The 168,658-nt window shown below is 60.2% G+C and carries 155 protein-coding genes, 2 tRNA genes, 4 pseudogenes and 2 riboswitches (1 of these 163 only partly in view); of the genes and pseudogenes, 106 read left to right on the forward strand and 55 right to left on the reverse strand.

What is annotated here, in order from left to right; all coding sequences use genetic code 11:
• Both BLO80_RS06540 and xthA read right to left on the reverse strand, forming a co-directional pair.
• Positions 1–749, reverse strand: the 5' portion of a protein-coding gene (locus BLO80_RS06540) for a substrate-binding domain-containing protein (RefSeq protein ID WP_092327399.1). Its footprint begins 586 nt before the window's first position; 749 of the gene's 1,335 nt are visible here — the first part of the coding sequence; it begins with the start codon at positions 747–749; its stop codon lies off the left edge, out of view.
• Positions 750–952: 203 nt separating this feature from the next.
• Entirely contained in the window at positions 953–1,765 is an 813-nt protein-coding gene (gene xthA, locus BLO80_RS06545; protein ID WP_092255344.1) for an exodeoxyribonuclease III, read from the reverse strand.
• A 176-nt stretch (positions 1,766–1,941) separates the two neighbouring features.
• Between xthA and BLO80_RS06555 the strand changes: the two genes are divergently transcribed.
• The 7 genes from BLO80_RS06555 (at position 1,942) to BLO80_RS06590 (ending at position 13,139) form a co-directional block, all read left to right on the forward strand.
• Positions 1,942–2,592: a GNAT family N-acetyltransferase gene (locus BLO80_RS06555; RefSeq protein WP_092199073.1), complete on the forward strand. Its 651-nt coding sequence runs from the start codon at positions 1,942–1,944 to the stop codon at positions 2,590–2,592.
• Positions 2,593–2,657: 65 nt separating this feature from the next.
• Positions 2,658–4,385 (forward strand): autotransporter assembly complex protein TamA, encoded by a 1,728-nt coding sequence (locus tag BLO80_RS06560; protein WP_218189361.1) that lies wholly within the window; start codon positions 2,658–2,660, stop codon positions 4,383–4,385.
• Positions 4,382–8,068 (forward strand): translocation/assembly module TamB domain-containing protein, encoded by a 3,687-nt coding sequence (locus BLO80_RS06565; protein WP_092327402.1) that lies wholly within the window; start codon positions 4,382–4,384, stop codon positions 8,066–8,068. The genes BLO80_RS06560 and BLO80_RS06565 overlap by 4 nt, the downstream gene beginning before the upstream one ends.
• Positions 8,069–8,291: 223 nt before the next feature.
• A complete protein-coding gene (locus BLO80_RS06570) occupies positions 8,292–8,765 on the forward strand; it encodes a MarR family winged helix-turn-helix transcriptional regulator (protein ID WP_092327404.1) in 474 nt (157 codons plus the stop codon).
• Positions 8,762–10,231 carry an efflux transporter outer membrane subunit gene (locus BLO80_RS06575; RefSeq protein ID WP_092327405.1) on the forward strand — a complete coding sequence of 490 codons (1,470 nt, stop codon included), beginning with the start codon at positions 8,762–8,764 and terminating at the stop codon, positions 10,229–10,231. The genes BLO80_RS06570 and BLO80_RS06575 overlap by 4 nt, the downstream gene beginning before the upstream one ends.
• A gap of 15 nt (positions 10,232–10,246) precedes the next feature.
• The gene (locus tag BLO80_RS06580) at positions 10,247–11,446 is read left to right on the forward strand and encodes an HlyD/EmrA/EmrK family protein (RefSeq protein ID WP_092327407.1); all 1,200 of its coding nucleotides are present in this window, start codon (positions 10,247–10,249) and stop codon (positions 11,444–11,446) included.
• Positions 11,447–11,609: 163 nt separating this feature from the next.
• Entirely contained in the window at positions 11,610–13,139 is a 1,530-nt protein-coding gene (locus BLO80_RS06590) for a DHA2 family efflux MFS transporter permease subunit (protein WP_092327410.1), read from the forward strand.
• 120 nt (positions 13,140–13,259) lie between these two features.
• Here BLO80_RS06590 and BLO80_RS06595 read toward each other — a convergent pair whose 3' ends face one another.
• Positions 13,260–14,030, reverse strand: a complete 771-nt coding sequence (locus BLO80_RS06595) for a UDP-2,3-diacylglucosamine diphosphatase (protein WP_092327412.1) — start codon at positions 14,028–14,030, stop codon at positions 13,260–13,262.
• Positions 14,027–14,530, reverse strand: coding sequence for a peptidylprolyl isomerase (locus BLO80_RS06600; protein WP_092199319.1), 504 nt, complete (start codon positions 14,528–14,530; stop codon positions 14,027–14,029). The genes BLO80_RS06595 and BLO80_RS06600 overlap by 4 nt, the downstream gene beginning before the upstream one ends.
• 249 nt (positions 14,531–14,779) lie before the next feature.
• Between BLO80_RS06600 and BLO80_RS06605 the strand changes: the two genes are divergently transcribed.
• The 3 genes from BLO80_RS06605 (at position 14,780) to BLO80_RS06615 (ending at position 18,688) form a co-directional block, all read left to right on the forward strand.
• A complete protein-coding gene (locus BLO80_RS06605; protein ID WP_092327413.1) occupies positions 14,780–16,480 on the forward strand; it encodes a glutamine--tRNA ligase/YqeY domain fusion protein in 1,701 nt (566 codons plus the stop codon).
• A gap of 20 nt (positions 16,481–16,500) precedes the next feature.
• Positions 16,501–17,883 carry a cysteine--tRNA ligase gene (cysS, locus tag BLO80_RS06610; protein WP_092327415.1) on the forward strand — a complete coding sequence of 461 codons (1,383 nt, stop codon included), beginning with the start codon at positions 16,501–16,503 and terminating at the stop codon, positions 17,881–17,883.
• A gap of 349 nt (positions 17,884–18,232) precedes the next feature.
• A complete protein-coding gene (locus BLO80_RS06615; protein WP_092327416.1) occupies positions 18,233–18,688 on the forward strand; it encodes a DUF2214 family protein in 456 nt (151 codons plus the stop codon).
• A 193-nt stretch (positions 18,689–18,881) separates the two neighbouring features.
• On the opposite strand, the gene csrA is transcribed toward BLO80_RS06615, so the two are convergent.
• Positions 18,882–19,076: a carbon storage regulator CsrA gene (csrA, locus tag BLO80_RS06620; protein WP_003179932.1), complete on the reverse strand. Its 195-nt coding sequence runs from the start codon at positions 19,074–19,076 to the stop codon at positions 18,882–18,884.
• A gap of 247 nt (positions 19,077–19,323) precedes the next feature.
• Between csrA and BLO80_RS06625 the strand changes: the two genes are divergently transcribed.
• Positions 19,324–19,689, forward strand: a complete 366-nt coding sequence (locus tag BLO80_RS06625) for a penicillin-binding protein activator LpoB (protein WP_092327418.1) — start codon at positions 19,324–19,326, stop codon at positions 19,687–19,689.
• Between the two features lie 156 nt (positions 19,690–19,845).
• On the opposite strand, the gene BLO80_RS06630 is transcribed toward BLO80_RS06625, so the two are convergent.
• Together BLO80_RS06630 and BLO80_RS06635 are read right to left on the reverse strand one after the other, a co-directional pair.
• Positions 19,846–20,535, reverse strand: coding sequence for an endonuclease (locus tag BLO80_RS06630; RefSeq protein ID WP_092199034.1), 690 nt, complete (start codon positions 20,533–20,535; stop codon positions 19,846–19,848).
• Positions 20,536–20,540: 5 nt separating this feature from the next.
• Positions 20,541–20,840: a DUF1654 domain-containing protein gene (locus tag BLO80_RS06635; protein ID WP_092327419.1), complete on the reverse strand. Its 300-nt coding sequence runs from the start codon at positions 20,838–20,840 to the stop codon at positions 20,541–20,543.
• A gap of 206 nt (positions 20,841–21,046) precedes the next feature.
• Between BLO80_RS06635 and BLO80_RS06640 the strand changes: the two genes are divergently transcribed.
• From BLO80_RS06640 to BLO80_RS06675, 8 genes are all read left to right on the forward strand, one after another.
• Positions 21,047–21,499 (forward strand): hypothetical protein, encoded by a 453-nt coding sequence (locus tag BLO80_RS06640; RefSeq protein ID WP_092327421.1) that lies wholly within the window; start codon positions 21,047–21,049, stop codon positions 21,497–21,499.
• Positions 21,500–21,645: 146 nt separating this feature from the next.
• Positions 21,646–22,605, forward strand: a complete 960-nt coding sequence (locus BLO80_RS06645; RefSeq protein WP_092327423.1) for a sugar ABC transporter substrate-binding protein — start codon at positions 21,646–21,648, stop codon at positions 22,603–22,605.
• A 55-nt stretch (positions 22,606–22,660) separates the two neighbouring features.
• Positions 22,661–24,214, forward strand: coding sequence for a sugar ABC transporter ATP-binding protein (locus tag BLO80_RS06650; RefSeq protein WP_072405219.1), 1,554 nt, complete (start codon positions 22,661–22,663; stop codon positions 24,212–24,214).
• The gene (locus BLO80_RS06655; RefSeq protein ID WP_060738184.1) at positions 24,211–25,188 is read left to right on the forward strand and encodes an ABC transporter permease; all 978 of its coding nucleotides are present in this window, start codon (positions 24,211–24,213) and stop codon (positions 25,186–25,188) included. Before BLO80_RS06650 ends, BLO80_RS06655 begins: the two co-directional genes overlap by 4 nt.
• 3 nt (positions 25,189–25,191) lie before the next feature.
• Positions 25,192–26,211 carry a LacI family DNA-binding transcriptional regulator gene (locus tag BLO80_RS06660; RefSeq protein WP_092175792.1) on the forward strand — a complete coding sequence of 340 codons (1,020 nt, stop codon included), beginning with the start codon at positions 25,192–25,194 and terminating at the stop codon, positions 26,209–26,211.
• A 23-nt stretch (positions 26,212–26,234) separates the two neighbouring features.
• Positions 26,235–27,149: a ribokinase gene (rbsK, locus tag BLO80_RS06665; protein WP_092327424.1), complete on the forward strand. Its 915-nt coding sequence runs from the start codon at positions 26,235–26,237 to the stop codon at positions 27,147–27,149.
• Positions 27,146–27,550 (forward strand): D-ribose pyranase, encoded by a 405-nt coding sequence (gene rbsD, locus BLO80_RS06670; protein ID WP_060738181.1) that lies wholly within the window; start codon positions 27,146–27,148, stop codon positions 27,548–27,550. The genes rbsK and rbsD overlap by 4 nt, the downstream gene beginning before the upstream one ends.
• A gap of 31 nt (positions 27,551–27,581) precedes the next feature.
• The gene (locus tag BLO80_RS06675; protein ID WP_092327426.1) at positions 27,582–28,610 is read left to right on the forward strand and encodes a nucleoside hydrolase; all 1,029 of its coding nucleotides are present in this window, start codon (positions 27,582–27,584) and stop codon (positions 28,608–28,610) included.
• Between the two features lie 49 nt (positions 28,611–28,659).
• Here BLO80_RS06675 and BLO80_RS06680 read toward each other — a convergent pair whose 3' ends face one another.
• Entirely contained in the window at positions 28,660–28,857 is a 198-nt protein-coding gene (locus tag BLO80_RS06680; protein ID WP_072405216.1) for a hypothetical protein, read from the reverse strand.
• A 129-nt stretch (positions 28,858–28,986) separates the two neighbouring features.
• On the opposite strand from BLO80_RS06680, the gene BLO80_RS06685 reads away from it, so the two are divergent.
• On the forward strand, positions 28,987–29,292 hold the full coding sequence (locus tag BLO80_RS06685) for a hypothetical protein (RefSeq protein ID WP_092327427.1): 306 nt from the start codon (positions 28,987–28,989) through the stop codon (positions 29,290–29,292).
• Between the two features lie 154 nt (positions 29,293–29,446).
• Positions 29,447–29,761: an I78 family peptidase inhibitor gene (locus tag BLO80_RS06690; RefSeq protein WP_092327429.1), complete on the forward strand. Its 315-nt coding sequence runs from the start codon at positions 29,447–29,449 to the stop codon at positions 29,759–29,761.
• A gap of 67 nt (positions 29,762–29,828) precedes the next feature.
• Here BLO80_RS06690 and BLO80_RS06695 read toward each other — a convergent pair whose 3' ends face one another.
• Positions 29,829–30,041, reverse strand: a complete 213-nt coding sequence (locus BLO80_RS06695) for a cold-shock protein (RefSeq protein ID WP_003179963.1) — start codon at positions 30,039–30,041, stop codon at positions 29,829–29,831.
• A gap of 288 nt (positions 30,042–30,329) precedes the next feature.
• Entirely contained in the window at positions 30,330–30,632 is a 303-nt protein-coding gene (locus BLO80_RS06700; protein WP_092327431.1) for a TrbG/VirB9 family P-type conjugative transfer protein, read from the reverse strand.
• Positions 30,633–31,005: 373 nt separating this feature from the next.
• Between BLO80_RS06700 and thrS the strand changes: the two genes are divergently transcribed.
• From thrS to BLO80_RS06750, 9 genes are all read left to right on the forward strand, one after another.
• A complete protein-coding gene (gene thrS / locus BLO80_RS06710; RefSeq protein WP_092199001.1) occupies positions 31,006–32,928 on the forward strand; it encodes a threonine--tRNA ligase in 1,923 nt (640 codons plus the stop codon).
• Positions 32,928–33,479 (forward strand): translation initiation factor IF-3, encoded by a 552-nt coding sequence (gene infC, locus BLO80_RS06715; protein ID WP_169432615.1) that lies wholly within the window; start codon positions 32,928–32,930, stop codon positions 33,477–33,479. The genes thrS and infC overlap by 1 nt, the downstream gene beginning before the upstream one ends.
• Before the next feature lie 60 nt (positions 33,480–33,539).
• Positions 33,540–33,734 (forward strand): 50S ribosomal protein L35, encoded by a 195-nt coding sequence (rpmI, locus tag BLO80_RS06720; RefSeq protein ID WP_002553160.1) that lies wholly within the window; start codon positions 33,540–33,542, stop codon positions 33,732–33,734.
• Between the two features lie 30 nt (positions 33,735–33,764).
• A complete protein-coding gene (gene rplT / locus BLO80_RS06725) occupies positions 33,765–34,121 on the forward strand; it encodes a 50S ribosomal protein L20 (protein ID WP_002553161.1) in 357 nt (118 codons plus the stop codon).
• A 109-nt stretch (positions 34,122–34,230) separates the two neighbouring features.
• Positions 34,231–35,247, forward strand: coding sequence for a phenylalanine--tRNA ligase subunit alpha (gene pheS, locus BLO80_RS06730; RefSeq protein ID WP_092327432.1), 1,017 nt, complete (start codon positions 34,231–34,233; stop codon positions 35,245–35,247).
• A gap of 35 nt (positions 35,248–35,282) precedes the next feature.
• Complete coding sequence (pheT, locus tag BLO80_RS06735; protein ID WP_092327434.1) at positions 35,283–37,661, forward strand: phenylalanine--tRNA ligase subunit beta; 2,379 nt, start codon at positions 35,283–35,285, stop codon at positions 37,659–37,661.
• A 3-nt stretch (positions 37,662–37,664) separates the two neighbouring features.
• The gene (gene ihfA, locus BLO80_RS06740) at positions 37,665–37,967 is read left to right on the forward strand and encodes an integration host factor subunit alpha (RefSeq protein ID WP_002553164.1); all 303 of its coding nucleotides are present in this window, start codon (positions 37,665–37,667) and stop codon (positions 37,965–37,967) included.
• Entirely contained in the window at positions 37,948–38,304 is a 357-nt protein-coding gene (locus BLO80_RS06745) for a MerR family transcriptional regulator (protein ID WP_003179985.1), read from the forward strand. The genes ihfA and BLO80_RS06745 overlap by 20 nt, the downstream gene beginning before the upstream one ends.
• A 90-nt stretch (positions 38,305–38,394) precedes the next feature.
• Positions 38,395–38,471, forward strand: a tRNA-Pro gene (locus BLO80_RS06750).
• Positions 38,472–38,550: 79 nt separating this feature from the next.
• Here BLO80_RS06750 and tcuB read toward each other — a convergent pair.
• The 4 genes from tcuB to BLO80_RS06770 form a co-directional block, all read right to left on the reverse strand.
• Positions 38,551–39,708, reverse strand: coding sequence for a tricarballylate utilization 4Fe-4S protein TcuB (tcuB, locus tag BLO80_RS06755; protein WP_092327435.1), 1,158 nt, complete (start codon positions 39,706–39,708; stop codon positions 38,551–38,553).
• The gene (tcuA, locus tag BLO80_RS06760) at positions 39,695–41,149 is read right to left on the reverse strand and encodes an FAD-dependent tricarballylate dehydrogenase TcuA (protein WP_092327437.1); all 1,455 of its coding nucleotides are present in this window, start codon (positions 41,147–41,149) and stop codon (positions 39,695–39,697) included. Before tcuA ends, tcuB begins: the two co-directional genes overlap by 14 nt.
• A 160-nt stretch (positions 41,150–41,309) precedes the next feature.
• On the reverse strand, positions 41,310–42,245 hold the full coding sequence (locus tag BLO80_RS06765) for a LysR family transcriptional regulator (RefSeq protein ID WP_092327438.1): 936 nt from the start codon (positions 42,243–42,245) through the stop codon (positions 41,310–41,312).
• A gap of 132 nt (positions 42,246–42,377) precedes the next feature.
• Complete coding sequence (locus tag BLO80_RS06770; RefSeq protein ID WP_092327440.1) at positions 42,378–43,229, reverse strand: LysR family transcriptional regulator; 852 nt, start codon at positions 43,227–43,229, stop codon at positions 42,378–42,380.
• A 348-nt stretch (positions 43,230–43,577) separates the two neighbouring features.
• On the opposite strand from BLO80_RS06770, the gene BLO80_RS06775 reads away from it, so the two are divergent.
• Together BLO80_RS06775 and BLO80_RS06780 are read left to right on the forward strand one after the other, a co-directional pair.
• Positions 43,578–45,053 carry an MFS transporter gene (locus BLO80_RS06775; protein WP_092327441.1) on the forward strand — a complete coding sequence of 492 codons (1,476 nt, stop codon included), beginning with the start codon at positions 43,578–43,580 and terminating at the stop codon, positions 45,051–45,053.
• A 67-nt stretch (positions 45,054–45,120) separates the two neighbouring features.
• On the forward strand, positions 45,121–45,879 hold the full coding sequence (locus BLO80_RS06780; RefSeq protein ID WP_092327443.1) for an SDR family NAD(P)-dependent oxidoreductase: 759 nt from the start codon (positions 45,121–45,123) through the stop codon (positions 45,877–45,879).
• A gap of 20 nt (positions 45,880–45,899) precedes the next feature.
• Here BLO80_RS06780 and BLO80_RS06785 read toward each other — a convergent pair whose 3' ends face one another.
• Positions 45,900–47,294, reverse strand: a complete 1,395-nt coding sequence (locus BLO80_RS06785; protein WP_092327444.1) for a heavy metal sensor histidine kinase — start codon at positions 47,292–47,294, stop codon at positions 45,900–45,902.
• Positions 47,267–47,962: a heavy metal response regulator transcription factor gene (locus tag BLO80_RS06790; RefSeq protein WP_072405205.1), complete on the reverse strand. Its 696-nt coding sequence runs from the start codon at positions 47,960–47,962 to the stop codon at positions 47,267–47,269. Before BLO80_RS06790 ends, BLO80_RS06785 begins: the two co-directional genes overlap by 28 nt.
• A gap of 218 nt (positions 47,963–48,180) precedes the next feature.
• Here BLO80_RS06790 and BLO80_RS06795 point away from each other — a divergent pair, with 218 nt between their 5' ends.
• The 3 genes from BLO80_RS06795 (at position 48,181) to BLO80_RS06805 (ending at position 50,251) form a co-directional block, all read left to right on the forward strand.
• Positions 48,181–48,792: a hypothetical protein gene (locus tag BLO80_RS06795; protein WP_092255404.1), complete on the forward strand. Its 612-nt coding sequence runs from the start codon at positions 48,181–48,183 to the stop codon at positions 48,790–48,792.
• Positions 48,793–48,864: 72 nt separating this feature from the next.
• Complete coding sequence (locus BLO80_RS06800; protein WP_092327446.1) at positions 48,865–49,488, forward strand: cytochrome b/b6 domain-containing protein; 624 nt, start codon at positions 48,865–48,867, stop codon at positions 49,486–49,488.
• Positions 49,481–50,251, forward strand: a complete 771-nt coding sequence (locus BLO80_RS06805) for a molybdopterin-dependent oxidoreductase (protein WP_092327447.1) — start codon at positions 49,481–49,483, stop codon at positions 50,249–50,251. Before BLO80_RS06800 ends, BLO80_RS06805 begins: the two co-directional genes overlap by 8 nt.
• A gap of 68 nt (positions 50,252–50,319) precedes the next feature.
• Here BLO80_RS06805 and BLO80_RS06810 read toward each other — a convergent pair whose 3' ends face one another.
• On the reverse strand, positions 50,320–50,682 hold the full coding sequence (locus BLO80_RS06810; protein WP_092327449.1) for a winged helix-turn-helix transcriptional regulator: 363 nt from the start codon (positions 50,680–50,682) through the stop codon (positions 50,320–50,322).
• A gap of 112 nt (positions 50,683–50,794) precedes the next feature.
• Between BLO80_RS06810 and BLO80_RS06815 the strand changes: the two genes are divergently transcribed.
• Together BLO80_RS06815 and BLO80_RS06820 are read left to right on the forward strand one after the other, a co-directional pair.
• Positions 50,795–51,529: an SDR family NAD(P)-dependent oxidoreductase gene (locus BLO80_RS06815; protein ID WP_092327450.1), complete on the forward strand. Its 735-nt coding sequence runs from the start codon at positions 50,795–50,797 to the stop codon at positions 51,527–51,529.
• A 73-nt stretch (positions 51,530–51,602) separates the two neighbouring features.
• Positions 51,603–52,202 carry an NADPH-dependent F420 reductase gene (locus BLO80_RS06820; protein WP_092327452.1) on the forward strand — a complete coding sequence of 200 codons (600 nt, stop codon included), beginning with the start codon at positions 51,603–51,605 and terminating at the stop codon, positions 52,200–52,202.
• A 49-nt stretch (positions 52,203–52,251) separates the two neighbouring features.
• Here the strand turns inward: BLO80_RS06820 and BLO80_RS06825 are convergent, their stop codons facing one another.
• The gene (locus tag BLO80_RS06825) at positions 52,252–52,704 is read right to left on the reverse strand and encodes a winged helix-turn-helix transcriptional regulator (protein WP_092327453.1); all 453 of its coding nucleotides are present in this window, start codon (positions 52,702–52,704) and stop codon (positions 52,252–52,254) included.
• Positions 52,705–52,864: 160 nt separating this feature from the next.
• Between BLO80_RS06825 and BLO80_RS30185 the strand changes: the two genes are divergently transcribed.
• From BLO80_RS30185 to BLO80_RS06840, 3 genes are all read left to right on the forward strand, one after another.
• Positions 52,865–53,110 (forward strand): Rossmann-fold NAD(P)-binding domain-containing protein, encoded by a 246-nt coding sequence (locus BLO80_RS30185; RefSeq protein ID WP_092327455.1) that lies wholly within the window; start codon positions 52,865–52,867, stop codon positions 53,108–53,110.
• A gap of 87 nt (positions 53,111–53,197) precedes the next feature.
• Positions 53,198–54,139 carry an SDR family oxidoreductase gene (locus BLO80_RS06835; RefSeq protein WP_092327456.1) on the forward strand — a complete coding sequence of 314 codons (942 nt, stop codon included), beginning with the start codon at positions 53,198–53,200 and terminating at the stop codon, positions 54,137–54,139.
• A gap of 107 nt (positions 54,140–54,246) precedes the next feature.
• Positions 54,247–54,867: an NADPH-dependent F420 reductase gene (locus BLO80_RS06840; RefSeq protein WP_092327458.1), complete on the forward strand. Its 621-nt coding sequence runs from the start codon at positions 54,247–54,249 to the stop codon at positions 54,865–54,867.
• 177 nt (positions 54,868–55,044) lie between these two features.
• Here the strand turns inward: BLO80_RS06840 and BLO80_RS06845 are convergent, their stop codons facing one another.
• Positions 55,045–55,737 carry a response regulator gene (locus BLO80_RS06845; RefSeq protein WP_092144399.1) on the reverse strand — a complete coding sequence of 231 codons (693 nt, stop codon included), beginning with the start codon at positions 55,735–55,737 and terminating at the stop codon, positions 55,045–55,047.
• Positions 55,712–59,104, reverse strand: a complete 3,393-nt coding sequence (locus tag BLO80_RS06850) for an ATP-binding protein (protein WP_092327459.1) — start codon at positions 59,102–59,104, stop codon at positions 55,712–55,714. The genes BLO80_RS06845 and BLO80_RS06850 overlap by 26 nt, the downstream gene beginning before the upstream one ends.
• Before the next feature lie 320 nt (positions 59,105–59,424).
• Here BLO80_RS06850 and urtA point away from each other — a divergent pair, with 320 nt between their 5' ends.
• The 9 genes from urtA (at position 59,425) to BLO80_RS06895 (ending at position 68,187) form a co-directional block, all read left to right on the forward strand.
• Complete coding sequence (gene urtA / locus BLO80_RS06855; RefSeq protein WP_092327461.1) at positions 59,425–60,669, forward strand: urea ABC transporter substrate-binding protein; 1,245 nt, start codon at positions 59,425–59,427, stop codon at positions 60,667–60,669.
• A 110-nt stretch (positions 60,670–60,779) separates the two neighbouring features.
• A complete protein-coding gene (urtB, locus tag BLO80_RS06860; RefSeq protein ID WP_063320401.1) occupies positions 60,780–61,697 on the forward strand; it encodes an urea ABC transporter permease subunit UrtB in 918 nt (305 codons plus the stop codon).
• A gap of 10 nt (positions 61,698–61,707) precedes the next feature.
• Positions 61,708–62,880, forward strand: a complete 1,173-nt coding sequence (gene urtC / locus BLO80_RS06865) for an urea ABC transporter permease subunit UrtC (protein ID WP_092327463.1) — start codon at positions 61,708–61,710, stop codon at positions 62,878–62,880.
• Positions 62,877–63,635, forward strand: coding sequence for an urea ABC transporter ATP-binding protein UrtD (gene urtD, locus BLO80_RS06870; RefSeq protein ID WP_003203582.1), 759 nt, complete (start codon positions 62,877–62,879; stop codon positions 63,633–63,635). Before urtC ends, urtD begins: the two co-directional genes overlap by 4 nt.
• Positions 63,636–63,645: 10 nt before the next feature.
• On the forward strand, positions 63,646–64,335 hold the full coding sequence (gene urtE, locus BLO80_RS06875) for an urea ABC transporter ATP-binding subunit UrtE (RefSeq protein WP_063320404.1): 690 nt from the start codon (positions 63,646–63,648) through the stop codon (positions 64,333–64,335).
• 133 nt (positions 64,336–64,468) lie between these two features.
• A complete protein-coding gene (gene fmdA / locus BLO80_RS06880; RefSeq protein WP_092327464.1) occupies positions 64,469–65,698 on the forward strand; it encodes a formamidase in 1,230 nt (409 codons plus the stop codon).
• 36 nt (positions 65,699–65,734) lie between these two features.
• Entirely contained in the window at positions 65,735–66,082 is a 348-nt protein-coding gene (locus BLO80_RS06885) for an FmdB family zinc ribbon protein (protein WP_092327466.1), read from the forward strand.
• Between the two features lie 14 nt (positions 66,083–66,096).
• Entirely contained in the window at positions 66,097–67,140 is a 1,044-nt protein-coding gene (locus BLO80_RS06890; RefSeq protein ID WP_092327467.1) for an aliphatic amidase, read from the forward strand.
• A 3-nt stretch (positions 67,141–67,143) separates the two neighbouring features.
• Positions 67,144–68,187, forward strand: a complete 1,044-nt coding sequence (locus BLO80_RS06895; protein WP_092327469.1) for an AAA family ATPase — start codon at positions 67,144–67,146, stop codon at positions 68,185–68,187.
• A gap of 107 nt (positions 68,188–68,294) precedes the next feature.
• Here the strand turns inward: BLO80_RS06895 and BLO80_RS06900 are convergent.
• Positions 68,295–68,827: pseudogene (locus BLO80_RS06900) on the reverse strand (lactate dehydrogenase); the annotation flags it as partial.
• On the opposite strand from BLO80_RS06900, the pseudogene BLO80_RS06905 reads away from it, so the two are divergent.
• Positions 68,813–69,268 (forward strand): annotated as a pseudogene (locus BLO80_RS06905) (zinc-binding dehydrogenase); the annotation flags it as partial. The pseudogenes BLO80_RS06900 and BLO80_RS06905 overlap by 15 nt on opposite strands.
• Here the strand turns inward: BLO80_RS06905 and BLO80_RS06910 are convergent.
• From BLO80_RS06910 to BLO80_RS06930, 5 genes are all read right to left on the reverse strand, one after another.
• The gene (locus tag BLO80_RS06910; protein ID WP_092327470.1) at positions 69,265–71,286 is read right to left on the reverse strand and encodes a DKNYY domain-containing protein; all 2,022 of its coding nucleotides are present in this window, start codon (positions 71,284–71,286) and stop codon (positions 69,265–69,267) included. The pseudogene BLO80_RS06905 and the gene BLO80_RS06910 overlap by 4 nt on opposite strands.
• A gap of 228 nt (positions 71,287–71,514) precedes the next feature.
• Positions 71,515–71,778: a hypothetical protein gene (locus BLO80_RS06915; RefSeq protein WP_092327472.1), complete on the reverse strand. Its 264-nt coding sequence runs from the start codon at positions 71,776–71,778 to the stop codon at positions 71,515–71,517.
• A 187-nt stretch (positions 71,779–71,965) separates the two neighbouring features.
• A complete protein-coding gene (locus BLO80_RS06920) occupies positions 71,966–73,102 on the reverse strand; it encodes an FAD-binding oxidoreductase (protein WP_092327580.1) in 1,137 nt (378 codons plus the stop codon).
• Between the two features lie 9 nt (positions 73,103–73,111).
• Positions 73,112–74,368, reverse strand: coding sequence for an aromatic ring-hydroxylating oxygenase subunit alpha (locus tag BLO80_RS06925; RefSeq protein WP_092327473.1), 1,257 nt, complete (start codon positions 74,366–74,368; stop codon positions 73,112–73,114).
• A 139-nt stretch (positions 74,369–74,507) separates the two neighbouring features.
• Complete coding sequence (locus BLO80_RS06930) at positions 74,508–75,446, reverse strand: LysR substrate-binding domain-containing protein (protein ID WP_092327475.1); 939 nt, start codon at positions 75,444–75,446, stop codon at positions 74,508–74,510.
• Between the two features lie 366 nt (positions 75,447–75,812).
• Between BLO80_RS06930 and BLO80_RS06935 the strand changes: the two genes are divergently transcribed.
• Both BLO80_RS06935 and BLO80_RS06940 read left to right on the forward strand, forming a co-directional pair.
• Entirely contained in the window at positions 75,813–76,517 is a 705-nt protein-coding gene (locus BLO80_RS06935) for a TetR/AcrR family transcriptional regulator (protein ID WP_092327476.1), read from the forward strand.
• Entirely contained in the window at positions 76,507–77,292 is a 786-nt protein-coding gene (locus tag BLO80_RS06940) for a pyrroline-5-carboxylate reductase family protein (RefSeq protein ID WP_092327478.1), read from the forward strand. The genes BLO80_RS06935 and BLO80_RS06940 overlap by 11 nt, the downstream gene beginning before the upstream one ends.
• 97 nt (positions 77,293–77,389) lie before the next feature.
• On the opposite strand, the gene BLO80_RS06945 is transcribed toward BLO80_RS06940, so the two are convergent.
• Complete coding sequence (locus BLO80_RS06945) at positions 77,390–77,911, reverse strand: DUF4142 domain-containing protein (protein WP_092327479.1); 522 nt, start codon at positions 77,909–77,911, stop codon at positions 77,390–77,392.
• 217 nt (positions 77,912–78,128) lie between these two features.
• On the opposite strand from BLO80_RS06945, the gene BLO80_RS06950 reads away from it, so the two are divergent.
• A complete protein-coding gene (locus tag BLO80_RS06950; protein ID WP_092327481.1) occupies positions 78,129–78,371 on the forward strand; it encodes an HP1242/YdcH family protein in 243 nt (80 codons plus the stop codon).
• A 150-nt stretch (positions 78,372–78,521) separates the two neighbouring features.
• On the opposite strand, the gene BLO80_RS06955 is transcribed toward BLO80_RS06950, so the two are convergent.
• The 4 genes from BLO80_RS06955 to BLO80_RS06970 form a co-directional block, all read right to left on the reverse strand.
• Positions 78,522–79,385, reverse strand: coding sequence for a LysR family transcriptional regulator (locus BLO80_RS06955; RefSeq protein ID WP_092327483.1), 864 nt, complete (start codon positions 79,383–79,385; stop codon positions 78,522–78,524).
• Positions 79,386–79,449: 64 nt separating this feature from the next.
• Positions 79,450–81,168 (reverse strand): hydrogenase maturation protein, encoded by a 1,719-nt coding sequence (locus tag BLO80_RS06960; RefSeq protein WP_092327485.1) that lies wholly within the window; start codon positions 81,166–81,168, stop codon positions 79,450–79,452.
• Between the two features lie 214 nt (positions 81,169–81,382).
• The gene (locus BLO80_RS06965; protein ID WP_092327486.1) at positions 81,383–81,697 is read right to left on the reverse strand and encodes an SCP2 sterol-binding domain-containing protein; all 315 of its coding nucleotides are present in this window, start codon (positions 81,695–81,697) and stop codon (positions 81,383–81,385) included.
• Positions 81,698–81,748: 51 nt separating this feature from the next.
• Positions 81,749–82,459, reverse strand: a complete 711-nt coding sequence (locus BLO80_RS06970) for a histidine phosphatase family protein (protein WP_092327488.1) — start codon at positions 82,457–82,459, stop codon at positions 81,749–81,751.
• A gap of 226 nt (positions 82,460–82,685) precedes the next feature.
• On the opposite strand from BLO80_RS06970, the gene sohB reads away from it, so the two are divergent.
• Positions 82,686–83,717, forward strand: a complete 1,032-nt coding sequence (gene sohB / locus BLO80_RS06975) for a protease SohB (protein ID WP_072405184.1) — start codon at positions 82,686–82,688, stop codon at positions 83,715–83,717.
• A 245-nt stretch (positions 83,718–83,962) separates the two neighbouring features.
• Here the strand turns inward: sohB and BLO80_RS06980 are convergent, their stop codons facing one another.
• The 4 genes from BLO80_RS06980 to metH form a co-directional block, all read right to left on the reverse strand.
• Positions 83,963–84,457: a DUF934 domain-containing protein gene (locus BLO80_RS06980; protein ID WP_092327489.1), complete on the reverse strand. Its 495-nt coding sequence runs from the start codon at positions 84,455–84,457 to the stop codon at positions 83,963–83,965.
• Entirely contained in the window at positions 84,441–86,099 is a 1,659-nt protein-coding gene (locus BLO80_RS06985; RefSeq protein WP_092170368.1) for a nitrite/sulfite reductase, read from the reverse strand. The genes BLO80_RS06980 and BLO80_RS06985 overlap by 17 nt, the downstream gene beginning before the upstream one ends.
• A 546-nt stretch (positions 86,100–86,645) precedes the next feature.
• On the reverse strand, positions 86,646–86,864 hold the full coding sequence (locus tag BLO80_RS06990) for a DUF2970 domain-containing protein (RefSeq protein WP_092255470.1): 219 nt from the start codon (positions 86,862–86,864) through the stop codon (positions 86,646–86,648).
• A gap of 140 nt (positions 86,865–87,004) precedes the next feature.
• On the reverse strand, positions 87,005–90,715 hold the full coding sequence (gene metH / locus BLO80_RS06995) for a methionine synthase (RefSeq protein WP_092327491.1): 3,711 nt from the start codon (positions 90,713–90,715) through the stop codon (positions 87,005–87,007).
• A gap of 155 nt (positions 90,716–90,870) precedes the next feature.
• Between metH and BLO80_RS07000 the strand changes: the two genes are divergently transcribed.
• A complete protein-coding gene (locus BLO80_RS07000) occupies positions 90,871–93,162 on the forward strand; it encodes a fatty acid cis/trans isomerase (RefSeq protein ID WP_092327492.1) in 2,292 nt (763 codons plus the stop codon).
• A 115-nt stretch (positions 93,163–93,277) separates the two neighbouring features.
• Complete coding sequence (gene nfuA, locus BLO80_RS07005; protein WP_003182850.1) at positions 93,278–93,862, forward strand: Fe-S biogenesis protein NfuA; 585 nt, start codon at positions 93,278–93,280, stop codon at positions 93,860–93,862.
• 191 nt (positions 93,863–94,053) lie between these two features.
• On the opposite strand, the gene cobM is transcribed toward nfuA, so the two are convergent.
• The 4 genes from cobM to BLO80_RS07025 form a co-directional block, all read right to left on the reverse strand.
• The gene (gene cobM, locus BLO80_RS07010) at positions 94,054–94,800 is read right to left on the reverse strand and encodes a precorrin-4 C(11)-methyltransferase (protein WP_092327494.1); all 747 of its coding nucleotides are present in this window, start codon (positions 94,798–94,800) and stop codon (positions 94,054–94,056) included.
• A gap of 77 nt (positions 94,801–94,877) precedes the next feature.
• Positions 94,878–95,282 carry a cobalamin biosynthesis protein gene (locus tag BLO80_RS07015; RefSeq protein ID WP_092327495.1) on the reverse strand — a complete coding sequence of 135 codons (405 nt, stop codon included), beginning with the start codon at positions 95,280–95,282 and terminating at the stop codon, positions 94,878–94,880.
• Positions 95,279–95,974 carry a CbtA family protein gene (locus BLO80_RS07020; protein WP_092327497.1) on the reverse strand — a complete coding sequence of 232 codons (696 nt, stop codon included), beginning with the start codon at positions 95,972–95,974 and terminating at the stop codon, positions 95,279–95,281. The genes BLO80_RS07015 and BLO80_RS07020 overlap by 4 nt, the downstream gene beginning before the upstream one ends.
• Before the next feature lie 11 nt (positions 95,975–95,985).
• Positions 95,986–96,171, reverse strand: coding sequence for a CbtB domain-containing protein (locus BLO80_RS07025; protein WP_092327498.1), 186 nt, complete (start codon positions 96,169–96,171; stop codon positions 95,986–95,988).
• A 100-nt stretch (positions 96,172–96,271) separates the two neighbouring features.
• Positions 96,272–96,495: riboswitch (cobalamin riboswitch) on the reverse strand.
• A 112-nt stretch (positions 96,496–96,607) separates the two neighbouring features.
• Positions 96,608–96,823, forward strand: a riboswitch (cobalamin riboswitch).
• A gap of 97 nt (positions 96,824–96,920) precedes the next feature.
• Between BLO80_RS07025 and cobW the strand changes: the two genes are divergently transcribed.
• The 9 genes from cobW to BLO80_RS07070 all read left to right on the forward strand — a co-directional run bounded on the left by cobW (position 96,921) and on the right by BLO80_RS07070 (position 107,688).
• Complete coding sequence (cobW, locus tag BLO80_RS07030; RefSeq protein WP_092327500.1) at positions 96,921–97,976, forward strand: cobalamin biosynthesis protein CobW; 1,056 nt, start codon at positions 96,921–96,923, stop codon at positions 97,974–97,976.
• Between the two features lie 3 nt (positions 97,977–97,979).
• Positions 97,980–101,753: a cobaltochelatase subunit CobN gene (gene cobN / locus BLO80_RS07035; RefSeq protein ID WP_092327501.1), complete on the forward strand. Its 3,774-nt coding sequence runs from the start codon at positions 97,980–97,982 to the stop codon at positions 101,751–101,753.
• A gap of 43 nt (positions 101,754–101,796) precedes the next feature.
• Positions 101,797–102,795, forward strand: a complete 999-nt coding sequence (locus BLO80_RS07040; protein ID WP_092327503.1) for a magnesium chelatase ATPase subunit I — start codon at positions 101,797–101,799, stop codon at positions 102,793–102,795.
• 101 nt (positions 102,796–102,896) lie between these two features.
• Entirely contained in the window at positions 102,897–103,454 is a 558-nt protein-coding gene (locus BLO80_RS07045) for a vWA domain-containing protein (RefSeq protein WP_092327582.1), read from the forward strand.
• Positions 103,455–103,938: 484 nt separating this feature from the next.
• On the forward strand, positions 103,939–104,652 hold the full coding sequence (locus BLO80_RS07050; protein WP_092327504.1) for a methyltransferase: 714 nt from the start codon (positions 103,939–103,941) through the stop codon (positions 104,650–104,652).
• A gap of 383 nt (positions 104,653–105,035) precedes the next feature.
• Positions 105,036–106,682, forward strand: a complete 1,647-nt coding sequence (locus BLO80_RS07055) for a phospholipase D-like domain-containing protein (RefSeq protein ID WP_092327506.1) — start codon at positions 105,036–105,038, stop codon at positions 106,680–106,682.
• 66 nt (positions 106,683–106,748) lie between these two features.
• Complete coding sequence (locus tag BLO80_RS07060) at positions 106,749–106,997, forward strand: type II toxin-antitoxin system Phd/YefM family antitoxin (protein ID WP_063321995.1); 249 nt, start codon at positions 106,749–106,751, stop codon at positions 106,995–106,997.
• Positions 106,987–107,268, forward strand: coding sequence for a type II toxin-antitoxin system RelE family toxin (locus BLO80_RS07065; protein WP_092145614.1), 282 nt, complete (start codon positions 106,987–106,989; stop codon positions 107,266–107,268). Before BLO80_RS07060 ends, BLO80_RS07065 begins: the two co-directional genes overlap by 11 nt.
• 78 nt (positions 107,269–107,346) lie before the next feature.
• A complete protein-coding gene (locus tag BLO80_RS07070; RefSeq protein ID WP_092327508.1) occupies positions 107,347–107,688 on the forward strand; it encodes a YdcA family protein in 342 nt (113 codons plus the stop codon).
• A 108-nt stretch (positions 107,689–107,796) separates the two neighbouring features.
• On the opposite strand, the gene BLO80_RS07075 is transcribed toward BLO80_RS07070, so the two are convergent.
• Complete coding sequence (locus tag BLO80_RS07075; RefSeq protein ID WP_092327509.1) at positions 107,797–108,243, reverse strand: thioredoxin family protein; 447 nt, start codon at positions 108,241–108,243, stop codon at positions 107,797–107,799.
• A gap of 343 nt (positions 108,244–108,586) precedes the next feature.
• Here BLO80_RS07075 and BLO80_RS07080 point away from each other — a divergent pair, with 343 nt between their 5' ends.
• The 8 genes from BLO80_RS07080 to BLO80_RS07115 all read left to right on the forward strand — a co-directional run bounded on the left by BLO80_RS07080 (position 108,587) and on the right by BLO80_RS07115 (position 115,314).
• Positions 108,587–109,435, forward strand: coding sequence for a transporter substrate-binding domain-containing protein (locus BLO80_RS07080; RefSeq protein WP_060738109.1), 849 nt, complete (start codon positions 108,587–108,589; stop codon positions 109,433–109,435).
• 54 nt (positions 109,436–109,489) lie between these two features.
• Positions 109,490–110,152 (forward strand): amino acid ABC transporter permease, encoded by a 663-nt coding sequence (locus BLO80_RS07085; RefSeq protein ID WP_092327511.1) that lies wholly within the window; start codon positions 109,490–109,492, stop codon positions 110,150–110,152.
• Positions 110,153–110,161: 9 nt separating this feature from the next.
• On the forward strand, positions 110,162–110,824 hold the full coding sequence (locus tag BLO80_RS07090) for an amino acid ABC transporter permease (protein WP_028236639.1): 663 nt from the start codon (positions 110,162–110,164) through the stop codon (positions 110,822–110,824).
• Positions 110,821–111,627 carry an amino acid ABC transporter ATP-binding protein gene (locus BLO80_RS07095; RefSeq protein ID WP_092327512.1) on the forward strand — a complete coding sequence of 269 codons (807 nt, stop codon included), beginning with the start codon at positions 110,821–110,823 and terminating at the stop codon, positions 111,625–111,627. The genes BLO80_RS07090 and BLO80_RS07095 overlap by 4 nt, the downstream gene beginning before the upstream one ends.
• Before the next feature lie 41 nt (positions 111,628–111,668).
• Positions 111,669–112,058, forward strand: coding sequence for a RidA family protein (locus BLO80_RS07100; protein ID WP_092327514.1), 390 nt, complete (start codon positions 111,669–111,671; stop codon positions 112,056–112,058).
• A 164-nt stretch (positions 112,059–112,222) separates the two neighbouring features.
• Positions 112,223–112,987, forward strand: coding sequence for an IclR family transcriptional regulator (locus tag BLO80_RS07105; RefSeq protein WP_092327516.1), 765 nt, complete (start codon positions 112,223–112,225; stop codon positions 112,985–112,987).
• A gap of 41 nt (positions 112,988–113,028) precedes the next feature.
• A complete protein-coding gene (locus BLO80_RS07110; protein ID WP_092327517.1) occupies positions 113,029–114,246 on the forward strand; it encodes an amino acid deaminase in 1,218 nt (405 codons plus the stop codon).
• A gap of 153 nt (positions 114,247–114,399) precedes the next feature.
• Complete coding sequence (locus BLO80_RS07115; RefSeq protein ID WP_092327519.1) at positions 114,400–115,314, forward strand: sugar kinase; 915 nt, start codon at positions 114,400–114,402, stop codon at positions 115,312–115,314.
• 124 nt (positions 115,315–115,438) lie between these two features.
• On the opposite strand, the gene BLO80_RS07125 is transcribed toward BLO80_RS07115, so the two are convergent.
• Together BLO80_RS07125 and BLO80_RS07130 are read right to left on the reverse strand one after the other, a co-directional pair.
• Positions 115,439–115,714: a peptidylprolyl isomerase gene (locus BLO80_RS07125; protein ID WP_003182808.1), complete on the reverse strand. Its 276-nt coding sequence runs from the start codon at positions 115,712–115,714 to the stop codon at positions 115,439–115,441.
• Between the two features lie 48 nt (positions 115,715–115,762).
• The gene (locus BLO80_RS07130; RefSeq protein WP_092327522.1) at positions 115,763–118,300 is read right to left on the reverse strand and encodes a hybrid sensor histidine kinase/response regulator; all 2,538 of its coding nucleotides are present in this window, start codon (positions 118,298–118,300) and stop codon (positions 115,763–115,765) included.
• 132 nt (positions 118,301–118,432) lie between these two features.
• Between BLO80_RS07130 and BLO80_RS07135 the strand changes: the two genes are divergently transcribed.
• The gene (locus BLO80_RS07135; protein ID WP_092327523.1) at positions 118,433–119,551 is read left to right on the forward strand and encodes a PilT/PilU family type 4a pilus ATPase; all 1,119 of its coding nucleotides are present in this window, start codon (positions 118,433–118,435) and stop codon (positions 119,549–119,551) included.
• A gap of 103 nt (positions 119,552–119,654) precedes the next feature.
• Here BLO80_RS07135 and BLO80_RS07140 read toward each other — a convergent pair whose 3' ends face one another.
• The 5 genes from BLO80_RS07140 to BLO80_RS07160 form a co-directional block, all read right to left on the reverse strand.
• Positions 119,655–121,610, reverse strand: a complete 1,956-nt coding sequence (locus BLO80_RS07140) for an acetoacetate--CoA ligase (RefSeq protein ID WP_092327525.1) — start codon at positions 121,608–121,610, stop codon at positions 119,655–119,657.
• Between the two features lie 194 nt (positions 121,611–121,804).
• The gene (locus BLO80_RS07145; RefSeq protein WP_060738100.1) at positions 121,805–122,581 is read right to left on the reverse strand and encodes a 3-hydroxybutyrate dehydrogenase; all 777 of its coding nucleotides are present in this window, start codon (positions 122,579–122,581) and stop codon (positions 121,805–121,807) included.
• Positions 122,582–122,588: 7 nt separating this feature from the next.
• Positions 122,589–123,980 (reverse strand): GntP family permease, encoded by a 1,392-nt coding sequence (locus BLO80_RS07150; protein WP_092254326.1) that lies wholly within the window; start codon positions 123,978–123,980, stop codon positions 122,589–122,591.
• Between the two features lie 300 nt (positions 123,981–124,280).
• Positions 124,281–125,696: a sigma-54 interaction domain-containing protein gene (locus BLO80_RS07155; RefSeq protein WP_092327526.1), complete on the reverse strand. Its 1,416-nt coding sequence runs from the start codon at positions 125,694–125,696 to the stop codon at positions 124,281–124,283.
• On the reverse strand, positions 125,696–126,355 hold the full coding sequence (locus tag BLO80_RS07160) for a TetR/AcrR family transcriptional regulator (protein WP_092327528.1): 660 nt from the start codon (positions 126,353–126,355) through the stop codon (positions 125,696–125,698). The genes BLO80_RS07155 and BLO80_RS07160 overlap by 1 nt, the downstream gene beginning before the upstream one ends.
• 108 nt (positions 126,356–126,463) lie before the next feature.
• Between BLO80_RS07160 and BLO80_RS07165 the strand changes: the two genes are divergently transcribed.
• From BLO80_RS07165 to BLO80_RS07175, 3 genes are read left to right on the forward strand one after another with little or no spacing between them, the layout of a single operon-like run.
• On the forward strand, positions 126,464–127,357 hold the full coding sequence (locus tag BLO80_RS07165) for an NAD(P)/FAD-dependent oxidoreductase (protein WP_092327529.1): 894 nt from the start codon (positions 126,464–126,466) through the stop codon (positions 127,355–127,357).
• Between the two features lie 56 nt (positions 127,358–127,413).
• Positions 127,414–127,794, forward strand: coding sequence for an antibiotic biosynthesis monooxygenase family protein (locus tag BLO80_RS07170; RefSeq protein WP_092170273.1), 381 nt, complete (start codon positions 127,414–127,416; stop codon positions 127,792–127,794).
• Between the two features lie 26 nt (positions 127,795–127,820).
• On the forward strand, positions 127,821–128,684 hold the full coding sequence (locus BLO80_RS07175; protein WP_092327531.1) for a class I SAM-dependent methyltransferase: 864 nt from the start codon (positions 127,821–127,823) through the stop codon (positions 128,682–128,684).
• Positions 128,685–128,689: 5 nt separating this feature from the next.
• On the opposite strand, the gene BLO80_RS07180 is transcribed toward BLO80_RS07175, so the two are convergent.
• From BLO80_RS07180 to BLO80_RS07205, 6 genes are all read right to left on the reverse strand, one after another.
• Positions 128,690–130,264, reverse strand: a complete 1,575-nt coding sequence (locus BLO80_RS07180; protein WP_092327584.1) for an ABC transporter ATP-binding protein — start codon at positions 130,262–130,264, stop codon at positions 128,690–128,692.
• A gap of 26 nt (positions 130,265–130,290) precedes the next feature.
• Entirely contained in the window at positions 130,291–131,313 is a 1,023-nt protein-coding gene (locus tag BLO80_RS07185) for an ABC transporter permease (protein WP_092327532.1), read from the reverse strand.
• Positions 131,313–132,371, reverse strand: a complete 1,059-nt coding sequence (locus tag BLO80_RS07190; protein ID WP_092327534.1) for a microcin C ABC transporter permease YejB — start codon at positions 132,369–132,371, stop codon at positions 131,313–131,315. Before BLO80_RS07190 ends, BLO80_RS07185 begins: the two co-directional genes overlap by 1 nt.
• Entirely contained in the window at positions 132,371–134,239 is a 1,869-nt protein-coding gene (locus tag BLO80_RS07195; protein ID WP_092327535.1) for an extracellular solute-binding protein, read from the reverse strand. The genes BLO80_RS07190 and BLO80_RS07195 overlap by 1 nt, the downstream gene beginning before the upstream one ends.
• Before the next feature lie 126 nt (positions 134,240–134,365).
• The gene (locus BLO80_RS07200) at positions 134,366–134,647 is read right to left on the reverse strand and encodes a peptidylprolyl isomerase (protein ID WP_072405155.1); all 282 of its coding nucleotides are present in this window, start codon (positions 134,645–134,647) and stop codon (positions 134,366–134,368) included.
• Between the two features lie 96 nt (positions 134,648–134,743).
• The gene (locus BLO80_RS07205) at positions 134,744–135,613 is read right to left on the reverse strand and encodes a lipase family alpha/beta hydrolase (protein WP_092327586.1); all 870 of its coding nucleotides are present in this window, start codon (positions 135,611–135,613) and stop codon (positions 134,744–134,746) included.
• A gap of 323 nt (positions 135,614–135,936) precedes the next feature.
• Between BLO80_RS07205 and BLO80_RS07210 the strand changes: the two genes are divergently transcribed.
• Entirely contained in the window at positions 135,937–136,998 is a 1,062-nt protein-coding gene (locus BLO80_RS07210; RefSeq protein WP_256574148.1) for a hypothetical protein, read from the forward strand.
• Between the two features lie 160 nt (positions 136,999–137,158).
• Here BLO80_RS07210 and BLO80_RS07215 read toward each other — a convergent pair whose 3' ends face one another.
• Complete coding sequence (locus BLO80_RS07215) at positions 137,159–138,229, reverse strand: 3-deoxy-7-phosphoheptulonate synthase (RefSeq protein ID WP_092327538.1); 1,071 nt, start codon at positions 138,227–138,229, stop codon at positions 137,159–137,161.
• A 330-nt stretch (positions 138,230–138,559) separates the two neighbouring features.
• A complete protein-coding gene (locus BLO80_RS30190) occupies positions 138,560–138,688 on the reverse strand; it encodes a hypothetical protein (RefSeq protein WP_256574149.1) in 129 nt (42 codons plus the stop codon).
• 155 nt (positions 138,689–138,843) lie between these two features.
• Between BLO80_RS30190 and BLO80_RS07220 the strand changes: the two genes are divergently transcribed.
• The 28 genes and pseudogenes from BLO80_RS07220 to BLO80_RS07355 form a co-directional block, all read left to right on the forward strand.
• The gene (locus tag BLO80_RS07220; RefSeq protein ID WP_092327540.1) at positions 138,844–139,605 is read left to right on the forward strand and encodes a carbon-nitrogen hydrolase family protein; all 762 of its coding nucleotides are present in this window, start codon (positions 138,844–138,846) and stop codon (positions 139,603–139,605) included.
• A 7-nt stretch (positions 139,606–139,612) separates the two neighbouring features.
• On the forward strand, positions 139,613–140,047 hold the full coding sequence (locus BLO80_RS07225; protein WP_092327542.1) for a GNAT family N-acetyltransferase: 435 nt from the start codon (positions 139,613–139,615) through the stop codon (positions 140,045–140,047).
• Between the two features lie 126 nt (positions 140,048–140,173).
• Complete coding sequence (uvrY, locus tag BLO80_RS07230) at positions 140,174–140,815, forward strand: response regulator transcription factor GacA (protein ID WP_003182764.1); 642 nt, start codon at positions 140,174–140,176, stop codon at positions 140,813–140,815.
• Between the two features lie 2 nt (positions 140,816–140,817).
• On the forward strand, positions 140,818–142,641 hold the full coding sequence (gene uvrC, locus BLO80_RS07235) for an excinuclease ABC subunit UvrC (RefSeq protein WP_092170234.1): 1,824 nt from the start codon (positions 140,818–140,820) through the stop codon (positions 142,639–142,641).
• Between the two features lie 32 nt (positions 142,642–142,673).
• Positions 142,674–143,234 (forward strand): CDP-diacylglycerol--glycerol-3-phosphate 3-phosphatidyltransferase, encoded by a 561-nt coding sequence (gene pgsA, locus BLO80_RS07240; protein ID WP_092198777.1) that lies wholly within the window; start codon positions 142,674–142,676, stop codon positions 143,232–143,234.
• A gap of 63 nt (positions 143,235–143,297) precedes the next feature.
• Positions 143,298–143,373: transfer RNA gene (locus BLO80_RS07245), tRNA-Gly, on the forward strand.
• A 221-nt stretch (positions 143,374–143,594) separates the two neighbouring features.
• A pseudogene (locus BLO80_RS07250) lies at positions 143,595–145,192 on the forward strand (tyrosine-type recombinase/integrase); the annotation flags it as partial.
• Positions 145,193–145,496: 304 nt separating this feature from the next.
• Entirely contained in the window at positions 145,497–146,114 is a 618-nt protein-coding gene (locus tag BLO80_RS07255; RefSeq protein WP_092327543.1) for a Rieske 2Fe-2S domain-containing protein, read from the forward strand.
• A gap of 100 nt (positions 146,115–146,214) precedes the next feature.
• Complete coding sequence (locus BLO80_RS07260; RefSeq protein WP_092327545.1) at positions 146,215–147,258, forward strand: PDR/VanB family oxidoreductase; 1,044 nt, start codon at positions 146,215–146,217, stop codon at positions 147,256–147,258.
• Positions 147,259–147,396: 138 nt separating this feature from the next.
• A pseudogene (locus tag BLO80_RS30565) lies at positions 147,397–147,675 on the forward strand (transporter); the annotation flags it as partial.
• Between the two features lie 345 nt (positions 147,676–148,020).
• A complete protein-coding gene (locus tag BLO80_RS07270; protein ID WP_092327548.1) occupies positions 148,021–149,511 on the forward strand; it encodes a 4-hydroxyphenylacetate 3-hydroxylase family protein in 1,491 nt (496 codons plus the stop codon).
• Between the two features lie 22 nt (positions 149,512–149,533).
• Positions 149,534–150,409 (forward strand): alpha/beta fold hydrolase, encoded by an 876-nt coding sequence (locus BLO80_RS07275; protein ID WP_092327549.1) that lies wholly within the window; start codon positions 149,534–149,536, stop codon positions 150,407–150,409.
• 67 nt (positions 150,410–150,476) lie between these two features.
• On the forward strand, positions 150,477–150,992 hold the full coding sequence (locus tag BLO80_RS07280) for a flavin reductase family protein (RefSeq protein ID WP_092327551.1): 516 nt from the start codon (positions 150,477–150,479) through the stop codon (positions 150,990–150,992).
• A 27-nt stretch (positions 150,993–151,019) separates the two neighbouring features.
• Positions 151,020–151,841, forward strand: coding sequence for a 2-keto-4-pentenoate hydratase (gene mhpD / locus BLO80_RS07285; RefSeq protein WP_092327552.1), 822 nt, complete (start codon positions 151,020–151,022; stop codon positions 151,839–151,841).
• Positions 151,842–152,078: 237 nt separating this feature from the next.
• Positions 152,079–153,353: an OprD family porin gene (locus BLO80_RS07290; RefSeq protein ID WP_092327554.1), complete on the forward strand. Its 1,275-nt coding sequence runs from the start codon at positions 152,079–152,081 to the stop codon at positions 153,351–153,353.
• 79 nt (positions 153,354–153,432) lie between these two features.
• Positions 153,433–154,767 (forward strand): MFS transporter, encoded by a 1,335-nt coding sequence (locus BLO80_RS07295; RefSeq protein ID WP_092327555.1) that lies wholly within the window; start codon positions 153,433–153,435, stop codon positions 154,765–154,767.
• Between the two features lie 89 nt (positions 154,768–154,856).
• Entirely contained in the window at positions 154,857–156,647 is a 1,791-nt protein-coding gene (locus BLO80_RS07300; protein ID WP_092327557.1) for an acetolactate synthase catalytic subunit, read from the forward strand.
• Positions 156,644–157,396, forward strand: coding sequence for an SDR family oxidoreductase (locus tag BLO80_RS07305; protein ID WP_092327558.1), 753 nt, complete (start codon positions 156,644–156,646; stop codon positions 157,394–157,396). The genes BLO80_RS07300 and BLO80_RS07305 overlap by 4 nt, the downstream gene beginning before the upstream one ends.
• Positions 157,397–157,575: 179 nt before the next feature.
• Complete coding sequence (locus BLO80_RS07310) at positions 157,576–159,171, forward strand: aldehyde dehydrogenase (NADP(+)) (RefSeq protein ID WP_092327560.1); 1,596 nt, start codon at positions 157,576–157,578, stop codon at positions 159,169–159,171.
• A 155-nt stretch (positions 159,172–159,326) separates the two neighbouring features.
• On the forward strand, positions 159,327–159,809 hold the full coding sequence (locus BLO80_RS07315) for a nuclear transport factor 2 family protein (RefSeq protein ID WP_218189362.1): 483 nt from the start codon (positions 159,327–159,329) through the stop codon (positions 159,807–159,809).
• Between the two features lie 52 nt (positions 159,810–159,861).
• Complete coding sequence (locus tag BLO80_RS07320; RefSeq protein WP_218189364.1) at positions 159,862–160,842, forward strand: NAD(P)H-quinone oxidoreductase; 981 nt, start codon at positions 159,862–159,864, stop codon at positions 160,840–160,842.
• Positions 160,843–161,093: 251 nt separating this feature from the next.
• The gene (locus BLO80_RS07325; RefSeq protein ID WP_092327563.1) at positions 161,094–161,918 is read left to right on the forward strand and encodes an IclR family transcriptional regulator domain-containing protein; all 825 of its coding nucleotides are present in this window, start codon (positions 161,094–161,096) and stop codon (positions 161,916–161,918) included.
• Positions 161,919–162,056: 138 nt separating this feature from the next.
• On the forward strand, positions 162,057–162,998 hold the full coding sequence (locus tag BLO80_RS07330; protein ID WP_092327565.1) for a 3-carboxyethylcatechol 2,3-dioxygenase: 942 nt from the start codon (positions 162,057–162,059) through the stop codon (positions 162,996–162,998).
• 120 nt (positions 162,999–163,118) lie between these two features.
• On the forward strand, positions 163,119–164,075 hold the full coding sequence (locus tag BLO80_RS07335; protein ID WP_092327567.1) for an acetaldehyde dehydrogenase (acetylating): 957 nt from the start codon (positions 163,119–163,121) through the stop codon (positions 164,073–164,075).
• The gene (gene dmpG, locus BLO80_RS07340) at positions 164,065–165,084 is read left to right on the forward strand and encodes a 4-hydroxy-2-oxovalerate aldolase (protein ID WP_092327568.1); all 1,020 of its coding nucleotides are present in this window, start codon (positions 164,065–164,067) and stop codon (positions 165,082–165,084) included. The genes BLO80_RS07335 and dmpG overlap by 11 nt, the downstream gene beginning before the upstream one ends.
• 243 nt (positions 165,085–165,327) lie before the next feature.
• Positions 165,328–166,299: a LysR family transcriptional regulator gene (locus tag BLO80_RS07345; protein WP_092327570.1), complete on the forward strand. Its 972-nt coding sequence runs from the start codon at positions 165,328–165,330 to the stop codon at positions 166,297–166,299.
• A 100-nt stretch (positions 166,300–166,399) separates the two neighbouring features.
• Positions 166,400–167,584: an aromatic ring-hydroxylating oxygenase subunit alpha gene (locus BLO80_RS07350; protein ID WP_092327571.1), complete on the forward strand. Its 1,185-nt coding sequence runs from the start codon at positions 166,400–166,402 to the stop codon at positions 167,582–167,584.
• A 208-nt stretch (positions 167,585–167,792) separates the two neighbouring features.
• The coding region (locus BLO80_RS07355; RefSeq protein ID WP_092340872.1) for an alcohol dehydrogenase catalytic domain-containing protein at positions 167,793–168,658 on the forward strand (866 nt) is incomplete at its 3' end.

The following is a 168,658-nucleotide window of genomic DNA, read 5'->3' on the forward strand; positions in this document are numbered from 1 at the left end:
CCGTCGACAATGGCCAGTGCCTTGGCCTGGCGCACGTAGGGCAAACCGATGAAACCGATGCCTTGCGGGTCCTGGCTGACCGCGTCGGACAACTGTTCGCTGGACTCGAAGCGCCGCGCGGCAGGATCCAGCCGTTTCCCCTGTCGGCTGAGGACCAGTTCCTTGAAAGTGTCGTAGGTGCCGGACTGTTCATCCCGGGCATACAAATGAATCGGCCCGCCCGTTCCGCCGACGGCCTCCCAGGTTTTTGCCTCGCCGCTGAATATCCGCGCCAGTTGCACGGTATCGAGTTGGCGCAGCGGGTTGGAGGAATGAAGGATGATCGCCAGGCCGTCAATGGCGATGACCTGCTCGGCGGCAGGACTTTTCAGGTCGCCCAGGGATGACAATTCTTTCAGTTCATTGTCCTTGATTGGCCGGGAAGAGGCCGCCAGGTCGGCGCTGGCCTGCTTGAGGGCGGCGAAACCGGTGCTGGAGCCGTGGGCCGCGATGTCGATTTCCACCCGCCGGCCATCGGCGGTCTGGCCAACGATACGCTGCTCGTTGTCGCGGCCGGTGATTTCGCTGCTGACCCTGAGCAGGCCCTGATCCTCCATTAAGCCTCTGACCAGGGCCGGCCCCAGCGCCGCGCCGATGGTATTGGAGCCCTGGAGGCGCAAGGCGGGGCCTTGTTCGGGAATGGGCAAATGGCCGGCCCATGCCACGAACGGCAGCCAGAGGCCCATGAAAACCACAACACACAGCCGCATGCCGGCACCTTCTGAACCCGAGGAAGTGCCGGAAGATTAAGTCAGTCAGGTGACTGAAAGGTGACAGGGGTGCGACGCAGCACCGAAACCCAATGTGGGAGCGAGCTTGCTCGCGATGGCGGCGGCACATTCAAGATCACATGTGACAGCTGGAATCGCTATCGCGAGCAAGCTCGCTCCCACAGAGGGGTGGTGTGACGCGATCAGCTCAACTGCAACCAGATCGGCGCATGGTCCGACGGTTTTTCCATGCCCCGCAGCTCATAGTCCACGCCAGCGTCCTTGACCCGCGGCAGCAGGCCGTGGGAGGTGAGGATCAGGTCGATGCGCAGGCCACGCTTGGGCTCGTCCTCGAAACCGCGGCTGCGGTAGTCGAACCAGCTGAAACGGTCGGTGACGTCCGGGTTCAGGTGGCGGAAGCTGTCCACCAGGCCCCAGTTCTTCAGGCGGGCCATCCATTCGCGCTCTTCCGGCAGGAAGCTGCATTTGCCGGTTTTCAGCCAGCGCTTCATGTTGTCCGGGCCGATGCCGATGTCGCAGTCTTCCGGGGAGATGTTCACGTCGCCCATCACCACCACCGGCTGGTCGTTGCTGAAGCGGCTTTCCAGCAGTTGCTGCAAATCGTTGTAGAAACGCTCCTTGGCCGGGAATTTGGTCGGATGGTCACGGCTTTCACCCTGGGGGAAGTAACCGTTCATGATGGTCACCGGTACGCCGTTGGCATCGGCGAAGGTGCCCCAGATGAAGCGACGCTGGGCGTCCTCGTCGTCACTTTCGAAGCCTTTGTACAGGCTCAGCGGCGCCTGGCGGGAGAGCAGGGCGACGCCGTAGTGGCCTTTTTGCCCGTGGTAATGCACGTGGTAACCCAGGGCCTGCACCTCGGCCAGGGGGAATTGTTCGTCGTGAACCTTGGTTTCCTGCAGCCCGATCACATCCGGCTGGTGCTTCTCGATCAGCGCCGCCAGCTGATGGGGGCGGGCGCGCAGCCCGTTGATGTTGAAGGAGACGATCTTCATGGTCGGCTGTCCTGGCAAAACTGCGATGCTAGCTGACATGTGGGAAGGGAGCCAGCGTGGCAGTAGGACAAATGCGCTGCTAATGTCCTTTGCATGTAGGAACGATCACGACCCCATCGGGTTCGTACTCATAAGAGCAGGGCCTCATCGAGCCTCGCCCCAGGAGATCCAACACCATGCCTGAAACCGCCACCGCCATCGCTGACGTCCATATGCTCGACAGTGGTTATTCCCGTGAAGCCCGTTCGTTGCTGTACCAGGCCTATCGCCATGAGCCTACCTTCAGCTACCTGTTCGAATCCGAGCGTCCCGGTTATGAACAGCGGGTACGGGCCACGGTGCGTGAGCTGGTCAAGCAGCATTTTCTCCAGGACCTGCCGGCCATCGGCCTGCTGGTCAACGACCGTCTGATTGGCATCGCCCTAATCGCCCCGCCGCAGCGACGCCTGGGCATCACCGAAAGCTGGGCCTGGCGCCTGCGCATGGTCTTGAGCACCGGTTTTCGCTGCACCCGGCGCTATCTGGAGTACCACGCGGCGGTGCTGGCCTGCCTGCCGTCGGATGCGGTCCATGTATTGCCGCTGCTGGGGGTGCACCCACAGTTCCAGGGCAAGCATTTCGGCGAGCAGTTGCTCGAGGCGGTCCATAACTGGTGTGCGGTGGACGAGCACTCCCAAGGGGTGGTGCTGGACACCGGCAACCCGCGCTACCTTGAGTTCTATAAACGCCAGGGATACGAGGAAATCGGTGAAGTCGCGGTAGGACCGATCCGCGAGCATGTGTTCTTCCATGCCAACCCGCAGATTCTGCAAAGCGCAAGGGCATAATCGGGCGAACTTTTAGGAAATGTCCGGCTCTATCAGGCACCTACGCTCGTGATAGCATCCGCGCCATGAACCTCCCAGGAAGAATGACCCGTGGCGCGCTCTTGCTGTCCTTCAGCTGCGCGGCACTGGCAAACAGTGAATTGGAAGTACGCGTCCAGCCGTCCAATGATGAACTCAAGGCCAACGTCGAAGGTTACATCGGTGGCGTGGGGGATCGTGACGAGGCGGCCTTGCTGCGTTTCAGTCGCGGCGCCGAGGAACAGGCGCGCAAGGCCGCCCAGGCGCTGGGCTACTACCAGCCGCAGATCGACAGCCAGGTCAAGGGCGGCAAGGATCCACGGCTGGTGCTGACCATCGACCCCGGCGAGCCGGTGCACCTGCGCAACGTCACCGTGCGCATCGATGGGCCGGCGGCTTCGCTCAAGGCTTTTCGCGTGCCCGACAATGCCGCGCTGAAGCCCGGCGCGGTGCTCAACCATGGTCGCTATGAAGACGCCAAGCGGGTGATCCAGAACCAGGCCTCGCGCTACGGTTATTTCAGCGGGCGTTTCACCCGGCAGAAACTCCTGGTGGACCCCCAGGCGGGCATCGCCGACATCGAGCTGGTCTACGACAGCGGCCCGCGCTATGCCTTGGGCCCGGTGAGCTTCGAGGGCGACACGCCGTTCGACGAAGACCTGCTGCAACGCATGGTGCCGTTCAAGGCCGGCACGGCGTACGACTCCGAGCTGATTGCCGAACTCAACCAGGCCTTGCAATCGAGCGGCTATTTCGAAGGCGTTCGGGTGGATGCGGCCCCCACCGCCGCCACCCACAATGTCATTCCGGTGGTGGTCAAGCTCGATACGCGCAAGCCGCGCACCATGGGCCTTGGCCTGGGCTTCTCCACTGATGTCGGTCCCCGGGCCAAAGCCAACTGGACGCGCCACTGGGTCAACCCCCAGGGCCACAGCTATGGCTGGGAAGCGGAAGTGTCGGCGCCCCGGCAAAACGTCGGCCTGTGGTACGACGTGCCGCTGGACCCGCCGCTGACCGACAAGATGCGCTACGCCGGCGGTTATCAATATGAAGAACTGGCCGGTACCGACAGCCTCAGCAAACTGCTCACCGTGGGCCCGGAATGGCACAGCAAGTTGCCCAGCGGCTGGCAGCGGGTGGTGTCGCTCAAGTGGCAGCGCGAGGAGTACCGCCTCGGCGACGATGCGGGCCTGAGCACGCTGTTGATGCCGGGCGTGAGCTATTCCTATCTGCGCAGCGACAACCGCATCGACCCGCACAACGGCTACCGTCTGCAGTTCGACACCAAGGTCGCCAAGGAGGGGCTGGGCTCGGACAATAACCTTGTGTACGGCACCGCCATGGTCAAGGGCCTGACCACGGTGTTCGACAAGCATCGCTTGCTGGCGCGGGCGCAAATCGGCGGCAGCGCCACCAATGGCTACAAATCCATTCCGCCGTCCCTGCGCTTTTTCGCCGGTGGCGACCAGAGCGTGCGGGGGTACGACTACCAGAGCCTGTCGCCGGAAAACTCCGAGGGCGACCGTATCGGGGGGCGCTACATGGTCGCCGGCAGCCTCGAGTATCAGTATTCCATCGCGGAAAAATGGCGAGTGGCGACGTTCATCGACCAGGGCAACGCCTTCAACAGCCTTGAGCTGCCGAGCCTGAAGACCGGCGTGGGCGTCGGTGTGCGCTGGGTGTCGCCGGTGGGGCCGATCCGCCTCGACCTGGCCCATGCGATGGACGATGAAGGCGGTATTCGATTGCACTTTTCCATGGGGCCTGAGCTGTGAAGCGTGGTGTGAAGATAACGCTGCTGGCGCTCGCCGGGGGAACGCTGGCGGTCGTGCTGGCCTTGAGCGCGGTACTGGGCACGGCATTTGGCAGCCGCTGGGCCCTCGGCCTGGTACCGGGGCTGGCCGTGGAGAATTTCCAGGGCCGGCTGGGCGGGCAGTGGAGCGCCGATCACCTGCTGTGGCAGCAGGGCGACAGGCGGGTGGCGATGGATCGAGTGATATTCGCCTGGTCGCCGTTGTGCCTGGCGCGCATGACCTTGTGCATCGAACAGCTCAAGGCCGACCAGGTGGCCTTGCAGTTGCCCGCCTCGGCCGATGAGCCGAGCAGCGGCCCGATCAGCTTGCCGGACCTGGACTTGCCGCTCGCGATCGAACTGGGCGATGTGCAAGTCGGCAGCCTGTCGTTCAACGGCAGCGAGCAACTCAAGGGCCTGCAGTTGGTTGCCCATTGGACCGCCGAGGGCCTGCAGATCGACTCGGTGCAATTGCAGCGCGACGAGCTAGGTCTGAAGCTGTCCGGCTTGCTCAAGCCCGCCGGCGACTGGCCGTTGAATGCCGAAGGCCGGTTGACCTTGCCTGCGCCGGGTGCCACGCCCTGGGCCCTGGACCTGAAAGTCGACGGCAACCTGCTCAAGACCCTCAACCTCAAGGCCGACAGTAGCGGCTACCTGCAAGGTCAGTTGACCGGTGAGCTGCAACCGCTGGCGGACAACCTGCCCGCCAAAGTGCGCATCACTGCCGACGGTTTCAAGGCCAGCGCCGATCTGCCGGACACGCTGTTGCTCAATCAGTTGGAATTGACCGGCGAAGGCGATCTGAAAAGTGGCTATCAATTGCTTGGCAAGGCGACGTTGCCCGCCGAAAAGGGGCCAGTGGCATTGCTGCTGCAAGGCACCGTGGACGCCAATGGCGCACGGATCGCCGGCCTGGACTTGGACGCCGGCAATCAGCAGAGCCTGAAACTCAGCGGGCAAGTGGACTGGCGCGACGGCTTGAGCGCCGAGGCGAAAGTCGCCTGGCTGGATTTCCCCTGGCATCGCCTGTATCCGCTGATCGACGAACCACAGGTAGCGTTGCGCAGCTTCAATGGCGAAGTCTCGTACACCGATGGCAACTACCTGGGCAATTTCCAGGCCGCGCTGGACGGCCCCGCCGGGGCTTTCAGCCTGGACAGCCCGTTCAGTGGTGACCTGACGCAAATCCATCTGCCGCAACTCAAGCTCGCCGCGGGGCAGGGCAAGGCCGAAGGACACCTGAGCCTGCAATTTGCCGATGGCATTGCCTGGGACACGGCGCTGCAACTGTCGGCCATCAACCCGGCGTACTGGCTCGGCGAGTTGCCCGGCACCCTGGCCGGGCCGTTGCGCAGCAAAGGCGCGATGAAGAACGATCGCCTCGAGCTCGACGCGGACCTGGATCTCAAGGGCAAGCTGCGCGGCCAACCGGCGCTGTTCCAGGCCAAGGCCAGTGGTGCCGGCGAGCAGTGGAACCTCAGCGCGCTGGACATCCGCCTGGGGGATAACCGCATCAACGGCACCGGCAGCCTGCAACAGAAGCTCACCGGCCAGATCGACATCAAGCTCGCCCGCCTGGCCCAGCTCTGGCCGCAATTGCGCGGCCAGGTCGTTGGCCGGGTCGATGTCGCCGGCACGCTCAAGGCGCCCCAAGGCAAGCTCAGTCTGCAAGGCACACAATTGGCGTTGCAGGACAATCGCCTGCAAAGCCTGAACCTGGACGCGACCCTCGACAGCGCCCAGCGCGGCAAGCTCGACCTCAAGGCCAGCGGCATCCGCGCCGGCGAAACTTCGTTGGGCGTGCTGACCGTCAGCGGACAGGGCGACATCAAGCGGCAAACACTCAACCTGGACTTGCAAGGGCCGCAGCTCGACACGACCCTGGCGCTCGACGGCGCCCTCGACCAGGGCAATTGGCGCGGACGCCTGGCCAGCGGCGAGGTGCAGGCCGGCGGTCAAGCCTGGCGCCTGCAAGCCCCGGCAAAACTGGAACGCCTGGCCGATGGCACGCTCAACGTCGGCGCTCACTGCTGGCGTTCAGGCGAGGCCAGCCTGTGCGGTGAAGACCAGCGGCTGATGCCGGAGCCGAAGCTGCGCTATCACCTCAAGCAATTCCCCATTGAAAGCCTGGCCCAGTGGATGCCCAAGGATTTTGCCTGGCAGGGCCGGCTCAATGCGGACCTGCAACTGGACCTGCCGGCGAGTGGCCCGAATGGCCGGGTCCTGGTGGACGCCAGTGGCGGTACGTTGCGCATCCGTGACAAGGCGGGGGACAAGGCGCAATGGCTGGACTTCCCCTACCAGACCTTGACGCTCAATAGCCGCCTGACTCCCAAGCGCATCGACACCGACCTGAATTTCGTCGGCACCAAGCTCGGCGAGCTGATGCTCCAGGCGCAGATCAATCCGCTGCCGGCCAGCAAGCCCTTGAGCGGCTCGTTCCGCCTGACCGGCCTGGACCTGTCCGTGGCCCGGCCGTTCGTGCCGATGGTGGAAACCCTCACCGGTCACTTGAACGGCAGCGGGACGTTGTCGGGTGGTTTGCTCGCGCCCCAGGTCAACGGCAACCTGGTGCTCAGCGACGGCGAAGTCTCCGGCCCGGAACTGCCGATCAGCCTCGAAGCCCTGCAGGTGCGGGCGATGATTGCCGGCGAAACGGTGCGGCTCGACGGCGCCTGGAAAAGCGGCAAGCGCGGGCAGGGCAGCCTGACCGGAAACATCGGCTGGGGCAAAGCCCTGACGCTGGACCTGACTCTCAAGGGCTCGCAACTGCCGGTCACCGTCGAACCGTACGCGGTGCTCGATGTCGCCCCGGACCTGAACATCACGATGCAGGGCGAGCGGCTTTCCATTGCCGGCAAGGTCCTGGTGCCCAAAGGCGAGATCACCGTCCGCGAACTGCCGCCGTCCACCGTCAAGGTGTCGGATGACACGGTGATCGTCGGCCACCAGACCGAGGAGGGCAAGGCACCGATAGCCATGGCGATGGACATCGACGTGATCGTCGGCCAGGACAAACTCGCGTTCTCGGGTTTCGGCCTGACGGCCAACGTCCAGGGGCAGGTGCACATCGGCGACAACCTGGACACCCGCGGTGAACTGTGGCTCAACGATGGTCGTTATCGGGCCTACGGGCAACGGCTGACGGTGCGCCGGGCCCGGCTGCTGTTCGCCGGGCCCATCGACCAGCCCTACCTGGACATCGAAGCGATTCGCCAGACCGACGACGTGATCGCCGGCATCCGCTTGAGCGGCAGCGCCGAGCAACCGACTACGCAAATCTTCTCGGAGCCGGCCATGAGCCAGGAGCAGGCGTTGTCTTACCTGGTACTGGGCCGCCCGCTGAGCACCACGGGCGAGGACAACAACATGCTCGCCCAGGCGGCGCTGGGCCTGGGGTTGATGGGCAGCTCGGGCGTGACCAGCAGCCTGGCCAATAGCCTGGGCATCGATGACTTCCAACTCGACACCCAAGGCAGCGGCAACACCACCAGCGTGGTCGCCAGCGGCAACCTCTCGGAAAAACTCAGCCTGCGCTACGGCGTCGGCGTGTTCGAACCGGCCAACACCATCGCCCTGCGCTACAAGCTCAGCAAGAAGGTTTACCTCGAAGCCGCCAGCGGCGTCGCCAGTTCGCTGGATATCTTCTACAAGCGCGATTTCTAACCCTTCCCCAAACCCTTGTGGGAGTGGGCTTGCTCGCGAATGCGGTGTGTCATTCAACAGATAAGTTGACTGATCTACCGCATTCGCGAGCAAGCTCGCTCCCACAGTTTTGTCTGCATTTTGTCTGTTTGTGAATAGCAAGCTAACTATTTGTTTGACATTTGCTGCCTAAGCAGTAATATCTCGACATACATTCACTGCCTAGGCAGCAAACGGTGCTCAGATGAAGCATTTCACTCCAGACGAATTTCACAATTGCCACCTCGGCATGCTGCTCGGCCGCGCCGCGCTGCTCAAGGACCGGATCATCGACACCCACATGGAGCCCGTCGGCATTACCGCCGCCCAGTTCAAGGTGTTGATCATCATGGCCCAGTACGGCATCGACACGCCGGTCGAGCTGTGTCGCTACCTGTCCCTGGACAGCGGCTCGATGACGCGAATGCTCGATCGCCTGGAGCAGAAAGGTTTTCTGATCCGCCAGCGCTCGGCAGAGGACCGGCGCCAGGTGCAATTGGTGTTGACCGAAGCCGGCCAGGCCCTCGCTGATCGCCTGCCGTTCATCGGTGCCGACGCCATGAACCAGTTGGCCGGCGCCATCAGCCGCGAGGAACTGCAAACCCTCGAAAACATCCTCAAGAAAATACTGCTCGCTGCCGGTGACTCCATCACCATGTTGCGATTGGGGGACAAATGAAACGTCAAACCTTGCGTACCCGCTTGAGTCTGGTGCTGTTGGCCATGAGCCTCGCCGGTTGTGCCAGCTACAGCGGCCTGAAGACCGAAGGCGTCAGCCTCGAGGCCAAGAGCCTCCAGGCTGGACAATCCCTGACCGGGGTCACGCTGTCGCCGGCCGCGTGGCCGAAAAACGACTGGTGGAAAAGCCTCGGTGATCCGCAGCTCGACGGCCTGATCCGTGAAGCCCTGCGCGACAGCCCGGACATGCAGGTCGCCAGCGCCCGGGTCCACCAGGCCAGTGCCGCGGCCTATGCCGCCAACGCGGCGCGCCTGCCGACCCTGGATGCCAGTGGCAGCGTCAGCCGTTCGCGTCTGGCCCGTGACCAGGATCCGCAAGGGCAGGGTGGGGCGTACAGCACCCTGCGTTCGCTGAGTGTGGACTTCAACTACAACTTCGACCTCTGGGGTGGCCAGCGTGCCGCCTGGGAAGCCGCCCTGGGCCAGGCCCGCGCCGCCGAGATCGATCGCCAGGCCGCGCAACTGACCCTGGCCGCCGATGTGGCCCGGGCCTACAGCGACCTGGGCCAGGCCCACATTATTCATGACCTGGCCGCCGAAGACCTCAAGCGCACCCGGCAGATGCTCGATCTGGGCAAGCGCCGCCTCAGCGCCGGGATCGACAGCGAATACCAGTTCCAGCAGACCGAAAGCCTGGAAGCCAGCGCCGATGCAACCTTGATCGACGCAGAAAAACGCCTGCAAAGCGCCAAGATCGCCCTGGCGGTGCTACTGGGCAAGGGCCCGGATCGCGGCAATGAAATCGCCCGACCCAACGTGCTGCAAGCCAGCGCGGTCGCCTTGCCGTCGAACCTGCCGGCCGAGTTGCTGGGCCGTCGTCCGGACCTGGTCGCGGCGCGCTGGCGGGTCGAGGCGGCCAGCAAGAACATCGAGGCTGGCAAGACCAACTTCTACCCCAACCTCAACTTGAGCGCGGCGGCAGGGGTGCAGTCATTGCTCGGCGATGCGATGTTCGGTTCGGCCAGTCGCTTCTTCAATGTGGCGCCAACCGTGTCCTTGCCGATCTTCGACGGTGGCCGCCTGCGGGCGGACCTGGATGCCCGGGACGCCGATTACGACCTGGCGGTGGCGCAGTACAACAAGAGCCTGGTCACGGCCCTTGGCGATGTCAGTGACACCATCAACCAGTTGCGCGACATCGCTCGCCAGATCGATGCCCAGCAACATGCCACCGATATCGCACGGAACTCTTACGACACCGTGGTCCAGCGCTACGGCTCGGGCATCGGTAATTACCTGGACGTGCTGAGCATCGAGCAGCAATTGCTCCAGGCCCAGCGCCAACTGGCGAACCTGAATGCCGAACAGATCGATTTGTCGATCCAACTGATGCAGGCCCTGGGCGGTGGTTTCGAAGCCCAGACCCTGGCGGCGGCCACGCCAACCCCTGCCACGCCGACCCACTGATTCGAGGTACTTGTCATGGCGACTGCCGAAACGACTCAATCCGAAAATACACAAGACAGCGTTAACCCACGCAAGCGCAAGGTCATGCTGTTGGCACTGGCGCTGATCGTCATCCTCGCGGGCCTGGGTGTGTGGGGTTGGCATGAACTGTATGGCCGCTGGAGCGAAAGCACCGACGATGCCTATGTGAACGGCAACGTGGTGGAGATCACACCGCTGGTGACCGGCACGGTGGTGAGCATCGGTGCCGATGACGGCGACCTGGTGCGTGAAGGCCAGGTGCTGGTGCAGTTCGACCCGAACGACGCCGAAGTCGGGCTGCAAAGTGCCCAGGCCAACCTGGCCCGGACCGTGCGCCAGGTGCGTGGCTTGTACAGCAACGTCGATGGCATGCGGGCGCAGGTCAATGCCCAAGAGGCCGAAGTGCAGAAGGCCCAGGAAAACTATAGCCGACGCAAGAACCTGGCCGCCGGCGGAGCGATTTCCCAGGAAGAGCTGTCCCACGCCCGGGATGACCTGACCTCGGCGCAGAATGCCCTGGCCAATGCCCGGCAACAGCTCAAGACCACCAGCGCCTTGGTGGACGATACCGTGGTGTCGTCCCATCCCGACGTGCAAGCTGCCGCCGCGCAATTGCGCCAGGCTTTCCTGACCAACGCCCGCAGCACCTTGATCGCGCCGGTCACCGGCTATGTGGCCAAGCGCACCGTGCAACTGGGCCAACGGGTGCAGCCGGGCACGGCGTTGATGGCGGTGATTCCGCTGGATCAGCTGTGGATCGACGCCAACTTCAAGGAAACCCAACTGCGCGACATGCGCATCGGCCAGCCGGTGGACATTGAGGCCGACCTGTACGGCAGCGATGTGAAGTTCAGCGGCACCATCGACAGCCTGGGTGCCGGGACCGGCAGTGCGTTTGCCTTGTTGCCGGCGCAGAACGCCACTGGTAACTGGATCAAGATCGTCCAGCGGGTGCCGGTGCGCATTCATGTCAATGCCGAAGAACTGGCCAAGCATCCGCTGCGAGTCGGCCTGTCGACCCAGGTCAGCGTCAACCTGCACGACCAGAGCGGCCCGGTGCTGGCCCAACAGCCGCCGCAGAAAGCCTCGTTCAGCACCCAGGTCTATGACCAGCAGTTGGCCGACGCCGACGCGATGATCACCCGGCTGATCCACGACAACAGTGCCGCGGCGAGCAAGACCGCGCAGCGCTAGCCAGTCATGGGATGAACCTGTGGGAGCGAGCTTGCTCGCGATGGCGTTGGACCCGCCAACATCGGTGGTGACTGATACACCGCTATCGCGAGCAAGCTCGCTCCCACAGGGGTTGGGCCTTGTCCTAAGGGATTTCGCTTCCTCCGCTTCATAGGATTTCGCAATGAGCAATAACGCGTCCTTCACGCCGCCCAGCCTGTTGCTCAGCACCATCGGGCTGTCGCTGGCGACGTTCATGCAAGTGCTCGACACCACCATCGCCAACGTCGCCTTGCCGACCATTTCCGGCAACCTGGGCGTCAGCTCGGAGCAGGGCACCTGGGTGATCACCTCGTTCGCGGTGAGCAACGCCATCGCCCTGCCGCTCACCGGCTGGCTCAGTCGTCGGTTCGGCGAGGTGAAGCTGTTTTTGTGGGCGACGATGCTGTTCGTGCTCGCTTCATTCTTGTGTGGCATTTCCACCTCGATGCCGGAGCTGATTGGCTTCCGGGTCATCCAGGGGCTGGTGGCCGGGCCGTTGTACCCGATGACCCAGACCTTGCTGATTGCCGTCTACCCGCCGGCCAGGCGGGGCATGGCCCTGGCGTTGCTGGCGATGGTCACGGTGGTGGCGCCGATTGCCGGACCAATCCTCGGCGGCTGGATCACCGACAGCTACAGCTGGCCGTGGATCTTCTTCATCAACGTGCCCATCGGCGTCTTCGCGGTGATGGTGGTGCGCCAGCAACTCAAGGCGCGGCCGGTGGTCACCAGCCATCAGCCGATGGATTATGTGGGGTTGATCACGCTGATCATCGGTGTCGGTGCGCTCCAGGTGATCCTCGACAAGGGCAACGACCTGGACTGGTTCGAGTCGAACTTCATCATCATGGGCGCTGTGATTTCGGTCATTGCCCTGGCGGTGTTCGTGATCTGGGAAATGACCGACCGCCATCCGGTGGTCAACCTCCGCCTGTTCGCCTATCGCAACTTCCGCATCGGCACCATTGTGCTGGTGGGTGGTTACGCCGGGTTCTTTGGCATCAACCTGATCCTGCCGCAGTGGTTGCAGACCCAGATGGGCTACACCGCGACCTGGGCCGGATTGGCGGTGGCACCCATCGGTATCCTGCCGGTGTTGATGTCGCCCTTCGTCGGCAAGTACGCACACAAGTTCGACCTGCGTTTGCTGGCGGGGCTGGCGTTCCTGGCCATCGGCCTGAGCTGCTTCATGCGCGCCGGGTTCACCAACGAGGTGGATTTCCAGCACATTGCCTTGGTGCAATTGTTCATGGGCATTGGCGTGGCGCTGTTCTTCATGCCGACCCTGAGCATCCTGATGTCGGACCTGCCGCCGCACCAGATTGCCGACGGCGCGGGGCTGGCGACGTTCCTGCGGACCCTGGGTGGCAGCTTTGCCGCATCGTTGACCACCTGGATCTGGATCCGCCGGGCCGACCAGCATCACGCCTACCTGAGCGAAAGCATCAGCACTTTCGAGCCGGCCACCCGCGAGGCGCTCAACCAGCTTGGCGGCGCGAGCGCACCGGCCTATGCCCGGCTCGAGCAGGTTCTCAACAGCCAGGCGTACATGCTCTCCACCGTGGATTACTTCACGCTGCTGGGTTGGGCATTCATGGGGTTGATCCTGCTGGTGTGGCTGGCCAAGCCACCGTTTGCGGCGAAGGCGGGGCCGGCTTCGGCGGGGCACTGATCCAGAAGTGAAATGCAATCCAATGTGGGAGCGGGCTTGCTCGCGAAGAGGGCATGACAGTCACTTTGATAGTGACTGACACACCGCTTTCGCGAGCAAGCCCGCTCCCACAGGGGGGAATCAGGTTGGGCTGCTGGAGATTGTGTCGGGCGCTGATAACAGCGGCGGCGGGGCGAACCCAAACGGCGCCAACGCAAACCCCTGTTCGTCCACCTGCAACGCCCAGCCTTGCTTGTCCCAATCCCCCAGCACGATGCGCCGGGCGGCGTGTTCGCCCAGTTGCAGCTTGTGGATGGCGGGGCGGTGAGTGTGGCCGTGGACCAGGGTCTTCACGCCGTATTGCTGCATGATCCGCGGGATCTCTTCGGGCGTGACGTCGACGATGTCATTGGCTTTCATGCGGGTCTGCGTGCGGCTTTCGCTGCGCAGTTTGCGCGCCAGTTTCTGGCGGCTGCCCAGCGGCAGGTGACGCAGGATGAACAGCGTGACCGGGTTGCGCAGCCAGCGCCGCAGCTTCATGTAGCCTTCGTCGCGGGTGCAGAGGCTGTCGCCATGCATCAGCAGCACCGGTTCGCCATTGAGCTGCACGACACTCGGGTCCTTGAGCAGGGTGCAGCCGGCCGCTTTGCAAAAGGCCTGCCCCAGCATGAAGTCGCGATTGCCGTGCATCAGGAAGATGGCCGTGCCGCTGTCGCTCAATTCGCGCAGGGCCTGGCAGATGGAGCGCTGGAACGGCGTCATGGCATCGTCGCCGATCCAGGCTTCGAAAAAGTCGCCCAGAATGTACAACGCTTGCGCCGAGCGGGCGCGTGTGGCGAGTAAATCCAGAAACGCCCGGGTGATGTCCGGGCGCTCCTCTTCCAGATGCAAGTCTGAAATCAGCAATATCACTCAATGATCTCGGCTTTCTCGATGATCACGTCGTCTGCCGGGACGTCCTGGTGGCCAGCCTTGGACGTGGTGGCGACGCCCTTGATCTTGTCGACCACGTCGGTGCCTTCGATCACTTCACCGAACACCGCGTAGCCCCAGCCCTGTACGGTCTTGCCGCTGTGGTTCAGGAAGCTGTTGTCGGCCACGTTGATGAAGAACTGCGCGGAGGCCGAATGTGGCTCCATGGTACGGGCCATGGCAACGCTGTACTTTTTGTTCGGCAGGCCGTTGTCGGCTTCGTTCTGGATGCTCGGGCGCTTGTCTTTCTTTTCCTTCATGCCCGGTTCGAAGCCGCCGCCCTGGATCATGAAGTTGCCGATGACGCGGTGGAATACGGTGTTTTCGTAGTGGCCGGCGTTGACGTATTCGATGAAGTTGGCCACGGTCAGCGGCGCTTTCTCGGCGTTCAGTTGCAGAACGATGTCACCGAAGTTGGTGGTCAGTTTGACTTTGCTCATGGTCGGTACTCTTTCAAGGAATTCGTGGGTTTCGGGGCACAAACGCCCGCAACCGGTCTGGCTGCAATCGGCCAGGTTGGGCAGTTTAGCGTGCCGGGCACGAATTTCGAGGCAGTTTTTCATCTGGCTGTCGATTAAATTCAATCGTTTGCCGGCCTGGCCTGTCAGGTACTTGACAGCATCGGCTATGATACGGGCTTTGATTTATCAGGCCGCACCCGGCCGCGCACTTGTCTGTTCAAGGATCCTATGAGCAAGCCCACTGTCGACCCTACCTCGAATTCCAAGACCGGCCCGGCCGTGCCGGTCAATTTCCTGCGCCCGATCATCCAGGCGGACCTGGACTCGGGTAAGCACACACAGATCGTCACTCGTTTCCCGCCGGAACCCAACGGCTACCTGCACATCGGCCATGCCAAGTCGATCTGCGTGAATTTCGGCCTGGCCCAGGAGTTCGGCGGCGTCACGCACCTGCGTTTCGACGATACCAACCCGGCCAAGGAAGACCAGGAATACATCGACGCGATCGAAAGCGACGTCAAGTGGCTGGGTTTCGAATGGTCCGGTGAGGTGCGCTACGCCTCGCAATATTTCGACCAGTTGCACGACTGGGCGGTAGAACTGATCAAGTCCGGCAATGCCTACGTGTGCGACCTGACCCCCGAGCAGGCCAAGGAGTACCGCGGCAGCCTGACCGAGCCGGGCAGGAACAGCCCGTTCCGTGAGCGCAGCGTGGAAGAGAACCTTGACCTGTTCGCGCGCATGCGCGTCGGTGAGTTCCCGGACGGCGCACGGGTGCTGCGCGCCAAGATCGACATGGCCTCGCCGAACATGAACCTGCGCGACCCGATCATGTACCGCATCCGTCACGCCCATCACCACCAGACCGGCGACAAATGGTGCATCTACCCCAACTATGACTTCACCCATGGTCAGTCGGACGCCATCGAGGGCATCACCCACTCGATCTGCACCCTGGAGTTCGAAAGCCATCGTCCGCTGTACGAGTGGTTCCTCGAGCACCTGCCCGTGCCGGCCACCCCGCGCCAGTACGAATTCAGCCGCTTGAACCTGAACTACACCATCACCAGCAAGCGCAAGCTCAAGCAACTGGTGGACGAGAAGCACGTTAACGGTTGGGACGACCCGCGCATGTCGACGCTGTCGGGCTTCCGCCGTCGTGGCTACACGCCGGCGTCGATCCGCAACTTCTGCGAGATGATCGGCACCAACCGTTCCGACGGTGTGGTCGATTTCGGCATGCTCGAGTTCAGCATCCGTCAGGATCTGGACGCGAATGCCCCGCGCGCCATGTGCGTGTTGCGTCCGTTGAAGGTCGTGATCACCAACTACCCGCAAGACCAGGTCGAAAACCTCGAACTGCTGCGTCATCCGCAAAAAGAAGAACTCGGTGTGCGCAAACTGCCGTTCGCCCGTGAAATCTACATCGACCGCGATGACTTCATGGAAGAGCCGCCAAAAGGCTACAAGCGCCTGGAGCCGAACGGCGAAGTGCGTTTGCGCGGCAGCTACGTGATCCGTGCCGACGAAGCGATCAAGGACGCCGACGGCAACATCGTCGAGCTGCGTTGCTCGTACGATCCGGACACCCTGGGCAAGAACCCTGAAGGCCGCAAGGTCAAGGGCGTGATCCACTGGGTGCCGGCCGCTGCCAGCGTCGAGTGCGAAGTGCGTCTGTACGATCGCCTGTTCCGCTCTCCGAACCCGGAGAAGGCCGAAGACAGCGCGAGTTTCCTGGACAACATCAACCCTGACTCACTGCAAGTGCTGACCGGTTGTCGTGCTGAACCCTCGCTGGGCAATGCACAGCCGGAAGACCGTTTCCAGTTCGAGCGCGAAGGCTACTTCGTCGCGGATATCAAGGACTCGAAACCAGGCCAGCCGGTATTCAACCGTACCGTGACCCTGCGTGATTCGTGGGGCCAGTGATCAAGTCTTAAGGAAATACCGTGCTTACGATCTACAACACGCTCACCAAGAGCAAAGAAGTCTTCAAGCCGCTGGATGGCAACAAGGTGCGCATGTATGTCTGCGGCATGACCGTGTACGACTACTGCCACCTCGGCCATGGCCGCAGCATGGTCGCCTTCGACCTGGTGACCCGCTGGCTGCGGTTCAGCGGTTACGACCTGACCTACGTGCGCAACATCACTGACATCGACGACAAGATCATCAACCGCGCCAACGAGAACGGCGAGTCGTTCGAAGCGTTGACCGAGCGCATGATCGCCGCGATGCATGAAGATGAAGCGCGTCTGAATATCAAGAAGCCGGACATGGAGCCGCGTGCCACCGACCACATTCCGGGCATGCATGCGATGATCCAGGCCTTGATCGACAAGGGCTATGCCTACGCGCCGGGCAATGGCGACGTGTACTACCGCGTCGCCAAGTTCATGGGCTACGGCAAGCTGTCGCGCAAGAAGATCGAAGACCTGCGCATCGGCGCACGCATCGAAGTCGACGAGTCGAAGCAGGACCCGCTGGACTTCGTGTTGTGGAAGGCGGCCAAGCCGGGTGAGCCGAGCTGGGAATCGCCATGGGGCGCCGGGCGTCCGGGCTGGCACATCGAATGCTCGGTGATGTCCACCTGCTGCCTGGGCGAGACCTTCGATATTCATGGCGGCGGCAGCGACCTGGAGTTCCCGCACCACGAAAACGAAATCGCCCAGAGCGAAGCGGCCACCGGCAAGACCTACGCGAACGCGTGGATGCATTGCGGCATGATCCGGATCAACGGCGAGAAGATGTCCAAGTCCTTGAATAACTTCTTCACCATCCGCGACGTGCTCGACAAGTACCACCCGGAAGTCGTGCGTTACCTGTTGGTGTCGAGCCACTATCGCAGCGCCATCAACTACTCGGAAGACAACCTCAAGGACGCCAAAGGTGCCCTGGAGCGTTTCTATCATGCCTTGAAGGGACTGCCCGCCGTGCCACCTGCCGGTGGCGAAGCGTTCGTGGCGCGTTTCACCGAAGTGATGAACGACGACTTCGGCACGCCGGAAGCCTGCGCGGTGTTGTTCGAGATGGTGCGTGAGATCAACCGCCTGCGTGAAAGCGATCTCAATGCCGCGGCCGGCTTGGCGGCCCGCCTGAAGGAGCTGGCCAGCGTGCTGGGTGTGTTGCAGCTCGAAGCCGATGACTTCCTGCAGGCCGGTGCCGAAGGCCGCGTGGACGCGGCCGAGGTGGAGACATTGATCCAGGCACGCCTGGCGGCGCGGGCCAACAAGGATTGGGCCGAATCCGACCGCATCCGCGACCAGCTCACCGCCATGGGCGTGGTGCTGGAAGACGGGAAGGGCGGGACGACCTGGCGATTGGCGGACTGAGTCCACCCCGGTCCATGTGGGAGCGGGCTTGCTCGCGAAAGCGGTGTCTCTGTCACTGAGATGTTGAATAAGCCGCCGTCTTCGCGGGCAAGCCCGCTCCCACAGGGCCGGTGGCGTTCATCCAATTGTGGGAGCGAGCTTGCTCGCGATAGCGGAGTGTCGGACAACATGTTTGTCGGCTGATACACCGCCATCGCGAGCAAGCTCGCTCCCACAGTTTTTTTGAACGGTCCACAGGCATCGCATTCATTGAAAATCCCACAGTTTTTTTGTGCTCAGCCTGGCAATCATTCCTTTATGAGCTAGTACTGTCTGGTCGATTCGACATTCCCACTGTCAGGAGTCTTCCATGTTGGCTCATTGGTCCCTTGCGGCAATTCATCTGCTGGCGTTCGCCCTCGGGTTCTGGGCGGTGCTGACCCGCGGCACGGCGCTACGGCGCCTGGCGGGCGGTGTGGACGCGGTCCGGGGTGTCTTGGTGGCTGACAACCTGTGGGGCCTGTCGGCGCTGGTTCTGTTGGTGACCGGGGGGATGCGCGCTTTCGGCGGGTACGAAAAAGGCACGGACTATTACCTGCATCAACCGCTTTTTCACTTGAAGATGACGTTGCTGCTATTGATTCTGCTGCTAGAGATCGTACCGATGATCGCCCTGATCAAATGGCGGATGGCACTGCGCAACGGGCTGGCGATCGATCCTTCGAAAGCTGGTCGACTTGCACGGATCAGCCACATCGAAGCCTTGTTGCTGATCCTGATGGTCGTCGCCGCCACAGGCATGGCGCGCGGCGTGGGCTTGGGCTGACCGGCCGCGAACGCCTGCTTCGTCATCATTAAAACGAAACGTCTGACAGCCTTGCCAAGCGCCATGCCATTAGTATCGATTCACGGATGGGGTGAAAGAAGGCGGGGAGGGGCAGGGGGCGGCGCAGTCGGCCAGAATCTTTAGCCAGCCACTGCGACGATGCAAACGGGCTGGCTGCGGACTGCTGCAATGTTCAGGGAGTTTGCGGTTTATCAGGGGCGGTAAGGCCGGCCTGAATACGCTGATAGATCTCTTCACGATGCACCGCAACGTTTTTCGGGGCGTTGATGCCGATCCGTACTTGTTGGCCGCTAACGCCCAGAATGGTGATCGTGATGTCGTCACCAATGTTTATGCTTTCACCGACTTTGCGGGTGAGTATCAGCATGGTGTTCTCCTTGATTGCTTTATAGGGCACCTGATTCAGACAGTGCAGATGTCGGTACTGCTTATAGATTAGTGCTAAGTGTCACAATGTGGGTGCCTCTTTCTGACGTGCAGACGCAGCATTAATTCCCAGGGTGCGACTATACAGAGACGCCGGGCAGGATTCTCGTGTTTTGAGCATTGTTTGCGGCGATCTTGACGGGCACGGATGCTAAAATCCATGCCTCATGTCTTCCAGGGGAAACGTTGTGCGTAAATTGGCTTGGGTTATCGCGGTATGTGTGCTGGCAGGATGCGGTGAAGGGCGTGACGTCCAAGCACCGAAGCCGAAACCCGCCGCCACCTCCGCACCGGCCGTCGCTGCCGCGCCGCAGTGGGCCGTCGAGGTTCGTGGCGAGACACCGCAGGCTGTCAGCGACCTGACCGGTTGGCTCATCGAGCACAGCTTCATGTCCAACGTGGTGCGGGAGAACGGCAAGGAGCGCGTCCTGGTCGGCCCTTTCAGCTCCGAGGCCGAAGCCCAAGCCAAGCAGGAACAGGTCACGGCCGCCCTGGTCCGGGCGAAGAAGCGCAACATCGAGACGTTGGTGGTGGATTACCCGACGGCTCAATAATCGGGCAGCCCAAAACGTCAGCCTAGCCACAAAACCTGTGGGAGCGAGCTTGTTCGCGATAGGGACATGTCAGTCAACATCAACGTTGGCTGATCCACCGCTATCGCGAGCAAGCTCGCTCCCACAGTTGGTTTTGTGCTGTTCACGAATGCGAGGTCAACCGCAGGCCTTCATGTCCACCGGTCCCACGAACTCGTTCCCACGTCCCATGACACACGCCACGCTCTGGTTGCGCTGACGTTCCCAGCTTTCGACCGGGTAGGTCTTGTCCCAGGCTTCGTACAGGCGCCGGTCCTGTTTCGACAGGCGCAAGCCATACTGCTTGCTCATGTAGAAATAGGTCCGGGCGATCATCCCCCGGATGGAGGGGCGGGGCATGACCTTCTTGGCCTTGAAATCCACTTGGGTCAGGCATGAGCCGTATTGGCCCTTTTGCTCCGGCAGCCAGCCGAAACTGAAATTGCTGCGATCGCCATTCACTTCCCCGATGCTCGGCACCAGGTTGTGCAGGTCGGCCTCGGCCCGTTGATAGACGGGATCATAGCGGGTGCAGTTCTTGCGACCGCCTTGTTGCCAGCATTGACGCTGATGGCCGATCTGCCAGGCCGGGACGATATGCTCCCACTCGATGCGGGCGGCACGGCTGGCATTCTTGCGCGGTACGTAACCGCAGGCAGCCAGGTTCACGCGATTGCCGGTGTATTTGCAGCCACAGTAGAACTCGGTGGATTGCGGGGCGTAGAGTTTCCAGGCGATTTTCTTGGCTTCGTTGAAGGTGCGCGGGGCACCGGCCTGTGCGCCCATGGTAATGAACACAAGCAAAAAAGCTAAACAGCGAACACTCATCAGGCTCAATCTTCCTTCGGCACAACCCAGAAAACCTGCACACCACCATCGTCGCGATAGGCGAGGGTCACGTTGTCGTTCTCGTCGATTTCTTCCAGGAGGCGTTCCCACTCATCCACCGGCTCGTCGGGCAGGCGGAAGATCAACGCGGCCTTGGCTTTTTGCGCGGTGGGGGCGTTGATGATTTTCGAGACCCGGAGGCCGAGTCGCGTATAGGAATCTAAGGGGGTAGTTGCAGCGGAGGGGGTGGCCACAGGATTATCCTTATTAGGCTGTACGGGTATACAGTATTTAACCGTAGGCATTTACGCAACTACTTAAAATTCAAGAAAATCGTCTGACAGCACTTTTTTCGTTTTGGTGTAGGAGAAAGGAATTTTTTATCGGCTTGCGTAAACAGGTTGTCACCCGCTCAAGGTGGCGAAGCTATTGACTGATTTCATCGGACGCTAAAGAAAGTGCTTCGGCGGGCGATGTCCTTCGTAGGAATCCCCCTCTATGGAGTTTTGACATGTCGTTTTCCATCGGCTTTCCCAATGCGGCAGCGGTGACCATTGGCGGAAAATCCGCCGGCACCCTGAAGGCTTTGAGCGAGGCAGAAGACCAGGCCGCCGATGAGGCCCTGGGTGCAACGCAAGACTCGGGCAAGGTCCGCACGGGCATGGGCGTTGGCGCTGAAGCAACCGACCAGGCGCAGGAGAGCGGCAGCAGCCAGAGCGTGGCCGTCCAGGTGCTGCTCAAGCGGATGCAAGAGCTTCAGCAGCAGCTCAGGGAGCAGCAACAACAACTGGCCGCCGCCCAGGCGCGCGACTATGCCACGGAGGAAGCCAGGACCTCGGCGGTCATGGCCATCCAGGGGCAGATCGCCGACACCAGTGGCGCTTTGCTGGAAGTCACTGGCCACTTGGTCACGGAGTTGTCCAAGGGCAGCGGTTCGGGTTCGGTGGTCAATACGACGGCCTGAGCTTCTACGTTGAGCTGCGACGTTGCGGATCAAACCGCAACGTTGACAAATCTGCGAGGCCTTACCATAGTTCACTTCACGCAAACGTTTGCGCGGCGTTCCGTGCATTGATTTGCTCACAATAATCATAAGATCGGAGTGAACCCATGAAGTTGCCATTCGCTGGACGCCTTCTCGCTGTTGCCATGCTCGCGGCCGCGTCCGCCACGCTGCCTCTCTCCTCGGCATTCGCCCAGACCGCAGAAAAACCCAAGGTTGCCCTGGTCATGAAATCCCTGGCCAACGAATTCTTCCTGACCATGGAAGACGGCGCCAAGGCTTATCAGAAGGAACACTCCGCCGATTTCGACCTGATCTCCAACGGGATCAAGGATGAAACCGACACCGCCAACCAGATCCGCATCGTCGAGCAGATGATCGTGTCCAAGGTCGATGCCCTGATCATCGCGCCAGCGGACTCCAAGGCCATGGTGCCGGTGATCAAGAAAGCCGTGGATGCCGGCATCACGGTCATCAACATCGATAACCAGCTCGATCCGGCCGTGGTCAAGAGCAAGAACATCAACGTGCCGTTCGTAGGCCCTGACAACCGCAAGGGCGCGCGGCTGGTGGGCGAATATCTGGCCAAGCAACTCAAGGCCGGTGACGAAGTCGGCATCATCGAAGGTGTCTCCACCACCACCAACGCCCAGGCACGCACCGCGGGTTTCAAGGATGCGATGGACGCGGCGCAGATCAAGGTCGTGTCCCTGCAATCCGGCGACTGGGAAATCAACAAGGGCAACCAGGTTGCCGCGTCGATGCTCAGCGAATACCCGAACATCAAGGCACTGCTGGCCGGTAACGACAGCATGGCGGTCGGTGCCGTATCGGCCGTGCGTGCGGCGGGCAAGGCGGGCAAAGTGCAGGTGGTCGGCTACGACAACATCAACGCCATCAAGCCAATGCTCAAGGACGGTCGTGTCCTGGCGACTGCCGACCAGTTCGCCGCCAAGCAGGCCGTGTTCGGCATCGAAACAGCGCTGAAGATGCTCAAGGGCGAAAAAGTCGACAGCGGTACCAACGGCGTTATCGAAACTCCGGTCGAGCTGGTGACCAAGCCGTAAACCTGGCGACACAACGGTGCTCGCCCGTCCGGGCGAGCGCATTGGAGAGTTTGTTATGTCCGTTCGCGACCCGAACGCTGTCCTGTGCGTCAGCGGTATCGGCAAGACCTATGCCCAGCCGGTACTGACCGATATCAACCTGACGTTGATGCGCGGTGAAGTGCTGGCGCTGACCGGTGAAAATGGCGCCGGCAAAAGCACCCTGTCCAAGATCATCGGCGGGCTGGTGACGCCGACGACCGGGCAGATGCAATTTCAGGGGCAGGATTATCGTCCTGGCAGCCGGACCCAGGCTGAAGAGCTGGGCGTACGCATGGTGATGCAGGAGCTCAACCTGCTGCCGACCCTGTCCGTGGCTGAAAACCTGTTCCTCGACAACCTGCCCAGCCACGGCGGCTGGATCAGTCGCAAGCAATTGCGCAAGGCGGCCATCGAGGCCATGGCCCAGGTGGGGCTCGATGCGATCGATCCCGACACGCTGGTCGGCGAGCTGGGGATCGGTCACCAACAGATGGTCGAGATCGCCCGCAACCTGATTGGCGATTGCCATGTGCTGATTCTCGATGAGCCGACCGCCATGCTGACGGCCCGCGAAGTCGAAATGCTCTTTGAGCAGATCACTCGTTTGCAGGCGCGTGGCGTGTCGATCATCTACATTTCCCATCGCCTCGAAGAACTGGCGCGGGTCGCCCAGCGCATTGCGGTACTGCGCGATGGCAACCTGGTCTGCGTCGAGCCGATGGCCAACTACGACAGCGAGCAACTGGTGACCCTGATGGTCGGCCGGGAGCTGGGCGAACATATCGACCTTGGCCCACGCCAGATCGGCGCGCCGGCGTTGACCGTTAAAGGCCTGACCCGTTCCGACAAGGTCCGCGACGTGTCCTTCGAAGTCCGCAGTGGCGAGATCTTCGGCATCTCCGGCCTGATCGGGGCAGGGCGCACCGAACTGTTGCGGTTGATCTTCGGTGCCGATCCGGCCGACAGCGGCACGGTGGCGCTGGGTTCGCCGGCCCGGGTGGTGAGCATTCGCTCGCCGTCCGATGCGGTGGCCCATGGCATCGCGTTGATCACCGAAGACCGCAAGGGCGAAGGCTTGCTGCTGACGCAGTCCATCGCCGCCAACATTGCCCTGGGTAACATGCCGGAGATCTCCAGCGCCGGCCTGGTCAATGGCAGCGCCGAACTGGCCCTGGCGCAGCGCCAGGTCGATGCCATGCGCATCCGCAGTTCCAGCCCGACCCAGTTGGTGTCCGAGCTGTCGGGCGGCAACCAGCAGAAGGTCGTGATCGGTCGTTGGCTCGAACGCGATTGCGCGGTCATGCTGTTCGACGAGCCGACCCGTGGCATCGACGTCGGCGCCAAATTCGACATTTATGCGCTGCTCGGCGAGTTGACTCGCCAGGGCAAGGCGCTGGTCGTGGTGTCCAGTGACCTGCGGGAACTGATGTTGATCTGCGATCGAATCGGCGTGCTGTCCGCCGGGCGCCTGATCGACACCTTCGAGCGCGATAGCTGGACCCAGGATGACTTGCTTGCCGCGGCATTCGCCGGCTACCAGAAACGTGATGCGTTGCTCAACGAAGCAGCGCCTAGGGATTTTTCATGAAAACCGCATCTGCCGTCGGCAAATCAAGTGGCAACTTCTATGGCCTCGGGACCTACCTGGGCCTGGCTGGCGCACTGCTGGCCATGGTCGCGCTGTTCTCAACCCTGAGCAGCCACTTCCTGTCCTATGACACGTTCAGCACCTTGGCCAACCAGATTCCCGACCTGATGGTGCTGGCGGTCGGCATGACGTTCATCCTGATCATCGGCGGCATCGACCTGTCGGTGGGCTCGGTGCTGGCACTGGCGGCCTCGACGGTCAGCGTGGCCGTGCTCGGCTGGGGCTGGAGCGTCTGGCCATCGGCCTTGCTCGGCATGGCCGTGGCGGCGCTGGCGGGTACGGTCACCGGTTCGATCACCGTTGCGTGGCGGATTCCATCGTTCATCGTCTCCCTCGGCGTGCTGGAAATGGCCCGGGGCCTGGCGTACCAGATGACCGGGTCCCGGACCGCCTACATCGGCGACTCGTTCGCCTGGCTGTCCAACCCCATCGCCTTCGGTATCTCGCCTTCGTTCATCATTGCCTTGCTGGTGATCTTCATTGCCCAGGCGGTGCTGACCCGCACGGTGTTCGGTCGCTACCTGATCGGCATCGGCACCAATGAAGAAGCCGTGCGCCTGGCCGGCATCAATCCAAAACCCTACAAGATCCTGGTGTTCAGCCTGATGGGCTTGCTGGCCGGCGTGGCGGCGTTGTTCCAGATTTCCCGCCTGGAGGCCGCGGACCCGAACGCCGGCTCAGGGCTGGAACTGCAGGTGATCGCGGCGGTGGTCATCGGCGGTACCAGCCTGATGGGTGGGCGCGGCTCGGTCATCAGTACCTTCTTCGGCGTGTTGATCATCTCCGTGCTGGCGGCGGGCCTGGCGCAGATCGGCGCTACCGAGCCGACCAAACGCATCATCACCGGCGCGGTGATCGTGGTGGCGGTGGTGCTCGATACCTATCGCAGTCAGCGCGCCAGTCGGCGGGGCTGAGCCATGGCGACGATCAAGGATGTAGCAGCGCTCGCGGGGATCTCCTACACCACCGTGTCCCACGTGGTGAACAAGACGCGGCCGGTCAGCGAGGAAGTGCGGCTCAAGGTCGAGGCGGCCATCGAGCGCCTGGACTATGTGCCCAGCGCCGTGGCCCGGTCGCTCAAGGCCAAGACCACGGCGACCATCGGCCTGTTGGTGCCCAACAGCCTCAACCCTTACTTTGCCGAGTTGGCCCGGGGCATCGAGGATTACTGTGAGCGCAACGGCTATTGCGTGATCCTGTGCAACTCCGACGACAACCCGGACAAGCAACGCAGCTACCTGCGGGTACTGCTGGAAAAACGCATCGATGGCCTGATCTTCGCGTCCGCCGGAGGCGATGTCGGCCTGGCCGAGGGCCTGGCCAGCGTGCGTACGCCCATGGTCATCGTTGACCGTGGGCTTGATGGCGTCGACGCGGACCTGGTGCGCATCGATCATGAATACGGCGCCTACCTGGCGACCCGGCACCTGCTGGAGTTGGGACACCACGATATCGCCTTCATCGGCGGCCCGGCCGATACCAGCGTGGCGCAAATGCGCCTGGCCGGTTACTGCCGGGCGCTGAAAGAGGCCGGGATCGAACTGCCCGTCGAGCGCATGCTCGAGAGCGATTTCACCAGTACCGGCGGTTACCGCGCCGCCGCGCAACTGCTTGAACAGCTGCCGCCCAGCGCGATCTTCGCGGCCAACGACATGATCGGCATCGGTGTGCTGCGCGCCGCGGCCGAGCGCAATGTGCGTGTGCCCAGCGAACTGTCGGTCATCGGTTTCGATGACATCCAGATGAGCCGCTATGTCTACCCGGCGTTGACCACGGTGGGGCAGTCGATCCTGCAGCTCGGGGAAATGGCGGCCGAAGTACTGCTGCGGCGTATCGCTACGCCGGGCCTTGCCACCGACCAGCGGATCGTGACGCCGAGTATTGTCTTGCGAGAGTCGACTGCACCGCTGTCCGGTACATTCGCCCAATACCGCTGAACCGAATTGATGAGTACTGATGTATGCCAGCAAAAGTAGTGGTAATAGGCAGTCTGAACATGGACCTGGTGACCCGGGCGCCGCGCTTGCCCCGTGGCGGTGAAACCCTGATCGGCGAGTCGTTCGCCACCATCCCCGGCGGCAAGGGCGCCAACCAGGCGGTAGCCGTCGCGCGCCTGGGGGCGCAGGTGTCGATGGTCGGCTGCGTGGGTGACGATGCCTATGGCGAACAATTGCGCGGCGCGTTGCTGACCGAGGGCATCGACTGCCAGGCGGTCCGCGTGGAGACGGGCTCCAGCGGCGTGGCGCTGATTGTCGTCGACGACAACAGCCAGAATGCGATCGTTATCGTCGCCGGTGCCAACGGTGCGCTCACCGCCGAGGTCCTGGACGGTGTCGATGACGTGCTGCAAAGCGCCGATGTCATCATCTGCCAGCTCGAAGTGCCGGATGCCACCGTCGGTCATGCCCTCAAGCGCGGGCGTGAGTTGGGCAAAATCGTCATCCTCAACCCCGCGCCGGCTTCCCATGCGTTGCCCGCCGACTGGTACGCCTGCATCGACTACCTGATTCCCAATGAAAGCGAAGCCGCGGTGCTGAGCGGGCTGGCGGTGGATTCCCTGGAAACCGCAGAGGCCGCCGCGGCGCATTTGATCGCCGCCGGTGCTGGCAAGGTGATCGTCACCCTGGGGGCCCAGGGGCTGATGTTCGCCAACGGCGCCAGCTTCGAGCATTTCCCGGCCCCGCGGGTCAAGGCAGTGGATACCACAGCCGCCGGGGATACCTTTGTCGGCGGCTTCGCGGCAGCCTTGGCCAGCGGCAAAAGCGAGGTCGATGCGATTCGTTTCGGCCAGGTCGCCGCCGCGCTGTCGGTCACCCGCGCCGGCGCGCAACCTTCAATCCCTACGTTGCTGGAAGTACAGGCTTTCAAATCATGAAGAAGACGCCGTTATTGAATGTGGCACTGTCCCGACTGATCGCTTCCCTCGGCCATGGCGACAAGGTCGTCATCGGTGATGCCGGCCTGCCCGTGCCGCCCCAGGTCGAATTGATCGACCTGGCCCTGACCCATGGCATTCCTGACTTCGTCAGCACCTTGAAGGTGGTGCTCAGCGAAATGCAGGTGGAAAGCCATGTCCTGGCCGAGGAGATCCTCGACAAACAGCCGTTGGCCCTGGCAACCCTGGAGACGCTGAATGCCGAGGGGGCGTTGGGTGAGCGGGCATTGGTCAGCCATGAGCAATTCAAGGTCATCAGCCGACAGGCGCGGGCGATCATTCGCACAGGCGAATGCTCGCCGTACTGCAATATCGTGCTGGTCGCTGGAGTGACGTTCTAAATCCCGTTCAACCCTGCACAAGGAGTGCGCCATGCGCCGCTATGCTGAGAAAATGCGTCAATTGATCCGGAGTCTGCTGCTTTTGTCATTGATCACTGCAACGAGCGCCCAGGCGGCGGAAAAGATCGACCTGATCATCGACACCGACCCAGGTGCCGACGACGTGGTGGCGCTGCTGTTCGCCCTGGCGTCGCCCGAGGAGCTGCATATCCGTGCGCTGACCACCGTCGCCGGCAATGTGCGCCTGGACAAGACCTCGCGCAACGCTCGCCTGGCCCGTGAATGGGCGGGGCGCGAAGACGTGCCGGTCTACGCTGGTGCGCCGAAACCCTTGATGCGCACGCCCATCTACGCAGAGAACATCCATGGCAAGGAAGGCCTGTCGGGTGTCACGGTGCATGAGCCGAAGAAGGGGCTGGCCGAAGGCAATGCCGTCAACTACCTGATCGACACGCTGAAGGCGGCCAAGCCCCACAGCATCACCATCGCCATGCTGGGGCCGCAGACCAACCTGGCGCTGGCGTTGATCCAGGAGCCGGACATTGTCCAGGGCATCAAGGAAGTGGTGATCATGGGCGGTGCGCACTTCAACGGCGGCAATATCACGCCGGTGGCCGAGTTCAATCTGTTCGCCGATCCGCAGGCGGCCGAGGTGGTGGCCAAGAGCGGCGTGAAGTTGACCTACCTGCCGTTGGACGTGACCCACAAGATTCTCACCAGCGAGGCGCGCCTGAAGCAGATCGCGGCGCTGAACAACAATGCCAGCAAGCTGGTGGGCGATATCCTCAACGAATACGTCAAGGGTGACATGGAGCACTACGGCATGACGGGCGGGCCGGTGCATGACGCGACCGTGATTGCCTATCTGCTCAAGCCGCAATTGTTCTCTGGCCGTTCAGTCAATGTCGTCGTGGACAGTCGCGAGGGGCCCACGTTCGGGCAGACCATCGTCGACTGGTACGACGGCCTGAAGGCGCCGAAGAACGCGTTTTGGGTGGAAAACGGTGATGCCCAAGGGTTCTTTGACCTGCTGACCGAGCGCCTGGCGCGCCTGAAGTAACCTGCCTGGCTATATCGCGCGCCCCCAGGCTGACCTGCGGGCGCGTGCCTCAATCCACGGCGTCGACGATGCTCGGGTAGCGCTCGAATGTCTGCTGGATAAAGTTGCGGGCGACTTCTATCCCCAACTCTTTCACCAACAATTCTATGCAGATGATTGCCAGCTCCTCCGGGCTGCCCGGGCTATAGGAGCTGTGGCCCTCCGACCATTTGGCATTGATGGTGGCTTCGATACTGACGGTACTCATGGTCGGGCTCGCGAGTTGAAGGTCTGTAGGCTGAGTTAAACATTTTTGCCTGGGATTTGGCACTGCGACTTAGGCATTGGGGGAGGGCTGTGCGACACTTGTTCTTTTATTTTTCAAAGGAGCTTCGCCGTGCAGATAGATTTGAACGCTCCTGATGGCCTGACCATCGAGGCGGTTCGTCAATTGCTGGCCTCGGCCAGTGACGACGAGCATACCCAACTGCGCGTGACCAAGGACGGCATCGCCTATCTGTCCTCGGGTGTGGTCGGTGGCGTTGACATCGAGGGCTTGCGGTTTCGGCTCGAAACGTGGGCGAAGGGCTCGGGGTACGTCGGCCGGGTCGCTGCCAGCGACGAGGTCTGGGTCATGCAGATCTACAACGCGCTGAAGGACAACTGGCCCAATCCGCCCTTCGATTACATTGACGTTTATTGAGCCGCATTCATATCCAGTCACGATTCAGGCCTGAACAGGGCTGGGGGCTCAGGCAAACTGCCAGCTTTCCCGGCCTGATGGTTGCGCTGTTGAAACCAAGCGCTGTTTGGGCTGTCGCACGCTCTCTGTTTATTCATCGAAAAAAGGAGGCTTCATGCCTTGGAAGCTCGCGTCATTGAGTACTTTGCTGGCCGTCATGTTCTTGAGCGGTTGCAGCAGCACCTCTGAGTCGACCCCCGAACCTGTAGCGGCCGAGACCGGTCACAGCCGCTGCGAAGCAAAGGCCGCCGAATTCGCCATTGGCCAGAAGGCCTCGCCCCAGTTGCTGGAGCAGGCCCGTACCCGTGCCGGCGCGCAGAATGCCCGGATCCTCAAGCCCAACGACATGGTCACGCTCGAGTACCGCTCCGATCGCCTGAACCTCAATACCGATGCCAACCTGGTGATCAATCGGGTGAACTGTGGCTGATTGAGGGTTTTCAATCGCCCATAAAAAACCCCGTCACATGGACGGGGTTTTTTTGTGCGCCGAGAAATTACTCTGGGCGAACCTGTGCAGCTTGCATACCCTTTTGGCCTTTCTCAGCCACGAAGGAAACGGTCTGGCCTTCTTTCAGGCTTTTGAAACCGTCGCTTTCGATAGCTTTGAAGTGTACGAACAGGTCGTCACCGCCACCTTGAGGAGTGATGAAGCCGAAGCCTTTTTCATCGTTGAACCATTTAACGGTGCCGGTTTGGCGATTAGACATGGTGTATCTCCAAGAAACATATATTTTCAGTGTACTGTGCTGCTCAGGCCAACTGGGCACACCCGGGTATCATAGTCGAAATGTTCGATTTGGGAGCCCCCCGCAGGCGCTGTTTGCCAATCAGTCGTGTTTACTTTATCGCCCTTACCCGCTGAAAGGCCCGGTTTTAAAGGCTTTGAGCCGAACGTAAAGACGATAAAAAAAGCTGTAAAACCTGCATAAATAGTACGAAAAAGCGCTTTTTTTGGCCTTTTATCAGCCCTGGGCGGCCTTAAAGACTCCAGTTATTCACTTTTTCGCAGGCACGTTGGCCTTGCATTTGGCGATCTCGCCAAGGGCTTTCTGCTGCTGTTCAGGGGTGGCCTTATTGTCCATCAGCGCCTGGATATCACTCGCCGGGTAGGACTTGATGGCGTCGGCGCCACAGGCGCAGTGGGATTTGGCCGCCGCCGCGCCAATCTGCGGGGTAGCCGCCTGCGTGCATTGGGCCATGTATTTATCCCGCTCGCCCTTCGGCCATTCGGCGTGGGCACTCAACGGCAGCAGCAGAGCAATGGGGGCGACTACGGCGAACAGGGTATTGAGACGCATGCGGGGATGCTCCTTGTGGGTCGATGTTCTGTGATTCGAGGGCGCTAGGGCCGATCAAGTTCAGCACTCTGGCATAAAAGCGGACGATTTGCCTTCCTGTGACAGCCTTGTGCATCGATGACCGTTCATCTGTGCTAGCATGCCGGGCTCGGCTATTTCCAGGCTGCGGACGAGCGTTCGTCCCGGTGGCAAAGAGTCCGAATAACCCTGATTTGAATCCCAGTCACTCTGGTTCGGTTTTCCCGGTTGGCCGCAAGGCTCCTGCCGCTGTAAGGCAGGCGTTCGTCATTGAATGGCCTGGACTGGATCTTGTACTGGCTCATCCCAACCCACGTGACCTTTGGTAGGGGTCACCACTAGGAGAGGAGGCGCCATGCCAACTATTACTCTTCCCGACGGCAGTCAACGTTCGTTCGATCACCCGGTTTCCGTAGCCGAGGTCGCCGCATCCATCGGCGCGGGCCTGGCCAAGGCCACCCTGGCCGGCAAGGTCAACGGTAAACTGGTCGACGCCAGTGACGTCATCGACAGCGACGCCACGCTGCAAATCATCACGCCCAAGGATGAAGAGGGGCTGGAGATCATTCGCCACTCCTGCGCGCACTTGGTTGGCCACGCGGTCAAGCAACTGTACCCGAGCGCGAAGATGGTCATCGGGCCGGTCATCGACGAAGGCTTCTATTACGACATCGCTTTCGAGCGTCCTTTCACGCCGGACGACCTGGCCGCCATCGAACAGCGCATGCAGCAGCTGATCGAGAAAGACTACGACGTCATCAAGAAAGTCACCCCGCGCGCCGAAGTCATCGAAGTCTTCAAGGCCCGTGGCGAGGACTACAAGCTGCGTCTGGTGGAAGACATGCCGGACGAGCAGGCCATGGGCCTGTACTACCACGAAGAATACGTCGACATGTGCCGCGGCCCGCACGTGCCGAACACGCGTTTCCTCAAATCCTTCAAGCTGACCAAGCTGTCCGGCGCCTACTGGCGCGGCGATGCGAAGAACGAGCAGTTGCAGCGCGTCTACGGCACTGCCTGGGCGGACAAGAAGCAACTGGCGGCCTACATCCAGCGCATCGAAGAAGCCGAAAAGCGCGATCACCGCAAGATCGGCAAGCGCCTGGGCCTGTTCCACACCCAGGAAGAATCCCCGGGCATGGTGTTCTGGCACCCGAACGGCTGGACCCTGTACCAGGTGCTCGAGCAGTACATGCGCCAGGTCCAGCGTGAAAACGGCTACCTGGAGATCAAGACGCCGCAAGTGGTCGACCGCAGCCTGTGGGAGAAATCCGGGCACTGGGCCAACTACGCCGACAACATGTTCACCACCCAGTCGGAAAACCGCGACTACGCCATCAAGCCGATGAACTGCCCGTGCCACGTGCAGGTGTTCAACCAGGGCCTGAAAAGCTACCGCGAGCTGCCGATGCGCCTGGCCGAGTTCGGTGCCTGCCACCGCAACGAGCCGTCGGGTGCGCTGCACGGCATCATGCGCGTGCGTGCGTTTACCCAGGACGATGCCCACATCTTCTGCACCGAAGAGCAGATGCAGGCCGAATCCGCCGCTTTCATCAAGCTGACCATGGACGTCTACCGGGACTTCGGCTTCACCGAAGTCGAGATGAAGCTGTCCACTCGTCCGGAAAAACGCGTCGGCTCCGACGAGCTGTGGGATCGCGCCGAAGCGGCCCTGGCCGCCGCCCTCGATAGCGCGGGCCTTGCGTATGACCTGCAGCCGGGCGAGGGGGCTTTCTACGGTCCGAAGATCGAGTTCTCGCTGAAAGATTGCCTTGGTCGCGTCTGGCAGTGTGGTACCCTGCAGCTCGATTTTAACCTGCCGATCCGTCTGGGCGCCGAATACGTGTCCGAAGACAACAGCCGCAAGCACCCGGTCATGCTTCACCGCGCGATCCTCGGTTCGTTCGAGCGTTTCGTCGGGATTCTGATCGAACACTACGAAGGTGCGTTCCCTGCGTGGCTGGCACCGACCCAGGCAGTGATCATGAATATCACTGATAAACAGGCAGATTTTGCCGCCGAAGTCGAAAAAACTCTCAACCAAAGCGGATTTCGTGCCAAGTCCGACTTGAGAAATGAAAAGATCGGCTTTAAAATCCGCGAGCATACTTTGCTCAAGGTTCCCTTTCTCTTGGTTATTGGAGATCGGGAGGTCGAGATGCAGACTGTCGCTGTGCGTACTCGTGAAGGTGCTGACCTGGGCTCGATGCCCGTCGCCGAATTCGCTGAGTTCCTCGCGCAAGCGGTTTCCCGGCGTGGTCGCCCAGATTTGGAGTAATTATTATTAAGCGTGAAATGAGACAAGATAAACGAGCTGCACCGAAAGCCCCGATCAACGAGAATATCTCGGCACGCGAGGTTCGGTTAATTGGCGCTGACGGCGAGCAGATTGGCATCGTCTCGATTGATGAAGCGCTTCGTATTGCTGAAGAAGCAAAGCTTGATCTGGTAGAAATTTCCGCGGACGCAGTCCCACCGGTTTGCCGGGTGATGGACTACGGCAAGTCGATCTTCGAGAAGAAGAAGCAGATTGCCGCGGCGAAGAAAAACCAGAAGCAGATTCAGGTAAAAGAAATCAAGTTTCGTCCAGGGACGGAGGAAGGGGATTACCAGGTAAAACTGCGCAACCTGGTACGTTTCCTGAGTGACGGGGACAGGGCCAAGGTATCCTTGCGATTCCGCGGCCGTGAGATGGCCCACCAGGAGCTGGGGATGGAACTCCTCAAGCGGGTTGAACAAGACCTGCTCGAGTACGGTTCGGTCGAACAGCATCCTAAGATGGAAGGACGCCAGCTGATCATGGTCATCGCCCCGAAAAAGAAGAAGTAATCAACAGGGCACGGCAGGCCTTGCGATTATGTTTATCAACTGAATGCGGAGTATCCGAACATGCCAAAGATGAAAACCAAAAGTGGTGCTGCTAAGCGGTTTCTGAAAACTGCTAACGGTATCAAGCACAAGCACGCTTTCAAGAGCCACATCCTGACCAAAATGTCGACCAAGCGTAAGCGTCAACTGCGCGGTAGCAGCTTGCTGCATCCGTCTGACGTGGCAAAAGTCGAGCGCATGCTGCGCCTTCGTTAATTTTTGGATCAAGAATAGAGGAAGTAACTCATGGCTCGTGTAAAGCGTGGCGTCATTGCCCGTAAGCGTCACAAAAAAATTCTGAAACTTGCTAAAGGCTACTACGGCGCGCGTTCCCGCGTATTCCGTGTTGCCAAGCAAGCGGTAATCAAGGCAGGCCAATACGCCTACCGTGACCGTCGTCAGAAAAAACGTCAGTTCCGCGCTCTGTGGATCGCTCGTATCAACGCTGGTGCTCGTGTTAACGGTCTGTCCTACAGCCGTTTCATCGCTGGCCTGAAAAAAGCGTCCATCGAGATCGACCGTAAGGTTCTGGCTGATCTGGCAGTGAACGAAAAAGCGGCGTTTGCTGCGATTGTCGAGAAAGCTAAAGCCACCTTGGCTTAAGTACCCCCGGCAGTCACCCGGGCTCACCTCTGTGGGCCCAGGTGTCAAACGTCATAAATAGGGGAAGAGCCTTAAAGCTCTTCCCCTATTTTGTATCTGGAGTCTGTACATGGAAAACCTGGACGCGCTGGTCGCTCAAGCACTAGAGGCTGTGCAAAGCGCTGAAGATATCAATACCCTGGAGCAAATCCGGGTTCACTACCTTGGCAAGAAGGGCGAGTTGACTCAGGTGATGAAGACCCTGGGGAACCTGCCAGCCGAAGAGCGTCCGCAGGTCGGTGCGCTGATCAACGTTGCCAAGGAGCGTGTCACAGAAGTCCTCAATGCGCGCAAGGCATTGCTCGAGGAGGCGGACCTGGCTGCCAAGCTCGCCGCCGAGTCCATCGATGTGACCCTGCCTGGCCGTGGCCAGACCTCCGGTGGCTTGCATCCGGTGACCCGGACCCTGGAACGCATCGAGCAGTTCTTCACCCACATCGGCTACGGCATTGCCGAAGGCCCTGAGGTCGAAGACGACTACCACAACTTCGAAGCACTCAACATCCCAGGCCATCACCCGGCCCGGTCGATGCATGACACCTTCTATTTCAATGCGAACATGCTGTTGCGCACCCATACCTCGCCGGTACAAGTCCGCACCATGGAATCGCAGCAGCCGCCGATCCGCATCGTCTGCCCAGGCCGTGTGTACCGCAGCGACTCCGATATCACCCACTCGCCGATGTTCCACCAGGTCGAAGGCCTGCTGGTCGATCGCGACATCAATTTCGCCGACCTCAAAGGCACAATCGAAGAGTTCCTGCGGGTGTTCTTCGAAAAAGAACTGGCGGTGCGTTTCCGCCCTTCGTACTTCCCGTTCACCGAGCCCTCCGCTGAAGTCGATATGGAATGCGTGATGTGCAGCGGCAAAGGCTGCCGTGTCTGCAAGCAGACTGGCTGGCTGGAAGTAATGGGCTGCGGGATGGTTCACCCGAACGTGCTGCGTATGTCCGGTATCGATCCGGAAGAATTCTCGGGTTTTGCTTTCGGCATGGGCGCCGAGCGCCTGGCCATGTTGCGTTACGGTGTGAATGACTTGCGCCTGTTCTTCGACAACGACTTGCGGTTCCTTGCGCAGTTTCGCTAGGTCGCAGTTGGTAACGAATCTATTAGGAGAGCAGGATGAAATTCAGTGAACAATGGCTGCGCGGCTGGGTAAGCCCGCAGGTAAGTAGGGACGAGCTGGTTGCTCGCCTGTCGATGGCCGGTCTTGAGGTCGATAGCGTCACGCCGGCCGCCGGTGAATTCAGCGGCGTGGTAGTGGGTGAGGTGTTGAGCACCGAGCAACACCCGGACGCTGACAAGTTGCGGGTTTGCCAGGTCAGCAATGGCGCGGAAACCTTCCAGGTGGTCTGCGGCGCACCTAATGTGCGCCCGGGCCTGAAGATCCCGTTCGCCATGATCGGTGCCGAGCTGCCAGGCGACTTCAAGATCAAGAAAGCCAAGCTGCGTGGCGTCGAGTCCAACGGCATGCTGTGCTCCCAGGCCGAACTGCAGATCGGCGAGGGCAACGATGGCCTGATGGAACTGCCGGTTGATGCGCCGGTGGGCCAGGACATCCGTGAGTACCTGGGTCTGAACGATGCGAGCATCGAGGTCGACCTGACGCCGAACCGTGGCGACTGCCTGTCCCTGGCCGGCCTGGCTCGCGAAGTCGGTGCGTTGTATGCCGCCCCCGTGACGCGTCCGGTGGTCGCGACCGTGCCGGCGGTGCATGACGAAGTGCGTTCGATTGAGGTCCTGGCGCCGGCGGCATGCCCGCGTTACCTGGGCCGTGTGATCCGCAACGTCGACCTGTCCAAGCCAACACCGCTGTGGATGGTCGAGCGCCTGCGTCGTGCCGACGTGCGCAGCATCGACGCCGCTGTCGACATCACCAACTATGTGATGCTGGAGCTGGGTCAACCGTTGCATGCGTTCGATCTCGCCGAAATCAACGGCGGCATCCGCGTGCGCATGGCCGAAGAGGGTGAAAAGCTGGTGCTGCTCGACGGCCAGGAAGTGACCCTGCGCAGCGACACCCTGGTGATTGCCGACCACGCCCGCGCCCTGGCGATTGCTGGCGTCATGGGTGGCGAGCACAGTGGTGTATCCGCCACGACCCGCGATGTATTCCTGGAAAGCGCGTTCTTCGACCAGATCGCCGTCGCTGGCAAGGCGCGTTCCTATGGCCTGCACACCGACGCCTCACACCGCTACGAGCGTGGCGTGGACTGGCAACTGGCCCGTGAAGCCATGGAGCGCGCCACTGGCCTGCTGCTGGAGATCACTGGCGGTGAAGCCGGCCCGATCATCGAGACAGTCAGCGAACAGCACCTGCCGAAGATTGCACCGGTCACCCTGCGTGCCCAGCGCATCACCCAGATGCTGGGCATGGAAATGGCGCCGGCCGAAGTCGAACGCCTGCTCAGCGCCCTCGGCCTGAACATCAGTGCCGATGGGGCAGGGCAGTGGCGCGTCGAAGTGCCAAGCCATCGTTTCGATATCAGCCTGGAAGTCGACCTGATCGAAGAGCTGGCTCGCCTGTATGGCTACAACCGTCTGCCGGTTCGCTACCCACAAGCGCGCCTGGCCCCGCAAGCCAAGGCCGAAGCCCGTAGCGACCTGCCGGAACTGCGCCGCCTGCTGGTGGCCCGTGGGTATCAGGAAGCGATCACCTACAGCTTCATCGATCCGCGCCAGTTCGAGCTGTTCAATCCGGGTGTCGAGCCGCTGTTGCTGGCCAACCCGATTTCCAACGACATGGCGGCCATGCGCTCGTCCCTGTGGCCTGGTTTGGTCAAATCGTTGCAGCATAACCTGAACCGTCAGCAGGATCGTGTGCGTCTGTTCGAAAGCGGCCTGCGCTTCGTCGGTCAGCTGGACGGCTTGAAGCAGGAGTCGATGCTGGCTGGTGTCGTCTGTGGCAGCCGTCTGCCGGAAGGTTGGGCGCAAGGTCGCGATGTCGTCGACTTCTTCGACGTCAAGGCTGACGTGGAAGCGGTGCTGGGCTTCGCCGGCGCGCTCGACGCATTCACTTTCGTGCCAGGCAAGCACCCGGCGCTGCACCCAGGGCAGACCGCACGCATCGAGCGAGATGGGCGTGAAGTCGGCTATGTCGGCGCCATCCACCCGGAACTGTCGAAAACCCTGGGTCTCGACCGTCCAGTCTTCGTTTTCGAGCTGGTTCTGGCCGAAGTGGCCCAAGGGAAAATGCCGAAATTCCAAGAGTTATCGCGCTTTCCTGAAGTGCGTCGTGACCTTGCGTTGCTGGCCGATCGCGACGTTGCATCCAGCGCCGTGCTGGAGGTAATCCGTGAAAATGCAGGCGAATGGCTGACGGACCTCAGGCTATTTGACGTGTATCAGGGTAAAGGCATTGATCCGCATAGAAAAAGCCTTGCAGTTGGCTTGACCTGGCAGCATCCATCGCGCACTCTTAATGACGATGAGGTGAATACCGCAACGCAGAATATCCTCACCTCGCTCGAAAACAGGTTGAACGCCACGTTAAGGAAGTGACGTATGGGGGCTCTGACGAAAGCTGAGATGGCGGAACGTCTGTATGAGGAGTTGGGCCTGAATAAACGGGAGGCCAAAGAATTGGTCGAACTGTTTTTCGAAGAAATCAGGCACGCTCTGGAAGACAACGAACAGGTCAAATTGTCCGGTTTCGGCAATTTCGACCTTCGGGACAAACGCCAGCGGCCTGGCCGCAATCCGAAAACGGGAGAAGAAATCCCGATCACGGCTCGCCGTGTGGTCACCTTTCGTCCAGGGCAGAAGTTGAAGGCCCGAGTTGAGGCTTATGCTGGAACCAAGTCATAACGACGAACTACCCGTCATCCCGGGCAAACGCTACTTCACCATCGGTGAAGTCAGCGAGCTGTGTGCGGTAAAACCGCACGTGCTGCGCTATTGGGAGCAGGAGTTTCCTCAACTCAACCCGGTCAAGCGCCGCGGAAACCGCCGGTATTATCAGCGACAAGACGTGCTGATGATCCGGCAGATCCGTGCGCTGCTGTACGACCAGGGGTTCACCATCGGCGGCGCACGCCTGCGCCTCTCCGGTGATGAGGCCAAGGACGATACAACCCAGTACAAACAAATGATCCGCCAGATGATCGCCGAGCTTGAAGATGTGCTGGTGGTGCTCAAGAAATAAAATTTCTGCTTTAAATACTTCCAGTTTTCAAAAGCTTGCGATATATTCCTGAGCGTTCCGTTGAGAAGCGGAACAAGATTCACGCCTAGTCGGGGCGTAGCGCAGTCCGGTAGCGCACTAGCATGGGGTGCTAGGGGTCGAGTGTTCGAATCACTCCGTCCCGACCATATAATTCAAAGGGTTGCGAGATTTTATCTCGCGACCCTTTTTTATTTATAGATCCCTTGGCCCAGGTTGTTGCCGTTGTCAGTCGCTGCCGGCATTGATCGGGTTGGGTTGACGCTTCTCTATGGCGTGTTTGAGCAGCGCTGCGCTGCGGAATATGCCATGGGCGAATTTGCTGTAGGGCATGGTCAAGAAAAACGCCATGACCAGGCCGAGATGAATCGCCAGCATGAAGCCCAAGGCACTGGTTTCACGAAAAGCCAGTAGCGCCAGGCCGCTTGCGCTGACCAGAAACAGCAGTGCGATGAAGCCGCGATCCATGGGTTTTTGGTTCTCATCGCCGTGCGCAGGGTTGCGACGCAGGTTCAGCCAAAGAAGCCCCGCCGGACCGATCAGCAGGCCGATGCCACCGGCAATACCCAACATCACCGGCAAGCTGAAGATCGGATAAGGCGCCGACCACTTCAGCAGATAGTGAAAGAGCGTGGCGACACCGGTGGCGGCGAAGCACAGCATGAAGCCGTAGAAGGTGAGGTGGTGGAATCGGCGGCGCCACAAGGTGAATTGATCGTCGGCGTTATTGCAGCCTTCGCCATGACCGCCGTCCAGGTATTTGAGCTTCGCGATGTTGGCCGTAGCCTCCAATGCCGCGGACGTTTTCAACGGCAGTGGCGCTGCGACCGGTGAAACGTTGCGCCAGAAGCGCCGTACACCCATGGTCAGGGCGAGTACCGCAAAGCCGAACACTGAGCCAAACATCAGCGCCAGGGTGTTATGCGGGAAAATCTTGTAGAAGTCGCCCCCGGGAATGGCCGTGAACAGGTTGCCCATGAGCATCAGGGTCAGGCATAAAAACAACGCCAGTCCCCCACCGGAAGCCAGCGCCAGGGTCAGGCCGTTGCGCTGATACAACTTGCCCAGCGCTTGCGGCCAGGCGTATTCGGCGTAAGTATCCAGGCGCACTTTGGCCATGGCTTTGGGTATGTTGACGTCGAATTCGTGTGGGGCGGCGTACTGACAGGCGTGCAGGCACGCGCCGCAGTTATGGCACAAGTTCGCCAGGTAATGGATGTCGGCCTGAGTGAATTCCAAGCGCCGGGTCATCGCCGGAAATACTGCGCAAAAGCCTTCGCAATAACGACAGGCATTGCAGATGGCCATCTGCCGCTGGACTTCACTTTCGTCAAGATTCAACACCGGGATCAGCCCGTCCGACGCTTGGGGATCAAACAGTTGCATGTCGAGGCTCCGTGTTTGCAGATGAAATGCCAAAGCCCACCGAAGCGGCCGCCTGCGCACCGGCGATGCGGCCAAACGCGGTACCGATGGCCATGCCGATGCCGGCGGTGTAGCCCTTACCCAGAACATTGCCGGCCATCATTTCCCCCGCGACGAACAGGTTGGGGCTCGCTTTGCCGTTGAAATGCACGGCAGCGGTTTCGTCGGTAGCGAGCCCGAGGTAGGTGAACGTGACACCCGGTTTAAGCGGGTAGGCGTAGAAAGGTGGTTTCACCAATGGCCGCGCCCAATGGGTTTTGGCGGGCGTCAGTCCTTGGGTGTGGCAGTCGTCCAACGCGGTGTGATCGAACGTGCCAACGCGGCAGGCGCTGTTGTAGTCCTCGACAGTCTTGACGAATTTTTCTTGAGGCAGCTTCAACAGACGGGCAAGGTCTTGCAGGGTATTGGCGGTGGTTCCGGGAAAAACCGGCGGCATGAAGCGGCCGATGGCTTGCTGATCGATGATCGAATACGCCTGCTGACCGGGTTGTCCGGCCACCAGACGCCCCCAGATCGCATAACGTTTTGGCCAGAAATCCTCACCTTCGTCGTAGAAGCGTTCGCCATCACGATTGACCACCACACCCAGCGATACGCAGTCGATTCGGGTACAGATGCCGCCGTCGTAGAATGGCGCGCGGGCATCAATCGCGACCATGTGTGCTTGCGTCGGATCGCCGATCACATCTGCGCCCAGGTCGAGCATGCGCCGTAGCAAAATGCCGGTGTTGAATCGGGTACCCCGGATCAGGAAATTATCCGATGGCCATTCACCGCGTTCGTTCTGACCCCAGGCTTCGCGGAGCCATTCACGGTTGGATTCGAAGCCGCCGGCCGCCAACACGCAGGCCCGGGCTTCAATGCGTTCTGCGGCGAAACGCTGACCATCGACCTCATGTTCGCCCACATGGGCAGCGACGAATTTCCCCTCATCCAACTCGATGTCGGTCACTTGCGTGTTGTATCGAACTTTTACACCCAGGCGCTCGGCACTGCGGAAATACGCATTGACCAGCGCTTTGCCGCCGCCCATGAAAAATGCATTGGTCCGCGCGACGTGCAGCGCGCCGGACAGCGAAGGCTGAAAATGCACGCCGTGTGAACGCATCCAATCGCGGCAAGAAGACGATGCCCGAATTACAATGCGTGCAAGCTTTTCATCCGTGAGGCCACCGGTAACCTTCAACAGGTCTTGCCAGTATTCTTCTTCCGGATAGGCATCGATCAGCACGTCCTGCGGTTCGTCGTGCATGCATCGCAGGTTACGGGTGTGTTGGGAGTTGCCACCGCGCCAGATTTTCGGAGAGGCTTCCAGTAGCATCACGCTGGCGCCCGCTTCTCGCGCCATCAGAGCGGCGCACAAGGCAGCGTTGCCACCCCCTATGATTAAGACATCGATCATTATTGCTCCTCGATTTGCAAGGAAGCGGGAACGAAGTGCTCCTTGCGAGTGGGGAGAACGATAGGGTGGGGAGGGAGTGGTCGAAAGGCTGCTTTTGATACGGGGTGTTTAGTTTTTCTAAAGGCTTTGTCGTCAGCAGATGTCCTGGGTTGAAGGAGGATTACGCGTCTGCCCCTTCTATCCACGTAGCTCCAGGCCACTGTTTATCGACGACCAACTGTCGTGCAACATCGACGATGACCAATCGCGTTGCCAGCGCCGCCGGAGAGAGTTCGTCGTCAGCCAGCGTCGCCAGAAGATTACGCCGGCCCACGTGGAGATCGGCAATCCTGACCAGTGAAAGTCCGGACCCGTCTTTCAATGCAGCGGCCGCCCCCGGTTGTATCGTTGCCGCATGACCGGCCCGAACGGCGTTCATCAAAACAGCGAGACCGTCGACTTCCATAATGACATTGGGTGTTAGCCCGACCCGCTCGAACGCGCTCATTAATGCCGAGCGCAATCCATGTTGCGCACTGGGCATGACCAGCGGCAGGCCGCCGAGATCGGCTAACTGCACGCTGTCACCAGAAGGCGCTTGAGGGAGGCTGGGCGAGGCAATGACAAACAGCTTTTCATCCAGCAGCGGCGTCACGCTCCAACGTTTACCCCCTTCGAGCTGGAAGAGGATGGCCAAGTCAATTTGCCGTGCGTTGAGCTGCGCCGCCAAGTGGCCGGAAAGCATTTCCACCAAATGCAGTTGTATGTCCGGATAACGCGCACGCATTGCGTTGATCAAGGGCAACGCGAGCACCGTTGCGGTAGTTGGCGGTAAGCCGACACTGACATAACCGCTCATTCGCCCGCGATGGGCGGCCATGATGGCGTTTTCCGCCTGGCGTAGCGTCAATTGGGCATGGTGTAAAAACGCAAATCCGGCGCTAGTGGGCGTCACGCCGGTGGAAGTTCGATTCAGGAGGCGGGTGCACAGTTCGCTTTCCAACTTGGAGATTTGCTGACTGAGGGCTGACACGCCTACGTCCAGTTCAAGTGCCGCACGCCCCAGGCTGCCAAGCTCAATGATTTTTACGAAATAGCGCAGTTGTCTCAATTCCAATGTGGTTGCTCCCCGCGGATGTGTGAAAACCTGCCTCGGTGATACCTGCCAACGCACGCAACCAATACAGACTAGCCGCGTCATTCCAGATACCTACTTACTTATCGGGACTGACCCTCGCAAAGCGAGACCCTACGTACCAATCATTTCACCCGCGAGATCCGCCAGGGCGCGGAGCCTGTCCATCTGCTTCATGTCGTGGTGATAACCCATCCAGATATCGCGTCCTGGTGGTTCACTGCCGACGTCTACCCGTCTCAGGGCGGTCAACTGATCGCCAAGCACGCGTGGCAAGACCGCCACACCCAATCCGCGGGCGCACATCTGCGCCTGAACGGTACGGCTGCTGCTGGTGAACACGGTTTTGGCGCGGGGAAACATCTGCTGGAGCCAAAGCACGTCGGGGTAGTGAGCTTGCGCCGTGTTCATGAGGATCAACCCGAGACCTTTTCCCTCTTCCGAGGGTGGGAAGGGCAAGTGCGCGGCAACGTACAGTCCGTAGCTGAGTGTGGTCAGTCGACGTTGAACGATGTCCGGTTCGGTGAACGGCACGATGCGAAAGGCGATATCCGCATCGCGGCGAGTCAGATCGAACAGGCGATGTCCGGGGATCACCTCTGGAACGATCAGCGGGTACCTTCGCGACATTTCGTCGAGTACAGGGGCGAGCACATAGCAGGCGAACCAGTCCGCCGATGAAATTCGCAACAGTCCTTCAGGTTGATCGCTGTCGCCTGCCAGGTGCCGTTCAATGGAGAGAGCGCTTCGCTCCATTTCCTCAGCCAGCCCCAGAATTTTTTCACCGCTGTCTGTCAACACCAGACCTTGCCCGGTGCGGCGGAAAAAAACCTGCCCGCTGTGCTGCTCAAGGACGTGAAGCCGCCGTCCTACGGTGGGGTGGCTAACGCCCAGTTGCTTCGCGGCAGCGCCCAGCGAGCCGGTGCGGACAATCGCCAGAAAAACGCGCAAGTCGTTCCAGTCCATGGGCTCACCCCCAACAAAAATGAACGGCGAAGATGCAGCAATGGCAGTCCCGTTGCAACCCCATGGCGGAACAGAGCGGGCGGAAGTTGCCGCATATGCCCATTGCTGGAGGCGAACATTTCAAATCGGCTTTTGCCCCTGACTGAAGGCGCTGCACAACGGACGGTGGCCTTACAAAAATGTACGAGGAATGTGCATCCCTGGCAGTGCCGCCGTCGCTCGTTGACTTCGACAATAGACCCCCAACGACGGCAACAAACATGAGGCTTGCCGTTTGATCTGTCAGGCAGCGCACCTGAGTGAATATGAAGTCAGCCTGCGCTAGTCGTATCTTTCTGGAGTTGCCCAATGACATCCAAACTGGACCGCGGCCCAGCAGCCGAATCGCGCCGATGGTTTGCTTTCGCTGTTCTTCTCGTCGGCGCCTTTCTTCCGCCGCTGGATTTTTTCATCGTCAATGTGGCGTTGCCGTCCATTCGCAGCGGCCTGGCGATTACACCGGCGCAGGTCGAATGGGTCATTTCAGGTTATGCCGCCAGTTACGCCGTCTTCCTGATCACGGGCGGTCGGCTGGGCGACCTGTTTGGCCGCCGCCGGGTGTTCTTCGCGGGCATGGCCGGCTTCGGCGTTGCCTCCTTGATGTGTGGCCTGGCCAACTCGCCGACGGTGTTGATTGGCGGACGTGTGTTGCAAGGTCTGAGCGCTGCGGCGATGGCACCGCAGGGACTGGCGTCCATCCACAGCCTGTTCCCGGAGCATGAACGTTCGCGTGCGTTAGCGGTGTACGGCGCAACGATCGGCTTCGCGGCGGTGGTCGCCCAGGCACTGGGGGGCTGGCTGATATCGCTGAATATCTGGGACCTGCAGTGGCGTGCAGTTTTCTTGATCAATCTGCCCATCATCACCGCTGTGTTTATGGGCGGAATACGGCTGCTTCCCGATACCCGGAGCCAAGTTCCGGTGCCGCTGGATCGCATTGGCGTGTTGCTGTGTGCGCTGACGGTCGGGCTGCTGGTGGTACCGTTGGTTGAAGGCCGGGAAGCGGGTTGGCCCTGGTGGCTGTGTGTGTTGCTGCTCGGCTCGCCGATAGCCGCAGCGGCCTTTTGGCGCTACGAGATCGCGCTGGAGCGTCGGGGCGGCACGCCCTTGGTCAGTCCGCAACTCAGTCGAGCACGCGGCTTGGTGGCCGGACTGACGGGCGTACTGTTCTTCTACGTGGTATCGGCATTCTTCCTGACGTTTTCGATTTATCTACAGGACGCGCTGGGTGCAACGCCATTGGCCTCGGGGATGATGTTCATCCCGTTCGGCGTGGGCTTTCTGATTGGTCCTTTGACCACGCCCTTTGCCATCCGCTTGTTCGGCCGTTTTGTACCCGCCATGGGCATGACGCTCGAGGTCCTGGGATGCCTGATCCTGAGCGCGGCGGTCGCAGCCGCGCCGACAGGACAGAGCCCTCAATTGGCGTTGGTGATCCTGGCGGTGGGGTTACTCGGGTTTGGCCAGGGCTGGGCGCTGCCAACCCTTATTCGAACCGTGATAGATCGTGCGCCACCCGGCGGATCGGGAATGATCTCCGGTGTAGTCAATTCGGCCTTGCAGATCAGCGCCGCGCTTGGGGTGGCGGTGCTCGGTGGCGTGTTTTACGCACTGGCCGCTCCCGCGCAAAGCCCTTCCTCCCTTGCCACCGGATTCATTGCCACCCTGCTGGGCATTGCGGCTTGCCTGGTCGTTTCAGCGCTGCTGTCGGTTTATGCCTCGATGCCTCGTTCAACAAAAGCGGCTGCTCCTTTCGACGTTTCGATCAGCCCGAACCGTGACTGACGCCAGCGCCGAGCAGTAGCCAACTGTTCAACTCAGCCTAAATACGTTACTTAAAAGGAGTCAAAACATGACGGGTAAGTTTATCAATCAAGTAGCGGTCGTCACGGGCGGTTCGACTGGAATCGGCTTTGCGATTGCCCAAGCCCTGTTAGCCGAGGGCGCCAAACGCGTCTATATCACTGGACGTTCGGCGGCAACGTTGGACGCTGCGGCTACCGCATTGGGGATGAATGCCGTGGCAGTGGTGTCCGATGTCGCTCAGCAGACCGATCTGGATTCGCTCAAGGCATTGATCGAAGGCCGGGACGGTCAACTCGATGTAGTGTTTGCCAATGCCGGTATCTGCGAAAAAAATCCCGTGGGCGAAACGACTGAAGCCGCTTACTACACGATGTTCGATATTAACGTTAAGGGCGTATTTTTCACGATTCAGACGCTGTTGCCGTTGATGAAGGATGGCTCGTCAATCGTGCTGACCGCCTCCATTTGTTCCAGCAACGGGATGGAAGGCCTGAGTCTTTACAATGCGTCAAAGGCGGCGGTGCGTTCATTTGCACGTACTTGGGCCAATGAACTCAAAGGCCGAAAAATTCGCGCGAACGTGCTCAGCCCTGGCTTTACCAGGACGCCATTGATGGACAACGGACTGAAGATGGATGAGAGCCAGATCGAAGCCCTCAGAAATCATGTAGGACAAATCGTGCCGCTGGGCTACATGGCCCAGCCGGAACAAATAGCGTCGTCCGCACTGTTCCTTGCCTCCGCTGACGCCAGTTATGTCAACGGCGTAGAGCTGATGGTCGACGGTGGCCTCTCACAAATCTAAGCGATGTCCGGTTGTGTCACTCAGGCAGCGGGGAATAAAAGCGAAAAGCGGATGGTCCCGGGCTTGGGCTGTTCGACACTCACAGTACCACCGTGCAATTGCATGATCGCCATGACGATGGCGAGGCCGAGGCCGTAGGAGTCGGAGCTTTGGTGACGGGAGGCATCGCCGCGGTAAAAACGGTCGAACAGTTTGCTCAGGGTTTCGTCGCTTAGCACGGGGCCCTGATTCTCCACTTCAATTCGGCATCCGCCGTCGACTGCAACGACGCGCATCAGAATTTCACTGCCTTCGTCGGCGTAGCGAATCGCGTTGGCGACCAGATTGCTCAGCGCTCGGCGCAGCAGCAAAGGGTCCGCGTGCACGGTGCCATCGCCCAGAATCTTGATGGACATCTGCCGCTCTTCGGCCAGACCTTCGAAATAACCCGCGATGCGCTGTGATTCGTCATGCAGCGACAGTGGCTGGCGCTCGACCAGCGATTGCGCTTCGTCGGCGCGAGCGAGGAACAGGATGCTTTCGACGATCCGGGAAATACGCTCCAGTTCCTCAAGGTTCGAGGCGATAAGCGCCTGGTAGTCATCCTCGCTACGGGGCTGGCGCAGGGCGACCTGGCAATGCCCCATCAACGAACCCACTGGCGTGCGTATTTCGTGAGCCAGGTCGGCGGAGAACTGCGTCAGTCGTTGATAACCCTTGGCAAGGCGATCGAGCATCGCGTTGTAGGCGTCACTCAATTGTTGCAGTTCAACCGGTGTGTCGGCACTGTCCATCCGACTGTCGAGCCGCTCAGGCGTTATGTTTGCCGCATGGGCGGCCATTTTGCGCAACGGGCGCAGACCGCGTCGCAGCAGCACGTAACCGAGCACCGCCGTGAGCAGAAAGGCCAAGGTCACGGCCAGGTAAATACGCTCGCGAAACGCCGCGAGCATGGCCATTTCCTTGCCCATGATGTGCGCGGCAGTCAGGCGAACTTCGCGCCCGCCCGAGGTGGTTTGTACGGAAGCGGCGCGCAGCGGTACTCCGGAGTCGGTCACGCCGCTGCGCAGGTCGTTGACGCTCAGCTTCGCCTCTTGGCCGATCACGGGCAGATCGGGCAGCGTGACGTTCAATGGATTGACCAGGATCACCGGCTGCTGCCCGGGCTCCTCGATGATGAAAATATCGTCTTCGCTGTCGAGCATGTTCTTGAAAATCTGCGGGCTGTCACGCAGCTTCTCGATGGCCAGTTCGTAATGCAGCAATTTACGGAAGTGATCCAGGCGGCCCATGACCGCGTGATCGCTGTAGATCAGTACCGAAGCTTTCATCGACTGGTACAGATAAAACCCGGCCCCGGCCACGGCGAGCATGGCCACCAGCGAGAACGCCAGGGTCGAGCGCAGGGTCAGGGATGGTTGGCGTCGGGTCCGCATGGCCTCACCTCGCACACATAGCCGATACCGCGAATGGTATGGATCAGTTTGATCGGGTAGGGCTGGTCGACCTTGCTGCGCAGGCGTTTGACGGCCACGTCCACGACGTTGGTATCGCTGTCGAAATTCATGTCCCAGACTTCCGAAGCAATTTGCGCCCGGGACAGGACATCGCCTTCGCGGCGCAGAAACAGATGCAGCAGGGCGAACTCCTTGTTGGTCAACACAATCACTTGCTGCTGGCGCGTGACGCGGCGACGCACCAGGTCCAGCTCCAGGTCGGCGATGTGGAAATGATCGGCTTCGCGCACCACGCCACGGCGCAGGATGGTGCGAATGCGCAACAGCAATTCGGTGAAGGAAAACGGTTTGACCAGATAGTCATCGGCGCCCAGTTCCAAACCGCGAATGCGGTCATGCAACTGATCGCGAGCGGTGAGAAAGAGCACCGGCACATCTTGCTTGGCGCGCAATAGCTCGATGATTTGAAATCCGTCGATGCCGGGCAACATCACATCCAGCACGATCAGGTCGTAGGACGTTTGCAGTGCCATATGCAAGCCATCGGCGCCGTGCTGGGTCCAGTCGACGTTGTAGCCGGACTCGCCAAGTCCCTTTTTCAGGTACTCGCCGGTTTTGGTGTCGTCTTCGATCAGCAGGATATGCATCGTCAGGGGGCGCTCGGGTCTCTTTTATAACGGGATTCAACCCGCAGTATCGGCATCTCAGGATTGCAGTGTAACCAGCTGAGAAGGTTGAGTCGGTTACATTTCTGTCATTCGTAAAGGCGTCGTTGCGAATGACAGAAATGTCATTCGGCGGTCATCGTGAGGTCCCGATCCGGGGGCGAGGATAGCGGCACTTAAACCCGTGAGGAATTGTCGCAATGAAGCTCAAGACTGCTCTGTCCACCACCTTCGGTTTGCTGATGCTCAGTGCTGCTGTCATGGCCACTGCGGCCGATATGCCGGTGATCAAGCCGCTGCGGGGCACCGTCGAAAGTGTCAGCAACAACACGCTGACCTTCACCACCCGCTCCGGCGCACAGCAGACCATAGGCCTGACTGACAAGACCGGTATCAACCGGGTATCAAAGACTGATATCGATTCGATCAAAGCCGACAGCTTCGTTGGCTCTGCGGCCATTCCACAGGCCGACGGTTCGCTGAAGGCGCTGGAAGTCACCGTATTCGAGTCCAGCCTCAAGGGCAGCGGTGAAGGTCACTACGGTTGGCAAAATGCGGATGGCAGCACAGGCACCATGACCAACGGCACCGTGGGCAAATTGTCCAAAGCCAATGGCCGCACGCTGACCGTCAATTACAAGGGCGGCGAGAAGCAACTCGTCGTGCCGGAAGATGTACCCATCGCCTACGTAGAACCAGGCAAAGCCAGTGAGCTGGTCAAAGGCGCGAAAATTGTCGTGTTCCCGGCCGAGGGCGGCACAACCGCACGCGGTATTGCCGTCGGTAAGGATGGGTTCCAGCCACCGATGTAATCACCTGAACAGGTTGGAGCGACGTCGTCCGGCATCGCTCCAGCGCACGGATGGTTTCTGAGTGGGAAAAACATGAGTAAAGAATCAATCCATTCCTGGCCCGTCCGCCTCACCCATTGGCTCAACGCCATCGGCATGACCTGCATGTTCATGAGCGGTTGGGCGATTTACAACGCCTCTCCGTTGTTCGCCTTCAAGTTTCCGGTGGCGTTGACGGTGGGTGGCTGGCTTGGCGGCTCACTGGCCTGGCACTTTGCGTTTATGTGGCTGCTGTTCATCAACGGCCTTGTCTATGTGCTGTACGGGTTGATCAGCCGCCATTTCAAACGTGATTGGTTGCCGATCAGCTTCCCAGCGCTAAAACATGATTTGACCGATGCACTGCGTTTTCGACTGGTTCACGAGAAGGGCGTTTACAACGCGGTGCAGCGCCTGATGTATTGGATGGTGCTGGCGGCAGGGGTACTGGTCGTCGTCTCGGGGCTGGCGATCTGGAAGCCCATCCAACTGCAAGAACTGGTCGCGCTCCTGGGCGGCTACGACATTGCCCGGTACGTGCATTTCGCGGCGATGGCGGTGATTGGCGCGTTCGTGATTGTGCATCTGGCTTTGGTGATGCTGGTGCCGAAAACCTTGCTGCCCATGATCACGGGTGGCGTACGGCCCATTGAAAGCGGAAAAACCGACCATGATTGAGCCCGAAAAGCGCGTGATTCAGCGCATCAAGCTTGAGCCCGCACAGCAGCTTCAGCTGGAAAATATCCAGCGCCGGAACTTTCTCCGGGGTGGCTTGACCGTCGGTGCGATGGCGATGTTGAGCGGTTGTAACCTGCAGGACGGCGATCAGGTCGATAAGGTGCTGTGGGCGATGTCGCGCTGGAACGACCGGGTTCAGGCCTGGCTGTTCAGCGGGCAGAAACTGGCGCCGACCTTCACCAAGGCGCAAATGACCACGCCATTTCCATTCAATGCATTCTACGGTCAGGACGATATACCGGAGGTGGACCTGTCCGATTATTCGCTGGCCGTCTCCGGACGGGTACGGGACAAGGCGCCGTGGACGCTCGAAGGCTTGCGCAAACTGCCGCAGCGCACTGACATTACGCGTCTGATTTGTGTTGAAGGCTGGAGCGCCATCGGGCAGTGGGGTGGCGTGCCGCTGAAAACCTTCCTGGAACACATTGGGGCCGACACCACGGCTAAATTTGTCGGCTTCAAGTGTGCTGACCGTTATTACTCCAGCCTGGACATGCCGACGGCATTGCATCCGCAAACGCTACTGGCACTGGATTACGGCGAAGTCGCGTTGCCGCCGGAGTATGGCTATCCACTACGGGTTCGAGTACCGACCAAGCTGGGCTTCAAAAATCCCAAGCATATCGTTGAGATTTTCGTCAGCAATGATAATCCAGGCGGGTATTGGGAAGATCAGGGCTATAACTGGTTTAGCGGGATCTGATGAAGCAAAAAGCGTAAATACTCGAGACCTGCCCCCCCCCAACCAATCAGCGATTCGTCTGCATCCCGCTAGGCCAACGCGTCGCGCTTGGCGAAGATGCTTGCCATTTGCGCAGCGTTCTCGGTTCCCCAGGTGCACAGGGGAACGATCGCCTCAGCCAGGCTATGGCCCAGGGGGGTCAACGTGTAGTCCACGCGCGGGGGCACTTCCTTGTAATCGGTCCGTGCAAGCACCTGATCGGCTTCCAGATCCTTCAACTGCTGGATCAGGACCTTGTCGCTGACGCCAGGCATCAAGCGCTTGAGCTCGCCATAGCGTTTCGGGCCGCCGCGCAGGAAAAACAGGACCAGCGGTTTCCACTTGCCCGAGATGATGCGTAGCGTGGCGTTGAGCCCGCAACCGGTGTCGCAGATTTCAGATGTCGTTGTCATTTTTTTATACTTACCAAAAGGTGCATACTTGTCCTTAGGTTATCAGCGCTGCATCCTCGTCTCAAGCAAGCAATTTCCTGCTTGGTTACAACGCCAACGAAGGATGCACATCATGACCAGACTGAATGGGAAGACCGCCGTGATCACCGGCGGCGCTACCGGCATCGGCCTCGCCGCCGCGAAGCGCTTCATCGAGGAAGGCGCCTTCGTCTTCATCTTCGGCCGCCGCCAGGAAGCGCTCGACGCCGCCATGGCCGACCTCGGGCCCAATGCCCGCGCGGTGAAGGGCTCGGTCTCCGATCTTGCCGACCTCGACCGACTCTACGCGGCGGTAAAGGCCGAGCGCGGAACCCTCGACATCGTCTTCGCCAATGCCGGCACGGGAAGCCCGCTTGCGCTCGGCAATATCACCGCCGAGCACATTGACGAAACTTTCGAGACCAACGTGAAGGGCTTGATCTTCACGGTCCAGAAGGCGCTGCCGCTGATGGGGCAGGGCGGTTCGATCATCCTGACCGGATCGAGCGCCGGCACCACGGGCGCCCCGGCATTCAGCGTCTACAGCGCAAGCAAGGCGGCAGTGCGCAACCTCGCCCGGACTTGGGCGCAGGACCTGAAGGGCTCCGGCATTCGGATCAACGTGCTATCGCCCGGGCCGACGGCGACCGAACTCGCGAAGGCAGCGCTAGGCGAGGAAGGCATGAAGGTTTTTGCCTCGATGAATCCGCTCCAGCGCATGGCCGAGCCGATGGAGATCGGTGCGGTGGCCGCCTTTCTCGCGTCGCAGGACAGCAGCTTCATGACCGCCAGTGAGGTCGCCGTCGACGGCGGCCTGGCGCAAATCTGATTCGCTACGCCCGGGCGGTGACTCCACTCCATCCTTGGAGCCCGCAGGGCGTGGCAGACCAAAGGAGATTTTTATGAGTTACGCAATCATCGGCTTTGGCAAGCTCGGCCAGGCGCTTGCCAAGGCGTTTGCCCGCAAAGGCATCGAAGTATCCGTTGCAACCACACGCGACCCGGAAAGTTTTGCAGCCGATGTGGCCGCGATAGGCCCCGGGATTATTCCAAAAACACTGGCGCAAGCCATCGAAGCGGACGTCGTCTTCTTGGCGGTCCGTTACGAGTCGCACCGGGAAGTCGCAAAGGCGCTGCCGACCTGGAAGGGCAAGACCATCATCGATGTGACCAATGCCTACGGTGTGCCTCCTGAGGAACTGGGAGGACAGCCTTCCTCCAAGGTCGTTGCGCAGGCCTTCGCGGGCGCAAGACTGGTCAAGGGCTTCAACCATTTGGTCGCTGCCGTTCTAGGCCAGGACCCGGCCGTACAGGGGGGCAGGAGAGTCGTGTTCCTGGCGAGCGACGATGACGACGCCGCCACGGAGATTGGTGCGCTTGCGGAAAATCTCGGTTTTTCGCCGGTCAAACTTGGCGGGCTTTCGGAAGGTGGACTGCTGGTGCAGGCGCGCGGCAATAGCTGGGGACAACTGATCTTTAAGGATTTGATCAAGTTCGATTGATTGGACAGGTGGCAATTGCGCGGTGACAGGGCGCGTTTTGCCGCCTTGTTCACCCCCCACCCTCGGGAAAGATGCACCCGCCATTGCGGACCAGCGCCTTCACTTCCTCGCTCACCCGCATCGGATCTTGACTTAATCGAGCGACAAACTCCTCGCGGCGCCGCACGTACGACTTCGAATCATGCTTCGCGCTCCAGAGCACAATGTTGATCACGATGGGAATGAGGTCCAGACCTTTCTCGGTCAACGTGTAGAAGTCCTTGCGTCTGTCGTCGGGACTGGGGGCCTTCGAGAGAACGCCTTGTTCCTCCAGGAAGGCAAGTCGGGAAGCAAGGACATTGGTCGCAATTCCCTCTTCCGATTTCAGGAAGTCTCCATAGGTTTTCTTTCCAACAAAAATGATGTCGCGAATGATCAGGAGCGACCACCGGTCGCCGAAAATCTCCACGCCGTAGTTCACCGCGCAATGGGACCGGAAGTCTTCTTTAAGGGTCTTTTTCATGGCGGGATCTTAGCATCACTTGCGTCGTGCAAGTAAATTTCTGTGATTCACTTGCTTTTTGCAAGTGATGCGACCAGCATGGATCGTACGTTGAATGAGGTCGACGGAACACGCCGGCAGTCTTTCGAATGCTCAACCCATCTCTGTAAGGGAACTGCACATGAGCACTATCAGCAGCATCGGCTCGGGTGACGTGGCCACAGCGATCGGCGGCCTCGCCGCCAAGGCCGGACATATCGTCGAGGTGATGAGTCGTGACGCCGCCATGGCATGGGCGCTGGCCACGCTAGACCTCCTCGCGTCGAACGCCATCACCCGCCAGGCGCTTGGCTGGCACCCCGTACAGCCCGGTCTGATCGAGAACCTCGACATCGGCCATTACTTTGCGCCGACTGACTTGAGCTGACGTCGGGGCGTTGGATCGCTACTGCGCCCGGCACAGTCTCCCTGACAGCTTTTCCCGTACCCCATCACCCATATGAGGAACACGCATATGCACGTTTTTGTTACCGGCGGCACCGGCCATTCCGGTCCGTACGTCATCGCCGATCTTATCGCCGCCGGCCATGAGGTCACGGCCCTGGCTCGGTCCGACAAGGCCGCGGCGCAGGCGGCTGCGCTCGGCGCCAAGGTTCATCGCGGCAATCTCGAGGATCTCGACGGGCTCAAGGAAGCGGCCGCAGCGTCGGACGGCGTCATTCACCTCGCGCACCGGCAGGACCTGATTCCAACCGGCGGGATCAACGCCGTTGCGGCCGCGGAGCTTGAGATCATGCTCGCCTATGGCGAAGCATTGGCCGGAAGCGCAAAGCCGTTGGTCGTGTCGGGAAGCGTCGGCTCGCCCGGGTGGGAGGGGTTGGGCCGGCCGGCCACCGAGGAGGATCCGCCCCTTCCCGGCGGCGATCCATACAAGAACACCCTGCGGGTTCGGAACATCGTGGAAACCACGGTGATCGGTCTCTCCGAAAAGGGCATACGGTCTTCGATCGTGCGGATCCCTGAGATCATGCACAGCTCCACCGATAACGCCGGCTTCCTTCCACTCTTGATCGGGCTAGCCAAGGAAAAGGGGGTTGTCGGCTATCCCGGAGACGGTGCCAACCGTTGGGGGGCCGTGCACGCCCGTGACCTTGCCACCGTGTTCCGCCTGGCGCTGGAGAAAGGCGCGGCGGGCAGAAGCTGGCATGCAATCGCCGAAGTGGCTGTCCCGTATCGCCAGATCGCCGAAGCCATTGCCAGCCGGTTGAATCTGCCGGCGGTGTCGATTCCCGCGGACGTGCTGATGCTGCCTGGCTACTTCGGGTTCCTTGCGAACTTGGTCACGCTGGACACCCCGACCTCGAACGCCATCACGCGCCGGGTTCTTGGCTGGGAACCGACCCAGCCCGGACTCTTCGCCGATCTTGATAACGGTCATTACTTCCCGGCCGACTGATGACGGCAAACCGTCGGGTCACTGCGCCCGGCGGGTGGCCCAGGCCGCGACGGCGTAACCCGTCCGGAAAATCTGGAAAACACCCTGATTCATAACGGAGACTGAACATGAGCACCATCAGCATCATCGGTTCGGGAGGCATGGCCACGGCGGTGGCTGGCCGTATCGCCAAGGCCGGACACACCGTCGAGGTGACCAGCCGCGATCCCGCCAAGGCGCAGGCGCTTGCCGACAAGCTCGCATCCGCAGCGATCACAGGCACTTACGGCGCCACTCCGGCGGGCGACATCGTTATTCTCGCCGTGCCATACACCAGTGCGGTGGCGGTGCTGGCCGACTTCGGGAATGCGCTCGACGGTAAGGTGATCATCGATATCACCAACCCGATCGCTCCCGATCTCTCGGGCCTCGTTACCCCCCACGGCAGCTCTGGCGCGCAGGAGATCGCCAAGGGCGCACCGGCCAGCGCGCATGTCGTCAAAGCGTTCAATACCCTCTTCGGCCGAGTACTTGCCAAGGATGAACGCCTCGATGCGTTCATCGCGGCGGACGATGCGGACGCCAAGGCACGGGTCTCGACCTTCCTCGAGAGTCTCGGGCTGCGTCCGTTGGATGTCGGCGGCCTGCAGATGGCCCAGTCGCTCGAATGGCTCGGTCTGATGATGATCGGCCTGGCTAAAAACGGCGCCGGCACCTGGGACATCGCCATGAATGTCGATATCGGCTGAATCACCGACACCACGTCCTCACCAGCAGGCCCATGCCTAAAAAATACCCCCGCATTGCCTGGGTGGCAGGGCTGAAAATCCAGAGCCGTTTCCAACGTTCCTGCTTCATCCACCAGGTTCTGTCATGGACGAAAACGGCCCCAGTGCTCATCCAACAATACGTCCGGTTATCGTGGCTTACCTTGAAGCACTGTTGCGAGAATCGGTCATGGCCGACAAGGCCACGGAGGTCGCTGCTGTGCGTGTTTCTACACCTAACTTCACATACACATGTTCCAGATGTTTGTTCACGGTGCGTGGGCTCAGATCTAGAATGGTGCCGATGTCGCGGTTGGTCTTGCCGCAGGCCACCCAGCGCAGAACCTCGACTTCCCGACCGGTGAGCTGAAAGCGTGCCGACAGCACCCTGTGCGCCGGCTCGTCGTCCAGGCTCGGCGGGGCTGGCTGTGACGCCGCTCGGGCCGACAGCAGGATGCGCGAGGTGCGCAGGTGCGCGGCGACCCGGGCCAGCACTTCGTCGGTCTGGATCGGCTTGGTCACGTAGTCGCTGCCACCCACTTCAAAGCCCTGGACCACATGCCTGCTTTCCGTCAGCGCGGTCATGAACAGCACCGGAATATCGGCGTTGGCCGGTTGCTCCTTGATCCGCCGGCAGGTCTCGAAGCCGTCCAGGCCCGGCATCATCGCATCCAGCAGGATCAGGTCTGGACGCCGGCGTTCGATGCGGTTCAGGGCGCTGAGCCCGTCGAGGGCCACCAGCACCATGTAGCCGGCATCGTTGAGGGCGTCGGAGAGCATGGCGAGGTTGTCCGGGGTGTCGTCCACAATCAACACGACACCGGGTTCAGCGACTGTGGTCAGTGCATTCATCTTCTGCCTCCTTGAGGGCGCGGTTGATTTCGTCCAGGCGAAAATTTTTCAGCAGCTTGCGTAGCGAACTGATGAAAGGGGCGGTGGCTGGCGTCTCGGCCTGGATGGCGTCGAGTTTTTCGTGCAGACCGCGTACGTAGCCGATGGCGCTGAGTTCGCCGAGGGCGATGAGGTCAGGCTGTGAGGGCAATATCCCCGGTTCGGGGAATGTCGCAGGGGCTGGTTTTTCGCGGCGCAGCCAGTGCAGGTCGAGCTGTTTCTGGATCCGCTCAAGCAGCTCCGGGGTGTGTACCGGCTTGGCAAGGTAGTCGTTGCAGACACTGGCCAGGCTGCGCTCGCGCTCGTCGTTAAAGGCATTGGCCGATATCACGATGATCGGTGCCGTGGACAACGCATTGCGGCGGATCAGCCGGCTGGTTTCCCAGCCATCCATCGTCGGCATCGACAGGTCCATGAGAATCAGGTCCGGCCCCAGCAGGGCGACCTGGCGAATCGCTTCCTGGCCGTTGCTGGCCTGGACCACTTCAAAGCCCAGGGGCGTAAGCATGCCGCTGAGGACCTTGCGATGGTCCACATGGTCGTCCACTACCAGCACCAGACGCCGCGGCCCCTGGTAGCCGATGATGTCGTGTTCGACATGGATCACCGCTTGCGGCACCCGTACTTGCGAGAGAAACAGGCGCACCTGGAAACAGGTGCCCTTGTCCTGCTGACTCTTGACCTGCAACTCGCCGCCCATCAGCGAGGTGAGCATGCGGGTAATGGTCAGGCCCAGGCCAACGCCCTTGTCCTGGCGCATCAGATCACCGCGTTCGAAAGGCTGGAAGATTCGCTCGATGTGCTCGGGGTCGATGCCGATACCCGTGTCGATGATGTCGAAGGTTGCCGTCTCGCGCATGTAACTGACCCGCAGGCAGACCTCGCCGCTGTCGGTGAAGTTGACCGCATTGCCCAACAGGTTGATGAGGATCTGCCGGACGCGCTTTTCGTCACCTCGCACCACCGCCGGCATCTTGCCGATCAGCTCCAGTCTAAAGCGCAACCCTTTGTCCCGTGCTTGTGGGGTGAACATCAGCTCCAGATCGTGGATCAGTTCCGGGAAGGGGATTTCCGTCGGCTCCAGGCGCAATTTGCCAGCCTCGATCTTGGCCACATCGAGCAGGCCGTCGATCAGCGACAGCAGGTGCGAGCCGCTGCGCAGGATGGTCGCCAAGGCATCCTGATGCTGCTCCGGCATGGCCGCGTCGCGCTGCAGGATCTGGGTAAAACCGAGGATGCTGTTCAACGGCGTACGCAGTTCGTGGGACAGTCCGGTGACGTAGCGACTCTTGGCCGCGTTGGCCGCCTCGGAAGCCTCCTTGGCATCTTGCAGGGCCTGGTCGGTCAAGCGGTGGGCTTCGATTTCCTGCATCAGCAGCAGGGTCTGGCGGTCCGATTCTTCCTGGGCCACGCGGCGGCTTTCCCGCGTCAGAACGACCCACCAGGCGAGGATGGCCGCCAGTACCGAGAGCGTCAGGAAGGCCTGGAAAAATGCCTGGTACAGCGTCGCCTGGGCTTGCGGCGAGTGGGGCAGTCCCTGGGAGGCCTGGCCATAGATCAGCGCCAGAGCGCCGCTGAGCATCAGGATCAGCGCGAGCAGCAGGCCCAGGTAATGCACTAGCCGGGTGTGCAGGCGTGGCACCGTTGCATTGGGCAGCAACCAATGCAACAGCGCTTCGAACTGCGCCGACAGACGCCCGTGAGGTTTGCAGCGATCTCCGCAACGCGCGTCCAGCGAACAGCAAAGTGAGCAGATGGGCGTGCTGTAGGCCGGACAGAAAGCCATGTCGGCGGTTTCGAACGGGTTGCTGCACAGGCCGCAGGTGATCAGCATGCTCGGTGCCACCGGTTGCAGCAGTAGCGGATCGCGGGTGCGGGCAATGTAATAGCGGCTGCGTGTGGCCCAGGCCAGCAGCGGGGTCATGACCAGCGAGGTGCCGAGGGCGACGAAGGGCGGGGCGGCCTGGGCCAGCGCACCAAACAGACCGAAGTGGGCGAGGACCGACAGCAGCGAGGCAATCAGCATGGAGCCGACGCCCACCGGGTTGATGTCGTAGAGGTGAGCGCGCTTGAACTCGATGTATTTCGGTGACAACCCCAAGGGTTTGTTGATCACCAGGTCGGCGACCACCGAGCCGATCCAGGCGATGGCGATGTTGGCGTAGAGACCGAGCACCTGGTCGATGACGTCGAATACCCCCAGCTCCATCAGCATCAGGGCAATCGCCACATTGAACACCAGCCAAACTACGCGGCCGGGGTGACTGTGGGTGACCCGGGCGAAAAAGTTCGACCAGGCCAGGGAGCCGGCGTAGGCGTTGGTCAGGTTGATCTTCATCTGCGAGACGAAGACGAACAGCACCATGGCCGCCAGGGCCCATTCCGGCGAGGCGAACACATAACCGAAGGCCACCAGGTACATCTGGGTCGGCTCCGTAGCGCGCTCGATGGGGATCTCGTGTTGCAGGGCGAGAAACGCCAGGAAGGCGCCAGCGAACATTTTCAGGGCGCCGGGCAGGATCCAGCCGGGGCCGGCGCAGAGCAGGGCGGCCCACCAGCGCTTGCGGTTGGACGCGGTTTTTTCCGGCAGGAAGCGCAGGTAGTCGACCTGTTCGCCGATCTGCGTCACCAGGGACAGGGCCACGGTACAGGCAGCGCAAAACGCCAGCAGATTGAAGTCGCCGCTGGCATCACGGCCCTGGAAACTGGTCCAGTCGCTGAAGGCCTCGGGGTTTTTCAGCAGCACAAACAGATAGGGCAGCACCAGCAGCACCAGCCACAACGGCTGGGTCCAGAGTTGCAGGCGGCTGATCAGGGTCACCCCATAGGCCACCAGGGGGATCACCAGCACAGAGCAGATCACATAAGCAAAGGCCAATGGGATATGGAAGTACAGCTCCAAGGCCAGGGCCATGATCGCTGCTTCCAGGGCGAAGAACAGAAAGGTGAAGCTGGCGTAGATCAGTGAGGTGATGGTCGAGCCGATGTAGCCGAAGCCGGCACCGCGGGTCAACAGGTCCATATCGACGCCGTAGCGGGCGGCGTAGTAGCTGACGGGCAGGCCGGTGAGGAAGATGATCAGGCTCACGGCGAGGATCGCCCAGAAGGTGTTGGTGAAGCCGTAGCTCAGGGCCAGCACCCCGCCAATCGCCTCCAGGGCCAGGAACGACACCGCGCCCAGGGCGGTGTTGGCGATGCGCAGCTCCGACCATCTGCGAAAGGACTTTGGTGTGTAACGCAGGGCGTAGTCTTCCATGGTTTCGTCGGCGACCCAGCTGTTGTAGTCGCGACGGATCTTGGCGATGCGCTGGGTGCCAGGTGGAAGCACGGCGAAAGACTCCTGGGGTCAAGGCGCTCCGTGCCTGGCGGGTGTGCCCGTGGCGGATAACCGAGCAATTTTCATGCCCCGCACCGCGCCGTCGTGCCGCGCCAACTGTTGCCTGCGCGCGTGTCCGCGCAGTTCCGTTCAGGCGGTGCCTGAAGCGATAGCTTGCGCCGCCTTGGTGCATTTTTCCCTACGTCAAATGACGTATGCGCTTACGTCAGGCTGCGTATACCCGTCGCCGATCCGCGCCGCCATGCTGATGCCACCACCGTTGCCGGCCGTCCCAAGGCGAGCTGTCAGCGTCACCGCAGAGGAGTAGCAGCATGGAACCACGATTGATCCGGACCAAAGGCCTGTTGCCGCGCCGCCTGGCGCTGGGGGCGGCGGCCCTGTCGCTATTGGCTGCCAGTGTGTTCAGCCAGGGTGTATGGGCCGACGAGGCCAATAGCACCGGCCTGGCGGTGACCGCCACTGAAGTCACGGTCGGCCAGTTGCACTCGGCCACCGGCACCATGGCGATTTCCGAGACCGGTTCGATCCAGGCCGAACGCCTGGCCATTGAGCAGATCAACGCTTCAGGCGGCATCCTCGGTCGGCAGATCAAGGTGATCCAAGAAGACGGCGCCTCCGACTGGCCGACCTTCGCCGAGAAGGCCAAGAAGCTTCTGGTCAACGACAAGGTGGCCACGGTGTTCGGCTGCTGGACCTCGGCGTCGCGCAAGGCTGTGCTGCCGATCTTCGAGAAAGAAAACGGCCTGCTCTACTACCCGACTTTCTACGAAGGGCTGGAGCAGTCGAAGAACGTGATCTACACGGGCCAGGAAGCCACCCAGCAAATCCTCGCCAGCCTCGACTGGATCGCCAAGACCAAAGGCGCCAAAACCTTCTACCTGGTGGGATCGGACTATATCTGGCCACGCACCTCGATGAAGATTGCCCGCAAGCACATTGAAAACGTGCTGCACGGCACCGTGGTCGGCGAAGACTATTACCCGCTCGGCAACACCCAGTTCGGTTCGCTGATCAACAAAGTCAAGTTGAAGAAGCCCGACGTGGTGTTCGCGGCAGTGGTGGGTGGCTCCAACGTGGCCTTCTACAAACAACTCAATGCGGCGGGTGTCAATTCGGCCAAGCAGACCTTGCTCACTCTCTCGGTCACCGAAGATGAGTTGCTGGGCATCGGCGGCGAGAACATGGCCGGTTTCTATGCCTCGATGAAGTACTTCCAGAGCCTGGACAACCCCAACAACAAAGCCTTCGTCGACGCTTTCAAGGCCAAGTACGGCAAGGATTCGGTGATCGGCGACGTGACCCAGGCCGCGTACCTGGGCCCATGGTTGTGGAAGGCTGCGGTGGAAAAAGCCGGCAGCTTCGATGTCGACAAAGTGGTTGCAGCCTCGCCGGGCATCGAGTTGAAAACCGCGCCTGAAGGCTACGTCAAAGTGCATGAAAACCATCACCTGTGGAGCAAGACCCGCATCGGTGAAGTGCAGTCCGATGGCCAGTTCAAAGTGGTGTACGAGTCCGATCTGATCGAGCCGAATCCGTTCCCTAAAGGCTATCAGTAAGGTCTGGGCCATCGCGGCAGGCCGACTCCAACACTCTGTAGGAGCTGGCTTGCCGGCGATGGAGCTCCAACGTTTTTCCACATCCTTCCTCCAAGCAGGAGTCCATCATCATGGAATGGCTATCGGAATTTGGTGCCATCGCGGCGATGCAGGGGTTCAACGGCTTGTCCGTGTTCTGTGTGCTGCTGTTGATGGCATTGGGGCTGGCGATCATTTTCGGCCAGATGGGGGTCATCAACATGGCCCACGGCGAGTTCCTCACGATCGGCGCCTACACCACCTATGTCTGTTCGAGCCTGACCAGTCATTTCGCCCCGTGGTTTCAACCCTATTATTTTTTCATCGCCATCGCCCTGTCGTTTCTGGTGGCCGGGGCCATCGGCTGGCTGGTGGAGTGGGCGATGATCAGTCGGCTCTACAAGCGTCCGTTGGACACATTGCTGGCGACCTGGGGGCTGTCCCTAGTGATGCAGCAGACCTTCCGTTCGGTGTTCGGCGCCCGTGAAGTCAGCGCCACGCCGCCGGAGTGGCTGATGGGCTCGTTCAACTTCACCGAGTCCATCGAGATCCCGCGCAACGGCCTGTTCATGATGGCCCTGACTCTGCTGCTCACCGCGGCCATTTTTCTCTTGCTCTACCGCTCACGCTGGGGCCTGCAAGTGCGGGCCACGGTGCAAAACCGGCTGATGAGCCGTGCCGTGGGCATCAATACGCGCAAGGTCGACCGCATGACCTTTGCCCTCGGTTGTGGTGTCGCGGGGGTGGCCGGCGCGGCCTTTACCACCATTGGCTCCACCGGGCCCACCGCGGGCTCGCAGTACATAGTCGACACCTTCCTGGTGGTGGTCTTCGGCGGCGCACAAAGCCTGTTCGGCACTATTGCGTCGGCGTTCGTCATTGCCCAGACCCAATCGATCTCGGAGTTCTTCCTCAGTGGTTCGATGGCCAAGGTGCTGACCCTGTCCGGGGTGATTCTGATCCTGATGTTGCGCCCTCAAGGGTTGTTCTCCATCAAAGTGCGCAAGTAGAGGCGAGCCAATGAAGCTTTTAGACAAGATGCTGGCGGGCAAGCAGAACCTGTTGGGCCTGGCCCTGTTGGCGCTGCTGATTCTCGTGGTCTTCCCGCTGACCCTGGATGCCTTTCGCCTGAACATGGTGGGCAAGTACCTGACCTATGCCTTCGTCGCTGTCGGCCTGGTGCTGTGTTGGGGCTATGGCGGCATTCTCAGCCTCGGGCAAGGGGTGTTCTTCGGCGTCGGCGGCTACTGCATGGCGATGTTTCTCAAGCTCGAAGCCTCCGACCCGCAGAGCACCAAAATCCAGTCGACGCCGGGCATTCCGGATTTCATGGACTGGAACCAGATCACCGAACTGCCGTGGCTCTGGGTACCGTTCCACAGTTTCAGCTTCACCCTGTTGGCGGTGATCCTGGTGCCGGTAGTGCTGGCCTTCATCATTGGCATGGCGCTGTTCAAGCGGCGGGTGGGGGATGTTTATTTCTCTATCGTCAGCCAGGCCATCGCGCTGATTCTCACGGTGCTGATCGTCGGCCAGCAGGGCCTGACCGGCGGAGTCAACGGCATCACCGATCTCAAGACGCTGCTCGGCTGGGACCTGCGCAGTGACAGCGCCAAGCTGCTGCTGTACTTCATCAACGCGGCCTTGTTGTTCGGCTGCATTTTCATCGGCCGTTTCGTCCTTGCGTCGAAGCTCGGGCGGCTGCTGATGGCGATGCGCGATAAAGAGGAGCGGGTGCGCTTCTCCGGTTATGACGTGGCCAGTTTCAAGATTTTCGTGTTCTGCATCGCCGCTGCCTTCTCGGCCATAGGCGGCGCCATGTTCGCCTTGCAGGTGGGCTTCATGTCGCCTTCGTTCGTCGGCATCGTGCCATCCATCGAGATGGTGATCTTTGCCGCTGTCGGCGGGCGCATGTCGCTGCTCGGCGCGGTGTATGGGGCCTTGCTGGTGAACTACGGCAAGACCTATTTCTCCGAGTCCTTCCCCGAATTGTGGCTGTACCTGATGGGCGGGCTGTTCATTGCCGTGGTCATGTACTTCCCCAATGGTTTGGCCGGACTCTGGGACAGCCATGGCCGCCAGACCCTTGGCCGTTTATTGCGGCGTACCCCGCAGCAAGCTGCCGTTGCCGCGCCCCTGCCGGAGACGCCGACTCCTGCTTTTGAACGCCCTTCGCTGGAGACGCAGCCATGACCGCCGTAGGTTTTCAGATGAACAAGCCGGTGCTGGTTATCGAGGGGCTGACGGTGTCCTTCGACGGTTTCAAGGCCGTGGACAACCTCAACCTGTACATAGACCGCAATGAAGTGCGAGTGGTGATCGGGCCCAACGGCGCAGGCAAGACCACGGTGCTCGACCTGATCTGCGGCAAGACCCGCGCCACCAGCGGCAGCATCCAGTTCGATGGAAAGGAACTGACCAAGATGCGCGAGTACAACATCGTCCGTGCCGGTGTCGGGCGCAAATTCCAGAACCCGTCGATCTACGAAAACCTCACGGTGTTCGAGAACCTGGAGATGTCCTACCCGGCCGGGCGCAAGGTGTTTGGCGCGTTGTTCTTCAAGCGCAGTGCCGCAGTGATTGCCCGGGTTGAAGAGGTGGCGCGGGAGATCTTTCTCGGCGAGCTGTTGCAGCAACAGGCCGACCTGCTGTCCCACGGCCAGAAGCAGTGGCTGGAGATCGGCATGCTGCTGATGCAGAACCCTGACCTGTTGATGCTCGATGAACCGGTCGCAGGGATGAGCGTCAACGAGCGCGTACAGACTGCGGAACTGCTCAAGCGCATCAGCCAGGGCCGCTCGGTGCTGGTGATCGAACACGACATGGAGTTCGTCAAGAGCATCGCCCATAAGGTCACGGTGCTGCATCAGGGCAAGGTTCTGGCCGAGGGCAGCATGGAGTCGGTGCAGAACAACCCGAAAGTCATCGAAGTCTATTTAGGCCATTGAGGAAGCAGGCATGTTCAACGTAGACAAGCTGTCCTGTGGTTACGGCCAGAGTCAGATCCTTCACGACCTCGACCTGGCCGTGGCCAAACGCGAAATCGTCGCCGTGATGGGACGCAACGGCATGGGCAAGACCACGCTGTTCAAGAGCTTGATGGGCATCCTTCCGCAGTGGCGGGGGCAGGTCAGCGTCGATGGTCAGGAAGTCTCGAATCTGGAAACCCACGAGCGGGTGGAGCACGGCATCGCCTATGTGCCTCAGGGGCGGATGATTTTCCCTAGCATGACGGTGTTGGAAAACATACAGACCGGCCTGCCGGCATCGGCCCGGGGCCAGGTGCCCGAAGATCTCTATGCGTTGTTTCCGGTGCTCCACGACATGCGCTCGCGCAAGGGTGGCAACCTTTCGGGCGGGCAGCAGCAACAACTGGCGATTGCCCGGGCACTGGCGACCAATCCCAAGGTGTTGTTGCTCGATGAACCCACCGAGGGCATCCAGCCGTCGATCATCAAGGACATCGCCCGCACTTTGAAAGAGATCCGCCACCTGCGCGACCTGACCATTGTGGTCTCCGAGCAGGTGCTGTCATTCACCCTGGAAATCGCCGACCGCTTCCTGGTGATCGAGAAGGGGCGCTTCGTGATTGAGGAGACCCGGGACAAGGTCGACGAATCCACCATCAGTCGCTACCTCTGCGTGTAGGCGCGATCGGCCCCCTTGTAGCAGCTGGCAAGCCAGGCTCAAAGGGGTACGTCATCCAACGTATTGGCCGATTCGTGCCGCCATTCGAGACTGGTTCCAACGCGGTACATCCCTAATGTTCAGGAGCTTCGCCATGACCGATACCTTGATCAAAGTCGACCTCAACCAGCCCGCCACCGAGAACGAACAGATCCACAACCGCTGGCATCCGGACATTCCCATGGCCTGCTGGGTCACGCCGGGGGATGACTTTATTCTTGAGACTTACGACTGGACCGCTGGCGCGATCAAGAACAACGACGACGCCTCGGATGTGCGTGACGTCGACCTGTCCACCGTGCACTACCTGTCCGGTCCAGTGGGCGTGCACGGCGCCGAGCCGGGGGATCTGCTGGTGGTCGACCTGCTGGACATCGGCGCCAAGACCGAATCGATGTGGGGCTTCAACGGCTTCTTCTCGCGGCAGAACGGTGGCGGATTCCTCACGGATCACTTTCCCAGCGCACAGAAAGCCATCTGGGATTTCAAAGGCATGTTTACCAGCTCGCGGCACATTCCCGGGGTCAACTTTGCCGGCCTGATCCACCCCGGATTGATCGGTTGCCTGCCCGACCCGGTAATGCTCGGCGACTGGAACCGCCGTGAGCAGGAACTGATCGACACCCACCCGACCCGCGTGCCGCCCCTGGCCAACGCGCCGCTGGCTGCCACCGCACACATGGGCAAGCTCAAGGGCCAGGCCCGGGATGATGCCGCGGCAACGGGCGCGCGCACCGTGCCACCGCGCGAACATGGTGGTAACTGCGATATCAAGGACTTGTCCCGGGGCTCGAAGATTTTCTTCCCGGTCTACGTCAAAGGCGCCGGGTTGTCGGTGGGGGACCTGCACTTCAGTCAGGGCGACGGCGAGATCACCTTTTGCGGTGCTATCGAGATGGCCGGCTGGGTTCATATGAAAGTCGAGCTGATCAAGGGCGGCATGGCCAAGTATGGGATCAAGAACCCGGTGTTCAAACCCAGCCCGATCATCCCGACCTACCAGAACTACCTGATCTTTGAAGGTATCTCGGTGGATGAAGCCGGCAAACAGCACTACCTGGACGTGAATATCGCGTATCGCCAGGCCTGCCTGAATGCGATCAACTACTTGACCAAGTTTGGTTATTCCCCCGCCCAAGGCTATGCCCTGTTGGGTTCTGCGCCGGTGCAAGGGCATATCAGCGGCGTGGTCGATATCCCCAACGCCTGCGCGACCCTCTGGTTACCCACCGAAATCTTCGAGTTCGACATCAACCCCAACGCCAACGGTCCCATCAAACACCTCGACGGCAGTATCGATCTGCCGATTGCCCCGGACCTGTGAGACACGCCCGAGCTCGATCAATATCTGGAGAGCGCCATGCCGACCTATGAGTACGAATGTCAAACCTGTGGTTCTTTCACAATGTTGCGGCCCATGGCCCAACGGCACGAGTCGTGCCAGTGCCCGTCTTGCGCGGGCCCGGGAGGGCGGTTGCTGTTGTCTGCGCCGGCACTGACGACGTTGTCGAGCAGTCAACGCCAGGCCATGGCGACCAACGAGCGAAGTGCCCACGCGCCGCAGACGCTTGGCGAGTACCAGCAGAACCGTCGTCATCCCAGTGGGTGCAGTTGTTGCACACCGAGCAAACCGCTGGCCCCGACCAAAGAAAATCCACAGGGGCTCAAGCGTAAAACCGGCTCCAGACCTTGGATGATCAGTCATTAACAGAGGTTAATCTCATGCGTCATGGTGATATTTCCAGCAGCCCGGACACCGTGGGTGTCGCGGTCGTCAATTACAAAATGCCGCGGCTGCATACAAAAGCCGAGGTCATTGAAAACGCCCGCAAGATTGCCGACATCATCACGGGGATGAAAAGCGGTCTCCCCGGCATGGACCTGGTGGTGTTTCCTGAATACAGCACCATGGGCATCATGTACGACCACGATGAGATGATGGCGACTGTCGCCAGTATTCCAGGCGAAGAGACTGCGATCTTTTCCGCCGCGTGCCGTGCGGCTGACACGTGGGGGGTGTTTTCACTGACCGGTGAGCGGCATGAGGAACATCCCCACAAAGCCCCGTACAACACGTTGGTGTTGATCAATAACCAGGGAAAAATCGTCCAGAAGTACCGCAAGTGCATTCCCTGGTGCCCCATAGAAGGTTGGTATCCGGGTGATCGGACCTATGTCTGCGAGGGTCCCAAGGGCCTGCAAATCAGCTTGATCATTTGTGATGACGGCAACTACCCGGAGATCTGGCGCGACTGTGCAATGAAAGGGGCGGAGTTGATCGTCCGTTGCCAGGGCTATATGTACCCGGCCAAAGAGCAGCAGGTGATGATGTCCAAAAGCATGGCCTGGGCCAATAATTGCTATGTGGCAGTGGCCAATGCGGCCGGCTTCGATGGGGTCTATTCCTACTTTGGTCACTCGGCGATTATTGGCTTCGACGGTCGCACCCTGGGCGAATGCGGTGAAGAGGAAATGGGCATTCAGTACGCACAATTATCCGTTTCGCAAATCCGCGATGCGCGAGCGAACGACCAATCACAGAATCATTTGTTCAAGCTGCTGCATCGCGGTTACACCGGGGTCTATCACTCCGGGGACGGCGACAAGGGAGTGGCTGACTGCCCGTTCGACTTTTACCGCACCTGGGTACTGGACGCGCAGAAAGCCCAGGAAAACGTCGAAAAACTGACCCGTAGCACCGTCGGCGTGGCTCATTGCCCGGTGGGAGAGCTTCCCCACGACGGTAAAGAAAAACACGCAGGCTAAACCATGCCTTTCGTGAAAGATCGCATCGACCCAAACCACCCCCAGCCTAGCCTGACCAGCGCATCACCGGCGGCAGATGTGTTGACCTCACGCTTCGTCTTCAATCCCGCCCAAGTCATGGCGTTGTTGCGCAGTCGAATTGTCGGCCAAGAACACGCCATGAGCGCAGTCGAGGCGTTGCTAAACGTGGTTAAGGTCGATATTGGTGAACGTGAGAGACCGTTGACGGTGAACCTGTTCATGGGGCCGACCGGTGTCGGCAAGACCGAAATAGTACGTCTGCTGGCACTGGCCATACACGGTCGCGCCGATGCTTTTTGTCGCATCGACATGCACACCTTGGCCCAGGAGCATTACTCGGCGGCGCTCACCGGAGCGCCACCTGGTTATGTGGGGAGCAAAGAGGGCGTCAGTCTGTTCAATAGCGAATTGATTCAAGGCACCTACAGTCGCCCAGGCATCGTGCTGTTCGATGAGCTGGAAAAAGCCAGCAAGGAAGTGGTGCGCAGTTTGCTGGGCATTCTTGAGAACGGCCAACTGACCTTGGCGGGCGGTAGCCGAACACTGGATTTTCGCAATAGCCTGATCTTCATGACCAGCAACATTGGAGCCCGGCAAGCGACCACCTACAGGGAACGTTTTTCACGCGGTTGGCGGCGCTGGCTCGGCATCGCCCCACAAGGTGAGCAGGCTATGTTGGAGCTGGCGTTGCACGCGTGGTTCGAACCGGAGTTTTTAAACCGTATTGATCGCATCCTGGTTTTCCAACGCATCGAAACCCAATGGCTGGAAGCGTTGTTGCAGATCGAACTGAACAAACTCAACCAACGTCTCGGTCAGCATCGCCGTACGCTGGTCCTGGACGTTGCGGCAAGCGACTGGCTGTGCCAAAAGCATGACCCACGCTTCGGTGCTCGGGCCCTGACAAGGCGAGTGCGGGTTGAGCTGGAGCCTGCCATCGCTGAGTGTTTGCTGGCTTATCCGCAGGCAATGCAGATGGCTGCGACGGTCGAATCAAACAGGCTCAGGGTTGTTCCATTGTCGTAAGAGACGACACCGGATTGAGGTCCGCCGTGATACCCCGCTTACCGGTGATCCTGACCAGCATTCAGTGTCTCGTTGCCGAGTTCAGCACCGAACTGTGGAGGGTGGCGAGCCAATACGCTGGAGTCGAACTGCGTCAGCTTGCTCAGGTCGAGCTTGGACGGCTCGGCGGTCAGCCAGTCGACAGCCGCTTGAAAGGCGCTGCCCAGAACGCCAATCGCCTTGAGTTCGTCCTCGCTCAGCGGGCCGCCGTCCATCGTAGCCTGAACGCCAAGTCCATCGTCCTGGCTGGTCAGGCTGAAGGTGACCGTCTTGCCGCTGGCGGTCTTGATGCCGAGGCTGATCAGGTTGTCGACTTTATTGTGCAGCAGTGTCTGTTCGGATTTTATCTCGGCGGCGTTGTGAGCCCTGTCCGTGGTGGTATGGAGCACTGACTGGGAAATGCTCGAACCACTCTTGGCGAACTGCTCCACCAAGGCTGCGCCCAGGCCGTGGAAACGCTTGGCTATCGACAGCGATCTGGGGTTGGTCCCCATGACGCGAGTGACGGCATCCTGACTGGTCTTTCCCAGACACGAACAATCTCCTGGCCGAGCAGTTGCCCGAGTCGGGAATAGGTCTGTGATTCGATATCTGCGACGATAAGCTCAAGCTTGCCCAGTCGCTCGGTGCCGTCGCGACAATCAACGCAAGCCGGGTGGCGGATGTCACCGAGGCGGTACTCGAGATTACGAAGGGCGGCGCTCACGTTTCGCTGGATGCCCTGGGCCATCCTACGACCTGCTTCAACTCCATCAATAATCTGAGACGGCGTGGAAGGCATGTCCAGGTTGGTTTGATGCTGGCGGACCACAGCACGCCCTCGATCCCAATGAGTAAGGTCATTGCCTACGAGCTGGAGATCTGCGGCAGCCATGGCATGCAGGCTCACCGTTACGGCGCGATGATGGAGATGATCACGTCCGGCAAGCTGGCGCCTGAAAAACTGGTGGGTAAGACCATCAGCCTTGAGCAATCGATTGATGCGCTCATGAACATGGACCGGTTTGACACCGCAGGCGTTACGGTTGTGACGCAGTTCTAAACGCTTGCCGCTGGCTGGCCGAGGGATTCCCGATAATGCGCTTCGTCGACTTCGGTCAGCATCGCATAGCCGTCGTAATGGTAGAACCGATGCCTGTCACGGGCGTAGCGGTCACTCAGAAATTCGAGGGTGGCCAGGTCGATCCGCTTGGCGCTCAACAGGCGTCGATGACAGAACAACTTGCGCGTGCCCAGTTGCAGGAAGTCGGGATGGGGCACGCGCACTTCATCAGGAACGAACGCCACGTCCAGCGGCTTACCTTCCGAGAAGATCAGCGTAGGGCTGACAGCATAGGTGCCGAGAATGCGGGTATCCGAGGGAGGTAGCTTTTTTTTCGCCTCCCCGTAGTAATACACCGTGTCCTGATCCTTGGCCCAGCCATGCCCACAGGACTCGAAAGAGGCCGCTTGTGCCTTACGAATCGGTTCCGGGGGATGGTAAAAAATCCGGTGGCAGAACACCGTCTTGCCGTCGGTCAGGTAGGGTGGGCCGAGTGAGCGAAAATGTTCCGCCGATTCCGGGGAAAAACGTTCGGGTACTTCCGTGTCGGCGTTATGGAATGGGATCAGATACAAGCCGTTGGCGTCGCCGCACAGATGCGTGTCCAGCAATTTGAAACTCGCAGCGTCCAGCCCGTTGATCACGCGTCCATGGAAATACACCTGGTCGCCTAGCTCAAAACCGAGACCGATGGCCTGTAGCGGCAGCGTTTCCGTGTGCGTTTGCGCGGCTTCAGGCCGTGCCTGCAAGCGGTGCCACCAATAACCTTTCAACTGCGGATGGGCTTCGAAGTAAGGCGCCCACGCCGCTTGCATGGCGGCATCGATGATGCCGCCAGAGCCCAGCGGGCCGTGCTTGTCACCTGCCAGCACGGGCGAGTCATCCTGGTCACTACGACAGAGCTGGGTCACGACGAAGCTTTCCACGTCGACATCGAGGCGTTTCTGGCGCCTGTAGACGTGTTGGTGATCACGGTAATAATCGAACCCCATGTGACGAAAACTCGGGCCATGGGCATCGCGCAGGCGGGTCCCGGCTGCGTAGACGTACTGGTCGTCCACGGCAAAATACTCATCTTCGTATTCGCGGGCGCTGACCACGCGACCGCACGCATCGAACGTCGGCTGCCAGCACTGGAGCAGGTGGAAGTCGCCCACGTAGCGAATGGTTTTTCCGGTCAGGTAATAGGCGCGTTGCTTGTCCTTGGCGTAGCGTTCGTTAAGCACGGTGAAGGTCGCCAGGTCGGCATTGTCGATGCGGTAGAAGTACTCGTATGAAACGCTCGAGCCTTGCTGCGCTTGCACGATGATCGACTGCCCATCGGTGCCCCAGCGTTGGGCGAGCATCCGGAAGTCGTCCGGGTTGGCGACCAGCAGCGGCGTGCCGTCCTTCTGGTGCAGGGGCTTGAAGCCTCTATAGACTTGCTCGTCGATCACTCGATAGGACGGGTGGTTGCAATACCGCACCCGCGCCGTGGCGCTGGCGATAAATCGTCCCTGCAAAAAGAGATGCACGCCGTCGCAGAACAGGGCGGACGCTGAAGTCACCGAGGCTGGGGACGAGGCCAGCAGGGCCAGCCTGTCGGGTTGCGCCTCGTGGATTTGGGTGATCGCGTACTCGCCGAACCAATAGGCACCGGTTGCGTCACGCCAGTACTGGTGACCGAGGCTTTCCAGGCCTTTGTCGAACCGAAACGGCAGGGGCTGCAGCGCGTGGTAGCCGTGGCGCTCCCGGTAGGCCGGAAGCAGGTAGTAATCACGCAGGGCGCCGCGCAAGATCCAAGGGTTGCGTCGATGCCGCCAAACCGGCTGACCGGCCAGCAAGGGCGAGGGCGGATAGTGCCCAGCGCTGGCACATTGTGCCAACTCGCTGGGTCGTGTGCCTTGAGGGTTGAGCATGATGTACACATCAGGCACTTGCCCATCGCCCAGCAGCACACCGTCCATGAATGCGAAGCCTTGATGCCATTCAAGGTTCAGCGGTTCCCAGTCAGCCTTATCCGTCCCTGTGATTGTCATTTATTGCGATCTGCTCTCCAGGTAGGTGGAACACCAAGTCAAAGATCGCCGCTGCAACGCTCAAAAAATGAACTTGAACAGCGCAATCACCACGATCAGGCCAATCAGGAAAATGATACCTACGGTGCCGCCAAGGAATTTCAACATAAGAACGCTCTCATCGGATGGGCTTAATCGTCTAGACCGCCACCGATAGCGCTCGTTTCGTCGAATATTCATGCGTGATGATCAATGGACCGCAAAGGACCTTGGCACTGGCACATGTTCGAATTTGGAAATGGTCTTGATCCAGTAGCGGCGGTAGTCCGTCTGGTCCGGTGCCAGCGGCTTGTGGCCGGACCATGGGTGTTTCTCCTTCAGACTGGCGCGGTACGCTTCCCATTCTTTCTGCTCGGCCACTTCCCGGGCTTTGCCCCGGTCGTCGAACCAGCCCAGCACGTAAGCTTCGCCCTGGTCCGTGCCGTGCGCTATCAGCAAATAAATCTCTGTCATGACTGACCTACCGTTCTGTCCTGCGCCCCAGTGGCGGGGTCTTATCCTGGGTATCGGCCGTTATTGGCCGTTTTTGAGATTGATCGCAGAAAAACGCTGAGCCCAGAGGTGCGCCTGACGAATTTTCGAAATGGTGATAAATGGCCCCCACGCTCACTGGTGCAAGCGGCTGACGCCTGAGGCAAGGCTAAAGATCAAGGACCAAGTCTGAGGTGGGTTTGCTGCAGCACAGCAAGCGCAGGCCTTTGTCGATTTCCCGCTGCCTGATGCCGCCATTGTGATGCATGTCCACCGTGCCCTGGAGCAGGGCCGTCTTGCAGGTGCCACAAATACCCTGGCTGCAGGAGGAGGGCACGATCGCGCCGGCTTTCCTGGCGGCAGACAGCACGGTCTGATTGCCGGGCATGCTGAACGTCTTGCCTGACCGCGACAGGGTCACGGTGAAGACGTCCTGTTGATTGAGCGAAGCGGCCTGCTCGATCAACGGTTCTTCATTCAGTGCGGCGATGTCGAAGCTTTCCTGGTGGTAGTGGGCGAAATCGAAGGCCGCTTCCCTGAGCAGCGACTTGACCGCTTCCATGTAACCCTGGGGACCGCAGGTGAAGATTTCCCGTTCCTTATAGTCCGGCACGTACTGGTTCAACAACGACAAGTCGAGCCGGCCTATCGGTTGATGCCATTGAGCGGTGTCGCCGAGACCTTCGCAAACACTGATGACCCGCAACCCCGGCATGCTGGCCTGCATGCGCGTCAGTTCCCCGTGGAAGATGATGTCGGTGGGCGTGCGGGCGCTGTGCACGAACACGATGTCGAGATTGCCGGCCATGTCGCAGGCGGCCCGGGTCATCGACATCAGCGGCGTTACGCCGGAACCGGCGGACAGGTACAACCACTTGGTCGCCGGATGGCCGACCGGTGTGAAGCTGCCCGCCGGGCCGCAGGCCTTCAGGTTGTCGCCGGGCTTGAGGTGGTCATGCAGCCAGTTCGACACCGTGCCCCCGGGTACGCGCTTGACGGTAATAGAAAACGCAAACGGCCGGGTCGGGGCGGACGACAGGGTGTAGCAGCGGGCAATGGTCTGCCCGCCAATGACCGGCGAGATCGTGATGAATTGACCGGGCTCGAAGCTCAGGGCGCTGAAGTCCGCACAGCGGAAAATGAAGGTTTTGACGTCATGGGTTTCCTGGCGCACAGCGCAGCATTGCAGGGTTTTCTGTTCGCCGCTGTGCCATTGCGCGCCGAACGTGCCCCAGGTGGCCGGGTCGGTAAAACGCTGGACCACGCTGGCATGTCCAGGGCGCGTCGGGTTTTCGTAAGTCGTCATGATCATTGCTCACACGCCATGGGCGGCCAGACGCGCCGCGTACCAGCGAGAGAACTGGTCGACATAGGTTTCGGTGAAGGCCGAGAACGGCCCGGGCGTGTAGGCAGGATCCTGGGTGCCGCTGTGGGTGATGCCGACGAGGCTGGCGTCCTGCAGGTTGGTCGCGACCCAGACTTCGGTCAGCTTATCCACCTGGTAATCGACGCCTTCGACGGCATCGGCATGGACCAGCCATTTAGTGCGCACCAGGGTCTTATCGGGCGCCAGCGGGATGATGTAGGAGACCACGGCATGGTCGCTCATGATGTGGCTCCACGAGTTGTGCGTCCAAAGATGCACATCGCCCAAGTCGCGGCGCGTGAGCTCGCCAAACAGCCGGGTGCACGCCACGCGGGTGTCCAGGGTCTGGGATTCGCCGTTGCCGGCAATGGCCAGGCGTTGCGAGCGGAACTGGGTCACGGCGTCTTCGCCCAGGTGCTCGACGGCATCGCAGATATAACCTTCGCGCTCCCAGTTGGCCTTGGTCTCGGCATTGCGGCGGTGATACTCCGCCAGCGCCTGGAGTGAATCCTCCCCCAACCCGTCGGTGCAGAAACCGAAATCTTCGGGCAGGAAAGAGGCGGTCAATTCCGGGTGGGTGGCGGCGCAGTGATAACACTCGCGATTGTTCTCGATCACCAGTTTCCAATTGCCGTTCTCGATGATTTCCGATTCGTGGGCGATCTTGGAATGGACGAGGTCATATTGGGCGAAACGCGGTGTCATGACCTGGTCAAGGTACAGGATGTCTTCGGGCGGTTCGTCACCCAGGCAGACGAAGACATGGGTGCCGACGATCCGAGTGTGCACCGGGATCAGGCTTTTACAGGTCGGGTCGAAGTCCTGGCCCATGTGTGCCGCGTGTTTCAGGCTACCGTCCAGGTCGTAGGTCCACTGGTGATAGGGGCAGACCAGCATGCCCACCGTTGATTTGCCAGCCTGTTTCAAGCGCGCCCCACGGTGCCGGCAAACGTTGCGAAACGCCTGCACATGCTCATCATCGTCGCGTACCAGGAGAATGGAGGATTTGCCGATGTCGAGGGTGAAGACATCACCGGGTTCGGGGACGTCGCTGGTGACCCCCACCAGAATCCAATGCCGGGTAAAAAAGATATCGACATCGGTTTCAAAAATATCCTGGCGACCGAACAAACCGCCCGGCATACCATGGCCCGGCGTGCGGTCGGTCAGAAGTTCGCGGTGGGTCTTCACGGTATTAATTGTCATGATGGGTCTCGCTCAAACGCAAAGTTGATCAGGCGGCGAGTCCAGTTTGGAAAGGTGGGGTAAGACCGTCAACGCGCTTTATTTTCACGCTCGCATAACTTTGCGTTATGCGTAAAAGTGGTCTTTAACCTCTGTTTAATCAATGGTTTCGATGGCTGTCATCGCACAGCCAGTCGATCAGGGCCTGGGTGATGGGCTCAGGTTTCCGACCGCTCGGAATAACCAGGTAATAAGCGTCTTTTGGCTTGACCACGTAGGGCGTGATTCTGATCAGTTCACCACTGTTGAGCCGGTGCGCGATCAGCCGACTCCAGCCCAGTGCAATGCCGTGGCCTTGAATAGCCGCCTCGATCGCATCGTTATAGGAACTGCAGCGAAATGAGTAGTTGAGCTTGGGGCGCATATCGCCGAGTTCCCGGCACCAACGATTCCAGGTCATCCAGCCTTCCAGGGTGGAGTCCGAATCAATCAGCGCCGTGTCCAGGAAATCGGTAACGGATGAAGGGGCTGCGTTGGCGGCAAGCCAGGCCGGCGCGCAAACGGGAAACACTTCTTCATCGAACAGGAAAATCGCACTGCCATCCTCCCATTTCCCATTGCCGAAGCGGATGGCCAAGTCGACGTCATCGCGGTATGAACTGGGCGAGACCTGTTGCGTCAGCAAGCGCAACTTCAACTTCGGTTGCAGGGTGCGCAGGGCAATCAACCGGGGGAGTATTCTCAAGTGAGAAAACGCTTCCGTGCAGGCGATGGTGATCTCCTGTTCACCAATGCCCTCGGCAATTTTGTCGAAGACACTGGCCATGCGATGAATGGACTCCGCGACGACCAGATGCAGGACATAGCCTTCGTGCGTCAGCTTGATCGACCGATGAAGGCGATGGAACAGCTTGGTCTGCAGGGTATCTTCCAGCAACCGGATCTGTTTGCTGACGGCGGCCTGCGTCACGCCCAGCTCTTGGGCGGCCAGGGTGAAACTGGCCAGCCGCGCCACGGCTTCGAATTCCAGCAACGCCGTCATCGACGGTATCAACCGCCGATAGCCCTTGACCTTTTTATCGATATCGCTGGGTTGCATAGGTGTTCCAACGCTGTGCCTGGTGGCTCATGCCACCGACGATCAGATGAAGGGGATGACGAAGGCAGTTGTTCCGGCATTCTTTGACCGGTTGGCGAAGTTCTTTCAGCGGCGTTCAGCAAAAAATCATAATGGCGGCTCGTTGTTGTTTTAAAGTCCCTGCCTCTTGGAGATACAACCCGGCGCGTCTCACGGACAGGTTGTTTCATGCCTGGGCCCGGCTTGTTTGATGGGAACGGTGGTTGGAGCTCCATGTTGCTGGACTTTAAGTACTCAAGACGGCCGGGTCAATAAAATGTACTCATGTGTACATTAAGGGGTCGTCAGAGTACATTTCTATCTCGTATTTGAAGAAGGAGGCGCACGATGCCGCAGGTAGGGAAGGCCCGTAGCAAGGCCCAGGACGCAGGCTGGCGCGGCTCGCCGGAGGGCTGGCTGGAAGCGGCCTACGTGGCCTTGAAAGAGTCGGGCATCGATGCGGTCCGGGTCATGCCACTGGCCAAGCGCCTGGGGTTGTCACGCACCAGCTTCTACTGGTTTTTCGAGGACCGTGAGCAACTGCTGGCTGCATTGCTGTCGCGTTGGCGGGAGACCAACACGGGGGGGCTGATCCGGCAAAGTGAAAGCTATGCCGAAAGCATTTCCGAGGCGATCCTGAATGTGTTCGAGTGCTGGCTCAACCCGCAATTGTTCGACTCGCAATTCGAGTTCGCCGTGCGCAGCTGGGCGCTTCAGTCTGCTGAAGTGGCCCAAGAGGTGGCTGTAGTGGACGAGCAGCGCATGAACGCCCTGGCGAACATGTTCAAGCGCTTTGGTTATGACAGCCAGGGAGCTGATACCCGGGCCCGAACGATTTATCTGACGCAGATCGGCTACATCACCATGAATACGAGTGAGCTGATTACCGTGCGCTTCCAGCGCATCCCGCATTACGTGAGCATCTTCACCGGCAAAGTCCCCAAGCAGCGGGAACTGGATCGTTTCTACGGGAAGTTCGGTTATGCCGAAAAAGAGCCCGGGGTCTTTGTGCCCCTGACCGACACGTTCGAAGGTCACGGCGATGATCAATGAGACCGTGGGGATCATAGGCGGCACCGGCTGGTTGGGCGGCGCGATTGCCAAGGCAGTCCTGGCGAAGGGGCTGGTGCCGGCGGGCAACCTGATCATTTCCAATCGCTCGGGCAACCACCCGCTGGCTCGACAAGGTGCTTGCCTGGTCACGGACAACCAGGACCTGGTGGATCGCAGCGACTTGGTGATCATCGCCGTTCGCCCCGAGCATTTCGCCAGCCTGGGCATCAATGCGACGGATAAGACGGTGATCTCCTTGATGGCCGGGATCACCGCGCAGGCGATTGCAGCACAGACTTCCGCTTCAGCGGTCGTGCGGGCGATGCCCAACGCGGCGGTGGAAATCGGACAGTCCTTTACACCTTGGTATGGGTTTGGCGCGATAGCGCCGACGATGAAAAGCCTCGTGCAGCAACTGTTCGAATGCGTGGGCACTGCGGTTGAGGTCGAAAAAGAAGATTTCATTGACTACCTCTCCGCGCTCTCGGGCACTGGCCCGGCCTTTCCAGCCTTGTTGATGACGGCGCTGGCCCGCCAGGCGATGCTGGCCGGCATACCTGGCGATATCGCACAGTTGGCCGCGAAAAGTGTCGTGGTCAACAGCAGCCAGTTGCTGGCGAGCCGTGACCCCCAGCAGATGATCGACGCCTTGGTGGCCTACCGAGGTGTCACGGCCGCCGCCTTGCAGGTGATGAGCCGGGGGGATTTCGAAGAACAGGTGGGAAGGGCGTTGCAGGCGGGTGCCGCGCTTGCGCGCAAGGGGCTTCAGGCCTGATAGAAATCCGGGTACGAAAACGGCGCCTTCCAGTCTTGGAAAAAGCGCCGTTTTTTCTTGAGCGAGCCCTATGGCGGCTCAAGTAGCGGGTTTAGTGTTACTTGCTTGGGTGGGCCGCCTGAAGTTTCTTGGCTTCATCCAAGTGGTGTTGCAGGTCCGGCAGCATCTTCTGGGCGAACGCCTTGAGTTCGGTGTTGCCAGCTTTCTTGTCGTCGGTAACGGTCTCGGCTTCTTTCTTGAACAGGGCGATGGTCTCTTCGTGGGCCTTGACCTGGTTGTTGGCGAAGGCCGCATCAAAGGACTCATCGCGCACCTCGAGAATCTTCGCCTTGGCTTTCTTCATCAACGTGGTGTCGTCGGGCACTTCGATGTCATGTTTTTTCGCCAGCGACTTCAGCTCTTCGTTGGCCTTGGTGTGGTCGGTGATCATCTTGTTGGCGAACGCCTTGATGTCCGCCGATTGGCTTTTTTCCAAGGCCAGTTTGCTGGTTTCGATTTCCGCGAGGCCACCGGCCGCCGCTTCGTCGACGAAGTCGTTGGAAGTCGCGGCCCAGGCCATGCCCATGCTAGTGCTCAGGGCAACTGCCAGGCCGAGTTGACGCAGGATGAATTTGTCCATAAGTAAGTCTCCATACAGGTTGAACGAGCGATTCTTGTCGTCTCTGATCAATGGAGGGTTGTGCCCAGGCAAAGGTTTGATCGCCAAGCGATCCGGGACGACGAACGGTCACCGCTGGTCGGATTGGCGGTCGACAGAACCCCGTTCAAGAGGCCATCCTGATCATCGACGGGCGTTGAAAGGACGCCTGCCACCGATCCATCAAAGGAGGTGTTCCATGCCGGTGTCCCACGATTTGTGCCAGGATCTCAACTACACAAAAGATCAAATCCAGCAAAAACGCAGCGAGAATCCAAGGCTCGACTCGTTACTTCAAAAATACGCCCAACTTGATGCCGAGGTGGTCGATGCCGAGAAGCCGTCCTCCGCCGCGCTGCCCGACGACGTCTTGGAGACGCTCAAGAAGAAGCGATTGCTGATCAAGGACGAGATCGTGGATCACATGCAGAGCGAGTCATAGAACCCGATCCTTCGTATCGCGAAGGGCTTTGTGGCCAGGATTGCTCCCGCTGGGCTGCGATCTTTCCACTGGCGATTGAGCCGCAAGAGAAAGGTCAAAAGATCGTCGGCTTCGCCAGCGCCTGAAAAGCGGGAGCAATCCCTGGCCATGTCAGGTCAATGGATCCCAGCGCTGCGACCAGTCGCTGCCGGTCTTGACGATCTCTCGCAGCACGTCGAATGCCTGCTGCAACGCCGCTGAGTCCCGATCGCGGGAGTAGACCAGGTAGGTCGGGTAATTGAACTCCGGTGCCTTGGGCACCCGTTCCAGGATTCCACTGTCCAGATAGCTCTGCACCACCCGCGTGCGGAAGTAACCGCTGCCGCCGTTTTCCAGGATGTATTGCAGGGCCAGGGGGCCGAGGTTGAAGGTCACGGCGGCCTTGGCCTTGTCTGGCAGCGCGGTGTCGTGTTGGCGCCGGAAGTCCGCGCTCCAGTCGATATACACGTAGGGTTCGGGACGGGCGGCCAGGCGTACCAAGATGAGTTTTTCTTCCAGCAGTTGTTCTACCTGCAGGCGCGGCCAGTATTCGGGCTGATAGACCAGCGCCGCATCCAGCAGGCCCAGTTCCAACTGTTGCAGCAGCTTCTCGCCGTCGCGGATGTCCATCCGCAGGGCGTGACCGGGGATCTTCTGGCGCAGTGCTCCGGCCCAGGCGAGCATCAAGGGGTTGCACAGGCTGACCTCGCCTCCCAGGTGCAGGACGTTGCGATAGCCGTCGGGCAGCGGCAGGCCCCGGCGGGCCGCTTCCCAGGTTTGCACCAACTGGTTGGCGTAGACCACAAAGGCCTCGCCGTCGGCGGTCAAGCGCGCGCCGGCACGGTTGCGCACGAACAGCACGCAGCCGAGCTGGCTTTCGAGCTTCTGGACCCGGGCGGTGATCGCCGTCTGAGTCACGTGCAGCTTGTCGGCCGCCGCGGCGAGGCTGCCGTGGCGGACGATTTCCAGGAAAGTGCGGGCGAGGTCGATGTCCATGTTCAGGCCGATGCGGAGGAGGCGGGTATTGTAAGAGTTGCCTAGCCTCCCCCGATACCGGGAGTTACTGGACGGCTTGGGCCTGTCTTGTCCGCGCCCAGGGTGCAACCAGGCGTTCAGGCGTACCGCAGGCCTTGTGCTTGAAGACAAAACGACGGCACTTGTCGGCGAAGCCGTGGCGATCCTCCACCATGTCGCGGCGCATCTGTGCGAGTTCGTCATCGCGACACGCCTGGATCGCCGACAGGCTCCGTTCGGCCTTGCGCCTCCGGATGCTTTCATAGGTCGGATCGAGCAGCGCGCGGTTGGCGCGCTGCAGCAGCCACAGGCCGAACTCGTCGGGGCAACGCGGGCCGATCTCCTGGACCATGCCATAGCGCAACGCCTGCAAGGCGCTGATGGGCAGGCAGTCCTGGGTGAGTTTCCAAGCCATGTCCGGACCGACCGCGCGGGGCAGGCTGTAGGTCCAGTATTCAGAGCCGTACAGGCCCATGGTCGCGTAGTGCGGATTGAGCACGATGTCACGGCGCGCCAGCACGATATCGGCGGCCAGGGCCAGCATCACACCGCCGGCCCCGGCGTTCCCCGTCAGGCCGCTGACCACCAGTTGCCGGGCGCTGAACAACTCCAGGCAGACGTCGTCGATGGCTTGTATGTTGGCCCAGGCTTCCAGGCCCGGTTCGGCGGCGGCCTGGATCACGTTCAGGTGAACGCCGTTGGAAAAGCTGCCGCGCCCACCACGGATCAACAGCACCTGAGTGTCCCGGGACTTGGCCCAGCGCAATGCCGCCACCAGGCGCTGGCATTGCTCAGTGCTCATCGCCCCGTTATAGAACTCGAACGTCAGCTCCCCGACATGGCCGCATTCGCGGTAACGAATGGGTTGATAGGGCTCGTCGCTGAACGGCTGCCGGGCCAGGGAGCTGTCGAGCACCGGGATGCCTTCGAGGCGGTTCGACAGTACATGGCGCGCCGGGCGCTTGAAGGTCTGTTCGCCGGGTTGCGGTTTGCGGCGCAGTGCGCCGATCCACAGGCTGGCATCCCCTGTCGCCACCAGCACCGCATCGTCACGCACGGCCAGCAGCTCGCCGGGCAAGCCGTGGCGAACGTCCGGATGGGCGTCGTACAGGTAAAACTGTTCGCCAGCCAGACTTGCGAGCACACCGGGTTGACCGTCCGCGGCGTCGATGCAACGCTTGATGAAACCACTGCTGTCATGCCAGCTGAAGCTGCGATCGTCTTGGGTCATGTTCGGTTGCAGGCGCCCGATCACATCATGGCGGCCATAGTCCAGTGGCACCGGGACGAAACCGCCACGGTATTTTTCCACGACCTCGCGGATGCAACGAATGGCCGCGTCGCTGACCGGGCCGTTATACAGCTCCGATTTGCGCAGGCCTTTGGGCAGGTCGAATTCGCACGTGGCCCATACGGGTCCGGCATCCATTTCCTCCACCGCCTGCAATGCGGTGACCCCCCAGCGTTCGGCTTGCCGGGTGATCGCCCAGTCCAGGGCGCTGGCACCGCGATCGCCGACAATCCCGGGATGAATGATCACCACCGGGCGCCGTGGGTTGCGCCACAACTGCTCGGGTACGCGGTCCTTGAGGAACGGACAGATCACCAGGTCGGCGTCGCTTTCTTCGATTTGCCGGCAGACCAAGGCCCCATGGGTGAACAGCACCACGCTGGGGCGATAACCGGCCTCGCGCAGGTCCAGCCAGGCGCGTTGGGTCAAGCCGTTGAATGCGCTGGACAGCAGAACGATCTTCAGTGGGGGCATATCTCTCTTCCTTGAGATGCGCAGGCACAGGCTCCCGATGAGCCGTCCCTGGCCTTGATGGAAGCGCTACGTTAGCGGTTGAAGGAGGAGCGGGAACTGACAGGGGTCAAGGTTGTGTACGGTGGGGAATCAGGGAGGGGTAAAAACACGAATCCCGCCATGGGGGCGGGATTCGTTGGCAATCAAAAGGCTCGCGAGAGGTGCGAACTCAATCTCAGGCTGGGAACAGCTCGGACAGTTTCATGGCCAGCATCATGTCGCCTTCGGTGCGCAGCTTGCCGCCCATGAACGCTTGCATGCCGTCGGTGCTGCCGTCGACGATGCCTTGCAGGGTTTCGCCGTCCATCACCAGGGTCACCTGGGCGTCCGGGTTTTCACCTTCCTGCAGTTCGCAGGTGCTGTCCTTGACGATCAGCGAGAAATGCTTGGATTCATCGATGCGGAAACCGAATACCAGGTCCAGGCCGGCAGCGGCGGCTGGGTTGAACTTGGCTTTCATGGCTTGTACGGCGTCGGCTACGGTGGTCATGGTTTCGATCCTTATTTGGGTGGTACAGCAAGGGTCTACAGTAATCCGGACTCAGCGAAAGGTGATGAGGTCCGGGGCCTTCAACAGCTGCAGGTGGGCATGGCTGTTGAAGGAAGCCAGGGCCACCTCGCGGCCCCTGAATTTCAGGTGGTTGAGCGAGGTGTTGACGATTTGCCAGTTCAGTTCGAAGGCCTGTCGGGCCGGTATCCGGGTGATCAGGTGGAGCAGGGCGGTGATGGTGCCGCCGGAGGTGAACACGGCGATCTTGTGGGTGTTGTCGGCTTCCTCCAGGATGCGCTGCAGGCCCGCCTGGACCCGCTCGACGAAACCCAGCCAGCTTTCGAGACCGGGCGGGTCATACTGGCCGCTCAGCCAGCGCTCGACGATCAGCACGAAGATACGCTGGAATTCGGCGCGGTTCTGCGCGGCGTTGCGCAGGATATGCACCGCCTCGGGTTCCTGGGGGAGCATGTCCGGCAACAGGGCGCGAATGACCGCGTCGGCATCGAACTCGTTGAACGCCGGGTCGATTTCCAATTCGGGGACCGGCATGCCGGCGGCGGACATCTGGCCCAGCGCACCGACGGCGGTATCCTGTTGGCGCCGCAGGTCACCCGAGAGGCAGCGGTCGAATACGACACCAAGCTGGGCGAGGTGGTCGCCGAGCACTTGCGCCTGGCGTACGCCATTGGGCGAGAGGACATCGTAGTCGTCCGCACCAAAGGAGGCCTGGCCATGTCGAATCAGATAGATACTGCCCACGTCCGCGTCATCCCGGTACGTTGAAGGTTTGGCGAGGTTATGGGGATGGCGGTGAGCTGTCAATGAAAAAACATACGCTTGTTTGAAATGCCCGTTGCAGCCTTGTCCTGCCTGGCTCGCGTCAAGGTAACCATAGGTTTCTTGGCTGGTCGCGACGCAGGCGCATGGGTATGCTGGGACTGTCACGCGCCTGCGTTCAATGGCGCATCGCATTTAAGGAGTTGCTGTGGAGTTTTTCATCGAGTACGCCGGTTTCCTGGCCAAGACCGTGACGCTGGTGATCGCCATCCTGGTGGTGCTGGCCAGTTTTGCTGCGCTGCGCAGCAAGGGGCGGCGCAAGTCGGCCGGCCAGTTGCAGGTGAGCAAACTCAACGATTTCTACAAGGGGTTGCGTGAGCGCCTGGAACAGACGTTGCTGGACAAGGACCAGCTCAAGGCCTTGCGCAAGGCCGAAGGCAAGGCAGAAAAGGCCGGGAAGAAAAACAAGGACAAGCCGGCGGCCAAGCCCCGGGTGTTCGTGCTGGACTTCGACGGTGACATCAAGGCCTCGGCCACTGAGAGCCTGCGTCATGAAATCACCGCGCTGCTGACCCTGGCGACGCCGAAGGATGAAGTGGTGCTGCGCCTGGAAAGTGGCGGCGGCATGGTCCACAGCTATGGCCTGGCCTCGTCGCAACTGGCGCGGATCCGTCAGGCTGGCGTGCCGCTGACCGTCTGCATCGACAAGGTGGCGGCCAGCGGCGGTTACATGATGGCGTGCATCGGCGAGAAGATCATCAGCGCTCCCTTTGCGATCCTGGGCTCCATTGGCGTCGTCGCGCAATTGCCCAACGTCAACCGTCTGCTGAAGAAACATGACATCGATTTCGAAGTGTTGACGGCCGGCGAATACAAACGCACGTTGACGGTGTTCGGCGAAAATACCGAGAAGGGCCGGGAGAAGTTCCAGGAAGACCTGGACATCACCCATGAACTGTTCAAGAACTTCGTGTCCAACTATCGCCCGCAACTGGCCATCGATGAAGTGGCGACGGGTGAGGTCTGGCTGGGTGTCGCGGCGCTGGGCAAGCATCTGGTGGACGAGCTGAAAACCAGCGACGAGTACCTGGCCGAACGGGCCAAGGGTGCCGAGCTGTACCATCTGCACTACGCCGAACGTAAAAGCCTGCAGGAACGCATTGGCATGGCGGCCAGCGGTTCGGTGGATCGGGTGCTGCTCAGTTGGTGGAGCCGCCTGACCCAGCAACGGTTCTGGTAATTGCAGAAATAATGCCTACCCCCCTGTGGGAGCGAGCTTGCTCGCGATAGCGACGGCACATCCAGCATGGATGCAAGCTGACCCAGCGCTATCGCGAGCAAGCTCGCTCCCACAGGGGTTCTGAGGTGTGCTGAAGCTTCGGGTTCACAGTTATCCCTTCGTGGGAGTGAGGTGGATTCAAGACCCCAAAACAAAAAAAGCCCTGAACCGGCACACCCGGATCAGGGCTTTTTCATGGGGCTGTTTCAGCGACGGCGGAACAGTGGCAGCGGCTCGTCAGTGGCAGCCTGGTAGGTCACCGAGAAGTCCTTGAGGCTTTCGAGGGCTTCGTAGGGGTCTTTGTCGGCGCGCAAGGCAAAGGCGTCGAAACCGCAGCGGCGCATGTAGAACAACTGGTCGCGCAGCACGTCGCCAATCGCCCGCAACTCACCCTTGAAACCATAGCGTTCACGCAGCAGGCGGGCGTTGGAGTAGCTGCGCCCATCGGTGAAGGCCGGGAAGTTCAGGGCGATGACCTGCAACTGGTTGGCGTCTTCGCCGATTTCTTCCGCTTCCTCGTCGGCGTCCAGCCACACACCCAGGCCGCCGTCGCGGGCCTTGAGGGCGTGGGCATGATCGCGCCACAGGGCCAGTGGCACGATCAGGTCGTCGCAGTTGGAGATGCCATCGAGGGTCGCGTCCTTGGGCAACAGGTGCCAGGTTTCGTCGATGACCTCGTTGTTCTTAATGATTCGCTGCATAGACGCGTTCCTTGAAGAGGTCGATGCCGATACGTTGGTAAGTGTCGATGAAACGCTCGTCCGCAGTACGTTGTTCGATGTACACGTCGATCAGCTTCTCGATCACGTCAGGCATGTCATCCTGGGCAAACGACGGACCGAGGATCTTGCCCAGGCTGGCGTCGCGGCTGCCGCTGCCGCCCAGGGAGACCTGATAGAACTCTTCGCCTTTCTTGTCCACGCCCAGGATGCCGATGTGGCCGACGTGGTGGTGACCACAGGCGTTCATGCAGCCGGAAATATTCAGGTCCAGCTCGCCGATGTCGAACAGGTAGTCCAGGTCATCGAAACGACGCTGGATCGATTCGGCGATAGGGATCGACTTGGCGTTGGCCAGGGAGCAGAAGTCGCCGCCCGGGCAGCAGATCATGTCGGTCAGCAGGCCGATGTTCGGGGTGGCGAAACCTTGTTCGCGCAGCTCGCCCCACAGGGTGAACAACTGGCTCTGTTCAACGTCCGCCAGGATGATGTTCTGCTCGTGGGAGGTGCGCAGTTGGCCGAAGCTGTAGCGCTCGGCCAGGTCGGCCACGGCGTCCAGTTGCTTGTCGGTGATGTCGCCCGGTGCGACGCCGGTGGGTTTCAAGGACAGGGTCACCGCGACATAACCCGGCTTCTTATGGGCCAGGGTGTTGCGGGTGCGCCAGCGGGCGAAGCCCGGGTGTTCCTTGTCGAGGGCTGCCAGTTCGGCGTCCTGATTGCCCAGGGCCTTGTAGTCTGGATCGACGAAATGCTTGGCCACACGGTGGACTTCAGCTTCGGTCAGGGTGGTCTGGCCGCCACGCAGGTGAGCCATCTCGGCTTCGACCTTCTCGGCGAACACTTCAGGTGTCAGGGCCTTGACCAGGATCTTGATCCGCGCCTTGTACTTGTTGTCACGACGACCGTAGCGGTTGTACACCCGCAGGATGGCGTCGAGGTAGCTCAGCAGGTCCTGCCACGGCAAGAACTCGTTGATGAATGCGCCGACCACCGGGGTACGCCCCAGGCCGCCGCCCACGAGCACACGGAAGCCCAGCTCGCCGGCTGCGTTGTAGACCGTCTCCAGGCCGATGTCGTGGACTTCGATGGCCGCACGGTCCGAACTCGAACCGTTGATGGCGATCTTGAACTTGCGCGGCAGGTAGGCGAATTCCGGGTGGAACGTCGTCCACTGGCGAACGATTTCGCACCACGGCCGTGGGTCGATCAACTCGTCGGCCGCGACACCGGCGAACTGGTCGGTGGTGACGTTGCGCAGGCAGTTGCCGCTGGTCTGGATCGCGTGCATCTGCACGGTGGCCAGCTCGGCCAGGATCTCGGGCACGTCTTCCAGGGCCGGCCAGTTGTACTGGACGTTCTGCCGGGTACTGATGTGGGCATAGCCCTTGTCGTAGTCACGGGCAATTTGCGCCAGCTTGCGCACCTGGCGCGAAGTCAGCTGGCCATAAGGCACCGCCACACGCAGCATCGGGGCGAAGCGCTGGATATACAGGCCATTCTGCAAGCGCAGAGGGCGGAATTCTTCTTCGCTCAGCTCGCCTGCCAGATAGCGTCGGGTCTGATCACGGAACTGCTTGACGCGGTCCTCGATGATTCGCTGATCGTACTCGTCATATACGTACATATAAGTCTCGGTCTCAGGCTTGGGCCGATCAGAAACAGCTGCATGTTGGCTCGCTGGAATCGGGTTCTGCCTCGGCAATTCTGCGCGCACGGCCGCGCACTCCTAGAGGAGCCGGTGCAAGATACCTGTTTTGAGTTATGCGCAAAAGTGATGTTTGAATATATGTAAAGAACCAAATCGACTAATGAGATTGATTATTGCCTAACCCACATTTGTCGTACGGGCAATCATCGTCTTAACTATGGTCGAGTCCCTATGCAATCACCTACAAAACCGACAAGAGGCGATGCAATGAGTAATCCGACCAAAGCAAGGAAAAGCGACAGTACCGTTGATGCCTGGGCCATTTTGTTCCTGATTATCCTGGTGGTGGGCACCGCAGTGTTCTGGGTCAGTCACCAGTAAACGGTTTATCCATGGCGATGAAAACCCTGTGGGAGCGAGCTTGCTCGCGATAGCGGTGGTTCAGTCGGATTGATGTCGACTGGTAGACCGTTATCGCGAGCAAGCTCGCTCCCACAGGGTCATGTGTTGTGTTGGAGAGCGTTACAACCCCGCCAGGTGCACCACCAGCTTGACGATGCCAAACAGCGTCAAAGCGAAAATCACCGTGAACGTGATCCCCAGTATCACGAAGTGACTCGGCTTGCCGTGGGTGAAATCCCGGGCGCGGTTCTTGCCACTCTGTACGCCGAAAGCGGCGGCCAGCACGCTGTGCATCATCTGCAACAGGGTCGGCGGCTTGTTGTCGACTGGATCGTCCATAAATCCCTCGTCTGCCATGTGTGTGGGACAAGCATAGACAAAAAAGGATCGCAGGCTTCGCCAGCGCCTACGGGAACACACAAAACCTGTAGGAACTGGCGAAGCCTGCGATCTTTTAAGGGCGCTTATTTTAAGGGCGCTTAGTTGTCGTAACCCAGGTTCGGCGCCAGCCAACGCTCCGTCACACTTAAGTCCTGGCCTTTACGCGCGGTGTAGCTCTGGACCTGGTCCTTGTCGATCTTGCCCACGGCGAAGTATTGCGCCTGGGGATGGGCGAAATACCAGCCGCTGACCGCTGCCGCCGGGAACATGGCGTAGTGTTCGGTGAGGAACACGCCGCTGCGGCCGGCTTTCAGTTCGCTGGCTTCGGGGTCGAGCAGGCGGAACAAGGTGGCCTTCTCGGTGTGATCCGGGCAGGCCGGGTAGCCGGGGGCAGGGCGGATGCCGGTGTACTGCTCCTTGATCAGCGCCTCGTTGTCCAGGCTCTCGTCCCGGGCATAACCCCAGTATTCCTTGCGCACCTGCTGGTGCAGCCATTCGGCGCAGGCTTCGGCCAGGCGGTCGGCCAAGGCCTTGACCATGATCGAGTTGTAGTCGTCGCCCGCCTCCTGATAGGCCTTGGCGACTTCTTCGGCGCCAATGCCGGCGGTGGTAATGAAGCCGCCGACGTAGTCGGTCACGCCGCTGTCCTTGGGCGCGACGAAGTCGGCCAGGGAAAAGTTCGGCTTGCCGTCGGTCTTGATGATCTGCTGGCGCAAGTGATGCAGGCGCGCCAGTGGCTTGCCATCGTCGCCGTAGACTTCCAGATCGTCGTCATGCACCTGGTTGGCCGGCCAGAAGCCGAACACGGCGCGGGCACTGATGAGTTTCTCGTCGATCAGCTTGCGCAGCATCGCCCGGGCATCGGCGTACAGCGCGGTGGCGGCTTCGCCGACCACTTCGTCGGTGAGGATGCGCGGGTATTTGCCGGCCAGGTCCCAGGAGATGAAGAACGGTGTCCAGTCGATGTATTCGGCCAGGACGTTCAGGTCGATGTTGTCCAGCACCTTGGCGCCGGTGAAAGTCGGCTTGACCGGCTGGTAGCTGCTCCAGTCGAACTGTGGCTTTTTGGCCACGGCGGCGGGGTAGCTCAGGCGCTCGGTGCGGGCGCTGCGGTTGGCCGTGCGCTCGCGTACTTCGATGTAGTCCTGGCGGGTTTTCTCGACGAACGCCGGCTTGAGTTCCTTGGACAGCAACTGGGTCGCCACGCCCACGGCGCGGGAGGCGTCGGTGACGTAGATCACCGCGTCGTTGCTGTACTTGGGCTCGATCTTCACCGCCGTGTGGGCCTTGGAGGTGGTGGCGCCACCGATCATCAGCGGCAGATGGAAGTCCTGGCGCTGCATCTCCCGCGCCACATGCACCATCTCATCCAGGGACGGGGTGATCAGGCCGGACAGGCCGATGATGTCGCATTTCTGCTCCTTGGCCACCTGCAGGATCTTCTCCGCTGGCACCATCACGCCCAGGTCGACGATGTCATAGCCGTTGCAACCGAGCACCACGCCGACGATGTTCTTGCCGATGTCGTGGACATCGCCCTTGACCGTGGCCATCAGGATCTTGCCCTTGGCCTCCGGCTTGTCGCCTTTTTCCGCCTCGATGAACGGAATCAGGTGGGCCACGGCCTGCTTCATCACGCGGGCGGACTTGACCACTTGGGGCAGGAACATTTTGCCGGCCCCAAACAGGTCGCCGACGATGTTCATGCCGGCCATCAGCGGGCCTTCAATGACCTCGATCGGCCGGGCGAACGACAGTCGCGACTCTTCGGTGTCTTCGACGATGTGGGTGGTGATGCCCTTGACCAGCGCATGCTCCAGGCGCTTGTTCACTTCCCAGCCGCGCCATTCCTCGGTTTCCGCTTCCTTGACGCTGCCGTCGCCCTTGTACTTGTCGGCGATGGCGAGCAGGGCGTCGGTGCCTTCGGGGGTGCGGTTGAGGATCACGTCCTCCACGGCGTCACGCAGTTCCACCGGGATCTGGTCGTAGATTTCCAGTTGGCCGGCGTTGACGATGCCCATGGTCAGGCCCGCGCGGATCGCATACAGCAGGAACACCGAGTGGATCGCCTCGCGCACCGGGTTGTTGCCACGGAACGAGAACGACACGTTGGACACGCCACCCGAGGTCAACGCGTACGGCAGTTCGTCGCGGATGTAGGCACAGGCGTTGATGAAGTCCACGGCATAGTTGTTGTGCTCTTCGATACCGGTGGCGACGGCGAAGATGTTCGGGTCGAAGATGATGTCTTCCGGCGGGAAGCCGACTTCATTGACCAGGATGTCGTAGGAGCGCTTGCAGATTTCCTTCTTGCGCGCCTCGGTGTCGGCCTGGCCGGCTTCGTCGAAGGCCATCACCACCACGGCGGCGCCGTAGCGCTTGCACAGCTTGGCGTGGTGGATGAACTGCTCGACGCCTTCCTTCATGCTGATGGAGTTGACGATGCCCTTGCCCTGGATGCACTTGAGGCCGGCTTCGATCACTTCCCACTTGGAGGAGTCGATCATGATCGGCACGCGGGAAATGTCCGGTTCGCCGGCAATCAGATTGAGGAAGGTCACCATGGCCTTCTTCGAATCGAGCATGCCCTCGTCCATGTTGATGTCGATCACCTGGGCGCCGGCCTCGACCTGCTGCAGGGCCACTTCCAACGCTTCGGTGTAGTTGTCTTCGCGAATCAACCGGGCGAACTTGGCGGAACCGGTGATGTTGGTCCGCTCGCCGACATTGACGAACAAGGAGCTGCGATCGATGGTGAACGGTTCCAGGCCCGACAGGCGGCAAGCCCTCGGGATCTCTGGAATCTGCCGCGGTGCGTAGCCGGCCACGGCCTTGGCGATGGCTTCGATGTGCGCCGGGGTGGTGCCGCAGCAACCGCCGACAATGTTCAGGAAGCCGCTCTGGGCAAACTCTTCGATGACCTTGGCCGTCTCGGCCGGCAGTTCGTCGTATTCACCGAACTCGTTGGGCAGGCCGGCGTTGGGGTGGGCCGATACGTGGGTGCCGGCCTTGTTCGACAGCTCTTCCAGGTACGGGCGCAGTTCGCTGGCACCAAGGGCGCAGTTCAGGCCCACGGAGATCGGCTTGGCGTGGGCCACCGAGTTCCAGAAAGCTTCGGTGGTCTGGCCGGAGAGGGTGCGGCCGGAGGCGTCGGTGATGGTGCCGGAGATCATGATCGGCAGTTCGACGCCCAGTTCTTCGTAGACCCCTTGCACGGCGAAGATCGCCGCCTTGGCGTTCAGCGTGTCGAAGATGGTCTCGATCAGGATCAGGTCGGCGCCGCCTTCGATCAGGCCCTTGGTGGCTTCGGTGTAGTTCTCCACCAGTTCGTCGAAGGTCACGTTGCGGTAGCCGGGGTTGTTCACGTCCGGCGACAGCGAGCAGGTGCGGCTGGTCGGGCCGAGCACGCCGGCGACGAAGCGCGGTTTGTCCGGGGTCTCCAGGGTCTTGGCGTCGGCCACCTGGCGGGCCAGGCGCGCGCCTTCCAGGTTCAGCTCGTAGGCCAGGCCCTGCATGCCGTAGTCGGCCTGTGACACCTGGGTGGCGTTGAAGGTGTTGGTTTCCAGGATATCGGCGCCGGCATCCAGGTAGGCTTTTTCGATGGCAGCGATCACGTCGGGACGGCTGAGCACCAGCAAATCGTTGTTGCCCTTGACGTCGCTCGGCCAGTCGGCAAAACGCTTGCCGCGGTAGTCCTGTTCTTCCAGCTTGTAGCTCTGGATCATCGTGCCCATGCCGCCGTCGAGGATCAGGATGCGTTCCTTGAGGGCTTGCTGGAGAAGATAAAGGCGAGCGCTGCGATCGGACATAGGACTACCTGGAAAAAAAGACCATTACGAAGGTCGGGATGATAGCAAACCTGCGCAGGATTTGATCGTGAGGGGCTTTTGCATGAATATCGCTCATGTTTGCAAGGCGATGCTGGCCCGGTAGAATCGCCGGATTCTCCTTCAGGACCCGAGACATGCCGTACCGCGTCTTCTTCGGCAGTCTGTGGCTGCTGTTGTCTTTCAATGCAGTGGCCGGGGATCCCGTCCCAGCGCTGTCCTACACCCGCGATATCCAGCCGATCTTCACGGAAAAATGCGTGGCGTGTCATGCCTGCTACGACTCCGCCTGCCAATTGAACCTGGGCAGTGGCGAAGGCGTGGCCCGGGGCGCGAGCAAGCTCTCGGTGTATGACGGCGAGCGACGCCAGGCGGCCGAGCCGACGCGCTTGTTCTACGATGCCTCCGGCCAGCGCGCCTGGCAGCGCAAAGGCTTCTATTCGGTGCTCGACGCCCAAGGCAGCCAGGCGGCGTTGATGGCGCGGATGCTGGAACTGGGGCACCGTACGCCATTGCAGCCCAACGCCAAATTGCCGGAAGACATCGTGCTTGGGCTCAACCGTGACAACACCTGCCCGGTGCCGGGGCAGTTCGACGAATACGCCGCTGCGCATCCCCGCGAAGGCATGCCGCTGGCAGTCACCGGCCTGACCGACCAGCAATACCAGACCCTGCAGCGCTGGCTGGCCGCTGGCGCCCCCATCGACCAGCAGGCCTTGGCCCCGAGTGCCGCCGAAGCCTTGCAAGTGGTGCAATGGGAAAACCTGCTCAACGCCCCCGGTGCCCGGGAAAGCCTGGTGGGGCGCTGGTTGTTCGAGCACTGGTTCCTGGCGCATATCTATTTCAAGGACGGCGAGCCGGGGCATTTCTTCCAATGGGTGCGTTCGCGTACGCCCACCGGGCAGCCCATCGACCTGATCAACACCCGCCGCCCGAACGACGATCCCGGCACCCGCGTCTATTATCGGCTCTGGCCGGTGCAAGGGATGATCGTGCACAAGACCCACATCACCTACGGCTTGAGCGCGGCGAAGATGGCGCGGATCAAGAGCCTGTTCTACAGCGGCAAGTGGCAGGTCACCGCGTTGCCGGGCTACGGTCCGGAGCGCCGGGCCAACCCGTTTTCCACCTTTGAAGCGATCCCGGCCCAGGCCCGCTACCAATTCATGCTCGATAACGCCGAGTATTTCGTGCGGACGTTCATTCGCGGGCCGGTGTGCCGGGGCCAGATCGCCACGGACGTGATCCGCGACAATTTCTGGGCGCTGTTCCAGGCCCCCGAACACGACCTGTACATCACCGACCCGAACTACCGCGGCCAGGCCACGCCGCTGTTGGCGATGCCGGGGCAGAACGACGATGTGGGCAGCGTCCTCAGCCTGTGGCTCGATTACCGTGACAAGCGCAACGAGTACGAGGCCTTGCGCCGCGACAACTATGCCGAGCTGCCGGCTCCGAGCTGGTCGACGCTGTGGGCCGGCAACGACAACGCGCTGCTGAGCATTTTCCGGCATTTCGACAGCGCGTCGGTCACCAAGGGGCTGATCGGGGAGGTCCCGCAGACGATGTGGCTGTTCGACTTCCCGTTGCTGGAGCGTACCTATTATCAGTTGGCGGTGAATTTCGACGTGTTCGGCAACGTCTCCCACCAGGCCCAGACCCGGTTGTATTTCGATTTGATCCGCAACGGTGCGGAGCAGAACTTCCTGCGCCTGATGCCGGCCGACTCCCGGGAAGGCTACCTCGACGACTGGTACCAAGCCGGTGGCAAATTCAAGATGTGGCTCGATTATGAGGCCATCGACAATGACAAGCCGACCGCCCTCAAGCTTGACGAACGCGACCCCAAGGGTGATTTCGCCCGGCAACTGCTGGCCCGTTATGGCGAGCTGAACGCGCACCCCGATCCGATCAACCGCTGCGACGGTGCCTACTGCTCGCGCCCGAACATCGACCCGGCGCTGCAAAACGCCGAACAGGCCCTCAGTCGGCTGGTGTCGCGCCCAGCGGCGGGGCTCAAGGTGATCGACCAACTGCCGGAAGCGACCCTGTTGCGCATCGAAACCGCCAGCGGCCACCGTGAGGTCTACAGCCTGCTGCGCAACCGGGCCCACAGCAACGTGGCGTTCCTGCTGGGCGAGGAGACGCGCTACCAGCCGGGGCTGGATACGCTGACGGTCTACCCGGGCGTGCTCAGCAGCTATCCGAACTTCATGTTCAACATTCCGGCCGGGCAAGTGCCGGCATTCGTCGAGGCCATGGAGCGTGCCCAGGATGAGCCGGCGTTCGAGCGGATCGTCGAGCGCTGGGGAATTCGCCGCAGTCACCCGCAGTTCTGGTATTACTTCCATGACCTGAGCCAGTACATCCAGGAAACGGAGCCCGTGGAAAGCGGTGTGCTGGACATGAATCGCTACCAGAACCTCTGATCGGCCTGTCCGGCGGCAAACTCCCTGCCGTCGGACGCTTTCCTGACAAAAATACTAGGACTTTGTCCGGCGCGATGATTGGCGTAAACTGCCGGCAAGCCTGCGAGGAGTTTCCATGACCGCCATTACCATTACCGATGCCGCCCACGATTACCTGGCCGACCTGCTGTCCAAGCAGAACACCCCGGGGATCGGGATCCGCATCTTCATCACCCAGCCCGGCACCCAGTACGCAGAGACGTGCATTGCCTACTGCAAGCCGGGAGAAGAAAAACCCGAAGACACCGCGTTGGGGCTCAAGAGCTTCACCGCGTACATCGACTCGTTCAGCGAAGCCTTCCTGGACGATGCGGTGGTCGACTACGCCACCGACCGCATGGGCGGCCAGCTGACCATCAAGGCACCGAATGCCAAGGTGCCGATGGTCAACGCCGACAGCCCGGTCAACGAGCGCATCAATTACTACCTGCAAACCGAAATCAACCCGGGGCTGGCCAGCCACGGCGGCCAGGTTTCGCTGATCGACGTGGTGGAAGACGGCATCGCCGTGCTCCAGTTCGGCGGCGGCTGCCAGGGCTGCGGCCAGGCTGACGTGACCTTGAAGGAAGGCATCGAGCGCACCTTGCTCGAGCGCATTCCAGAGCTCAAGGGCGTGCGCGACGTGACCGACCATACGCAGAAAGAAAACGCCTACTACTGATAGGTGTTCGCTGCGGGTAGTGTGTGGCGAGGGCGCTTGCTCCCTCGCCACACTGGTTTCAGTCGTCAGCCTGTACCCACCGCCCCTGTGGGAGCGAGCTTGCTCGCGATAGTGGTGGGTCAGCCTGCGATGATGTTGAATGTGCCGTCGTTATCGCGAGCAAGCTCGCTCCCACAGGGGATCGGATTGCGTCAGGGCCGGTAGAGATGCGCATGTCCGGCGCGGTACAGCGACGATTCGCTGAACACGTCATTACCCAGCACACGCCCCACCAGGATCAACGCCGTTCGGCGGAAACCCTTGGCCTGCACCTTCTCGGCAATATCTGCCAGCGTCCCCATCACCCAATCCTGATCCGGCCACGTCGCCCGGTGAATCACCGCAATCGGACAGTCGGCGCCGTAGTGGGGCAGCAGTTCGTCGACGATCTTTTCCAGGTGATTGACCCCCAGGTGAATCGCCATGGTCGCCCCGTGCTGTGCCAGGTTGCCCAGTTCTTCCCCAGCGGGCATCGGGGATTTATCGGCGTAACGGGTGAGGATCAGGCTCTGGGAGATGTCCGGCAAGGTCAGTTCGGCACCCAGCAGGGCGGCGCAGGCTGAGGTCGCGGTCACGCCCGGGATGATTTCGAAAGGGATGTCCAGTTCTCGCAGGCAACGAATCTGTTCGCCGATGGCGCCGTACAGGCTCGGGTCGCCGGAGTGCACCCGAGCCACGTCCTGGCCCTTGAGATGGGCGCTGCTGATCAATTCGATGATCTGTTCCAGGTGCAGCTCGGCGCTGTTGATCACCTGTTCGGCACAATGGCCTTCGAGGACGGCGGTCGGCACCAGCGAGCCGGCGTAGATGATCACCGCGCACTGGCGGATCAGTCGCTGGCCTTTGACCGTGATGAGGTCCGGGTCGCCGGGGCCGGCGCCGATGAAGTACACGGTCATGACCGGCTCCTGTGGAAGGTGGGTGAGCGTCGCCCAGATGAAGATCGCTCATGATCCTGGACGCCGATTATCGGGATTTACGCCACGACCGCCAACGCCAACGTGCTCATGGGGCCTCTCTGGCGGGGTATCAACAACGTTGCGGGCGTCGTGCCCAATTGGTCGGCCAAGGCCAGGGCGGCGCTTTCGGCGATGCCGTAGCAACCGGTTCGCTCGAAGGCGATCTCGGAACGATGGCTGAGCCGTCGCTCGTAACCGGCCAGCTGTTCGGCACTGAAGCAGGTCAGCGGCAGGGCCAGTTGCCCGGCCAGTTCCAGCAGCCCGGGCTCGTCACGCTTGAGGTCGATACTGGCCAGGGCCCGTACCTGGTGAAGTGCGATGCCGTGGGCCGACAACGTCTGTTCGAGCAAGGCCCGCAGCGTGCTGGCCGGACAACCGCGCTGGCAACCGAGGCCGATCACCAGCATCGCCCCAGTATTCATGCCTCGTGCTGGGCTTGACCGTCACGGCGAAACAGCCAGGCGCTGATCAGGCCCAGGGCCAGCCAGAAGGCGATGTTGGTCACCTGCGAGGCGATCTTGAACTGGCTTTCCAGCGCTTCGGGCGCCAGCATCGAGTGGACTTCGGGCTGCGGCGCACCGATGACGTGGGGCACCAGCAACGTCGCCACGCCCAGCAGCTTGAGCAGCCAATGCCGGCCGAAGACGATCAGGGCAATGCCCACCGCCGTCGAGGCCGCGGTGCCGATCCACCACATCTGCCGCTGGGCCAGGTCGGCCGCTGCGGTGCCGGGCAACTCCGGGGGCAGGCCGAGGGTGGGTGCCAGGACGAAAGTGGCATAACCGGCCAGGCCCCAGAGCAGACCCTGGGAAGTGCGAGTCGGTGCGCGCAAGGTGTACAGGCCCGCGAGCATCAGGGCAAAACCCACGGCCACCACCAGGTTACCGCCGGTGGTGGACAGCACGCGCTGCCAGCCGTCTTCCGGTTCCCAGGCCTCGGCATCATGGGTGTGGGCCACACTGTCGGTGTGCTCATGGACCTCGGTCGCCGGGGCCTTTTCGAAGGTTTCCGCCTGGAGAATCAGCGGCGATACCCAGAAACTCTGCAACAGGGTCAGCAGCAGGGCGGCCAGCAAGCCGCTGAAACCGGCGGTCTGCGCGATACGCTTGATCATGTCGTCAGTTCTCAGTGGCAGGGGAAGGCAGCGCTGTGGCGGGTATCGTGGGCGGCGTTGTGCACCGCTTCGATGTGGGAGAAACCGGCGAAATAGACCAGCCCCGCGCCCAGGATCGAAGCCAGGATCGCGGCGCTCAGGCGTTGGCTCAGGGTGGTGCTGCTGGCGGTGCGGGCGGTGCTGCTGATGGTCGACATGGCGCTTCCCTCTGTTTTTGTTCCGTGGGGATGCGAGCGCAAAATGAGACCCCGGGCGAAAGACCGCCAGGGTTCGAACAGCGCCCGCCCACCGCGGGTTGTTGATGCTTGAGTCATGGGCCGGTCTCCGGGCTCGCGAGGGGCAGGGGCTGAGCCTTGCCTGCAAGCGTCACCTTCCCATGTCCGGGGACACAGTGGTTCAGACGCTTCGCTCGCTTACCGTTGCGGGGGCAGCACCGGACTGACGTGGCTTTGGAGTAAAGCACACGATTCACCGGTTTCCCGTTTCACCCTGTGAAGGGCACCCGTAACTAGGCGCACAGGAGAGCATGGGTGGGGCGGGGCCGTCAATGCACAGGGGGCCGCTACGCAGCCCATCGCGAGCAAGAACACCACAGAACTTCCTTGCGAAGATTGACCCGCCCCCACACCCTGCGTAGCCTTGCGCCTTCGAGGTTCTTCGGCCTGCGCCGAAGCTAAGAAGGGAACGCGGTCCAAGCCGCGGCTGCCCCCGCAACTGTGAACGGTGAGGTTTCTGCAAGGCCACTGTGCATGCCCTTTTACCAAAGGCGCACGGGAAGGCGCAGCCATTGCCAGTCGCAAGACTGGCCCGCCGTCAGCCAGGAGACCTGCCTCGAGACAGATTCTCACTACAACCGGGCGGGGTGATCCGGTGGCGAAATCTTCCGTGCACACCTGTGCCCGCGGTTGTCGTCCCGTTTGCCCGCCACCTTGCCAAAGGGCATCCGATGAAAACACTGGCCAAACTCCCCGTCACCATCGTCACCGGCTTCCTCGGTTCGGGTAAGACCACCTTGCTGCGGCACATGCTCGACAACGCACAGGGCCGGCGCATCGCCGTGATCGTCAACGAGTTCGGCGAACTGGGCATCGACGGTGAGATCCTCAAGCAGTGCTCCATCGGTTGTACCGAAGAAGAAGCCAACGGCCGCGTCTACGAACTGGCCAACGGCTGCCTGTGCTGCACGGTGCAGGAAGAATTCTTCCCGGTGATGCGCGAGTTGGTGGCCCGGCGTGGCGACCTCGACCATATCCTGATCGAAACCTCCGGCCTGGCCTTGCCCAAGCCGCTGGTCCAGGCTTTCCAATGGCCGGAAATCCGCAGCGCCTGCACGGTCGATGCCGTGATTACCGTGGTCGACAGCCCAGCCGTGGCCGCCGGCACCTTCGCCGCCTTCCCCGACCAGGTCGATGCCCAGCGCAAACTCGATCCGAACCTGGACCACGAGTCGCCGTTGCACGAGCTGTTCGCCGATCAGTTGGCCAGCGCCGATCTGGTGATCCTCAACAAAGCCGACCTGATCAGCCCTGAAGACCTGGCCAAGGTTCGCCTGGAAGTCGCCGAAGAGCTGCCGCCGGCGGTCAAGGTCATCGAGGCCAGCAGCGGTCGCCTGCCGCTGGACGTGTTGATCGGCCTGGGCGCCGGTTCCGAAGAACACATCGACGGCCGCCACAGCCATCACGACCACCACCACGATGACGACCACGATCATGACGCCTTCGATTCCATCTCCATCGAGCTACCCCAGGCCGACGAAAGCCTGTTACTGGACGCGCTGACGCAGTTGGTGGTCCAGCACGGTGTACTGCGGGTCAAGGGTTTCGCGGCGATCCCGAACAAGCCGATGCGCCTGCTGATCCAAGGCGTTGGCACGCGTTTCGACAAACATTTCGACCGCCAGTGGGGCGCCGAGGAAGCGCGGGTCACCCGTCTGGTGCTGATCGGCCAGGCGCTCGATGCGGCATTGCTCGAAGCGCAGTTGCGCGCCGCCCTCAGCGCCTAAGCCATGCACCTGCTCAGGACCCAGCCCGGCGGTTTCGTGTCGGATGACAACATTGCCGACCTGGGGCAAACCCCTGCCGAGCTGGTGATCCTGTGCAGCGGCGACTCCAGCCTGGCGCTGCTGGCCGAAGCGGCGAAGCAGCTACCGGGCGATTATCCGGAGTTTCGCCTCGCCAATCCGATGCAGGTGCAGAACCACGCCTCGGTGGATCTGTATTTCGAAGACGTGCTGCGCCACGCCAAAGTTATCCTGCTGTCGCTGCACGGCGGCATTGGCTATTGGCGCTACGGCATCGAGCGCCTGATGGACCTGGCCGGGCGCGGGGTGAAGTTGATCCTGGTGCCGGGGGATGATCGACCGGACCCGGAACTCAGCGACCTGAGCAACGTAGCCGTCGAGGACCGCGACCGGCTCTGGCAGTTCTTGCGCCAGGGCGGCCTGGGCAATGCCCTGGACCTGTTTCACAACCTCGGCAGTCAATGGTTCGGCCGCGATTATCCCTGGGCCGAACCGCAAGTCCTGCCGCGCACGGCGATCTATCACCCGGAAAAAACCAGCGCCAGCCTCGGCGATTGGCAAGCCGAGTGGAACGCCGGGCAACCGGTGGCGGCGGTGCTGTTTTATCGCTCCCACTTGCAAGCGGCGAACACCGCATTCATCGACGTGTTCTGCCAGCGCCTGCAAGCGGCGGGGCTCAACCCGTTGCCGATTGCCGTGGCCAGCCTCAAGGAGCCCGGTTGCCTGGCGCTGGTGGAAGACTGGTTGGATGAAGTGGAGGCGGGGGTGATCCTCAATACCACCGGCTTCGCCCAGTCCAGCCCGGAAGCGCCGCACCTGCGGCCATTCCGTCGCAACATCCCGGTGATCCAGGCCATTTGTGCGCAGGACAACGAACCGGGCTGGCGCGCCAGCGAGCAGGGCCTGGGGCCACGGGATCTGGCGATGCACATTGCCCTGCCGGAACTGGATGGCCGGATCATCAGCCGCCCCATCAGTTTCAAGGACCTGGCCTGGCGCAGCGAGCGCAGCCAGAGCGACGTGGTCTGCTACCGCGCCGTACCCGAACGCATGGATTTTGTCGCCGAGCTGGCCCAACGTTGGACCACCCTGGCGCGCCTGCCCAATGGGCAGAAGCGTGTGGCGCTGATCCTCGCCAACTACCCGACCCGGGACGGACGCATCGGCAACGGCGTCGGCCTGGATACGCCGGCGGCGGCCTTGAATATCCTGCGGGCCTTGCAGGCCGAGGGCTATCCACTGCCGGCCGAACTGCCGGCGAGCGGCACTGCGTTGATCCGGCAATTGCTCGGCGGCGTCAGCAACGACCTGGACAGCCTCGACCTGCGTCCGTGTCACCAGAGCCTGGCCCTGGATGCCTACCTGGCCCTGTTCGACGTGCTGCCCGAAGCCAATCGCCAAGCGGTGCTGGCGCGCTGGGGCTCGCCCGAGCAGGACCCGATGTTCCGCGACGGCCGCCTGATGGTCGCCGGCCTGCGCCTGGGCCTGACCTTCGTCGGCATCCAGCCGGCCCGCGGCTATCAGGTCGATCCGAGCGCGGTGTACCACGACCCGGACCTGGTGCCGCCCCACGGTTACCTGGCGTTTTATTTCTGGTTGCGCCACACCTACGGCGTCCACGGGGTGATCCACGTCGGCAAGCACGGCAACCTCGAATGGCTGCCGGGCAAAGGTGTCGGGCTCTCGGAAAATTGCTGGCCGGACGTGCTGTTGGGGCCACTGCCGAATATCTATCCGTTCATCGTCAACGACCCGGGCGAGGGCGCCCAGGCCAAGCGTCGCACCCAGGCGGTGATCATCGACCACTTGATGCCGCCGCTGACCCGGGCCGAAACCTATGGGCCGCTGCGTAACCTCGAGCTGCTGGCCGACGAATACTACGAGGCGCAATTGCTCGATCCGCGTCGCGCCCGGGAACTGCAACGGGACATCCTCAACCTGGTGCGCGAGACCCACATCGACCGCGAGCTGCAACTGGATGCCGGCCTCGACAGCGATGCTGACGCCGCGATCTGGCTGCCACGCCTGGACACATACCTGTGCGACTTGAAGGAGTCGCAGATCCGTGACGGTTTGCACATTTTTGGTGAGTCGCCCAGCGGGCGGCTGCGCATCGATACGTTGTTGGCGTTGCTGCGCATTCCCCGGGGCGACGGCAAAGGCGCGCAGTCGAGCGTGTTGCGGGCGCTGGCCAAGGCGTTCGGGCTGGGTTTCGATCCGCTGGATTGTGCCTTGGCCGAGCCTTGGACTGGCGACTGTCCCGAGGCCTTGCTTCGGGTCAGCGACGAGCCTTGGCGCACCGCCGGCGATACCCGCGAGCGCCTGGAGTTGTTCGCCGCGCAGTTGATCGAGCAGGCACTGGACGGTGTGGTCGAGCAGCTCAATGCGCCGGGCTGGGAGACGGTGGGCGACATCATCGAAAACCTTCGCACTGTCGTGGCTCCGCGCCTGGACGCCTGTGGTCCGGCGGAAATCCATGGCCTGCTCGATGCCTTGAGCGGGCGCTTCGTGCCGGCCGGCCCCAGCGGCGCGCCGAGTCGCGGACGCCTCGACGTGCTGCCCACCGGACGCAATTTCTTCTCGGTGGACGTGCGCAACCTGCCCACCACCACGGCGTGGCGCATCGGTTTCCAATCGGCGAACCTGATCCTCGAGCGGCACTTGCAGGACCACGGCGATCACCTGCGCCAGCTCGGCCTGTCGGTGTGGGGCACCGCCACCATGCGCACCGGCGGCGACGACATCGCCCAGGCCATGGCCTTGATGGGCGTGCGTCCGGTGTGGGCCACCGGCAGCCAGCGGGTCGATGACTTCGAGATCCTGCCGCTGAGCCTGCTGGACCGGCCGCGGGTCGATGTCACGCTGCGGGTGTCCGGGTTCTTCCGGGACGCCTTTGCCAACCTGATCCGGCTGTTCGATGCAGCGGTGCAGGCCGTCGCCGCCCTCGATGAGCCGGACGACATGAACCCTCTGGCGGCCAAGGTCCGTGGCGAACGCGAAGCCTTGTTGGCGTCGGGCCTGGAGCCGGAAGCGGCGGCACGCCAGGCCGGCTGGCGGATCTTCGGTGCCAAGCCCGGCGCCTATGGCGCGGGTGTGCAGGGTGCGATCGACGGTCGTTTGTGGCAAAGCCGCGAGGATTTGGCCGAGGTGTACCTGAACTGGGGCGGCTACGCTTACGGCGGTAGCGATGAAGGCACTGCCGCCCGGGAGCCGTTCTCCCGGCGCTTGAGCCAGGTGCAGGCGGTGTTGCAGAACCAGGACAACCGCGAGCACGACCTGCTCGATTCCAACGATTACTACCAATTCCAGGGCGGCATGCTGGCGGCGGTGGAGACCCTCAGCGGGCAAGCCGCGGCCAGCTATCATGGCGATCACAGCCAGCCGGACTTGCCCAGGATTCGTACCCTGAAGGAAGAACTCAACCGCGTCATCCGTTCCCGCGCGGCCAATCCGAAGTGGATCGACGGCGTGAAGCGGCATGGCTATAAAGGCGCGTTCGAGCTGGCGGCGACGGTGGACAACCTGTTCGCCTTCGACGCCACCACGCAGCTGATCGACGATCACCAGTACGCTTTGCTGGCCGATGCCTACCTGCTCGATCCGGACACCCGGGACTTCGTCCGCCAGCACAACCCCGACGCCCTGCGGGACATGACCGAGCGCATGCTCGAAGCGCAGCAGCGAGGGATGTGGCAGGCGCCGGGGGAGTATCGCGAGGCGCTGGAGAATTTGTTGTTGGACATTGAGGAGGATGGCTGAAATGAGGACAACAGGAACGTCGCACATTCATGAGGCATTCACCATGATGCAACCCCATTTCCCGCTCTCCGCCGTGGTCGGCGCCGATGACCTGAAACTGGCCCTGTGCCTGGCCGCGATCGATCCGAAAATCGGCGGTGTGCTGATCGAGGGTCCGAGGGGCATGGCCAAGTCCACCTTGGCCCGGGGCCTGGCGGACCTGCTGGCCAGCGGTCAGTTCGTCACCTTGCCCCTCGGTGCCACCGAAGAGCGGCTGGTGGGCACCCTCGATCTGGATGTGGCCCTGGGGGAGGGGCGCGCGCAGTTTTCTCCCGGCGTGCTGGCCAAGGCCGACGGTGGCGTGCTGTATGTCGATGAAGTGAACCTGCTGCCCGATCACCTGGTGGACCTGCTGCTGGATGTGGCGGCCAGTGGCACCAACCTGATCGAGCGTGACGGCATTTCCCATCGGCATCCGGCGCGCTTTGTGCTGATCGGCACCATGAACCCGGAAGAGGGCGAGCTGCGCCCGCAATTGCTCGACCGTTTCGGCCTGAACGTCGCCCTCGACGGTCACACTGCACCGGCTGAGCGTGGCCAGATCATTCGCCGGCGATTGGATTTCGACAGTGACCCACTGGCGTTCTGCGCGGAGTGGGAGACGGCCCAGCAGCAGTTGCGTGAACGCTGCCAACAGGCGCGCAATCGATTGGCCGGGATCGCCTTGGATGATGCGGCGCTGGCGCAGATCACCGAGCGCTGTTTTGCCGCCGGGGTCGATGGCTTGCGCGCTGACCTGGTCTGGCTGCGGGCGGCCCGGGCCCATGCGGCTTGGCGCGGCGCTGCTGGGATTGCCGATGAGGACATCGATGCGGTCGCCGAATTTGCCCTGCGGCACCGGCGGCGCGGGCATTCGGCACCGGCGTCGTCCCAGGCGCCGCAAACGGCTGCGAATGAAACGGCCAAGCCCAACGAAGGCCAAGGCCAATGGGGCGACCTGCCGGCCCGGGCACTGCCGACCGGTGCCCGACGTGACGTGCCGAGCTGGCCAAAAAAGCCCTAGGCATTCGCCCTCGTTCAACGGCGGGGGCGAATGCCAGGCCCCGTGCAGGACAGTTGGAGCAGGGACGCCAGGGTCGGAGCAAAGCCGCGGCCAGCGGTGCGGTGAACTGGCCGGGAACATTGCTCAATGGCCGGCCACACCGGCATGCAGACTTGCGCTGGCACGCTCGGCATCGGGCGCCTCATGAGCTGTGGCTGGTCATCGTCGATGCGTCGGCCTCGACCCGTCGTCATCGCGCCTTGAGTGACGGCAAAGGCTTGTTGGCGCAACTGTTCGACGACGCCTACCGGCAACGCGCTCGCTTGGCGCTGTTGACCGCCAGCGGTACGCAACCGAACTGGCAGGTGCAAGGGCTCAAGGCCTCGGCGGGCCTGCGCGACTGGCTCGATGGCCTGGGCGCCGGCGGCGGTACACCGTTGATGGCGGCGCTGAACGAGGCCGGACGCTGGTTGACGGCCCGGCGCAAGCGCTTCCCGGCGGAGCAACAGCGGGTGTTGGTGATGACCGACGGGCGAGTCAAGGAGGGACTGTCACTGCCCTCCCTGGATTGCCCGTGCCTGTTGGTCGACATCGAGCGCGGCCCGATTCGCCTGGGCCGGGCCCGGCAGTTGGCGGGGCAGTTGCAGGCTGAGTATCGGCATATCGATGAGGCTGACTGAAAGGTTCTGTGACTGTCAGGGCCCCCATCGCGAGCAAGCTCGCTCCCACACTGTTTTTGTGAACACATGAATGACGAACCCCGGCCCCCTGTGGGAGCGAGCTTGCTCGCGATGGCATCCCCTCGGTTTCAATGAACTGTCCACCTGACCCGCATCACTGCACTATGCTCAGGCAGCCCCTCACAGGCGTGAATCATGCGCGTCACCAATGCCCAGGATGACTTTCGGGTCAAGTCCAAGAGTGCGCGAGCAGTCCGATGTTTCCGTGGCGGCCATTGCGATGAGGCATGGTATCAACGCCAATGTCGTTTGCTGGTGGCTACCGCTTTACCGCGATAGCAGGCCATCCTGCTGCAATAGACGGGGTGGGCGCGGCCAACTCGCTGTTTTGGTTTGCCAAACGGCGGCAGTCAGTTGAGTTATTGGAACCCCAACGGATTTGTTACCACTCACCTTGAGTCAATACAAACCAAGGGAGTTGGCAATGCTCGAAGATACAATTGAATCAACAAAAATCTATCCCCGAATTTTTCCAATGGACTGGATTGAAATCGGGCCGAGTACGTTTTCGAGCCATGCGCAACACGTTGCCAATCTAGCCAAGCCGCAACCTGCCGCCTCAATAGGCGGCGTCGAGCTATTTCTTCCGCCAAATGTGTACCATCCCGGAGTCGGACTATCCTCCAGCCTTTTGGTTGACGCACTTTTGAACGAAAACATGGGGAGAACCGTGTTGGACTTGGGGTGTGGCAGTGGTTTTGTCGGAATCTCTCTCTATCGCCAAGGGATGGATCTGATTCTGGCCGATATTTCAAATGCCTCAATCTTGAGCACAACCGAAAATCTCCGCCGTATTGGTATACCGGGGAGAGTAATCTTGAGTGATTTATTCTCAAATCTGAAAGGCATGCGCTTCGACACTATCCTATTTAATCCGCCTTTATTCGACAAAACTGTAGAGCACGAAGCTGAAATCGCATTATGTGACCCCAATGGCGATTTGTTGACTCGTTTTCTAACTGAGGCGCCACAGCACTTGACTTCAACTGGTTGTCTTTATTTTATGGCGTCCAACCTGATGAATCGCGAGGCGTTGTTAAGTGGATTGGGTAGTTATCGATATAAGATCATCTCGTCTTCATTTTCAACGCAGTCGGGGGTCTCACGCTGGATAGTCAGCGCTCGATCAAAGCATTGAGCGAAACGCTAGATTGTTATCTCCTGCTTATCGATGGAGTTACAATTTGCGATATATGTACGTCCGGACATCTCATCTTGCGCAACTAAACCGGTTGCCATCTGTGTGGCAGAAGCGCTGACAGCCCAGACATCAACAAGCTTCATCGTCAAACGGCAGAGTTGTTGAACCTTGCGCCTTCTCAGCATACGGAGCAGGTTTTCAAGCAGATATTAGTTGGATGTGCAGCCGTTGTTGAAGAACATTTTGGGTCAGTCCACTGTTTTGTAAACACATGAATGACGAACCCCGGACCCCTGTGGGAGCGAGCCTGCTCGCGATGGCATCCCCTCCTGACCCGTATCGCTGCACTATGCTCAGGCAGCCCCTCACAGGAGTGAACCATGCGCGTACTCGTCACCAACCCCCAGGACGATTTTCGGGTCAAGGCCTATGCCGGCACCAACGGCGTGCTGCTCGCCATGGACCTGGCCGAACCCCGGCGCAAGGGCTTGCTGGGTTTTGCCATCGAGAAACAGCAGGGGGACAAGCCCTGGCTGTTCCTGTTCAACAGCCTGACCTTCCCCGACAAGGCCCACACCTTTCCCCAGTTCCACGCCACCCCCAGTGACAAGGCACCCCTGCAGAAATTTCGCTGGGCCGACTACGCCGTCAACCCCGGCGTGACGATCCACTACCGCGTGCACCTGGCCTATGGCAGCCCCGATTCACCGCAATTGGGCGAATCCCTGGCCGTCACCGTCACCAGCGACGACGGGCAGCCGGCCGACCAGCGGGTCATTTTTAACCGTGCCGTGGCCGCCAGCCAGGCGTTCCAGCGCAAGTTTCCCGAAGTGGACGCGCTGCTCGATGCCAACAAGCACCTGTCCATCGATGACTGGCCCGACGCACCACGTCGCTGGTTGGAAAACGGCTTGCTGGGGCGCTTGACCGGTTTCATCGACCGGGCGCTGGATGCCAACTGGGCCCTTGATGTCGCCATCTATGAATACGAATTGCCGATGATCGTCGACGCGGTGACTGCCGCTCACGCTCGCGGCGCCCAGGTGCGGGTGCTGTATCACGCCGAGCCGGGAGACGACACCACGGCGCGCAACGAAGCCAGCCTCGAGAACATGCCGGCGGCCAACAAACGTGGGCGGATCACCCACAACATTTTCCATAACAAGTTCATTGTGCTGAGCAAGGTGGAGGCCAGCGGCTCATTGCAACCTGAAGCCGTGCTGTGCGGCAGCACCAACTTCACCGCCAACGGTGTCTACCGCCAGGCCAACGTCGTGCATGTGCTGGACGACCCTCGGATCAGCAGCCGCTATCTCCAGGTATTCGAGCAAATCTGGGCAACGCCCCAGGACGTCGATGCCACTCGCCAGTGGCTGACCCTGAACAATGCCATGGCCCCGCAAGAGGCGTTGTTCGCCGGGTTCTCGCCGCGCGCCGGGGAGGGCGACCTGGATCGCTTTGTCGACATCATCAACGGGGCGCGAAAGGACCTGTTGTTCGTCACCGCCTTTGTGTTGCCCGACCGCATCCTCGACGCCTTGCTCGGCCAGCCCAATGACGACGTGTTGCGCTACGGCCTGCAAAACAGCAAGAGCCGCATCACCGGCTTCCATGCCGACCGCACCGCCGAATTCGCCGCCACCGCGTTGCTCAACACCGGTCTGGAAGGCTGGCTGCGGGAAAACATGAAAGGCCAGAAGGGCAATCTACTGGTGCACACTAAAGCCATCGTCACCGACTTCACCAGCGACACGCCGACCATCCTCAGCGGCAGCCACAACCTCAGCGCCGCCGCCAGCAGCGGCAATGACGAGAACTACCTGATCATTCAGGGCAATACCGACCTGGCCGACCGCTACGGGCTGGAATTGCTGCGTTTCTATGAGCATTACCGCTTTCGCTACTTCGCGAAAAAACTCGCCCTCAAACAGGTCAAGCCACTGGCGGTGGATGATAGCTGGAGTGATGACTATTACCGCGGGGGGGATTTGCGGATGTTGTCCAGGGTGAGGTTTTGCGGGCGTTGAGCAGTAGCAAGGGGTGTTTTAGAGTGCTATTTTTAGCGCTATTAAGAGTACTCAAGGACTCGTTTCATGACACATATCGTGCTTTCCCAAGTAGTCGCCAGCATTTCTGAGCTCAAGAAAAACCCAATGGGCACCGTTGCTGCCGGTGGAGGATTATCTGTAGCGATCCTCAATCGTAATGAGCCCGCGTTCTATTGCGTCCCTGCCAGGGAATATGAGGCCATGATGGACCGGCTTGAGGACATGGAGTTGGCTGCTCTTTGCCGCGAGCGTGAAAACGATCCAACGATCAAGGTGTCTCTTGATGACCTATGAGTTGGAGTTTTCCGATAAGGCATGGAAGGAATGGCAGAAATTGGGGGCAACACTCAGGGAGCAATTCAAAAAAAAGCTTGAAGAGCGACTGGTGAATCCACATGTCCAAGCGGACCGTCTCACTGGGTTGGGCAACGCTTATAAAATCAAGCTGCGAAGTGCGGGTTATCGATTGGTTTACCGCGTAGTAGATGATGTGCTGGTCGTCACGGTGATTGCAGTGGGTAAGCGCGAGCGCGGCCAGGTTTATGACGAGGCAGCCAGGCGGTAATGGCCAAATTTCCCCGATAGCGTTTGTGGAACGCTTTCCAGTGATAGCATAGAGCCATCTATCAGCCAGGAAGCTGCCATGAAACTCTGTCACGGAACGTCCGCTTTACTTCGCACCTGTGTCGCGATCCTGTTGTTGGCCCTGGGTACTTCGGCCATCGCCGCCAATCAACCGTGTTCCGGGCGCAAGGGCGGTATTGCCGGATGCGACGGCGATACCTTCCTGTGCAATGACGGCTCCATCAGTGCTTCGAAGAAGTCCTGTTCCGCTGTGCTGGGGCTTCGGAACGACGCGCGCCCGCAGTCGCTGCTCAAGTCCGCCGACGGTTGCCAATGCGGCAGTGGCAATTACTGCGTCGGTCCCCGGGGCGGGGTCTATTGCCTCACGCCTGGCGGCAGCAAGAGCTACAAGCGCAAATAGACCAGGCACACCGCTGAACAATGGTGGAAGCGAGCTTGCTCGCGATGGCGTCAGGTCGGTGGGCATCAACCTTGGCTGACCCACCGCTATCGCGACTCGCTCCCACTGTTATCGAAACGTTGCCCGCATCCTCATCAGCGCTCGCCCTCGGCTGGCGGTGCACAAAGTCTGGAACTGCTGCCGCAGCCAATTCACGTCATGGCGCATCGGGCGAAACGAGCGCCGAGGCTTTGTCCGGCCGACATGTTCGGCAAAGTTGCGCGTCAGCGAGGGCTGGTCGCCGATGCCCTTGAGCTTGCGGCACAACTTTCCATCCTTATAGAACAGCACGGTCGGTGTCCCGCTGACTTCCGGATGCCGGGGCGATTCGTGGGTGCTCAATTTGTAGATGATGGCTCGATCCTGGAATGCCTCGGCCACCTTGCAGAACACCGGTTCGGCCCAGCCGCAGGCGTAGCAGTGTGGATGACCGAAGTAAAAAATCACCGGACGCCAGGTCCTGAGGGCCTGGCGGTAGTCCTTTTGTGACGCTACGTGAGTAATGAGCGAACTCATGGCCGGCTCCCTTGTACCTCGACGGTGACAGGAACGATAAGGAACCCGGCGGGGGATCGCTACTGTCAGGGTTGACAGGTGGCCTGCTCTGTTTCAGTGCGAAGCGGATCGCAAATACTCTATTTGGGGCCTTGGTACCCAGACGCCGTAGCCAACGGTAGCAAGCGTGCCTGCGGTCCACGAGCGTTCCTGGGTGCTCGGTTTTTCCATCCCCCTGATTTCATTCGCTTTCCATTTTTCTCACCCAGGCATTGCAAGCCTGTGGCACACTTTCTGCTGTCTATTCCGTTGTTACATACCATGTTCCGGTATAACGGAATAAACTCATTCTGGAGTGCTTGCCATGCAACGCCGACCTTCCTTGTTCAAAGCGTGTGTTTTTCTCTTCGCGGCCACGACGGCTGCCATGGGGGTCGCTCAGGCGGCCGACAGCAAGCTGGACAGCGTGCTGCAGCGGGGGAAATTGATCGTGGGCACGGGCAGTACCAATGCGCCGTGGCACTTCCAGGGAGCGGATGGCAAGTTGCAGGGCTTTGATATCGATATCGCACGCATGGTCGCCAAGGGCCTGTTCAATGACCCGGAGAAGGTCGAGTTCGTGGTGCAGTCGTCCGATGCGCGGATCCCCAACCTGCTGACCGATAAGGTCGACATGAGCTGCCAGTTCATCACCGTCACCGCCAGTCGTGCCCAGCAAGTGGCGTTCACCCTGCCGTACTACCGCGAAGGCGTGGGCCTGCTGCTGCCGGCCAACAGCAAGTACAAGGAAATCGAAGACCTCAAGGCCGCGGGCGATGACGTCACCGTGGCGGTGCTGCAGAACGTCTACGCCGAAGAATTGGTGCACCAGGCGCTGCCCAAGGCCAAGGTCGACCAGTACGACAGCGTCGACCTGATGTACCAGGCGGTGAACTCCGGCCGCGCCGATGCCGCCGCCACCGACCAATCCTCGGTCAAGTACCTGATGGTGCAGAACCCTGGGCGCTACCGCAGCCCGGCCTATGCCTGGAGCCCGCAAACCTACGCCTGTGCGGTCAAGCGCGGCGACCAGGATTGGCTGAACTTCGTCAACACCACCTTGCATGAAGCCATGACCGGCGTGGAATTTCCCACCTATGCGGCGTCGTTCAAGCAGTGGTTCGGCGTCGAGCTGCCGTCGCCGGCGATTGGTTTCCCCGTTGAATTCAAATGACCCTGTGAGCCCGGGGCGCCCCTTGCGGGCGCCTCGTCGAAGGTACTGCCAACCATGAATTATCAGTTGAACTTTGCCGCCGTCTGGCGCGATTTCGACACCTTGCTGGCGGGGCTGGGCCTGGGGCTTTCCCTGGCGCTGGTGTCGATCGCCATCGGTTGCGTGATCGGCCTGGCCATGGCGTTCGCGCTGCTGAGCAAGCACCGGGTCCTGCGGGTGCTGGCGTCGGTGTATGTCACGGTGATCCGCAATACGCCGATCCTGGTGCTGATCCTGTTGATCTACTTCGCCTTGCCGAGCCTGGGCATCCGCCTGGACAAGCTGCCGTCGTTCGTCATCACCCTCTCGTTGTACGCCGGGGCCTACCTGACCGAAGTGTTCCGCGGTGGGTTGATGAGCATTCACAAGGGGCAGCGGGAAGCGGGGCTGGCCATCGGCCTGGGCGAGTGGCAGGTGAAGGCCTACGTCACCGTGCCGGTGATGCTGCGCAACGTGTTGCCGGCCTTGTCGAACAACTTCATTTCGCTGTTCAAGGACACCTCCCTGGCGGCGGCGATCGCCGTGCCGGAGCTGACCTATTACGCCCGCAAGATCAACGTGGAGAGCTACCGGGTGATCGAAACCTGGCTGGTGACCACGGCCCTGTATGTCGCGGCCTGTTACCTCATTGCCATGGTGTTGCGGTATTTCGAGCAGCGCCTGGCGATCCGCCGTTAGGAGTCTCCCATGTACGAATCACCCAGTTGGTTGCATGAGTTATGGGTCGCCCGGGACACCCTGTGGGCCGGTTTCCTGACCAGTGTGCAGTGTTCGCTGTTGGCGATTGTGTTGGGCACGCTGATCGGCCTGGTCGCCGGCCTGGTGCTGACCTATGGCCGGACCTGGATGCGCGCGCCGTTTCGCTTCTACGTCGACCTGATCCGCGGCACGCCGGTGTTCGTGCTGGTGCTGGCCTGCTTCTACATGGCCCCGGCCCTGGGCTGGCAGATCGGCGCATTCCAGGCCGGTGTCCTGGGCCTGACGCTGTTCTGCGGTTCTCATGTGGCCGAGATCGTGCGCGGTGCCTTGCAGGCGCTGCCCCGCGGGCAGATGGAGGCGAGCCAGGCCATCGGCCTGACGTTCTACCAGTCGCTGGGCTATGTGCTGTTGCCCCAGGCGTTGCGGCAGATCCTGCCGACCTGGGTCAATTCCTCTACCGAGATCGTCAAGGCCTCGACCCTGTTGTCGGTGATCGGCGTCGCCGAACTGTTGCTCAGCACCCAGCAGATCATCGCCCGGACCTTCATGACCCTGGAGTTTTACCTGTTCGCCGGGTTTCTCTTTTTCATCATCAATTACGCCATCGAATTGCTCGGGCGGCACATTGAAAAGCGGGTGGCCTTGCCATGACTGACGTTTCGAATCTCTCCAATACGGAGCACTCCAACACCCAGCCGTTGCTGGACATTCGCGGCCTGCGCAAACAATACGGCCCATTGGAAGTGCTCAAGGGCGTGGACCTGAGCATGCAGCGCGGCAACGTGGTCACGCTGATCGGCTCCAGCGGTTCGGGCAAGACCACGCTGTTGCGCTGCGTCAACATGCTGGAAGAATTCCAGGGCGGGCAGATTGTGCTCGACGGCGAATCCATCGGCTATGACGACATTGACGGCAAGCGCGTGCGCCACCCCGAGAAAGTCATCGCCCGGCACCGGGCCATGACCGGCATGGCCTTCCAGCAATTCAACCTGTTCCCGCATTTGACCGCGTTGCAGAACGTCACCCTGGGCCTGCTGAAAGTGAAAAAACTGCCCAAGGACGAGGCGGTGGCGTTGGCCGAGAAATGGCTGGAGCGGGTCGGCCTGCTGGAGCGGCGCAATCACTTCCCCGGCCAGTTGTCTGGTGGCCAGCAACAGCGTGTGGCGATTGCCCGGGCGATTGCCATGAACCCCAGCCTGATGCTGTTCGACGAAGTCACCTCGGCCTTGGACCCGGAGCTGGTGGGTGAAGTGTTGAACGTGATCAAGGGCCTGGCCGAGGACGGCATGACCATGCTGCTGGTGACCCACGAAATGCGCTTTGCCTTCGAGGTCTCCGACAAGATCGTATTCATGAATCAGGGGCGCATCGAAGAGCAGGGGCCACCGAAAGAATTATTCGAACGGCCGCAATCGCCGCGGTTGGCGGAATTTCTCAAGAACACCCGCTTTTAATTCAGTGAATCTTTAATTTATCCAAGCAAGGAGAAACACCCATGAGCATTACGCGCTACGGCACCGGCAGCTCCGCAGGCGGCGGTCAGCCACGGCCATTCGCTCGCGCCGTGGAGGCCGATGGCTGGTTGCATGTGTCCGGTCAGGTGCCGGCGGTGAACGGCGAGATCATCGTCGGCGGGATCGTCGAGCAGACGCACCAGACCATGAAGAACCTGATCGCGATCCTCGAAGAGGCCGGTTACGAGCTCAAGGATGTGGTGCGCTGCGGCGTGTGGCTGGATGACCCGCGGGATTTCTGGAGTTTCAACAAGGTGTTCAGCGAGTACTTCAGCCCCGAACACGCCCCGGCCCGGGCTTGCGTGCAGGCGAGCATGATGGTCGATTGCAAGGTCGAGATCGATTGCATCGCCTACAAGAAAAAGGCCTGACTTCATAAAGGCTGGCATTCTAGGCTTGTGTAGCGAGGGAGCTTGCTCCCGCTGGACTGCGCAGCAGGCCCAATAAGCGACTGCTGCGCAGCCGAGCGGGAGCTACCTCCCTCGCCACGATGAAAATGCAAGCGTCTATGAGTGAATTACCAGGAACCGAAGACATGACCGAAGACACCATCAAACGCCGGGCCCGGGGACTGGATCGGGCGTTCGATATCCTCGATTTCCTCAAGGAAATCGGCCAGCCGCTGCGCCCGAACGATATTGCCAGCGGCATCGGCAGCCCCAAGTCCACGGTCTATGAGCTGGTGGCGTCGCTGCTGGAGCGCCGCATCCTCGAGCCGGTGGGCAAGGACGGTCACGTCTACCTGGGCCGCCATTTGTATTTCCTCGGGCAGGCGCACCTGCGGCATTTCGACTTGAGTCGCGAGGCTGACCAGGCCTTGCAGGAGATCGTGCGCCAGACCCACGAAACGGCGCAGATGTGCCTGCTCAACGGGCGCAAATACACCGTCGCGCTGATGAAGGAAGGCGAGCGGCATTTCCGCATTTCATCGGACATCGGTGAAAACGCGCCGATTCCGTGGACGGCGTCCGGGCGCCTGCTGCTGGCGCATTTGAGTGACCAGCAGATCGTCGACCTGATCGACCCCGACGATTTCATTTTGCCGGACGGCGAGCGCTTGCCCCTGGAGCAATTCCTCAAGGAAATCCGCCAGGCCGGCCTCGATGGGTTCTTCTCCTTCGACAGCGTTGCCGACACCTTCACCCACTGCTTCGCCGCCCCGGTCAAAGACCCCGGCGGCGTGGCCATCGCCACCCTGTGCATCGTCGCCCCACGGGCCGACGCCAAGAACAATTATGCCGACTACCGCCGGGTGCTGATCGAAAGCGCCAACAACCTGGCCCGGCGCATCAATGAATAGATAATCGCGGTTGCGAGCGGCCGCGTGCGAGGAGTACGAACATGTCTTCTGTCATTCCCAATGCTGGCGTAGAGAAGGGGGCGGCCACCGTCGCCGCTCATCTGCTCAAGGACGTCAGCCTGCCGGCGTTGGTGCTGCACCGCGCGGCGCTGGAGCACAACATTCGCTGGATGCAAGCGTTCGTCACCGACAGTGGTGCCGAACTGGCGCCCCACGGCAAGACCAGCATGGCCCCGGCGCTGTTTCGACGCCAGCTCGATGCCGGTGCCTGGGGCCTGACCCTTGCCACCGCCGTGCAGACCCGTGCCGCTTACGCCCACGGCGTTCGTCGAGTGCTGATGGCCAACCAACTGGTGGGCACGCCAAATATGGCGCTGATCGCCGATCTGCTGGCTGACCCGGCGTTCGAATTCCATTGCATGGTCGATCATCCGGACAACGTCGCGGACCTGGGGGCGTTCTTCGCCTCGCGCGGTAGGAAGCTGAACGTGATGATCGAGTACGGCGTGGTCGGTGGTCGGTGTGGCTGCCGGACCGAGGCCGAGGTGTTGGCCCTGGCCGAGGCGATTCGCAGTCAACCGGCGCTGGCGTTGACCGGTATCGAAGGCTACGAAGGGGTGATCCATGGCGACCACGCCATCAGTGGCATCCGCGCATTCGCGGCATCGTTGGTACGGCTGGCGGTGCAGCTGCAGGACAACGGTGCCTTCGCCATCGACAAACCGATCATCACCGCCTCGGGTTCGGCCTGGTACGACCTGATCGCCGAATCCTTCGAAGCCCAGAATGCCCACGGGCGTTTCCTCAGCGTGCTGCGTCCCGGCAGTTACGTGGCCCATGACCATGGCATCTACAAAGAAGCCCAGTGCTGCGTGCTGGAGCGCCGCAGCGACCTGCACGAAGGCCTGCGTCCGGCCCTGGAAGTCTGGGCCCATGTGCAATCGCTGCCGGAGCCGGGCTTCGCGGTGATCGCCCTGGGCAAGCGCGACGTGGCCTACGACGCCGGATTACCGGTGCCGCTCAAGCGCTACACGCCTGGATCGGATTCGGTGGCAGGTGACGATGTCAGCGGTTGCAAGGTGACGGCGGTGATGGACCAGCATGCGTTCATGAGTGTGGCGGCAGGGATTGAGCTGCGTGTGGGCGACATCATTTCGTTTGGCACTTCACACCCGTGCCTGACGTTCGACAAGTGGCGGGTGGGGTGCCTGGTGGATGAGCGGTTGCGGGTGGTCGAGAGCATGGAGACTTGCTTCTAAGGCTTGAGATCGAGTCGCGGCTATCGCGAGCAAGCTCGCTCCCACAGGGGGATCGAGACGATCACAGAGTTTGCATTCACAGCAATCCACTGTGGGAGCGAGCTTGCTCGCGATAGCGGCCTGCCAGACATCACCGAACCATCAGGATCACCCATGAACCACGCCAAACCCCGCATCGCCCTGATCGGCGAATGCATGATCGAACTGCAACAACGCGCCGACGGCAGCCTGCTGCAAAGCTTCGGCGGCGATACCCTGAACACCGCTGTGTACCTGTCCCGCGCCTTGGGCGACAGGGGCGTGGTGGATTACGTCACCGCCCTGGGCGACGACAGTTTCAGCGATGCCATGTGTGAGCGCTGGGCCGAAGAAAACATCGGCCTGCAACGGGTCCAGCGCTTGCCTGGACGCCTGCCGGGTCTGTATTGCATCCAGACCGATGCGGCGGGCGAGCGGCGATTTCTCTACTGGCGCAACGAGGCGGCGGTGCGCGAGTGTTTTACCACCCCGGCCGCCGCACCAATCCTGGCGGCATTGCCGGATTACGATGTGCTGTATTTCAGTGGCGTGACCCTGGCTGTGCTCGGCGAGCAGGGACGCGCCAGGCTCATCGAAACCCTGATCGAGGCCCGTCGCCGTGGGGCCCAGGTGGTGTTCGACAATAATTACCGGCCGAGACTCTGGGCCTCGATCGAGGCGGCGCGGGCGGCGTATCGCAGCGTATTGCCCCACGTGGAATTGGCCCTGCTGACGGTGGAAGACGAGCAGGCACTGTTCGGCTATGCGGACACTGACGCGGTGTTCGCTGCCTATGGGCAGTTCGGCACGCCGGAAGTGGTGCTCAAGCGCGGTGCCGAGGCCTGCCTGATTCGTTGCGATGGCGAGTCTTATGAGATTCCCGCTCAACGGGTCGAGCGTGTGGTGGACACCACGGCGGCGGGGGATTCATTCAGTGCCGCGTACCTGGCGAGCCGCTTGCTGGGCGGTACTCCGGCGGAGGCGGCCGAGGCGGGGCACCTGTTGGCGAGCCGGGTGATCCAGGTGCCGGGGGCGTTGATGCCAAAATAATTAAGTGGGCACAAAACCTGTGGGAGCGAGCTTGCTCGCGATAGCGGCGACACAGTCAATCTTTCTGCAAGCTGACCCACCGCTATCGCGAGCAAGCTCGCTCCCACAAGCGCCAGGCTCAGTTTCAATCCCGGTAGAACACCTGCACCAGGTGATAGCCGAACTTGCTCTTGATCGGCCCATGCACCACCCGCAAGGGCTTCTTGAAGATCACCGCATCGATCACACCGACCATCTGCCCCGGCCGCACTTCGCCCAGGTCGCCGCCGCGTTTGCCCGAGGGGCAGGTGGAGTATTTCTTGGCCAGCACATCGAAGGCTTCGCCCTTGGCGATGCGTTGCTTGAGCTGTTCGGCTTCTTCGGCGGTTTTCACCAGGATATGGCGGGCTTGGGCTTTCATTGCAGCGGTGACCTGAACGGTGCGACGGGGCGGCGATTATGCCTCAAGTCAGCTGTCATGGTTGATCATCGTCCGAATCTTGTTGGCCAGCAGATCGAGGGTGAAAGGCTTGGCGACCATGTCCATGCCCTGGTCGAGGAAACCCTGGCGCTCGGCGGCTTTCTGCGCGTAACCGGTCATGAACAACACTTTCAGCCCCGGGCGGTGCTGGCGGCCGATTTCCGCCAGTTGCCGGCCATTCATGCCCGGCAGCCCGACGTCGGTCACCAACAGGTCGATGCGCTGCTCCGATTCCAGCAGGGGCAGGGCCGTCATGGCGTCCTGGGCCTCCAGGGCGGTGTAGCCCAAGGTTTTCAACAGGTCGAGCACCAGCATGCGCACCGCCGGTTCATCTTCCACCAGCAACACGGTTTCCCCGGCGATGGCCGGCGGTACGTCGACCGTCTCCGCCGTGGCGGGTTGTTGGGCCGGCGCAACGTGCAAGCGCGGCAGGTACAACTGCACCCGCGTGCCCTGGCCCGGCACGCTGTCCAGGTTGAGGTGTCCACCCGACTGTTGGGCAAACCCGTAGATCATCGACAAGCCCAGGCCGGTGCCCTGGCCGATGGGCTTGGTGGTGAAGAACGGGTCGAAGGCCTTGGCCAGCACGGCGGGGGTCATGCCGCTGCCGTTGTCGCTGACCGCGATCATCACGTAGTCGCCGGCCTTGACCGGTTCGAGGGTGTTGATGTCAGTGCCGTCGAGATAGACGTTGGCGGTTTCGACGATCAATTCGCCGCCGTCGGGCATGGCATCGCGGGCGTTGATCACCAGGTTGAGCAGGGCGTTTTCCAGCTGGCTGGCATCGGTGCTGACCGGCCACAGCTCGTGGGTCAGTTGCAGTCGTAGCACGATGTGATCGCCGGTGGTCCGGCTCAGCAGGTCTTCGAGCGAGCGCACCAGTTCGTTGGCGTCCAGCGGCTTGCGGTCCAGGGACTGGCGGCGGGAAAACGCCAGCAGCCGATGGGTCAGGGCCGCGGCGCGGTTGGCCGAGGACACCGCCGCTTCGGTGAAGCGCCCGATCTCGGCGGTGCGGCCGGCGGCGATGTAGCGTTGCATCAGGTCGAGGCTGCCGAGGATGCCGGTGAGCATGTTGTTGAAGTCATGGGCAATGCCGCCGGTGAGTTGGCCCACGGCCTCCATTTTCTGCGCATGGCGCAGGGCTTCTTCGGCGCGCTCGCGTTCGAACATCTCGCTTTGCAGGCGGTGGTTGGCTTCGGCCAGTTGCTGGGTCCGGGCGATGACCCGTTCCTCCAGTGTTTCGTTGAGGTTGCGCAGGGCCTCCTCGGTTTTCCGGCTCTCGGTCTCGTCGATCACGAAGATGTAGAAACCGTTCACCGTCCCGTCCGTCCCGTGGCGAGGCAAGTAGTTGATCAGTGCATGGCGCGGGCGACCGTCGCGATGGTCCATCTGCAAGGTGAAGCAGCACGGTTTGCCGGCCAGGGCTTCGGCGATCTGTTGGGCGCGGGCGGCATAGGCCTCTTCGCCGAGCACTTCGCGGATGGTTTTGCCGTAGAGCTCTTGCGGGGTCAGGCCGTACCAGTCCAGGTAGGCGCTGTTGTTCAGCCGGAAGCGCTCTTCGCGGTCCACGTAGCTGATGAGGATCGGCATGGCGTTGATGATCAACTGCAGCTCGGTCTGGCTCTGGCGCAGGGCTTGCTCGGTGCGCTTGCGTTCGGTCAGATCCAGGGCCGCGCCCAGAAAACGCTTGGGCCGGCCGTGGCGGTCCTTGTAGCAACGGCCGCGCACGTACACCCAGCGTAATTCATCGTTGGGTTGCAACAGCCGGTACTCTTCGGCGTATTCGGTGCCATGGGTGATGCAGTGCTTGATGCTGCGGGCAACCATCGCCCGGTCCTCGGGATGCACGCCTTCGAGGTAGGCGCTGATGGGCAGCTGGCGCGACAGGTTCGGGTCGACGCCATGCAGCAGGGCGAAATGCGCGTCGGCGATGAAGCGGTCTTCGCTGATGTCCCAATCCCAGGTGCCCAGCGCGTCGGCGGCGGCCAGGGCCAGTTGCAGGCGCTCTTCGCTTTCGTGCTGGGCCTTGAGGCTGGCCTCGGAGCGCCGTTCGAATTCCATGGCCAGGCGGCGGCGCTCGCTGGTCTCGATGGCGGTGACCAGGATGCCGGCGACGCTGCCGCTTTCGTCATGCACCGGGCTGTAGGTCAGGTCCAGCCAGACATCGCAGAGGCGACCGGCGAAAGGCACGCGCCAGCGCTGATCGCGGCAGGTGTGCGTCTGGCCCTGCAATACGCGGTGGTAAATCCCTTCGGTCGTCCCTTTGAGTTCGGGCCATGCTGTATGGGTCGGCTGGCCGAACGCCCGGGGGTGTTTGTCGCCGGTCAGTCGACCGAAGGCGTCGTTGTAGAGGTGGGTCAGCTGCGCGCCCCATAGCAAGGCCATCGGCATCGGCGAATGGAGCATGATGTCCACGGCGGTACGTAGGCTCTGGGGCCAGTTTCGGGCAGTGCCCAGTGGGGTCTGGGCCCAGTCCACCTGGCTGACCAGGCGCTGGGCATCGCTGCCGGCGGGTGTCGCGTTCATCACGCGATCCCTGGCTGTCGTGTATGTACCACGGCGTCTACTATCCTTTGGGGAAAGTAAGTGCGGGCGGGTCTGAAGCGTTTCATGTTCGGCTCAACTTGTTTCATTGATGTCTCGCGGAAGTTTCAGTCCATGGAAATCGATCCGTTGTTGCGAATCCTGGCGAGCCAGAATGGTTCCGACCTTTACATGTCTACGGGGGCGCCGCCGTGCGCGCGTTTCGAGGGCGTGCTCAAGCCCTTGGGGCACGAGGCCTTCAAGGTCGGCGACATTGCCCGGCTCGCCGAGTCTTTGATGGACGCCGAACAGCGCCTTGAGTTCGATCGGGAACTGGAAATGAACCTGGCGATTTCCCTGGCCGGCGTCGGGCGGTTCCGGGTCAATGTCTTCAAGCAGCGCAATGACGTATCCATGGTGATCCGCAACGTCAAGCTGGACATCCCGCGCTTCGAAGACCTGAAACTGCCCCGGGTGCTGCTGGACAGCATCATGCAGAAACAGGGGTTGATGCTGTTCGTCGGCGCGACAGGTTCGGGCAAGTCGACTTCCCTGGCGGCGTTGATCGATTACCGCAATCGCAACAGCAGCGGCCACATCATCACCATCGAGGACCCGGTGGAGTATATCCATCGGCACAAGAAATCCATCATCAACCAACGAGAAGTCGGTGTCGACACCCGCAGTTTTCATGCGGCCCTGAAAAACACTTTGCGCCAGGCGCCGGACGTGGTGCTGATCGGCGAAATCCGCGATCGGGAAACCATGGAGCATGCCCTGTCGTTTGCCGACACCGGGCACTTGGTGATTTCCACCTTGCATGCCCATAACGCCAACCAGGCCCTGGACCGGGTGATCAATTTCTTCCCGGAAGAGCGCCGGCCGCAGTTGTTGAACGACCTGGGCAACAACCTCAAGGCGTTCGTTTCCCAACGCCTGGTGCGCACCCGTACCGGCCAGCGGCGGGCAGCGGTGGAGGTCATGCTGGGTTCGCCCACGGTGGCCGACCTGATCCGGCGCAACGAGCTTGGCGAGCTCAAGGGCATCATGGAAAAGTCAGAGGAAATGGGCATGCAAACCTTTGACCAGGCCTTGTTCAACCTGGTGGTCGAAGGTGCCATCGATGAGGAAGAGGCGCTGAAAAATGCCGATTCGGCGAATAACCTGCGGTTGCGTTTGAAGCTCCATACCGAGTCGGGGGCGCTGGCGCCACCGGCCGATCCGGCGGCGGGCGAGTGGGGGCTTATGGATTGATCGGGTTATCGTTCATCGCGAGCAAGCTCGCCCCCACATGGGTTCTGCCAGTCACCGGAGATCCACTGTGGGAGCGAGCTTGCTCGCGATGAGGCCCTGACGGTCAGCTCGCAAGCTCCGGCCGATCCCGAAACTGCTCCAACGCCTCGGGGTTGGCCAGGGCATCGGTGTTCTTCACCGCCTCGCCATGCACCACGTTGCGCACCGCCAACTCCACCACCTTGCCGCTGATGGTCCGCGGAATATCACTGACTGCGAGGATCTTCGCCGGCACATGCCGTGGTGTGGTGTGGGTCCGGATGACCTGGCGAATCCGCTGTTCCAAGGCGTCATCCAGCGTCACACCATCGCGCAGGCGCACGAACAGCACCACCCGGACATCGCCCTGCCATTGCTGGCCGATGGCGACGCTGTCCAGCACCTGCTCGACCTTTTCCACCTGCCGATAGATTTCCGCGGTGCCGATGCGCACGCCGCCAGGGTTGAGCACGGCGTCGGAGCGCCCATGGATCAACAGGCCGCCGTGGGGCAGTTCCTCGGCGTAGTCGCCTTGGGCCCACACCCCGGGGAACTGGGCGAAATAGGAGGCGCGAAGTTTTTCCTGCCGAGGGTCGTTCCATAAACCAATGGGCATCGCCGGGAAATGCCGGGTGCACACCAGCTCGCCTTTTTCACCGATGACTGGGTTGCCGGCCTCGTTCCAGACCTGCACGGCCATGCCCAGGCTCTTGCCCTGCATTTCGCCCCGGCGCACCGGCGACAGTGGGTTGCCGTTGACGAAGCAGGACACAATGTCGGTGCCGCCGGACATCGAGGCCAGGCAGACGTCGGGCTTGATGTCCCGGTAGACGTAGTCGTAGCTATGGGGGGCCAGCGCTGAACCGGTGGAGAGGAGGGTCTTCAGGCTGTCCAGGCGGTGCGTCTGCCGGGGCTTGAGGCCTTCGCTTTCCAGGGAGGCGAGGAATTTGGGGCTGGTGCCGAAGACGCTGATGCGCTGCTGGTCGATCAGGTCCAGCAAGCGCTCGGGGCCGGGGTGGAACGGCGAGCCATCGTAGAGCACCACCGCGCTACCCACGGCGAGGGCCGACACCAGCCAGTTCCACATCATCCAGCCGCAGGTCGTGTAGTAGAACAGCCGATCCTCGGAGCCGAGGTCGACGTGCAGGCCATGTTCCTTGACGTGTTGCAGCAGCACGCCACCGGTGCCGTGGACGATGCACTTCGGCACGCCGGTGGTGCCGCTGGAGTACAGGATGTACAGCGGGTGGTCGAACGGAACGCTGACGAATTCCGGTTCGCCACCGTGTTGATAGAAGTCGTTCCACAACGCGACCGCGGCTGGGGTCTCGAAGTCCTCGGGGCGGGCGTCAGGCTGGGCATAAGGCAACACGATCAGTTGTTGCAGCGACGGCAGCCGTTCGAGGATTTCATTGACCTTGGCCCGCTGGTCGATGACCTTGCCGGCGTAGCGATAACCGGCGCAGGTGATCAGCACCTTGGGCTCGATCTGGCCGAATCGGTCGATGACGCCCTGGGTGCCGAAGTCCGGTGACGAGCATGACCAGATGGCGCCCAGGCTGGTGCTGGCGAGCATGCCCACCAATGTCTGCCAGGTGTTGGGCATGCAGGCGGCGACCCGGTCACCCCGGGTGACGCCAGCGGCTTGCAGGCTTTTCTGCAGGCCGGCGACATGGGCGGCGAGTTCGGCCCAGGTCAGTTGTTCCTGGCCGCCGTTTTCGGCCAGTGCCACCACCGCGACGGCGTCATCGCGGCGGCGCAGCAGGTGCTCGGCGAAGTTCAGCGTGGCGCCAGGGAACCACTGGGCGCTGGGCATTTGCGCACCCTCCACCAGTACCGCGTCGGGAGCGTGGTGAAAGTGGATCTCGAAGAAGTCGACGATGGCCTGCCAGAAGGCCTCGCGCTGGTCGATGCTCCAGGCGTGCAGGGCGGGGTAGTCATTCAGTTGCAGGTGATGCCGCGCGTTGACGAACCGGCGAAAGGCGTTCATGCGCGACTGGGCGATGCGTTCGGGGCTGGGTTGCCAGAGGAGGTCGGACATGGGGTGCCTCTTGTTTTTCGGGCTTGTAAACATTGCAGCACAAGGCGTTATTAATGGCGAGAACCGCTTCTGTGGCGAGGGAGCTTGCTCCCGCTCGGCTGCGTAGCGGCCGCCTGTTGGGCCTGCTTCGCAGTCCAGCGGGAGCAAGCTCCCTCGCCACGAAGAGCGCGCTTTCACCACACAAGGTTGTGGTGTTACTGGGCCAGCCACCCACCATCGATATTCCACGCCGCGCCTCGCACCTGGCTGCCGGCTTCGCTGCACAGGAACAGCACCAGTTCCCCCAGTTGCGGCGGGGTGACGAATTCCAGGGACGGTTGTTTCTCGGCCAACAGATCATGTTGTGCCTGTTGCGGGTCAACGCCGGCGGCAATGCGGTCGTCGATCTGTTTTTGCACCAGTGGCGTTAGCACCCAGCCCGGGCAGATGGCGTTGCAGGTCACGTTGCTGGTGGCGGTCTCCAGGCCGACCACCTTGGTCAGGCCGATCACCCCATGCTTGGCCGCGACATACGCCGCCTTGCCCACCGAGCCGACCTGGCCATGCACCGAGGCGATGTTGACGATCCGGCCCCAGCCTTTGGCCCGCATGCCCGGCAGGCTCAGGCGGGTGGCGTGGAACACCGAGGACAGGTTGATGGCGATGATCGAGTCCCAGCGTTCCACCGGAAAATCCTCCACGGCGGCCACATGCTGGATCCCGGCGTTGTTCACCAGGATGTCCACGCCGCCGAACTCGCGCTCGGCGTAGGCGAGCATGTCGGCGATCTGCGCCGGGTCGCTGACATCGGCCGGATGATGACCGACCTTGCCGCCGAATTGTTTGACCTCGGCGATCACCGCCGAGGCATCGCCGAAGCCGTTGAGGATCAGGTTGGCGCCGGCCTTGGCCAGGCTCAGGGCGATGCCCAGGCCGATGCCGCTGGTAGAACCGGTGACCAGGGCGGTCTTGCCCGAAAGAGCAGTTGTCATGGGAACCTCACACAATGCCAGTGGCGTAGAACACAGCGATCACGAAGAACACCGCGAGCGTCTTGATCAGCGTAATGCAGAAAATGTCTTTGTAGGCTTCGCGGTGGGTCAACCCCGTCACCGCCAGCAGGGTAATCACCGCGCCGTTGTGGGGCAGGGTGTCCATGCCGCCGCTGGCCATGGCGGCCACTCGGTGCAGCACTTCCAGGGGAATGTTGGCGGCGTGGGCGGCGTTGATGAAACTTTCGGACATCGCCGCCAAGGCGATGCTCATGCCGCCCGAGGCGGAGCCGGTGATGCCCGCCAGCAGCGTGACCGTCACCGCTTCGTTGACCAGTGGGTTGGGAATGTTCTTTAGCCAGTCGGCCAGCACCAGGAAGCCCGGCAAAGACGCGATGACCGCGCCGAAGCCGTATTCCGAAGCGGTGTTCATCGCCGCCAGCAACGCGCCGCCCACGGCGCTCTTGCTGCCTTCGGCCAACTTGCTGCGAATGGCCCGGAAGCCGAACAGCAAGACCATGATGATGCCTACCAGCAACGCCGCTTGCACCGCCCAGATCGCGGTGAGCTTGGCGATGTCGCTGGTCACCGGTGTCGCCATGCCCGGTAGCGCCAGGCTGTGGGTCTTGCCATACCACTGTGGAATCCACTGGGTGAACAGCAGGTTCATGATGCCCACCGCCAGCAGTGGCGACACGGCGATCCACGGGTTCGGCAGCTTGATGTCTTCGGCGGTTTCCGGCTCGTTGCGCAGCTCGGTGCCGTAGCCTTCGCCCGCACGTTGGGCCTTGTTGCGCTGGCGTTGCAAAAACAGCATGCCGAGGCTGAACACGAAGAGTGTACCGATCACCCCCAGCCACGGTGCGGCCCAGGCGGTGGTGTTGAAGAACGTGCTGGGGATGATGTTCTGGATCTGCGGCGTGCCGGGCAGGGCGTCCATGGTGAAGGAGAACGCACCGAGGGCGATGGTGGCCGGGATCAGACGCTTGGGGATATTGCTCTGGCGGAACATCTCGGCGGCGAACGGGTACACCGCGAACACCACGACAAACAGCGACACGCCGCCATAGGTCAGCAAGGCGCAGACGAGCACGATTACCAGCATGGCTTGGCGCGTCCCCAGCAGGCGAATCGCCGCGGCGACGATGGAGCGAGAGAACCCCGACAGCTCGATCAGCTTGCCGAACACCGCGCCGAGCAGGAACACCGGGAAATACAGTTTGATGAAGCCGACCATTTTCTCCATGAACACCCCGGTGAATGCGGGGGCGACGGCGGAAGGGTCGGTGAGCAGGACGGCACCGAGGGCGGCGATGGGGGCAAAGAGGATAACGCTGTAGCCACGGTAGGCGGCGACCATCAGCAGCGCGAGGGCTGCCAAGGCAATGATCACACTCATGGTGTGTCTCCTGGATTGTTATTGTTGTGATGATGCTATGGAGGGGCTTTAGCGAGTTTTGTGCCAGGTGTTTAACTGGCTGAAATATAAGGAAATTGTTTGGTTTAGTAGGGGCGAAGCGAGGGTTTTGTCTCTGTTTGGAGATTTTTATGGGGTGGGCTGGCCTCATCGCGAGCAAGCTCGCTCCCACAGTTGAGCGCATAGTTCAAGAGAACCCCGTGACCTGTGGGAGCGAGCTTGCTCGCGATGAGCGCAAAGCGCTCCAAAACCGGCAGTCTATATTTTGAGAACGAAGTCTCTTTATTGAGACTCTGCAATCCCCAACGCCACCATCTTCTTGTACAACGTCGACCTCCCCAGCCCCAACCGCTCGGCCGCTTCCACCACCTTGCCGCCGCATTGCGCGAGGGTGGTTACGATCAATTGTCGGTCGAAGCGCGCCCGGGCCTGGCTGAAGGTTTCATGGGGCAGGGGTTCGAAGCTCATGTCCGCTGGGCGCGTCACCGGCATGAAGGTCCCGATGGCCGCGCGGATGTCCGCTGCCGTGAGTATCAAGTCATCGCTGAGCAGCGCAGCCCGTTCCAGCACATTGCGCAGCTCGCGGATGTTGCCCGGCCAGGCGTGTTGCCGCAGCAGGTCGAGGGCGGCGGGGTTCAGTTCGTGCTGGCTGCGCAACTCTTCCAGGATCGCCTCGCTCAGGGCTGGCAGGTCATCCAGGCGTTCGCGCAAGGGCGGGACCCGGATCGGCAGCACGTTGAGGCGGTAATACAGGTCGGCGCGGAACTCTCCGCGCTTGATCGCCGCTTCCAGATCCATGGAGGTGGCGGCGATGATTCGCACGTCGCTTTGCAGCACCTCGTTGGAGCCCACCGGTTCGTACTCTTTTTCCTGGAGCACCCGCAGCAGTTTGCTTTGCAGCGGCAGCGGCATGTCGCCGATCTCGTCGAGGAACAGCGTGCCGCCCTGGGCAATCTGCAGTTTGCCGGCACGGCCCTTGCGGTCGGCCCCGGTAAAGGCCCCCGGGGCGGTGCCGAAGAACTCGGCCTCCAGCAGCGATTCAGGAATCGCCGCGCTGTTGATGCTGACGAATGCCTTGTGCGCCCGCGGCGAAGCGCTGTGGATGGCCTGGGCCAGCAGTTCCTTGCCGGTGCCGGTTTCGCCGAGCAGCAGCACCGGCGAATCGGCGCTGGCACTGCGTCGGGCACGGCGCTTGACCTCAAGGCCGGCGCTGCTGGTGCCAATGAAATGGGCAAAGTTGTACTTGGTTTGCCGCGCCCGTAGCAATGAGCGGGTGGAGGCCAGTTCTTCCTGCATGCTCAGGTAGCGCTTGAGCATCGGCGACAGGCTGCGCAATTCATCGAACAAGGCAAAGCCGATGGCGCCGATCACCGCGCCCGCGCTGTCGTGGATCGGCAGGCGCATCACCACCAGCGGCTCCTTGGGCGTGTCCTGCATGTCCAGCAGGATCGGGCGCCCGGTGCGCACCACTTCGCGCAACAGGCTGCCCGGAATCACGCTCTCGCACGCCCGGCCAATCGCTTCCTGCGCCGAGTTCAGGCCGAAACGCCGGGCGTAGCGCTCGTTCATCCAGACGATATTCGCGTCACGGTCGACAATCACCGTGCCTTCGCTGGACTGCTCGATGATCTCGAACAACGAACGGATCGCCAGCGTGCGCACGCGCTTGTAATCCTTGAGGCTTTCGGTGGGGTTCATCAGGCATTTCCAGAGAGGAGGGGTTTGTCGTCGCCACCGTGCGCGGCGATGAACATGGCGACGGCCGCCCGGCAATAGGATTCGATTTCGTTGTCGTCCTCTGCTCTGGCCTCATCGAAGCGGGCGATCATCAGGAGATCGGATCCTTTGAACAGCGCGGCAAACAAGCGGGCGGATCCCAAAGGGTCGGGCACGTTCAGAACCGCCTTCGCGTGCAACTGACCCAACAGCGCCTCGATCTGGGCGATGACATAGGCGGGGCCGGCTTCGTAATGGAGCTTGCTTAGCGACTTTTGATTGGTATTGGCGGCCACGATCATGGCTTCGACACTGCGCACATCCGGGCTCAACAACGTGCGCAGCAGGGAAGTTCCCACCGCCATGAGCTGATCTGCCGCCGAACCGCCGACGCCTTCAATGAGGGCCTGTGGCGCAAACTGATGGCAGTGGGCCGCGATGGCCGCACTGAACAGCGCCTCCTTGTTCTCGAAGTGCCGATAGATGCTGAGCTTGGAGATCTTCGCCCGCTGGGCGACCTTGTCCATGGTCGTCGCTTGAAAACCCAATTCCGCAAAAAGTTCGCCCGCGGCGTCGATTATCGTTTGGCCAAGCGCCTCGTTGGCAGGACGGCCGCGCCGGGTCTGGTTGTTTTCGGTCATAAAAAAATTCCAGTACTTGACAGTATTCTAATTCTTGAATTACGGTACTTCTAAGTATCTTAAAGTTGCAAGCCGATCTTCCTTCATCCATACGCGGAGCCCATCACCATGAATGACGTCATCATCATCGGCGGCAGCTTTGCCGGGCTCGCCGCCGCCCTGCAGCTCGGCCGTGCCCGCCGCAAGGTCACCGTTCTCGATACCGGCCTGCCGCGCAATCGCTTCGCCGATCACTCCCATGGCCTGCTCGGCCACGACCACAAGCCACCGCTGGAGATCCTGGCCGAGGCGCGGCAGCAGTTGTCACGTTATTCCACGATCCAACTGGTCAATGCCCGGGCCGAGAGCGTCTCCGGCGCCATCGACGATTTCTCCGTCCTCACGGGCGAGGGCGAAACCCTCAGGGCGCGCCGCCTGATCCTGAGCTATGGCGTCGTCGACCAGATGCCTGAAGTTCTTGGCTTTACCGAAGGCTGGGGCTCCTCCATCGTGCCTTGCCCTTATTGCGACGGCTTTGAAGTTGCCGGCCGGCATTGGGGCCTCGTCTGGTCCGGCCCAATGTCGCACAACTACGTCAGGCTGTACCACGATTGGACTGACACGTTGACGGTCTTCGCCAATGGTCACGACATTTCACCCGACATGCGGGCCGATCTGGCGCGCCGCGGCATCCCTGTCGTCGATGGCCGGATCACCGAAATTGATCATGACGAGACCCATAACGCCACCGTCAGGCTCGACGTCGGCCCCTCTGTCGCGGTCGACATCCTGTTCGCGCATCCGCGCAACAAGCCGTCCGCACGCCTGCATGAATCGCTGGGCCTCGCCACGGTCGATACGCCCCAAGGCATCGTCCTCAAGGTCGACGAGCGCCGCGAAACCAGCGTGCCCGGCATCTACGCCGCCGGCGACCTCGCCAACCCGGCAATGCCCTCGGTCACCACGGCATCATGGCAGGGCGCGACGGCGGGCATCTCCGCTCAGCAGTCGATGCTGGTTTGAGGGCAAGCAGCATCGATCTCCCCAGTTTCAATTGCACAATAAACAGGAGCGCCGCCATGCCCGCCATAAAACCATTCAAACCTCTAGACGAGAAATTTCCATTTGACCGCCAACTCGGTATCGCGGCCGCGCCTCTCGTGCTGATCAACCTCTTCACGGTCGTCGATCCCGCCGATGAAGCGGGCTTCCTGGACGCTTTCAAGGCAGCTGCCGAGGTCATAACGAAGCAACCGGGCTTCATTTCCATGCAACTGCATCGAGCGATCGGCGATAGCCCGACTTACCTGAACTATGTGGTGTGGGAATCCACCGAGGCGGTCCGCGCCGCCTTCACTGATCCCGCGTTCCTCGCGAAACTTCCTGCATATCCGTCATCCGTTGTGGCCAGCCCGCACCTGTTCCAGAAGGTCGCCGTCCCCGGCTTTTGCGTGGCCTGAAGAACGACTCAAGACGAGGAGATGTCATGACAGAGCAAAATGCCCATCAAGTCGCCGACTGGAATGGCCAAAGCGGTGAGTACTGGGCCGCCAACCAGGTCCGGCTCGACGCCATGTTTGCGGTATTCGGCCAGGCCGCGATCGAAGCCGCCGCGCCCGCCATGGGCGAACGCGTGCTGGACATCGGCTGCGGCGCGGGCGCGTCGAGTCTGGCTCTGGCCTCCCGCGTCGGCACGGGCGGCCATGTGCTGGGCGTGGACATATCCGAACCGCTGATCGGTCGAGCGCGCGCACTGGCGCCACAGGATACGCCGGCCCAGTTCCGGGTCGCCGACGCCAGCAGCGTCGAGCTGCCCGAGGGTGCGTTCGACATCCTGTTCTCGCGCTTCGGAGTCATGTTCTTCGACGACCCCACAGGGGCCTTCGCCCATATGCGACACGCGCTGCTGCCGGGCGGGCGGGTCGCTTTCGTCTGCTGGCGTGGCGTGGCCGAGAACGATTGGGTGCGCTTGCCGATGGCCGCAATCAAGGACATCGTCCCGCTCCCCGCGCCGCCCGGTCCCGAAGCGCCCGGCCCGTTCTCGTTCGGCGACCGAGGGCGGCTGACACGCATCCTGACGAGGGCCGGCTTCACCGATATCACTATCGCGCCCTTTGATGCTGCCATCCCGTTCGGCGAGGGCGGGACGCGGGACGCGGCGATTGACGACGCGGTGAAGATGGCGTTCGAGGGCGGCCCATTGTCGCTTGTGTTAGCTGATCAGTCCGACGACATTCGCGCCCGCGCCTGGGCCGCGGTTCGTGCCGTCTTCGCGGGCCTCCCTGGCGAGCGGTCGGTGATGATGGACGGCGCGGCGTGGATCGTCATGGCACGCAATCCGGCAAGCTGACAGGATTACCCGGGATGCGCCGCCGCCAACAGCTCCTTGGTGTAGGGATGCTGGGGTGAGTCGAACACGTCCTGGCTGGCGCCTTGCTCGACCACTTTACCGTCCTTGATCACGATCATGTCGTGGGCCAGGGCGCGGACCACCGCCAGGTCGTGGCTGATGAACAGGTAGGTCAAGTCGTACTTCTGCTGGAGCTGACGGAGCAGGGCGACGACTTGTTTCTGCACGGTGCGGTCCAGTGCCGAGGTGGGTTCGTCCAGCAAAATCAACGCTGGCTTGAGCACCAGGGCCCGGGCAATGGCGATGCGCTGGCGCTGGCCGCCGGAGAACTCGTGGGGGTAGCGATGACGGGTCGAAGGGTCGAGGCCGACCTCCTTGAGGGCCTGGATCACTCGGGCTTCACACTGTTCGGGGCTGGAAGGCTGGTGGACCTCCAGGCCCTCGCTGATGATCTGCTGCACCGACATGCGCGGGCTGAGGCTGCCGAACGGGTCCTGGAACACCACCTGCATCTGCTTGCGCCACGGTCGCAGGGCTTTTTGCGACAGATGATCGAGGGCCTGGCCCTGGAAACGAATGCTGCCTTCGGACTCGATCAGCCGCAGGATCGCCTGGCCGAGGGTGGACTTGCCGGAGCCGGATTCGCCGACGATGCCCAGGGTCTTGCCGCGCTGGACGCTCAGGCTGATACCGTCCACGGCGTGCAGGTATTCCTTGCGCCGGAACAGCCCACCGCCCAGGGGAAAACTCACGCGCAGGTCTTGCACTTGCAACACCTCCTCGCGATCGTCCCGGGGCAGGGCTTCGCCTTCCGGTTCGGCGTGCAGCAGCACGCAGCTGTAGGGATGTTTCGGTGCGCTGAACAGGGTTTCGCACGGCGCCTGCTCGACGATTTCCCCGGCCTTCATCACGCACACCCGTTGAGCGATGCTGCGCACCAGGTTCAGGTCGTGACTGATCAGCAGCAAAGACATGCCGAGCCGTTGCTGCAAGGACTTGAGCAACAGCAGGATCTTGCGTTGCACGGTCACGTCCAGCGCGGTGGTCGGTTCGTCGGCGATCAACAGCTCCGGCTCGCAGGCCAGGGCCATGGCGATCATCACCCGTTGCCGCTGGCCGCCGGACAGTTGATGGGGGTAGGCCTTGAGCCGCTCGGCGGGTTTCTGGATGCCCACCAGGGCCAGCAGCTCCAGAATGCGCTCGCGCGCCGCCTTGCCGCCCAGGCCCCGGTGCAGCATCAGGGTTTCACCGATCTGCTTCTCGACGCTGTGCAGCGGATTCAGCGAGGTCATCGGCTCCTGGAAGATCATGGCGATGCGGTTGCCGCGCAACTCACGCAGGGTCTTGGCGTCGGCACCCAGCAGTTCCTGGCCGCGATAGCGAATGCTACCGGTGGTGCGGGTGCCGGTTTCGGGCAGCAATTGCAGGATCGAATGGGCCGTCACCGACTTGCCGGAACCCGACTCGCCCACCAGGGCCAGGCATTCGCCAGGGCGGATGTCCAGGCACAGGTTGCGCACCACCGTCTGGTCGTTGAAGGCCACGCTCAGGTCGCGGATTTCGATCAGGTTGTCGCTCATCTCAAGGTTCCGCTTCATGGTTGTTTTCAAGAGCGTGGGTCGAACGCGTCTCGCAACGCTTCGCCGATAAACACCAACAGGGAAAGAATCAGGGCCAGGGTGAAAAACGCCGTCAGCCCCAGCCATGGCGCTTGCAGGTTCTGTTTGCCCTGGGCGATCAACTCGCCCAGGGAGGCGCTACCGGCCGGCATGCCGAAACCGAGGAAATCCAGGGCGGTGAGGGTGGAGATCGCCCCGGTGAGGATGAAGGGCAGGTAGCTCAGGGTGGCGTTCATCGCGTTGGGCAGGATATGCCGCACGATCACCTTGCGATCACTGAGCCCCAGGGCCCTGGCGGCCTTGACGTACTCCAGGTTGCGCCCGCGCAGGAACTCGGCGCGGACCACGTCCACCAGGGCCAGCCAGGAAAACAGCGCCATGATCCCCAGCAGCCACCAGAAGTTCGGCTCGACGAAGCCGGACAGGATGATCAACAGATAGAGCACTGGCAGGCCGGACCAGACTTCCAGCAGGCGTTGCCCGAGCAGATCCACCCAGCCGCCGTAATACCCCTGCAACGCACCGGCGGCGATGCCGATCAGCGCACTGATGGCGGTCAGGGCCAGGGCGAACAGGATCGACACCCGCGCGCCGAAGATCACCCGGGCCAGCACGTCCCGGGACTGGTCATCGGTGCCCAGCCAGTTCACCGATGAGGGTGGACTCGGGGCGGGTTGGGTGAGGTCGTAGTTGGGGGTGTCGTCGCTGAACGGGATCGGTGGAAACCACAGCCAGCCGCCGTCCTTGTGGATCAGGTTCTGCACGTAGCTGCTGCGGTAGTCGGCCTGGAACGGCAACTGCCCGCCAAATTCCTGCTCGGTGTAGCGCTTGAATACCGGGAAATACAGCGAGCCCTGGTAGCTCACCACCAGTGGCTTGTCATTGGCGATCAACTCGCCGCCCAGGCTCAGGATGAACAGGCCGATGAACAGCCACAACGACCACCAGCCCCGGCGGTTTTTCCTGAAACGCTCGAAGCGTCGGCGGCCCAACGGGGAAAGCTTGAACATCAGGCGTTCCTCGCGGCGAAGTCGATGCGCGGGTCCACCAGGGTGTAGCAGAGGTCGCCGATGAGTTTGATCAGCAGGCCGAACAGCGTGAAGATGAACAGCGAGCCGAACACCACCGGATAATCCCGGGACACCGCGGCCTCGTAGCTCATGCGGCCCAGTCCGTCGAGGGAAAAGATCACCTCGATCAACAAGGAGCCGGCGAAGAACACGCTGATGAACGCCTGGGGAATACCGGAGACCACCAGCAGCATCGCATTGCGGAACACGTGACCGTAGAGCACCCGCCGTTCGCTCATGCCCTTGGCCCGCGCCGTGACCACGTACTGGCGGGTGATTTCATTGAGGAACGAGTTCTTGGTCAGGATCGTCAGGGTGGCGAAGCCGCCAATCACCAGCGAGGTGACCGGCAGCACCAGGTGCCAGAAATAATCAGCGATCTTGCCCAGCGTCGACAGCGACTCGAAGTTGTCCGACACCAGCCCGCGCACCGGAAACCAGTTCAGCGAGGTGCCGCCGGCGAACACCACGATCAGGAACATCGCGAAGAGGAACGCCGGCATGGCGTAGCCAATGATGATCGCGGTGCTGCTCCACACGTCGAATGCCGAGCCGTGGCGCACGGCCTTGCGAATGCCCAGGGGAATCGACACCAGGTACGTGATCAAGGTCGCCCAGAGCCCAAGGGAAATGGTCACCGGCATCTTTTCCAGGATCAGGTCGGTGACCGTGGCGCCGCGGAAGAAGCTCTTGCCGAAGTCGAGGCGCGCATAGCTGCTGAGCATCAGCCACAGGCGCTCGTGGGCCGGTTTATCGAAGCCGTATTGTTTCTCGATGTCCTTGATCAGTTGCGGGTCCAGGCCGCGACTGGCGCGGGAATTGCCGCTCATCTCACTGCCCGAACCGCCGACGCTGGTGCCGCCGATGCCTTGCAGGTGGGCGATGGCCTGTTCCACCGGCCCGCCGGGTGCGGCCTGCACGATGACGAAGTTCACCAGCAGGATAATCACCAGCGTGGGAATGATCAGCAGCAGGCGCCGCGCGATATAAGCCCACATCAATGCGGCCCTCCGGGTGTGCCGCGCCTGATGCGTTCGGCGCGCATCTGCTCGTTGGTCAACGGTGTGGTGCTCACTTCCCACCAGCTTTCGATGGCTTCGTCATTACTGGCCTGAACCTTGGGCATGCCGAAGCGGTTCCACCACACGGTCGAGCTGCCCGGCGGGTAATAGTTGGGGATCCAGTAGTAATTCCATTGCAGCACCCGGTCCAGGGCGTGGGCATGGCGCAGCATGTCGGCTTGGGTGCTGGCCTTGACCAAACCATCGATCAGCGCGTCCACCGCCGGGTCCTTCAAGGCCATGTAGTTGTTGGCCCCCGGATCGTTGGCGGCCGCCGAACCGAAGTAATTGTAGAGTTCCATGCCCGGCGAGGTGCTGACGGGATAGCCGGTGATGATCATGTCGTAGTCGCGACTCATCAGGCGATTGACGTACTGGGAGGCGTCGATGCGGCGAATGCTCATGTCGATGCCGATTTGCGCCAGGGTACGTTTGTAGGGCAGCAGCAGGCGGTCGATACCGTTCTGGCTGTTCAGGAAGGTAAAGCTCAGCGGTTCGCCCTGGGCATTCACCAGGCGGTCGCCGTCGGGTTTCCAGCCGGCCTGCTCCAACAGGGCCAGGGCTTGCAATTGTTTGTCGCGGATCACGCCGCTGCCATCGGTTTTCGGGGCCTGGAAGACCTGGGTGAAGACTTCGTCGGGAATCTGCCCGCGCAACGGCTCCAGAATCGCCAGCTCGCCGGCATCGGGCAATTTTCGGGCGGCAAGGTCAGTGTTGGAAAAGTAACTCTGTTGACGCACATAGACGTTGCGCATCATCTGGCGGTTGCTCCATTCGAAATCCCAGAGCATGGCCAGGGCCTGGCGCACGCGGCGGTCCTGGAACTGCGGTTTTTGCAGGTTGAAGACAAAGCCCTGGGCGGCCTGGGGCGCCTCTTTGGCCAGGTGGGCCTTTTGCAGGCGGCCGTCCTGCAGGGCCGGGCCGTCGTAGCCGATGGCATAGCCGGTGGCGGAGAATTCGCGATTGTAGTCATAGGCGCCGCCGCGCAGCACCTGGCGGGCGACGTCAGTGTCGCCAAAATACTCGATGCTGAAATGGTCGAAATTGTAGAGCCCACGACTGACCGGCAAATCCTTGCCCCACCAATCGGCATTGCGCTCGAACGTGATGCTGCGCCCGGAATCGACCTTGCTCACGCGGTAGGGGCCACTGCCCAGTGGCGCCTCGTAGCCGCCGCCGTTGGCGAAGTCGCGCGTCTTCCACCAATGTTCGGGTAAGACCGGCAGGGTGGCGATGTCCAGGGGCAGGGTGCGGTTTTCGTTGTTCTTGAAGTCGAAGCGCACGGTGCGCTCGTCCTCGACCACGACGTCCTTGACCGCCGCGAACTGGGTGCGATAGCGCAGGCTGCCTTGGGTCATCAACAGCTCGAAGCTGTAGCGCACGTCCTGGGCGGTGATGGGCTTGCCATCGGCGAAGCGGGCCTTGGGGTTGAGGTAGAAGCGCAGGGACAGGCCATCGTCGGCACGCTCCATCTTCTGCGCCACCAGGCCATAGACGGTATAGGGTTCATCCAGCGAGCGCTGGGCCAGGGGCGAGTAGAGCATCCCGTCGATCTGGCTGACGCCGATGCCTTTGTCGATGTAGGGCAGGATGTGGTCGAAGTGGCCAATCTCCACGGCCGAGCGGCGCATGGTCCCACCTTTTGGGGCCTGGGGGTTGGCGTAGGCGAAGTGGCCGAAGCCTTCGGCATATTTGGCGGGTTCGCCATAGACGGTCAGGGCATGTTGCGGTGCTGCATCGACGCCGGCGGCGCCCGTCAGCAGGACTACGGCAATCAATAGCAGTGAAGGGAACGCCAGTCGCATTGTCAGCCTTAGAGCCGGGTGATCGATGACACGATTTGTACGCGAGCGGGGCCTGAATCGCCAGTCCCGCGAGACCCAAGCACAACGGCCCACCGAAGGGCGGGCCGTTATGCCGATAAACCGGGATCAGTCCTGGCGGCTGGTGACTTCCAGCAGGTGGTAGCCGAACTGGGTCTTGACCGGGCCTTGGACGGTGTTGATCGGTGCGCTGAACACCACGGTGTCGAACTCCTTGACCATCTGGCCCGGGCCGAACGAACCCAGGTCGCCGCCCTGACGGCTGGACGGGCAGGAAGAGTTGGCCTTGGCCACTTCGGCGAAGTCGGCACCGGCTTCGATCTGGGCCTTGAGTTCGTTGCACTTGTCTTCGGTGGAAACCAGAATGTGGCGGGCAGTGGCTTTGGCCATGGGGCAAATTCCTTTCGATGTATTTAAAGGTGTTGAGCCTACCGGATTCATTGACGGGGTGTTGTCAAAATTGCGTCAAAACCTTGGGCCTGGCGATCAAAGGCCGGCTTTGCGCAGGCGCTCGGCGTGGCGCAGGTAAAGCTCTGCAGGGTCTGTCCCCTTGCAGGCCTTGCCGCCTCCCGGGCTGATAGCCTCCAGGTGGTCCATGGGATAGTCGGAGCGAATGACCTTGCCCAGGTGCGAACTGAAGCGCCCGACCAGGCCGTCGTTCTGCCCGGCCTCGGTGATGAAGTATTCGGAAAAGGCGCGGCAGAAAACCTGCACAGGCTCCCGTTCTTTGTCCGTCGCCTCTGGCAACGTGCCGCTCCATGAGTAGTAGCGCACGCCGTTGACCCGTTCCGGACCGTTCCCGCCCCAGTGCTTCGGCAGGCCCTGGGGATACTTGTCATTAAAGGCCCCCACGCCCTCGGTGGTCAGCGCCGGCAGCGCGGCGACAGCGGCCGGCGATAGCTGCGCCTGGCCGTCCAGCAGCGAGATGAAATCGGCGAAGAGCGTGGCGACGCCCCGTGCCACGTGCCCTGGCAGCTGTCCGGGCGTGAGGGCCTTGCGCAGGAAGTCGGCCAGTTCGGAGCCATGGTTGGGGCCGCTGACCGAGGTAACCGAAGCCACCCTGTCGGGGGCCAGGGCGGCGGCATACCGGGCGGCCAGCGCACCCTGGCTGTGGCCGATCAGGTTGACCCGGGTGGCGCCGGTGCCGGCCAGAACCCGATCGATCTGAACCAGCAGTTGTTCGCCCCTGGCTTCGTTGGAGTGGGTGGCCGACAAGTGCGGGATGAACACCCGGGCACCGCCTGCGCGTAGGGCCTGTTTGATGCCATGGAAAAGTTCGAAGCCGCCGATCTTGTCAAACCCGAACAACCCATGGACCAGCAGGATGGGAAATTGAGTGGTTGCATTCCGTTGCATGTTCGTACCTTTTTCGAGGAGGTTCACCTTGAATTTGCGACTTCACTCTAATGCAGGCTCATCCTGTGCGGTGTAGGAAGAAACCGCCCTGATCCAGGGAAACCGGAATAAAAAAAGTGGGAAGAGTGGGAAGTAACCCAGCGGTACTTGAGGATGTAGGAGGTCTCCTATAACCGCTGTCGTTTGCAGCTACAGGTTCGAGCGCCAAGGACCACTCGCGCTGTCGTCTTGTCTGGCTGTGGGTTTGGCGCGAGCGGGTTTTAATGGCTCCGCCGGGCGCCGTTATTCAAACGGTGCCTTCATCCAAGGACTGGAGCCTGTACATGATCACCTATCCATCGCTTCAACGATCCCGTTCAACCCCAGCAACAAGGCTGCCGCCACCGGTCCTGGCAGCGGCCAGGGACGGGGTGATCAATCCCGCCTGGCGCAATGCCGTGGTAACCGTCAAGCCTTATCCCATGATGACCTGCGGGGATGAGGTGTTGCTGCGCTGGCACGGCCTCAACAACGATGGCGGACCCTACCGGCATGAAGTGGCCGGGTTCGTCACGGAACGGCAAGTGGGGCGAGACGTCGTGTTCGTCGTGCGCGAACCGCATATCGCCGAGTTGGACGGCGGCTCGCTGGAGATCTCCTACCAGGTGACGGGCAAGCGGTTGCCGGCCACACTGTTTTCGGAACACCTGCAACTGGAGATCGGCGATGCATCGCCGCAACTGCTGCCTGCCATTGCCAACGATGCGGTGAGGGGCAGCCTCGATCCGAGTCGGGTGCCTGAAGGCACGTGGGTGAGCATTCGGCCCTACGCCAGGATGGCGGTCGGCGATCGGCTGATCCTGACGGCCAGCAAGGATTTCAAAGCGCTGTGGCGCGATGTGCTGGACATAGAAGCCCATGCGGTGGGCCGCGAGGTATCGCTCTGGATCGATCATGCGCTGATCGCGCCCCATTCCGGACACGACCTGGCCCTGACCTATGTCGTCAGGCGTGGACACTCGGTGCGTCGGGCTGAGCCCTTGTCGTTGCACATCGGGCCGCTGCAGCGCCCTGCGTTGAAGGCCCTTCAGATTCGGGAGATGAACGACGGCTGGCTGGAGGTCGACGATCTGCAAGAGGGGGTGACGATTGTCATCGATGATCCCGGGCTTGAGGCGGGCGAGCTGGTCTGGTTGCAGTGCAATGGCAACTCCGCTTATGTGCTTGAGCGCGAAATCACCGAGGCCACGGCAGGTAAACCGCTCATGTTCGTGATTCCCGCAAGTTACTGGCAGGACCAGCGCGACAGGTCGGTGAGCGTGTTCTATCAGGTCGAGCGCCTAGATGACGTCAGCCAGCGCTCCGAGTGGGTGACGGTCCGGGTGCGTTCCAGCACGTCGGGCTGAGGCTAGTCCCGCGCAATCCTTGTGGGAGCGAGCTTGCTCGCGATGACAGTGTGTCAGGCAACACCAAGGCCGGCTGAGCTGACGCCATCGCGAGCAAGCTCGCTCCCACATAAGGGCCCCATGCTGTTCCCGGGTTCCCGGGGACGGTGGGTTCGGGACCTCAGGCTGGCAATTGCAACCTGCGATGGGCCTCGCGCAACAACTGCTCGGTGGACTCCCAGCCCAGGCAACCATCGGTGACCGAGACGCCGTAGCGCATCGACGGGCCCAGCGGCTGGCAGCCTTCGAACAGGTGGCTTTCGAGCATCATGCCGATCAGGGAGCGATTCCCTTGCAGCCGTTGTTCCAGCACGTCATTGAACACCTGCGGCTGACGCAGCGGGTCCTTGCCGCTGTTGGCGTGGCTGCAGTCCACCATGATCCGCGCTGGTATCTTGAGGCGGGTCAGGTCGCTGTGTATCTGCGTGACGCTCTGGCGGTCATAGTTCGGTCCGCGATGGCCGCCGCGCAGCACCAGGTGGGTGTCGGGGTTGCCTGGGGTCTGGATGATCGCCGGATGCCCCTGGCTGTCGACGCCGAAATGCCGATGGGGATGGGCGGCGGAGCGCATGGCGTCGCAGGCGATGCCGACCCCGCCGTCCGTGCCGTTCTTGAACCCCACCGGCATACCCAGCCCGCTGGCCATCTCCCGGTGGATCTGCGATTCGGTAGTGCGAGCGCCAATGGCGACCCAACTGAGCAGGTCATCGAAGTAACTGGCGGCCATGGGTTGCAACAGTTCGGTGGCGACGGGCAGGCCCAGTTGCAGCATTTCGCGCATCAACTCCCGGGACAAGGTCAGGCCGGCGGCCATGTCGTCGCTGCCGTCCAGGCCGGGATCGTAGGCCAGGCCTTTCCAACCTACAGTCGTGCGGGGCTTTTCCACGTAGGCGCGCATGACCAACAGCATGCTGTCGCTCACTTCGTGGGCCACGCGAGCCAGGTTGGTGGCATATTCGAGGGCGGATTCGGGGTCATGGATCGAGCAGGGGCCGACGATGACCAGCAGGCGGGCGTCCTCACCGTTGAGGATCGCGCGGATGGCCTGGCGATGGACGCTCACTTGGTGGCTCAACGCGGTGCTGAGCGGCAATTGATGCTTGAGTTGCAACGAACTCGGCAGACGCAGGGTCAGGGCTTCGTTGGCAGGGTTGAGCGTGGACAGCGGCAAAGCAGAGACGGACGAATTCATGATCTGGCTTCCTGGACAGGCAGCGGGTTCGTTCCCGCGCCGGTCCTAGTGGGGTGTTCGACAATTGGCCGTATGGGCCCGCAATTGAGGCTTGCCACCGGTAGGTGACCGATCGGAGGCGGCAGGCTGTCCCGAGCGGTGGCTGGTAAATCGCCAGGCGGAAAAACTGTCGTAACGGTAATAAGTGGCGTAGTTCATGGCTCAATCCTCAAGTTGTCTGGTGCTGCAAATGTGTGGGGCCGGAAAAACAAAACCCCCGGTCGGGAGGCCGACCGGGGGTTTGGAAAACTCTGGAAGGCGACCCGTTTTAAAGTGGGCGCCGGTTGGGTATCAGGCGCGCCAGTGGCTAAACCAATACCCAAAATAAAAGCTGACCGGAGTTTGAACGCTGTTCGCCCGGGCAGCCGCAACCGAGCGCGGGGCGCTGATGGTTTGAAGCGGTGAGAGGGCGTTGAACATGGTCTGTCTCCGATGAATGGCCCTGAGCTTACTAGAGGGCAGGGTGGCGGTTCAATCAGAAAATTCTATCGAGGGCATGTAATTGTTCGCCCTGGCTTGAGTCCGCTGGGCTTTATGACAAACTTCAGGTTTGCACCGCCTCCCAGGGATGACCCATGACCGCTCCAGTCTTCGCCGCCGCCCAGTCGATTTCCGTCGCGGGAGACCTTCGCGTCAACCTCGCGTGTCATCAGCGTTTCATGCAGGCTGCCGCTGAGCAGGGGGTGCAGTTACTGGTATTCCCTGAACTGTCGCTTACCGGCTACGAACGCAGCCTGGCTGCGGATCTGGCGATCCTGCCGGAGGATGCCGTACTGCAACCGCTGCGTGACCTGGCGCAAGCGCTCGGCATGACCGCCGTGGTGGGCATGCCCATTCGGCTGTCGGCCGACGCTCCGGTGGTGATCGGCGCGTTGGTCCTCGCTGCCGACGGCTCCCTTGGGGTGTACAGCAAGCAGCATCTGCACCCAGGGGAAGAAATCGCCTTCGCCCCGGGCCACGGTGGCTCGATGCTGACAATGGGGCAGGATCGCATCGCCCTGGCGGTGTGTGCCGATTTTTCCCACGCCAGTCATGCTGCTGCGGCAGCCGGGCAGGGCGCTACGCTGTATGCAGCGGGGGTGTTGATCACCGAGGGTGGCTACGTGCCCGATACGACGTTGCTGCAAGGCTATGCCCGGCAGCATGCCATGACCGTGCTGATGGCTAATCATGGCGGCGTCACTGGAGGCTGGGAGTCGGCTGGCCGCAGTGCCATCTGGGGCCCGGACGGTTCGCTGCTCGCGGCGGCGCCGGGTACGGGCGAGTCGTTGGTGATTGCCCGCCGCGACGTCAACGGCTGGGGCGGGCAAGTCGTGCCGGTGACAGGGCTTCAATGAGGTCTTCATGAGTTTCGAGTGGCGTGCTGCAACGAACGGGGACATCGACTTCGCCCGGCAGTTGACCTGCGACAACATGCTTCCCTACTACCTCAGGCATGATTTGCTCTGGCAGGACGAAGCGTTCGACCTGGCCTGGATCATTCGCCAGAACTGGATAATCAGTCGTGAAGGCCAGGCGCTGGGCTTTGTCAGCCTCAGCCGTGATGCCCGGGCGTTGTATATCCGTGAGCTGCAGATCAACGAGGCGTTCCGCGGGCAAGGCGCCGGTACCTGGACGATCGGACAGGTTTGGGACCTGGTGGCGCTGGAACGGCGCCCGGCGCTGCGCCTGACGGTGTTCAAGGACAATCCGGCCAGGGCGTTGTACGAACGCATGGGCCTGCGTGTCGTGGGCGAGGACGAGTGTTTCCTGAGGATGCAGCGAGACGTCGGTGCTTGACGCCTCGGATGTCGTGCCGATAAAGATGTGCTGTAACTTTTATCTGTCCCTTTGCGCTAGGTCTGCGGGATGCTTTTTGCTAAGGTGTTGTGCAACCCAAATAAGACCAAATCGTGAGGTGTCTGCTTGATTAGGGTGTTAGTGGTCGATGACCATGATCTCGTCCGTACGGGCATTACACGAATGCTGGCTGACATCGACGGCCTGCAGGTAGTTGGTCAGGCTGAATCCGGTGAAGAGGCGCTGATCAAGGCGCGTGAGTTGAAACCCGACGTGGTGTTGATGGACGTCAAGATGCCTGGCATCGGCGGTCTTGAAGCCACGCGCAAGCTGCTGCGCAGTCACCCGGACATCAAGGTGGTCGCGGTAACCGTCTGCGAAGAGGACCCATTCCCCACCCGGCTGTTGCAAGCGGGCGCGGCGGGCTACCTCACCAAGGGCGCTGGCTTGAACGAAATGGTCCAGGCCATTCGTCTGGTTTTTGCCGGGCAACGCTACATCAGCCCGCAGATCGCCCAGCAGTTGGCGATCAAGTCGTTCCAGCCGACCAACGATTCGCCTTTCGATGCGCTGTCGGAACGGGAAATCCAGATTGCCCTGATGATTGTCGGTTGCCAGAAGGTACAGATCATCTCCGACAAGCTGTGCCTGTCCCCCAAGACCGTCAACACCTACCGTTACCGTATCTTCGAGAAGCTTTCGATCAGCAGTGACGTCGAATTGACACTGTTGGCGGTGCGCCACGGCATGGTCGATGCCAGCGCCTGAAAATGACTGAATTGTTTGATCCCAGCGCGTTCCTCTCCACCTGCAGCGGTCGCCCCGGCGTGTACCGCATGTTCGACAGCGAGGCGCGCCTGCTTTATGTCGGCAAGGCCAAGAACCTCAAGAAACGCCTGGCCAGCTACTTTCGCAAGACCGGCCTGGCCCCGAAGACCTCTGCCCTGGTGGGGCGCATCGCGCAAATCGAAACGACGATCACCGCCAATGAAACCGAGGCCCTGCTGCTCGAACAGACGCTGATCAAGGAATGGCGCCCGCCGTACAACATCCTGCTGCGCGACGACAAATCCTACCCCTACGTGTTTCTGTCCGACGGGGCGTTTCCCCGCTTGAGCATTCATCGGGGGGCCAAGAAGGCCAAGGGCAGGTATTTCGGCCCTTATCCCAGCGCCGGGGCGATTCGTGAAAGCCTCAGCCTGTTGCAGAAGACCTTCTTCGTTCGCCAGTGTGAAGACAGCTACTACAAGAACCGCACCCGGCCCTGCCTGCAGTACCAGATCAAGCGCTGCAAGGCGCCTTGCGTGGGGTTTGTCGAACCCCAGGTCTACGCCGAGGACGTGCGTCACTCGGTGATGTTCCTGGAGGGCCGCAGCAATGCGCTGACCGATGAGCTGTCGGCAGCCATGGAGGACGCGGCGGTCAACCTTGAATTCGAACGGGCCGCCGAGTTGCGCGACCAGATCGGTCTGCTGCGCCGTGTGCAGGACCAGCAGAGCATGGAAGGCGGCAGCGGCGATGTCGATGTGGTCGCGGCGTTCATCAACCCGGGCGGCGCCTGCGTGCATTTGATCAGCGTGCGCGGCGGTCGGGTGCTGGGCAGCAAGAACTTCTTCCCCCAAGTGGGTATCGAGGAAGACGTGGCCGAGGTCATGGCGGCGTTTCTGGGCCAGTACTACATCAGCAGTCCGGAACGGGACTTGCCGGCCGAGTTGATCGTCAACGTGGTCCATGAAGACTTCCCGGCCCTGATCGAAGCCATCGACAAGCTCCGCGGTCGTGAACTGACCATCAGCCACCGCGTTCGCGGCACCCGTGCCCGTTGGCAGCAGTTGGCCGTGACCAACGCCGAACAGGCCCTGGGCGCGCGCCTGGCCAATCGTCAGCACGTGGCGGCGCGGTTCGATGCCCTGGCCGATGTCCTCAACCTGGATGAGCCGCCGCAACGGCTGGAGTGCTACGACATCAGCCATTCCAGCGGCGAGGCGACCGTGGCCTCCTGCGTGGTGTTCGGTCCGGAAGGCCCGATCAAGTCCGACTACCGCCGTTACAACATCGAAGGCGTCACGCCGGGCGATGACTACGCGGCGATGCACCAGGCGCTGATGCGGCGCTTCGGCAAGCTGAAGGACGGGGAGGGCAAGTTGCCGGATATCCTCCTGGTGGACGGCGGCAAGGGCCAGTTGTCCATGGCCCGCGATGTGCTCAATGAGTTGATGGTTCCCGACCTGATCCTGCTCGGCGTGGCCAAGGGCGCGACGCGCAAGGCCGGTTTCGAGACCTTGTACCTGAACGATGCCGCCCATGAATTCACCCTCAAGGGCGATTCGCCAGCGCTGCACCTGATCCAACAGATCCGCGACGAAGCCCACCGTTTCGCCATCACCGGACACCGTGCCCGCCGTGGCAAGACGCGCCGCACGTCTACACTTGAAGGTGTGGCAGGCGTCGGCCCGACGCGCCGTCGCGACTTGTTGAAACATTTTGGTGGATTGCAGGAACTGTCTCGTGCCAGCATCGAGGAGATAGCCAAAGCACCCGGTATCAGTAAAAAGCTCGCAGAGTCGATTTATGCAAACTTGCATAGCGAGTAGAATGCCCGTCAACCTCGTAGCCAGTTGTGCCGATGAATATCCCAAACCTGATTACCGTTCTACGCGTCCTGCTCATCCCGATCTTCATATTGCTGTTCTATTTGCCGTACCACTGGAGCTACGTGGCCTCCGCCTCGGTCTTCGCCTTCGCCGCCGCGACGGACTGGCTGGACGGCTACCTGGCCCGACGTCTGGAGCAGAGCACGCCCTTTGGCGCGTTCCTCGATCCGGTGGCCGACAAGCTGATGGTCGCGGTGGCCCTGGTGCTGCTGGTGCAGGAACACGGCAACCTCTGGCTGACCTTGCCGGCGGCGGTGATCATTGGCCGCGAAATCGTCGTCTCGGCCCTCCGGGAATGGATGGCCGAGCTGGGGGCGCGCGCCCAGGTTGCTGTGTCGAACCTCGGCAAATGGAAAACCGCCGCGCAGATGCTCGCGCTGGTGATCCTGCTGGCCAACCCGTCGGATTTCAGCTTCTGGGTGCTGTTGGGCTATGCGCTGCTGCTCATTTCCGCAGGCTTGACGTTGTGGTCGATGGTCCAATACCTGCGCGCTGCCTGGCCGCATCTGCGGACGGATGTAGAGCCGAAATAAAACTTTTTTGAATCAAAGGGTTGACGGCGTAATCTGAACCTATAGAATGCGCCACACCAAGACGCGGGAATAGCTCAGTTGGTAGAGCACGACCTTGCCAAGGTCGGGGTCGCGAGTTCGAGTCTCGTTTCCCGCTCCAAATATTGCGCTGCAGAGTTCCACTGAATTCTGTAAGTGGTTGAAATCAGGGCCTTTAGGCCCTTTTTTCGTTCCAGCGGGACCACTTAAATCCAGCACTATCCGGTGCGTTTAAGTCTAGGATTGAGTCCAGAATCCTGACGAGCACTGAATCGGTTTGTTGCTGGAGCAGTTTGCGTAGCGAGATGAGCATCTGGCCCTGACTCTGTTCAGGAGCTCGCGATGGCACTCTCAGAAATGACAGTTCGGCATGCCCGAATCACCGGTAATGACTACACCCTCGGTGACAGTGATGGCCTCACACTCAATGTGACGGCCAGAGGCGGAAAAGTCTGGCTCTTCCGTTACTACTGGGCAGGCAAGCAGAAGCGCATGTCCCTCGGTAGTTACCCCCAAATTGGGCTTAAAGAAGCCCGTACCCGTCGTGATTGAGCCCGTACCTTGGTTGCCCAGGGCATCAACCCCTACGAGCATCGTAAACAACAGCGACTTGCTGTTCATGCTGCGAAGGAGCACACCTTCGAGGCTGTGTTCAATCAGTGGGTGGAGTTCCGCAGGCTAAGCCTGAAGGAAGGGCGCCAGAGCACGCTCTCGCAAATCTTAAGAATCTTCAATAAAGACGTCCTGCCCGTACTGGGTGGACGGTCTATCTATGATATCAATCGTCACGATCTGCTGGATTTACTGAGCAGGATCGAACAGCGCAAGGCCTTAACGACGGCCGAAAAATGCCGGACTTGGTTTAACCAATTGTTCCGCTATGCGCTGGTGAAAATCGAGGGGCTGGAACATAACCCGGCTTCAGACCTCGATGTGGTCGCGCTCCCCAAACCTCCTGTTACGCACAATCCATTTCTCCGAATGGACGAGCTCCCGGCATTGATGGCTGCTCTTCGAAACTACGGTGGCGCCAACCAAACTCGGCTTGGCCTTCGGTTGTTGCTGCTGACCGGTGTCCGCACGGGCGAATTGCGGTTGGCGACACCCGACCAGTTCGATCTGGAGAAGCGCTTGTGGGTCATACCGGCGGAAGTGGTGAAACAACTCCAGCTAGCGATGCGGAAGCCAGGTAAGCAGACTCAAAATGTACCGCCTTATATCGTGCCGCTGTCGGTTCAGGCGCTGGAGATCGTGCATCACTTGCTGGACCAGGTTGTTCCCGCACAGCGCTACTTATTGCGCATCGAAGCGATCTGAGCAAACGCATCAGCGAGAACACGCTGAATGGCGCGTTACGTCGGATGGGGTACGCCGATCAACTCACCGGTCATGGGATGAGGGCGACGATCTCGACGGCGTTGAACGAGATCGGATACCCGAAGGTGTGGGTGGATGCTCAGCTTTCTCATGCTGATCCGGATAAGGTGAGTGCGGCCTACAATCACGCGGAATACGTGGAGCAGCGCCGGACGATGATGCAGGATTGGGCGAACCGTTTGGACCTTTGGGGGCAGGGCCATCTAAAGGCGGCAAGTTCTCCGCTTACCATCCGATTGGAGGGGGCCGCTTCGTTGCTGTCGCTTGAAAACGTGAGCGCAAATTCCATTCAGTTCAACGGCAACTTTCCAATGATAATGGTCCCGGTGCCCGAGGCTTCGGTTAGCGACGAACCGGCTCTTATCGTGTCGCGCCAGTCGCCTGCCGTACCTCTCTCGGTTCCGACTGAAAAGCCGCATAAATCTCACGTGTCTGACATCCAGCGCGAACGCGCCGAGATGCTTGCCATCTACGAGGCCGCAAGTAATTTGCCATTATTGGTTTTTGCTAAATTGGCTGGCAAATCCCGAGATCAGATCAACCCAATGATACATCTTCGGAATAATGCCGTCGGATTATACCGGTTATCCATAAAGCGGATAACTCTCTTGGTAATTCCCGCGTATAGGATATTTCTTGCGTGTGTCCAATAAGCATTAACAACACGAACGCGTTTTTTATTGTGCCAGCCTGCGTTATTGGGTCACATCGCGTTGCTCGAAGGCAGAGACTGGCTGAAAGCTCACCGTTGAAGAACACGGTTATCCGAATAATGTATAGGGCCTATAGCCTCTCAGCATTATTCAGGGGGACCCATTGTTTTTACGATTGAGGGTAGGAGAATGATTTAAAAACCATGAGTCGGCGATGCTGCTACACCAAAAAAATATAAAAATCGAGGTGACTGCAATGAGCTTCTGGATAAAAAACAGTTGGTACGTTGCCATGGGGGCGGCCGACCTCAAGGCCGGACAATTGGTTTCACGCATGATTCTTGGCGAGCCTCTATTACTGTTCCGAGACGCTCAAGGCGAAGCGCGAGCGCTCGAAGACCGCTGCGCACATCGTGGTTCTCCTTTAAGTCTGGGTAAGATCACCGTTGATGGACGAGTGCGGTGTGGCTATACCTGCCCGGGTGCCCTGCGAAGCCAAGGCAGTGGTAGTTATGCCGGGCACTTCCTAACGCCTGAGACGGAGAACTCAACCCTCTATCACTTTGTCGCTGTACCGCAGAACTTCACGCAGAGTAATGCGCAGACTCACGAACGAGTTACATTGAGATCGGCTGAGATTCGGCAGTTGGCGTTCGCCGGTCAAGACAAACCCATGATTCGCGCGCAGTACGAGAACGTCACGCGGACAGGTGGTCAAATGACACCGCGATTGTTATCTATCGACACTGGTGCGGTGCGGTGCGCTGGCGTCGTGTCTTGGAGCGTCTGCTCAAAGATGAGCAAGTACCCGATGCAAATGCCGGCTAACTAAATTAGCGCAGTGTCGTTATAGCCGCGTCCATTTTTTTGCACCTCGCAGCCTTCTATAAACTGCGCAGGGAAACCTGCGTCGATTCTTTCGGAACAGTCTCATGTCTTCTAAAATCGCGCCAACACCATATTTCGATGATGTAACAAACGGCAGCGCTCAGCCCGGCTGTTCCCTTGAACAGCAAACGAATCGCCTGAAAGTTCGGATAGCCAAACGATTCAACGAAGCAACCGACATCTGCACGTTCGAATTGGTCGACGTGAAAGGTGGTTTGTTGCCTGTTTTTACGGCCGGCTCACACATCGATGTGTACTTGCCCAATGGTATCACCCGTCAGTATTCCTTGTTCAACGACCCATCAGAGCGTCACCGTTACTTGATTGCGGTGCTCAATGCCGAGGACTCCCGAGGCGGCTCAAAGACAATGCATGAACGGATGAAGGAAGGAGACACACTGTCGATCAGTGCCCCGAGAAATCACTTTCCGCTCGCACGTCAAGCGAAGCGCAGTTTGCTCCTAGCGGGTGGTATTGGAGTAACTCCTATCCTGTGCATGGCTGAGCGGCTGATGACTGAGGGAGCCGAGTTCGAGATGCACTACTGCTCGCGTTCCATCGACCGGACTGCCTTTGTCGAACGCATTCAGTCTTCAGCGTTTGGGCCCAAGGTGCAGTTCCATTTCGACGACGGCGCCCCCGACCAGAAACTGGACCTCGCTACCGTACTGGCGCCGGATCTGGCAGATACGCAACTCTACGTCTGTGGGCCCAAGGGGTTCATGGACGCGGTGCTTTCGATCGCGCGCGACAAAGGTTGGTCTGAGGAGGATTTACACTATGAGTTCTTCTCCGCTCAGCCCGTTGATACGGACAACGATAGCAGTTTCGAGGTCAAGTTGGCGCGTTCGGGCCGTATCGTTTCGATACCGAAAGACAAGACCATTGTCCAGGCTTTAGCTGAGGTGGGCATCGAACTGCCGACCTCATGTGAGCAGGGCGTGTGCGGTGCTTGCATCACGCGCGTGCTTGAAGGCGAGCCCGACCATCGCGATTTATATTTGACACCCGATGAACAGGCCAGGAACGATCAGTTCACGCCCTGCTGTTCCCGCGCTAAGTCAAAGTTACTGGTTTTAGATTTATGAGCTAGGTTTGGAAAGATTTTTGCTTCTAATTTTGTTATTCCATTGGGGAATTATGAAAGGGAGCGGCTTGTCAATGCAACCAGGAATTATGGCACATACCTTCAGGATTTTGCCTTGACCTGATTTCCAAATAAAGACTGGGAAGTATCCGTGGCGCCCGTTTTCTCTTTCAATACAAAGAATAAGGGTAATCAATATAAGTCAGGCAATCTCCTGGATATCGACTTCCTACTAGGCTACCGTCTACCTGTAATGCAAAAATTGCAAGTTGGCTTGGCGGGGTTCTACACCAAGCAATATACCGATGATCGACTAGGATGGCACGTTGTTGCGGATGGAAACCGCCTTCAAAAGATGGCGATCGGCCCACAATTCTTCTACTCGTTTAGTCAAAGTTCAGGTGTCGCGGTGAAATAGTTACATGAAATGCAGGTTAAAAATGGACCTAAAGGAAATTCAATGTGGATCGAGATTGCATTTCCATTGTAAGGTTTTTAACTGGCAAACGTTAGCCAGTGATATCTCATTAAGCTAATTGTGTTCAGGAATCTCGTGCGTTGCGACTGAAGGTGTCTTGAGAAACCGTGTCAGACGCTCTGTAATCAAAGTTAACACCATCGCAAGTACGCGCGATGTCTATCCAATATTCGGATAACGAGTATAGCGAGACAGCATTATCTGGATAGTGCCAGGATCGTTACCCTTGTTTCGTCGGCGTACTGGTACTCAGTGATACGACTTATATAACGGGAAGGAGGGTTTATGGGTATTCGTACCGGAGCACAGTTTATCGAAGGTTTGAAAAAACGCGGTCGCGACGTTTGGGTTAATGGTGAGTTAGTGTCCGACGTTACCACTCATCCGGCGTTCAGCGGTGCCGTAAAGCAACTCGCCAGTCTTTATGACATGCAGCATGACCCTGAGTTGCAAGAAAAACTGAGCTACCTGGTTCCTGAAACAGGTGAACGTGCCGCGCGGTCCTTCCAACCCGCACACAGTGTTGATGACTTGAAGAAACGTCGCGAAGCCTATCGCATCTGGGCAGAAACCAATTTCGGTTTGATGGGGCGTTCACCTGACTTTATGAATGTCACGCTGTTGGCTTTATGGGAGGCCCGTGACATGTTCGCCGAAGGCGGCCAACGGTTCGCCGACAATATAGTCAAGTACTACGAGTACATCCGCGACAACGATTTGTTTCTCAGTCATGCGTTGGTATCACCACAGAACGACCGCACCAAGCAATCTTCCGAACAGGCAAACATGCACCTGCGCGTGGTACGCGAAACCGAGGAGGGTATCTACGTAAGCGGTGCGCGCATGATCGCCACGCTCGGCCCTGTTTCCGATGAAATGTTCATGTACAACCTGCCTACATTCAAAGCGGGTGATGAGGATCACGCGCTAGTGTTCGCGGTTCCGACCCACGTCAAAGGCCTGCGTCAGATTTCCCGCGATCCCTATTACGTTGACGGTCACACGAGTTTCGACCATCCACTCTCGACCCGCTTCGAGGAGAACGATTCCCTGCTGATTTTCAAGGATGTATTCGTACCTTGGGAACGGGTGTTCTGCTATCGCAACATCGGCCTATCCAACCGTCTTTACGTTCAGTCGGGCATACGCAATCACACCGCCCACCAGACCAACACCCGTGCATTAATCAAAATGCAGTTCTCCGTCGGCTTGGCGGCGGCAGTGGCGCGCTCGATCAAGGCTGACCAATTCCTGCACGTACAACAGATGCTCGGTGAGTGCCTGGGTTATATCGAGCAGGTCAAGAGCGCGCTGGTTCGTTCCGAAGTCGAGGCGCAACAAACCCAGGTTGGCACGTTCCAGCCCAACCTGGCGCCGTTGCAAGCCATTCGGACTTTATTGCCAACAGCTTATCCACGAGTCATAGAAGTCCTGCAAACCATCGGCGCTGGCGGATTCATGCTGATGCCCAGCGGTGCCGACTTTGAAGCCCCCGAGATCGCTGAGGACCTTCACACTTATTACCAAGGCGCTGATGGTATGCCCTCGGTCGAGCGCGTGAAGCTTTTCAAGTTGGCATGGGATCTTGCCGGCGAAGCGTTCGGCCAACGTCTACTGCAATACGAGCGCTACTATGCCGGCGACCCTGTTCGCAACCTGGCTCTCAATTACCTCAGCAATAAGGATCCGAACCCGCAGCGCTTGGTCGACAGCGCATTGAAACTGGCCGGCCCCCCACAACCGGTCTCCAAGAAACTGTGTGCACTTAACAAATAAATATAAGACTGGAGAGATGACGATGACTGATATTCGACCTGTCAATTTTTCAAGCGTCTGGGCTGATCTACGCGGCGTTACCTTCTCGCAGGGTTTTTTGGACGCAGGCGGTATTCGCACCCGTTACATGAGTTCAGGATCACCCGATAAACCGCTGCTCTTGTGCTTGCATGGCGTAGGTGGCCATACCGAGGCCTACTCGCGAAATTTCGGTGCACACGGTGAGCATTTTTGGATGGTTGCAATAGATATGCTCGGCCATGGTTGGACTGACCAGCCAGCTATCGATTACCAAATCAAAGACTATGCCGCTCACGTCTTGGCTGTACTCAAGGCTCTTGGCCGAGACAAGGCGCACATCAGTGGTGAATCACTCGGAGGTTGGGTAGCAACCTATATCGCCGTGCATCATCCCGAAGTGGTGGATCACCTGGTACTGAACACTGCCGGCGGCTGGACCGCCCATCCCGAGGTGATGGCCCGTATCAAACAGTTGTCCAATCTAGCCGCTGAGAACCCAAGTTGGGAACGTATCAAGACGCGACTGGAGTTCTTGATGTGTGACAAAAGCATGGTCAGTGATGATCTGATCGAAACGCGCAGAGTGATTTATTCGCAGCCGCATTTCGACGACACAATGCGCCGCATCATGTGCCTCCAAGAGATGGATATTCGCCGTCCCAACATGATCACCGAAGAGCAATACCGCTCAATCAAGGCACCTACCTTGGTTGTTTGGACTTCCCATGATCCGACCGCTACTCCAGCCGAGGGCAAGGAGATCTCCGAGATGATCCCTAATTGCCAGTATGTAGTAATGAACCAATGCGGCCACTGGCCGCAGTTCGAAGATGCCGATGAGTTCAACCGGCTGCACATCGAATTTCTTCTCAGCTAAATCGCAGCATGAGCCGGTTCGATGGTCGGCTCATATCGCAGTTCTGTATTCAATCGGAGTTACGATAATGACTAAGCTCACCGTTTCAGCCCCTACAGAACCATTAACATCCGTGGAGTTTCGCGGTGCCGTCGGCCAGTTTGCCACTGGCATCACGGTTGTTTCTACCTTAGATGCGGAAGGTAAACCCTACGGCATGACCGCTAGTTCCTTTTGCTCCCTCTCCTTAGACCCGCCCTTGATTCAGTGGAGTATTTCAACCAAATCCTTTTCCTTTCCAATATTCAATCAGGCTGCGCACTTTGCGGTGAATATCCTTGCCGCCGATCAGGAAGAGGTTTCCAGAAACTTCTGCAAACCCATCAATCGCTTTTCAACCGTGGCAATAGCTCAGGGGCTCCATGGGCTACCGCTGATTGAAGGCAGTCTTGCCTGGTTAGAATGCAAACTGGAAGAACGGCTGATAGGCGGGGACCATACGATCTTTATTGGGCGCGTGCTGCGCAGCAAGGTTTTTGACAAAACTCCATTGCTGCATTGGCGCGGAGGGTATGTACCGGTCGAACCTGACATGGTTGCCTAGCCTCATTATCTTATAGAGGTACTTAGAATGAATGAAGCTAAGGATCCAGCTCTGCGGCCAGAACAGATTGCAGTTCTTGCTGCGGAACTACGACGGGCTTATGACACTAAAGAGCCTATCGCAAATCTACGTGATCGAATGGGTTCAGACGGACTTGATGAGGCTTACGCTGTTCAGGAGTCCAACACGGCCTATTGGATCAATAACGGACGCCGACTTGTGGGTTGCAAGATCGGGCTTACGTCGCCAGCCGTACAGAAACAGTTGGGTGTGGATCAGCCCGACTTCGGCATGCTATTTGCGGACATGGCCGTAGGGGAGGGCGAACCAATCGCCGTTGGGCGAGTGTTGCAACCAAAAATTGAAGTCGAAGTTGCCTTGATCCTCGGTCGTAATCTGGATGTTGTGAATCCGACAATTTCCGACATCGTGGCAGCTACCGAATACGTGGTGCCTGCGCTAGAAATTGTTGGTAGCCGGATCTCCAAGTGGGACATCAAGATCGTCGATACCATTGCGGATAACGCTTCTTCAGGCCTTTTCGTACTGGGCGGTCCCTTTAGGCGACTGAGTGGCCTTGAACTGCGCAATTTCAACATGACGTTGCGGCGTAACGGTGAAGTGGTATCAAGCGGCACAGGTGCCGCTTGCCTGGGCCATCCTTTGAACGCCGCCGTGTGGCTGGCGGGTGAAGTGGCCCGTCGTGGTCGTCCACTGAAAGCGGGTGATGTGGTCCTGACCGGTGCCCTGGGTCCAATGGTGGAAGTCAATCCCGGTGACGTGTTCGATGCCGAGTTGGAAGGCTTTGGTACCGTTAACGCCGTGTTTGCAATAAAAACTCTGCAATAAGTAATAACCCAGGCAGCCATCATTGGTTCAGTTGACAAAGAGTTGTCGTACAGATGTAGCAAGTAAATGAAATTATGTTCTATTTCATAGATATAAAATTGGAAGGGGTTCAGTAAGTTAAATAGGTTGAAATTGCAATGCCGAAGTCTGTGCTTGTCAAATGGATCTCGTCTATTTGTTAAGTTAAGCTGCGGGCGCGTCGAAAAATATCCAACAATTATAAAAAAAGGATTCATTATGACGTTTCATAATCGCAATGCTTCGTCTCTACGGCTGCTGTTTTTATTAGGTATGCCAAGTTGCTTATGCGCCCAAGGATTTGTGGAGGACAGTAACGCTACATTGACCTTCAGAAACTATTATCTTGATCGAGATTATAAAGGCACTACTCCTCAGAACGCGGCGCGTGAGTGGGCGCAGGGGTTTGTTCTGAAAGCAAGCTCTGGCTTTACACCTGGCCCTGTAGGTTTTGGGTTGGATGCTCTAGGAATGCTAGGCGTCAAGCTTGACTCCTCACCAGATCGCGCTGGCACTGGTTTGCTTCCCTATAGCGCTCAGTCTCACCGCGCCGCAGACGATTATTCCGAATTGGGTTTGACCGCCAAGGCAAAGATATCCAAAAGCGAACTTCAGTTTGGTAATGTTTCAACGTTTTTGCCGATTGCATTTGCTAGCCCCAATCGCTTGCTGCCCCAAACGTTTCGTGGGATTTATCTTCGTTCTAGTGAAATAGATAGGCTCAACTTGCACGTAGGCTATCTCGATCGAATTAATTTGCGCGACTCAACAGATTATCAACCTATGCATGTGTCCTCGCTTAATCAACGCTTTAACTCCAGGGCGGAATCGAAAAAATTTGTGTTTGCGGGCGGCGACTATCAATGGACTCCTGCGCTGAAGTTAAAGTATTTTCACGCACGCTTGGACGATATATATGAGAAGGACTATGTAGGTCTCGATCATGTATTGTTCGTGGGCGCCGGAAGTTTGAAAACGGATTTCCGATTTTTCCGTACCGGCGAGGACGGTATTGCTAAAGCAGGACCGGTGGACAATCGAAATAGCGCTGTCATGTTCACCTATACCCAAGGTGCTCAGTCATTCGGTGCAGGCTATATGCGCCTTGATGGGAAAACGGCAATGCCGTATTTGGCTGGTACTGACCCGATCGTCATAACCGAAGGCCTATTGGGATCAGAATTTTTGAATCCCAAGGAGCGATCCTGGCACCTTCTTTATAGCTACGACTTCGTCGGCATGGGCATACCGGGTCTGAAAGGGACCGTGCGCTATGTCAAGGGCGATAACATTGAATTGCCGACTCTGGGCGGGAGTGGATTGACTGAAGAAGAGTTTTACACGGAGCTCTCCTATGCGCTTCAAGCTCCGTTCAAGGGAGTGGGGATACGACTACGAAACTCTCGCTACCACAACGATTTTTCTAGTGCCGCTAGCCTGCGCGACGCCAATGAAACCCGGGTGCAAATCGAATACACGGTGAAGCTATGGTAACGCCTGCGTTTGATTCGCACATCGCCGTACAGCTTCTCTGAAAGCACATAACAAGAATCGGTTCGCACGGGAGAACACTATGGAAAATTCATTCGATTCAAACGCACAGGCGACTCTGAAACGGAAACAGGTTTACCAGAAAATCTGGTGGCGCATCATCCCCCTGCTGTTTATTTGTTACAGCGTTGCGTTTATTGACCGTATCAATATCGGCTTTACCAAACTGCAAATGAGCGAAGCGCTTGGCATTGACGCAACCTGGTTCGGCGTCGCCGCCGGCGCATTTTTCCTGACTTATTCCCTTTGTGAAGTTCCAAGCAATTTACTAATGGCGAAGTGGGGGGCTCGTCGAACTTTTTTTCGGATCATGATGTTATGGGGGCTCGCCGCAGCGGCAACTGCGTTCGTCACCAATGTCAACCAGCTGATTACTTTACGCCTGCTACTGGGTGCGTTCGAGGCCGGTTTTTTGCCCGGTATCATTCTATACCTGACGTTTTGGTTCCCTTCTAGCATGCGCGCTCGGGTTACCGCGGTCGTCTTTGTAGCAAATGGTGTGGCTGGTTCCGTAGCCTCACCTTTGACCGGTTGGATTTTGACAGGGATGGATGGGGTTCTTGGGTTCGCGGGCTGGCAGTGGGTGTTTGTCGTCGAGGGGCTCCCCGCATGCGGGTTGGGGGTGTTGTGCTTTTTCTTGCTGCGAGACCGCCCGGACGATGCACGATGGTTGACTGCCGAAGAAAAAGCGATCGTCAAGTCAGACCTGGCTCGCGAGGCAGTTCAAGACCACTCAACGGGCGCGTTGAAGCAGGTTCTGTCTAATCCCGTCAATTACTTGATCGGGTATCTGTTTTTCACCGCGGGCTGCAGCAATTACCTGCTCTTTATCTGGTTGCCCACAATTGTCCAGGAATCGGGCGTGGCATCAATGGTGGATGTTGGATTGCTAAGCGGTCTTGCGCTTATGTTCTGTTTCATCGGTGCGATTGCCATGAGTTGGAGTTCAGATGTGCTCCAGGAAAGACGTTGGCACTTAACCCTATGCTTCTGTTTGATCACGGTTGGTCTGTTGGCAAGCACTATGACCCACTCCTTGTCATGGCGGCTGATGTGGTTTGGGGCCGCAAGTTTTGGCACTGGCGCCAGTGCGCCTCTCATTCTGGCAATCCCTCCCGGCTATCTCAGCAAAAAGGCTGCTCCGGTGGGCATTGCGTTCATCAGCACCCTGGCCAACATCGGCGGTTTCACCAGCCAGCCGCTCTTGGGGTACATCAAAACAACTGCGGGTAGCTTGACGATTGGCGTGCTGGGGATCGCCGCTCTCGGTGCGGTAGGAGTGCTCTGCATCGCTTTTGCAGTTCCGGCTAAAGCCATGCGAGTTGAGCGTGGGGCGCAGCTTGTCGAACCTGTTTGATGACAGGTTGGGCGGGACTGGCTGGTTTCGAGTCGTTGCGTGACCACAATGTCTCACCACGAAGCGATCAGCAAAATCTGGAGGTTGCGATGAATAAGGTTGAAGTCATTGAGAATGTTACCGTTCAAGTGGACACAGCCTCAATGGCAGAAAATGCTTCTACAGCAGCAGGTGTGCTGGCCGCCGCATTGCGCCGGCACGACGTCACCCACGTCTTCGGACAGAGCATACCGGCCGCTTTTTTTGTGCTTGCGCACAAGTACGGAATTAAGCAGGTAGGTTACCGAACCGAGAACGCCGGTGGAGCCATGGCTGATGCCTATGCGCGAATTTCTGGCAAGGTCGGGGTGGTGGCCGCGCAGAATGGTCCAGCGGCGACATTGCTTGTCGCGCCACTGGCAGAGGCGCTAAAGGCTTCGGTGCCACTGCTGGTGATCGTTCAGGACGTTCCGATGGCAATGACGGATCGCAATGCATTCCAGGAGTTCGATCACCTGTCACTATTTCAGCCCTGTGCGAAATGGGTCCGCCGAGTAACTGAGGTTAGTAGACTGGATGATTACATTGATCAAGCGTTTACCGCTGCTACTAGCGGTCGTCCCGGTCCGGCTGTGTTGATCCTGCCAATGGATCTGCTTCTCGAACCGGCGGCGTCAGCGCCGGATCGCAATGCAAATCTCGGCCGTTTTCCACTGGATCGCTATGCGCCTTCAAGTGAGTCGATTCAGGCGGTCGCCAAACTCCTGTTTAAAGCTAAACGGCCAGTTATCGTGGCTGGCGGAGGGGTTCACCTATCCCAAGCTTGTGCTGTGGTGTCGGAGTTGAGCGAATTGATGGCCATCCCAGTAGCCACGACTAATATGGGCAAAGGAGCTATTGATGAAACCGGACCGTTTTCCCTAGGTGTCTTTGGCAATTGCATGGGGCCAGGGACACCAGGTGAGCATTTGGGGCATTTTTTAAGTGAGGCCGATCTTGTTCTGCTGGTAGGTACTCGAACAAACCAAAACGGCACCGACTCATGGAAGGTGGTACCTACGAGCGCGAACATCATTCACGTCGATATCGACCCAATGGAAATTGGCCGTAATTACGAGGCCATACGATTGTTGGGCGATGCCAGGCTCACGCTGCAAGCGCTTATCACTGAACTCCAGCTTCATGGCTTCCGTGCTTCAATCGAGCGTCGCAGTGAGATCACCACGCTGATCAAAGATGCACGCTTCAAAATCAACAAGACACGTAATCAGATTGGCATCGGCAGCCATAACGCTGTGCGTCCAGAAGCATTGATGGCCGAACTGGACAAAATACTTCGTCCTGAAGATGTCGTTGTCGCTGATGCGAGTTATTCCACTAACTGGGTAACCAGTTTTCTGACCGCCCGCAAAGCCGGATCCAGGTTCCTCGCACCTCGAGGATTGGCGGGACTCGGCTGGGGCTATCCCATGGCGCTTGGGGCGAGGGTTGCCTCACCCACGGCGAGGGTCTTCGCGATAGAAGGCGATGGCGGGTTCGGCCACTGCTGGTCGGAGCTTGAGACGGCTCGACGCATGAACCTTCCTGTGGTCTTGATCGTGCTGAACAATGGCATTCTGGGCTATCAGATGCATGCAGAGCATGTGCATTACGGTGTCCATAGCAATGCGTGCCGTTTCGTTTCCGTAGACCACGCTGCTATCGCTCGAGCCGTCGGATGCTGGGGATTGCGTGTGGAAGAACCTGGGCAGATAGCGGAGGCATTGCGGCGAGCACTGGCGGCGAATGCCCCCGCAGTACTTGACGTGCTGGTCGATCCAAACGCTTTTCCACCTCTATCGCTGTTTGGCACAGATATTAATCCCGCTGGCGACTCATTCGCCGAGGTCGGGCTCTCATGACCGCTCAACACCGCAAAGTTTGCTGGGTCACCGGAGCTTCCAGTGGCATTGGACTGGCAGTGGCCGAGGCATTGGTGCGTGATGGGCACTTCGTTATCGTCTCCGCGCGAGGAGAGCAGGGACTAGCCGATGCGCTCGAATATCTCCATAAAGTGGGACCCAGCGCAGTTGCCGTTGCTGTCGATGTCACTTCCTCACAACAAGTTGAAAATGCCGTTTCCCATATTGAAGAACAGTACGGAAAGATCAACGTACTGGTAGCCAATGCCGGTATGAATGTCGGGGCACGGGGGTGGGAGGAGTTGTCGGTCGCTGATTTTGATCGGGTTACTCAGATCAACTTGAACGGGGTGTATTACACCATTAGCGCGGTATTACCTACGATGCGTGCCCAGCAGGATGGGCTTGTAGTGAATATCAGTTCGTGGGCTGGGCGCTACGTTTCTGCCAAGCCAGGGCCGGCCTACTCGGCTGCGAAAGCTGCTGTGGTTGCGCTGACAACCAGCCTCAATGCCTCTGAATTCCACAATGGGATTCGTGCCTGCGCCATATGCCCGGCTGAGGTCGCGACGCCTGCGATGATGCGGCGTAAGGTTGCGCCGTCAGCGGCGGCGCTGAAGAAAATGCTTCGCCCTCAGGATATCGCTGCTGCCGTACGGTTCGTAGTGAATATGCCTAGCCACGTCTGCGTTAACGAATTGCTTATTTCCCCGGTTTGGAATGGTGCTTACGGAGCTGCTCAATTGTGAGTTTACAGCAGAGTGTCAGGTGTTAACCGATTTGCTGAACTTGAAAAATCTGAATTATTACGTGGCCGAAGAGGGGCTGCCAGACCAATGGTAGAAGAACAAGATTTGACTCCAGGGTTTCTTGGTCGCTGCTGATCTTTATGTTCATTGTGCATCGTATTTAAATTAGTGGAGGTTTCATGCTCACGATTCTTGGCCATAATTATATTGGAGCCAGCAGAAGCGGTGTTGGAGTAATCAAGCTGCAAAGTCTGGATGCCACAACGGGTGAGGTATTGCCTTTTATGTTTAGCCAGGCAACTCCAGAGGAAGTCGATGAAGCGGCGAGGTCAGCAGAAAATGCTTATCCGGTTTATCGTAATCTCTCTGCCGTTAGGCGTGCGCAATTTCTGGATGCTATTGCCGAAGAACTCGATACCCTTGACGATACATTCATCTCCCTAGTCTGCCGTGAAACGGCATTACCTGCCGCTCGCATTCAGGGAGAGCGTAGACGTACCAGCGGGCAAATGCGGCTGTTTGCCAATCTGTTGCGGCGTGGTGATTTCTACGATGCCCGACTCGATCGCGCCTTGCCCGACCGCCAACCGCAGCCTCGACCAGATCTGCGTCAATGTCGGATGGGGCTAGGACCAGTTGCGGTATTTGGAGCCAGTAATTTCCCCTTAGCCTTTTCAACGGCAGGCGGAGATACAGCGGCAGCATTGGCGGCAGGATGCCCTGTAGTCGTCAAAGCCCACAGCGGACACATGGCAACGGCTGATCAGGTTGCGGGTGCGATCATTCGCGCAGCCGAACGCACTCACATGCCAACAGGTGTGTTCAATATGATCTTTGGCAGTGGTGTCGGAGAATTGCTTGTCAAACATCCGGCAATTCAGGCGGTAGGCTTTACTGGATCGCTCAAAGGCGGGCGGGCGCTGTGCGATATGGCGGCTGCACGGAAGCAGCCGATCCCGGTGTTTGCGGAGATGTCGAGTATCAATCCTGTTCTGGTTCTTCCTGAAGCTCTGAAAGTGAGAGGTGACACGATTGCTGCTGAGTTGTGTGCCTCAGTGGCGATGGGATGTGGTCAGTTCTGTACCAAGCCCGGGCTGGTTATCGGTGTATCGTCGCAGGAGTTCGACAGCTTTCTCCGACAGTTGAGAACACTGATGGCAAGCCTGCCAGGTCAGACGATGCTCAGTAAAAGCACCCTGGCAAGCTATACGAGCGGTGTCTCGCGACTGCTTTCTCATCCGCGGATCGAGCAACTTGCTGCGGGCAGGCATGAAGGCAATCAAGCTCAACCGCAATTGCTTAAAGCCGATATTGGTTTGCTACTCAACGGCAACGAGCTATTGCAGGATGAAGTATTTGGCCCCGCTATAGTTGTGGTCGAAGCCGAAGATCACGAGCAACTGGTTACGGCCCTGCACAGCCTGCAAGGGCAACTTACTGCCACGTTGATCGCTGAACCTGAGGATCTAAACGATATTGACGGGCTCGTTTCTCTGCTCGAGCAAAAGGCCGGGCGGCTATTGTTTAATGACTATCCCACAGGCGTCGAGGTGTGTGACGCGATGGTTCATGGCGGACCTTACCCGGCGACCTCGGATGCCCGGAGTACATCCGTGGGTACGGCAGCCATCGAGCGTTTTCTTCGTCCCGTGTGCTACCAGAACTATCCCGATAAGCTGTTGCCGGATGCTTTGAAAGATGCCAATCCGCTTGGTATTTCCAGACGGATTAGTGGTGTGTCCATTCAGGAAACTCGATCGCTGATAGTCTCATGACTGTTCACCAGACGAACACATCGTAGATTGGAGTTGCCACGTTTTTTTTCTATGATATTTATATATGACCCTCTAACAACCTGATGTGTTTATTGGTTCAGTTATAGTTTTATTTAATGTGAACCTTGTTTTGCCTAAACTTTTTGGAGCGCTAAATGCAAAACTATTCAGACTCAGAGCTTGAAGCACGTGCAAAGTATATGGATGAACTCATTCGCCGTTATTTCGACGGATGCAACGAGGCGGACGTCGATAAAATGACGGCTTGTTTCGCTCCCGACGCGGTTCACTATTTTCCTCCTGGAATGTATCAGGGACCTTTCCGGGGGGCGCAAGCAATCGCAGCTCGCTGGAAGAAGATGGTAGAGGAAATTGGTTCCTATTGGACAGTGGATACGCTGCTTATTGAACCGTTGACTTGGAAAGCCGTCATGGAGTGGACGCATTTTAAAACAAATCAGGGAACAATCCTGCGAGGGATAGAGGTATATGAGTTTGATAAGCAGACTCAACTCATTACCGAAATTCGTGCCTATTATGCGTCCCCTCAAACTCCGGAACTTCCACGTCAGGAGTTGGGCGGATTTGACTACAGTGGGCGAGGGTACCCTCTGGAAATACCCTTTGGTGTTCGATGATGACCGTGCTTGACAGTGCGCAGGAGTTCTAATGTTTATCATTCCAAAAGAGATGTCCGTCGTCGAGATCAAGGCCCCGGGCGGACCAGAGCAACTTTGTCTTGCCAAGAGATCTGTTCCGGTTCCAGACGGCGATAATGTACTTATCAAGGTTGCAGCTGCGGGCGTCAATCGCCCTGATGTCATGCAGCGGCTGGGTCGGTATCCGGCCCCAGCAGGAGCCTCAGATCTACCAGGGCTTGAAGTAGCAGGTGAAATTGTAGCGTTGGGCCCAGAGGTTTCGGATCTTGCGGTGGGCGACCGAGTGACTGCATTGCTCGCTGGCGGTGGCTACGCTAGTTATGCGATTGCGGCGGCACCGCTTTGTCTGCCAGTCCCGGAAGGGTTTTCAATGGTAGAAGCTGCAGCCCTGCCAGAAAATTTTTTTACGGTATGGAATAATCTTTTCGAGCGTGCGGGGCTCAAGTTTGGCGAAAGCGTGCTTATTCATGGTGGCAGTAGCGGCATCGGTACGACGGCCATTCAACTGGCCGCAGCGTTTGGTGCTCAAGTATTCGCCACCGCCGGCTCGCCCGAAAAAGTCGCGGCTTGCCTCGCGCTCGGCGCGACACGAGGTATTGATTACCGGGCAGAGGACTTCGTTTCAGTTATCAAGAACGAGACGTCCAATCGTGGCGTCGACGTTATTCTAGACATTATTGCTGGCGACTATTTCCAACGAAATCTGGAAGCGGCCGCATTGGACGGGCGACTCGCTGTCATTGGCGTGCTGGGTGGCCCCAAGGTGAATATAGACGTAGGGCTTATTTTGCGTAAGCGCCTTACCGTCATGGGTTCAACACTGCGAGCTCGGAGCGTTGCACAAAAGGGTGCGATAGCTACTGCGTTGCTGGCGAACGTCTGGCCATTACTCGCTTCAGGGCGCATACGTCCCCTCGTACATGCAACATTTCCCTTGGCCGAAGCATCGCAAGCACACCGTCTCATGGAGGCGTCGACTCATATCGGAAAAATTGTTCTTACCTGTGAATAACGAGTTCTTATAGTTTGGATTTGACGGGCAGACAATTTTGAATTTTGGCAATAATAGGCCGTTCCAAAGGTGCCGCCGCGTATAGTTTCGTCTTGCAGTCGCCATCTCTTTTGCCTATTCGTTGGATGAATATCAGGGCGTTGCAGTGCTGACCCCGCATGCACTAGCGAGGATAAGTTTGTAAGGAACTGATCGGCTGGGAAGACTCGAAGAATGGCTACTGGTATTCACTGCCATATATAGGTGACAAAATGAGCGCGAATATTCACATGCAGCATGCAACCATCGCGGATCGGGTGGTGAGCGACACTAGTCCTTACCCGGAAGTTCGGGCGCTGGAGCGTGGGCTAGCACTGATTGATGCGTTAGGCGAGTACGGTTGGCTCGGTCCGACCGAGCTTGCGAAATACACAGGGGTTGATCGCGCCACGATCTACCGATTGTTGTCGACATTGGTTCGAACTGGATTTGTCGTACATCGGCCTCAGGATTCAAAGTACTTTCTGGCGTCGAAGTTTCGTCAACTGAGCATGGGCATTCGAGAGCAGGATAGTCGCGTCCTGGCAGTGGCTGCTCCACTGCGTGAGCTTGTTGAGGACATTAGATGGCCAAGCGACTTCGCAGTGCTTATGGCTGGACGCCTCGTGATCGTGGACTCAAGCCATACCCTCACGACAATGAGTTGCTACCGCTCTGTAGTTGGGCATAGCAGGCCAATATTGCGCTCTGCCTTGGGTCGAGCGATGCTTTCTGCTATGTCAGATGAGGAACGGGCCGAAGCAATCGAGACAATTTTGCTTGCTGGAGGCGCTGATGCGAACGAGATCGGAGTCCGCGCTCAGGTGGATGCAATTGTTGAGAGTACCCGTCGCCGTGGGTTTGCTGTATCCGAAGGAGCGATAGCGGACAACATCAGTGCGATTGCGTTACCTGTGATAGTTAAGGGGCGAGTTGTCGGTGCGATCAACGTTATCTTCTTTCGCTCGTCTTTTAATATTGAAAAAATCGGACGTTATATTGAATCGCTGCGCAAATGCGTGTCTCAGGTAGAGAGTGCATTCACATTAATAGGCTGAGTCGTTAATGTGATTGGTTTTTTGCCGACTGTAAAATTTCTTGGGGCTGCTGTCGTACAACCAGTCACTTTGCACTCACAATCTTGATGTTAGTAGAGATTGTGAGTGGAGTTACACTTAATTCAAGGAGCTCAACCCATGCCTGTAGCACTTGTCTGCGCCTCTCATACTCCCATGCTGTTTGAGGAGGATTATGCCAGCTCTGCTATCTGTCGAGATGTACGTCGGTCATTCGACCGGCTCGCGCAGTTTGTGACCGATTTTGCACCAGAGCAAATCATCCAGTTTTCGCCGGATCATTTTCACGGATTCCATTACGACAATATGCCGAGCTTTTGTATCGGAACCGCTGCTACGTCATATGGTGATTGGAATACGTCAAAAGGTACGTTGAATGTCGACGAGCCTTTTGCCCTTGAGCTGCTCGATGCCGTCCGTGATGCAGATGTGGACGTGTCGGTCTCATTTGACATGTCCGTCGACCACGGTTTCGTTCAGATGTGGGAGGCGATGGCTGGCCGATTTGACTCGTTTCCGATCATTCCCATTTTCATCAATGCCATTGCCCATCCGATACCGAAATATCGCCGTGCGCGTCTGTTGGGGGAAGCGGTAGGTCGTTTCGCATTACAGTCGGGAAAGCGCATTCTTTTTGCTGCGTCAGGTGGTCTCAGCCATGACCCAGTAGTTCCAATGATCCAAACCGCCACTGCGGAGGTGCGCGATCGTCTGATCGGTCGTGTGCAGTTCGGTCCTGAACAGCAAGCAATGCGTGAGGCGCTGGTCCGTGAATCTGCGGGCCTCGCGATGACAGGGGGAGGGCCGTCGCGGCCACTGAACCCAGAATGGGATCGCGACTTCCTCAAAAAGCTAGGCTCCGCGGACTGGGATGCCATCGATGCGTTTACGGCGCAAAACGTGGACGCAGTTGCGGGTGCTGGCGCAAACGAAGTTTTATGCTGGGTCGCGGCGACTGCTGCATTGGCCGTCGCCGGACCCTTTGAGGTTGTTCAGGAAGATTACCTTGATATTCCCGGATGGATCGCGGGGATGGCCCATTTTTCAGCCCGACAGGCATGAATAAGCTTGGAGTGTTTATCGGGCGGTGCTCAGTGTCTTGGTCATCGCTGGTGTCGGTAAGGCAGCGGTGGAGTTCAGTGCCGAATGTTCGGTGATTTGCGTACAGATGAGGCATCAACAATGAACAAACTCAAAGTCGCCGTCGTTGGATCCGGCAATATCGGCTCCGATCTGATGATCAAGATTCTACGCAACGCCAAACATCTAGAAATGGCGGTTATGGTCGGCGTCGACCCGGCTTCCGACGGCTTGGCCCGCGCTCAGCGCATGGGCGTGGCCGTGACCCATGAGGGCGTTGAAGGCCTGTCCCGTATGGACGTGTTCAAGGACATCGACTTAGTCTTCGATGCCACCTCGGCCGGAGCCCACGTGAAGAACGATGCGTTCCTACGTGCGATCAAGTCGGGCATTCGTTTGGTCGACCTGACCCCGGCGGCCATCGGCCCTTACTGTGTGCCGGTGGTGAATTTGGAGAAGAATCTGGATCAATTCAACGTCAACATGGTCACTTGCGGCGGCCAGGCGACCATCCCCATAGTCGCGGCGGTATCGCGGGTGGTCAAGGTGCATTACGCCGAAATCGTCGCCTCGATTGCCAGCAAGTCTGCCGGTCCCGGTACTCGGGCCAACATCGACGAATTCACTGAAACCACCTCCAAGGCCATCGAAGTGATCGGCGGTGCGGCTAAGGGCAAGGCGATCATTGTGATGAACCCGGCGGAGCCACCGCTGATGATGCGCGACACGGTGTTTGTGTTGTCCGAGGCTGCCGATCAGGCTGAGATCGAGGCGTCCATCGTGGAAATGGCGGCGTCCGTGCAGGCCTATGTGCCGGGGTATCGCCTGAAGCAGGAAGTGCAGTTTGACGTCATCCCCGAGGACGCTCCGCTGAACATACCTGGCCTGGGCAAGTTCTCCGGCCTCAAGACTTCGGTATTCCTTGAAGTCGAAGGCGCCGCCCATTACCTGCCGGCCTATGCCGGAAATCTAGACATCATGACTTCCGCTGCCTTGGCCACCGCCGAGCGCATGGCGCAGTCGATGCTGAACGTCCGAGGTCCCCAACATGAATGTTAACCCCGGCAAAAAACTCTTCATCTCTGACGTGACCCTGCGCGACGGCAGCCACGCGATTCGCCACCAGTATTCGATCCAGAATGTACAGGACATTGCCCGCGCCCTGGACAAGGCCAAAGTCGATTCCATCGAAGTCGCACATGGCGATGGTCTGCAGGGTTCAAGCTTCAACTATGGCTTTGCAGCGCACACCGATCTGGAATGGATCGAAGCGGCGGCGGACGTAATCAGCCACGCCAAAATCACCACATTGCTGCTTCCCGGCATCGGCACGGTAAATGACCTCAAGGCAGCCTACAACGCCGGGGCTCGGGTGGTGCGCATCGCCACCCATTGCACCGAAGCGGATGTCTCGAAACAGCACATCGAGTATGCCCGCGAACTGGGCATGGACACTGTCGGTTTTCTGATGATGAGCCACATGATCCCGGCCGAGCAGTTGGCGGCGCAAGCCAAGCTGATGGAGAGCTACGGTGCGACCTGCGTATACATGGCTGACTCCGGTGGCGCGATGAACATGCAGGACATCCGCGATCGCTTTCGCGCCTTCAAGGCCGTGCTTAAACCGGGAACCGAAACCGGCATGCACGCCCACCACAACCTGTCGCTCGGCGTGGCGAACTCGATAACCGCCGTCGAGGAAGGTTGCGACCGCATCGACGCCAGCCTCGCCGGCATGGGGGCGGGGGCCGGTAACGCGCCAATGGAAGTGTTCATTGCCGCTGCTGAACGCTTGGGCTGGAATCACGGTACCGACCTGTACATGCTGATGGACGCCGCCGATGACATCGTTCGTCCTTTACAGGACCGTCCGGTTCGTGTTGACCGCGAAACATTGGCGCTGGGTTATGCCGGCGTCTACTCCAGCTTTCTGCGTCACGCCGAAATTGCCGCTGCCAAGTACGGCCTCAAAACCCTCGACATCCTCGTTGAGTTGGGCAAGCGTCGGATGGTCGGTGGTCAAGAAGACATGATCGTAGACGTGGCGCTGGATCTTCTTAAAGGCTGATCAGGTGGCTAGTTCACCGCGTCCACTTGGAATGACCATGGCCAAAAAAAACGCTTACAGTGCATGATGCGGTGGTTCAGCACGGCGCGCGACTCGTGTGGCGTAACTCAGTTGCGCTCCGGCGCCGGTATGATTCATATTGCTGAGAAGTGATGCCTTAGAGAATGAAAACGCCGCGCTCGGCTTGGGTGCCGTCAGAGCGCCTGAGTCCTTCCCATAACAATAAGTCAGAGGGGAGCTACGATGGATTTCCGCTTGCTGGAATATTTCCTGCGTGTCGCTGAGCTCGGTAGCATCAATAAGGCTGCCGCAGATCTATTATTATCACAGCCCGCGCTTTCACGGCACATTGCCTCGCTCGAGCATGAAATGGGGGCGCAACTCTTCACCCGTACCCAGGGCGGAGTTCAACTTACCGAGCCAGGAAGGCTTCTATCGGATCGCGCCCGCCCCTTAATGCGGCAGTTCTACTCCTTGAAAGAGGCAGTCGGTGAGGCAGCGGCGGGCCAGTTGGCGATCGGCATACCCCCCTCCTGGCAGTTCGTCTTCACGACACCTTTTGTCGAGCAACTGGTGCGCACACATCCTGGAGTTAAATTGAGGGTGTATGAAGGAGTCAGCAACGTATTGCGGGAATATATGTGTGCTGGCGCACTGGATCTGTGCATCACTTCATTCAATGCATCGGTTCCTGCCGGCTTTACGCAGACTGGGTTGGTACGCGAGCCCTTGGTGCTGGTGGGACGAAAGGAGCAAGGGTTATGTGCGCAGCAACCTGTTTCCATTTTGGATCTCAATGGTCTGGATCTGGTGTTGCCCAGCCGCCCTAACATCATCCGCACTCAAATTGAGCAGCGGCTGTTGCATCTGGAGTTGGTCTTCAAACAAGTCGTCGAAGCCGACACGATGCCGCTCTGCTTGAGTCTTATTCGCAAAGGCGTAGGCAATACGGTAGTTCCCGCTGCCGTGCTCAGCGCCTTGAGTTGGGACACGTCCATCAGTTGGGCACCGGTTAAGGGTCTTGATATTACCTGGGCGCTCTATGAAAACGACGCTCGTATGCATTCACCGGCTGTACGTGAAGGCCGAAGATTGGTGTTTGCGACGCTTAACGAATCACTCTCCGGCACGGCTTGGTTCGGCGCCGAGTGCGTCGGCAAGACGGTAGCCACTCCGAAAAAGCCCATAGCGAAGGTCCGGACCAGGCCGGCCTAGCCCGCTTAAGAATCTATAAAATCATATTCTGCTCTAGAGGGCAGGGCTACCCTAAAAACGAATAACCCCTATAACGGCGGAGCATTATTCGGCTGGTTCATTGCTGTTTACGATCTCCAAGATCAACGTCGAAAAATCACTGCCTGAGCCGGTCACGGCTTTTGACTTAAAAAAAAATAAGATGGTGGAGAATGCAATGAGCTACTGGATCAAGAACGCATGGTACGTCGCAATGGGTGCTGTCGACCTTGCACCCGGCCAGATGGTTTCGAAGATGATTTTGGGTGAACCGGTACTGTTTATCAGGGAGTCGACCGGCCAAGTGCACGGGCTTCAGGACCGCTGTCCTCATCGAGGAGCGCCATTGAGTCTGGGCAAAGTCATTGAGGATCTGCGGGTGCAATGCGGTTATCACGGTCTTGAATTTAATATGAAGGGGCAGTGCGTACGTAATCCGCACGGAGCTGGGCAAATTCCTTCCGGTTGTCAAATCAAGACCTACGCAGTTCTGGAACGCTATGGGATGGTCTGGGTTTGGCCAGGGGAAGGCGCGCCGGACCTGGAAAAGATGCCTCGCTTCGATATGCTTGAACCAGTGGATCTCTCAACCCGAAGCCGCGTCGACCATGTTCGAATGCCGGTTCCTTATGAGTTTATCGTCGATAATCTGATGGACCTAAGCCACGTTTCGTTCCTGCATGATGGAATTCTGGGCAATGCGCACACCATTGCCGCCGACACTCACGTCATCCAAGAGGGTGATGCTATTACGGTGGAGCGCTTCATGCAGCGTGTCCCGCCGCCTGAATACCATGACCTGACCTTCCTTCAGGACGGTAAACCTGTCGATCTCTGGCACAACATCCGCTGGGAAGCCCCGTGCAATCTGCTGCTCGATGTGGGAGCGACCCGCCCCGGGAGCCCGCGAAGCGAAGGCAGTGGCAGCTATGCAGGTCATTTTCTAACGCCTGAGACGGAGAATTCGACGCTATACCACTTCATTGCCGTGCGACTGACACCGATCAGGGGGACTCGAGAGAGTGAAGCACAGGTCAGCGCTCGTCTTGCCGAGCTTCGTCAACTGGCGTTCGCCGGGCAGGACGAGCCCATGATTCGCGCCCAGTATGAGAATGTTCGGCGAACAGGTGGCGACATGCAGCCCAAGCTCCTGTCGATCGACGCCGGTGCCGTACGCTGGCGCCGAGTGATGGATCGCCTGATTAAGGACGAGCAAACACAAGGTATGCAACAGTCTTCCTCCGAGATCAGGCTTACGGTGCGGTGATATATCTCTGCGTCCATCGGTTGTAAGTACTTCAAGCCATTCCCTGAGTATTTGCATTACGTCCGGCTGCTCACCTCAAGACTATAGAACCAGGAAACTCACCTGGAACATGCTTTTGTTTGAAAAATAGCTACTGCCGAAGTGCCGTTCTCATTCTTGAGTATTCGCATTCTATCCGCCATTCAATTAATTATGATGGAGCTAAAACATGAATGAAAATCGTGGCGTTGTTTACTTGGGATCAGGCAAGGTCGAGGTGCAGAAAATCGACTATCCCAAAATGCAGGATCCGCGCGGTCGCAAGATTGAGCATGGCGTCATCCTGCGGGTGGTCTCTACCAACATCTGCGGCTCCGACCAGCACATGGTCCGCGGTCGTACCACGGCTCAGACCGGTCTGGTCCTGGGTCACGAGATCACCGGTGAAGTGATCGAAAAGGGCAGCGACGTCGAGAACCTGAAAATCGGTGACCTGGTGTCGGTGCCGTTCAACGTGGCTTGCGGGCGCTGCCGTTCCTGCAAGGAGCAACACACGGGCGTCTGCCTGAGCGTCAACCCGGCCCGTGCCGGCGGTGCCTACGGTTATGTGGACATGGGCGACTGGACCGGCGGCCAAGCCGAATACGTGCTAGTGCCGTACGCCGATTTCAACCTGCTGAAACTGCCGGACCGCGACAAGGCCATGGAGAAGATCCGTGACCTGACCTGCCTGTCCGACATCCTGCCGACCGGCTACCACGGCGCCGTCACTGCTGGGGTTGGCCCTGGCAGCACCGTCTACATCGCGGGTGCCGGTCCGGTTGGCCTGGCGGCTGCCGCTTCCGCTCGCCTGTTGGGCGCGGCGGTGGTGATCATCGGCGACGTCAACCCGATCCGCCTGGCTCACGCCAAGGCCCAGGGTTTCGAAATCGCCGACCTGTCCACCGATACACCGTTGCACGAACAGATCGCTGCGCTGCTGGGCGAGCCTGAAGTCGACTGTGCTGTCGATGCAGTAGGCTTCGAAGCCCGCGGCCATGGCCATGACGGCGTCAAGCACGAAGCCCCGGCCACCGTGCTCAACTCGTTGATGGG

It is taken from the genome of Pseudomonas sp. NFACC56-3, assembly GCF_900100025.1.
GTDB lineage: Bacteria > Pseudomonadota > Gammaproteobacteria > Pseudomonadales > Pseudomonadaceae > Aquipseudomonas > Aquipseudomonas fluorescens_AA.

Bases quoted from the DNA above. Each gene is read 5' to 3' on its own strand.
- BLO80_RS06910 (WP_092327470.1), bottom strand. From the start codon at position 71,286: ATGACAATCACAGGGACGGATAAGGCTGACTGGGAACCGCTGAACCTT.
- tcuA (WP_092327437.1), bottom strand. From the start codon at position 41,149: ATGATCGATGTCTTAATCATAGGGGGTGGCAACGCTGCCTTGTGCGCC.
- BLO80_RS06920 (WP_092327580.1), bottom strand. From the start codon at position 73,102: ATGACGACTTACGAAAACCCGACGCGCCCTGGACATGCCAGCGTGGTC.
- BLO80_RS06835 (WP_092327456.1), top strand. From the start codon at position 53,198: ATGCACGTTTTTGTTACCGGCGGCACCGGCCATTCCGGTCCGTACGTC.
- rbsD (WP_060738181.1), top strand. From the start codon at position 27,146: ATGAAGAAGACGCCGTTATTGAATGTGGCACTGTCCCGACTGATCGCT.
- BLO80_RS06915 (WP_092327472.1), bottom strand. From the start codon at position 71,778: ATGACAGAGATTTATTTGCTGATAGCGCACGGCACGGACCAGGGCGAA.
- urtB (WP_063320401.1), top strand. From the start codon at position 60,780: ATGGAATGGCTATCGGAATTTGGTGCCATCGCGGCGATGCAGGGGTTC.
- BLO80_RS07270 (WP_092327548.1), top strand. From the start codon at position 148,021: ATGGGTATTCGTACCGGAGCACAGTTTATCGAAGGTTTGAAAAAACGC.
- BLO80_RS07000 (WP_092327492.1), top strand. From the start codon at position 90,871: ATGCCGTACCGCGTCTTCTTCGGCAGTCTGTGGCTGCTGTTGTCTTTC.
- BLO80_RS06940 (WP_092327478.1), top strand. From the start codon at position 76,507: ATGATCAATGAGACCGTGGGGATCATAGGCGGCACCGGCTGGTTGGGC.
- thrS (WP_092199001.1), top strand. From the start codon at position 31,006: ATGCCAACTATTACTCTTCCCGACGGCAGTCAACGTTCGTTCGATCAC.
- BLO80_RS07040 (WP_092327503.1), top strand. From the start codon at position 101,797: ATGATGCAACCCCATTTCCCGCTCTCCGCCGTGGTCGGCGCCGATGAC.
- BLO80_RS07090 (WP_028236639.1), top strand. From the start codon at position 110,162: ATGTACGAATCACCCAGTTGGTTGCATGAGTTATGGGTCGCCCGGGAC.
- BLO80_RS07305 (WP_092327558.1), top strand. From the start codon at position 156,644: ATGACCGCTCAACACCGCAAAGTTTGCTGGGTCACCGGAGCTTCCAGT.
- BLO80_RS30185 (WP_092327455.1), top strand. From the start codon at position 52,865: ATGAGCACTATCAGCAGCATCGGCTCGGGTGACGTGGCCACAGCGATC.
- BLO80_RS06925 (WP_092327473.1), bottom strand. From the start codon at position 74,368: ATGACAATTAATACCGTGAAGACCCACCGCGAACTTCTGACCGACCGC.
- BLO80_RS07085 (WP_092327511.1), top strand. From the start codon at position 109,490: ATGAATTATCAGTTGAACTTTGCCGCCGTCTGGCGCGATTTCGACACC.
- BLO80_RS07130 (WP_092327522.1), bottom strand. From the start codon at position 118,300: ATGAACGCGACACCCGCCGGCAGCGATGCCCAGCGCCTGGTCAGCCAG.
- BLO80_RS07180 (WP_092327584.1), bottom strand. From the start codon at position 130,264: ATGAGCGACAACCTGATCGAAATCCGCGACCTGAGCGTGGCCTTCAAC.
- BLO80_RS06615 (WP_092327416.1), top strand. From the start codon at position 18,233: ATGTTGGCTCATTGGTCCCTTGCGGCAATTCATCTGCTGGCGTTCGCC.
- mhpD (WP_092327552.1), top strand. From the start codon at position 151,020: ATGAATGAAGCTAAGGATCCAGCTCTGCGGCCAGAACAGATTGCAGTT.
- BLO80_RS06630 (WP_092199034.1), bottom strand. From the start codon at position 20,535: ATGAGTGTTCGCTGTTTAGCTTTTTTGCTTGTGTTCATTACCATGGGC.
- BLO80_RS07225 (WP_092327542.1), top strand. From the start codon at position 139,613: ATGAGTTTCGAGTGGCGTGCTGCAACGAACGGGGACATCGACTTCGCC.
- BLO80_RS07125 (WP_003182808.1), bottom strand. From the start codon at position 115,714: ATGAAAGCCCAAGCCCGCCATATCCTGGTGAAAACCGCCGAAGAAGCC.
- BLO80_RS07290 (WP_092327554.1), top strand. From the start codon at position 152,079: ATGACGTTTCATAATCGCAATGCTTCGTCTCTACGGCTGCTGTTTTTA.
- pheT (WP_092327434.1), top strand. From the start codon at position 35,283: ATGAAATTCAGTGAACAATGGCTGCGCGGCTGGGTAAGCCCGCAGGTA.
- BLO80_RS06605 (WP_092327413.1), top strand. From the start codon at position 14,780: ATGAGCAAGCCCACTGTCGACCCTACCTCGAATTCCAAGACCGGCCCG.
- BLO80_RS07195 (WP_092327535.1), bottom strand. From the start codon at position 134,239: ATGCGACTGGCGTTCCCTTCACTGCTATTGATTGCCGTAGTCCTGCTG.
- BLO80_RS06695 (WP_003179963.1), bottom strand. From the start codon at position 30,041: ATGTCTAATCGCCAAACCGGCACCGTTAAATGGTTCAACGATGAAAAA.
- metH (WP_092327491.1), bottom strand. From the start codon at position 90,715: ATGTCCGATCGCAGCGCTCGCCTTTATCTTCTCCAGCAAGCCCTCAAG.
- BLO80_RS07215 (WP_092327538.1), bottom strand. From the start codon at position 138,229: ATGAATTCGTCCGTCTCTGCTTTGCCGCTGTCCACGCTCAACCCTGCC.
- BLO80_RS07335 (WP_092327567.1), top strand. From the start codon at position 163,119: ATGAACAAACTCAAAGTCGCCGTCGTTGGATCCGGCAATATCGGCTCC.
- BLO80_RS07330 (WP_092327565.1), top strand. From the start codon at position 162,057: ATGCCTGTAGCACTTGTCTGCGCCTCTCATACTCCCATGCTGTTTGAG.
- BLO80_RS06845 (WP_092144399.1), bottom strand. From the start codon at position 55,737: ATGAATGCACTGACCACAGTCGCTGAACCCGGTGTCGTGTTGATTGTG.
- nfuA (WP_003182850.1), top strand. From the start codon at position 93,278: ATGACCGCCATTACCATTACCGATGCCGCCCACGATTACCTGGCCGAC.
- BLO80_RS07080 (WP_060738109.1), top strand. From the start codon at position 108,587: ATGCAACGCCGACCTTCCTTGTTCAAAGCGTGTGTTTTTCTCTTCGCG.
- BLO80_RS06825 (WP_092327453.1), bottom strand. From the start codon at position 52,704: ATGAAAAAGACCCTTAAAGAAGACTTCCGGTCCCATTGCGCGGTGAAC.
- BLO80_RS07160 (WP_092327528.1), bottom strand. From the start codon at position 126,355: ATGACCGAAAACAACCAGACCCGGCGCGGCCGTCCTGCCAACGAGGCG.
- BLO80_RS07065 (WP_092145614.1), top strand. From the start codon at position 106,987: ATGACCTATGAGTTGGAGTTTTCCGATAAGGCATGGAAGGAATGGCAG.
- BLO80_RS07105 (WP_092327516.1), top strand. From the start codon at position 112,223: ATGACCGAAGACACCATCAAACGCCGGGCCCGGGGACTGGATCGGGCG.
- BLO80_RS07015 (WP_092327495.1), bottom strand. From the start codon at position 95,282: ATGAATACTGGGGCGATGCTGGTGATCGGCCTCGGTTGCCAGCGCGGT.
- BLO80_RS07280 (WP_092327551.1), top strand. From the start codon at position 150,477: ATGACTAAGCTCACCGTTTCAGCCCCTACAGAACCATTAACATCCGTG.
- BLO80_RS06560 (WP_218189361.1), top strand. From the start codon at position 2,658: ATGAACCTCCCAGGAAGAATGACCCGTGGCGCGCTCTTGCTGTCCTTC.
- BLO80_RS07345 (WP_092327570.1), top strand. From the start codon at position 165,328: ATGGATTTCCGCTTGCTGGAATATTTCCTGCGTGTCGCTGAGCTCGGT.
- BLO80_RS06700 (WP_092327431.1), bottom strand. From the start codon at position 30,632: ATGCGTCTCAATACCCTGTTCGCCGTAGTCGCCCCCATTGCTCTGCTG.
- BLO80_RS06660 (WP_092175792.1), top strand. From the start codon at position 25,192: ATGGCGACGATCAAGGATGTAGCAGCGCTCGCGGGGATCTCCTACACC.
- BLO80_RS07170 (WP_092170273.1), top strand. From the start codon at position 127,414: ATGCCCGCCATAAAACCATTCAAACCTCTAGACGAGAAATTTCCATTT.
- BLO80_RS07020 (WP_092327497.1), bottom strand. From the start codon at position 95,974: ATGATCAAGCGTATCGCGCAGACCGCCGGTTTCAGCGGCTTGCTGGCC.
- urtE (WP_063320404.1), top strand. From the start codon at position 63,646: ATGTTCAACGTAGACAAGCTGTCCTGTGGTTACGGCCAGAGTCAGATC.
- cobM (WP_092327494.1), bottom strand. From the start codon at position 94,800: ATGACCGTGTACTTCATCGGCGCCGGCCCCGGCGACCCGGACCTCATC.
- BLO80_RS06790 (WP_072405205.1), bottom strand. From the start codon at position 47,962: ATGCATATCCTGCTGATCGAAGACGACACCAAAACCGGCGAGTACCTG.
- BLO80_RS07310 (WP_092327560.1), top strand. From the start codon at position 157,576: ATGCTCACGATTCTTGGCCATAATTATATTGGAGCCAGCAGAAGCGGT.
- BLO80_RS06980 (WP_092327489.1), bottom strand. From the start codon at position 84,457: ATGCAGCGAATCATTAAGAACAACGAGGTCATCGACGAAACCTGGCAC.
- BLO80_RS06950 (WP_092327481.1), top strand. From the start codon at position 78,129: ATGCCGGTGTCCCACGATTTGTGCCAGGATCTCAACTACACAAAAGAT.
- BLO80_RS06745 (WP_003179985.1), top strand. From the start codon at position 37,948: ATGCTGGAACCAAGTCATAACGACGAACTACCCGTCATCCCGGGCAAA.
- urtD (WP_003203582.1), top strand. From the start codon at position 62,877: ATGACCGCCGTAGGTTTTCAGATGAACAAGCCGGTGCTGGTTATCGAG.
- BLO80_RS06990 (WP_092255470.1), bottom strand. From the start codon at position 86,864: ATGGACGATCCAGTCGACAACAAGCCGCCGACCCTGTTGCAGATGATG.
- BLO80_RS06810 (WP_092327449.1), bottom strand. From the start codon at position 50,682: ATGACAACGACATCTGAAATCTGCGACACCGGTTGCGGGCTCAACGCC.
- BLO80_RS06815 (WP_092327450.1), top strand. From the start codon at position 50,795: ATGACCAGACTGAATGGGAAGACCGCCGTGATCACCGGCGGCGCTACC.
- BLO80_RS07060 (WP_063321995.1), top strand. From the start codon at position 106,749: ATGACACATATCGTGCTTTCCCAAGTAGTCGCCAGCATTTCTGAGCTC.
- rplT (WP_002553161.1), top strand. From the start codon at position 33,765: ATGGCTCGTGTAAAGCGTGGCGTCATTGCCCGTAAGCGTCACAAAAAA.
- BLO80_RS06805 (WP_092327447.1), top strand. From the start codon at position 49,481: ATGATTGAGCCCGAAAAGCGCGTGATTCAGCGCATCAAGCTTGAGCCC.
- BLO80_RS07260 (WP_092327545.1), top strand. From the start codon at position 146,215: ATGTCTTCTAAAATCGCGCCAACACCATATTTCGATGATGTAACAAAC.
- BLO80_RS06800 (WP_092327446.1), top strand. From the start codon at position 48,865: ATGAGTAAAGAATCAATCCATTCCTGGCCCGTCCGCCTCACCCATTGG.
- BLO80_RS07115 (WP_092327519.1), top strand. From the start codon at position 114,400: ATGAACCACGCCAAACCCCGCATCGCCCTGATCGGCGAATGCATGATC.
- BLO80_RS06955 (WP_092327483.1), bottom strand. From the start codon at position 79,385: ATGGACATCGACCTCGCCCGCACTTTCCTGGAAATCGTCCGCCACGGC.
- BLO80_RS06935 (WP_092327476.1), top strand. From the start codon at position 75,813: ATGCCGCAGGTAGGGAAGGCCCGTAGCAAGGCCCAGGACGCAGGCTGG.
- tcuB (WP_092327435.1), bottom strand. From the start codon at position 39,708: ATGCAACTGTTTGATCCCCAAGCGTCGGACGGGCTGATCCCGGTGTTG.
- BLO80_RS06795 (WP_092255404.1), top strand. From the start codon at position 48,181: ATGAAGCTCAAGACTGCTCTGTCCACCACCTTCGGTTTGCTGATGCTC.
- BLO80_RS06555 (WP_092199073.1), top strand. From the start codon at position 1,942: ATGCCTGAAACCGCCACCGCCATCGCTGACGTCCATATGCTCGACAGT.
- BLO80_RS07325 (WP_092327563.1), top strand. From the start codon at position 161,094: ATGAGCGCGAATATTCACATGCAGCATGCAACCATCGCGGATCGGGTG.
- BLO80_RS07100 (WP_092327514.1), top strand. From the start codon at position 111,669: ATGAGCATTACGCGCTACGGCACCGGCAGCTCCGCAGGCGGCGGTCAG.
- BLO80_RS06890 (WP_092327467.1), top strand. From the start codon at position 66,097: ATGCGTCATGGTGATATTTCCAGCAGCCCGGACACCGTGGGTGTCGCG.
- BLO80_RS06575 (WP_092327405.1), top strand. From the start codon at position 8,762: ATGAAACGTCAAACCTTGCGTACCCGCTTGAGTCTGGTGCTGTTGGCC.
- BLO80_RS06655 (WP_060738184.1), top strand. From the start codon at position 24,211: ATGAAAACCGCATCTGCCGTCGGCAAATCAAGTGGCAACTTCTATGGC.
- csrA (WP_003179932.1), bottom strand. From the start codon at position 19,076: ATGCTGATACTCACCCGCAAAGTCGGTGAAAGCATAAACATTGGTGAC.
- BLO80_RS06650 (WP_072405219.1), top strand. From the start codon at position 22,661: ATGTCCGTTCGCGACCCGAACGCTGTCCTGTGCGTCAGCGGTATCGGC.
- BLO80_RS06640 (WP_092327421.1), top strand. From the start codon at position 21,047: ATGTCGTTTTCCATCGGCTTTCCCAATGCGGCAGCGGTGACCATTGGC.
- BLO80_RS07150 (WP_092254326.1), bottom strand. From the start codon at position 123,980: ATGAGTGTGATCATTGCCTTGGCAGCCCTCGCGCTGCTGATGGTCGCC.
- BLO80_RS06680 (WP_072405216.1), bottom strand. From the start codon at position 28,857: ATGAGTACCGTCAGTATCGAAGCCACCATCAATGCCAAATGGTCGGAG.
- BLO80_RS06775 (WP_092327441.1), top strand. From the start codon at position 43,578: ATGACATCCAAACTGGACCGCGGCCCAGCAGCCGAATCGCGCCGATGG.
- BLO80_RS07175 (WP_092327531.1), top strand. From the start codon at position 127,821: ATGACAGAGCAAAATGCCCATCAAGTCGCCGACTGGAATGGCCAAAGC.
- BLO80_RS07155 (WP_092327526.1), bottom strand. From the start codon at position 125,696: ATGAACCCCACCGAAAGCCTCAAGGATTACAAGCGCGTGCGCACGCTG.
- BLO80_RS06895 (WP_092327469.1), top strand. From the start codon at position 67,144: ATGCCTTTCGTGAAAGATCGCATCGACCCAAACCACCCCCAGCCTAGC.
- BLO80_RS07190 (WP_092327534.1), bottom strand. From the start codon at position 132,371: ATGTGGGCTTATATCGCGCGGCGCCTGCTGCTGATCATTCCCACGCTG.
- BLO80_RS07200 (WP_072405155.1), bottom strand. From the start codon at position 134,647: ATGGCCAAAGCCACTGCCCGCCACATTCTGGTTTCCACCGAAGACAAG.
- BLO80_RS06570 (WP_092327404.1), top strand. From the start codon at position 8,292: ATGAAGCATTTCACTCCAGACGAATTTCACAATTGCCACCTCGGCATG.
- BLO80_RS07165 (WP_092327529.1), top strand. From the start codon at position 126,464: ATGAATGACGTCATCATCATCGGCGGCAGCTTTGCCGGGCTCGCCGCC.
- BLO80_RS06960 (WP_092327485.1), bottom strand. From the start codon at position 81,168: ATGCCCCCACTGAAGATCGTTCTGCTGTCCAGCGCATTCAACGGCTTG.
- rpmI (WP_002553160.1), top strand. From the start codon at position 33,540: ATGCCAAAGATGAAAACCAAAAGTGGTGCTGCTAAGCGGTTTCTGAAA.
- urtA (WP_092327461.1), top strand. From the start codon at position 59,425: ATGGAACCACGATTGATCCGGACCAAAGGCCTGTTGCCGCGCCGCCTG.
- BLO80_RS07110 (WP_092327517.1), top strand. From the start codon at position 113,029: ATGTCTTCTGTCATTCCCAATGCTGGCGTAGAGAAGGGGGCGGCCACC.
- BLO80_RS07050 (WP_092327504.1), top strand. From the start codon at position 103,939: ATGCTCGAAGATACAATTGAATCAACAAAAATCTATCCCCGAATTTTT.
- BLO80_RS07315 (WP_218189362.1), top strand. From the start codon at position 159,327: ATGCAAAACTATTCAGACTCAGAGCTTGAAGCACGTGCAAAGTATATG.
- BLO80_RS07210 (WP_256574148.1), top strand. From the start codon at position 135,937: ATGATCACCTATCCATCGCTTCAACGATCCCGTTCAACCCCAGCAACA.
- BLO80_RS07220 (WP_092327540.1), top strand. From the start codon at position 138,844: ATGACCGCTCCAGTCTTCGCCGCCGCCCAGTCGATTTCCGTCGCGGGA.
- BLO80_RS07145 (WP_060738100.1), bottom strand. From the start codon at position 122,581: ATGACAACTGCTCTTTCGGGCAAGACCGCCCTGGTCACCGGTTCTACC.
- BLO80_RS06965 (WP_092327486.1), bottom strand. From the start codon at position 81,697: ATGACCACCGTAGCCGACGCCGTACAAGCCATGAAAGCCAAGTTCAAC.
- BLO80_RS07205 (WP_092327586.1), bottom strand. From the start codon at position 135,613: ATGCAACGGAATGCAACCACTCAATTTCCCATCCTGCTGGTCCATGGG.
- ihfA (WP_002553164.1), top strand. From the start codon at position 37,665: ATGGGGGCTCTGACGAAAGCTGAGATGGCGGAACGTCTGTATGAGGAG.
- rbsK (WP_092327424.1), top strand. From the start codon at position 26,235: ATGCCAGCAAAAGTAGTGGTAATAGGCAGTCTGAACATGGACCTGGTG.
- BLO80_RS06780 (WP_092327443.1), top strand. From the start codon at position 45,121: ATGACGGGTAAGTTTATCAATCAAGTAGCGGTCGTCACGGGCGGTTCG.
- BLO80_RS06930 (WP_092327475.1), bottom strand. From the start codon at position 75,446: ATGCAACCCAGCGATATCGATAAAAAGGTCAAGGGCTATCGGCGGTTG.
- BLO80_RS07095 (WP_092327512.1), top strand. From the start codon at position 110,821: ATGACTGACGTTTCGAATCTCTCCAATACGGAGCACTCCAACACCCAG.
- BLO80_RS07320 (WP_218189364.1), top strand. From the start codon at position 159,862: ATGTCCGTCGTCGAGATCAAGGCCCCGGGCGGACCAGAGCAACTTTGT.
- xthA (WP_092255344.1), bottom strand. From the start codon at position 1,765: ATGAAGATCGTCTCCTTCAACATCAACGGGCTGCGCGCCCGCCCCCAT.
- cobW (WP_092327500.1), top strand. From the start codon at position 96,921: ATGAAAACACTGGCCAAACTCCCCGTCACCATCGTCACCGGCTTCCTC.
- BLO80_RS06580 (WP_092327407.1), top strand. From the start codon at position 10,247: ATGGCGACTGCCGAAACGACTCAATCCGAAAATACACAAGACAGCGTT.
- BLO80_RS07255 (WP_092327543.1), top strand. From the start codon at position 145,497: ATGCTGCTACACCAAAAAAATATAAAAATCGAGGTGACTGCAATGAGC.
- BLO80_RS07185 (WP_092327532.1), bottom strand. From the start codon at position 131,313: ATGTTCAAGCTTTCCCCGTTGGGCCGCCGACGCTTCGAGCGTTTCAGG.
- BLO80_RS06840 (WP_092327458.1), top strand. From the start codon at position 54,247: ATGAGCACCATCAGCATCATCGGTTCGGGAGGCATGGCCACGGCGGTG.
- pgsA (WP_092198777.1), top strand. From the start codon at position 142,674: ATGAATATCCCAAACCTGATTACCGTTCTACGCGTCCTGCTCATCCCG.
- cobN (WP_092327501.1), top strand. From the start codon at position 97,980: ATGCACCTGCTCAGGACCCAGCCCGGCGGTTTCGTGTCGGATGACAAC.
- uvrC (WP_092170234.1), top strand. From the start codon at position 140,818: ATGACTGAATTGTTTGATCCCAGCGCGTTCCTCTCCACCTGCAGCGGT.
- dmpG (WP_092327568.1), top strand. From the start codon at position 164,065: ATGAATGTTAACCCCGGCAAAAAACTCTTCATCTCTGACGTGACCCTG.
- BLO80_RS06690 (WP_092327429.1), top strand. From the start codon at position 29,447: ATGCCTTGGAAGCTCGCGTCATTGAGTACTTTGCTGGCCGTCATGTTC.
- BLO80_RS06785 (WP_092327444.1), bottom strand. From the start codon at position 47,294: ATGCGGACCCGACGCCAACCATCCCTGACCCTGCGCTCGACCCTGGCG.
- BLO80_RS06820 (WP_092327452.1), top strand. From the start codon at position 51,603: ATGAGTTACGCAATCATCGGCTTTGGCAAGCTCGGCCAGGCGCTTGCC.
- BLO80_RS07025 (WP_092327498.1), bottom strand. From the start codon at position 96,171: ATGTCGACCATCAGCAGCACCGCCCGCACCGCCAGCAGCACCACCCTG.
- BLO80_RS06770 (WP_092327440.1), bottom strand. From the start codon at position 43,229: ATGGACTGGAACGACTTGCGCGTTTTTCTGGCGATTGTCCGCACCGGC.
- BLO80_RS07075 (WP_092327509.1), bottom strand. From the start codon at position 108,243: ATGAGTTCGCTCATTACTCACGTAGCGTCACAAAAGGACTACCGCCAG.
- BLO80_RS07070 (WP_092327508.1), top strand. From the start codon at position 107,347: ATGAAACTCTGTCACGGAACGTCCGCTTTACTTCGCACCTGTGTCGCG.
- BLO80_RS07300 (WP_092327557.1), top strand. From the start codon at position 154,857: ATGAATAAGGTTGAAGTCATTGAGAATGTTACCGTTCAAGTGGACACA.
- BLO80_RS07055 (WP_092327506.1), top strand. From the start codon at position 105,036: ATGCGCGTACTCGTCACCAACCCCCAGGACGATTTTCGGGTCAAGGCC.
- BLO80_RS06885 (WP_092327466.1), top strand. From the start codon at position 65,735: ATGCCGACCTATGAGTACGAATGTCAAACCTGTGGTTCTTTCACAATG.
- BLO80_RS07135 (WP_092327523.1), top strand. From the start codon at position 118,433: ATGGAAATCGATCCGTTGTTGCGAATCCTGGCGAGCCAGAATGGTTCC.
- BLO80_RS06600 (WP_092199319.1), bottom strand. From the start codon at position 14,530: ATGAGCAAAGTCAAACTGACCACCAACTTCGGTGACATCGTTCTGCAA.
- BLO80_RS06945 (WP_092327479.1), bottom strand. From the start codon at position 77,911: ATGGACAAATTCATCCTGCGTCAACTCGGCCTGGCAGTTGCCCTGAGC.
- BLO80_RS06590 (WP_092327410.1), top strand. From the start codon at position 11,610: ATGAGCAATAACGCGTCCTTCACGCCGCCCAGCCTGTTGCTCAGCACC.
- BLO80_RS06985 (WP_092170368.1), bottom strand. From the start codon at position 86,099: ATGTACGTATATGACGAGTACGATCAGCGAATCATCGAGGACCGCGTC.
- BLO80_RS06635 (WP_092327419.1), bottom strand. From the start codon at position 20,840: ATGCCTACGGTTAAATACTGTATACCCGTACAGCCTAATAAGGATAAT.
- fmdA (WP_092327464.1), top strand. From the start codon at position 64,469: ATGACCGATACCTTGATCAAAGTCGACCTCAACCAGCCCGCCACCGAG.
- BLO80_RS07275 (WP_092327549.1), top strand. From the start codon at position 149,534: ATGACTGATATTCGACCTGTCAATTTTTCAAGCGTCTGGGCTGATCTA.
- BLO80_RS30190 (WP_256574149.1), bottom strand. From the start codon at position 138,688: ATGTTCAACGCCCTCTCACCGCTTCAAACCATCAGCGCCCCGCGCTCG.
- BLO80_RS07140 (WP_092327525.1), bottom strand. From the start codon at position 121,610: ATGTCCGACCTCCTCTGGCAACCCAGCCCCGAACGCATCGCCCAGTCG.
- BLO80_RS06675 (WP_092327426.1), top strand. From the start codon at position 27,582: ATGCGCCGCTATGCTGAGAAAATGCGTCAATTGATCCGGAGTCTGCTG.
- urtC (WP_092327463.1), top strand. From the start codon at position 61,708: ATGAAGCTTTTAGACAAGATGCTGGCGGGCAAGCAGAACCTGTTGGGC.
- pheS (WP_092327432.1), top strand. From the start codon at position 34,231: ATGGAAAACCTGGACGCGCTGGTCGCTCAAGCACTAGAGGCTGTGCAA.
- BLO80_RS06645 (WP_092327423.1), top strand. From the start codon at position 21,646: ATGAAGTTGCCATTCGCTGGACGCCTTCTCGCTGTTGCCATGCTCGCG.
- BLO80_RS07295 (WP_092327555.1), top strand. From the start codon at position 153,433: ATGGAAAATTCATTCGATTCAAACGCACAGGCGACTCTGAAACGGAAA.